This window comes from Aeromonas veronii (assembly GCF_040215105.1).
Taxonomy (GTDB): Bacteria; Pseudomonadota; Gammaproteobacteria; order Enterobacterales; family Aeromonadaceae; genus Aeromonas; species Aeromonas veronii_G.
Genome location: NZ_CP157875.1, coordinates 3,480,608 through 3,711,293, shown reverse-complemented (window position 1 = coordinate 3,711,293; position 230,686 = coordinate 3,480,608). Strand labels below are relative to the sequence as shown.

192 protein-coding genes, 16 tRNA genes, 2 pseudogenes and 1 riboswitch (2 of these 211 cut by a window edge) are annotated in these 230,686 nt (G+C 61.7%); of the genes and pseudogenes, 131 read left to right on the top strand and 79 right to left on the bottom strand.

Translation table 11 applies throughout. The features are described from left to right. Together ABNP46_RS21200 and ABNP46_RS21195 are read left to right on the top strand one after the other, a co-directional pair. Positions 1-7,657 (top strand): annotated as a pseudogene (locus tag ABNP46_RS21200) (VCBS domain-containing protein) (its annotated part extends 1,677 nt beyond the left edge of the window); the annotation flags it as partial. Positions 7,658-7,803: 146 nt separating this feature from the next. Continuing rightward, on the top strand, positions 7,804-8,886 hold the full coding sequence (locus ABNP46_RS21195; RefSeq protein WP_434476201.1) for a calcium-binding protein: 1,083 nt from the start codon (positions 7,804-7,806) through the stop codon (positions 8,884-8,886). A 260-nt stretch (positions 8,887-9,146) separates the two neighbouring features. Here the strand turns inward: ABNP46_RS21195 and mdtH are convergent, their stop codons facing one another. Then, on the bottom strand, positions 9,147-10,340 hold the full coding sequence (gene mdtH, locus ABNP46_RS17045; protein WP_349919413.1) for a multidrug efflux MFS transporter MdtH: 1,194 nt from the start codon (positions 10,338-10,340) through the stop codon (positions 9,147-9,149). Between the two features lie 207 nt (positions 10,341-10,547). Here mdtH and ABNP46_RS17040 point away from each other — a divergent pair, with 207 nt between their 5' ends. Continuing rightward, the gene (locus ABNP46_RS17040) at positions 10,548-11,441 is read left to right on the top strand and encodes a LysR family transcriptional regulator (protein ID WP_349919412.1); all 894 of its coding nucleotides are present in this window, start codon (positions 10,548-10,550) and stop codon (positions 11,439-11,441) included. Between the two features lie 73 nt (positions 11,442-11,514). Here ABNP46_RS17040 and ABNP46_RS17035 read toward each other — a convergent pair whose 3' ends face one another. Continuing rightward, complete coding sequence (locus ABNP46_RS17035) at positions 11,515-13,284, bottom strand: M4 family metallopeptidase (protein WP_349919411.1); 1,770 nt, start codon at positions 13,282-13,284, stop codon at positions 11,515-11,517. 350 nt (positions 13,285-13,634) lie between these two features. Between ABNP46_RS17035 and ABNP46_RS17030 the strand changes: the two genes are divergently transcribed. From ABNP46_RS17030 to putP, 8 genes are all read left to right on the top strand, one after another. After that, entirely contained in the window at positions 13,635-14,192 is a 558-nt protein-coding gene (locus ABNP46_RS17030; RefSeq protein WP_349919410.1) for a GNAT family N-acetyltransferase, read from the top strand. Continuing rightward, positions 14,189-14,740, top strand: a complete 552-nt coding sequence (locus ABNP46_RS17025) for a GNAT family N-acetyltransferase (protein ID WP_349919409.1) — start codon at positions 14,189-14,191, stop codon at positions 14,738-14,740. Before ABNP46_RS17030 ends, ABNP46_RS17025 begins: the two co-directional genes overlap by 4 nt. Positions 14,741-14,897: 157 nt before the next feature. Continuing rightward, positions 14,898-16,004: a 1-acyl-sn-glycerol-3-phosphate acyltransferase gene (locus ABNP46_RS17020; protein ID WP_349919407.1), complete on the top strand. Its 1,107-nt coding sequence runs from the start codon at positions 14,898-14,900 to the stop codon at positions 16,002-16,004. 298 nt (positions 16,005-16,302) lie between these two features. Then, positions 16,303-16,773, top strand: coding sequence for a YhcH/YjgK/YiaL family protein (locus ABNP46_RS17015; RefSeq protein ID WP_349919405.1), 471 nt, complete (start codon positions 16,303-16,305; stop codon positions 16,771-16,773). Between the two features lie 219 nt (positions 16,774-16,992). Then, positions 16,993-18,192 carry an acetate kinase gene (locus ABNP46_RS17010; RefSeq protein WP_349919403.1) on the top strand — a complete coding sequence of 400 codons (1,200 nt, stop codon included), beginning with the start codon at positions 16,993-16,995 and terminating at the stop codon, positions 18,190-18,192. A gap of 133 nt (positions 18,193-18,325) precedes the next feature. Beyond that, positions 18,326-19,582 carry a mechanosensitive ion channel family protein gene (locus ABNP46_RS17005; RefSeq protein WP_349919402.1) on the top strand — a complete coding sequence of 419 codons (1,257 nt, stop codon included), beginning with the start codon at positions 18,326-18,328 and terminating at the stop codon, positions 19,580-19,582. A gap of 159 nt (positions 19,583-19,741) precedes the next feature. Next, positions 19,742-20,668, top strand: a complete 927-nt coding sequence (locus ABNP46_RS17000; protein WP_349919400.1) for a L,D-transpeptidase family protein — start codon at positions 19,742-19,744, stop codon at positions 20,666-20,668. Between the two features lie 271 nt (positions 20,669-20,939). Next, positions 20,940-22,448, top strand: coding sequence for a sodium/proline symporter PutP (putP, locus tag ABNP46_RS16995; RefSeq protein ID WP_349919398.1), 1,509 nt, complete (start codon positions 20,940-20,942; stop codon positions 22,446-22,448). 76 nt (positions 22,449-22,524) lie between these two features. Here putP and ABNP46_RS16990 read toward each other — a convergent pair whose 3' ends face one another. Both ABNP46_RS16990 and ABNP46_RS16985 read right to left on the bottom strand, forming a co-directional pair. Then, the gene (locus ABNP46_RS16990) at positions 22,525-23,118 is read right to left on the bottom strand and encodes an MliC family protein (RefSeq protein ID WP_349919397.1); all 594 of its coding nucleotides are present in this window, start codon (positions 23,116-23,118) and stop codon (positions 22,525-22,527) included. Positions 23,119-23,224: 106 nt separating this feature from the next. Further along, on the bottom strand, positions 23,225-23,587 hold the full coding sequence (locus ABNP46_RS16985) for a DUF2061 domain-containing protein (RefSeq protein ID WP_349919396.1): 363 nt from the start codon (positions 23,585-23,587) through the stop codon (positions 23,225-23,227). Positions 23,588-23,765: 178 nt separating this feature from the next. Here ABNP46_RS16985 and ABNP46_RS16980 point away from each other — a divergent pair, with 178 nt between their 5' ends. Beyond that, complete coding sequence (locus ABNP46_RS16980; RefSeq protein ID WP_349919395.1) at positions 23,766-23,987, top strand: hypothetical protein; 222 nt, start codon at positions 23,766-23,768, stop codon at positions 23,985-23,987. Between the two features lie 68 nt (positions 23,988-24,055). Here the strand turns inward: ABNP46_RS16980 and ABNP46_RS16975 are convergent, their stop codons facing one another. From ABNP46_RS16975 to ABNP46_RS16965, 3 genes are read right to left on the bottom strand one after another with little or no spacing between them, the layout of a single operon-like run. Next, positions 24,056-24,910 carry a 23S rRNA (adenine(2030)-N(6))-methyltransferase RlmJ gene (locus tag ABNP46_RS16975; RefSeq protein ID WP_349919394.1) on the bottom strand — a complete coding sequence of 285 codons (855 nt, stop codon included), beginning with the start codon at positions 24,908-24,910 and terminating at the stop codon, positions 24,056-24,058. Continuing rightward, positions 24,904-25,365 (bottom strand): DUF2390 domain-containing protein, encoded by a 462-nt coding sequence (locus tag ABNP46_RS16970; protein WP_349919392.1) that lies wholly within the window; start codon positions 25,363-25,365, stop codon positions 24,904-24,906. The genes ABNP46_RS16975 and ABNP46_RS16970 overlap by 7 nt, the downstream gene beginning before the upstream one ends. Continuing rightward, complete coding sequence (locus ABNP46_RS16965; protein WP_349919391.1) at positions 25,358-27,268, bottom strand: ABC transporter ATP-binding protein; 1,911 nt, start codon at positions 27,266-27,268, stop codon at positions 25,358-25,360. The genes ABNP46_RS16970 and ABNP46_RS16965 overlap by 8 nt, the downstream gene beginning before the upstream one ends. A 154-nt stretch (positions 27,269-27,422) precedes the next feature. Between ABNP46_RS16965 and ABNP46_RS16960 the strand changes: the two genes are divergently transcribed. The 3 genes from ABNP46_RS16960 to ABNP46_RS16950 all read left to right on the top strand — a co-directional run bounded on the left by ABNP46_RS16960 (position 27,423) and on the right by ABNP46_RS16950 (position 30,545). Next, on the top strand, positions 27,423-27,833 hold the full coding sequence (locus ABNP46_RS16960; RefSeq protein WP_349919390.1) for a CBS domain-containing protein: 411 nt from the start codon (positions 27,423-27,425) through the stop codon (positions 27,831-27,833). Positions 27,834-28,157: 324 nt separating this feature from the next. Beyond that, positions 28,158-29,258 carry a porin gene (locus ABNP46_RS16955; protein WP_349919388.1) on the top strand — a complete coding sequence of 367 codons (1,101 nt, stop codon included), beginning with the start codon at positions 28,158-28,160 and terminating at the stop codon, positions 29,256-29,258. A 342-nt stretch (positions 29,259-29,600) separates the two neighbouring features. Further along, on the top strand, positions 29,601-30,545 hold the full coding sequence (locus ABNP46_RS16950) for a chemotaxis protein CheV (RefSeq protein WP_349919386.1): 945 nt from the start codon (positions 29,601-29,603) through the stop codon (positions 30,543-30,545). A 94-nt stretch (positions 30,546-30,639) separates the two neighbouring features. On the opposite strand, the gene ABNP46_RS16945 is transcribed toward ABNP46_RS16950, so the two are convergent. Further along, positions 30,640-31,263 carry an arylesterase gene (locus tag ABNP46_RS16945; RefSeq protein WP_349919384.1) on the bottom strand — a complete coding sequence of 208 codons (624 nt, stop codon included), beginning with the start codon at positions 31,261-31,263 and terminating at the stop codon, positions 30,640-30,642. Positions 31,264-31,503: 240 nt separating this feature from the next. Here ABNP46_RS16945 and ABNP46_RS16940 point away from each other — a divergent pair, with 240 nt between their 5' ends. Further along, on the top strand, positions 31,504-32,217 hold the full coding sequence (locus ABNP46_RS16940) for an ABC transporter ATP-binding protein (RefSeq protein WP_349919383.1): 714 nt from the start codon (positions 31,504-31,506) through the stop codon (positions 32,215-32,217). Beyond that, positions 32,214-34,655 carry an ABC transporter permease gene (locus ABNP46_RS16935; RefSeq protein WP_349919382.1) on the top strand — a complete coding sequence of 814 codons (2,442 nt, stop codon included), beginning with the start codon at positions 32,214-32,216 and terminating at the stop codon, positions 34,653-34,655. Before ABNP46_RS16940 ends, ABNP46_RS16935 begins: the two co-directional genes overlap by 4 nt. A gap of 114 nt (positions 34,656-34,769) precedes the next feature. Here the strand turns inward: ABNP46_RS16935 and ABNP46_RS16930 are convergent, their stop codons facing one another. Then, positions 34,770-35,675 (bottom strand): TIGR01777 family oxidoreductase, encoded by a 906-nt coding sequence (locus ABNP46_RS16930; protein WP_349919381.1) that lies wholly within the window; start codon positions 35,673-35,675, stop codon positions 34,770-34,772. Between the two features lie 288 nt (positions 35,676-35,963). Between ABNP46_RS16930 and ABNP46_RS16925 the strand changes: the two genes are divergently transcribed. Further along, complete coding sequence (locus ABNP46_RS16925) at positions 35,964-37,496, top strand: EAL domain-containing protein (protein ID WP_349919379.1); 1,533 nt, start codon at positions 35,964-35,966, stop codon at positions 37,494-37,496. Positions 37,497-37,586: 90 nt separating this feature from the next. Here the strand turns inward: ABNP46_RS16925 and ABNP46_RS16920 are convergent, their stop codons facing one another. Next, positions 37,587-38,768: a PLP-dependent aminotransferase family protein gene (locus ABNP46_RS16920; protein WP_349919377.1), complete on the bottom strand. Its 1,182-nt coding sequence runs from the start codon at positions 38,766-38,768 to the stop codon at positions 37,587-37,589. A 249-nt stretch (positions 38,769-39,017) separates the two neighbouring features. Continuing rightward, on the bottom strand, positions 39,018-40,085 hold the full coding sequence (locus ABNP46_RS16915) for a M28 family metallopeptidase (protein WP_349919376.1): 1,068 nt from the start codon (positions 40,083-40,085) through the stop codon (positions 39,018-39,020). Between the two features lie 260 nt (positions 40,086-40,345). On the opposite strand from ABNP46_RS16915, the gene trmB reads away from it, so the two are divergent. From trmB to ABNP46_RS16890, 5 genes are all read left to right on the top strand, one after another. Next, a complete protein-coding gene (gene trmB, locus ABNP46_RS16910; protein WP_349919375.1) occupies positions 40,346-41,059 on the top strand; it encodes a tRNA (guanosine(46)-N7)-methyltransferase TrmB in 714 nt (237 codons plus the stop codon). A gap of 29 nt (positions 41,060-41,088) precedes the next feature. Beyond that, complete coding sequence (locus tag ABNP46_RS16905; protein WP_349919373.1) at positions 41,089-41,421, top strand: YggL family protein; 333 nt, start codon at positions 41,089-41,091, stop codon at positions 41,419-41,421. 94 nt (positions 41,422-41,515) lie between these two features. Next, positions 41,516-42,436, top strand: coding sequence for a glutaminase B (glsB, locus tag ABNP46_RS16900; RefSeq protein WP_349919372.1), 921 nt, complete (start codon positions 41,516-41,518; stop codon positions 42,434-42,436). A 34-nt stretch (positions 42,437-42,470) separates the two neighbouring features. After that, entirely contained in the window at positions 42,471-43,763 is a 1,293-nt protein-coding gene (locus tag ABNP46_RS16895) for a rhodanese-like domain-containing protein (RefSeq protein ID WP_349919370.1), read from the top strand. A gap of 142 nt (positions 43,764-43,905) precedes the next feature. Beyond that, positions 43,906-44,178 carry a YgdI/YgdR family lipoprotein gene (locus tag ABNP46_RS16890; RefSeq protein ID WP_349919369.1) on the top strand — a complete coding sequence of 91 codons (273 nt, stop codon included), beginning with the start codon at positions 43,906-43,908 and terminating at the stop codon, positions 44,176-44,178. Between the two features lie 114 nt (positions 44,179-44,292). On the opposite strand, the gene ABNP46_RS16885 is transcribed toward ABNP46_RS16890, so the two are convergent. The 8 genes from ABNP46_RS16885 to ABNP46_RS16850 form a co-directional block, all read right to left on the bottom strand. Then, positions 44,293-46,380 (bottom strand): YjbH domain-containing protein, encoded by a 2,088-nt coding sequence (locus ABNP46_RS16885; protein WP_349919367.1) that lies wholly within the window; start codon positions 46,378-46,380, stop codon positions 44,293-44,295. Next, positions 46,380-47,129: a capsule biosynthesis GfcC family protein gene (locus ABNP46_RS16880; protein WP_349919366.1), complete on the bottom strand. Its 750-nt coding sequence runs from the start codon at positions 47,127-47,129 to the stop codon at positions 46,380-46,382. Before ABNP46_RS16880 ends, ABNP46_RS16885 begins: the two co-directional genes overlap by 1 nt. After that, a complete protein-coding gene (locus ABNP46_RS16875) occupies positions 47,126-47,770 on the bottom strand; it encodes a YjbF family lipoprotein (protein WP_349919364.1) in 645 nt (214 codons plus the stop codon). Before ABNP46_RS16875 ends, ABNP46_RS16880 begins: the two co-directional genes overlap by 4 nt. 66 nt (positions 47,771-47,836) lie before the next feature. After that, positions 47,837-48,085, bottom strand: a complete 249-nt coding sequence (locus ABNP46_RS16870; protein WP_349919362.1) for a hypothetical protein — start codon at positions 48,083-48,085, stop codon at positions 47,837-47,839. Positions 48,086-48,193: 108 nt separating this feature from the next. Beyond that, positions 48,194-49,153, bottom strand: a complete 960-nt coding sequence (locus ABNP46_RS16865; RefSeq protein WP_349919361.1) for a Wzz/FepE/Etk N-terminal domain-containing protein — start codon at positions 49,151-49,153, stop codon at positions 48,194-48,196. A 47-nt stretch (positions 49,154-49,200) separates the two neighbouring features. Continuing rightward, complete coding sequence (locus tag ABNP46_RS16860) at positions 49,201-51,819, bottom strand: SLBB domain-containing protein (protein ID WP_349919359.1); 2,619 nt, start codon at positions 51,817-51,819, stop codon at positions 49,201-49,203. A gap of 1,796 nt (positions 51,820-53,615) precedes the next feature. Beyond that, positions 53,616-57,179 (bottom strand): ATP-binding cassette domain-containing protein, encoded by a 3,564-nt coding sequence (locus ABNP46_RS16855; protein ID WP_349919358.1) that lies wholly within the window; start codon positions 57,177-57,179, stop codon positions 53,616-53,618. Between the two features lie 96 nt (positions 57,180-57,275). Next, the gene (locus tag ABNP46_RS16850; protein ID WP_349919356.1) at positions 57,276-58,553 is read right to left on the bottom strand and encodes an alpha/beta hydrolase; all 1,278 of its coding nucleotides are present in this window, start codon (positions 58,551-58,553) and stop codon (positions 57,276-57,278) included. A gap of 550 nt (positions 58,554-59,103) precedes the next feature. On the opposite strand from ABNP46_RS16850, the gene ABNP46_RS16845 reads away from it, so the two are divergent. Continuing rightward, the gene (locus ABNP46_RS16845; RefSeq protein WP_349919355.1) at positions 59,104-59,325 is read left to right on the top strand and encodes a hypothetical protein; all 222 of its coding nucleotides are present in this window, start codon (positions 59,104-59,106) and stop codon (positions 59,323-59,325) included. Positions 59,326-59,388: 63 nt separating this feature from the next. Here the strand turns inward: ABNP46_RS16845 and ABNP46_RS16840 are convergent. From ABNP46_RS16840 to ABNP46_RS16830, 3 genes are all read right to left on the bottom strand, one after another. Further along, positions 59,389-59,464 (bottom strand) — tRNA-Asn (locus tag ABNP46_RS16840). A 5-nt stretch (positions 59,465-59,469) separates the two neighbouring features. Then, a tRNA-Phe gene (locus tag ABNP46_RS16835) sits at positions 59,470-59,545 on the bottom strand. 193 nt (positions 59,546-59,738) lie between these two features. Continuing rightward, on the bottom strand, positions 59,739-62,015 hold the full coding sequence (locus tag ABNP46_RS16830; RefSeq protein WP_349919353.1) for an immune inhibitor A domain-containing protein: 2,277 nt from the start codon (positions 62,013-62,015) through the stop codon (positions 59,739-59,741). Positions 62,016-62,447: 432 nt separating this feature from the next. On the opposite strand from ABNP46_RS16830, the gene rraB reads away from it, so the two are divergent. After that, positions 62,448-62,783, top strand: a complete 336-nt coding sequence (gene rraB, locus ABNP46_RS16825; RefSeq protein WP_349922543.1) for a ribonuclease E inhibitor RraB — start codon at positions 62,448-62,450, stop codon at positions 62,781-62,783. Between the two features lie 161 nt (positions 62,784-62,944). Here the strand turns inward: rraB and ABNP46_RS16820 are convergent, their stop codons facing one another. Beyond that, positions 62,945-64,918, bottom strand: coding sequence for a putative bifunctional diguanylate cyclase/phosphodiesterase (locus tag ABNP46_RS16820; protein WP_349919352.1), 1,974 nt, complete (start codon positions 64,916-64,918; stop codon positions 62,945-62,947). Positions 64,919-65,086: 168 nt separating this feature from the next. On the opposite strand from ABNP46_RS16820, the gene ABNP46_RS16815 reads away from it, so the two are divergent. After that, a complete protein-coding gene (locus ABNP46_RS16815) occupies positions 65,087-65,581 on the top strand; it encodes a hypothetical protein (RefSeq protein ID WP_349919350.1) in 495 nt (164 codons plus the stop codon). 66 nt (positions 65,582-65,647) lie between these two features. Here ABNP46_RS16815 and ABNP46_RS16810 read toward each other — a convergent pair whose 3' ends face one another. Further along, positions 65,648-66,562 carry an AraC family transcriptional regulator gene (locus ABNP46_RS16810; protein WP_349919349.1) on the bottom strand — a complete coding sequence of 305 codons (915 nt, stop codon included), beginning with the start codon at positions 66,560-66,562 and terminating at the stop codon, positions 65,648-65,650. 112 nt (positions 66,563-66,674) lie between these two features. Between ABNP46_RS16810 and ABNP46_RS16805 the strand changes: the two genes are divergently transcribed. Next, positions 66,675-67,004, top strand: coding sequence for a carboxymuconolactone decarboxylase family protein (locus ABNP46_RS16805; protein WP_102948417.1), 330 nt, complete (start codon positions 66,675-66,677; stop codon positions 67,002-67,004). A 165-nt stretch (positions 67,005-67,169) separates the two neighbouring features. Here ABNP46_RS16805 and ABNP46_RS16800 read toward each other — a convergent pair whose 3' ends face one another. The 5 genes from ABNP46_RS16800 to rsgA are packed head-to-tail and all read right to left on the bottom strand — an operon-like array spanning position 67,170 to position 70,018. After that, positions 67,170-67,574: a hypothetical protein gene (locus tag ABNP46_RS16800; protein WP_349919347.1), complete on the bottom strand. Its 405-nt coding sequence runs from the start codon at positions 67,572-67,574 to the stop codon at positions 67,170-67,172. A gap of 2 nt (positions 67,575-67,576) precedes the next feature. Then, the gene (locus tag ABNP46_RS16795) at positions 67,577-67,828 is read right to left on the bottom strand and encodes a DUF2960 domain-containing protein (protein ID WP_349919346.1); all 252 of its coding nucleotides are present in this window, start codon (positions 67,826-67,828) and stop codon (positions 67,577-67,579) included. After that, positions 67,818-68,084, bottom strand: a complete 267-nt coding sequence (locus tag ABNP46_RS16790; protein ID WP_349919345.1) for a VF530 family protein — start codon at positions 68,082-68,084, stop codon at positions 67,818-67,820. Before ABNP46_RS16790 ends, ABNP46_RS16795 begins: the two co-directional genes overlap by 11 nt. Then, positions 68,081-68,953 (bottom strand): archaetidylserine decarboxylase, encoded by an 873-nt coding sequence (gene asd / locus ABNP46_RS16785; RefSeq protein ID WP_349919343.1) that lies wholly within the window; start codon positions 68,951-68,953, stop codon positions 68,081-68,083. The genes ABNP46_RS16790 and asd overlap by 4 nt, the downstream gene beginning before the upstream one ends. A 30-nt stretch (positions 68,954-68,983) precedes the next feature. Then, positions 68,984-70,018 (bottom strand): small ribosomal subunit biogenesis GTPase RsgA, encoded by a 1,035-nt coding sequence (gene rsgA, locus ABNP46_RS16780; RefSeq protein ID WP_349919342.1) that lies wholly within the window; start codon positions 70,016-70,018, stop codon positions 68,984-68,986. Between the two features lie 91 nt (positions 70,019-70,109). Here rsgA and orn point away from each other — a divergent pair, with 91 nt between their 5' ends. The 8 genes from orn (at position 70,110) to ABNP46_RS16740 (ending at position 71,543) form a co-directional block, all read left to right on the top strand. Continuing rightward, the gene (gene orn / locus ABNP46_RS16775; protein ID WP_349919341.1) at positions 70,110-70,655 is read left to right on the top strand and encodes an oligoribonuclease; all 546 of its coding nucleotides are present in this window, start codon (positions 70,110-70,112) and stop codon (positions 70,653-70,655) included. Positions 70,656-70,832: 177 nt separating this feature from the next. Further along, positions 70,833-70,908: transfer RNA gene (locus ABNP46_RS16770), tRNA-Gly, on the top strand. Positions 70,909-70,932: 24 nt separating this feature from the next. Then, positions 70,933-71,008: transfer RNA gene (locus ABNP46_RS16765), tRNA-Gly, on the top strand. Positions 71,009-71,041: 33 nt separating this feature from the next. Beyond that, positions 71,042-71,117 (top strand) — tRNA-Gly (locus ABNP46_RS16760). 36 nt (positions 71,118-71,153) lie between these two features. Further along, a tRNA-Gly gene (locus ABNP46_RS16755) sits at positions 71,154-71,229 on the top strand. A gap of 24 nt (positions 71,230-71,253) precedes the next feature. Continuing rightward, a tRNA-Gly gene (locus ABNP46_RS16750) sits at positions 71,254-71,329 on the top strand. 38 nt (positions 71,330-71,367) lie between these two features. Continuing rightward, positions 71,368-71,443, top strand: a tRNA-Gly gene (locus ABNP46_RS16745). Between the two features lie 24 nt (positions 71,444-71,467). After that, positions 71,468-71,543 (top strand) — tRNA-Gly (locus ABNP46_RS16740). Positions 71,544-71,781: 238 nt separating this feature from the next. Here the strand turns inward: ABNP46_RS16740 and ABNP46_RS16735 are convergent. From ABNP46_RS16735 to ABNP46_RS16725, 3 genes are all read right to left on the bottom strand, one after another. Further along, positions 71,782-71,991: a cold-shock protein gene (locus tag ABNP46_RS16735; RefSeq protein ID WP_005327092.1), complete on the bottom strand. Its 210-nt coding sequence runs from the start codon at positions 71,989-71,991 to the stop codon at positions 71,782-71,784. A gap of 293 nt (positions 71,992-72,284) precedes the next feature. After that, the gene (locus tag ABNP46_RS16730; protein ID WP_349919340.1) at positions 72,285-72,950 is read right to left on the bottom strand and encodes a LysM-like peptidoglycan-binding domain-containing protein; all 666 of its coding nucleotides are present in this window, start codon (positions 72,948-72,950) and stop codon (positions 72,285-72,287) included. 99 nt (positions 72,951-73,049) lie between these two features. Beyond that, on the bottom strand, positions 73,050-75,152 hold the full coding sequence (locus tag ABNP46_RS16725; protein ID WP_349919339.1) for a methyl-accepting chemotaxis protein: 2,103 nt from the start codon (positions 75,150-75,152) through the stop codon (positions 73,050-73,052). Between the two features lie 249 nt (positions 75,153-75,401). Between ABNP46_RS16725 and gltX the strand changes: the two genes are divergently transcribed. The 6 genes from gltX (at position 75,402) to ABNP46_RS16695 (ending at position 77,628) form a co-directional block, all read left to right on the top strand. Next, entirely contained in the window at positions 75,402-76,817 is a 1,416-nt protein-coding gene (gltX, locus tag ABNP46_RS16720) for a glutamate--tRNA ligase (protein WP_349919337.1), read from the top strand. A gap of 236 nt (positions 76,818-77,053) precedes the next feature. Continuing rightward, positions 77,054-77,129: transfer RNA gene (locus tag ABNP46_RS16715), tRNA-Ala, on the top strand. Positions 77,130-77,157: 28 nt separating this feature from the next. Further along, positions 77,158-77,233: transfer RNA gene (locus tag ABNP46_RS16710), tRNA-Ala, on the top strand. Positions 77,234-77,297: 64 nt separating this feature from the next. Beyond that, a tRNA-Ala gene (locus tag ABNP46_RS16705) sits at positions 77,298-77,373 on the top strand. A gap of 51 nt (positions 77,374-77,424) precedes the next feature. Further along, positions 77,425-77,500, top strand: a tRNA-Ala gene (locus ABNP46_RS16700). 52 nt (positions 77,501-77,552) lie between these two features. Next, positions 77,553-77,628, top strand: a tRNA-Ala gene (locus tag ABNP46_RS16695). 149 nt (positions 77,629-77,777) lie between these two features. Here the strand turns inward: ABNP46_RS16695 and ABNP46_RS16690 are convergent. After that, the gene (locus tag ABNP46_RS16690; protein ID WP_349919335.1) at positions 77,778-79,928 is read right to left on the bottom strand and encodes an ExeM/NucH family extracellular endonuclease; all 2,151 of its coding nucleotides are present in this window, start codon (positions 79,926-79,928) and stop codon (positions 77,778-77,780) included. A 294-nt stretch (positions 79,929-80,222) separates the two neighbouring features. Beyond that, positions 80,223-80,304: riboswitch (cyclic di-GMP riboswitch) on the top strand. Between the two features lie 146 nt (positions 80,305-80,450). Here ABNP46_RS16690 and ABNP46_RS16685 point away from each other — a divergent pair. Then, complete coding sequence (locus ABNP46_RS16685; RefSeq protein ID WP_349922541.1) at positions 80,451-83,453, top strand: glycosyl hydrolase family 18 protein; 3,003 nt, start codon at positions 80,451-80,453, stop codon at positions 83,451-83,453. A 204-nt stretch (positions 83,454-83,657) separates the two neighbouring features. On the opposite strand, the gene ABNP46_RS16680 is transcribed toward ABNP46_RS16685, so the two are convergent. From ABNP46_RS16680 to ABNP46_RS16650, 7 genes are all read right to left on the bottom strand, one after another. Continuing rightward, complete coding sequence (locus ABNP46_RS16680; protein ID WP_349919334.1) at positions 83,658-84,893, bottom strand: tetratricopeptide repeat protein; 1,236 nt, start codon at positions 84,891-84,893, stop codon at positions 83,658-83,660. Between the two features lie 11 nt (positions 84,894-84,904). Continuing rightward, on the bottom strand, positions 84,905-85,540 hold the full coding sequence (locus ABNP46_RS16675) for an energy transducer TonB (protein WP_349919333.1): 636 nt from the start codon (positions 85,538-85,540) through the stop codon (positions 84,905-84,907). A gap of 16 nt (positions 85,541-85,556) precedes the next feature. Next, complete coding sequence (locus tag ABNP46_RS16670) at positions 85,557-85,964, bottom strand: ExbD/TolR family protein (RefSeq protein WP_005327075.1); 408 nt, start codon at positions 85,962-85,964, stop codon at positions 85,557-85,559. Between the two features lie 62 nt (positions 85,965-86,026). Further along, the gene (locus ABNP46_RS16665) at positions 86,027-86,554 is read right to left on the bottom strand and encodes a MotA/TolQ/ExbB proton channel family protein (protein ID WP_349919330.1); all 528 of its coding nucleotides are present in this window, start codon (positions 86,552-86,554) and stop codon (positions 86,027-86,029) included. Between the two features lie 9 nt (positions 86,555-86,563). Further along, entirely contained in the window at positions 86,564-87,937 is a 1,374-nt protein-coding gene (locus ABNP46_RS16660; RefSeq protein ID WP_349919329.1) for a MotA/TolQ/ExbB proton channel family protein, read from the bottom strand. Next, positions 87,934-88,698 (bottom strand): DUF3450 domain-containing protein, encoded by a 765-nt coding sequence (locus ABNP46_RS16655; RefSeq protein ID WP_349919328.1) that lies wholly within the window; start codon positions 88,696-88,698, stop codon positions 87,934-87,936. Before ABNP46_RS16655 ends, ABNP46_RS16660 begins: the two co-directional genes overlap by 4 nt. Positions 88,699-88,802: 104 nt before the next feature. Next, positions 88,803-91,409 (bottom strand): TonB-dependent receptor plug domain-containing protein, encoded by a 2,607-nt coding sequence (locus ABNP46_RS16650; protein ID WP_349919326.1) that lies wholly within the window; start codon positions 91,407-91,409, stop codon positions 88,803-88,805. Positions 91,410-92,150: 741 nt separating this feature from the next. Between ABNP46_RS16650 and ABNP46_RS16645 the strand changes: the two genes are divergently transcribed. The 5 genes from ABNP46_RS16645 to ABNP46_RS16625 all read left to right on the top strand — a co-directional run bounded on the left by ABNP46_RS16645 (position 92,151) and on the right by ABNP46_RS16625 (position 98,277). Beyond that, positions 92,151-93,176: an ABC transporter permease subunit gene (locus ABNP46_RS16645; RefSeq protein WP_349919324.1), complete on the top strand. Its 1,026-nt coding sequence runs from the start codon at positions 92,151-92,153 to the stop codon at positions 93,174-93,176. Between the two features lie 8 nt (positions 93,177-93,184). Then, positions 93,185-94,228, top strand: a complete 1,044-nt coding sequence (locus ABNP46_RS16640) for an ABC transporter permease (protein WP_349922539.1) — start codon at positions 93,185-93,187, stop codon at positions 94,226-94,228. Between the two features lie 96 nt (positions 94,229-94,324). Continuing rightward, positions 94,325-96,142 (top strand): extracellular solute-binding protein, encoded by a 1,818-nt coding sequence (locus tag ABNP46_RS16635; RefSeq protein WP_349919323.1) that lies wholly within the window; start codon positions 94,325-94,327, stop codon positions 96,140-96,142. A 37-nt stretch (positions 96,143-96,179) separates the two neighbouring features. Further along, positions 96,180-97,175, top strand: a complete 996-nt coding sequence (locus ABNP46_RS16630; RefSeq protein ID WP_349919321.1) for an ABC transporter ATP-binding protein — start codon at positions 96,180-96,182, stop codon at positions 97,173-97,175. 100 nt (positions 97,176-97,275) lie between these two features. After that, positions 97,276-98,277, top strand: coding sequence for an ABC transporter ATP-binding protein (locus ABNP46_RS16625; protein ID WP_349919320.1), 1,002 nt, complete (start codon positions 97,276-97,278; stop codon positions 98,275-98,277). Between the two features lie 614 nt (positions 98,278-98,891). Here ABNP46_RS16625 and ABNP46_RS16620 read toward each other — a convergent pair. Beyond that, a complete protein-coding gene (locus tag ABNP46_RS16620) occupies positions 98,892-100,343 on the bottom strand; it encodes an aminoacyl-histidine dipeptidase (RefSeq protein WP_349919319.1) in 1,452 nt (483 codons plus the stop codon). Positions 100,344-101,275: 932 nt separating this feature from the next. Between ABNP46_RS16620 and gpt the strand changes: the two genes are divergently transcribed. From gpt to ABNP46_RS16590, 6 genes are all read left to right on the top strand, one after another. After that, a complete protein-coding gene (gene gpt, locus ABNP46_RS16615) occupies positions 101,276-101,743 on the top strand; it encodes a xanthine phosphoribosyltransferase (protein WP_349919318.1) in 468 nt (155 codons plus the stop codon). A 170-nt stretch (positions 101,744-101,913) separates the two neighbouring features. After that, complete coding sequence (gene frsA / locus ABNP46_RS16610; RefSeq protein ID WP_349919317.1) at positions 101,914-103,182, top strand: esterase FrsA; 1,269 nt, start codon at positions 101,914-101,916, stop codon at positions 103,180-103,182. 62 nt (positions 103,183-103,244) lie between these two features. Then, positions 103,245-103,637, top strand: coding sequence for a sigma factor-binding protein Crl (crl, locus tag ABNP46_RS16605; protein ID WP_349919316.1), 393 nt, complete (start codon positions 103,245-103,247; stop codon positions 103,635-103,637). A 178-nt stretch (positions 103,638-103,815) separates the two neighbouring features. Beyond that, positions 103,816-104,919, top strand: a complete 1,104-nt coding sequence (gene proB / locus ABNP46_RS16600; protein ID WP_349919315.1) for a glutamate 5-kinase — start codon at positions 103,816-103,818, stop codon at positions 104,917-104,919. A gap of 108 nt (positions 104,920-105,027) precedes the next feature. After that, on the top strand, positions 105,028-106,281 hold the full coding sequence (locus ABNP46_RS16595) for a glutamate-5-semialdehyde dehydrogenase (protein ID WP_349919313.1): 1,254 nt from the start codon (positions 105,028-105,030) through the stop codon (positions 106,279-106,281). 156 nt (positions 106,282-106,437) lie between these two features. Beyond that, positions 106,438-107,073, top strand: coding sequence for a murein L,D-transpeptidase catalytic domain family protein (locus tag ABNP46_RS16590; RefSeq protein WP_349919312.1), 636 nt, complete (start codon positions 106,438-106,440; stop codon positions 107,071-107,073). Positions 107,074-107,128: 55 nt separating this feature from the next. Here the strand turns inward: ABNP46_RS16590 and ABNP46_RS16585 are convergent, their stop codons facing one another. Beyond that, positions 107,129-107,557 (bottom strand): universal stress protein, encoded by a 429-nt coding sequence (locus ABNP46_RS16585; protein WP_349919311.1) that lies wholly within the window; start codon positions 107,555-107,557, stop codon positions 107,129-107,131. Positions 107,558-107,743: 186 nt separating this feature from the next. Here ABNP46_RS16585 and ABNP46_RS16580 point away from each other — a divergent pair, with 186 nt between their 5' ends. Then, positions 107,744-108,478 carry a hypothetical protein gene (locus tag ABNP46_RS16580; RefSeq protein ID WP_349919310.1) on the top strand — a complete coding sequence of 245 codons (735 nt, stop codon included), beginning with the start codon at positions 107,744-107,746 and terminating at the stop codon, positions 108,476-108,478. A 160-nt stretch (positions 108,479-108,638) separates the two neighbouring features. Here the strand turns inward: ABNP46_RS16580 and ABNP46_RS16575 are convergent, their stop codons facing one another. Beyond that, positions 108,639-109,154, bottom strand: coding sequence for an RNA methyltransferase (locus ABNP46_RS16575; protein ID WP_349919308.1), 516 nt, complete (start codon positions 109,152-109,154; stop codon positions 108,639-108,641). Positions 109,155-109,464: 310 nt separating this feature from the next. On the opposite strand from ABNP46_RS16575, the gene ABNP46_RS16570 reads away from it, so the two are divergent. From ABNP46_RS16570 to ABNP46_RS16515, 12 genes are all read left to right on the top strand, one after another. Then, entirely contained in the window at positions 109,465-112,095 is a 2,631-nt protein-coding gene (locus ABNP46_RS16570; RefSeq protein ID WP_349919307.1) for a nitrate reductase, read from the top strand. 28 nt (positions 112,096-112,123) lie between these two features. Further along, positions 112,124-112,882, top strand: coding sequence for a uroporphyrinogen-III C-methyltransferase (cobA, locus tag ABNP46_RS16565; RefSeq protein ID WP_349919306.1), 759 nt, complete (start codon positions 112,124-112,126; stop codon positions 112,880-112,882). A 126-nt stretch (positions 112,883-113,008) separates the two neighbouring features. Further along, positions 113,009-113,593, top strand: coding sequence for an ANTAR domain-containing response regulator (locus tag ABNP46_RS16560; RefSeq protein WP_349919304.1), 585 nt, complete (start codon positions 113,009-113,011; stop codon positions 113,591-113,593). Positions 113,594-113,889: 296 nt separating this feature from the next. Further along, positions 113,890-115,248, top strand: a complete 1,359-nt coding sequence (locus ABNP46_RS16555; protein ID WP_349919303.1) for a CmpA/NrtA family ABC transporter substrate-binding protein — start codon at positions 113,890-113,892, stop codon at positions 115,246-115,248. 14 nt (positions 115,249-115,262) lie between these two features. Next, positions 115,263-116,204, top strand: a complete 942-nt coding sequence (locus ABNP46_RS16550) for an ABC transporter permease (protein ID WP_349919302.1) — start codon at positions 115,263-115,265, stop codon at positions 116,202-116,204. Between the two features lie 94 nt (positions 116,205-116,298). Next, positions 116,299-117,123, top strand: coding sequence for an ABC transporter ATP-binding protein (locus ABNP46_RS16545; protein ID WP_349919301.1), 825 nt, complete (start codon positions 116,299-116,301; stop codon positions 117,121-117,123). Positions 117,124-117,277: 154 nt separating this feature from the next. After that, positions 117,278-119,812: a nitrite reductase large subunit NirB gene (nirB, locus tag ABNP46_RS16540; RefSeq protein ID WP_434476200.1), complete on the top strand. Its 2,535-nt coding sequence runs from the start codon at positions 117,278-117,280 to the stop codon at positions 119,810-119,812. A gap of 46 nt (positions 119,813-119,858) precedes the next feature. Continuing rightward, entirely contained in the window at positions 119,859-120,218 is a 360-nt protein-coding gene (gene nirD / locus ABNP46_RS16535) for a nitrite reductase small subunit NirD (protein WP_349919298.1), read from the top strand. 146 nt (positions 120,219-120,364) lie between these two features. Next, positions 120,365-121,456, top strand: coding sequence for a PfkB family carbohydrate kinase (locus tag ABNP46_RS16530; protein WP_349919297.1), 1,092 nt, complete (start codon positions 120,365-120,367; stop codon positions 121,454-121,456). Next, a complete protein-coding gene (locus tag ABNP46_RS16525; protein ID WP_349919295.1) occupies positions 121,450-122,358 on the top strand; it encodes a pseudouridine-5'-phosphate glycosidase in 909 nt (302 codons plus the stop codon). Before ABNP46_RS16530 ends, ABNP46_RS16525 begins: the two co-directional genes overlap by 7 nt. Positions 122,359-122,775: 417 nt before the next feature. After that, positions 122,776-123,753 carry a cytochrome-c peroxidase gene (locus ABNP46_RS16520; RefSeq protein ID WP_349919294.1) on the top strand — a complete coding sequence of 326 codons (978 nt, stop codon included), beginning with the start codon at positions 122,776-122,778 and terminating at the stop codon, positions 123,751-123,753. Between the two features lie 244 nt (positions 123,754-123,997). Next, positions 123,998-124,747, top strand: a complete 750-nt coding sequence (locus ABNP46_RS16515; protein ID WP_349919292.1) for a DNA/RNA non-specific endonuclease — start codon at positions 123,998-124,000, stop codon at positions 124,745-124,747. 50 nt (positions 124,748-124,797) lie between these two features. On the opposite strand, the gene ABNP46_RS16510 is transcribed toward ABNP46_RS16515, so the two are convergent. From ABNP46_RS16510 to ABNP46_RS16500, 3 genes are read right to left on the bottom strand one after another with little or no spacing between them, the layout of a single operon-like run. Next, positions 124,798-125,007: a hypothetical protein gene (locus ABNP46_RS16510; RefSeq protein ID WP_349919291.1), complete on the bottom strand. Its 210-nt coding sequence runs from the start codon at positions 125,005-125,007 to the stop codon at positions 124,798-124,800. A 39-nt stretch (positions 125,008-125,046) separates the two neighbouring features. Further along, on the bottom strand, positions 125,047-126,129 hold the full coding sequence (locus ABNP46_RS16505; RefSeq protein ID WP_349919289.1) for a methyltransferase: 1,083 nt from the start codon (positions 126,127-126,129) through the stop codon (positions 125,047-125,049). 18 nt (positions 126,130-126,147) lie between these two features. After that, positions 126,148-126,546, bottom strand: a complete 399-nt coding sequence (locus ABNP46_RS16500) for a hypothetical protein (protein ID WP_349919288.1) — start codon at positions 126,544-126,546, stop codon at positions 126,148-126,150. 260 nt (positions 126,547-126,806) lie between these two features. Between ABNP46_RS16500 and ABNP46_RS16495 the strand changes: the two genes are divergently transcribed. From ABNP46_RS16495 to ABNP46_RS16415, 17 genes are all read left to right on the top strand, one after another. Next, the gene (locus ABNP46_RS16495; protein WP_349919286.1) at positions 126,807-127,529 is read left to right on the top strand and encodes a beta-ketoacyl synthase chain length factor; all 723 of its coding nucleotides are present in this window, start codon (positions 126,807-126,809) and stop codon (positions 127,527-127,529) included. Next, on the top strand, positions 127,514-128,272 hold the full coding sequence (locus ABNP46_RS16490; RefSeq protein ID WP_349919284.1) for a lysophospholipid acyltransferase family protein: 759 nt from the start codon (positions 127,514-127,516) through the stop codon (positions 128,270-128,272). The genes ABNP46_RS16495 and ABNP46_RS16490 overlap by 16 nt, the downstream gene beginning before the upstream one ends. A gap of 17 nt (positions 128,273-128,289) precedes the next feature. Next, entirely contained in the window at positions 128,290-128,544 is a 255-nt protein-coding gene (locus ABNP46_RS16485; RefSeq protein ID WP_349919282.1) for a phosphopantetheine-binding protein, read from the top strand. 24 nt (positions 128,545-128,568) lie between these two features. Then, entirely contained in the window at positions 128,569-128,817 is a 249-nt protein-coding gene (locus ABNP46_RS16480; protein WP_349919280.1) for an acyl carrier protein, read from the top strand. 12 nt (positions 128,818-128,829) lie between these two features. Next, positions 128,830-129,396, top strand: a complete 567-nt coding sequence (locus tag ABNP46_RS16475) for a hypothetical protein (RefSeq protein ID WP_349919279.1) — start codon at positions 128,830-128,832, stop codon at positions 129,394-129,396. Further along, a complete protein-coding gene (locus ABNP46_RS16470) occupies positions 129,393-130,823 on the top strand; it encodes an AMP-binding protein (protein ID WP_349919277.1) in 1,431 nt (476 codons plus the stop codon). The genes ABNP46_RS16475 and ABNP46_RS16470 overlap by 4 nt, the downstream gene beginning before the upstream one ends. Further along, positions 130,814-131,164: a 3-hydroxyacyl-ACP dehydratase FabZ family protein gene (locus tag ABNP46_RS16465; protein ID WP_349919275.1), complete on the top strand. Its 351-nt coding sequence runs from the start codon at positions 130,814-130,816 to the stop codon at positions 131,162-131,164. Before ABNP46_RS16470 ends, ABNP46_RS16465 begins: the two co-directional genes overlap by 10 nt. After that, entirely contained in the window at positions 131,161-132,846 is a 1,686-nt protein-coding gene (locus tag ABNP46_RS16460) for a glycosyltransferase family 2 protein (RefSeq protein ID WP_349922538.1), read from the top strand. The genes ABNP46_RS16465 and ABNP46_RS16460 overlap by 4 nt, the downstream gene beginning before the upstream one ends. Then, positions 132,836-134,407, top strand: coding sequence for an HAL/PAL/TAL family ammonia-lyase (locus ABNP46_RS16455; RefSeq protein ID WP_349922536.1), 1,572 nt, complete (start codon positions 132,836-132,838; stop codon positions 134,405-134,407). The genes ABNP46_RS16460 and ABNP46_RS16455 overlap by 11 nt, the downstream gene beginning before the upstream one ends. After that, complete coding sequence (locus tag ABNP46_RS16450; protein WP_349919273.1) at positions 134,397-134,822, top strand: acyl-CoA thioesterase; 426 nt, start codon at positions 134,397-134,399, stop codon at positions 134,820-134,822. The genes ABNP46_RS16455 and ABNP46_RS16450 overlap by 11 nt, the downstream gene beginning before the upstream one ends. 11 nt (positions 134,823-134,833) lie before the next feature. Next, complete coding sequence (locus tag ABNP46_RS16445) at positions 134,834-135,460, top strand: outer membrane lipoprotein carrier protein LolA (protein ID WP_434476199.1); 627 nt, start codon at positions 134,834-134,836, stop codon at positions 135,458-135,460. Continuing rightward, complete coding sequence (locus ABNP46_RS16440; RefSeq protein ID WP_349919272.1) at positions 135,450-137,795, top strand: MMPL family transporter; 2,346 nt, start codon at positions 135,450-135,452, stop codon at positions 137,793-137,795. The genes ABNP46_RS16445 and ABNP46_RS16440 overlap by 11 nt, the downstream gene beginning before the upstream one ends. A 28-nt stretch (positions 137,796-137,823) precedes the next feature. Beyond that, positions 137,824-138,393 (top strand): DUF3261 domain-containing protein, encoded by a 570-nt coding sequence (locus ABNP46_RS16435; protein ID WP_349919270.1) that lies wholly within the window; start codon positions 137,824-137,826, stop codon positions 138,391-138,393. Beyond that, on the top strand, positions 138,390-139,628 hold the full coding sequence (locus ABNP46_RS16430; RefSeq protein WP_349919268.1) for a beta-ketoacyl-[acyl-carrier-protein] synthase family protein: 1,239 nt from the start codon (positions 138,390-138,392) through the stop codon (positions 139,626-139,628). The genes ABNP46_RS16435 and ABNP46_RS16430 overlap by 4 nt, the downstream gene beginning before the upstream one ends. Beyond that, the gene (locus ABNP46_RS16425; protein WP_349919266.1) at positions 139,625-140,074 is read left to right on the top strand and encodes a hotdog family protein; all 450 of its coding nucleotides are present in this window, start codon (positions 139,625-139,627) and stop codon (positions 140,072-140,074) included. The genes ABNP46_RS16430 and ABNP46_RS16425 overlap by 4 nt, the downstream gene beginning before the upstream one ends. Before the next feature lie 75 nt (positions 140,075-140,149). Then, a complete protein-coding gene (locus ABNP46_RS16420) occupies positions 140,150-140,875 on the top strand; it encodes a 3-ketoacyl-ACP reductase FabG2 (RefSeq protein WP_349919265.1) in 726 nt (241 codons plus the stop codon). Positions 140,876-140,927: 52 nt separating this feature from the next. Beyond that, positions 140,928-142,154, top strand: a complete 1,227-nt coding sequence (locus ABNP46_RS16415) for a beta-ketoacyl-ACP synthase (RefSeq protein ID WP_349919263.1) — start codon at positions 140,928-140,930, stop codon at positions 142,152-142,154. 69 nt (positions 142,155-142,223) lie between these two features. Here the strand turns inward: ABNP46_RS16415 and mog are convergent, their stop codons facing one another. Next, positions 142,224-142,754, bottom strand: coding sequence for a molybdopterin adenylyltransferase (gene mog, locus ABNP46_RS16410; RefSeq protein ID WP_349919261.1), 531 nt, complete (start codon positions 142,752-142,754; stop codon positions 142,224-142,226). 399 nt (positions 142,755-143,153) lie between these two features. Here mog and ABNP46_RS16405 point away from each other — a divergent pair, with 399 nt between their 5' ends. From ABNP46_RS16405 to proX, 7 genes are all read left to right on the top strand, one after another. Further along, complete coding sequence (locus tag ABNP46_RS16405; RefSeq protein WP_349919260.1) at positions 143,154-143,492, top strand: DUF3135 domain-containing protein; 339 nt, start codon at positions 143,154-143,156, stop codon at positions 143,490-143,492. A 211-nt stretch (positions 143,493-143,703) separates the two neighbouring features. Beyond that, the gene (locus ABNP46_RS16400; protein WP_349919258.1) at positions 143,704-144,519 is read left to right on the top strand and encodes a threonine/serine exporter family protein; all 816 of its coding nucleotides are present in this window, start codon (positions 143,704-143,706) and stop codon (positions 144,517-144,519) included. Positions 144,520-144,580: 61 nt separating this feature from the next. Continuing rightward, on the top strand, positions 144,581-145,048 hold the full coding sequence (locus ABNP46_RS16395) for a threonine/serine exporter family protein (RefSeq protein ID WP_349919257.1): 468 nt from the start codon (positions 144,581-144,583) through the stop codon (positions 145,046-145,048). 24 nt (positions 145,049-145,072) lie between these two features. Next, the gene (folA, locus tag ABNP46_RS16390; RefSeq protein WP_349919256.1) at positions 145,073-145,564 is read left to right on the top strand and encodes a type 3 dihydrofolate reductase; all 492 of its coding nucleotides are present in this window, start codon (positions 145,073-145,075) and stop codon (positions 145,562-145,564) included. Between the two features lie 500 nt (positions 145,565-146,064). Beyond that, the gene (proV, locus tag ABNP46_RS16385; protein ID WP_349919255.1) at positions 146,065-147,261 is read left to right on the top strand and encodes a glycine betaine/L-proline ABC transporter ATP-binding protein ProV; all 1,197 of its coding nucleotides are present in this window, start codon (positions 146,065-146,067) and stop codon (positions 147,259-147,261) included. Further along, positions 147,258-148,412 carry a glycine betaine/L-proline ABC transporter permease ProW gene (gene proW / locus ABNP46_RS16380; protein ID WP_349919254.1) on the top strand — a complete coding sequence of 385 codons (1,155 nt, stop codon included), beginning with the start codon at positions 147,258-147,260 and terminating at the stop codon, positions 148,410-148,412. Before proV ends, proW begins: the two co-directional genes overlap by 4 nt. Continuing rightward, on the top strand, positions 148,409-149,395 hold the full coding sequence (gene proX / locus ABNP46_RS16375) for a glycine betaine/L-proline ABC transporter substrate-binding protein ProX (protein ID WP_349919253.1): 987 nt from the start codon (positions 148,409-148,411) through the stop codon (positions 149,393-149,395). The genes proW and proX overlap by 4 nt, the downstream gene beginning before the upstream one ends. An 89-nt stretch (positions 149,396-149,484) precedes the next feature. On the opposite strand, the gene ABNP46_RS16370 is transcribed toward proX, so the two are convergent. Genes ABNP46_RS16370 through ABNP46_RS16360 form a run of 3 tightly spaced genes read right to left on the bottom strand, consistent with a single transcriptional unit; the run spans position 149,485 to position 153,789 of the window. Next, positions 149,485-150,291 (bottom strand): phosphoadenylyl-sulfate reductase, encoded by an 807-nt coding sequence (locus tag ABNP46_RS16370; protein ID WP_349919251.1) that lies wholly within the window; start codon positions 150,289-150,291, stop codon positions 149,485-149,487. Then, positions 150,281-151,993: an assimilatory sulfite reductase (NADPH) hemoprotein subunit gene (gene cysI, locus ABNP46_RS16365; protein ID WP_349919250.1), complete on the bottom strand. Its 1,713-nt coding sequence runs from the start codon at positions 151,991-151,993 to the stop codon at positions 150,281-150,283. The genes ABNP46_RS16370 and cysI overlap by 11 nt, the downstream gene beginning before the upstream one ends. Next, a complete protein-coding gene (locus tag ABNP46_RS16360) occupies positions 151,993-153,789 on the bottom strand; it encodes an assimilatory sulfite reductase (NADPH) flavoprotein subunit (RefSeq protein WP_349922532.1) in 1,797 nt (598 codons plus the stop codon). The genes cysI and ABNP46_RS16360 overlap by 1 nt, the downstream gene beginning before the upstream one ends. A gap of 185 nt (positions 153,790-153,974) precedes the next feature. On the opposite strand from ABNP46_RS16360, the gene ABNP46_RS16355 reads away from it, so the two are divergent. Beyond that, positions 153,975-154,775, top strand: coding sequence for a PhzF family phenazine biosynthesis protein (locus ABNP46_RS16355; RefSeq protein WP_434476158.1), 801 nt, complete (start codon positions 153,975-153,977; stop codon positions 154,773-154,775). Between the two features lie 137 nt (positions 154,776-154,912). Here the strand turns inward: ABNP46_RS16355 and lysS are convergent, their stop codons facing one another. Beyond that, positions 154,913-156,448: a lysine--tRNA ligase gene (lysS, locus tag ABNP46_RS16350; protein ID WP_434476157.1), complete on the bottom strand. Its 1,536-nt coding sequence runs from the start codon at positions 156,446-156,448 to the stop codon at positions 154,913-154,915. A gap of 20 nt (positions 156,449-156,468) precedes the next feature. Further along, a protein-coding gene (gene prfB, locus ABNP46_RS16345) for a peptide chain release factor 2 (protein ID WP_349919248.1) occupies positions 156,469-157,567 on the bottom strand; the annotation gives its coding sequence in 2 pieces (ribosomal slippage) (positions 156,469-157,491 and positions 157,493-157,567; 1,098 coding nt in all). A gap of 256 nt (positions 157,568-157,823) precedes the next feature. Between prfB and ABNP46_RS16340 the strand changes: the two genes are divergently transcribed. Continuing rightward, the gene (locus ABNP46_RS16340; RefSeq protein WP_349919246.1) at positions 157,824-159,695 is read left to right on the top strand and encodes a methyl-accepting chemotaxis protein; all 1,872 of its coding nucleotides are present in this window, start codon (positions 157,824-157,826) and stop codon (positions 159,693-159,695) included. 242 nt (positions 159,696-159,937) lie between these two features. On the opposite strand, the gene gltS is transcribed toward ABNP46_RS16340, so the two are convergent. After that, positions 159,938-161,137 carry a sodium/glutamate symporter gene (gltS, locus tag ABNP46_RS16335; RefSeq protein WP_349919245.1) on the bottom strand — a complete coding sequence of 400 codons (1,200 nt, stop codon included), beginning with the start codon at positions 161,135-161,137 and terminating at the stop codon, positions 159,938-159,940. Between the two features lie 427 nt (positions 161,138-161,564). On the opposite strand from gltS, the gene ansA reads away from it, so the two are divergent. Further along, positions 161,565-162,572, top strand: coding sequence for an asparaginase (ansA, locus tag ABNP46_RS16330; RefSeq protein WP_349919244.1), 1,008 nt, complete (start codon positions 161,565-161,567; stop codon positions 162,570-162,572). A 265-nt stretch (positions 162,573-162,837) separates the two neighbouring features. Here the strand turns inward: ansA and ABNP46_RS16325 are convergent, their stop codons facing one another. Then, positions 162,838-163,116 (bottom strand): YeaC family protein, encoded by a 279-nt coding sequence (locus ABNP46_RS16325; RefSeq protein WP_349919243.1) that lies wholly within the window; start codon positions 163,114-163,116, stop codon positions 162,838-162,840. Positions 163,117-163,175: 59 nt separating this feature from the next. Further along, the gene (locus tag ABNP46_RS16320; protein ID WP_349919241.1) at positions 163,176-164,609 is read right to left on the bottom strand and encodes a glyceraldehyde-3-phosphate dehydrogenase; all 1,434 of its coding nucleotides are present in this window, start codon (positions 164,607-164,609) and stop codon (positions 163,176-163,178) included. Positions 164,610-164,819: 210 nt separating this feature from the next. Here ABNP46_RS16320 and ABNP46_RS16315 point away from each other — a divergent pair, with 210 nt between their 5' ends. Beyond that, positions 164,820-165,620, top strand: a complete 801-nt coding sequence (locus ABNP46_RS16315; protein WP_349919240.1) for a DUF2989 domain-containing protein — start codon at positions 164,820-164,822, stop codon at positions 165,618-165,620. Beyond that, positions 165,620-166,177, top strand: a complete 558-nt coding sequence (locus ABNP46_RS16310; RefSeq protein ID WP_349922526.1) for an NUDIX domain-containing protein — start codon at positions 165,620-165,622, stop codon at positions 166,175-166,177. The genes ABNP46_RS16315 and ABNP46_RS16310 overlap by 1 nt, the downstream gene beginning before the upstream one ends. Positions 166,178-166,261: 84 nt before the next feature. On the opposite strand, the gene sppA is transcribed toward ABNP46_RS16310, so the two are convergent. After that, complete coding sequence (sppA, locus tag ABNP46_RS16305) at positions 166,262-168,118, bottom strand: signal peptide peptidase SppA (protein ID WP_349919238.1); 1,857 nt, start codon at positions 168,116-168,118, stop codon at positions 166,262-166,264. 210 nt (positions 168,119-168,328) lie between these two features. Here sppA and ABNP46_RS16300 point away from each other — a divergent pair, with 210 nt between their 5' ends. Then, positions 168,329-170,368, top strand: a complete 2,040-nt coding sequence (locus tag ABNP46_RS16300; protein ID WP_349919236.1) for an NADPH-dependent 2,4-dienoyl-CoA reductase — start codon at positions 168,329-168,331, stop codon at positions 170,366-170,368. Between the two features lie 185 nt (positions 170,369-170,553). Next, positions 170,554-171,102 carry an NAD(P)H nitroreductase gene (locus ABNP46_RS16295; RefSeq protein ID WP_349919235.1) on the top strand — a complete coding sequence of 183 codons (549 nt, stop codon included), beginning with the start codon at positions 170,554-170,556 and terminating at the stop codon, positions 171,100-171,102. Positions 171,103-171,482: 380 nt separating this feature from the next. Here ABNP46_RS16295 and ABNP46_RS16290 read toward each other — a convergent pair whose 3' ends face one another. The 3 genes from ABNP46_RS16290 to ABNP46_RS16280 form a co-directional block, all read right to left on the bottom strand. Then, the gene (locus ABNP46_RS16290; protein ID WP_349919234.1) at positions 171,483-172,046 is read right to left on the bottom strand and encodes a sugar O-acetyltransferase; all 564 of its coding nucleotides are present in this window, start codon (positions 172,044-172,046) and stop codon (positions 171,483-171,485) included. Positions 172,047-172,272: 226 nt separating this feature from the next. Further along, positions 172,273-173,151, bottom strand: coding sequence for a 50S ribosomal protein L11 methyltransferase (prmA, locus tag ABNP46_RS16285; RefSeq protein WP_349919233.1), 879 nt, complete (start codon positions 173,149-173,151; stop codon positions 172,273-172,275). Between the two features lie 503 nt (positions 173,152-173,654). Continuing rightward, positions 173,655-174,671 carry a zinc-binding alcohol dehydrogenase family protein gene (locus ABNP46_RS16280; RefSeq protein WP_349919231.1) on the bottom strand — a complete coding sequence of 339 codons (1,017 nt, stop codon included), beginning with the start codon at positions 174,669-174,671 and terminating at the stop codon, positions 173,655-173,657. Between the two features lie 100 nt (positions 174,672-174,771). Between ABNP46_RS16280 and ABNP46_RS16275 the strand changes: the two genes are divergently transcribed. After that, entirely contained in the window at positions 174,772-175,644 is an 873-nt protein-coding gene (locus ABNP46_RS16275) for a LysR family transcriptional regulator (protein WP_349919230.1), read from the top strand. Between the two features lie 18 nt (positions 175,645-175,662). On the opposite strand, the gene ABNP46_RS16270 is transcribed toward ABNP46_RS16275, so the two are convergent. From ABNP46_RS16270 to torC, 12 genes and pseudogenes are all read right to left on the bottom strand, one after another. Next, positions 175,663-177,075, bottom strand: coding sequence for a PTS transporter subunit EIIC (locus ABNP46_RS16270; RefSeq protein WP_349919229.1), 1,413 nt, complete (start codon positions 177,073-177,075; stop codon positions 175,663-175,665). Positions 177,076-177,164: 89 nt separating this feature from the next. Next, entirely contained in the window at positions 177,165-178,631 is a 1,467-nt protein-coding gene (panF, locus tag ABNP46_RS16265) for a sodium/pantothenate symporter (protein WP_349919228.1), read from the bottom strand. A gap of 79 nt (positions 178,632-178,710) precedes the next feature. Then, positions 178,711-178,959 (bottom strand): annotated as a pseudogene (locus ABNP46_RS16260) (YhdT family protein); the annotation flags it as partial. 115 nt (positions 178,960-179,074) lie between these two features. Further along, a complete protein-coding gene (gene accC, locus ABNP46_RS16255; RefSeq protein ID WP_349919227.1) occupies positions 179,075-180,415 on the bottom strand; it encodes an acetyl-CoA carboxylase biotin carboxylase subunit in 1,341 nt (446 codons plus the stop codon). Between the two features lie 15 nt (positions 180,416-180,430). Beyond that, the gene (gene accB, locus ABNP46_RS16250) at positions 180,431-180,889 is read right to left on the bottom strand and encodes an acetyl-CoA carboxylase biotin carboxyl carrier protein (RefSeq protein ID WP_349919225.1); all 459 of its coding nucleotides are present in this window, start codon (positions 180,887-180,889) and stop codon (positions 180,431-180,433) included. 36 nt (positions 180,890-180,925) lie between these two features. Then, on the bottom strand, positions 180,926-181,375 hold the full coding sequence (gene aroQ / locus ABNP46_RS16245) for a type II 3-dehydroquinate dehydratase (protein ID WP_349919223.1): 450 nt from the start codon (positions 181,373-181,375) through the stop codon (positions 180,926-180,928). 263 nt (positions 181,376-181,638) lie between these two features. Continuing rightward, entirely contained in the window at positions 181,639-183,585 is a 1,947-nt protein-coding gene (gene acs, locus ABNP46_RS16240) for an acetate--CoA ligase (RefSeq protein ID WP_349919222.1), read from the bottom strand. Between the two features lie 176 nt (positions 183,586-183,761). After that, positions 183,762-185,519 (bottom strand): putative bifunctional diguanylate cyclase/phosphodiesterase, encoded by a 1,758-nt coding sequence (locus ABNP46_RS16235; protein WP_434476156.1) that lies wholly within the window; start codon positions 185,517-185,519, stop codon positions 183,762-183,764. Positions 185,520-185,615: 96 nt separating this feature from the next. Beyond that, on the bottom strand, positions 185,616-185,984 hold the full coding sequence (locus tag ABNP46_RS16230; RefSeq protein ID WP_349919221.1) for a hypothetical protein: 369 nt from the start codon (positions 185,982-185,984) through the stop codon (positions 185,616-185,618). A gap of 48 nt (positions 185,985-186,032) precedes the next feature. Then, a complete protein-coding gene (gene torD / locus ABNP46_RS16225; protein ID WP_349919220.1) occupies positions 186,033-186,701 on the bottom strand; it encodes a molecular chaperone TorD in 669 nt (222 codons plus the stop codon). A 97-nt stretch (positions 186,702-186,798) separates the two neighbouring features. Beyond that, entirely contained in the window at positions 186,799-189,291 is a 2,493-nt protein-coding gene (torA, locus tag ABNP46_RS16220) for a trimethylamine-N-oxide reductase TorA (RefSeq protein WP_349919218.1), read from the bottom strand. Positions 189,292-189,314: 23 nt separating this feature from the next. Further along, positions 189,315-190,478 carry a pentaheme c-type cytochrome TorC gene (gene torC, locus ABNP46_RS16215; protein WP_349919217.1) on the bottom strand — a complete coding sequence of 388 codons (1,164 nt, stop codon included), beginning with the start codon at positions 190,476-190,478 and terminating at the stop codon, positions 189,315-189,317. A 146-nt stretch (positions 190,479-190,624) separates the two neighbouring features. On the opposite strand from torC, the gene torR reads away from it, so the two are divergent. Beyond that, the gene (gene torR / locus ABNP46_RS16210) at positions 190,625-191,338 is read left to right on the top strand and encodes a two-component system response regulator TorR (RefSeq protein ID WP_349919215.1); all 714 of its coding nucleotides are present in this window, start codon (positions 190,625-190,627) and stop codon (positions 191,336-191,338) included. A gap of 81 nt (positions 191,339-191,419) precedes the next feature. Here the strand turns inward: torR and ABNP46_RS16205 are convergent, their stop codons facing one another. The 3 genes from ABNP46_RS16205 to torT all read right to left on the bottom strand — a co-directional run bounded on the left by ABNP46_RS16205 (position 191,420) and on the right by torT (position 193,291). Beyond that, positions 191,420-191,824, bottom strand: coding sequence for a GFA family protein (locus ABNP46_RS16205; RefSeq protein WP_349919213.1), 405 nt, complete (start codon positions 191,822-191,824; stop codon positions 191,420-191,422). 16 nt (positions 191,825-191,840) lie between these two features. Continuing rightward, complete coding sequence (locus ABNP46_RS16200; RefSeq protein ID WP_349919211.1) at positions 191,841-192,137, bottom strand: hypothetical protein; 297 nt, start codon at positions 192,135-192,137, stop codon at positions 191,841-191,843. A gap of 110 nt (positions 192,138-192,247) precedes the next feature. Then, positions 192,248-193,291, bottom strand: a complete 1,044-nt coding sequence (torT, locus tag ABNP46_RS16195; RefSeq protein ID WP_349919210.1) for a TMAO reductase system periplasmic protein TorT — start codon at positions 193,289-193,291, stop codon at positions 192,248-192,250. Between the two features lie 70 nt (positions 193,292-193,361). Between torT and torS the strand changes: the two genes are divergently transcribed. The 15 genes from torS (at position 193,362) to ABNP46_RS16120 (ending at position 210,818) form a co-directional block, all read left to right on the top strand. Beyond that, entirely contained in the window at positions 193,362-196,163 is a 2,802-nt protein-coding gene (gene torS / locus ABNP46_RS16190; RefSeq protein ID WP_349919209.1) for a TMAO reductase system sensor histidine kinase/response regulator TorS, read from the top strand. A gap of 127 nt (positions 196,164-196,290) precedes the next feature. Beyond that, the gene (glyA, locus tag ABNP46_RS16185) at positions 196,291-197,544 is read left to right on the top strand and encodes a serine hydroxymethyltransferase (protein ID WP_349919207.1); all 1,254 of its coding nucleotides are present in this window, start codon (positions 196,291-196,293) and stop codon (positions 197,542-197,544) included. A 106-nt stretch (positions 197,545-197,650) separates the two neighbouring features. Further along, positions 197,651-198,079, top strand: coding sequence for a hypothetical protein (locus ABNP46_RS16180; protein ID WP_349919206.1), 429 nt, complete (start codon positions 197,651-197,653; stop codon positions 198,077-198,079). Between the two features lie 150 nt (positions 198,080-198,229). Next, positions 198,230-198,679 carry a transcriptional regulator NrdR gene (gene nrdR / locus ABNP46_RS16175; protein WP_349919204.1) on the top strand — a complete coding sequence of 150 codons (450 nt, stop codon included), beginning with the start codon at positions 198,230-198,232 and terminating at the stop codon, positions 198,677-198,679. A gap of 67 nt (positions 198,680-198,746) precedes the next feature. Next, positions 198,747-199,856 (top strand): bifunctional diaminohydroxyphosphoribosylaminopyrimidine deaminase/5-amino-6-(5-phosphoribosylamino)uracil reductase RibD, encoded by a 1,110-nt coding sequence (gene ribD / locus ABNP46_RS16170; RefSeq protein WP_349919202.1) that lies wholly within the window; start codon positions 198,747-198,749, stop codon positions 199,854-199,856. Positions 199,857-200,063: 207 nt separating this feature from the next. Beyond that, a complete protein-coding gene (locus ABNP46_RS16165) occupies positions 200,064-200,717 on the top strand; it encodes a riboflavin synthase (RefSeq protein WP_349919200.1) in 654 nt (217 codons plus the stop codon). A gap of 289 nt (positions 200,718-201,006) precedes the next feature. After that, positions 201,007-202,116 (top strand): bifunctional 3,4-dihydroxy-2-butanone-4-phosphate synthase/GTP cyclohydrolase II, encoded by a 1,110-nt coding sequence (ribBA, locus tag ABNP46_RS16160; protein ID WP_349919198.1) that lies wholly within the window; start codon positions 201,007-201,009, stop codon positions 202,114-202,116. Positions 202,117-202,343: 227 nt separating this feature from the next. Further along, positions 202,344-202,808: a 6,7-dimethyl-8-ribityllumazine synthase gene (gene ribH, locus ABNP46_RS16155; RefSeq protein WP_349919196.1), complete on the top strand. Its 465-nt coding sequence runs from the start codon at positions 202,344-202,346 to the stop codon at positions 202,806-202,808. A gap of 11 nt (positions 202,809-202,819) precedes the next feature. Next, entirely contained in the window at positions 202,820-203,233 is a 414-nt protein-coding gene (nusB, locus tag ABNP46_RS16150) for a transcription antitermination factor NusB (protein WP_349919195.1), read from the top strand. Between the two features lie 56 nt (positions 203,234-203,289). Then, positions 203,290-204,249, top strand: coding sequence for a thiamine-phosphate kinase (gene thiL / locus ABNP46_RS16145; protein WP_349919193.1), 960 nt, complete (start codon positions 203,290-203,292; stop codon positions 204,247-204,249). Between the two features lie 55 nt (positions 204,250-204,304). Beyond that, positions 204,305-204,787 carry a phosphatidylglycerophosphatase A family protein gene (locus tag ABNP46_RS16140; protein ID WP_349922521.1) on the top strand — a complete coding sequence of 161 codons (483 nt, stop codon included), beginning with the start codon at positions 204,305-204,307 and terminating at the stop codon, positions 204,785-204,787. Positions 204,788-205,432: 645 nt separating this feature from the next. After that, complete coding sequence (locus ABNP46_RS16135; RefSeq protein ID WP_349919192.1) at positions 205,433-207,157, top strand: ABC transporter ATP-binding protein; 1,725 nt, start codon at positions 205,433-205,435, stop codon at positions 207,155-207,157. An 82-nt stretch (positions 207,158-207,239) separates the two neighbouring features. Continuing rightward, entirely contained in the window at positions 207,240-208,796 is a 1,557-nt protein-coding gene (locus tag ABNP46_RS16130) for an ABC transporter substrate-binding protein (protein ID WP_349919190.1), read from the top strand. A gap of 100 nt (positions 208,797-208,896) precedes the next feature. Further along, positions 208,897-209,871, top strand: coding sequence for an ABC transporter permease (locus tag ABNP46_RS16125; protein ID WP_349919188.1), 975 nt, complete (start codon positions 208,897-208,899; stop codon positions 209,869-209,871). Between the two features lie 5 nt (positions 209,872-209,876). After that, complete coding sequence (locus ABNP46_RS16120; protein WP_349919187.1) at positions 209,877-210,818, top strand: ABC transporter permease; 942 nt, start codon at positions 209,877-209,879, stop codon at positions 210,816-210,818. Between the two features lie 71 nt (positions 210,819-210,889). On the opposite strand, the gene dxs is transcribed toward ABNP46_RS16120, so the two are convergent. The 3 genes from dxs to xseB are packed head-to-tail and all read right to left on the bottom strand — an operon-like array spanning position 210,890 to position 213,919. Beyond that, positions 210,890-212,755 (bottom strand): 1-deoxy-D-xylulose-5-phosphate synthase, encoded by a 1,866-nt coding sequence (gene dxs / locus ABNP46_RS16115; protein ID WP_349919185.1) that lies wholly within the window; start codon positions 212,753-212,755, stop codon positions 210,890-210,892. Between the two features lie 21 nt (positions 212,756-212,776). Then, positions 212,777-213,667 carry a (2E,6E)-farnesyl diphosphate synthase gene (gene ispA, locus ABNP46_RS16110; RefSeq protein ID WP_349919184.1) on the bottom strand — a complete coding sequence of 297 codons (891 nt, stop codon included), beginning with the start codon at positions 213,665-213,667 and terminating at the stop codon, positions 212,777-212,779. Then, positions 213,668-213,919: an exodeoxyribonuclease VII small subunit gene (gene xseB / locus ABNP46_RS16105; RefSeq protein ID WP_349919182.1), complete on the bottom strand. Its 252-nt coding sequence runs from the start codon at positions 213,917-213,919 to the stop codon at positions 213,668-213,670. Positions 213,920-214,151: 232 nt separating this feature from the next. Here xseB and pomA point away from each other — a divergent pair, with 232 nt between their 5' ends. From pomA to greA, 3 genes are all read left to right on the top strand, one after another. Further along, on the top strand, positions 214,152-214,910 hold the full coding sequence (gene pomA / locus ABNP46_RS16100; RefSeq protein ID WP_349919181.1) for a flagellar motor protein PomA: 759 nt from the start codon (positions 214,152-214,154) through the stop codon (positions 214,908-214,910). A gap of 8 nt (positions 214,911-214,918) precedes the next feature. Beyond that, positions 214,919-215,824 (top strand): flagellar motor protein MotB, encoded by a 906-nt coding sequence (locus tag ABNP46_RS16095; RefSeq protein WP_349919179.1) that lies wholly within the window; start codon positions 214,919-214,921, stop codon positions 215,822-215,824. A 133-nt stretch (positions 215,825-215,957) separates the two neighbouring features. After that, the gene (gene greA / locus ABNP46_RS16090; protein ID WP_349919177.1) at positions 215,958-216,434 is read left to right on the top strand and encodes a transcription elongation factor GreA; all 477 of its coding nucleotides are present in this window, start codon (positions 215,958-215,960) and stop codon (positions 216,432-216,434) included. A gap of 51 nt (positions 216,435-216,485) precedes the next feature. Here greA and ABNP46_RS16085 read toward each other — a convergent pair whose 3' ends face one another. Both ABNP46_RS16085 and yhbY read right to left on the bottom strand, forming a co-directional pair. Further along, complete coding sequence (locus tag ABNP46_RS16085; protein WP_349919176.1) at positions 216,486-217,079, bottom strand: PilZ domain-containing protein; 594 nt, start codon at positions 217,077-217,079, stop codon at positions 216,486-216,488. A gap of 108 nt (positions 217,080-217,187) precedes the next feature. After that, positions 217,188-217,484 (bottom strand): ribosome assembly RNA-binding protein YhbY, encoded by a 297-nt coding sequence (gene yhbY, locus ABNP46_RS16080; protein ID WP_349919174.1) that lies wholly within the window; start codon positions 217,482-217,484, stop codon positions 217,188-217,190. A gap of 97 nt (positions 217,485-217,581) precedes the next feature. On the opposite strand from yhbY, the gene rlmE reads away from it, so the two are divergent. From rlmE to rpsO, 14 genes are all read left to right on the top strand, one after another. Then, positions 217,582-218,211 (top strand): 23S rRNA (uridine(2552)-2'-O)-methyltransferase RlmE, encoded by a 630-nt coding sequence (rlmE, locus tag ABNP46_RS16075; RefSeq protein WP_349919173.1) that lies wholly within the window; start codon positions 217,582-217,584, stop codon positions 218,209-218,211. A 45-nt stretch (positions 218,212-218,256) separates the two neighbouring features. Beyond that, entirely contained in the window at positions 218,257-220,209 is a 1,953-nt protein-coding gene (gene ftsH / locus ABNP46_RS16070) for an ATP-dependent zinc metalloprotease FtsH (protein WP_349919172.1), read from the top strand. 83 nt (positions 220,210-220,292) lie between these two features. Beyond that, complete coding sequence (gene folP, locus ABNP46_RS16065; protein ID WP_349919170.1) at positions 220,293-221,138, top strand: dihydropteroate synthase; 846 nt, start codon at positions 220,293-220,295, stop codon at positions 221,136-221,138. Between the two features lie 17 nt (positions 221,139-221,155). Continuing rightward, the gene (gene glmM / locus ABNP46_RS16060; RefSeq protein ID WP_349919169.1) at positions 221,156-222,490 is read left to right on the top strand and encodes a phosphoglucosamine mutase; all 1,335 of its coding nucleotides are present in this window, start codon (positions 221,156-221,158) and stop codon (positions 222,488-222,490) included. A 131-nt stretch (positions 222,491-222,621) separates the two neighbouring features. Continuing rightward, positions 222,622-223,386 (top strand): triose-phosphate isomerase, encoded by a 765-nt coding sequence (gene tpiA / locus ABNP46_RS16055; RefSeq protein ID WP_349919168.1) that lies wholly within the window; start codon positions 222,622-222,624, stop codon positions 223,384-223,386. Next, a complete protein-coding gene (gene secG / locus ABNP46_RS16050; RefSeq protein ID WP_025326063.1) occupies positions 223,387-223,713 on the top strand; it encodes a preprotein translocase subunit SecG in 327 nt (108 codons plus the stop codon). It abuts the gene before it with no gap. A gap of 9 nt (positions 223,714-223,722) precedes the next feature. Further along, a tRNA-Leu gene (locus tag ABNP46_RS16045) sits at positions 223,723-223,807 on the top strand. A gap of 91 nt (positions 223,808-223,898) precedes the next feature. Further along, positions 223,899-223,975 (top strand) — tRNA-Met (locus ABNP46_RS16040). Between the two features lie 166 nt (positions 223,976-224,141). Further along, positions 224,142-224,600: a ribosome maturation factor RimP gene (gene rimP / locus ABNP46_RS16035; RefSeq protein ID WP_349919167.1), complete on the top strand. Its 459-nt coding sequence runs from the start codon at positions 224,142-224,144 to the stop codon at positions 224,598-224,600. Positions 224,601-224,614: 14 nt separating this feature from the next. Further along, the gene (nusA, locus tag ABNP46_RS16030) at positions 224,615-226,117 is read left to right on the top strand and encodes a transcription termination factor NusA (protein ID WP_349919165.1); all 1,503 of its coding nucleotides are present in this window, start codon (positions 224,615-224,617) and stop codon (positions 226,115-226,117) included. 20 nt (positions 226,118-226,137) lie between these two features. Further along, positions 226,138-228,840: a translation initiation factor IF-2 gene (gene infB / locus ABNP46_RS16025; RefSeq protein ID WP_349919164.1), complete on the top strand. Its 2,703-nt coding sequence runs from the start codon at positions 226,138-226,140 to the stop codon at positions 228,838-228,840. Positions 228,841-228,895: 55 nt separating this feature from the next. Beyond that, entirely contained in the window at positions 228,896-229,330 is a 435-nt protein-coding gene (gene rbfA / locus ABNP46_RS16020) for a 30S ribosome-binding factor RbfA (RefSeq protein ID WP_100861222.1), read from the top strand. A gap of 1 nt (position 229,331) precedes the next feature. Beyond that, positions 229,332-230,282 carry a tRNA pseudouridine(55) synthase TruB gene (gene truB, locus ABNP46_RS16015; RefSeq protein WP_349919162.1) on the top strand — a complete coding sequence of 317 codons (951 nt, stop codon included), beginning with the start codon at positions 229,332-229,334 and terminating at the stop codon, positions 230,280-230,282. A gap of 206 nt (positions 230,283-230,488) precedes the next feature. Then, positions 230,489-230,686, top strand: partial view of a 30S ribosomal protein S15 gene (gene rpsO / locus ABNP46_RS16010; protein WP_100861224.1) — the 5' portion only. It continues 72 nt past the right edge of the window; only the first 198 of its 270 coding nucleotides appear in the window; it begins with the start codon at positions 230,489-230,491; its stop codon lies beyond the right edge, outside the window.

Here is a 230,686-nt window from a genome sequence, read left to right as displayed (position 1 = left end):
ACCCTGACCGAGACCGGTACCCTCACCGTGACTGACGTGGACGGGGCGGACGAGGCCAAGTTTGTGGCGGGCAACGGTGTGGCCAGCAAGGACGCACTGGGCAGTCTCTCCATCACCGAAGGCGGTGCCTGGACCTACAACGTCGACAACAGCCTGGTGCAGTACCTGGGCCAGGGCGAGACCAAGGTCGAGACCTTTGTGGTCAAGAGCCTGGATGGCACCGAGCACACCGTCACCATCACCATCACTGGCGTGAACGATGCGGCTGTCATTACTGGCAGCGACACCGGTGGCGTGACCGAAGACGAAACCAACCCGACCCTGACCGAGACCGGTACCCTGACCGTGACTGACGTGGACGGGGCGGACGAAGCCAAGTTTGTGGCGGGCAACGGTGTGGCCAGCCCGGACGCACTGGGTAGCCTGACCATTGATGCCGATGGTGCCTGGACCTACAACGTCGACAACAGCCTGGTGCAGTACCTGGGCGAAGGTGAAACCAAGGTCGAGACCTTTGTGGTCAAGAGCCTGGATGGCACCGAACACACCGTCACCATCACCATCACTGGCGTCAACGATGCGGCTGTCATTACTGGCAGTGACACCGGTGGCGTGACCGAAGACGAAACCAAGCCGACCCTGACCGAGACCGGCACCCTGAGCGTGACTGACGTGGACGGGGCGGATGAAGCCAAGTTCATTGCTGGCAATGGCACCCCGAGCGCGGGTGCACTGGGCAGCCTGACCATTGATGCCGATGGTGCCTGGACTTACAACGTGGCGAATGGCGACGTGCAGTACCTGGGCGAAGGTGAAACCAAGGTCGAGACCTTTGTGGTCAAGAGCCTGGATGGCACCGAGCACACCGTCACCATCACCATCACTGGCGTGAACGATGCGGCTGTCATTACTGGCAGTGACACCGGTGGCGTGACCGAAGACGAAACCAAGCCGACCCTGACCGAGACCGGTACCCTCACCGTGACTGACGTGGACGGGGCGGATGAAGCCAAGTTCATTGTTGGCAATGGCACCCCGAGCGCGGGTGCACTGGGCAGCCTGACCATTGATGCCGATGGTGCCTGGACTTACAACGTGGCGAATGGCGACGTGCAGTACCTGGGCGAAGGTGAAACCAAGGTCGAGACCTTTGTGGTCAAGAGCCTGGATGGCACCGAACACACCGTCACCATCACCATCACTGGCGTGAACGATGCGGCTGTCATTACTGGCAGTGACACCGGTGGCGTGACCGAAGACGAAACCAAGCCGACCCTGACCGAGACCGGTACCCTCACCGTGACTGACGTGGACGGGGCGGATGAAGCCAAGTTCATTGTTGGCAATGGCACCCCGAGCGCGGGTGCACTGGGCAGCCTGACCATTGATGCCGATGGTGCCTGGACTTACAACGTGGCGAATGGCGACGTGCAGTACCTGGGCGAAGGTGAAACCAAGGTCGAGACCTTTGTGGTCAAGAGCCTGGATGGCACCGAACACACCGTCACCATCACCATCACTGGCGTCAACGATGGCGCCGTGATCGGCGGCACTGACCGCGGTGCGGTCACCGAAGACGAAACCAAGCCGACCCTGACCGAGACCGGTACCCTCACCGTGACTGACGTGGACGGGGCGGACGAGGCCAAGTTTGTGGCGGGCAACGGTGTGGCCAGCCCGGACGCACTGGGCAGTCTCTCCATCACCGAAGGCGGTGCCTGGACCTACAACGTCGACAACAGCCTGGTGCAGTACCTGGGCCAGGGCGAGACCAAGGTCGAGACCTTTGTGGTCAAGAGCCTGGATGGCACCGAGCACACCGTCACCATCACCATCACTGGCGTCAACGATGGCGCCGTGATCGGCGGCACTGACCGCGGTGCGGTCACCGAAGACGAAACCAAGCCGACCCTGACCGAGACCGGTACCCTCACCGTGACTGACGTGGACGGGGCGGACGAGGCCAAGTTTGTGGCGGGCAACGGTGTGGCCAGCAAGGACGCACTGGGCAGTCTCTCCATCACCGAAGGCGGTGCCTGGACCTACAACGTCGACAACAGCCTGGTGCAGTACCTGGGCCAGGGCGAGACCAAGGTCGAGACCTTTGTGGTCAAGAGCCTGGATGGCACCGAGCACACCGTCACCATCACCATCACTGGCGTCAACGATGGCGCCGTGATCGGCGGCACTGACCGTGGTGCGGTCACCGAAGACGAAACCAAGCCGACCCTGACCGAGACCGGTACCCTCACCGTGACTGACGTGGACGGGGCGGACGAGGCCAAGTTTGTGGCGGGCAACGGTGTGGCCAGCCCGGACGCACTGGGTAGCCTGACCATTGATGCCGATGGTGCCTGGACCTACAACGTCGACAACAGCCTGGTGCAGTACCTGGGCGAAGGTGAAACCAAGGTCGAGACCTTTGTGGTCAAGAGCCTGGATGGCACCGAACACACCGTCACCATCACCATCACTGGCGTGAACGATGCGGCTGTCATTACTGGCAGTGACACCGGTGGCGTGACCGAAGACGAAACCAAGCCGACCCTGACCGAGACCGGCACCCTGAGCGTGACTGACGTGGACGGGGCGGATGAAGCCAAGTTCATTGCTGGCAATGGCACCCCGAGCGCGGGTGCACTGGGCAGCCTGACCATTGATGCCGATGGTGCCTGGACTTACAACGTGGCGAATGGCGACGTGCAGTACCTGGGCGAAGGTGAAACCAAGGTCGAGACCTTTGTGGTCAAGAGCCTGGATGGCACCGAACACACCGTCACCATCACCATCACTGGCGTCAACGATGCGGCTGTCATTACTGGCAGTGACACCGGTGGCGTGACCGAAGACGAAACCAAGCCGACCCTGACCGAGACCGGCACCCTGAGCGTGACTGACGTGGACGGGGCGGATGAAGCCAAGTTCATTGCTGGCAATGGCACCCCGAGCGCGGGTGCACTGGGCAGCCTGACCATTGATGCCGATGGTGCCTGGACTTACAACGTGGCGAATGGCGACGTGCAGTACCTGGGCGAAGGTGAAACCAAGGTCGAGACCTTTGTGGTCAAGAGCCTGGATGGCACCGAGCACACCGTCACCATCACCATCACCGGCGTGAACGATGGTGCTGTGGTCGCGGGGGATGACCTGGGGACGGTGACCGAAGATCTGAACGTGACCGGCGGCAAGCTGAGCGACAGCGGTGTGCTGACCATCAGCGATGCAGATCTGGGGCAGGCCAAATTCGTGGCGGGCAGCGGCACCCCGAGCGCGGGTGCGCTGGGCAGCCTCTCCATCACCGAAGGCGGTGCCTGGACCTACAACGTCGACAACAGCAAGGTGCAGTACCTGGGGCTGGGCGAGACGCGTATTGAAAGCTTCACCGTGAAGTCGGTGGATGGCTCCACCCACACCGTCACCATCACCATCACCGGCGTGAACGATGGTGCTGTGGTCGCGGGGGATGACCTGGGGACGGTGACCGAAGATCTGAACGTGACCGGCGGCAAGCTGAGCGACAGCGGTGTGCTGACCATCAGCGATGCAGATCTGGGGCAGGCCAAATTCGTGGCGGGCAGCGGCACCCCGAGCGCGGGTGCGCTGGGCAGCCTCTCCATCACCGAAGGCGGGACCTGGAGCTACAACGTCGACAACAGCAAGGTGCAGTACCTGGGGCTGGGCGAGACGCGTATTGAAAGCTTCACCGTGAAGTCGGTGGATGGCACCACCCACATCGTCACCATCACCATCACCGGCGTGAACGATGGTGCCGTGGTGGCAGGGGATGACCTGGGGGCGGTGACCGAGGATCTGAACGTGAGCGGCGGCAAGCTGAGCGACAGCGGCGTGCTGACCATCAGCGATGCAGATCTGGGGCAGGCGAAATTCGTGGCGGGCAGTGGTACCCCGAGCGCGGGTGCGCTGGGCAGCCTCTCCATCACCGAAGGCGGGACCTGGAGCTACAACGTCGACAACAGCAAGGTGCAGTACCTGGGCCAGGGCGAGACCAAGGTCGAGACCTTCACCGTCAAGAGTGCTGATGGCACCAGCCATATCGTCTCGGTCACCATCACTGGCACCAACGATGCGCCGACGCTGAGCATCGACAAGGGAGCCGTGGTATCCGAAGAAGGCCTTGTCGGCGGTATTGCTGATACGGCGGGTAGCAGCGATACCACCAACAGTGTGGTTGCGAGCGGCAAGATCACCGTTGGCGATGTCGACAGTCAGGACGTACTGACCGTCAGTCTGAATGGGCCGACCGGTCTGACATCCGGCGGTGCTGCGGTGCAGTGGAGCTGGAATGCCGCAACCAAGGTACTGACCGGGTATACCGGCACACTGGGCGGTGCTGACTACAAGGCGATCATCGACGTCAAGCTGACGGCGCCGACCGGTGGCAGCAAGGGTGACTGGAGCTATGACGTGACCCTCAAGGCACCGCTTGATCACCCGGTCAAGGGCAGTGAGGATGTGCTCAACTTCCAGGTTGGTGTGACGGTGTTGGATGGCAAGGCGACCACTACGGGGAACCTGCCCATCTCGATAGAGGATGACTCGCCGATAGCGGGGGATTCCGCCGCCGTGTCTGTCACCAAGACGGATATCCCGGCCGCCCTGACGGGTGTGTTCGATCTGACCAAATACAGCGGCAATCAGAACTCTGTGGGGATGACGGGCTTTACCATCACGGCTCTGGGCTTCAAGTCGGCGACCGACTCGACCCTGGTTGCCGCGAATGTCAATGGCTCCAGCGCTGGGTTGGGGGTTTCCAGTGTGGCTGCCCCCTATCACAACATCGCCAACGAGATCGATTTCCGTCACTTCGCCAATGGCACTTCGGCTTCCGAGCAACTGATCATCAAGCTGGATGCGGGCAAGGTCGCCTACGGCGCCAATATTCAATTCAGCCAGATGTTCGGTGGCGAGCTGGAGAGCGGTGTGGTGGAGTTCTACCGCGGTGGCGTGCTGATCGGCACTCAGACCTTCAGCTCCAATGTCTCTGGCGGCGACTATGCCGGCAACTTCCAGGTGCAACAGGGCGGCTTCGACACCATGGTGATCAAGGCCACCAACAACGGCAATACCAACACTTCGGACAACAGTGACTTCACCGTCAAGAGCATCGAGTTCCTCGGTGCCAGTTCGGCTCAGGCCATCGCCTACGGCTCGGGTAGCGTCACACCCCAGTGGGGAGCCGATGGCAAGGGCGCGATGCAGCTGGTCGGCACAACCGAAACCGGGTTGACCACGGCCACCGGCAAGGCAATCACCACGACGCTGGAATCGGCCAATACCCTGGTTGGCAAGACCAGTGATGGCACCCTGGTGTTCCGTCTGGAGTTCACTCCGGCGACCGGCAAGTGGGAGTTCTTCCAGTACCAGAATATGTCCAAGCCGCTGGGCGATGGGGATATCGACTTCCAGTTCAAGGCAGTGGATGGGGATGGCGATGGCAGCATAGGGTCGTTTGCCACCAAGCCGCTGTTCACTCCCATAGTGCAGTCGGTCTCCAGCGAGAACGTGACCGAAGGCAGCAACCTGAGTCACCGGGTGATCCTGTCTGATGCAACCCAGGAGGCGACTCAGTATGACTTCGCCATCCAGGGCAGTGGTGCCAACCCGGCCTCCAGCCTCGACTGGGGAACGGCGCAGTTCAGCAATGGGGTGACCTACAACAGCGCGACCGGCAAGATCACTGTTCCTGCCGGCGTATCCGGCTTCACGGTGACCATTCCGACTCTGGACGATCGTCTGGTCGAGGCAAACGAGACCCTGTCGGTCACCATAGGTGGACAGACGGGCACGGGCACCATCACAGACAATGATCGCGCGCCGACCGCAGCAGGTGGTTACAGCTCAGGGCTGGAAGATCAGCCTCAGGTGCTGAAGTGGGCCCAGTTTGGTGCCAGCGACGATCAGGCGAACAGCGATCTGAGCGTGAAGATAGGCACTCTGCCCCTCAACGGTAAGCTGGAATACCTCAACGCCGCGGGTCAGTGGGTCGCCGTGAAAGCGGGGGATCTGATCTCCTACAGCGACATCGATACCGGCCATCTGCGCTTCGTGCCCGGGCTCAATGAATCGAGCACGATTGCGGCCAATGGCAACGGCACCTCGACCGGCAACAAGCAGGGGGATTACGCCAGCTTCAGCTATCAGGTCAGCGATGGCGCCAACCTCAGCAACAGTGGCAAGCTGGTGATCGATGTGGCGGCCGTGGCGGACAAGCCGACGGTCAACCTGACCCTGACCGGTAACGGCATACCGCTTTACAACCTGAGCTTCCCGAGTGCGAGTATCACGACGGAGCAATTCCAGTCCGGCAACTTCAACAAGACGGCCTTTGGCATCACCAACTCGCTGACCGATAGCAGCAGTGGTCAGGAACAGGTACTTGGCAACAGTGGCAACGACTATATCGTCAGCACTCACGGTGGTGGCGACCTGCTCTATGGTCAGGGGGGCAATGACATTCTGGTCGGCGGTAACGCAGCCCAGGGGGATTCCCTCTATGGTGGCGATGGCAACGATGTGCTGGTGTCCGGCCTTGGCAACGATGGTCTCTATGGTGGTGCCGGTACTGATATCGCCGTCCTGACGGGTAACCGTGCGGATTACGCCATCAAGAAGGGCAGTGGCTTCTCGACCAATGATCGCTGGTTCGATTTCTCGGTGACGGAGAAGGGGGGCGGGGTCACCAAGGCGCTGCACGACATCGAGTATGTCCAGTTCGCTGACGGCATCTACCAGATCAACCAGGATACGGGGGCGCTGACGCTGGTGCAGCCGAGCGTGGTCGACTATCCGGTGGAGCTGACGGCCTCTTTGAGTGACAGAGATGGCAGCGAAGTGTTCGACAGCCTGGTGCTGACCGGCATGCCACAGGGGACACAGCTCTATAACGGCGCCCAACTGCTGGGTACCGCAGGCGCTGATGGCAAGATCACCCTGATCGCCGGCAATGGCCTGTGGAGCGCCAGTGCACTGGATGTGAAGCTGACCGGGCTGACTCTGCGCGTCCCCGGTGCCAGTGCCGGCCAGGTTGATCTCAAGGTCGAGGCCATCGCCAAGGAAGTGGGGACCGATCAGACCAGCTCGGCCACCGACGATGACAGCATCCGTTTGAGCTACTTCAACGCCACCGAAGGGGAGCCGGGCGACCAGAACCGGACCTTTGGCAGCGAGCACAATATCGTGGTGGGGGATCTGGATGGCAGCGTGGTGCTGTCGGGCCAGAACTACAATATCGCCTTCATGGTCGACAGCTCCGGCAGTATCGGCACCGATGCCATGAACACCATCAAGAACCAGCTGGCCCAGGTCTTCGCCAGCCTGAAGAACAGTGCCGGCACGGAAGGGGCGGGCAAGGTCAATATCTTCCTGGTGGACTTCGATACCCTGGCCAACAAGTCGGTCAGCGTGAACCTCAAGGATGCCAATGCCCTGAGCCAGCTGCAGACCATCCTTGACAGCATGGATGGCAGCAGCAACAACGGCGGTGGCACCAACTACGAGGATGTGTTCAAAACCACGGCCAACTGGTTCAACAGCTCGACCGTACAGAGCAACACCAATGCCAAGAACCTGACCTACTTCATTACCGATGGCAAGCCGACCTATTACCTGGATAGTGAAGGCAGCAACCCTCGTGTATTGAATTACTCGGGGAGCAGCAATGACGTTTATCTGAATACGGTTCTCGGTGGTAATTATGTTGTTGGGAAGGTTTATACCGCCAATGGCTATACCATCATCGATAGCAATGGGCGGGTATATGCCGCTGGTTCTGCGATTGGCTATATGCGTGCAGACGGCAAGGGTGGCTATACCTACTCGACCCTTGGCGGTAACGGGCAGGATTCGACCACTACCACCATCAACAACTCGGTAGCGGGCTTCGGGCTACTGACCGGGATGGGAGTGACCGTCGAGGCCATCGGGCTGGGGGCAAACATCTCCACCAATGACCTGAAGTCTTACGACTCAGACGGCGTGCTCAAGACCGGGGTCAACGCCTCGGATCTGGCCAACGCCATCCTCGGCACCTCGGTGAACAATCTGCCGGGAGCCGACCGCTTCGATGGCGGGGCCGGCGATGACATCCTGTTTGGCGATGCGGTGCACTTTGCCGGCATCAACGGGGAAGGCTATGCCGCCATCAAGAGCTATGTGGCGGCGCAGCTGGGCCGCAGCGATGTGCTGGATGCCGACGTACATCGCTATATTCAGGAGCATGCCAGCGACTTTGACCAGTCTTCGGCCAATGACAAGGCGGATGTGCTGCTGGGTGGGGATGGCAACGACATCCTGTTCGGTCAGGGTGGCAATGACTTCCTGTACGGCGGGGCCGGTAATGACATCCTGTTTGGCGGTAGCGGTGACGACAACCTGTTCGGCGAGAGTGGCAACGACACCCTCTATGGCGGGAGCGGCAACGACAACCTCGACGGTGGCGCTGGCAATGATCTGCTGAGCGGCGGTCTGGGCAATGACATCCTGCGTGGGGGGCTTGGCAACGACATCCTGACCGGGGATGCCGGCGCCGATACCTTCGTCTGGCAGAAGGGTGACACGACCCCCGGCATTGTGACCAAGGACTATGTCACCGATTTCTCCAAGGCCGAAGGGGACAAGCTGGATCTCAGCGATCTGCTGGATAGCGATGGCAGCAAGAACGAAAGTTCGCTCAAGAGCCTGCTCTCGGTGTTCCAGGACAGCGAAGGGGTGCATCTGCAGGTCAAGGAGAACAGCACTGCACCGGTGACGCAGGAGATAGTGCTGACGAACCACACCTTCGATACCCTGACCGGTGGCTCCGGCACCACGGCCAACCAGGTCATCGACTTCATGTTGCAAAACAATATGTTGGATATCGACAAGTAACCTTCTCGGGTGGAACAAAAAGCGGCAGAGCAATCTGCCGCTTTTTTTATGGGCTGGCTTGATGAGGGGAGCAGTCAACGGCGGTCATGGTTGCAATCCCGACCTTATCCGAAGATGCAGGGGAGGTTGACGGTGAGCGCGGATGAGTGTTGGTACCCCTGGGGTGCTCAGCGATGGACGAGCGGATAACAACAGGGGGCCGGGTGGTATAAACCGACCCCCTGCTCATATCGATATGATGACGTGTTTGTCTTGCGGGCCTAGGCGCTGATGCTGGCGAGGCGGGAGCCGCGCTGGAAGCAGCTGACCAGCAGCAGGAAGGTGATGATGCCGACGGTGCCCAGCACCAGCCAGGGCAGCCAGGGTTGGCCCTGGGCATTGGCGTAGTCGTGCAGGGCGCCGCCGCTGACATAGCCGGTCATGCCGCCGAGCGCCAGTCCCAGCCGGCTGAAGCCCATGTAGCTGCCACGGGCCCCCGGCTGAGCAAGCTTGGTCATGAGGGTCTCCCGTGCCGGCTCGGCGATGACGATGCCGAGATAGAAACAGGCCAGCAGCATGAAGACGGCGGGCAGGGTGGTGGCGAAGGCCACCAGTCCGATGCCGGCGGTCATCAGCAGTACCCCGGCCATCAAGCGATTCTCCAGCTTGAAATGGCGCTCCCCATAGCGGGCAAGGGGATAGAGCAGGGTCAGGGAGATGGCGGTCTCCAGGGTGTACATCCAGCCCACCGCCGTGGTGGTGCCCGCCATCTGCTTGACCAGGATGGGGAAGATCAGCATCACCTGCACCCAGAGCGCGTAGTAGCCGCTCAGAACCAGCACCACTCGGCAGAAGGCCTTGTCCGCCAGTACCTGGCCGAGACCTGCCCGGATCGGGGTGGGCCGCAGTGAGAGCTTGTAGGCGGGCAGGATCAGCAGGTTGCAGAGGGCCGCGCAGACGAAAAGCCCGGCTCCCAGCAGACAGACGTACTCGAAATCGAAGTTGAGCAGCCAACTGCCGAGCAGGGCCCCGGCCACGGCGCCGGCACTCTCCAGCATCATCAGCAATGAGATGTAGCGGCCCCGCTCCCGGGGACGGGTGAACTTGATCACCAGGGCCGCGCGGGGGGGATCGAACAGGCAGCCGCCGAGCCCGGAGATGACGCAGGAGAGGATCAGATCCAGCCCTGTCTGGGCATAGGCCAGGCTGGCAAAGCCGGCTGCGCGCAGCAGCATGCCGCAGACGATGAGGGGGCGGGCGCCGAACTTGTCGGCAAGGGAGCCACCAAAGACCCCCAGCCCCTGCTGAGTCAGCTGACGCAACCCCAGCGCCAGTCCGACCACGCCGGCTGCCCAGCCGAGTTGATCCACGAAGCGCAGGCTGATCATGGGCATGACCACGAAGAACCCCAGGATCACCAAGAGGGAATCCAATGCCAAGAACCACCGCCCCAACCGCCTTGCCCGCTCAACCATGACCCTTAGAACCTCTACTGCATCGAATATTGTATTTATGGTGTGTGTTGCCTGAATGGCGCCGTCACCAAACAGAGCCAAGGACGAAGATAAGTCCCTGGCTCGGCGGCGCTGTGGCCATTTCATGACATTTGATACTGCTATTCTGGAAGGGGGCCAGATATAGTGGTAGCCGACAACTGGCTATATTTCATATTGGATTTTGTTATGGCTATGACCCTCGATGATCTGCAATTGCTGCTGGATGTGGCCAACCGTGGCAGCTTCAGCAAGGTCGCCGCCATTCGCGGCTGGTCCCAACCCATGGTCAGCCAGCGGATCGCCGTGCTGGAACAGGCGCTGGGACAGCCCCTGTTCTTCCGTCATCGCCGGGGCGCGGCCCCGACCCCGGCCTGCGAGCAGTTCCTGCCCGCCGCGAGCGCGGCCCTCAGCGCCCTGGAGGGAGGGCGGCTGGCAATGCAGGGGGCGCCCGCCCTGCCACGCATCAAGTTGTCCTGTCTGCCGTCCCTCACCACCGTGGTTTTCGGGCCACTGCTGCTGGCCCTGGTGGACGAGGCGTTCGAGATCCGCTGCAACACGGATCACTCCGGCGTCATCATGCAGGAGCTGCTGACCGGTGAGACCGATGTGGGCTTCATCTTGAAATGCCCCGCCATCGCCGGCATCCAGCTCGAGCTGCTCTATCGCTCCCCCATCATCGCCGTGGCCAGCGCCGGTCACCCGCTGGCAGGCAAGCAGGGATTGACCCTGCAGGACATTGCCAACGAGCGGCTGGCCCCCCAGCAATGGGGCACAGGTTGCGACGAGCTGATCCTGCAGCTGCGGCTGCTGCGCCAGGTGGCGAGCCCGCTGCATGCCATCCAGCCCGCCAGCGCGGCGCGGGAGCTGGCACTGGAGCACGGTTTCATCACCCTGATGCCGGCGCTCGCCATCAGCCGGGATCTGGAGTTCGGCCGCCTGGTGCAGCTCGATGTGGTGGATTTGCCGCCGGATCACTGGGACGTGATGATGGCCTGGCGCAGCGGCAAGCGACCGAACCGGGAGAAGGAGCGGGTACTGGAGGCTGCCCGCACCCTGGCCAGGCGCTGGGCGGGGCGCTGAGCACCAGCTGAGAGCCAAAAGAAAAGCGCCGGACAAGTCCGGCGCCTGAGTGAGTCAATCCCTTGGGACGGGATCAGTGGCTGGCTTTCAGGGTTACCCCGGAGAAGGCGCTGTAGGCGCTGAGCTGCACGTGCCAGGTGCCCGCCTTGGGGGCGTTCAGGGTGCAGGTCTCGGCGTTGCCGCTCTTGTAGGGACGGCAGTCATAGCTGGTACTGGTCGGGGCCGAACCAAACTTCACATAGAGATCCGCATCCCCGCTGCCGCCGCTGCTGGCGATCACCAGCTGGCTCTTGCCGGCGGGCACGTCGATGGTGTAGCTCACTTTGCCCCCCTTGGCGGCGGCCAGACCGGTCACCGGTACACCGTTTTGCAGCACGCTGCCGGGTTGTGGCGTGGTGCCGCCACAGGTGGCGTTGACCCCGACCGTGGTGAAGGCCGCCGCCACATCGGTCAGGCTGTAGCCCAGATCCGTGGCTGCCTTGGTCACGCCGCAGGCGCCCTGATCGTAGGTGGTGTTGGCGCCCCAGTAGAGGCGGTTGGCCAGCACGAACACCTCGAATGCCTTGCGGGTATTCCAGCCGCTGGTGTTGGCCAGCAGGTAGAAGGCACGGTTGTAGACCCCCGAGCTGTGGTGCACGTCGATGCCATCATAGTAATCGCTGGCATGGCCGATGGACTTGCCATCCCGGGTCGGATCCTCGAAGTAGCGCAGTGAGCCGTTGCCCTTGAAGATCTGGGCTCCCACCAGCCAGTCGTTGCTGCCCTTCATGTAGTTTTCGGCCGCTTCCCCCGCCATGTCGGAGAAGGCCTCGTTGATGCCGCCTGACTGGCCGGAGTAGACCAGCCCCGAGTTCTGCTCGGTGAAGCCGTGGCTCACCTCGTGGGCGGCCACGTCCAGGCTCACCAGCGGGTAGAAGGTGGTGGCACCGTCGCCGAAGGTCATCTGGCTGCCGTCCCAGAAGGCGTTCTCGTAGTTGCGGCTGTAGTGCACCCGCATCTTGAGCTTGAAGCTCAGCGGCGCCGTGTTGTACCAGTTGCGGTACATGTCGAACACCACGTTGCCGAAGTAGTGGGCATCGTTGAGGGGGGAGTAGGCGCCGTTGATCTCCTTGACCGTGTTTTCCGGGCAGGTGAACTGGTGCACGGCACCGCCCGAGGTGGCGTGGTTCAGGTTGATGGTATCCACGTTCGCGCTGCTCATGCGGCAGCTGTCATCCACCTGCAACGGGCCGTAGTCGGCGCCGTAGAAGTACTTGCCGGTCTTGGTGTTGCCACCGGGGCCGGTGGCGTCCTTGTGGTTGATCCCTTCCCAGCGCTTGAGCTCGCTGCCGCTCTGGGCATCGATCACCACGAAGGGGCGACTGGGCTCGTCGCTCGCCGCGAGCCAGGAGACCAGGTAGACCAGGCGGGCCTGACCGGCCTCATCCTGCATTACGAACAGCTTGACCCGCTCGTTGCTGCCCTTGGCGCCGGCGCGGGCCTTGCTCGCGGCATCGGCGGGGGTGAGGGTGGCAGCGGGGCTCGCCAAATCGGCGTCTATCTGGCGCAGGATCTGGCCGGACACCTGACTGACCTGGCCACCGAGAGACTGCTCGGCGACCAGCACCTGGCCCCAGACCGGGATGCCGCGCCAGGTCTGCTCATAGCGCACCCGTTGCTGGCCGTTGGGCAGCTTGACGACCCGCACCTGGCGGTACTCCCCCTCTCCGGCCAGGGCACCGACACCGGCGGCCCCGCTTGGTGCCCCCTGGATGCCGGCAACCTGATTCACTTCCACCTGTTCTGCCGCCATGGCGGCGCTTCCCCAGCAGGCCAGTACCACGGCCAAATAAACTTTGTTCATCTCGTCTTTCCTTAAGTCGATGAAGAGTGCATTCCGGGTCTCTTGCCCGGCATTCCTACACTAGTGGGCCGGTTTGAAATTGCGCCCTGTTAGTTGTGACAGGACAGCATAAACATGTAGTGGAAGTGACTGTTGCCATCCACTACGCCTGCCATATGCCAAATTGTTGGTTTTTTGTTCCAAAAAAGAGGGGCAGTGATCTGGGCGTCGAATCCTGGCCCGGATGGGGGTGTCCATATGGGGGTTGCCGGCCGGGATCTCGTACTGAAAGTCCTTGGCAGACAATGGCTTGATTGACTACATTGGCCCTCATGACGGCTCATGGGGAGCCATAAGGGAGGAGAAAACGGATGTTTTCATGGCAACTGGATGATGAGCTGTCGCTGCTGTTTCTGCAGCCCGATATGGCCAGCGAGCTGTTCGGCCTCTGCCAGCGCAACCGCGACTACCTGACCCAATGGCTGCCCTGGGTGCCCTATATCCAGCAACCGGCCGACACGGCCACCTTCATTCGCCACGCCATCGAGAAGTTCGCCCGCGGCGAGGGGCTCACCACCGCCATCGAGTATCAGGGGGAGGTGGTGGGGGTCATCGGCTACAACCAGATCGATGCCGCCCTCGGCAAGGTCACCATCGGCTACTGGCTGGCGGAGCGCTGGCAGGGCAACGGCATCATCACCCGGGCCTGCCAGGCGATGATCCACCACGCCTTCGAGGAGATGGGGATGGAGAAGGTGGAGATCAGCGCCGCCACCGAGAACGATGCCAGCAGGGCTGTGTGCGAGCGGCTTGGCATGGAGCAGGAGGGGATCATCCGCCGCGCCGAGCGGTTGGCCGACAGGGTGGTGGATCACGTCCACTATGGCCTCTTGCGGGACGACTGGCTGCGCCAGCGGGAGCATCCATGAGTCTGCCCGTCATCCAGACCGCCCGCACCCGGCTGACCGTGCTGACCCCGGAGCGGGCCGATCTGATGCTGGATTTCTATCTGCGCAATCGCACCCATCTGCAGGCCTGGGAGCCCGCGCGGGACGAGAGTTTCTATACCCTGGATCACTGGCGCCTGCGGCTGCGGGACGGCTACAGCCAGTTCTTCGATGGCAGCGCTCTGCAACTGGTGGCGCTCGACCCCAAGGGGGAGCGGGTGCTCGCCACCTGCAACTTCACCCACATCGTGATGGGCATGTTCAAAGCGTGCCATCTCGGCTATGCGGTGGACAAGGCCCACGAAGGGCAGGGGTTGATGCAGGAGGTGGTGGCCGCCGCTATCGAGCATCTGTTTCGCGAGCTCGGCCTGCACCGCGTCATGGCGAGCTACATGCCAGCGAATGAGCGCAGCGGCGCCCTGCTCGCGCGCCTCGGCTTCGAGCGGGAAGGCTATGCCCGGGATTACCTGATGATCAACGGCCGCTGGGAGGATCACGTCCTCACGGCGCTGATCAATCCCGCGGTTTAAGCCCGAAAGCAGGCCCCGATCCTGGCTTTTTCGGGATCGGTCGCACTATCTGTGCACTGCTCATACCCCTGACCCCAAAAGCGTGTAAAATTGCGCCCTGAATTTTTGCCCGGCCAGCTGCTGCTGGCCGCGATCCCATACATGCAAGGCTGACATTGTGACTGACGTAGACAGATTCGCGGACATTCGCCCCTATCGCGATGACGAAGTGCCGGCAGCCATCGAGCGACTGATCCAGGATGATGAGTTTATCGGTGCCATCGCCAAATACCGTTTCGGCTCCCTGATGAGCTGGCTGGGCTGGGCCATTCGCCCGCTGATCCGCCAGTTCCTGCGCCACAAATGGGCCAAGGTGACCACGGTGCGGCAGGTGCAGCTGGGGGTGACCCGCTATATGAGCCGCATGATAGCGACCTCCACCCAGGGGGTGACCTTCTCCGGCCTCGAGCACCTGAAGAAGGAGCAGGGCTACCTGTTCGTCTCCAATCACAGGGATATCGCCATGGATCCCGCCTTCGTCAACTGGGGGCTGCACACCCACGGCTTCGATACCGTGCGCATCGCCATCGGTGACAACCTGCTGCGCAAGCCCTGCGCCACCGAGCTGATGAAGCTCAACAAGAGCTTCATCGTCAAACGCTCCGCCAAGGGGCCGCGGGAGATGATGAAGATGCTCGGGGAGCTGTCGGCCTATATCGGCCAGTCGGTGCACGAGGGGCACTCCATCTGGATCGCCCAGAAAGAGGGTCGCGCCAAGGACGGGGATGACAAGACGGATCCCGCCATCCTCAAGATGTTCTACGTGGACGGCAAGAAGCAGAAGATCGAGTTCGTCGACTACATGCGCAGCCTCAACATAGTGCCGGTCAGCATCAGCTACGAGCTGGATCCCACCGACAAGGCCAAGGCGCGGGAGCTGTACGAGAAGTCCGTCAACGGCAGCTACGAGAAAGGGGAGTTCGAGGACATCGAGAGCATCGTCGCCGGCATCGTCGGCCAGAAGGGGCGGGTTCATGTCTCCTTCGGCGCCCCCATCACCGAGGGCTTCAGCGATCCGGACGAACTCGCCGCCCTGATCGACAAGGCCATCTGGGGCAGCTATCGACTCTTCCCCGGCAACTATCTGGCGGCGGATGTGCCTGGCAAGGCCAGTACCATCGAGCAGACCGCCTTCCTGACCCGCCAGTCAGAGGTGCCAGAAGAGTACAAGCACATCTGGCGTCAGATGTATGCGAAACCGGTCGAGAATGCCAAAAAGGCTTGAATGAGGCTGGTTGGACAGAAAAAACGGGAGCAGATGCTCCCGTTTTTGCGTCTGGTCAAAGTCGGGGGCAATTCGCTAGTGAATAATATTGTTTCAGCTGGTACGATCATCTGGCGAGTGAGCGGTTATTTCTTGGCAAACGTCGAAAAACTGTGCAACAGTGATCCGGCGCCCATTTGATGAACATGCTCCTTCTGGTCTGCACGGATAGCAGACGGCGCTGGACAAGGACCTTTGACGGGTCCTTTTTTATTGGCAGACGAAGATAGACGGCGAATACACCTAAGGAAGCACAGCGATGATCACCGGCAGTCTGGATACCTTGCAACGCACTCCCTTGCCCGCTCCCCTGGCCCGCATCATGGCGGACGTGGTGAAGAGCGTCCCGCACTGGCTGGATGCTCCCCTCGGCAAGACCGAGGTCGATGGCATGCGGCTGTTCTGCCTGGTGAGCGAGGAGCTGACCGAGCCAGTCGCAGCGCGCCGTGGCGAGTTTCACGAGCAGTATCTGGACATCCAGCTGCTGCTGCGCGGTGAAGAGTGGATCGGAGTAGGCCCTCATGCCTATGCATGTGAAGGGGCGGATCATCCCCATCCCGATCTCTGGTTCGTCGACGACGAACAGACCAGTTATCTGGCGTTGCAGCCCGGCCACTTCGCCATCTTCTGGCCGGGAGAACTGCATCGCCCTCTTTGTACCCTGACCACCCCGGGTTTGGTGAAAAAATTGGTGGTCAAGGTTCACAAGGATCTGCTGGCAGGCCTGTAGCCGCCAGTCGCGGGTGCCGAGGTGCCCGCCCGGGACGAGGCCGCCGTCAGTGGCTCGCCCAGCCCCTCATGAGTGCAGCGCGCCTGCGGCCTGCACCGAGCGAATTGAAAAATTGGACGCACTTTCCTGCGACCATAAGCCCCCGGCAGGGGAATCCCATCCTTGTTTGGATGACACGACACTGTCGGCATCAAGCCGAAGCACAGGAAGATGTAGAACATGAGCAAGTTGGTATTGATCCTTAACTGCGGTAGCTCTTCCCTGAAATTTGCCGTAATGGACGCCGAAACAGGCGAGGACATGCTGTCCGGCCTGGCCGAATGTTTCAACCTGGATGATGCACGCATCAAGTGGAAACTCCACGGGGTCAAGGGCGAAGCCATGCTGGGAGCGGGTGCCGCTCACCAGGAAGCCCTCGACCACATCGTGGGTCAGATCCTGCCCCAGGACCCTGCCCTGGCCGAACAACTGGTGGCCATCGGTCACCGCATCGTGCATGGCGGCGAGCAGTTCTCCCGCTCCGTGCGCATCGATGACGGCGTGATCGCCGGTATCGAAGCCGCCATCCCGTTCGCCCCCCTGCACAACCCGGCTCACCTCATTGGCATCCGTGCCGCCCTGAAGGTGTTCCCGGCCCTGGCCGAGAAGAACGTGGCCGTATTCGACACCGCCTTCCACCAGACCCTGCCGCAAGAGGCCTACCTCTACGCGCTGCCCTACAAGCTGTATGAAGAGCACGGCATCCGTCGCTACGGCGCCCACGGTACCTCCCACCGCTTCATTGCCGAAGAGACCGCCAAGGCGCTGGGCAAGCCGCTGTCCGAGCTCAACATGATCAACTGCCACCTGGGCAACGGCGCCTCCGTCTGCGCCATCCGTGGCGGCGAGTCGGTCGATACCTCCATGGGGCTGACCCCGCTGGAAGGGCTGGCCATGGGCACCCGCAGCGGTGACATCGATCCGGCCATCGTGTTCTTCATGCACGACAACCTGGGTTACAGCGTGGATCAGATCAACCACTGCCTGACCCGCGAATCCGGCCTGCTGGGCATGACGGAGGCGAGCAGCGACTGCCGCTATGTCACCACCAACTACGCCACCGATGACGGGGCCAAGCGTGCGCTGGACGTGTTTACCTACCGGGTGGCCAAGTACGTCGGCGCCTATGCTGCCGCCATGGACGGTCGTCTGGATGCCCTGGTGTTCACCGGCGGCATCGGCGAGAACGCCGCCATGGTGCGCGAGATGGTGCTGGCCCGTCTGGCCCTGTTCGGCTTCAAGGTGGACAAGGAGGCGAACAACGCCGCCGTGCTGGGTGGGGAGGGTCGCATCACCACCGCAGACAGCCCGCTGGCACTGGTGATGCCCACCAACGAAGAGCTGGTGATCGCCCGCGATGCCCTGAGCCTGGTTGGCTGATGCCATCTTGCTGAATCACAACGCCCGGCCTGTGCCGGGCGTTGTCGTTTTGGGCTCGGCCTGAGCGTTTTGTCATTTGACATGACGGGCGAGATAAGTACCCTGACAGGCTGTTTCATGAGTGGAGGTTGGGATGAAAGACGCGTTTTTTCACTGGTTGGGTAGCATGGGGATCGAAGTCAGCAATCTGATGGCCCTGGTGATTGCCCTGAGTTTCATTCTCCTGACCTCGCTGGTGCTGCACCTGGTGCTGCACCGGGTGCTGCTGGTGCGCCTGGTGGCGCTGCTCGGCAAGACCAAGCAGATGTGGTTGCCACCCCAGTTGCGGCAGCGCCTGTTCCACCGTCTCGCCTTCGTGCTGCAGGGGGCCGTGATGTTCGGTCAGGCGGAGATCTGGTTGCCACGGGCCTCCGATAGCCTGATGCTGATCGAGACCGTGACCCAGCTCTGGATCCTGCTGTTCCTGCTGCTCTCCCTGTTTGCCCTGCTCGACTGCATGCTCTCCCTCAGTCGCAACACCCGGATAGGGCGGGATCTGCCCCTGCGCGGCATCTTCCAGGGGGTGAAACTGGTGGGCAGCATCCTGGTGGGCATCCTGATGATTGCCCTGTTGCTGGGCAAGTCACCGGTGATCCTGTTCAGCGGTCTGGGTGCCATGACCGCGGTATTGATGTTGGTGTTCAAGGATCCCATCCTGGGTCTGGTCGCCGGCATCCAGCTCTCCGCCAACCGCATGCTCAGCGTCGGCGACTGGCTGCAGATGGACAAATACGGGGCGGATGGCGAGGTGATCGACATCGGTCTCACCACGGTCAAGGTGTCAAACTGGGACAAGACCATCACCACCATTCCCACCTACGCCCTCATCTCGGATTCGTTCAAGAACTGGCAGGGGATGACGGAGTCCGGCGGGCGTCGCATCAAGCGCAGCGTCAACATCGACATGACCAGTGTGCGCTTCCTGACGCCGGACGAGCAGGTGGCCTTGAAGCAGGCCAAGCTGCTGGCCCCCTATCTCAGTCGCAAGGAGCAGGAGCTGAGCAGCTACAACCAGCAGCTCAGCGAGGCGATCAACTACCCCATCAACGGCCGTCACCTCACCAACCTGGGGACCCTGCGGGCCTATCTGGATGCCTATCTGCGGGCTCATCCCAACATCCGCAAGGACATGACCCTGATGGTGCGCCAGCTGGCCCCGACCAGCGAGGGGATCCCGCTGGAGATCTACTGCTTCACGGCGACCACCGCCTGGGCCGAGTACGAAGGGATACAGGCCGATATTTTCGACCACCTATTTGCCATTATCGGGCAGTTTCATCTGCGGTTGCACCAATCGCCAACAGGTTATGATATGCGCCTCTGGCAACGGGAGATGGCTGGCAACGACTAGGGGGCGGGGTTATGGGTCAGCGCTTAATATCCGCGCATTTGCCGGTTGAATTTTTACCCGCATGGGAGAAAAATGGCGGCCTTCTCCGGGCCCCTGGAGCGCCCTGTCGCGCCCAATCGGGCCGGAGCACTGACTCACCTTATCCATGACGGGAATCCTATGAAGCTTCTTCACGCCACTGCCGCCACGCTCTGCTGCAGTTTCATCCTGGCTGCGGCACCCGCCCTGGCCGTCGAGTATGTCCTGCCTGCGGCCAACAGCCGCCTGGTGGGCGAGAACACGGAGTACGTGGTGCCCGCCGAGGAAGGCGGCCAGCCCCTGGAGACGGTGGCGGCCAAATTCCAGCTGGGGCTGACCAACATGCTGGAAGCCAACCCCAAGGCGGATCCCCTGTTGGTGCAGGCCGGTGACAAGCTCGTCGTGCCGCACCAGCTGATCCTGCCGGATGCGCCGCGGGAGGGGATCGTCATCAACGTGGCGGAGATGCGCCTCTATTACTACCCCAAGGGCAAGAAGGTGGTGGAAGTGCTGCCCATCGGCATCGGCCAGCTCGGCACCGATACCCCGGAGAACTGGGTGACCAGCGTGCAGCGCAAGAAAGAGGGCCCGACCTGGACCCCGACTGCCAAGATGCATGCCGAATACGCCGCCCGTGGCGAGACCCTGCCCGCGGTCTGGCCGGCGGGCCCGGACAACCCCATGGGGCTGTTCGCGCTCTACATCGGCAAGATGTACGCCATCCACGGCACCAACGCCCAGTTCGGCATCGGCCTGCGGGTGAGCCATGGCTGCGTGCGGCTGCGTAACGATGACATCGAGTACCTGTTCAAGCAGGTGCCGGTCGGTACGCGCGTGCAGTTCATCAACCAGCCGATGAAGGCATCCCTCGAACCCGATGGTCACCGCTATCTGGAAGTGCACCAGCCCCTCTCCCGGGATGAGGCCGAGTTCAACTCCAGCATGCCGGCCCCCCTGCCCATGACGCCTGAAGTGACTCGTTTCATCGCCCACGCCGACAGCGATTCCCAGCTGGTGAAACAGGCGCTGGAACAGCGCAGTGGCATGCCTATCGCCATCAACCGCTGATCCCCGCGGTGCAACAAAAAAGCCCCGGCCTCTGGCCTGGGCTTTTTTATGTCCATCCAGCCTGGGTGCTGGGATAAGTCATTGTGACAGTGGCATAATATCTGGCTAATTCATCCATGAGTGGTTAATTAGTTAGCAGTAAAACGTTTTTATTGTGTTTTTTATTTGTTAAAAACAGTTGAGCTTATGGGATCTGCTGATTACTCTAGGCCGGTTTTTAAGGAAGAACCCGTCGTCAGAACGGGTACAAAGTCACATAACGGAGTTTTGAATGACAGCTAGCACCCCAATGCTTATCACCTTCCTGGTGTACATCCTCGGGATGGTGCTGATCGGCTTCATCGCCTATCGCGCCACCCGCAACTTCGACGATTACATTCTCGGCGGACGCCGCATGGGGAGCTGGGTCACCGCCCTCTCCGCCGGTGCGTCCGACATGAGTGGCTGGTTGTTGATGGGCCTGCCGGGCGCCGTTTTCATCGGCGGCATCTCCGAGAGCTGGATCGCCATCGGCCTGGTCATCGGCGCCTACTTCAACTGGCGCTGGGTCGCCGGTCGGCTGCGGGTTCACACCGAGAAGAACCGCAACGCCCTGACCCTGCCGGACTACTTCACCTACCGCTTCGAAGACAAGAGCCGGGTGCTGCGCATCCTCTCCGCCCTGGTGATCCTGCTGTTCTTCACCATCTACTGCGCCTCCGGCGTGGTGGCCGGTGCTCGCCTGTTCGAGAGCACCTTCGGCATGGATTACAACACCGCCCTCTGGGTCGGTGCCGCGGCCACCATCACCTACACCTTCTTCGGCGGCTTCCTCGCGGTGAGCTGGACCGATACGGTGCAGGCCACCCTGATGATCTTCGCCCTGATCCTGACCCCGGTGTTCGTCATCATCGCCGTCGGCGGCATCGACACCGCCATGGTGCAGGTGGCGGCGCAGAACGCCAGCAACCTCGACATGTTCAAGAACCTGGACTTCATCGCCATCATCTCCCTGATGGCTTGGGGCCTCGGGTACTTCGGCCAGCCCCACATCCTGGCGCGCTTCATGGCGGCGGATTCCCACCACTCCATGGCCAGCGCCCGTCGCATCAGCATGACCTGGATGGTGCTGTGCCTCGGCGGCGCCGTGGCCATCGGCTTCTTCGGTCTCTCCTACTTCAGCACCTTCACCGAGCAGGCGGCCGGCGTCACCGGCAACCCGGAGCGGGTCTTCATCGAGCTCTCCAAGATCCTGTTCAACCCCTGGATTGCGGGCGTGCTGCTCTCCGCCATCCTGGCGGCGGTGATGAGTACTCTCAGCTGTCAATTACTGGTCTGCTCCAGCGCCATCACGGAAGACCTCTACAAGCCCTTCCTGCGCAAGAACGCCTCCCAGAAGGAGCTGGTCTGGGTCGGTCGCCTGATGGTGCTGCTGATCGCCGTGATCGCCATCGCCGTGGCCGTGAACCCGGAGAACCGGGTACTGGGTCTGGTGAGCTATGCCTGGGCCGGCTTCGGTGCCGCCTTCGGTCCCGTGGTGCTGCTCTCCGTGCTCTGGTCGCGCATGACCCGCAACGGTGCCCTGGCGGGCATGCTGGTCGGTGCCCTGACCGTCATCGTCTGGAAGCAGTTCGGCTGGCTGGGTCTGTATGAGATCATCCCGGGCTTCCTCTTCTCCGCCCTGGCCATCGTGGTGTTCAGCCTGCTGGACAAGGCTCCGTCCAAGGCCATGCTGGATCGCTTCGACGAAGCCGAGCGCGAGTTCAACACGCCAGCCCTCGAGCCGGTCGCGGTGAAATAACCCCGCTTGCCAAGGTCAATGTCGATAACAAAAAGCCCCGCATTGCGGGGCTTTTTCATGATGGTGATGGCGTTGTCTATTCGTCGCTGCCCTTGCCCAATTCCTGGCAGGAGAGCTTGGGCTCGCCATAGCGTTCGAGCATGGCCTCCTTGCCCTTGGTCCAGAAGCTGAGGTTCTGTCCCTCGTAGTGGGCACCGCTGCCGCTGGGCACCTGATAGGCCAGTACCTGCTGCTCCGGCCCCAGGTTGATGACGGAGACGGGCAACTTGGTGTCGTTGTAGAAGTAGGCGGTCACGGTCAGATCCTTGCCGCATTGGTAGAGGATGGGGGCGGGCACCGTCTGCTGGCCTCCCTTTATCTGCAGCTCGGTGATACGGGTCTGGTAGCTCGCTTCGATGCACTTGCCGGGGGCCGTATCCTTCCAGCATTCGTTGCGTCCCTTGATCCAGCCGCGCTGCAGCGCCTTCTCCGTCTTTACCTGTTCGGGGGAGAAGTTGGCGATGGCCTTGGGATAGAGGGCCGCGAGTTCATTGTCCAGGGTGGCCAGACCGGCATCCTGGCAGATGAGCTGCTCGGCGCTGCCGTGAGCCTTGGTGCAGTCGAAGGAGGGGGTGGCGGCCTGGGTGAGCGGCGACATCAGCAAGAGGGTGCCAAGCAATAACTTGTTCATGAGAAAAGGCTCCAACGTGAGGGACGACCCGCATACTAGAGCACAATCTGGCGGGGCCGCCGAGGCTTTTCTTGCCCCAGGCGGCCCTTGCTGCGAAAGGGGAGGATCAGGCCAGGGCGGGTTGCTGGCGGGCGCGCCACAGCCGCTCGTGGAAGAAGAACACCACGGTATTGACGGTGGGTTCCAGCATGGCCATGACACCGCCGGTGAGCAGTTCGCCACTCAGCAGGTAGGCGACCCCGAAGGCCACCGAGAAGTGGACGACGGCGAAGCTGCTGGTCTTGGCCTGCAGGCTGTGATTGGGCTTGAACTTGTGCCAGCCCAGATCGTGGAAGTAGAAGGCGACCGTGTTGACGGCGGGCTCGACGAGGGCGATCAGGCTGGCGGTCAGCAGCTCACCGGTCAGCAGGTAAGCCAAAGTGAAGGCGACGGTGAAGTGCAGGCAGGCGAAGCTGATGGTCTTGAGCATGATGATGACTCCCTCTGGTGATGAGAAGAGTATGCCTCGGAAATCAGTTAAATGAAAATAATTCTCATTTATTGTTGTGATAGGGAAAAACTATCGGTCTGGTGGTGGCTGCCAGATGGGGGCTTGCCGGGGGGCGCTGATTGTTACACTGGTTTTTTCCATGAAAAAAGGAGTTTTCATGAATATCAGTTCTACCTTGGCTGCATATTTCATTCTGCTGCTGATGGTGATCGTCGGCTTTATCGCCTATCGGCTGGCGCGCCGCAAGAGCGAGCATCCCAAGCTCATCACCATTCTGTGCGTCATCCTCTGCCTGTTTCCGCCCATGGCGCTGCTGGCGCTGGTGATCCTGGCCCTGTGGCGGGACAAGCCGGTGCTTCAATCGTCAGGACTGCAATGAGGCTGAGCCAAGAAACCCAGGCCAATAAAAAAGCCCCGCGAGGGGCTTTTTGACGTGCAGGCGAGGCGTTATTCCTCGATTTTGTTGAGCCACTCCACCCGGTACTGGGCGCCGGCGCCCTGGGCCAGCTTGGCGCACAGGGGCTTCAAGAAAGCCTCGATCTGTTCGGCCAGCATCCAGGGGGGGCTGATGATCAACATGCCGGAGCCGTTCATGCCCCAATCTGCGGTCTGACCCGCCACTTCCAGCTCGGCCACCAGCACATTGCCGAAGTTCTCCCGCTTGATGGCTTTGAGCATGTCGCGGGACTTGTCCGCCTCCTGCCCCAGGATGGGATACCAGAGCGCATAGATGCCGGTCGCCCAGCGTTTCTGTGCCTTTTTGAGGGTATCGACCACGGCGAAGTAGTCTTCCTTGAGCTCATAGGGCGGATCGATCAGCACCAGACCGCGGCGCGGAGTCGGCGGCAGCAGGGCCACCAGTCCCTCGAAGCCGTCACGGTGGTGCACGGCGACGCGGGGGTCATAACCCATGTTGGCGCGCAGGTCCTCCACCTCGTTGTTGTGCAGCTCCATCAGCGCCAGCTTGTCCTGCTCGCGCAGCAGACGGCGGGAGAGCTCGGGGGAACCGGGATAGGTGTGCAGCTCACCGCTCTGGTTCATCTCCCCGATGACGCCCAGATAGGGGGCCATGGCGGCCCATTGGCTCCGCTCGTCCCACAGCCGGCCTATGCCGTCGACATATTCGGCCTTCTTCTGGGACCAGTCGCCGCGCAGATCGTAGAGACCGCCGCCGGCATGGGTGTCCAGCACGATGAAGGGCTTCTCCTTCTTCTTGAGGGACTCGATGATCAGGGCCTGGACGGCGTGTTTGAGGACGTCGGCATGGTTGCCGGCGTGAAAGGCGTGGCGATAGCTCAGCATATTAGGTCTCTGAGGGGACCCTGCTGGGCCCCCAATATCGTTAGATAGTTCAACAGGTTGTGGCTCTCTCCCCGATACAGGGGCAGGGCGCGCAGGGCTTGCAGCAAGACGCCCTGTTGCAGTCGCTCCAGCTCCAGCTCGTGGGCCAGCATGGTCTGGTACTCGCTCTCATCGAGCCGGGACTTGGCATTTTGGCGCAGGGTGCGCCAGGGGGTCAGCACCGCCTCCGTCTGGATCAGGGCCGGCTGCAGGGCCCCCAGATCCACCACTATGTCGTCCAGATCCAGCCGGTGCAGCAGCAGGGCCAGATTGACGTTGCCGCCGAGTGTCTGCACCTGCAACCAGTCCTGACTGCGCTGGCCGTAATGCTTGCCGCTCCAGTTCCAGAAGTCGAGCGGGCTCGGCAGCGCGTGGCAGGGGACCCGCTCGTCTGTCATGGTCGCCATGTCACGCAAAGAAGGCTTGCTCCTGGCTCTCCAGATCTTCCGAGAGGCTCATCCACTCGAGTTCCACCCCTTCCAGCTCCTCCTTGAGAGGCCCCTGGGATTTGAGCAGCTCGGAGAGCCTGGGCTTGGCGCTCTCCTCGTAGATGGCGGGATCCGCCAGCTGGCTCTCGATATCGGCGAGCCTGGCTTGCAGCTTCTCCATGCTGGCCTCGAGCTTCTCGAGCTTCTGGCGAAGGGGCCGCGTCGCTTGCCGGAATTCCGCCTCGCGCCGTTTCTGATCCTTGCGCGCCACCGCCGAGTTGGCAGAGGTGGGGGCGTCCCCTTGTCGGTTGCTGGACTCTTTGTCCTGCTCGCCCAGCCACTTGTGGTAGTCGTCCAGATCCCCGTCGAAGGGCTCGACCCGGCCGCCGTGCACCAGATAGAAGTCATCCGTGGTGGTGCGCAGCAGGTGGCGATCGTGGGAGACCACCACCATGGCCCCTTCGAAGCCTTGCAGCGCCATAGTCAGGGCGTGGCGCATCTCCAGATCCAGGTGGTTGGTCGGTTCATCCAGCAGCAAGAGGTTGGGCTTTTGCCAGGTGATGAGGGCCAGTACCAGCCGCGCCTTCTCGCCGCCGGAGAAGGGGGCGACTTTGTCCAGTGCCTTGTCGCCGTGGAAGCCGAAGCTGCCGAGGTAGTTGCGCAGCTCCTGCTCGGTCTTGTCAGGGGCGAGGCGCGCCAGGTGATCGAGGGGGGTGTCATCGAGGCGCAGGGTCTCCAGCTGATGCTGGGCGAAGTAGCCGATGCTGACCCCGGCGCTCACCTCCAGCTTGCCTGACAGGGGCGGGTTGCTGCCGGACAGCATCTTGATGAAGGTGGATTTGCCCGCACCGTTGCGCCCCAAGAGGCCGATGCGCGAACCCGGCACCAGGTTGAGTTTGATCTTCTCCAGGATCACCTTGTCACCGTAACCGGCGCAGAGGTTCTCCATGGCGATGAGGGGGGTTGGCAGGGCCGAGGGCTCGCGAAACTCGAAGCTGAACTCGGAGTCGGCGTGGGCGGGCAGGATCTTCTCCATCCGCTCCATGGCTTTCAACCGGCTCTGGGCCTGACGGGCCTTGGAGGCCTTGTAGCGGAAGCGGTCCACATAGGCCTGCATGTGGGACATCTCCCGCTGCTGCTTCTCGTACATGGACTGCTGCTGGGCGAGGTGTTCGGCCCGCTGCAGTTCGAAGTCGGAGTAACCGCCGCTGTATTCGTTCAGCTTGCCGTTTTCGATGTGGATGATGCGATTCACCACGGAGTCGAGGAAGTCGCGGTCGTGGGAGATCAGCACCAGGGTGCCCTGATAGCCCTTGAGCCACTTCTCTAGCCAGATGACGGCGTCGAGATCCAGATGGTTGGTGGGTTCATCCAAGAGCAGCAGATCGGAGCGGCACAGCAGGGCCTGGGCCAGGTTCAGGCGCATGCGCCAGCCACCGGAGAAGCTCTTCACCGGTGAGGCGAGCTGATCGCCCCCAAAGCCGAGGCCGTGCAGCAGCTCGGCGGCGCGGGCGCGGATGCTGTAGGCACCGATGGTGTCGAGTTTGCCGTGCAGTTCTGCCACCGCCAGGCCATCGTCATCTTTCTCTGCCTGGGCGAGGCGGGCCTCTAGCGTGCGAAACTCCCTGTCGCCGTCGATCACGTATTCGAGGGCCGAGCAGTCCAGCGCCGGGGTCTCCTGGGCCACCCCCGCAATCTGCCAGCCGACGGGCAGGCTGAAGCTGCCGTTGTCGATGGCCAGTTCACCCCGCACCAGTGCAAAGAAGGTGGACTTGCCACAACCGTTCTTGCCCACCAGACCCACCTTGTGGCCGGGATGTATGGTGGCGGAGGCGTTGTCCAGCAGCGTGCGGCCGCCGCGGATCAGTTCGATTTGACTGGCAACTATCATGGGTTGGATCTGCTTGATTCGAATGAAAGGGAGAAACTGGCGCGGATTTTACGTGAAATGGCACCAATATGCACTGGAGGCGGGGGGCGCCGACTGGTTGCGGACAGAAAAACGTGCCATAACAGAGACATCAGTCAGGTAGCAGGAGGCAGGCATGCTGGTGAGAGATATCATGACGACCCGGATCGCAACGGTTTCCATGGATGACAGGCTCAACGTCATCAAGGAGATCTTCGATGCGGCCCACTTTCGCCACCTGCTGGTGCTGGAGGAGGACGTGCTGGTAGGGGTCATCTCGGACAGAGACATGCTGCGGGCCATCAGCCCCTATCTGGATACCGATGCGGAGATGACCCGCGATACCGAAACCCTCTATCGTCGCGCCCACCAGATCATGAGCCGCCACCCCGTCACCATCTCCCCGGACAAGACCCTGCAGGCGGCCGCCAGGCTGATGCTGGAGAAACATGTCTCCTGTCTGCCGGTGCTGGAAAACGGCACCCTGGTGGGGATCGTCAGCTGGAAAGATCTGCTCGGCGTCATGCAGGCATGGGAGCCTATCTGATTGGCGAGGGGGCATCATAAAGGAGATGCTTTTCTCACCATGGGGATGCTATGGTTGTCGATATAAACGACTGCCTTTCCCTTCCATGGTCATTCATTTGCTTCGATTAAATTCATTTTTTTAGATTTAAATATCGACACATGTCAATGGTGGCGACACTTTGTGTCGGGAAAAATAGCCTTCTCGTGGTGTTTTCGAATTAATCATCCGTCGCTTCAGTTCCAGTCAAGGTTTCCGGATCTACCCTAGGTCATCGGAACATAAACCCGATCAAACGACCGAGCACAGGTCTGATAGAGAGTGTTTACACCAGAGGAACTAATAATGAAAAAGACAGCATTGACCATGGCCATCTCCAGCCTGCTGCTGGCTGGCGGCGCACAAGCTGCCACTGTTTACGATCAGGATGGCTCCAAGCTGGACATCGGCGGCCGTGTCAACGGCATGTACTACGGTACCGATGACAACGACGCCGAAGGCGATGCCAGCTACCTGCGTCTGCACATTGCCGGCGAGACCAAGATTGACGACGAGCTGACCGCATTCGGCTTCGCCGAGTACAACCTGCCGGTGTCCGGTTCTGACAACGACGAGCTGCGTTATGGCTATGCCGGTATCAAGCACGATCGCTTCGGTGCCTTCAGCTACGGTCGCCAGGACGGTCTGTTCACCAAAGCGGTGAACAACTACACCGACGTGCTGCCTGAGTGGGGTGGTGACGGCCTGGGCAAGGACACCGACGTGTTCGGTACCGGTCGTAACAACGCCCTGGCTCAGTACATCTACAACTGGCAGGGCCTGACTCTGGGCGCCCAGTTCACCGGCAACAACGATCCGCAGAACGAAAGCCGCAGCGAACGTGTTGGCCCGAACGGCACCTGGAACCCGAAAGGCTCTTCCGAAGGTTACGCCCTGTCTGCCAACTATGACTTCGACATGGGCCTGAGCCTGGGTGCCGCCTACAACCAGGCTGGCAAGACCGACGAGCAGTCCGAGAACGTGAGCTTCGGCGGCAACGACGATGCCAAGTTGTTCGGTGTGGGCGCCAAGTACTCTGCCGGCAACCTCTATATGGCGGCCACCTACTCCCACGGTGAAGACCACATGTTCGTCGATACCGGCGCCATGCGCGGTTACGCCGAGAAGATGGATGGTTACGAAGCCGTCGTGCAGTACAACATCACGCCGAAGTTCAAGCCGTCCCTGGCTTACCTGCGTACTGACGTGAAAGACGATGCCCACGGTATCGATGACACCTCCACCGAGTACGTCTCCGTGGGTGCCTGGTACAACTTCACCGACAACTTCAACGCCTACGTTGATTACAAGATCAACCTGCTGGACGAAGTCGGCTCCACCGGCAAGAACAGCCTGGGCAAGTCTACCGACGACATCGTAGCGGTAGCACTGCAGTACAACTTCTAAGTCATTCCCTGACTGCCTACTGTATTTTTGAACCGGCCGCCTCGCGGCCGGTTTTTTTATGGGCGCGCGGCAGACAGGTACCGGGTTTGAAAATCCCCGGTTCAGTATTGCGCCACTCTGGTCGATAACCCTGGATAGCGGGAACTGGGGCCTGCTTGTTCAACGCCATGCCGGCGATGGGGTGAAGATCACGCCCCTGGCGCAAGTCCCTATCTTTCCCCGACCTTTTTCATTATTTCTATCTGGAACCGTGTTGCCCCGGCAGGGGAGAATGCGGATCCTATTGGTATCTTGGCGTCCCGAGACGGGGCGGCACTCGGGCAACGGACCTAAGGGCTTTATATGGCGAGCATATTGGATTCAGTGGATCAACGTACCCAGCTGGTGGGAGAGAACCGTCTGGAGTTGCTGATGTTCCGCCTGGGATCCCAGCAGTTGTTTGCAATCAACGTGTTCAAGGTGCGGGAGGTGGTCAAACTGCCCCACCTCAACAAGATGCCGGGGGCCCACCACAACATCAGCGGGGTGGCGAACATTCGCGGGGCCTCCATCCCGGTGATCAACCTGCGCGGCGCCATCGGCATGCGCCCCATGCCCATCGACAGTGAATCCAACCTCATCATCACCGAGTACAACCGCACCATTCAGGGCTTTCTGGTGGGGCAGGTGGCCCACATCGTCAACATGACCTGGAAGGACATACTGCCGCCGCCGCGCTCCGCCGGTCGCTCCAACTACCTGACCGCCATCACCCGCATCCCCGAGGGGGACGTCGATCAGATCGTCGAGATCATCGATGTGGAGAAGGTGCTGGCGGAGATCATCACCTACGACATCCGCATCTCGAACGAGGTGCTCGACCGCAATATCCTGCCCCAGATGCAGGGGCGCCGGGTGCTCATCGTCGATGACTCCAGCACGGCTCGCAACCAGGTGCGCGAGACCCTGGCCCAGCTTGGACTCGAGGTGATCGAGTGCCAGGACGGTCTGCAGGCCCTCAAGCTGCTCAAGGGCTGGTGTGACGCGGGCAAGAAGGTGACCGACGAGATCATGCTGATGATCACCGATGCGGAGATGCCGGAGATGGACGGTTATCGCCTCACCCACGAGGTGCGCAGCGATCCGCGCATGGCCGATCTCTTCATCACCCTCAACACCTCGCTGAGCGGCAACTTCAACGAGGCCATGGTGAAGAAGGTGGGGTGCGATCGCTTCATCTCCAAGTTCCAACCGGACCTGCTGGTGGGGGTGGCCCAGGAGCGGCTGCGCCAGATCCTGGGGGCCTGACCCCGCGCTCGCGCCCAGGTTGCAACATAGAGTTGCGACATGAAAAAGCCCCCGCCTTGGCGGGGGCTTTTTGCTGTCCGTGACGACGAGCGGGTTAGCCTTTTGCGGGTGACTGGGCCAGCAGGGGCTCGATGAAACTCGCGACCCGATCGCGGATCTGCGGCTGGGCTTCTGCGGTGGGATGCAGTCCATCATTCATCATGAGTTCAGGGCGCAGCGCAATATCATCCAGAAAGAAGGGCATCAGAGGCAGCGCATTGGCCTTGGCGAGATCCGGGAAGATCTGCTCGAACTGTTGCAGGTAGCGAGCCCCGTAGTTGCGGGGCAGCTGGATCTGGGTCAGCACGGTCTGGGCCTGGCTGGCCTTGGTCAGCGCCAGCATCTTGCTCAGGTTGGCCCGGGTGATGGCCGGGGCGAAGCCGCGCAGGCCGTCGTTGGCCCCCAGTTCGATCAGCACCCAATCCGGTTTGTGCTCCTCGAGCAGGGTAGGCAGGCGGGCCAGACCGCCCTGGGTCGTCTCGCCGCTGATGCTGGCGTTGATGAGCCTGTGCTTGCCCCCTTGCTGCTGCCACTTCTCATTGAGCAGGGCAGGCCAGCTCTGCTCGGCCTGCATCTGATAGCCGGCACTCAGACTGTCCCCCAGTACCAGCAGGGTCTGGGCCTGCACCGAGGACACCCAGCAGTACAGGCAACTCAAAGCCAGCAGAAAACGCGCCATGGATTCAACTCCCATCATGTCATGCAAGGCCCGATTCATCAGGCGCTATGGATTATCGGCAAGGGGCAGGATGACGGCCACCCTGCCATGGCGTCGACACGTCCGTGACCAGGTCATGATGGCCCTGCCGTTTCGCCGGTATGGATTTTCAGCAAGGGTCCGAGTAAACAGGAATAATGCCATGAATTCAACGCTCATCATTCACCGCCATTCAGGGCCCAAGCACACAGGAAACGCAACATGAGTTCAACCCCCATCATCACAGTCAACGGGCTGGGCAAGACGGTTAGCCTCGGCCAGGAGAGCCTCTGCATCCTCGAGGGGATCAATCTGCAGGTCAACACGGGGGAGACCCTGGCGCTGGTCGGTGCCTCCGGCTCCGGCAAATCCACCCTGCTCGGGCTCCTGGCCGGGCTGGATCTGCCGAGCAGCGGCGACATCGAGATCCTCGGCCAGTCACTCACCCAGCTCGATGAGGAGGGGCGCGCCAGGCTGCGGGCCGAGCAGGTGGGCTTCATCTTCCAGTCCTTCCTGCTGTTGCCGACCCTGAGCGCCCTGGAGAATGTCATGCTGCCGGCCGAGCTGCGCGGGGAGGTGGACTGCGAGCCCAGGGCCCGCGAGCTCCTGGCCGAGGTGGGGCTCTCCGAGCGGCTGCATCATCTGCCGCCCCGGCTCTCCGGCGGTGAGCAGCAGCGGGTGGCCATCGCCCGGGCCTTCATGACCCGTCCCCAATTGCTGTTGGCGGATGAGCCCACCGGCAACCTCGACAGCAAGACGGGGGAGAAGGTGATCGAACTGCTGTTTCGCCTGAACAGAGAACATAACACTACCCTGGTGGTGGTGACCCACGATCATGAGCTGGCCCAGCGCTGCCAGCGGCAGCTGGTGATGGCGGCGGGACGGCTGGAGGCCGAGGTCATGTCGCAAGTGGCCCGCGTCAGGGAGTCGTCATGAGCAGGTGGAGACTGGGTTTGAAACTGCTGCGCCGGGAAGGTTTCAGCGGTGAACTGCGCTGGTTTGTACTGGCCCTGGCCCTGAGCGTGGCCTGCGTGCTGAGTGTGGCGCTGGTGGCCGATAGGCTGGATGCGGGGCTCAAGGCCTCGGGGCGGGACTTCATCGGTGCCGACCGGGTGCTGCGTACGGCCACCCCGGCGCAGGGGGAGTGGCTCGAACAGGCCGCCCGGAACGGTCTGGCGGTGCAGACCACGGTCAGTTTCAACAGCATGCTGTTTCACGGTGACAACCTGCAGCTGGCCTCCATCCGGGCCGTGCCGGCGGAGTTTCCCTTCTACGGCAAGCTGGAACTCAGCCCGCAACGGGCCCCGGCCCCCGGCGAAATCTGGCTCTCCGATCGGGTGATGAAACTGCTCGGTGCCAGGCTCGGGGATGAGCTCGAGGTGGGCAACACGACCCTCAGGGTCGCCGGTGAACTCGGCCAGGAGCCGGATCAGGGCTTCAGCCCCTTCCAGATGGCGCCGCGGGCGCTGATCCACAGTGCCGACATCGAGGCGACCGGCGCCCTCTTGCCGGGCAGCCGCCAGCAGTGGCGTTATCTCATCAAGGGGCCGCGAGAAGCTATCGCGAGCTATGAGGCCTGGCTCACTCCCAAGCTGAGCGCTGGGCAGAAGCTGATCAAACCGGACGATCAGGGCTCCCAGGTGGGCAAGTCCCTGGCCAATGCGGAGCGCTTCTTCCGCCTCGCCTCACTGGCGGGCGTGCTGCTCGGGGCCCTGGCCATGGGCATAGCGGTGCGCCACTTCGCCGAGCGCCAGACCAATATGGTGGCCCTGCTGAAGACCCTCGGCGCCTCCCGGCGCACCCTCTGGCAACTGATGGGCAGCCTGCTGTTTTCTCTGACCCTGATCGGGGCCCTCATCGGACTGGTGGCGGGCAGCGCCATGCAGTGGCTGACCCTGCAACTGCTCGGGGATCTGCTGCCTGCGGATCTGCCGCCTCCCTCCTGGCGTCCCTTTGCCCTGGGGTTGGCGGTGGCCTTCTTCATCACCCTGCTACTGGCCTTCATCCCCTTCCTGCGTCTGCTCAAGGTGCCCCCGCTGCGGGTGCTGCGCCGTGAGCTGGAGGCGGGGATCCCCCCCTGGCTGACGGTGCCGGTGGGGTTGCTCGGCCTGTTTGGACTGGTGTGGGGCTTCACCGCCGATGCCAGGCTCTCCCTCGGCCTCATCGGCGGCATGGGAGTCTTGATGCTGCTGCTGGCGCTGCTCGCCTCCGGCCTGCTGCGCCTCGGCCGCCGGGTCAAGGGGCCCCATGCCTTGCGCCTCGCCATCAACCATCTCTCCCGGGAGCGAGGCAGTGGTCTGTTCCAGCTGGCGGGCTTCGCGCTGGCGCTCATGCTGTTCGGCCTGCTGTGGGCGGCCAGGGTAGATTTGCTCGACGACTTCTCCGCCCGCTTGCCGGCGGATGCCCCCAACCGCTTCCTGGTCAACGTGGCCGATGAGGAGCGGGAGGGCATAGTGGCGGATCTGCACCGGGCCGGTGCCGTCACCTCGGACTTCTATCCCATGGTGCGCGGGCGCCTGACCCAGATCGCCGGTCAGGCGGTGGGGGAGGACGCGGCGCGGGAAGGGGTGAACCGGGAGCTCAACTTCACCACCACGGTGGGGTTGCCCCCCGACAACGAGGTGACCGAGGGCCAGTGGTTCAGCGGCAAGGGAGAGGTCTCCGTGGACGAGGTGCTGGCGGGTCAGCTGGGCATCGCGCTGGGAGACATCCTCAGTTTCACCATCGAGGGGCGTGACTTCGAGGCCAGGGTGACCAGCCTGAGATCCATCAAGTGGGACAACATGAGGCCGAATTTCTACATGATCTTCTCCGCCGACGTGCTGGCCCCCTTCTCCCAGACCTGGCTCGGCAGCTATCGCCTGCCCGCGGAGGGGAAGGGCGCCGAGGTGGAGCTGATCCGCCGTCATCCCACGGTGAGCCTCATCGACGTGGAGGATCTGATCGCCCGCCTCACCGTGGTCTCGGATCAGGTGAGCCGTGCCCTCGGGCTGATGCTGGGGCTGGTGACGGTCGCCGCCCTGCTGGTGCTGCTGACCCAGACCCAGGCCAGCATGGCCGCCCGGCGCCGGGAGCTGCTGCTGATGCGCACTCTCGGGGCCGGCAGCAAACTGCTTGAGAAGATGCTGCGCTGGGAGCTGGTGGCCAGCGGCCTGCTGGCGGGGCTCTGCGCCGCCATGGTGGTGGAGCTCTGCTCCTTCGGCCTGCAGTGGTGGTGGTTCGACGGTCAGTGGCAGTTCCACTGGGCCATCTGGGCTGGTCTGCCCCTGCTCGGGGCGCTGCTGGTGACCCTGGCCGGGCAGGGCATGCGGCGGCAACTGCTGGCGGGGACCCTGAGCGACAGGCTCAGGGGACTGGGGCAGGGGCTGCTCTAGCGAAGCCCGTGCGGATGGCCTGGACGGCCATCCGTTACCGGGTCCAGGCGCTGTCTATCCGCCTTTGTTTCGTCACATAAAAATCCCGGCATGCGCCGGGATTTTTTTGTCTGTTCAGCGTGGGGTACGCAGCAGATTCTCCAGCGCCTGGGGCAGGGCCGGGTAGGTGAAATGGAACCCCGCCTGTTGCAGGCGGGCGGGGAGCACATGCTGGCCGGTGAGCAGCAGATCCGCCGCCTCTCCCATCAGCAGGCGCAGGGCGGCGGCCGGCACTCGCAGCAGGTGCGGGCGGCGCAGGGTCTGGGCCAGACGCAGGCTGAAGCTGTTGTTGTCGACGGGGCCGGGGGCTGTACCGTTGAAGATGCCCTCGCACTCGTCGTGCTCCAGCAAAAACAGCATGGCGCGCACCAGATCCTGCACGTGGATCCAGCTCATCATCTGCTTGCCCGAACCCATGGGGCCGCCGAGGCCGAGACGATAGGGGGGCAGCAACTTGGGCAGGGCACCGCCATCCTGACCGAGCACCAGGCCGATGCGCACGATGCAGACCCGGGTCCTAGGGCTTTTGGCCCGGAGGGCGAGCTGCTCCCAGCGCTGGCAGAGCTGGTGGGTAAACTCGTCATGGGGCTGCTGGCAGCTCTCATCCAGCGCAGTGCCATCCTGGCGGCCATACCAGCCGATGGCGGAGGCATTGAGCAGCAGCCGGGGCGGCCGGTTGGAGAGCTTGATGAGATCGACCAGCTGCTCGGTGAGCAGCCAGCGGCTGTTGCACAGCTGCTGTTTGCGCTGCTCGCTCCAGCGCCCTGCGGCGATGGGTTCCCCGGCCAGGTTGATGACGATGTCCACGTCGTTGAGATCGTCCAGCCGGTCCAGGTTGTCCAGCAGTTTGACGTCGTGGCCGAGCAGCTCGTAGGCGCGGCTGCCCTGGCGGGTCAGTACCCATACCTCGTGGGCAACCTTGAGGTGTGCCACGAGACGACGGCCGATAAACCCTGTCCCCCCCGTGATCAGTATCTTCATGCCGAGCCTCCCGATGTCGTTGACTCTACTCTAGAGGGCCAGGCCTCGATGAACAAGCGGCTGTTTTTGCGAGTGTTATGATTTTTCATGGAGTTGGGTACTTCACTGGTCCGGCCTTGCAACAGGGGTTGAACTCATTGCATTTGGCCGGGAAAGATATGTCTACAAGGTGTATTTGAGGAGCGTTTCATGCCAGTCGAGCTGGCGGTTGAACCTGTTCTTCCTTGCCAAGGCGATGTCAGGCTGTAAACTTGGCTGTTTTTTTCGCCGTTTTGATTGTGGGGGATTATGCCGTTTCATCGTCTGAGAGTGCGCCAATACTATCGCCGTCTGGTGTTTTCCGTGCTGGCTGGCTTGCTGCCCATGGTGCTTGGGATTGCAATTGTTATCTGGCAGACCATGAACGGGGTGACACAGGATGCACAACAACGTTTGCTGCATGCTCGAGACATGTTTGATCGCACCCTGGACAATGCCAGTCTGGCCGCCTCGGCTGTGATGGGGAGCGCGGGCAAACCTTGTCTCGAGGTCATGCAGGGACTGCGGGATCAGGTGGCGACGGTGCCGGATGTGCGCAGCGTCAACCTGACCGAGGGCGAGACCATCTATTGCACTTCTCTCTATGGTCCGGTCAAGGGGGAGATAGATCTTGACGACTATGTGGATGGCAAGCTCGATCTCATGCGGGGCAACCCGGTGACCCCGAAGCGGCCGCTCATCGTCTACCGCCAGGAGGTGGGCAAGTTCAGTGTGCTGGTGGGGGTGGATGGCTACTACCTGCTCAATATTCTGGATATGATGAGCCGCAACTCGCCGCTCGGGCTGGTGGTGGGTCCGCAGATGCTGCTGCGCGACAGCCAGCTCACCGAGCAACTGCTCACCCCTGACACTCAGGGCTACATGGAGCTAGCGTCCGGGAAGTATCCCTTCAAGGTGGTCACCGCCATTTCGAACCAAGACCATGTCGCCCATGTCTGGGACTACTCCAAAGTCAGTTTGATCCTCTATCCCCTGCTGAGTCTGCTGTTTGGTTGCTGGGCCTTCTGGCTGACGGGGCGTGCCGCCTCACCGCAGCAAGAGTTTCGGCGCGCCCTGGACAAGCAGGAGTTCATTCCCTATCTGCAACCCGTGGTGACGGGTGAAGACGTTCACTGGAGCGGCTGCGAAGTGCTGATGCGCTGGCAGCACCCCCGTCAGGGCATGATAGCGCCGGATCGCTTCATTCCCATGGCGGAAGAGTGCGGTCTCATCGTGCCCATGACCCGCTCCTTGATGCAGCAGGTGCGCGAGCAGTTCAGCGGCCGGGTCCATACCCTGCCCAAAGGCTTCCATTTTGGGTTCAACATCAGTGCCAGCCACTGCAAGGATCTCAGCCTGGTGGAGGATTGTCGCGACTTCATCGACGCCTTCAAGGCCAATCCCATCAAGCTGGTGCTGGAGCTGACCGAGCGGGAGCTGATTATCGCGGACGAGGTGACCGATCGGCTGTTCGCCGAGCTGCATGCACTCGGGGTCTTCATCGCCATCGATGACTTCGGCACCGGTCACTCCAGCCTGACTTACCTGCAAACCTTCCAGGTCGACTTCCTCAAGATCGACAAGAGTTTCGTCGGCATGATTGGCTCGGATGCGCTCTCCAGCCACATCGTCGAGAACGTCATCGATCTGGCGACCCGGCTCGGTCTGCAGCTGGTGGCGGAAGGGGTGGAAAACGAGCAGCAGGCCGCCTACCTGCGCGAGCACGGGGTGACCTTCCAGCAGGGCTATCTCTACGGCAGGCCCATGCCGATGAAGGCCTTCATCGGCGAGCTGACCTCTTGAGCAGGCAGGACGTGCTCATGGCGCGGTTAACCTGGCCGCCAATAAAAAAGCCAGCGACCCAGGTCGCTGGCTTTTTGCATTCGAGAGGGGTTAGAGCATGCGGGCGAGGGCGCGGGCCAACCGCTTGATGCCCTCTTCCGTAGTGGCTTCATCTACGCAGGAGAAGCTCAGGCGCAGGGTGTTCTGAATTTCGGGGCGAACGTAGAAGGGGGCACCGGGTACGAAGGCGACCTTCTCCTTGATGGCCTCGTCGAACAGGGCCATGGCACTGACGCTTTTGGGCAGGGTCAGCCAGAGGAACATGCCCCCTTCCGGCCGGGTGTAGCTGACCCCAGGCGGGCAGTGACGGCCGAGGGCGGCCTCCATGGCGGCGCGCTGGCGACCGTAGACCTCCTTGATCTTCTCGAGGTGGGCATCGAGGGAATTGTCGGTCAGGAAGCGGTGCAGCACCTGCTGGCTGAAGGCGTTGCTGTGCAAATCGGTGGCCTGCTTGGCGATGGTGACTTTCTTGCGCAGCCAGTCCGGCACCAGCATCCAGCCGAGACGAAACGCCGGCACCACTGTCTTGGAGAAGGAGCCGAGCAGCACGGTATTGTTCGGTGCCAGCTTGGCGATGGGGGGCAGGTGTTCCCCCTCGAAACGCAGCTCGCCGTAAGGATCATCTTCCACCATCAGCAGCTCGTGACGCACCAGTCGCTCGGCCAGGGCCTCGCGGTTGGCGCGGCTGTAGGAAACGCCGCTCGGGTTCTGGAAGTTCGGCACGCCGTACAGCAGCTTGGCGTTCGAGCCCTGCTCCAGCAGTGCATCCAGCGCGGCCAGATCCAGTCCCTCTTCGCCCAGGGTGATGGGTTTGAAGTGCGGCTGGTAGACGGAAAACGCCTGGATGGCGCCGAGGTAGCCCGGCTCCTCGATGATGAGATCCTGCCCCTCGTTCACCAGTACCTTGCCCAGCAGGTCCAGCGCCTGCTGGGAGCCGCTGGTGATGAGGATGTTGTCCGGATTGACTTCCATGCCGTGGCGGCTCAGGTAACGGTCGGCGATGTACTGGCGCAGGGGGGCGAAGCCTTCCGTGGTGGCGTATTGCAGGGCCGCAGCACCCTGCTCGCGCAACACGTCCTGGCAGGCCTGATCGATGGCCTTGACCGGGAACAGATGGGGATTGGGCAGGCCGCCGGCGAAGGAGATGATCTCCGGATTGGCGGCAACTTTCAGGATTTCACGGATGAAGGAGGGTTCGACTTTCTCGAAGCGCTGGGCGAAAAACGGCTGCATAAGGTTCTCTCTGACTAGGGGGCGGTCATTCCATTCAACCGCCACGTTATCCGTTTGTATCAGATTTGAGAAATGAGGCAATGGCTGTCACAAAAATCCATAAAAAAGGGCAGGTTTGGCACCTGCCCATATTTTATGGCTTCCCCCGGCCCAAAGAACGTCAATCCCTCTGCCGGGGGGCTTGCTCAAGCGATGGGCGTTCACCGCTCAGCCCTCGCTGGCAGGCGGGGGCGGATCATCGCCCAGCGTTCAGAGCCCGGGCTCCTTGAGGAAGCGGATCATCAGATCCGTGTTGGCGCCGAGCTGCTGCTCAACCCGGCCCGGGAACAGTTCGGCCATCTTGTCGAGGCGGTCGTGCTCGGTGTGCCAGATCTTGCCCCATTGGGTCTCGCTGTCCCGATCGCAGGCGCTCTTGGTTGCCTCGTCGTAGCAGTCCCACAGCGCCGGATGGGTGCTCTGGGAGTAGCCGTCGTAGCCATCTTCCCCGTCGATGGTGAAGTTGGTGGCCTCCACGTAGGCGATGGGCACCCCGAGGCAGGCGAAGGGGGCATGATCCGACCAGCTGCCGGTCTCCCCTTCCGGATAGCCGGGGTAGCTCGGGTGGATGGCGAAGGGGGTCGCCGTGCTCTTGGAGAGCGCCAGCAGGCGATCCCGCACCTTGGGATCGAAGCTGTAGCGGCTCGGATCGGCGCAACTGTACTCGGCCACGTCCGAGTGGGCTGAGTGGACGTAGACGATGTCGCCGCCGGCGATGGTGTCATAGTTCACCATGGCGAGCAGCCGGGCGGTAGCGGCCGCGTCCAGGCTGGCGGCATAGGCCTTGGAGCCGTTGAGGCCGTTCTCTTCCGCCCCGAAGAAGGCAAAGCGGACCGTGTAGGGCAGGGTCTGGCCCTTGAGGGCCTCGGCCACCGCCAGGAGGGCCGCCACCCCGGCGCCGTTGTCGGTGGCCCCTTCAGAACCCTTCTTCTCACCGGTGCTGTCATAGTGGGCGCCGATGAGGATCACCTTGTCGCTCTGACCCTTGAGTTCGGCAACGATGTTCTGGGACTGCTTGCTGGCGCCGCTTCGGGTGTAGGTGAAGGGCTGGTTTTGCACCTCGTAGCCCCAGCCGGTCAGGAGATCCTGGATCCAGGCGGCGGCGCGGGTCTCCGCCTCGGTGCCCGTGGGACGGGCACCGATGCCCTCGGCGCCGGAGCTCAGCTGCACCAGATACTCATGGGCCTGATGGGCGGGCGCCGGAGGTTGTGAGTCGTTGTCCGAGGGGTTGCACCCGGCCAGCAGGGTCGCGATGGCCAGGGTCAGCAGGGTTTTCTTCATACTGCAATCCTTTGTTGTGTATGGCTTTATTATCAGCAGTCAGGATGCACCCGACCCCCGGCAGATTCTGTGAGTGGGGCGGCATTTGTCAATCAGGAGGGCGGAAATGGTCGATGACGGGGGATTTGTTGCGCGAAACACTTGCGCCTTGGGCCTATCTTGGGATAATTCGCTCCCCGGTTTTTGCGCGCTGATGCAATAACGAGCAATCCATTAATGTCGCCTGGGATCCAGCGCGATGAGATAACGAGCTATTTACTATGTCTGTGACCCAAGATGTGTTTAACGAAGACGGCAAGTTCATGCGCAAGGTTCGCAGCTTCGTCCGTCGCGAAGGCCGCCTGACCAAGGGGCAGGAGAAGGCCCTGGAAGAACTCTGGCCGGTCATGGGCATCGATTTCGCACCGGCGCCGCTGGACATGGTGGCGCTGTTTGGCCGCGAGGCACCCGTGGTGCTGGAGATTGGCTTTGGCATGGGCGCCTCCCTGGTGGAGATGGCCAAGAATGCCCCCGAGAAGAACTTCATCGGCATCGAGGTGCACTCCCCGGGCGTAGGTGCCTGCTTGGGTACCGCCCAGGAGGCCGGCGTCACCAACCTGCGCGTCATCTGCCACGATGCGGTGGAAGTGCTTGAGCACATGATCCCGAACGGTTCGCTCGCCTGCCTGCAGCTCTTCTTCCCGGATCCCTGGCACAAGAGCCGCCACCACAAGCGCCGCATCGTGCAACCCGCCTTCGCTCAGGATATTCGCCAGAAGCTGGCCATCGGTGGCGTCTTCCACATGGCCACCGACTGGGAAAACTATGCCGAGCATATGCTGGAAGTGATGAGTGCCGCCGAAGGCTACGAGAACACGGCCGAGAGCGGCAACTGGGTGCCCCGTCCCGAGTGGCGTCCCCTGACCAAATTCGAACAACGTGGCCATCGTCTGGGGCACGGGGTTTGGGATCTGATTTTCAAGCGCGTTAGCTAATCACCCGTCAACTAACCTAAGGAGCTGTCATGGCCAATCGTAGTCGCCGTCTGCGTAAGAAACTGCGCGTCGATGAATTCCAGGAAATGGGGTTCGACATCAGTTTCAACTTCCCGGTCGGTACCGCCGAAGAGACCATCGATAACGTGGTCGATACCTTCATCGACGAGGTCATCGAGCCCCGCAAGCTGGCCTTTGCCGGCTCCGGCCATCTGGCCTGGGAAGGCATGATCTGCACCCAGCAACTCGGCAAATGCACCGAGGAAGACCGCGCCGCCGTCCAGTCCTGGCTGGCTGGCAAGGGGTTGGAAGCCGTGGTGGTCACCGAATTGTTTGACCTCTGGTACGGCGAGCCGGCCTGAGTCAAACCGCCCGCAGGGCAACAGGAAAATCCCGCCACCGGCGGGATTTTTGTCGGTGGGCGCAGGCTCACCGGTTTTTGTCATGGAATCGTCGATGGTGTTGTCATCCGAATTACTGGCCAGCATTCTTGAGCAGGTTCGCCCCTTGCTGGGGCAAGGCAAGGTGGCCGATTACATTCCCGCACTGGCCCAGGTGCCGGCCGACAGGCTGGGCATTGCGGTCTGCACCGTGGAGGGAGAGCTGTTCACCGCCGGTGACGCCTTCGAGCCTTTCTCCATTCAGAGTATCTCCAAGGCCCTGAGCCTCACCCTGGCCCTGACCCTCTATCAGGAGGAGGAGATCTGGCGCCGGGTCGGCAAGGAGCCCTCCGGCCAGCCGTTCAACTCCCTGGTGCAGCTCGAGTTCGAGCAGGGCATACCGCGCAATCCCTTCATCAACGCCGGCGCCCTGGTGGTGAGCGATCTGCTGGAGACCCGGCTCACCGCCCCGCGTCAGCGCACCCTGGAGCTGGTTCGTCGCCTCAGTGGCAACCCGGCCATCATCGCGGATCAGGTGGTGGCGCGCTCCGAGTATCAGCACGCCGCCCGCAATGCCGCCATCGCCTATTTGATGAAGGCCTATGGCAACTTCGAAAACGAAGTGGACAAGGTGCTGCAAAGCTACTTCAATGCTTGCGCCATCCGAATGAGCTGCGCCGATCTTGCCCGTACTTTCATCTATCTGGCCAACCGCGGGGTGCCGCTCGGTGAGAGTACGCCGTTGTTGCCGGCCCGCACCGCCAAACAGGTCAATGCCCTGCTGGCCACCTGCGGTCTTTACGACGAGGCGGGGGATTTTGCCTATCGCGTGGGCATGCCGGGCAAATCCGGGGTCGGCGGCGGCATCATGGCGCTCATCCCCGGCGAATTGTGTGTCTGTGTCTGGTCACCCGAGCTCAACAAGGCTGGCAACTCCCTGGCGGGCACGGCTGCCCTCGAGCTGCTGGCCGAGCGGCTCGGACGCTCCATTTTTTGATGTTTGATTGTTCACTTTGAAGACGAGAATCACCATGAAACGAGTAATGACGCTGTTGCGGGCTGCTCTGGCCACCCTGTCGCTGTGGAGTGCCTTGCCGGCGCTGGCCGCTGAATTGCCCCTTCTCTCCGTGGCCGATGCCACGGCCAAGGGGACGGTTATCCTGGATACCCGTCCGAGCTATCTCTATCAGGGCTGGCCGATGGCGGATGAGCAGCAGGGTGGTCATGTGGCGGGGGCGGAAAACCTCTCCGCCGAATGGAAATACAGTGACGAGGAGTGGGTGAAGGCGCTCAAGGACAAGGGGTTGTCGGCGGACAAGCCGGTGGCGCTCTACGGGGAATCCCGCGGTGTGGCCGAGGTGGCCCGCCTGCTGCGCCAGCAGGGCATCAAGCAGCTGTTCGAGCTGCAGGACTGGAAGAGCGCCCCGCGTGAGCACCTGGCCCGCTGGCAGCAGCTGGTCCATCCCCTCTGGCTGGCGGACCTGCAAGCCGGCAAACCGGTGGTGGCTGCACCCAAGGGAGACTGGAAGCTGTTCGAAGTGGCGTGGGGCGCCCCCAAGGCCTATCTGCTGAGCCATATCCCGGGGGCGGGTTACATCGACACCAATAGCCTCGAAGAGGAGCCGCTCTGGAACAAGGTCTCTGACGAGGCGCTCAAGAAGCTGCTGCTGGAGAACGGCATCCGCCACGACACCACCGTCATCCTCTATGGTCGCAACACCATGGCGGCGGCCCGTGCCGCCCACCTGATGATGTATGCGGGGGTGGAGGACGTGCGCCTGCTGGATGGCGGCCTCGACGCCTGGTTCATGCAGCACCTGCGCACCGAAACCGGTCTGGCCAACACCTTCAAGCCGGCCAAGGATTTCGGCGTGACCATACCGGCTCACCCGGAATACCTCACCTCCCTGGACCAGGCCAAGGCGCTGCTCAAGCAGCCGGATGGCGCCTTGGTCAGCGTACGCACCTGGGACGAGTTCGTCGGCAAGACATCCGGCTATAGCTACATCAAGCCCAAGGGTGACATTCCCGGCGCCAAGTGGGGTCGGGGTGGCGTGGATGCCAACAGCATGAGCGACTTCCACAACCCGGATGGCACCATGAAGCCCGCCCGCGAGATCCTCGCCATGTGGGATGAGTGGGACATCGAACCGACCCAGCAGGCCGCCTTCTATTGCGGTACCGGCTGGCGCGCCTCCGAGGCCTTCTTCTACGCCTGGCTGATGGACTGGAAGCGGATCAGCGTCTACGACGGCGGCTGGTACGAGTGGAGCATGGATCCCAAGAATCCCACCATCACCGGCGAGCGTCAGCCCAACAGCTGACGACCCCCGTTGCCCGAGTGAAAAGGCTGGACGGATGTCCGGCCTTTTTTGTTTTTACGTGTCTTTTGTGCTGTTTTTAAGATGCTGAACAGTGAAGTAAACAGGTATTTCCGATGAACATGGTGAGCTTATTCGGGAGGGCATGACTGAGCTAGGCTTCAAGCAGCATCCTCGTTCCGAGGATGGCGAGGGAGAAGAGGCGAAGATGAAACGACTGATGACGATCCTGGTGTGCACGCTGGCCCTGGCGGGGTGCAGCTCCCAATACATCATGAGCACCAAGGACGGACGCATGATAGCCACCGACAGCAAACCCAAGCTGGATGACAGCACCGGCATGTACCGCTACTACGACGAAGAGGGCCGGGAGATGCTGATCAAGAAAGACGACGTGACGCAAATCATGGAGCGCTGAGGGAACTGGAGCGAAGAAAGGGGAGATAAATCGAACGACATATGTATAAACCGGAAATAAAAAAAGCACCTTCAATGAAGGTGCTTTTTATCCGAAGGACAGTACCTATTTAGATCAGAATGAGGCCACGCTGGTCTGGTCGTAGAGGCCGAACTTCCTCGACAACATCTGGCCGCCGTCCCGGGTCAGGGGAACCCAGCTGATGTTGGCGCTGTCGATGGTGGACTTGAACATCATCAGGTCGAATGGGATGGTGATGTAGAGGCCCTTGGTAAAGCTACCTTCGCCGTACTCCTCTGCCGACACATTGGTGAAGGTGGCAAAGAAACCGGCGCTGACCCCTGAATCAAATGTTTTGGCGAAGTTGAAAGTAGCGCCATAGTCCCCCGCGAGGTAGCGACCCACCGAGATCTGGGCGGTTACCTTGTCCAGAAACTCTGGTTGCCAATAGGTGGTAACATGGCCCGTAGCCACTTGGTAATCTGCAAGCTGGAGGGTGTTTTCCCAATCCCGTTGCCTCACCAGGTTGACGTCCGCCCCTATGGCCCAAGACTGGTTGAAGGGACGATACAAGGCTTCTCCACCCACCCCGGCGTACATCATCTCCAGATAACCGCCATAAGCCTGGGCGTACCAAGCCTCACCATACTTGTCCATGTGGGTGAGCTGCAGGTTGTTGAGCAGCACATCCGACGATGTGACGTACTCCCGCACCCAGGTTCGGACCCGGGGAAGGGCCTCTCCATCGGGCGGCGGCTCGGTGTAATTGAACTTGTCATAGTTGTTGACGAGGTTTAAGAATACTGTGCTGCTCACCCAGTCGTGCTCGGTCATGTGCCAGTCGGTGTTGGCATTCAACCCGAGCTGGTACATGTAGAAACTTTCGGCTCCCCCGATGGACTGACTCAGCTTGGGCACAATCTTGAAATCCCATGAGCGGGGTTCGGCCCCATGGCGCCGAGTTCCTTCGACGGGGGCCGGTGGCTGGCGGCTGACCTCGATCTCTTGTGTCTGGCCTAGAGGGAGATCGCTGTTGGCACGACGCACGGAGTCGAGATCGACTCGGCTCTCCTGCAGGGGCATTCCCTGCTTCTGCTCGATGATGCGCAGCTCTTTCACCGTGGAAGGCAGGGCATTGACGGCCAGCAGGGTGGCTCGCTGCTCGCTCTGGGCCTGATCCCTGTATCGGGTCTGCTCTGCTTCCAGCGTCAGGGTCTCCTTATCACTGTAGAGTGAGGCCTGTTGCCAGCCCCCATTGCTGGCTAGCTGGGAAGAGAGCGTCGACCAGTCGACCTGCTCCAGGGAGTCGACCTGGCTGGTCTGATAGGCAGGAACGGGGGGATCCATGACCTTGGGCAGCGACAGAGAGGAATCGTTGAAGTTGGTATGCCATGTCACCCCCCACATCAGGGTATTGCCGCGCTGATAGCTGAGGTGCATGTCGAACACATCGTAGGGCTGGTAGACGATGCCCGCATTGATGGGGGTGCTCTGAACGATGGCCCCCGCCGACTCGTGACTGTAGTCGTTGCCCTCGTATTCGAGCTTGAGCCTGAGGGGCTGCCAGGGGGTCTGGTACTCTATCCCTCCATAGAGGGCCGCCGGGCCATGGAACAGGCTGCCGAATTCAAACTTGCCGCCGCTGCCCGAGAAGCCGTCATCACGCTGACACCAGCCTTCACGGACTTCACAGAAGGGATTCTTGATGTTGCCGCTCTGACCCATGTTTCCCCACGCCATTCCCAGGGTGAAATCAAGGTTCTTGTAGCGTTTGCTGGCGACGATGTATTCGCTGTCAAAGAGCCCGGTCCCCATCACATCGCGCAGTCCCACAGAGACCTGTGGGCGCCAGGTGGACTCATCCCATAGCCTGGCTTTGACATCCAGTCCCTTGTCCTTGTAGGTCTGATCCCCGCTGAAATTCTCGTCATTGCTATAGAGCCGGGTGCGAATGTCGGTGTATCTCAGGGTGGCCTCCAGCCAGGCGAATGGCTGCATGGAGATGGACCAGCGCCGGTATTCCTGGTCATCCATGTAGTTGAATGAAAACTCGCCTTCGGGCGCCATGCGTGCCGTCGGCATCTGGAGCAGACCTACGCCACCAAAATCACTCTGGGTGGGGAAAGTTGGCGAGAAGCTGTCCGTGTTGGCAAACGCGAAGGGTGAGACAAGCAGCGAGAGAGTGGCGATTCTGGTCAGCATTACTCGGGTATCCGATTAGCAATCATGTCGGCAATACGGAGATTGATGTTTTTGAATTTGGCAGGAAGCAGCTCAGGGTCGAAGCCGGCAAATAATGTTGCACCCGGCATGGGCTCGATATGGTATTCGTTCCACACCGCGACGGGGGACAACTGGACGCGGCCATCCGGCTGAATGAGATAGACCTCTCCAGGGTTGGCGCCGGGTAGCAGACTGTGGCCCTGCCAATATTCAGCCAGCCCCTTGGCTGGTTCATGGGGCATGGACCTGCGACTGTTGATCAATCCCAGCAGGTAGAGGCTGGATGGCCTGCGAGAGAGATAGAGAGAATAGTCGCCAGACAGACGAGGGTCGTTTGCAGGCTCCACTCTGCTGAGATCCGGATCCAGCTTGATGTCAATCCGGCCGGCCACATCGAGCTGATCCAGCTCGCGCAGCAGTTGCTGGGTGGCCTGAACCAGACCTCCCTGATGCGCTCTCATCCAGAGAACCTGGAGGGCTTTCAGATCGCTGAGCAGCTGTTCTTTGGCTTGCTGTGCAGACTTATCTTGGGCGGGGGAGGAGATGATGGCGGCAGGCCAGTAGGTGTCACCGGGCAAGCCGGGCGCATTCAACAGTTGTTCCAGGCGCTGGCTATCGGAGAGGGAAATGGTGGTTTTGCTGGCATTGCCGATGATCACCCGGGTGACGCTGTCGGCATAAAGCCATGGCGTATAGCCAATCAAGAGTGAAAATATGATTTTTTTCATGGCAAATAGGGCTTGGTAAAGACCATTTCGATGGTGTTATTGTCAGGGCCTAACTTCTGAATAGTTTTTCTGACCACACCGGATGTTTTGTCCAACCAGTAATAATTAGTCCACACTTGGTCATCTTTTATTGATTGCACAGTTTCTTCATAGTGAGAGGTTAGAATTATATTTCCATTTATATCCAGATTTTCATCGGCCAGCTGTTTTAAGGTGGTGTTGAGGTTTCTTCCGCTGTGGCGAAGTTGCACCCATTCGGCCAGATAACTGAATTGGGCATCGCCGGGAATGACGGCCTGACTCAAGGGATCCGGCATGGTGGCGGCGAAGTAGCGAAGATCATTATCCAGCTTGAGCGTTTTGGTAATTCGACCATGCTCGGTCACTATCAAGCCTCTGTCGCTGCTGATCCAGGAGAGGCGATCCCCCTCGGCAAAGGCGAGCACGAGCAATACAGTTGGTCTGTCGTCAACGGTGAGCAATGCACTGGCATAGGGCAGCTTTTCGATGGCTTCCGGGGTAATTGTTATCTCATCATCTGCAGTGAAGATATATTTGAGCTGTTGATAGCTATCAACGTTGCTGTCTGCACAGCCAAACAACAACATTGATAGCAATAAAAGAATGCACTTGATTAGCATGAAAACATCACTGAATAAATAGAAGAATAATAAAGACTGCCCTGAGGCAGTCTTTATTTCATTATATCAACGAGCTGTGCTGGTCACAGTCGAGGGGTTGTCGTTGTCGTTGTTGCTGCTGGCAACGGCAACGGCAACACCGATGGCAGCAGCAGTGGCTACGCCAACGGCCAGGGCACCAGCGGTGATGCCACCGACAGCAGCAGCGCTAGCAGCACCGGCACCGGCAGCAGCGCCACCAGTGCTGGCGCCAGCGCCAGCTGCGACTGCTTCTGCAGCCATGGCCGGGCTGGACAGGGCCAGCAGTGCAGTCATAATCAAAACACTCTTTTGCATATATTTCCCTTATAAAATAAGAATAATAGACAATTGTCTTACTCTATCATGATGGCAAGCCATCATCTTCTGGTAAATTTGCATCCATTATTTTTTGTCATGACGAAATGCAAATCTAACCAAAATTATCATCACCCCCAGCATGCCCCCCAAGAGGGCACCCAATACGACGATGAGTGCACGTTTTGGCTTTATTTTCTCTTCAGCGACAACGGCAGGGTCAAGCACTTTAAAAACATATTCCTGATTGACTTCGGCGAGCATCAAGGTCTTGGTCTGTTCTTCTATCAGTTGATAAAATACTTTCTGCATATCGGCAACGGAAGTCTTGGAGAGTTGTTCGGTCAAATAGGCGATATTGCGTTTTGACTCCTCCTGATCCCGCTGTTTCATGGTGCTGTTGAGATCGTCGATCAACCAGTCCACCCACTGTTTTGCCAGTTGTGGGGAATAGAAGTCGACACTGACGGTCAGTAGCCCGGTTTTGGGATCGCTGTTGAGATTGACCAAACTCCTGAAAGCTTTGATGAGTTCCCAGTCTGTCGGCTCGGGAGACCTGCCGGGCGGCATCTCGCGGACCCACTTTTGGGCCTGGGTGTCGTAGACCTCGGGGTCGATGAGCAGCTCCCCCGTGGTTTTATCCATGCCGGTGACTGCTATCAGGGGGACAGCCAGCTGGTGACGGCGAATGAAATCACCAAGAAATAACCTTGATTTGCCTACTTCGATTGCTATAGATGCTTTATCTCCACCTTTATCGCCAAGATCGACACCTGCCAGGCTAGCCAGACCACCGAAGCGGGAGGCCAGCGCAGAGAGTCCGCCACCTTGTTGCTCAAGAGAGGGCGTCAGGAGCGCTTCGGCACGATAGATGTTGGGGCTCCACAGTGCGAATGCTACAGCTAGGCAGCTGGCAATCAGGGTTGTGGCAAAGAGCCACCACTTGCCGTGCCACAAAGCTATAACCAGTTCACGCAGATCGATTTCATCGCTTACCGGAGCAAGATCCCTCGGCAAGGGAATGACGTTCGCTTTTTGTGCTTCCATGATGATTTGATGAGTCCTATGGAATATGACAGGACGCGTCCAGCGCGTTATTTGATGGCGGACCAGGCGACGCCCAATTGATACATGATCTGGGTCGCCGAAGACATGATGCTCAGGTTGTCCAGATAGTCGGAATCCACCGGCACAATGATGGTGTCCCCCGGCTCCAGACTCTTGCGCCCGCCAAACCAGCTGTCATTGGGCAGCATCACACTGCCGTTGGCCTTGATGACATAGACGCGATCGGTATCGGCTTGCTTCTTGGTACCACCGGCCAGGCTGATGTACTCGTTGATGCTGGTTTCTTCTTTGTAGATATGGGAAGAGGGGAACTGCACCATGCCCGCGATGGAAACCACATTCTGCATGGTCGGGATATAGAGCTTGTCGCCATCTTCCAGCAAGATGTCCGACTGTTTCTCTCCAGCCAGTAGGGCCGGCATGTCGATGGTCATGCGTCCGATGGCCTTGCTGTTCTCCAGTTGGTTGACCACAGTCATGGCTTCGGCTGGAGAGCTGCTGTAGTTGGCAATGGTGCTTTGTCTGCGCAACGTCATGGTCGAGATCTCTTGACGAAGTTCATCACGCAGCATCACCAGCCGCTCTTCTTCCTGCTTGCGCAAAGCCTTGCGGGCGAAGATGGCTCCGTTGGGATTGGCGTAGGTCGTGATGCCTCCCACGCGCTCAATCAGATCGTGCAGGCTCTCCCCTCGGCGTACAGTGTAAGTACCCGGGAATTTCACTTCACCGAAGACCTGGACGGTTGCTTCTTCTCGCCATTGGGGGTGGGGCAGGACGTTGATGTTGTCCTTGGACTGCAGCAGCGGTGAACCATACGGGCTATTGGCTGTGTCTAGAGATAATCGTTCGTTTTGTACCAGGATACTGTCGCCTCGTTCATTGACGCGGGACAGTTCGACAACGTTGGCTTGCTCATTAAAACCACCGGCAGCAAGGATTGCGTCGGACATACGGCTATTATCGGTCAGTGGATAGAGGCCCGGGTATTTCACTTCGCCACGTATTTCCATGATCTTCACCGGCTGGCCCAGGGTGGACTGCGCCTTCAAGCGCTCTATAACGGGAGCCAGAAGTGTTTGGCGCGAATCCGCCACCACAGCATCTGTGGCCGTCTTGTCGGACAGGGAGGAAAGCTTGAGTTGGTTGTCGCCGTTGAGTTCGTCATTTTTGACATCGGCCCCGGTGGATACATCGGTCCTCATCATGGCGGCATTGTTCAGCTCTCGTGATTTAGCCTTGAGATCCGTCACTCTCGTCGAGGTCGCAGCCACCTCTCTGAGGCGGTCAGTGGCATCATTACGGAACACGAGTACCTGATCCCTGGCCTGGAGTACCACATCGTCCTTACTGCCTGGATGCTGCAATGCATTACCCAGGTTGAACTGAAGCACATTGATATTGCGCTGGGAGTCTACTTCCCGAACGACCAGGGCATAACTCAGATCTGTTGCGGAGATAAGGTCCCGCTGAATACTTTTGAGTATGTTGCTGATGCGGGTACCTGGGGTGTAACTGTAGACGCCATCACGGACCACAGCCCCTTTGACGACGATAGCTTGACTGTATTCGGTGCTACTCGGTTTGACCGAAATCTTGTCGCCGTCCCGGATGCTGAACAGACGGTCATGGGCATTGGCCAGCGTCAGGTTGAATACCTTCAGGCCGGTGTCTGTATGACGTTCTACCGAAATCTCCTGCAAGGCGGAGGCCTTTACGCCACCGGCTAAGGTGAGCACGTCTGCAAGCGGCGCCGAATTTCTCAATTCGTAGATGGCGGGGCGCTTGACCAGCCCGCTGATGGACACTTCACTGCCTTTGGCAGGGACGAAGACGGTATCCCCCGCCTGCAGACGAATATCCTGGCTGGTATCTCCCCAGACCAGCATCTTGTACAGATCCACATCGATGACTTTTTGCCCGGCCCGCTTGACCTGGAGCTTGCGCAGGGAGCCGACGGTATCGATACCACCCGCCGCCTGCAAGACCTGGGTGACGGTCGCCATGCCACTGACGTTGTAAGCACCGGGACGATAAGCATCCCCCATCACAAATACCTGCATGGTACGCATGGAACCAAAGCTGATGAAGGAATTGACGCCTATCATCTGCTCCTTGATCCGGACTTCAAGGTCGCTTCTGAATTGTTGGAAAGTCAATCCACTGGCTGAAATAGGACCCAGGCTGGGAAAGTCGATATATCCTTCACGACCGATGCTCAAATCATAAACTGCATTCTCCTTGCCATAAAGCTGCACGTGGATTTCATCACCTGGTCCAAGGACATAGTCATCAGAAACGGGCATGTCGGTCACAGGAGCATCGAGGATGGGTTCTCCAGCGAACACATTGTAACCAAATGGTTGGAGTTCCCCTGGCTGGGCCACCCCTGCAATCAGCGGGCGTTGGGATACCTGGCTATAGTCAACTTCCCGTGGCGCCGCCACCGGTGTTGACGGGGTGACAAGAGTCATGGCGCTGGCATTCTGGAACTGGTCGACAGAAATACCGTATTTCTTTGCCAGAGCTTGCTGCTGATCCGCGGGCAGTCGCTTGAACTGTTCCATCATTTGCGGGCTGATATCTGGTGCAGCGATAGCGCTCAGCGTCACTGCTGAGATCATCCAGGGGATTAGTATAAATTTCATTTAAAGAAAGCCTTGATAAATGTTTTATAGCGATAAAAGTTAAAGTTATTCAGTCTTATTTGGATTTGTTATATAAAATAGTGCGGTTTTAATATGTTGGAAGACATTCCAATGGTGCCATTATGAATGTCAGTTGTGCTGATAGTTTTTATATAGAATTCATGCAGCTAAAAACTGCTATCATAAAAACACTAACGACTCATTAGTTCTATTTAAAACAGACAATGATTGCTGTTTCACCAAGCCTACTTTCAGTCTACCGGTTTAGCTTTGCATGGCACCAGCGTCAATGCCGCTGCTGTGTTAGTGGAAGAATATGGCTGCGCCACGAGTTGCGCTCCAAGCTCGGCCAATTCATTGCGTTTTTAGAAAGTCCATTAGAAGCAGACGAATGAGATAAATGATCCATTTGAATGTTTCAGCACGGAATTAAGAGAGCGTTAGATAGCTAGCGACTACAGTGATGACTGGTAGCGATTGATGTTCTTCGTGAGGCGTTCAGGCTCAAAGGGCTATGTATCGATAACCAAAACAGAACTGTAGACGCACCATGCTAAAGAACGGAACCGCACGAACAAGTTACTGACCTTCTCAATTCATGTACCTAATAAACCGAACAGCGGTATTACAGCCATTCAATGCTTAAGAGTTGCAGGGCTATAGATTCTATTGGAGATTTCACCTGCAAACTCTGCACTCCTCTGAACAGGCCATCACCTATACGAACTGTTCCAACATCTGAAAGGAATAGTGCCTTGTTAGCTGAAAAAACGCTCCTAATGGAAGGTTACCTAGTATGAATTGGTGGATTGGATCGCCACGTGGAACACAACAATCAAATCCAACGGGTACATCTGGGGCATCATTGAATCATCGAGGGAGTCATTCTGACAGCATGTTCAAGAAGGGACGGGAAAAAATATTGAGAAAGCCATCAATTAAAGTGGTGTAAAATAGACAGAGGTCTGAGCAGGAAGCAGCATCAATTGATAATTATCTCTATAAATTCATAGCTACCGCACCCTGGATGATTTTCACAAGGGATGTAACGAGAGTACGCATCTTGCGACGCCAAGTGTCGCAGTTTACTTCATTCTCTCACAAGTTTACTGATGTTTTTAGCAATTGCGTTGTCATTTGAATTCAGGAACGGAATCTATCAAAAGTGTATTTTTTTGCAACAAAAATCACATTCGGGTGATCCTTAGGCATTTTGTTTATAAAAGTAAGATTTCTTCTACAAAAAACAATTGAAAAACAAATTATCTTGATTGTTGTTTCTCAGTTGTATTCCAAGTGTTTCCTTTTTGTGTATTTTTTTTGATTTTTTTGGGGTGTTGACTTTCTTGTGATCTAGGTTCTCATGCTGTGGGTTTGATTGGGTCCACATTGCGTTTGGTTTGGAAGCTGAGAATTTTTTGACAGTATTTAAATATGAATATTGAATGTATATATACTGTATGTGATTGCAACATCTAGAGATGTAAATCTTATAGCAAAAATATCATTCCCATAAAAATATATGTTGTTTTTTGTCATTATAAAATGATCTGGATGATAAATAATGAAGTGAAGATGAATATGACAAGGTATTGGATTTCTTGCTCTCCATATTTATTTTTACAATTTGTGACAATATGGCTAATTTTATTTAATAGTGTAATAGAAACATATTTTTAGCTTCTTCAGCATTGAAGCCTTGTCCTTGAGGGGCGGAGGCCAATCATTTAGGACACGACACTGGGAAATGCAAAAAGGGCAGCCCGCGGGCTGCCTTTTTTGCATGGTGATGGGAGTTAGATGTCTATCTGCGCCACCTGGCGATTAACCTGGCCGGCGAACAGCTGGTGGAAGCGGGAGCCCGGGTTTGCGAGCAGGCTGACCGGCGCCCCCTGTTCCACCACTGTCCCCGCCTCCATCACCACCACCTTGTCGACCGACAGCAGGGGTTCCAGGTGGTGAGCGATGACCAGATAGCTCGCCTCCGGCCGGTAGCGATAGAGCAGCTCCGCCATCTTGCGCATGCCGATGTGATCGAGATCCGAGGTGGCCTCGTCCAGCACGATGAGCGGGCGGCGGGACAGCAGGATGCGGGCGATGACCAGCAGCTGGGTCTCGCCGGCGGAGAGCTGCAACTTGTCGAGATCCTCGTCCAGCCGATCGGCGCAGCGCTCGGCGAGGCCCACCCGGGTCAGCGCCTGCTTCAGGGCCTCGTCGTCCTGCTCGGTCAGCGGCGCCAGGTTGGCACGCAAGGTGCCGAAGAAGGTGAGGGGGATCTGGGAGACGGTGTCGTAAAGATCTCGCACCGCCTCGGGGGCCAGCGCCGAGAGCGGCTGATCGCCGTAATAGATCTCTCCCTGGGCGTTGGGGTACATGGCCTGCATGACCCCGAGCAGCGAGCTCTTGCCGGCGCCGGTGCGCCCGCACACCCCGACCTTCTCGCCGGGGGCCAGTACGAAACTGACCTTGTGCAGGGCCCACTGACTGGCACCGGGATAGCGCAGCCCCAGGTTGTCGAAGCGCACGGCCGGATGGGAGGTGGCGAGAGTCTCCCCTGTCTGGCGCTCGCTCTCTATCTCGCTGTATTCCCGCACCCGCTCCACCGCGTTCATCACCTGCTCCACCTCGGCGAAGTTGCGGATGAGGGAGTTGAGCATGGCGGAGGCGGTGAAGGCGTAGGTAATGGCCACGGCTCCCAGCAGGGAGCTGCTGCTGAAGGCCACCATCAGTGCCACGGCCCCCACCAGGGCGGCGGAAAGCAGGGTCTGGTACATGCCGAGCCAGCGGTTGATGGAGGTGGTGGTGTACCAGCTGCGCAGGTTGTTGTCATAGTGCAGCAGCACCTGATTCAGGGCGAAGCGCTCGGCCCCGGCCAGGCGCAGGGCGGGGGCGCCGCGAATGGTCTCGCTGATGCTGATGTAGAGCGGGGAGCGCAGTACCGATGACTGGCGCCGCAGCTTGAGCTGTACCGCCCGGTAGCGGCGTTGCAGCACATAGAGCGCCCAGCCCACCAGGGGGGCGATGAGCAGCAGCAGGGGCATGTTGATGCCAATGACCACCACCTGCAACAGCACCGAGATCAACATGGCGAACAGCCCCATCAGCATGGAGAGCAGTACCTCCTGGGCTTCCCCCAGATCCCGGTCGAAGCGGTTGAGGATGCGCCCCTGGGGCACCTTGTCGAAGAAGGCCATGGGGGCGCGGCTGATGCGCCCCAGCATGCCGTCGAACAGGGTCCAGGCCAGCTTGAGACCGAGTTTGTAGTTGATGACCCGGACCACCATGATGCAGACGAGGGAGCCGGCCCCCAAGAGCACATAGATGCCGAGCAGTGAGCCGACGTCGCTCACTTCGGATTTGCCACCGAGCCAGAGATCCGAGGCGATGCGCAGCCCCTCCTGGCCCAGGGTGAGCAGCAGGGCGATCAGGATGGCGCCGGGGGCGGCCAGACGCTGCCACATGAAGCCGAACAGCCCCCAGTCCACCTTGCCCTCCACCACTTTTTCTTCGCTGAACAGCTCAGCCTCTTGCGGGGCCAGCGTCGGGGTGGGTTGCGGGTGCACGGCGAGATCCGCCAGCTGGTGGGCATCGAGCTCCACCAACTGCCCCTGCTCGATGCGGATCACCCGATCGCAGCGGGCCAGCACGTCGGGATCGTGGCTCACCAGCAGCCGGGTCGGCCCCGGTTTGAAGGCCAGCCCCTGCTCCAGCACCTGGGCCGAGACGATGGGATCCAATGCCGACAGCGGGTTGTCCAGCAGCAGGATGTCGGCCTTGGCATAGAGGGCGCGGGCCAGGGCGACCCGCTGCTGCTGGCCGCCGGAGAGACGGGTGCCGAGTTCCCCCACCAGGGTCTGATCCCCGTGGCTGAGCAGCCCCAGATCGGCGCCGAGGGCACAGGCCCCGAGCACCCACTGGTAGCGTTCCTCATCCCATTGCTGGCCGAACAGGATGTTGTTGCGAATGCTGTCGTTCATCAGCCAGGGCTTGTGGCCCAGATGGGCGACCCGGCCGTGGCGGCGGATGCTGCCCGCAAAGTCGTTGTCAAAACCGGCGACCAGGTGCAGCAGGCAGCTCTTGCCGGCGCCGGTGGCGCCCGTGATCCCCACCAGTTCCCCAGGTGCTATGGCGAGGCTGATGTCTTGCAGCACGGTTTTTTGTTGATGCTGGGCGGTGACCTTGTAGAACTGCAGGCTGCCGAGCGGCAGGCTGGGGTCAGTGAGATCCCGGTGCTGCTCCGGGCTGTTCAGAAACTCGCACAGGCGGTTGAAACCGGTGTTGAAGTTGATCAGGGTGCGGATGAGATAGGGCAGACGCATCATGGGGATGCGCAGCACTGCGAACAGGGCGATGGTGGTGAAGACCTGGGGCAGGGTCAGACTCTGGCCCGAGGCGAGATAGGTGGTGAAGGTGGCCAGCGTCACCAGGAGCGGGGTGCTCATCATCAGGAAGCTGTTGATGGCATCGAGCTTGAGCACCCGGCCGAGTACGCCGAGCTCCTGCTGGCGCTTGTCGTTGGCGGCCCGGGTGAAGAAGGCCCCGAGGCCGTTCTGGCGCACCAGCCGCAACTTCTTGATGTACTCCGCCAGGATGCCGTTGCGCTCGTCCTGCCTGCGCTTGAGCTGCTGCTCCTGCTGGTTCATGCGGCGCACCACCCGGGTGGAGACCAGCAGCAGCAGGGCCAGCACGGCGAAGCCCACCAGGCCCGCGCTGCCTACCTGCCACACCAGCAGGGCGATGGTGCCCCCCAGTTGCAGGGCCATGGTGAGCGGCATGGCGGGGTCTGCCAGGATCCAGGTGACGTCCCACACGTCCCGGTTGATGAGGTTTTGCACCCGGCCACCGGCCCTGTCGTCAAAGCTCTTGCCGCCGAGCTTCATCACCTTGGCGAGCAGGGACTCCGCCAGCAGCCGCCGGATGGGCACGTGCATCTTGAGGGCCAGTTGCAGCGAATGCTCCGCCAGCATGCCGGATGCCAGCACCGAGGCGAACAAGGCCAGGGCCAATAGCAGCTTGTGACTCGTATCGGCGCCTGCACCGAGCTGGGTCATGCTGTGGTTGAGCAGCCAGGGGCTGGCCAGGGTCGCCAGCATGCCGAGCAGTTGCAACAGGGTGAGCAGACCGATGCGTCCGCGATAGTGGCGCCAGATGAAGGCGGTGATGGGCCAGGGGCGCACCGGGGCCTTGGCGGTGAGGGCGAGGAAGGCATCGGCCCGCTGGTCGCGCCTGTCTTCCGGCAGCAGGGGATAGAGATCGTCGAGGCTGACCTGAGGCTGGCTCAGCCCCTTGCGCAGCAGGGGACCGGTCCAGTGATAAAAGAGACGGCTTAGCCAGCCGGCCGATATTTCCGGATGTTCCAATGGATGTTCCTTATTATTTTGTGCTGCTTCCAGGGGATGGGGCGGCTTATTGTCCGCCCTCTATCGTTATTGTTGGCAGTGGTTGCCTGCCGGGGCTCAGCGATCCCGATTCAGCCGGATGAGCCTGTCCAGGATCTGCTCGCCGTCGACCCTCAGACCGTTGTGCTCGTACTCGTTGGTGATCCAGGCGCGGCTGTTGCCAAGGCCCTTGAGGGTCTCGCGGCAATAGTCGAACTCCACGTACATGTCCTCGGCGTAGACGGCGCAGGCCACCGGCACGGGGTTGCGGGCAAGCTGCGCCGGGTCGTAGAGGGGACCCCAGTCCGCTTTCTGGGCCAGCAGATGGGCGGCCTCTTTCAAAGGGATGAGCTCGCGGAACTGTTCGAACATCCAGGGGAAGATCATCTCGCCGGTGAAGGCGAAATCCTGGCCGGGGGCCCAGTCGAGGGCCGGGAATTCGCGTCTTACCCGCTCGGCCGCCCAGTCGCTGGCGGCGCCTTTGCAGTAGATGGCCTCGTGCAAAATGGCGAATACCGGGTTGGTGTTGAACGGCTGCATGGCTTGCAGCTGATAGAGGAAGGCGGGGTTGAGCCGCTCGCCGATGAAGGCGTCCTCCAGCAGGTAATAGAGCTCCTCGAAGGCGCCGCTGGCCCCGAGATCCAGTCCCTGTTGCTGCAATTGCGCCACCGTCAGCCGTTGGCCGTTAGGCAGGCGCACGTCGTGGTTGTGCAGGTGCTTCGCCAGCCGGTTCGCCATGGCCTGGGCGTGGGGGAAGCGGGCGAAGAAGGCGCGGTTCTTGTCCGCGACCCGTTGATAGGTGGCGCGATAGACTTCGTCCGCACTGCGGCCGATGGGGGCCACGCCGCCGGTGAGGTAGACCTCGTGCAGGCTCTGGGGGAACAGGGAGAGGTAGGTGAGGCTGCAAAAACCGCCGAAGCTCTGGCCGAGCAGGCTCCAGGGACGGTCCGGGCTGAGCTGCTCGCGGATGAGCTCGGCGTCCCGCACTATGCTGTCGGCGCGAAAATGGCTGAGGTAGTCGGCTTGCTGGCGAGGGTTGAGGTGAGTCAGCCACTCGGCGTGGATGGGGCTGGAGTGGCCCGTGCCACGCTGATCGAGCAGCAGTACCCGAAACTCCTGCAGGGCCCGCTTGATCCAGCCGCCGCTGGCACTGGGGCGCGGTGCGCCAAAGCCCGGGCCCCCTTGCAGGTAGAGCAGCCAGGGCAGGTCATCGTCCAGCCTGTCCTTGCGACAGAGGGTGCGACCAAAGAGAGTGAGGCTCGCCTCGTCATCGGGCTGCTGGTGGTCGAGGGGCACGGTGAAGAAGTGTGGCTCGCAATGGATGCCATCCAGCACGTAATGCAAGGGGCTGCTCATCTGGGATCTCTCTGGGATGAAAACGTCGGCCTCATCATAGCCCTGGCTCGCGATCGGGTCACGCCGGTTTTCTGGATTGTTAACGCATTGCTGATAAGGGGTTAGCATCCATTGGTTTCATCCGGCTCATAGCTGAAAATTTATCCGCCAGGGGCCATTGACGAAGGACCCTGGCCGGTCAAAGATGAGCCGCCTGCCGAGGAGGGCAGGGGATGCGCACCCTGGTGCACCAAAGGATGAGGTGGGCTCGATGAAGCCTAGATGGATAAGGTTCAGGAAGAGAAAGAAACCGACGGATCCCGAAGGGGTGTTGCAGGCTGGATTGCTGATGTTCAGCGCCACCTGTGGGGCCACCTTGCTGCTGGCGGCCTGTAACGGCGGCTAGCCATGAATGTAAAAGGCCCGCTCTCCTGAGCGGGCCTTTTACATGGGCCGCACCTCGCTCGTCATCGCCGGACTAGCCTGAAACCCTTTGTCGGCGCGGGTTTGCGGGATGGGAAGGGGGACTGCTATGGTCAAGAGACGGCTCAGTTCATCGAGGGAGGCGATCATGAATAGTCGTGAAAAAGTATTGGCTCATTTGGCCACCGATCACCGGGTGGCAGGATTGACTGCCGGGGAGGCGCTTGCCGGCATCAGCCACTCGATGAGCTCGCTCCTGCTACAGCAGGATCAGCACTTCTTTCGCAGTCATGCGGATGACCCCTGCCACGAGGTGGCGCGGGCCTGCTCCGCCGGACATGTCTGGCACGGGGACGAGAACCGCTATTAGGGAGGCACGACGAGGATGACGAAATGCGAAAAGGCCCGCTCAGATGAGCGGGCCTTTCAAATTTGGCTCCTCCTACTGGACTTGAACCAGTGACATACGGATTAACAGTCCGCCGTTCTACCGACTGAACTAAGGAGGAATTGTTGGTGCCCAGAGACGGAATCGAACCGCCGACACGGGGATTTTCAATCCCCTGCTCTACCGACTGAGCTATCTGGGCAACGGCGCGCATTAAACCTCTTCTGGACTGAGGTGTCAACCACGGGGTGCAGATTGTGGTGCCGTTCGCTCGATAACCGAACAATCCAGCCCCTAGTGGGGGATTTTTACCCTGGCAGAGAGCCAGTGTGCACGATTTTTCAGCCACTTGTCATGAAAAAGGGGGCCATTGGCCCCCATCGTATTGCTCTGCCTCAGTGGCGGCTGACGATGATGCGACCCGTGCTCATGTCCCTGGCCTGACCGGTGACACTGATCTTGAGGCCATATTCGGGCAGCAGCCGGCCTGCGTCCGGGATCGCCTCGCGCTGATAGCTGCGCGAGTCCTTGAAGACCCGGTTGGGCGTCACCCAGAAGTCCCGCAGCAGAGCGCCGCTCGGATGGGTGAGATCGAGGGGGCGCTGGAAGCCTAAGCTGAAGGTGGCATCGTGGATCTGGTAGCGGGTGCCGGCGACGTCGCCGTCGCTCCAGTGCAGGGTGCGCTGATCCCCGTCCACCACCCCGAGGAAACCCTCACCCGGATGCTGGCCGACCCAGTTGTTGCTCTGGCTGTTGTCCACGTACCAGAGCAGCAGGCCCGGCTCGTAGCGTATCAGCTGATCCGCCACGTTGATGTGGGCCAGCCCCTTGTCGACCCCGGCGTGGTTGCGCCACTCGGCGAGATAGTAGTGATCCTTGGCTTCCTTGCCGTTGCTCTGCACGAAACCGGCGAGAGTGAAGGCGCTGCTCCCCTCGGCGCCATCGCTGAGCAGGGTCTCCCCATCGGCGATGACCTGCAGCTCATCCACGAACAGGCCGTTCTCGGCCACACCCGCATCGCTTTGGTATTGCAGGCTGAGGGTGATGCGCTGTCCGGCCCAGGGACTCAAGTCAAAGTCGGCATCGGCCCAGCCGCCGGAATCCCCCGTGATGCCGACCCCGAAGCCGACGCCGTTCGGATCGTCGGTGCGGGTCAGGTTGCCCGGGATGGGCTCGCCGTTGACCAGTACCCTGGCGTAGTCGAAGCCCTCCTCAATCTGGTACCAGGCCTTGAAGCTGAGGCTGGCGCTCTGCCTGCCGCTGAGATCCAGCGCGAGGTTCATGCGGTTGTCCAGGTTGTTGCCCTTGCCGCCGTGGTACTGGTACTGGCCGGCGTAGGGGGGATTGAGGGGGATCTGCTTGGGAGGCAGGTTGATGCGCACCACATCGTCGTTGCGCCCCTTGTCGTTGGCCTGATCCAGCATGTAGACGTTGCCGCGACCGTTCAGCTCGTCGACGTGCACGTTGCTGCCGTGCAGCCAGTTGCCGCCGAGGGAGGCCTGCAGATACTCCTTGGCCCAGGCGGAGAAACCGGTGGGCTCGGTGCCGCCGATCACCCCGGCCCAGGAGCCGGATGACATGATGGACCAGGTCGCCACCGGCTCGCCCTTGCCGCTGTACTTGGTGTCGTACTCGTCCGGTAGCCCCAGATCGTGGCCATATTCGTGGGCGCAGACCCCGGCCGCCGCGTCTATGGGCTGGATGGTGTAGTCGTAGGCCGCATACTGGCCTCCGAAGTTGCCGTTCGGGCTGCTGGTGCCCGGGATGGGGTAGGGGCTTCCCAGGTTCCAGCGGTGGGCCCAGATGGCGTCTTCGCCGAGATCGCCGCCGCCCGCCTCTTCCCCCACGCTGGAGTGGAAGATCATCAGGTGGTCGATGAGGCCGTCCGGCTCGTTGCGATTGCCGTTGCCGTTGAGATCGTAACGATCCTCCTGATCAAACTCGGACAGGTCGATGGTCGGATCCCCGGCCACCTGGATCAGAGCCTCCTTCACCAGCTCCCGCACAGCGGTCTCATCCTTGTTGCTGCCGTAGTAGGTGACGCTCTTCTCGGCGGTATACCAGCCCGCTACCTGGCCGCGCACGCTGTAGCTCTGGCCGGACTGCTGCTCGTAGAACTGGCGCATGGAGATGAACCGCTCGCCGTTCGGGCCCGCATAGCCCTTGGCGGAGAACAACAGATCGTTGTAGTGGGCCGGGTTGTAGTCCGGGTAGTACATCTTGGTGAGCTCCGGGCTCAGGCTGTTCTTCGGGTAGTCGGGGAAGTCCACCAGGATGGCGAGGATCTTGTCCTTGCGCATCTTGCCTCTGTAGGTCTCCTTCTCGATGGACTTGAGCAGCAGGGTGGGCACCCGATCCCCGGGGCGCGCCGTGCCGTTCAGCCGGATCTTCTTGAGGATGGTCTCCCGCACCTTGCCCTCTTTCTGGGCCAGGCTGCCGCTGCTGCCGGGGTAGGTGCGAGCCTTCTCGCGGTAGTAGCGGGCCAGGGCGGCCTGCTCCTGCTCCGGCGAGGCCAGGGTCGGGATGCGGCCGCTCTTCTTGAGCATCTCCAGCACCTTCACCTCGTCGGCAAGGGGGGCATCGAAGGGGCCGTGGGCCGGGGCGGCCAGGGCGTGGTTTCCAATCATAAGGGTCGAGCCGACAAGCAGGCTCATTATTGTTTTTTTGGGCATGACTATGTGCTCCTTCACATGATCAAAAAGGGAGCCCACGGGGCTCCGCTTTCCTGACGGGTAGTGATTCACCCGCGTCCCTTGATACCTGCGTGGGGGCGGTTTGTCACTCCGGCGTCGATGGTGAAAGAGACTGCTTTTTTTACGATCCACTGGGTCCGTGCACCATTGCTGGTGTTCATGGTGGCTGGATCTGTTGACGGGGTTTTCAACGCTGGTTTATTGCGCTGTTTGCGCCTTTTTCCGGCCACCACCATTTGGGAGGGAGGGGGCCCGGCACTTATCTTGGGTTGCCGCATTGAGCCGGCCGGGCTCTGCGAGTATGCTTGGCCGCAACTGTGCCCTGGCGGGCGAGTCGCACCCACTGGCGCGGCGCCGCGGCCAGGTGTCGACATCCATCCAAGAGCGTCAGGGGTTTATATGAGTATCAATATGCAGGAGTGGCGCGAAGAGACTACCGCCATCGTCAACGAGCTGCTGGCCGACGGCAGCAATCCGGATGTGGACTACGAGATCGAGCACCACTTCGCCTGCCAGGATTTCGATCTGCTGGAGAAGGCGGCGGTCGACCTGTTCAAGGCTGGCTTCGAGGTGACCGATGCCGAAGAGATGGAGCTGGATGACGGCGCCACCATCTTCTGCTTCGATGCCACCGTAGAACGCAAGCTGGAGATTGAACCCATCCTGGCCGACATCGAGAAGATGCTGCCCATCCTTGAGAAATACGGGGTGGATTATGACGGCTGGGGCACCTACTTCCAGGAGTAAGGTGCGCATCCCAACCTTGCCGGGAAGACGCTGCCCACTTGCTTGCAAAAGACGGGGCGGAGGACGACGGTTGGGGCACCGGCTTGCAGGAGTCAGCGTGTCACTGTCGCCCTCTGCCAACGCAACAAGGCCACCCTCGGGTGGCCTTGTTGCTGTGAGCGTCAGCGCTGGGGTAACTGGTAGCTGAGGGCAAACTCGTCGGGAGGCAGGGGGCGGCTGAACAGGTAGCCCTGCAGGCGGTCGCAACCGGCCTGGGCCAGCCAGGACTGCTGTTCTGGCGTCTCCACCCCTTCGGCGGTGATCTTGATGCCGAGCTCGTGGGCCAGCCCGATGACGGAGCGCACGATGGCGGTGGTGGCCTGGTTGGTGGCCAAGCCCTGGGTGAAGCTCTTGTCCAGCTTGAGGGTCGCGACCTGCAGCCTCGGCAAGTAGGCCAGCGAACAGTAGCCGGTGCCGAAGTCATCGATGGCGAGGTGAAAGCCCGCCTCGATCAGACTGGCGAGGTTGCTCTCGATCTCGTCGGCATTCTCCATCAACACCCCTTCGGTGATCTCCAGCTCCAGCTGCCAGGGGGCGAGGCCGTGGCGCTCGATGCAGGCGAAGATCTGTTGGCAGAGCTCGGGATCGCGAAATTGCAGCGGCGACAGATTGACGGAGAGCACCAGATCCGGCGCCACCTGTTGCCAATGGGCCAGCTGGGCGCAGCCCTGCTCCAGCATCAGCTGGCCGAGTTGGCCGATGAGGCCGAGCTCTTCGGCCAGGGGGATGAACTCATCGGGAGAGATCATCCCCAACTCGGCGTGGGGCCAGCGGCAGAGCAGCTCGGCACCGTGCAACTTGTTGTTGTGGGTGCAGATGATGGGCTGATAGACGGCGGTCAGCTGGGCCGACTTGATGGCAAGGGGCAGCTGGGCGGCGATGAGCTGGCGGCGCCGGAGTTTGGCATCGAGTTCGGGGTCGAACAGCGTCCAGTGCTGCTGCTGGCGTTTGCCCTGGGCGAGGGCCGCCTCGGCGTGGCTCAGCAGGCGCTCGGCATCCTTGGCCTTGCCGTGGGCGATACCGAGGAAGACCGGGATCTGGATCCTGTGCTCCTCCACCTGATAGGGGATCATCAGCTCCTGCTGCAGGTTGCGGCCCCAGTCGCTCAAGGGGATGGGGAGCTCCGGCAGCAGCAGGGCGAAGTCATCGGCGGCGACCCGGCAGAGCAGGGAGTTGGGAGGCGCCAGTCGCTGCAGGCGGCGGGCCACCTGGCTCAGCAGGCGATCGGCGACACGGATGCCGAAGCGATCGTTGATCTCGCGAAAATGTTGCAAGTCCAGCAGCAGCAGGCTGGCCTTGCGGGCGCCCAGATGACGGCTGGTCTGCAGGAAGTGGGAGAGTTTGAGCAGGCCGGTGAGGCTGTCGTAATGCTGCTCCTGCTGCAACTGGGCCTGGGTGGTGCGCAGCCCCGTAATGTCACGGCCCAGGGTGAGGATGCCGAGGGCGTTGCCCTCTTCGTCCGGCACCTCGATGCGGGTGATCTCCAGATGGCGGCCCTGACCCTCCGCATCCATCAGACAGTACTCGCCCTGTCCCATGGTCTGTTTCACCGGCAGATGCGGCGTGACGCGATGGCCGATGGCCTCGCTCGCCGTCAGCCCCATGAAATCGAGGAAGGCCTGATTGCAGTCGATGAGCACCCCTTGATGGTCTTCCAGCCGGATGAGATCCGGGATGGCATCCAGCAGGCGGCGTTGCAGCAGCTGTTGCTGGCGGAAGGTCTGCTCCAGCTCCTTGCGCTGATCGATGGCGCTGACCATGCCAAACAGGGCGAGGGGATTGCCCTGCTCGTCATAGAGGGGCACCTTGTGGATCTCCATCCAGCTAGTGTGCTCGCCGCTATGACAGTGGAGCTGCTGGTGGAGCAAGGGGTGGCCCTCGGCCAGCAGACGTTGATCCTCCTCCCTGAACAGATCTCCCCACGGCATCTCGGCATCCGTCTTGCCGATGAGTTCGCTGGGGTGCTGCAGCCCGGCCTCTTGCGCGAATATCTGGTTGGCGAACAGGTAGCGTCCGCTGGCATCCCGGCAAAAGATATTCATGGGCAACTGGTCGATGATCTGCTGGAGCAGAGCCAGGTTGAGCGAGGAAGGCACGTGGGCGTCCACCGGGGAGATTTCGAGCAAATCTATGATAACAAGCCAATTTTGTAAAGCTTGGGTTAATGGCGATCATTTGTGCCGATCCCTGCTGACAGCCTGTCGCGCCGGCCTCATAATAGCCGCCGATTGGCCTGTGGTGGCCTTATGGACGAGAGAAGCAGCATGAAGAAGATAATGGGGGGCGCCCTGGCCCTGTTGATGGTCGGTTGTGCCAGTGACAACAACGGTGGCGAGCAATATCGCTATACCCCGCCGGTTGCCAAGGCGACCAACAATACCCAGGAGATGCAGATCCCGGTGGATCTGGTGTGGGCCCGGGCCGAGAAGTGGTTTGGGGATCACGGCCTCAACATCGAGAACAGCCAACGTGGTTCCGGCCTGATGACCGCCAACGTTGAGAACTCGGCCGACGGCCTGGAGTGGCTGGATTGTGGCACCATGGGCTCCAAAGTGGCGCTGGGCAACCCCAATCTGCAGATCAACCTGATCATCACCCAGAGCGGCAACAACAGCGTCGCCACCGTCAACGTCAAGGGCAACACCCAGCTCTATTTCGTCGAAGGCTCGGGTGAACGGGTACTGGCTCCCTCCATCACGCCGGTCTGCGTCTCCCGCGGCAGCCTGGAACAGAGCCTGTTCGCAACCCTCAGCAACTGATCCCGCTCACCGGACAGCCTGACGATCACAGACCCCGCTGCGTGCAGCGGGGTCTTTTTTTGCCCGTCACTCCCCGAAGGCCGGCCCCTGCTGGCGAAACTTGCCTGGGGCGAGCCCGGTGGATTGCTTGAAGGCCTTGGCAAAAGCCGCCTCGGACTGATAACCCACCCGCTGGGCCACCTCGCCGATGGGCAGGTGATCCGGCTGGCGCAGCAACTCCGCCGCCCGCACCATGCGTACCCGTACCATGAACTCCCAGACGCTGCACCCCAGGCGCTGGCGGAAATGGCGAAAATAGGTGGCACGCGACATGGCGGCCAGGGTCGCCAGTTCGTCCACGCTCCAGGGATGGGCGGGATTGGCCAGCATGGCTTGCAGGGAGCGACCCAGCCGCGCATCCTGCAGGGCGCCGATGAGGCCAAGCGCCCCGCCGGGATCGCTGGCGTGGGCGCGCAGCCCCATGGCCAGCAACACCTGGCTCAGGGCCGTCAGCACGGCGCTCGAGCCTTGCTGCTCACGGGTCAGCTCCTGGCGGATCAGGGCGAGCACCAGGGCCAGCGCCTCGCGGGACTCGCTGGCCAGCAGGGGGATGCACAGTGGGCTTGGCAGGGCGTCCAGCAGCAGGGGGCGCAGGGGGCCCTGGTAATGAAACTCGCCGCACAGAAACTCCACCTCATCCCCTCCGTCGCCACGAACGGGCAGCAGGCCTGCGTCATCTTCGATGTCCGCCAGGGGGTCGCCGCCCCGCCAGATGGTGTGGGGCTCCCCCCCCGGCAGCAGCAGCAGTTCACCCGGTTGCAAGGTCACCTCCTGACCCTGTTGGGTGCTGACCCGGATCTCCCCCTTCATCAGCAGATGAAAGGGCATGACCCCGCTCGGACTCTGCGGGTGGGGGAGGGCGAAGCCGCCGCGATAGAGGCAGCGCACATCGAAGGAGCCGCGGATCCCGGCCTGGCCGATCAACTGATCTATGTCACTCATGATTCGATATGGTGTTTATTTGCGTCCTTTAAGTATTAATTGAATCACCCCTAGATGCAATACTGGCTCCATCGAACGGGCAGGTGCCCGTTCACCCCAGAGGAGAGTCAAGATGCAAGATTGGGCACAATACCGTAAAGAACTGACCGGCCGCGTGATGGAGCTGGGCACCCTGAGCCCGGATACCCTCAAGGGTTATCAGCTGCTCTCATCCGCCGGCAGCAAGGAGGGTGTCCTGGATGGCAAGACCCGCGAGCTGATCTCCCTGGCGGTGGCGGTCACCACCCGCTGCGATGGCTGCATCGCGGTGCACGCCGAATCCGCCCTCAAGCAGGGCGCCAGCCGGGCGGAGATCGCCGATGCCCTGGGCGTTGCCATCGCCATGAACACCGGGGCCGCCATGGTCTATTCCGCCCGGGTATTGGACGCCATAGATCGCTGAGGTGTCCCGGCAGCCTCGACGTAGCCAGCGTCTTGAGGCCGCTGTTTAGCGTTGATTGAGTAATCCAGCCTGTTGTTTGCCACACCCTTTCGGGTGTGGCTTTTTTATGAGGCGCCCAATAAAAAGCCCCGGCAGGAGCCGGGGCTTGGATAGGTGCTGTGGCGCTCAGGGCTGCAAGCCGCTGTCACCGTGGAACAGCGCCTGTTCACCGGATTTGAGCACATAACCCTTCCAGGGGAAGAGCTGGTAGCGACCGCCCTGCCAGGAGTGATTGCCCTCTTCCCCCTGACGCACCAGCCGGACCTGCTCGCCATCAGGCAGGGTCAGCTCGGCCTGGCTCTGATCGCCGTTGAACAGCACGAAGGCGCTGCTGGTCTCGCCGGATGCGAGGGGTTGCAGGCGGATGGCCTGCTCGAACAGCCGTACGCACTGGTTGGTCAATGCCGACCACTGGTAACCGGCGCTGGCACGGCAACCGTGGTCATCCTGATCGTTGCCCACCAGGGGCTGGGTCGGGGTGCTGCAGGCCGCCAGCAGCAGGGAGGCGGCCATCAGGGTCAGGGTACGCATGCTTACTCCTTGAGATCCCGTTCGATGACGATGTTGGAGAAACCCAGTTCCCTGAAGTAGTTCTCCTGATAATCCTTCACGCTCTTCTTGTCACGGCGGCACACCTGGGCCAGCTGGGCTTCCATGGCGTGGAAGCTGGCAAGGTTGATCCCCTCGGCATGGGCGATGGCGTCGTAGATGCTGTTGAACTTGTCGTTGGCATAGCCAATTTCTTTGGCCTGCTTCTTGTAGGTGTAAGTGATCTTAAAGGCCATCTGGGGCTTCCTTCTGTTTCGCCTGCTTGCGCTGGACGTAGAGATAGAGGCTCTCTACCTTTTCCCGTGCCCAGGGGGTCTTGCGCAGGAACTTGAGGCTGGATTTGATGCTGGGATCCTGGGTGAAGCAGCGGATCGCGATCTCCTGGCCCAGTTTTTCCCAGCCATAATGGGCCACCAGGGCGGTGACTATCGCCTCAAGGGTCAGCCCGTGCAGTGGATTCTTTGGCTGGGCGGCGCTTTTCTGGTCACTCATTCTGCAGATGCCAGCTTGGCGAAGGGTTGTCCCATGCGGGTCGTCACGCCGTTGGCCAGATGAGGCTCGAAGCCTGCCAGCATGCCGGGGCCAAACAGGCAGACGACGGTGCTGCCGAGCTTGAACAGGCCCATCTCGGCGCCTTTTTGCAAGGTGATGGCCTCATCGCCGCGATAGTCCCAGCGCACCACTTCCTTCTGCTTGGTCGGCGCTATGTTGCCAGCCCAGATGGTTTCGATGCTGGCGACGATGGTGGCGCCGACCAGCACCAGGGCCATGGGGCCGTGAGGGGTGCGGAAGGTGGCGACTACCCGCTCGTTGCGGGCGAACAGGTTCGGCACGTTTTCGGCGGTGAGCGGGTTGACGGAGAAGAGATCCCCCGGCACGAACACCATGCTCTCCAGCACGCCGTCCAGCGGCATGTGGATGCGGTGATAATCCTTGGGGGCCAGGTAGATGGTGGCAAAATCCCCATCCTTGAACGGCGCCACCAGATCCTCATAACCCCCCAGCAGCTCGCGGGTACTGTAGTCGTGGCCCTTGGCCTGGATGATGCGGCCCTGATGGATGGGGCCGAGCTGGCTGACGGTGCCGTCCACCGGCAGGGCCAGGGTCATGGCATCGTCTACCACGGGACGAATACCGGGCTTGAGCTCACGGGTGAAGAAGGCGTTGAAGCTGGCATAGTGAGCCGGATCTTCGTGCAGGGCCTCGCTCATGTTGACCTGGTACTGCTTGATAAAGGCCTCGATCACCTTGGTGGTGAGGTTGCCGGCTTCGGCAGCCGCGAGCTTGCCCACCAGGCGGGAGAGGGCGTGTTTCGGCAGGCAGTATTGACCGGCAATTTTCAGGTTGTCAGTGATGCTCATGATCTTCATCTAAGGAATGAGTTGAATGGGTCACAGCCGGGCTTGTTGCCGACCGTGGCGGGCTTCCTGCATGGTTTCCAGGATGCGGTGATAGTTGTGGAAGCGATCGGCGCTGATGTCGCCGCGCTCGACCGCCGTGCGCAGGGCGCAGCCGGGGTCATCCTTGTGGGTACAATCGCGGAACTTGCAACCACCCAGGTAGTCGCGAAACTCGACGAAGCACCAGGTGATGCGATCCGCCTCCAGATGCCAGAGCGCGAACTCGCGGATCCCCGGGGAGTCGATGAGATCGCCACCGCTCGGGAAGTGGTAGAGCCGCGCCGTGGTGGTGGTGTGCTGGCCGAGGCCGGAGTTTTCCGAGATCTCGCCGGTGAGCACGTCCAGCCCCGGCATCAGGGCGTTGGTGAGGGACGACTTGCCGACCCCGGACTGGCCGACGAAGATGCTGATCTTGTCGGTCAGGGCCGCCTTGAGCTCTTCGAGCCCCTCACCACTCTCGCAGCTCACCAGCAGCACCGGATAGCCGAGCTTGCGATAGGTGGTGAGTTGCTCCTCGATGCGCTCGCGAGCGGCGGTATCGAGCATGTCCACCTTGTTCAGCACGATGAGGGGAGCGATCTCCACGTCTTCCGCCGCCACCAGGTAGCGGTCGACGATGTTGGTGGAGAACTCCGGCATCACCGCCGAGACGATGATGATCTGGTCGATGTTGGCGGCGATGGGTTTGACCCCGTCGTAGAAGTCCGGCCGGGTCAACACCGAGTGGCGCGGATGCACCGCCTCGATGACGCCGGCGGTGGCGGCATTGAGGCCGGGACGCCAGACCACCTTGTCGCCGCACACCAGGCTGCTGATGCTGCTGCGGCGGAGGTTGCTGCGGTGAATGGCGCCATCGCTCGCTTCCACGTCTGCGTGCTGGCCGAAACGACTGATCACCACCCCTTCGATGGCGGGGCCGAACAGGGTGTCATCCACCACAGTGCTGTGCTCTTTTTGCAGTCGCCGCTCGCGGTTGGCCTGGACGCGCCTTTGTTGACCCAGATTGAGTTTTGCTTTCTTTGCCACGGGGTTTGCCGGTTTATGAACAGATCCAAAGCCAGTATGATACATGCAAATTGGCAAAATTCCGCCATTCCTCCCAATAGAGAGAGCAATCATGACAGTCAGCGCGCAGAACCTGGTATGGATCGACATGGAGATGACGGGCCTGGACCCCGAACAGAACGTGGTACTGGAGATCGCCACCATCGTCACCGACAAGGACCTGAACGTGCTGGCGCAAGGGCCGGTCATCGCCATCCACCAGAGTGATGAAGAGCTCGGCAAGATGGATGACTGGAACGTCAACACCCATACCAAGAGCGGTCTGGTGGCCCGGGTCAAGGACAGCGAATATGACGAGGCAAAAGCCGTGGCCGAGACCCTCGACTTCATCCGCCAGTGGGTGCCCGAGCGTACCAGCCCCCTGTGCGGCAACAGCATCGGCCAGGATCGCCGCTTCATGGTCAAGCACATGGCGGATCTGGAAGCCTTCTTCCACTACCGCAACGTGGATGTCAGCACCATCAAGGAGCTGGTGCGTCGCTGGCAGCCTGAACTGCTGGATCAATTCAAGAAAAGTGGCTCCCATCAGGCCCTCGATGACATCCGCGAATCCATCGCCGAGCTGCAGTTCTACCGCGCTCACGTCTTCAAAATCTGAGCCGGCAGCAAGGGCTTGCCATCGCCCGGTTGCTAAAATCGGCAGTTCGGCCAGCTTTTGAGCGAACGGCCGCAGGGTGGCAAAAAAGCCCTTGCAATTGGAATGACTGCTCTTATAATTCGGCTCCCGTACAGTAGCGCAAGCAACCAAATGCTGTACGGCCGTTTTAAGGTAATTGCGGGAATAGCTCAGTTGGTAGAGCACGACCTTGCCAAGGTCGGGGTCGCGAGTTCGAGTCTCGTTTCCCGCTCCAAAAATTTGCCGATGATGTTCCGATGCGGGAATAGCTCAGTTGGTAGAGCACGACCTTGCCAAGGTCGGGGTCGCGAGTTCGAGTCTCGTTTCCCGCTCCAATCATCAGCAAACACCTCAAGACAACCTGTGTAGCGGGAATAGCTCAGTTGGTAGAGCACGACCTTGCCAAGGTCGGGGTCGCGAGTTCGAGTCTCGTTTCCCGCTCCAAGCTTATTGTTGAAGTACTGCAGATGATATTCCGATGCGGGAATAGCTCAGTTGGTAGAGCACGACCTTGCCAAGGTCGGGGTCGCGAGTTCGAGTCTCGTTTCCCGCTCCAATCATGTGCAGAAGACATCCTGTTGCGGGAATAGCTCAGTTGGTAGAGCACGACCTTGCCAAGGTCGGGGTCGCGAGTTCGAGTCTCGTTTCCCGCTCCAAAGTTGTCTTATCGAAGTGCTGCAAATGATATTCCGTTGCGGGAATAGCTCAGTTGGTAGAGCACGACCTTGCCAAGGTCGGGGTCGCGAGTTCGAGTCTCGTTTCCCGCTCCAATCATGTGCAGACGACATCCTGTTGCGGGAATAGCTCAGTTGGTAGAGCACGACCTTGCCAAGGTCGGGGTCGCGAGTTCGAGTCTCGTTTCCCGCTCCAATCTCTCTTTGAATTCTTCGAATTCAATCTCTCCTCGAAGTCCTCATCCTCCATTTGCATTAGCAATGACATCGCGGCGCGATGATTTGTCGTTTCCAGCGTTCGGTGAGCGCTGCCCTTATCTCTGTCTATAAGACGATCTGCGTGGTGGATGGGGCACTGGCTCGTGCTGGCAGGGAAACGGCGGGCAAAAAAATAGGAGGGGCCAAGGCTCCTCCTACGGGTTCACGGACGCGGCTTAGAGCAGGGTGACGTTCTCAGCCTGGGGGCCTTTCTTGCCCTGGGTCACGGTGAACTGGACTTTTTGACCTTCAGCCAGGGTCTTGAAACCTGTGCTCTGGATGGAGGAGAAGTGAACGAATACGTCCGGTCCCTGGGATTGCTCGATGAAGCCAAAACCCTTGGTTTCGTTGAACCATTTTACTTGGCCGGTGCGAATGTCAGACATGTGCTAAGTCCTATCTATAACAAAATGAAACTAACGCCTTGTTGGGCAGCATTTGCTTAGGAAAGCAGGGGCCTACCCATGACTGACTACGTCGATGTGTTCCAGCCGGATGTAGTTCTTCCCTGTTTAAAGCACAAACGATTGTACGTAAGGTCGATCCCTTGTCAATTTGGCACTTTTCATTTTTTGAGCAAGCTAAAAGTATTGACGCATCAACGAGGTATTTCGGGCGGCGGGATGAAAAACGGGAGGCATGGCGCCTCCCGTTTGCATTGATAAAGTCAGGCCGGGCCTCACTCCTTGAGCGCGAACCCTTCCCCTTGCCGATCGTAGCGGTAGTTCACCTGCCCGAAGGAGCGAACCTCGACCCGCTGGATGCGGCGGCCGGCATCAACCAGCACGAACACCGACTTGCCGGACTGCAATCGGGTCAGCGGCCTGTCCGGCCCCTCGATGGCGATCAGGCGGCTAAGCTCGGCCCCCGGCAGTTCGAACTTGCGGAAGATGGAGTAGAGCGTCTCACCGGCCTGCACGTCGTGCTGCAGCCAGGTGCCGTCAACCTTCTCTTCCACCGGTTTGGCGGCTACCGGTGCGCTGCCCGTGCTGCCATTGCCGACGGTCAGGGCCTGGGTCGGCACCGCCAGCGGCACCGCGAGGGAGCCTGACGGGGCGGCGGTCGGGGCCGCAGGGGCAGGCTCCCAGGCGAGCACCAGCAGCCAGAGCGGGATCAGCACCAGCAGGCCTATGGTGTGCTTGCGAGGCAGCGGGCTCGCCAGCTTGAAGGACTTGGTGCTGGGTTCCTTGCTGGATTTTAGGCCGCTCAGGCCCTGACCGAGGCGCTGGCGCAGGGGCAGGGTAGCGGCATTGATACGATGGAGCAGGTTTCCTTGTGATTCGTCTTGGCGACGCTGCTGGGCTCGTCTGTTATGGCCACGTGGGCGACGGTCCGGGGTGGGCACGGCATTTACCTCTCACTACATTGCCTGCCATCAGGCAAATATGCCGCCTATGGTAAACGGACTCGCCCCCGAGGGGGAGAGTCCAGAGTAGGAAAATTATCAACTGAGACGGAATTGTCCGAGCAATTGCTGTAAACGTTCGGCCGCCTGGCGCAAGGCCTGGCTTGCCTGGGCGGTGTTGGTCGCATCCTGGGCGATGTCGTTGGCCAGTGCGTTGGTTTTTGACAGATTGCCGGAGACGGTCTCGGAAACCGAGCTCTGCTCCTCGGCGGCGGAGGCGATCTGGTAGGTCATGTCGTTGATGGTGGCGATGGCCTGGAAGATGCTGTCGAGCGCGGCTTCCGCCAGATCCGCCTCGTTCACCGCCTGATGGGTCAACTGTTGGCTCTGCTGGATGGCGCTCACCGCATTGGTGGAACTGTGGCGGATCTTCTCGATCAGCTCCTGGGTGTTCTGCACCGCCTGCTGGGTGTTGCCCGCCAGCTTGCGCACCTCGTCGGCCACCACGGCGAAGCCGCGGCCCTGCTCGCCCGCCCTGGCCGCCTCGATGGCGGCGTTGAGCGCCAGCAGGTTGGTCTGATCGGCGATGCCCTGAATGACGGTGAGGATGCTGGTGATCTGCTCGCTGTCATGGGCCAGCCCCTCGACCACCTCGGCGCCCTTGCCCGATTCGGCGGCGACCCTGTGCATGGACTGGATCACCTGCTGGAAGCGCACCTTGCCCTGATCCGCCGCCCCCTGGGCCTGCTTGGCCGAGTCGGCGGTGTTGTTGGCGTGGGTGGCCACCTCCTGGCTCACGTAAGACATCTCCTGCACCGCGGTCAGCATCTGTTCCATCTCCGCCTGGTGATGCTGCAGGTTGGTGTCGGTCTGGCCGGCGATGCGATCGGTGTCACCGGCGTAGCGGTGTACCTCGGTCGCGGTCTTCTGCACATCCCCGAGCAGGTGCTGCAACTTGTCGATGAAACGGTTGATGCCGCGGGCCAAGGCCCCCAGCTCGTCCCGGGACTGGGTATTGAGACGTTTGGTGAGATCCCCCTCGCCGTCGGCGATGTCATCCACCAGGCTGACCATCTGGCGGATGGGGCCCGTGATGCTGCGGGCGATCACCACCATGGTGGCGAGGCCAAGCACCAGCACCAGCAGGGCGCCGATGAGTTGCTGGGTCATGGCGGCGCGGTTCATGTCGGCGAGCTTGGCCGCCAGCTCATCGGCCCCCGCCAGCACCACCTTGTAGGGCAGGGTGACGATGATGGCCCAGTTGCGGCTCATGCCCGGCACCATGATGGGCACCGAGATGCGAAACGCATCGGTGAGCTCCTGGCGCTGCACCTCGGGCTTGAGGTACTGCTGCCAGCCATCCCCGAGCAGCTTGTCGGCACGGCTGCCGAGCAGGCTGGCGTCACCGCTGGTGCCGGTGATGACGCCGGCGGCACTGACGATCAGGGTCTCCCCCTTGCCGTCATAAATGTTGCTGTTGAGGGACTGGGCCTGACGGCTGATGGAGTCCACCGCCAGATCCAGCGCCGCTATCCCCTTGAACTGGCCGTCCAGCAGGATGGGGGTGGTGATGGTGCTCACCAGCACCTGCTGGCCGTTGATGTCCACCTTGAAGGGATCGATGAGGCAGGAGCGCCCCTCCCGTTTCGGGCAGGCGTAGTAGTCGTTGGCCGGGTTGCCGAACTCGTCCGCGTCGCTCTTGTCGATGGAGAGCAGCAGATCGGTGCCTATGCCGTCCTTGTCACGGTAGAAATAGGGGACGAAGCGGCCGGTGCTGTCACTGCCAAGGGCCGTCTGACCGGCGAAGAGTGCATCCTGGCCGTCGAAGCCGCCCGGTTCGAAACCGGCGAAGGCGCCGTACAGCTGGGGCTCCAGGGCGAGCTGGGCCTTGAGCAGATCCGTGGCCTGCTGGCGATCGAGCGGCAGCTTGCCCCCTTGCTGCTGGGCGAAGACGCTGGCCATCTGCTGGGTATAGGAGAGCCCCTTCTGCAGCAGCTGGGTGATGGTGGCAGCCTCGGCGCGGGCGTTGGCGCTCACCTTCTGCCAGGCTTCCTGTTGCAGGGCGGCGCGGCTGGAGGCGATGGTCAGTTGCTGGGTCTGCTTGCCCGAGTATTGGTTGAGCAGGATCAGGATGACCAAAGCCGTGGTCATGGCGATCCCCGCCATCACCAGGATGCGATTCTGAATAGAACGAAACTGCATCTTGCGTTCCTTGTAGGGTCTGAGTTGTTGGAATTATCGGCAGGACAGAGGATTTCTCCAGCGTTCCTCGCTAGCTAAGCGGAAAAAGAGGTCGGCTTCTGAGATCCCACTCATAAATAGTGGTCTTTGTGCTGCAGGGCCCTATTTTCCTCCTGGTTGTGCCATGGTTTTCCCATCCGGGTGTCTCGGTGCTAAAATGCGGCGGTTTTTTAATGAATTGGCCCAAGGCCCTCCACACAAGGCTTAAAGATGAAAGTCAAAACCCGTTTTGCTCCCAGCCCGACCGGCTTCTTGCATGTCGGCGGTGCCCGTACCGCACTCTATTCCTGGTTGTTTGCAAAGAGCCAGGGCGGTGAGTTCGTGCTGCGTATCGAGGATACCGATCTGGAACGTTCCACCCAGGAGGCGATCGACGCCATCATGGAAGGCATGGAATGGCTGGAGCTGAACTGGGATGAGGGCCCCTACTACCAGACCAAGCGTTTCGATCGCTACAACGGCCTCATCGACGAGATGCTGGCGGACGGTCGCGCCTACAAGTGCTTCTGCTCCAAGGAGCGGCTGGAGGCCCTGCGTGAAGGCCAGATGGCCAATGGCGAGAAGCCCCGCTACGACGGCAAGTGCCGCGACCACGCCCACGATCACCCGGCCGATGCGCCCCACGTCATTCGCTTCCGCAACCCGACCGAAGGCTCTGTGGTGTTCGATGACCACGTGCGCGGCCGCATCGAGTTTGCCAACACCGAGCTTGACGATCTCATCATCCGCCGTACCGACGGTGCCCCCACCTACAACTTCTGCGTGGTGGTGGACGACTGGGACATGGAGATCACCCACGTGGTGCGTGGCGAAGATCACATCAACAACACCCCGCGCCAGATCAACATCTACAAGGCCCTGAACGCACCCGTGCCGGAATTCGCCCACGTCTCCATGATCCTGGGTGACGACGGTGCCAAGCTCTCCAAGCGCCACGGTGCCGTCTCCGTCATGCAGTACCGTGACGACGGCTACCTGCCGGAAGCCCTGCTGAACTATCTGGTACGTCTGGGCTGGTCCCACGGCGATCAGGAGATCTTCAGCCTGGACGAGATGATCAAGCTGTTCAGCCTGGACGCCATCTCCAAGTCGGCTTCCGCCTTCAACACCGACAAGCTGCTGTGGCTGAACAACCACTACATGCGCACCCAGGATCCGGTCCATGTCGCCAAGTATCTGGAGTGGCACATGGCCGCCCAGAACATCGACACCCGCAATGGCCCCGCCTTGCCACAAGTAGTGACCCTGCTGGCGGAGCGCTGCAACACCCTGGTGGAGGTGGCCGCCCAGAGCCGCTACCTGTTCGAAGAGTACGAAGCACTCGACGAAGCCGCCGCCAAGAAGCACCTGCGCGGTGTGGCGGCCGAGCCGCTGACCCTGGCCAAGAGCAAGCTGGCCGCCCTGGAAACCTGGACCACCGAAGCGCTGCACGAGCTGATTGAAGCCACCGCTGCCGAGCTGGGGCAGGGCATGGGCAAGGTCGGCATGCCGCTGCGGGTTGCCGTCACCGGTCTGGGCCAATCCCCGGCTATCGACGCCGTGATGGCGCTGGTGGGCAAGGAGCGTGTCCTGGCCCGTATCGATCGCGCCTTGGCGTATATCGAAGCGCGCATGGCTGCCGAATAAGCCTCTGTGAATGACGCAAAAGGGCTCCCGAACGGGGGCCCTTTGTTTTTGAGCCTCAGTCGGATTTGTGACATAAAACAGAGAGATAGCGATGAGGTTGGCGGTAAAAACAGCGAACTGCCTGAATTTTGACTAAACGCTCCGGCCGGTGGTATTTTAGGGTTGACAGCAAAGCGGGTGATGCCTATCATGCGCCTCCGTTGCCAGAGATAACTTTGGTAGCGCCGAGGTGAGTTGGGGTTATAGCTCAGCTGGGAGAGCGCTTGCATGGCATGCAAGAGGTCCGCGGTTCGATCCCGCGTAGCTCCACCAAATTCTCCTCGAACAATCTGGAATCCAAGGGGTTATAGCTCAGCTGGGAGAGCGCTTGCATGGCATGCAAGAGGTCCGCGGTTCGATCCCGCGTAGCTCCACCAGGTTCCAAATTGACAATGCAGTACTCAGGGCAGTGCGGTGTGTATCACCCAGGCCGACCTTTGTGGGGTTATAGCTCAGCTGGGAGAGCGCTTGCATGGCATGCAAGAGGTCCGCGGTTCGATCCCGCGTAGCTCCACCATTATTGAAAGGCAGACGGCGTCCAGAACCGTTTGTCGAGTGACGAAGTTTCGGGGTTATAGCTCAGCTGGGAGAGCGCTTGCATGGCATGCAAGAGGTCCGCGGTTCGATCCCGCGTAGCTCCACCATTATTGAAGAGGCAGACGGTATCCAGAACCGTTTGTTGAATGACGAAGTTTCGGGGTTATAGCTCAGCTGGGAGAGCGCTTGCATGGCATGCAAGAGGTCCGCGGTTCGATCCCGCGTAGCTCCACCAAACACTCAAGGCCACCGTTATCGCGGTGGCCTTTTTGTTTTCTCAGTCATTTATTATTTTCATGATTGCCGTCTCTTCATTTACAAATCAAATGACCAACATGAGAAAGCCCGCGACTGTCGCGGGCTTTTTTCGTTATGCAGCGTACATCATGAGCTGTGTCGGCGGCGCCAGGCCAGGGGCAACAGGGCCAGCAGCAGGGCGCCCATGGCACCGCCACCGCCGTCCTTGCTCGGCTCCTGCAGCTTGAGATCGACGATGATGGGATCGTGATCCGAGGCGCTGAACGGGTTGTCGGACTTGACCATGTCGCCGGTGAAGCCCCGACCGTATTCGAACAGGTTGCTCTCGTAGGAGTTGATGTGCCAGTCGGCAACGGCTACCACCTTCTTGGCCAGCGTCGGGTTGGCGAGGGCATAGTCCAGGGTGCCGAGCTCCGCCTCATAGCTGTAGGAGATCGCTTTCTCCTGGTTGAACTTGACGTTCAAATCCACCAGACCATAGCTCTTGGCCACCTCCTGGCCGATCTGCTCATAGGCCTGCTCACCGAGGAAGGTGTGGGAGGCGGAGCGGATCTTGCGATCGCTGCTGGCCGGCGCATAGTCGGTCAGCACCCGGATCGGGTCTTCCTTGGCGTAGGAGTTGAAGTCCCCCACCAGCAGCACCTGGCCCGGCAGCTTGCTCACCGCCTCGCCCAGCACCTTGGCGGCACTGACCCGGAACTCGGTGCACTTGCCTTGCAGGTCGGCGGGCTCGGTCTTGCCATCCCCGTTCTCGTAGCAGCCCGATCCCTTGGATTTCAGATGGTTGACCACTAGGGTCAGGGGATCCTTGCTGCCCGCCACGGTGAAGCTCTGTACCAGGGAGTCGCGCTGACCGGCGGTCTTGGCGACGCCACCGACGGTGTAACGCTGCTCCGGCAGCGGGATCACGCCGGCGTCCCCGCTCGGGGTCAGCTTGGCCGGGCGATAGAGCATGGCCACCATGATGGCGTCGCCGCCGAAGTAGCGTTCTTGACCAAGCTGGGCCTTGGGCAAACTGACGAAGGCGTAGTGCTGGCTCGCGTCTTTCTGCTGGGCGTTGAGGCTCTTGACCAGGTCGCTGATGGCGGAGTGCTCGTCGAAGCCGTTGTTCTCCATTTCCATCAGGCCGAGCAGATCTGCGTCCATCTCGGTGATGGCGTTGACTATCTTGGTGCGCTGTTGCTGGAAGTCTTCCAGGTTCTTGGCGCCGCGGTTGCAACCCTTGGCGCTGTCCGCATCCGCCTGATCCTTGCACAGCACGTTGAGGGCACCGCCCACGCTGGAGTGGCTGGTGAAGTAGTTGAGCACGTTGAAGCTGCCGACCCGCAGATCCGTGCCGGCGGTGCGGGCAGGGGCGCGCTGGCGATCGTTCTCGTCGGTGCGCAGCAGGTCCCCGACCGTGATGGTCTGATCCTTGGGCACGATCAGCCGGTATTCGTTGTAGCTGTAGCCAACCAGGGCCTCCAGGTTGACCGGGGCATCGCCGACCCGCAGGTAGCCCTGCTCCGGCTCCCAGGCGGGCAGCCAGGGCAGCTTGCCATCGGCGGCCTTGAAGTCCGATTCGAGGAACACCCGGTTGCCCCCATTGGCCTCGGCCAATGCCTTGGCCTGGTCGCTACCCGCCACGTGCAACTGGGTCGGTTTCATCAGGGGCGCCAGGTGGGAGAGCACCAGGTTGTTGCGACGGGCGGCATAGTCGTAGCTGAAGTTGCGGCTGATTTTGAGCTCACTGCCCGCATCGAGGCGCACCCGCATCCCCTCGTGGCGCTCCAGCGCCCGGGCCAGGGTTTCCCCCTCCAGCACCCGCAGCGCCGTGGCGGCGGGGACAGTGCCCTGAGCCAGCACCTGCAGGCGGGGAGTGCTAGCGTCGAGGACGGGCTTGAGCTGGGTATGGTTGTAATACTCTTCGACCTTGGCCTCCAGACAGACTTCGGCCCCCGGCTTGATGCCCGGGTACTTGGTCGCGAAGTTCTTGTCGTTGAGGTAGACGAAGATGCCATCCGAAGTCTGGGGGTCTCCATCCCCCTGCACGTCTTGCAGGTAGAAGCCCTTGTTCAGACTTTCGCCGAGGGCGCTGACCACGGCTTTCACCGAGACGCTCTGATTGCTTTCAAACTGGCCGTCCGGGATGAGGGGGCTCTTGTCGCCACTGCCCTGGATGGCGGGGATGGGGGTGAGGGCGCTGTCGGCCGGGCAGCTGAAGCCGGCGGCCTGGAGTGACGGGGACGCGAGCGCGAGCCCCACGGCCAGTGACAGCAGGGTAGGGGTACCTTTCATTGTGTTTCCTTTTTTATTTTTGCCAGTGATTCCATAGCCTTGGTGCCTGAACCAAGGGCGCGCATTGTCACACTTCTGGCTGCTCATACCAGTGAACCAGCGCACAGAATGGGGAAGCAAAAGAGGCTGTTTCAATTTTTTTGACACAGCTAACGTTATGAAAATAATGATAAAAATGTCATTTCATCGCGGATGAAATAGTGTGAGCCCGCCAGCGTTTACATATTTCTCATCGAGAATGAAGATTGAGTGTTTGTCACTTGCTTCCTATACTCGGGCTGTTCCTCACGGAACCCAGGTAAAGAGCAAACCGACAGTGATGTCGAGACGCAAAGCCTCCGGTCTGCCAGCGATGACAGATAGCGGGGTTCCCCCGGGTGACATGAGGGTATGTGGCCCGTCCATGGCCTGTTGTCGACCCCTTTTCGCCTGTTGCTGTTGCCCTTTGCCCGGTCATTAAAAGCCAAGACCAACAAGGAAGATAACAAGATGCAACAGACCCTCAGGCCCAGCAGGCTCGCCATGCTGGTTGCCCTTGCGACCATGCCCGGCTGGGCGCAGGCCGCCTATCCCGCCTATCAGGCCGGTACCGCCTACAAGGCTGGCGATATCGTCAGCAACGTAGGCAACCTCTATGAATGCAAGGAATTCCCCTACTCCGGCTGGTGCGGCGCTTCGTCCTACCACTATGCCCCCGGGGTGGGCACCGTCTGGGCGGATGCCTGGAAGCCGTTCACCGACGGCAGCACGACGCCGGGTCTGACGCTGGCCATTGGCTCGCCCGCCGCTGGTAGCGCTTTCAATGAAGGTGCCCCGGTCGCCCTGGCGGTGACCCTTGGCGGCAACAGCAGCGCCCTGGTCAAGGTCGAATATCTGATCGATGGCACCCAGGTCGCGGTGAGCAGCGCAGCCCCCTGGTCGGCGAGCTGGACTGCCAGCGGTGTCGGTGCCCATCAACTGAAATCCCGGGCGCTGGACAAGGATGGCAAGGTGCTCGGCGAGGCGGATGTCAGCTTCAACGTCGCCGCCGTGGTGGCGCCCGAGGCGCCGAAGGTGAGCCTCGCGAGCCCGGCTGCCGGTGCCAAGGTGACGCTGGGTCGCAGCACGGCGGTGAGTGGCAACGTCACCGATGCCAACAACGACGTGGCCAAGGTCGAGCTGTTCGTGAACGGCCAGAAGGTGGGCGAGGATACCAGCGCGCCCTGGCAGGTGAACTGGACACCCCAGGCCAAGGGGCTGACCGGCCTCAAGCTGGTCGCCACCGACAAGGGCAATCTGGTGGGCGAGTCCGCCCAGGTGGATGTGCAGGTGGAAGAGGCGGCGCTGCCGCCCACCGGCGGCAACCTCTCCTGCGATGTGCGCCAGATCTACCGCGCCGATGGCAGCGAGTGCATGGGGGATGACCATGCTCGCCGGGTCATCGGCTACTTCACCTCCTGGCGTACCGGCAAGAACGGCCTGCCCGCCTACCTGGTGAATGACATTCCCTGGGACAAGATCACCCACATCAACTACGCCTTCGCGGCTGTGGACGAGCAGAGCCACACCATCAAGGTGGATGACGCCGCCACCAAGATGACCTGGAGCGGGGTGCCGGGTGCCGAGATGGATCCCGAGTTCGCCTATCAGGGCCACTTCAACCTGCTCTCCAAGTACAAGAAGCAGTATCCGGACGTGAAGACCCTGATCTCGGTCGGGGGCTGGGCCGATACCCGCGGCTTCTACACTGCCACCACCAAGGGTGACTGCACAGTCAACACCGCCGGCATCAACGCCTTCGCCGATTCCGCGGTGAGCTTCATCCGTCAGTACGGCTTTGACGGGGTGGATGTGGACTATGAATACCCCACCTCCATGAAGGATGCGGGCAACCCCAACGACTTCCCCCTCTCCAACCAGTGCCGGGCCAAGCTGTTTGCCAACTACGAAGTGTTGATGAAGACCCTAAGGGGCAAGTTGGATACGGCCGGTACCGAGGATGGCCGCAAGTACATGCTGACCATCGCCTCGCCGGCCTCGGCCTACCTGTTGCGCGGCATGGAGAACTTCCAGGTCACCCAGTATCTCGATTACGTCAACCTGATGACCTATGACTTCCACGGTGCCTGGAACAACTTCGTGGCTCACAACGCCGCCCTGTTCGACAACAAGGCGGATCCCGAGCTGGCTCAATGGGGTGTCTACAGCCAGGCCCAGTACGGCGCCATCGGCTACCTGAACTCCGCCTGGGCGGCCCACTACTTCCGTGGCGCCCTGGCAGCTGGCAAGATCAACATCGGGGTGCCCTATTACACCCGTGGCTGGCAAGGGGTGACCGGCGGGACTCATGGTCTCAATGGCAAGGCGGCCCTGCCGAGTCAGAGCAACTGTCAGCCGGGCACCGGTGGCAGCACCATTCCTTGCGGCAACGGTGCAGTCGGGATCGACAACATCTGGCATGATCTGGACAAGAACGGCAAAGAGATCGGCGCTGGTGCCGTGCCCATGTGGCACGCCAAGAACCTGGAGCATGCGGCCAGCCTCGGCATCACCACGCTGCCGAGCTATGGCACCGCCTGGGGTCTGGATCCCAATGATCCTGCCGATGTGATCCAGGGCCAGTATGTGCGCTACTTCGACGACAAGGCGCAGGTACCCTGGCTGTGGAACGAGCAGAAGAAGGTGTTCCTCTCCACTGAAGATGAAGAGTCCATGGGCAAGAAGCTGGACTACATCGTCAAGCGGGGCCTGGGGGGCGTCATGTTCTGGGAGATGGCGGGGGACTATGACTTCGATCCGGCCAAGAACGAGTATGTGATGGGCAGCACCCTGACCAGTCTCGCCTATGACAAGTTCAAGGCGGCCACACCGCCCAACCTGAAGCAGAACGATCTGCCTGCCCCGGCGGCCCAGCTCGATATCGCTGTCAGCCTCTCCGGTTTCAAGGAAGGAGATTCCAACTACCCGATCAACCCCACCCTCAAACTGACGAACAAGTCGACCCAGACCATTCCGGGTGGTACGCGTATCGAGTTCCTGGTACCCACCTCCACCTCTGACACCATCACGGATCAGAGTGGCATGGGGCTGAAGGTGGTGGAGAGCGGTGGCAACCAGAACTCCGATGGCATCGCGGGCGAGAAGGACTTCCACAAGGTGGCCATGACGCTGCCGACCTGGAAGGCCTGGGCACCGGGTTCCGACGTCGAAGTAGCCATGACCTACTACCTGCCGGCGGCGGGTGTGCCCAGCGGCGTGCGCCTGATTGTCGGCAGCCAGACCATAGGTCTCAAGGCTGACTTCCCGGCGCTGGCCGAGGCCGTGGTGGGCACGGGCGGCGGTGATGGCGGCAACGGTGGCACGACCTGCAGCAGCCAGAGCGTCAACCCGGCGAGCTATCCGGCCTATCCGAGCTGGCCGCAGGGGGATCACGCCAATGCCAACGATCGCGTGACCAATGGCAAGGCGGTCTGGCAGGCCAACTGGTGGACCAGCAGCGAACCCAAGGCCGGTGACGGCAGCTGGAAGCTGGTGTGCAACTACTGATGTGATGAAGCGGCATCTTTCCGATGCCTCGTAGAGACGACAAATCCGGAGCCTGGCTCCGGATTTTTTTATGAGGAGTCAGCGTGATAAACGGCCATAAAAAAGACCGCTCCGAAGAGCGGCCAATGTGCCACCAAGGCAACTGGTGGGGCAGAGCCCCTTGTGTCGTGGAGGCATGGCGAAGCCAATGCTTCGCCTGGCATGTCACTGGGTGACGGCGCCCCCTTGTTGTTCCTTCAGGAAGTTGATCCAGGGAGAGGCGCGGCCGCTGACGCTGCCGTTTTGAGCCGCCTGACTGAAGGCGGAGAGCGCCTCCTTCGGTTTCTGCTGCTCAAAATAAGCCACCCCGGTCAGGAACTTCAGATCCGCCCGCTGTTCCCCGTTGGCATTGGCCGCCGGCTTGGCGGCGAAGGCCACCAGATCCTGGTAGCGTTTGCTCTGGATCATCATGCGCGCCATCTTCAGCTGCAGTTCGGCGTTGGGGGCCAGCTTGTAGGACTTGGCCAGGGTATCGATGGCCGGATCCAGCTCCTTGGCCTGATGCCAGTAGTTGGCCAGCGTCTTGTAGTTGGTCGCACTGCCCTCGATGATCCCGTCCTTCATGGCCTTTTCCATCACCCTGGCGGCGCGATGGGGAATGCCGGTAAAGGCCAGGTAGTTGGCGAGGCGCTGCAACTCGTTGGCCTCGGTCAGCATGCCGAGGTTATAAGCCCCCTCCAGCGCTGCCAGTGCCTTGGCGTCGTTGCCCGCCTGCATGTGCATGGCGGAGAGCTGGGTCCAGTACTTCTTCTTCTCCGGATACCGGTCGATGAGGGCGGTCAGCACCTCGGTGGCCGGTTTGTACTGTTTCAGCTCATAGTGCGCCGCCATCTTGAGCAGATACCAGGACTCGGGCGCCTTGCCCCCCGACAGCTTGATGGCCTGATCCACCGCCGGTATGGCTTCCCGGTACTGCTTGAGCTGCACATGGGCGTTGGCCAGGGTGATGTAGGCGTGGGGGGTGGGCTTCTCGTCCTTGCCAAGGCTCGCGAACCACTGGTTCATGGTGCTGATGGAGGCCTTGAAGTTTCCCTCCGCCATGTAGAGCTGGGCCAGGTTGTAACGCACCTGCTGGGCCACCGGCTGCGGCAGGCCGCCGGTGGCGATGGCATCGGCGAAGTACTTGGTCGCCTGGCCGTATTTTTCCTGTTGCGCGGCCACGAAGCCCAGGGTCTGCAGGATCACGCCCTTGTCGTAGACCCGCTCGCCTGCGCCGGACAGCGCATCCTGCAGCTTGGCATTGGCCTCGCCGTATTTCTTCTCGGTGATCAATTCCTGCGCCTTGTTGACCGCGCGATAGGCGCGATCGGAGAGGGCGGGTTGCTCGGCGGCCCAACTGGCGGTGCTGAGCAGCACCGCCATGGCGACCGGGGCGAGGATCAGGGTATGTAACTTTTTCATCGCCACCTTCCTTAGTTGACCGCGAACTCGATCTCTTGCTGCATACGGGAAGCCTGCGGCTTGCCATCGACCATGGCCGGTTTGAACGTCCATTTGGCGATGGTCTTGCGGGCCTCCTTGCCGAGGTCATAGCTGCGTGGCTCTTCCTTGACGATCCGCACGTTGCTGACGGTGCCGCGCTCGGTGACGGTGAATTCCACCAGCACCTTGCCGCTCGCCAGTCCCGCCAGGGCCGCCTTGCGGGGCATCATGGGCTCGAAGGTCGCCATGGGAATGGCGCCGTTGTTGCCACCGATGCCACCACCGCCGCCACCCGTGCTGTAGGCACCGAGGGCGTTGCCGCCACCAATGTTGACCGGGATGTCGAGTTTGGGCATGTCCATGGGGGAACTCTCCATCTGCGGCCGGTCCGTGCTGGCCACTTCCATCTCAGGAGGGGGAGGGGGCCGGTTCGGGGGCGGGGGCTTGGGCAGTTCCCGTTGTTTCTCTTGCAGAGTCTCCTGGGGCTTGAGGCGAATGAAGTCCGTCATGGTGACGTCTTCACGCTCCGTCAGCTCCCGGTGATCCGGCGTGATGAGCTTGTTCATTCCCAGAAACAGGAAGAACACCACCACGCAGGAGACCGCTATCGATATCAGGTATCTCATGGTGCTCGCTCCGGCGTCAGCTGCTCTTGCTTGCCGCGATGGAGATGTTCTGGACACCGGCCATGCGGATCTGATCCATGACCTGGACCACCAGACCGGAACGGGATTCGGTATCGGCCTGGATCACCACGGCACTCTCCGGGTTTTCGGCACGCAGGCGCTCGATGTTGGCACGCACGGCACCCACTTCGACGACCCGCTTGTCGACCCAGACCTGACCATTCTCGCGAACCGCAACCATGATGTTCCCCTTCTTCACCGTCTCCGCCGTGCTGGCGCTCGGACGGTTGATCTCCACCCCGGACTCCTTGACGAATGAGGTGGTGACGATGAAGAAGATCAGCATGATGAACACGATGTCCAGCATGGGGGTCAAATCGATGGCCGCCTCATCAGCACCGCTGTCGCTGTGACGTTTTCTCATAGCAAAAACTCCTTGCTTAACTGATGGCCGGGCGGCGTGCCGCCTGGCCAGTGCATCCTGCATTAACCGTGTTTCAGGTTGTCTTCCAGCTTCTCGACCGCCAGCCTGGCTTTATGATCGAGCTGATTGACAAAAAACAGGCCGGAAAGGGCGGCAATCATGCCTGCCATGGTCGGAACCGTCGCCTTGGAGATGCCCGAGGCCATCGCTCTGGGGGAACCGGTGCCGGTGATGGCCAGGGTGTCGAACACCTGCACCATGCCCACCACGGTTCCCAGCAGCCCCATCAGCGGGCAGAGGGCGATCAGCACCTTGATGATCGGCATCCCCTTGTCCACCGCCATGGCGACCCGGGAGACCAACTCGCGCCGGATCTGCTTGGCCGACCAGGAGAGATGGTCGCTGCGGGCCAGCCAGGTTGCCTTGGTCTGCTTCACCTGCTTGGGATAGACGGTCATGAAGTAGAACCAGCGCTCCAGCAGCAGTGCCCACATCATCAGGGTCAGGATGAACAGGGCGACCAGTACGTCGCCCCCCAATCCCAGAAACCGGCGGACCGACTCGACTTCTTCAATCAACCAGAACCACATGGTGACTCCTTAGGCTGCAGCCTTGGCGGCGTACAGGCTCTCCTGGTAGCGGGCCACAAAGCCTGCGCTCTGCTCTTCCAGCACCTGGATGAGACGGCGGCTCTGGGTCTGCACAATGGTGTAGAGGAACAGCATGGGCACCGCGACCACCAGACCTTGCATGGTGGTGACCAGGGCCTCGGAGATGCCGCCTGCCATCAGCTTGGGATCGCCGGTACCGAACAGGGTGATGGCCTGGAAGGTGGCGATCATGCCGACCACGGTACCCAGCAGACCCAGCAGCGGGGCCACGGAGGCGATCAGCTTGATGATGCTGATGCCCTTCTCGAACTTGGGCACGTTGCGCAGGATGATCTCGTCGAGCTTGGATTCCAGATCCTCGATGTTGTCACCGCGATGGCCCTGGTAAGCTTCCAGCATCTCGCCGATGGGGTTGCCCTTGATGATCTGCTCGGATTTGAGCTGCTTGCGCATGGAGCCGCCGATCAGCGACAGACGGGCACCACAGAACAGGGCCAGCAGGGTACCGAGCACGCCGAGTACCATGATGACGTAGCCCACTTCACCCCCTTGATCGATGCGCTCCTTCAGGGTCGGAGACTGCACCAGCAGGGAGAGGATCACGCCGCGGGACGGATCGACGAAGATGGGCTCGACGGCGCCGCCGCCCTGCTCAAACTTGGCGACCGGCTCCAGCACGCTGCTGTCCGGCTGACGGGGCAGCTGTTCGAACTTGCCGGTTTCCGGCACGAAGGTCAGGTACTTGCCATCGGAGACGGTGTTGAACTCGCCGATCTGGGTGACCGTCTTCTCGGCCTGGTTGCCCTCGCCGTAGACCACGGTGGCCGGGATCTGGCTTACCTTGCCACCATCGACCATGCGGCCAAGGGTGACGGTCCAGAAGGCGGTCAGATCGTCGCTGGAGGGCAGCTCTTTACTCTCGGCGAGGCGAGTCAGCAGCGCCGCCTGCTCCGGATGCTCGACCCGGCGGGCGGAGGCGTTGAAGATCCCCTTGAACTCGCCGGCGAACTGACGCAGTACGCCGAACATCTCTCCCATGTTGCCGGAACGCTGGCGCAGGGTTTCGGTCAGCTCGGTCAACTGCTTGTCGTTGGCGTCGAAGGTCGCTTTGAGCTGCTCGCCCTTGGCGGTCTCGGCGGCAAGCTCGGCCTTGGCTTTGGCCAGCAGGGCCCCTTGCTCGTTCTTGTCCGCGAGGAAGCGGGCTTCCCGCTCCTTGTTGAGCTGGGATTCGCTGGTGCTGGCGGCTTTGACCTGGCTCAGCAGGGCATTGAGATCCACCGGTTTCTCGGCGGCGGTCACCGGCAGGGTGATCAGGGTGGCTCCCGCAATCAGGGAGGCAATGGCCAGTTTGATTCCTTTCATGATGCTTTCTCCGCAGTTTGAACCGGCAGCTTGATGAGGGCGGGTGGCGCCTGTTTCTTGGCAATACGCAAGCCCTGTTCTACTGCACTGCGATACTCCTGGGGCAACTCTTCCCATTGGCGGGTCTTCTTGTTCCACATGCCGGTCTCGTTACCATCCGGGGACTGGTAGAGCAGGGCGATGCGCCCGACCCGCAGGAACTCATAGGTCTTCTCGCTGCCATCCTTGTCCAGGCTCGCCTTGTAGGATTCGATGGTGCGGCTGAAGCCCTCTTCGATCTGGTAGGCCTCGAGGATCTTGCGGTACTTCTCGGAGATGGTGACGTCGGCCCGGTTCATGAGATCGGTCAGGGCGGCCACGCGGTCCTCGCGCTCCACCTTCTGGAACGGCAGATCCAGGGAGACGAACTGATCGAGGGAGTCGATCATCTTGAGCATCAGGGGCACCACTTCGGTGCTGGTCTGATCGATCTGGTCTATCTGGCGCTGCATGGAGGCCAGCTCGCTGCTCTGGGACTCGACCATCTTGCCGACCTGCTCGTTGTAGGTTCGCAGGCTGTCGACCTGACGCAGGGCGGCCTTGTACTGCGCCAGGGCCGTTTCGGCAGACTCGGCGTAGTTGTCGATCTTCTGTTGGGAAACTTTGGATGCATTGTCGGTGGCGGCTTGAGTGTCCACGGCCTGGTTGGCAGAGGCGGCACTCAGATTGAAGCTGGTCAGCAAGGCAGCGGAAACCAGGCTGCCGAGGAGCGCTTTCTTCATTGTAATAGTCCTTGTTTTCATAGGATTACCCTATCTCCATTACTTCCTTGGAATGTTGGGCAAAGCCGACCCCAGTGGGGCCGGCTTGTCTCTTGCTTGGTGGATTAGAACTTCTGGGCGTAGTCGATGTAGTAGATGCGACCGTCGATGCTGTAGAGCTCTTCGTCATAGGTGAAGCCATCGCTCTCGAGGGACGGGCCCGCGTTGAACATGTTCTTCACCCCGACCTGGATCTTGCCATCCCACGGCGCTTCCACGCCGACGTTCAGGTTCCAGGTGGTCTGGGACGCGATGTGACCGACTTCCTGACCGGTATCGGCGATGTAGTCCTGGCTCTGGGAGTCGATGTAGTTCGCGCTCAGGTAGGTATCCATGTTCCACCATTGGGGAACGTTGACGCCGACACCGGTGCTGAAGCGGAACTGGGGCAGACCGTTCTGGCCAATCTTGTCGATGACCGGGCCGCCGGCGTACAGACCTTCCTTGTACTCCAGGATGTAGGTACCGCCGAGGTCATAACGGACGGTGGCGTAGTTCAGGTCGTACTTGTAGTCCACCTTGAGATCGAGGCCCGAGGTATCCAGGGTACCCAGGTTGACCATGGAGGCGATGGCGCCATTGATCCGGCCCTGGCTGTTACGGGTGACGTTGCTGGAGCTGCCGGTGTTCAGTTCGTCATAGATGACGGACTGCAGGGAGTTCAGCTGGATCACGTCATCGATGCTGATGGTGTAGTAGTCCAGGGAGAGGTTCAGGTCATCGAGCGGGCTGTAAGCCACCCCGAAGTTCCAGGTATCCGCGGTCTCTTCCTTCAGCTGCTCGTTGGAGGTACGGGTAGTGTCGTACTGACGGTTCGGGCAGTTGGCTGCCGAGATGCCATTGGCCTCGCAGTAGACATAGTCCTTGGCCCAGTCGGCCGAGTAGGAGTCCGCCGCGTAGAGATCGCTCAGGCTGGGGGCACGGAAGGAGCGGGACCAGGAGGTGCGCAGCATCAGATTGTCCAGCGGCTGGTAGCGCAGGCTCGCCTTGGGAGAGAAGGCGCTGCCAAAGTCGCTGTAGTCATCGAAACGACCGGCCACGTTCAGCTCGATCTGCTCGGTGATGGGCACCAGGGTCTCGATGTAGGCGGCGGTCACGTCGCGCACACCGCCGGAGGAGTTGCCGGAGGAGCCGATGATGTTGCCGGCTTCGGACTGGGCATCGTACTTGTCGGTGTAGACCCAGTCGTTGTACTCGGCGCCGGCGTACCAGCTGACCGGACCGGCGGGCAGTTCACCCATGTCCCACTGCACCCCTGCGTACCACTGGTAGAAGTCCATGGTGGAGCGGCGGCTGGTGTCGGCGGCCATGGCCTTGGTGCTGTCGGCGCTGAACTCGCCACCCACGAACTTGCCATCGGCGATCGCCTGCTGGGCGGCGGAGGCCAGCACGTAACCGGTACCGTTCTCCTTGTTGTCGGTCTTGGAATACATGTAACCGGCGTTCCACTGCATGTCACCCACGGATTCGGTGGCGATGGTGCCTTCGAAGCCGAGGTTCAGGCTGCCGGTCAGGTCGGTGACCAGGTTGTCACGGGGACCGACGTTGCTGAAGCGGTAGTAGGCATAGGCGGCTTCACCCAGACCCTGGGTGGCGGCGGCATCCAGGCCGTTGTCGGTGAAGAAGCTGGCGTTGTTCGGGTTGGCCGGATCGATGGTGAAGGCCCCGGCAGCGGGGGCGAAGCGACCGAAACTCTCGACCCGGGAGCCGATGATCTGGGGCACGAAGTCCACGTTGTCATTGATGTGATAACGGCCGTTCACATACAGGGTGTCGCGGCTGCGGGAGGCCGTGGTGGCGGCAATCTTGCCGTAGTTGTAGTTACAGCCGTCTTCGAAGCCGATGAAGGGCTCTTTACAGCTGCCATCGGCGTTGGTGGCGCCCGCCAGGGGGCCATATTTCCAGACCGGATCGCCATTGGCATCCAGGCCGGTCACCCCTTCCACGTTGCGGCCATAGGCGCTGGGGGCTTCGTTGCCCTGCTTGGAGAGATAATCGCGATCACGGGCGTAGATGACGTCTTTCTTGTCATGCTCGTAGACCGCCATCAGGGAGCCTTTCTCGCCATTGACGCCGGCAACGATGGAGCCGCTCGCTTCGTCACCCCCGTCTTCGCTCGGGGAGCCCAGGCGACCCTGGAAGGTCAGGCCTTCATAGCCTTCCTTGAGTACCACGTTGATGACACCGCCGATGGCATCGGAACCGTAGATGGCGGAGCCACCGTCCAGGTTGACTTCAACCCGCTCGACGGCGGCCATGGGGATGGTGTTCAGGTTGATGGAGGTGCCGCCCATGGTGGGGGAACCCGCGACCCGCTTGCCATTCAGCAGAACCAGGGTGCGCTCAGACCCCAGGCCGCGCAGGCCGACGGTGGCCTGGGACTGGAAGGAGCTGCCGGAGGCGGGGGAGACCCCCCCGAAGGAGTTGTAAGAGGCTTGCTTGAGGTAGTCGGCGACGGTCTGTTGGCCGGATTCTTCAATCTTGGCCTTGCTGACGGAGACGACAGGGGTGGAACCTTCCACGTCGACCCGGGAGATCCGGGAGCCTGTGACCTTGATTTTTTGCAGTTTTTCTACGTTCTGGCCCTCTTCGGCCAGGACAGGGGTGGCCACAACTGCCGCGCTCGCCAAGGCAAACGCTACGGCAGCAGAGAGTCTGCTTTTCCTAAGCATCGCTAGTATCCTTCCTGATTGTTTTTTGTTTGCTTCCTGTACCGCCCTCGTTGGAGCAGTGCGTAAGGCTTATCAAGGTTTGAGGTTTAACGTCAAATGAGGCGGGGTGAATGGGGAGGCAGGTGGGAATTAGATGACTATTTTTTATATGGGCGTTTTTTTCGGGATTTTATACTGTTCATCTTGCATTCAGCGATGTGAAAACGATGTTAAATGTACCCGTTTCGATTTTATTGATTATTTTTGAACTTATCGATAATGCACATGTCCCGATGAGTGATATATCGCCAATATCTACTTTGGTAGCATTTAAATCTGTCTTTGTTCATGTTCTCGCTCGGAGCCTTGTCCTGCCCATCGAAAAATCCCTCTTCTTCTATAGGTAAAATCAACATCGCCACTGATTTAGTGTAAGTGATTGTTAAATATGGATTTTGGTTCCGCTTTCGTGTTTTGTTTAATTAAATTTTATTAAATAAAAATAATTTAAATATGATGGCGTAGCAGTTTTTTATCTTGAAGTTGGGTTTTCGAAAAAAAAATTCCGGTTTTTTCTACTGCACCGCCCCCTCCTGTTTCATGTGCCTCGTTTTACTTGATTTTTGTTGCAGAGCTTTTACAGTGACCGAGCGGTATTGTCTGCCAATGACAGGCAATTCAGTGAGTAATGCCAGGAAGGACAGGCTGTTCATCGGATTTGAATGGCCATACAAGAACAACAAGGATGAGGTTTAACCCACCATGCTGTCGTATTTCTTACGTCGGATGCTTTTGATCATCCCGACGTTTCTCGGGATCACCCTGCTCGTCTTCACCATCACCCGCTTCGTGCCGGGCGGTCCGGTCGAACGCATGCTGATGCAGGCGCAGGTATCGCAGAATGAAAGCGGGCGCTCCAGTGGCAGCAAGGGAGCCCAGGCCCTCTCCGACGAGCAGATCGAGGAACTCAAGGCGTTCTACGGCCTGGACAAGCCCATGCTGATCGCTTACTGGGAGTGGCTGCAAAAACTCGCGGTGCTGGATCTGGGGGAGTCGACCCGTTACTACGAGCCGGTGTGGGATCTCATCAAGGATCGCTTGCCGGTCACCGCCTTCTTCGGGCTGGCGACCTTTCTGCTGAGCTATGCGGTCTCCATCCCACTCGGGGTGGCCAAGGCGCTCAGGCATAACAGCCGCTTCGACTCCCTGAGCTCCATGCTCATCTACATGGCCTATGCGCTGCCCGCCTACGTGGTGGGGATCTTCCTCATCACCGTCTTCGCCTTCCACCTGGAGTGGCTGCCCATGGGGGGCTTCCCGGGGGAAGATTTCGAGTACATGGAGAGCAGCTGGGACCAGATCCGCACCGTCTTCGCCCACGCTCTGCTGCCCCTCATCGCCTATGCCATCGGCGATTTTGCCATCCTCACCATGACCATGAAGAACAGCCTGATGGAAAACCTGTCGGCGGATTACGTGCGCACCGCCGTGGCCAAGGGGCTGCCGTTTCGCAAGGCGGTCACCGGCCATGCCATGCGCAACAGCCTGATCCCCATCGCCAGCCACTTGGGATCCGTGCTCACAGTCTTCTTCGGGGGCTCCTTCCTCATCGAGACCATCTTCAACATCGACGGCATCGGCCTGCTCGGCTATGAGGCCATCGTCGAGCGGGATTACCCCACCGTCATGGGGATCCTGGCGATCACCTCCATGCTGATGCTGGTGGGGAATATCGTCTCCGACATCTGCGTGGCGCTGGTCGATCCTCGCGTGCGGTTTGGAGACTGACCATGAACCTGAACCTCAACCCGGTCACACTGAAAAAACTCAAGCTTTTCAAGTCGATAAAGCGGGGTTACTACTCCTTTATCATCTTCTCCGTGCTGGTTGTCATCTCCCTTCTGGCGGAACTCCTGGTCAACAGCCGGGCCCTGGTGGTGAGCTATCAGGGGGAGCTCTACTTCCCGACTTATGGAAACGTTATCTCCGGCCAGCAGTTCGGGCTGGATTACGAATACGAGACCAATTACCGCCAGTTGCAGGCCCGCTTCGCAGAGGCGGGAAAAGGGGATTGGGTGCTGCTGCCCCTGGTGCCCTGGAACCCCTATGAGCAGGACTTCAAGCAGGACGCCTACCCCCCCTATGCGCCTAGCCTGGCCGAGCGCCACTTCCTCGGTACCGACACCAGCGGCCGCGATGTGCTGGCGCGTCTGGTATACGGCTTTCGCATCGCCATCGGTTTTGCCTTCATCACCCTGGTGGCGAGCTACGTCATCGGGGTCAGCATCGGTTGCATGATGGGCTTTCTCGGCGGGCGCTTTGATCTGGTGCTGCAGCGCTTCATCGAGATCTGGTCCCAGGTGCCCTTCCTCTACGTCATCATGATCCTGGTGTCGCTGGCCAAGCCGAACTTCGGCTTGTTCGTCGGCATCAACGTGCTGTTTGGCTGGATGGGGATCACCTGGTACATGCGCACCCTCACCTACAAGGAGCGGGCGCGGGACTATGTGATGGCGGCGCGGGCCCAGGGGGCCAGCACGGGGCGCATCATCTTCAACCACATACTGCCCAATACCCTGATGATGATCGTCACCCTGGCCCCCTTCGCCGTGGTGGGCAATATCTCCACCCTGACGGCGCTGGATTACCTGGGTTTCGGCCTGGCGCCGCCCACCCCGAGTTGGGGGGAGCTGCTCTCTCAGGGCATCAACAACCTGGATGCCATCTGGATCGTGAGTTCGGTGGTGGCGGCGGTGAGCCTGGTGCTCATCATGGTCTCCTTCATCGGTGAGGCCATCCGGGAGGCGTTCGATCCGCGCAAGTTCACCCGCTACCAGTGATGGCGTGGTGCAAGATATCGGTTGTGTGTGAAGTGACATGATTTAACCCTTAATCAAGAAACCCCCGCAGCAGGGGTCATGACCAGGAAGTCAGATATGAAGAATAAAATAAAATGGATAGGTGCACTTTTCCTGCTGGTGAATGGATCCTGGGTCTGGGCCGCCAGCCTGCCCGCGGATCTCAAGTGGGAAACCAATGACACGGACCCGGTGTTTGCCTCCCCCAAGGCGCTGCCAGGCGGCTCTCTTACCATGTTCATCGACAGCTTCCCGCTGACGTTTCGCACCGTGGGGCCCGACTCCAACGGTGCGTTCCGCTCCTTCATCCAGGACAACCAGCTGAGGCTCATCAGCTTCCACCCCAATACCGGCAACCCCATCCCGTCGCTGGCGACCCAGTGGGCCATCGCGCCGGACAACCAGACCGTCTATTTCAAACTGGATCCGCGCGCCAAGTGGTCTGACGGCAAGCCGGTCACCGCGGACGACTACACCTTCGGCTACGAGATGATGCGTTCCAAGGAGATCCGGGCGCCCTGGTACAACAACTACTACACCACCGAGATCGTGGCGGTGGAGAAGATTGACGACCACACCATCCTGGTCAAGTCGGGCAATCGCAAGGCCAAGCTGGACTTGCTCAACACCACGGAGCTCTGGCCCCAGCCCAAGCATTACTACAAGCTGACCCCCAACTGGGTGAAGCAGTACAACTGGTCCGTGGTGCCCACGACGGGCCCCTATGTCATGACCGAGGTGAAGAAGGGCAAGTCCATCACCTTCAGCAAGCAGCCAGACTGGTGGGCCCAGCAGGATCGCTACAACCAGCACAGGTTCAACATCGACACCATCAAGGTGCAGGTGATCCGCGACCACAACATCGCGTTTCGCCACTTCCTGAAGGGGGAGGTCGACACCTTCGAGATGATCCTGCCGAACTGGTGGCACGAGAAGGCGGTGACGCCGGAGTACAAGCAGGGTTATGTGCAGAAGGTGATGGCCGTGACCGACACCAAGCAGGGCGGGCAGGGGGTTCACCTCAACATCGCCAATCCCAGGTTGGCGGATATCAATGTGCGCCTCGGCATCCAGCACGCCATGAACCTCGACAAGATGATCGCCACCGTGCTGCGCGGCGACTATGACCGCGCCACCACCTTCGGCTCGGGCTTTGGCGACTTTACCGACATGCAGCTGGCCGAGCGGGCCTATGACGTGGCCAAGGCGCGGGAGTTCTTCGCCAAGGGAGGCTACGCCAAGCCGGGGCCGGACGGCATCTTGCAAAACGACAAGGGCGAGCGCCTCAGTCTGGCGGTCACCTACACCACCCAGGAGCACACCAAGCGGCTGACCGTGCTCAGGGAAGAGGCCAAGAAGGCGGGCCTGGATCTGGAGCTCAACCTGGTGGATGGTGCCACCGGTTTCAAGGTGATGCTGGAGAAGAAACACGAGGCGGCCTGGCTTGGCTGGGGCGGTGGCGGTCTCTATCCGCAGTATTGGGAGTCGTTCCACTCGGATAACGCCAACAAGCCACAGACCAACAACCTGTTCAACGTGGCAGACAAGCAACTCGACACCCTGATCGACGCCTACGACGTGGAGTTCGATACCGCCAAGCGGGCCGATCTCTCCCGCCAGATCCAGCAGCGTATCTATGATCTCGCCATCTTCGTGCCCGGTGTACAGCTCAACTATGTGCGGGCCAGCAGCTGGCGCTATGTGATGCTGCCCGAGGTGCCTGCCACCAAGAACACCCCGGATCAGCTCTACTGGCCCATGGATGGCTACCCCCACAGCAGCGGCGGTCTGCTCTGGATCGATCCCAAGGTGAAGGCCGAGACCCTAAAAGCCAAGGATGCGGGCGAGGCGCTGGCCCCCATCAATCTGCTCGACAAGACCTATGCGCACCATTGAGTCCAGGATTGAGCCCATAGACAAGGGAGGGGCGGCCATGGCCAAGCGAGAGGCCCCCATCCTCGAGGTCCGGGATCTCGAGGTGGAGTTCGCCGTCGATGACGGCAAGATCAAGGTGCTTGACGGGGTGAGCTTCGCCGTGGCGCCGGGGCAGACCCTCGGCATCGTCGGCGAGTCCGGTTGCGGCAAGAGCGTCACGTCGCTCGCCATCATGGGGCTGTTGCCCAAGCCCCATGGTCAGGTCGTCGCGGGCTCCATCCGTTTCCAGGGGGAGGAACTGCTGTCACTGCCGCCGGATCAGATGTACCGGGTGCGGGGCAACCGCATCTCCATGATCTTCCAGGAGCCGATGACGGCCCTGAACCCGGTGCAGACCGTGGGGGATCAGTTGATGGAGGTGTTCAGCCTGCACCGGCCGGAGTACAGCAAGCACGACCGCAAGGCGGCCGCCATCGCCATGCTGCACAAGGTGGGGATCCCGGAGCCGGAGCGGCGCTTCGGGGTCTATCCCCACAACCTCTCCGGCGGCATGCGCCAGCGGGTGATGATCGCCATGGCGCTGGCGTGCGAGCCGGCCCTGCTCATCTGCGACGAGCCGACCACGGCGCTGGATGTGACCATTCAGGCCCAGATCCTGGATCTGATGAAGGAGCTGCAAGCCCAGACCGGCATGGCCATCATCTTCATCACCCACGACCTCGGGGTGGTGGCGGAGCTGTGCGACGAAGTGGTGGTGATGTATGCGGGTCGGGCGGTGGAGCGGGCCGATATCTACGAGCTGTTTGACCGGCCGCGTCATCCCTATACTCATGGTCTGATGGCCTCGATCCCGCGCCTCGAAGATGTGCCAAAGAGCCTGCTCAAGACCATCAAGGGCCAGGTGCCTGCCCTGCACGAGATGCCGGCGGGGTGCCGTTTCTCCAACCGCTGCCCCCACGCCACCGAGATCTGCGTGGGCACCAATCCGGTGGCGGAATCCCTGGGAGAGCGGCACACAGTGTCCTGCCATCACTGGAAGGAGTTGAGCGTATGAGCATCTTGTGGTCGATGCGGGACTTGAAGCAGCACTTCAGCACGAGGGAGAGGGGGGATCTGATGCCGCCTCTTCCCCTCGATAACAAGGAGCAACAGCCATGAGCATCTTGTTGTCGGTCAGGGACTTGAAGCAGCACTTCAAGATGGGTGGCGGTTTTTTGCGCAAACACTACACCGTCTATGCGGTAGATGGCATCAGCTTCGAGTTGAAACAGGGGGAGACCCTGGGACTGGTGGGGGAGTCCGGCTGTGGCAAGTCCACCCTGGGGCGCTCCCTGCTCAAGCTGTTCGAGCCCACCGCGGGGCAGATCACCTTCGAGGGGCGGGACATCACCCAGCTGTCGCCAAAAGAGATGCGTTCCCTGCGTCAGGAGATGCAGATCGTGTTTCAGGATCCTGCAGAATCCCTCAATGGCCGCCATACGGTGGGGCAGATCCTGGAGGAGCCCTTCATTATCCACGGCAAGGGCACGACGACGCAGCGGCGGGAGTGGGTCTTGGAGCTGCTGGACAAGGTCGGCTTGCCGCGCAGTGCGGCGGATCGCTATCCCCACGAGTTTTCCGGCGGCCAGCGCCAGCGTATCGGCATCGCCCGGGCCATCGCCCTCAAACCCAAGCTGCTGGTGTGTGACGAGGCGGTGTCGGCGCTCGATGTATCGGTGCAGTCCCAGATAGTCAATCTGTTGCTCACCCTGCAGCAGGAGATGAACCTCGCCATCATCTTCATCGCCCACGACTTGTCGGTGGTCAAACACATCTCGGACCGGATCGCCGTCATGTATCTGGGGCGGATTGTCGAACTGGCGGATGCCCAGCAGCTTTACCTGAGCCCGCGTCACCCCTATACCCAGGCACTCATCTCGGCTATTCCGGTGCCGGATCCCCGTCGCCGCAATCAGCGGATCCTGCTGACCGGTGACGTGCCATCCCCCATTTCACCGCCGAGCGGCTGCCACTTCCACCAGCGCTGCCCCTATGCCACGGATCTGTGCCGCAGCGCCTCGCCCGCACTGACTGTGTGCGACGGGCTGGCCCATCAGGTGGCCTGCCACTTCCCCCTGGCTGCGGTGGAGGCGGTGCCGCTGGGAAAGGCGATGTGATGCCGGCGGCCGAGCCACGGCCTCCGGCATCCGCACCGGACGGTCAGCAAGACGAGCAATAAAAAAATGGGGCCTGTGGGCCCCATCTTCATGGTTGGAGTTCAGGTTTGGCCGTGGAACATCTGGCCCGGGCAGGACAGCTTCCCGTGGGGATAGCTGCAGTGTGGATTGTCGTATATTTTGTAATTTTACTACTTATTGCCTTTCGGCCGGCCCACTCAGGCGCCATAGCGGAAGTAGTAGTTGCGGGTCGCCGGTGCATAGGTCACTTTCTCGTCGACGCCTTTTTTGCTGGATGCACCCTTGAGGTGGAACAGCACTGCCAGATTCTCGAACATAGTCTTACCTCATCGCTCTGTTAATCGTTGTTGTGTGTGACCTTGGTCACAATTTGATGCTAGGGAATTTTGTGATCCCGATCAACTTATCGTGTTGTAAATTTACATAAATCATGGAAAAGGTTTTCGTATAAAAGTTTTCTTATGGATACGTTTTCAAGGGAATGAGGATGTTTTGAGGCAGGGGAGCCACGAAGAGGGGGCGGCGGGAGAGAATGGCCATAAAAATGCCCCGCACGGAGCGGGGCATCATGACACCTGGCAATAAAACCGGCCTTACTTGGCGGGGATCTGTTCCAGCACGTGGACCAGCAGCTGCCAGAAACGCTCGACCGCGGGGATGTGCACCTTCTCGTCAGGGGAGTGGGCACCACGGATGGTCGGACCGAAGGAGACCATGTCCCAGTCCGGGTAGGCACTCTTGAACAGGCCGCACTCCAGACCTGCGTGGATCACCATGACGTTCGGCATCTCGCCGAACAGGGTCTGGTAGCTGTTGCGCACCAGCGCCATCACCGGTGAGTCGACGTTCGGGGCCCAGCCCGGGTAGGCGCCGGTGAACTCGCAGCTGGCACCGGCCAGGTTGAACAGGGAGCGGGTCATCTGCTCGACGCTCTCGCGACCGGAGTCGATGAGGGAGCGGATGAGGCACTGTACATAGATCTCGCCTTCGAGGGTCTTGATGACGCCGAGGTTGGTAGAGGTCTCGGTGACGCCCGGGATGGCATCGCTCATGCGGATGACGCCGTTCGGGCAGGCCATCAGGGAGTCCAGCAGGCGGGCCTGCAAGGATTCGCTCAACAGCTTGGCCGGCTTCTCCTTGCTGCTGAGCAGCACGGTCAGGTTCGCCTCGGTGGCGGCCAGTTCGCTCTGGTAGATGCCGGCATAGCGATCCACCAGGGCCTTGAGTTCATTCACGCTGGCGGCAGGCACCAGCAGGGTGGCACGGGCCTCGCGGGGGATGGCATTGCGCAGGGTGCCGCCGCTGATCTCGGCCAGTCGCACACCCAGCGGCTCGGCGGCCTTGAGCAGGCGTACCAGCAGCTTGTTGGCATTGCCACGGCCGCGGTGGATATCGACCCCGGAGTGACCGCCGCGCAACCCCTTCACCTGCAGCTCGAAGCCTTCGCCTTCAGTGGCGGCGACCTGCTCAAGGGGGAAGCGGATATTGGCATCCACCCCGCCGGCGCAGCCCATGTAGACCTCGCCATCTTCCTCGGAGTCGGTGTTGAGCAGGATTTCGCCTTCCAGCCAGCCCGCTTCCAGACCGAAGGCGCCGGTCATGCCGGTCTCTTCGTCCGTGGTCAGCAGCACTTCCAGCGGACCGTGCTTGATGGTCTTGTCCGCCAGCACGGCCAGGCAGCCGGCCATGCCCATGCCGTTGTCGGCGCCCAGGGTGGTGCCGCGGGCGGTGACCCATTCACCGTCGATGTAGGCATCGATGGGATCCTTGGTGAAGTCGTGCTGGGTGTCGGCATTGGCCTGGGGCACCATGTCGATGTGGGCCTGCAGTACGACGGCCTTGCGATTTTCCATCCCCGGTGTGGCCGGTTTCTTGATGATGATGTTGCCGACGGCATCCTGCTTGACCGCCAGCCCTTCCCCTTGTGCCCACTGGACAATCCAGGCGCTCAGCTGGGCTTCGTGCTTGGAAGGATGGGGGATGGAGCAGATCTGCTCGAAGAATTGCCAAATCAGTTTGGGAGAGAGGGAACTCAGCTGTGCCACGTCGGGACTCCTTACCTGCACGGGATGATAGCGGGCCCCAGCGGTGGCTGGGGAAGTGGGTAACGATAATACAGTCAATCACACAAAAATGTGAGCAGTCAGCGCAAATTGCAGTCCGCTTGTGCTGATAAAGAGGGCATGAATGGTGAAGCTGGCTACCAGGCGGGGTTCATGCAGCACAATATCAATAATGTGACTTGACTCACAAAAATATTGTCTTTTTCGCCGGCGATGGTAAATTAGCCGCCGTGGGTCACCCCACTTGTCAGGATGACAATCAATGCCTCCAGGGAACCGAAGCAAAGCAAGTGCGCCTCCACGGAACCGAGTGTTCGTTCAAGGATCTGAGCCCGCATTAAGGTACGTAACTTGTTAAGCAATCAGGAGTATTAATATGTCAGGCAGCAATTCAACCTATTGGTTTGCCCAGTCTCTCTATACCCAGGGTTTCAACTATCCGAACCCCTACGCCAACCGTCGTTAAGGCGGGTTGTCAGCCAGACTGACGACCGAATCGACAGACAGCAGGTGTGCGAGGCCTCGAACCTCCCCCTGCTATTTTTTTACCTGAAATCTGGCAAGACGCGGGGCAAGGCCGGCAAAATGCCGTGTCAGACGGTTCTCATCATGAAGCCATGAACGATTTTTCCCGCTTTTCGCATACGTTTGTCAGGCAATCTGCTGGCAAAGAGTGCTATCATGCTGGCCCAACAGCCGGTCTGGATTCTCGCCCTCTCGTGTGAACAGACCGCCAGCTATGCCCATCCTGCTTCCATTGCATCAGCGTTTGCTGCCGAGGGTCTTCTCCCGAGGCGGCCCAAGTGCAAGCCGAATTTGGCGACAGGGGGCCAGAATTGACAGTGGTCGAGCCGTTTGGGGTTCGGAACTGGTTTTTAAGTGATTGTTTTATATAACTCTTCGAGATCGATATTATGCCAAAGAAATTTTACGTGTCCTGGGACAACCTGCAACGTGAAGCCCGCCGTCTGGCCCGTCGCCAGTTGCCTGTCAGCCAATGGAAAGGGATCATCGCGGTCAGCCGCGGCGGCCTGGTACCGGCCGCGCTGATGGCCCGTGAACTTGGCATTCGCAATGTCGAAACCCTCTGCATCTCCAGCTATGACCACAACAGCCAGCGTGAACTGGTGGTGGTGAAGGCCGCGACCACGGCCGGCGATGGCGAAGGCTGGCTGGTGGTGGACGATCTGGTGGACACCGGCGGTACCGCCAAGGCGATCCGCGAGCTCTACCCCAAGGCCAAGTTCATCACGATCTTTGCCAAGCCCATGGGCGAGCCGCTGGTGGACGACTTCGAAGTCGCCATCCCGCAGGATACCTGGATTGAGCAACCCTGGGACATGGCGCTGGAATTCGCCAACCCCATCTGCGACGAAGAGTAAGTCCATCGCTGGCGCCACAAGGCGACGACAAGTCGATGGCACCGTCAGCATGACGGCGTCAGAAAGGTTTCAAAGGGCCCCACTTAGGGGCCCTGTTTTTTTATGCTATGGCTGCCGGGCGTGAAAAGTGGTTAAGATGACCCATAGCCTGAGACAGAAGAGCGACGATTTTGGAACCAAGCAACGATACCAACCTGACGGAAAAGCTGTTCACCCGGGTCAAAAAGGTATTGGAAACCTCCGAGATATCCAACTCCAGCCCGGTCGAAGAGCACGACAGCGCCCTGGCCGAGAGTTTCATCGACGGTGCCCTCTCGCCCCACTGGTATAGGCTGCTGCGCCGACCGACCTGGGCCTGGCAGGGCGCGGATCCGGTGGAGGTGGAGCAGACGCTCGCCCACATCGCCATGGGGCAGGGGGAGCGCAGCCACGAGCGGTTCCTCGATACCATCAAGGGCTATGTGCCCGGCAACTGGGTGTACGAGTGGAGTCAGCTGGGTGGTCGTTACTTCAATCAGGGGCGTGAGCAGGCGAGTCAGGGGGAGCGGGAAGCCGCCCTGAAGAATTTGCTCAAGGCGGTGCGTTACTACTCCATCGCCAGTTATCCCCATCTCAAGCACGACGAACTGGCGGATCAGGCGCAGTTGCTCGGCAACATGGCGTACCGCGAGGCGGGACGCCTGTTCAAGGTCCCTCTCAAGGAGTTGCAGGTGCCGTTTCGGGGCAAGACCATCCAGGGGTATCTGCACCTGCCGACCACAGAGAAACCCGTGCCCCTGGTCATCGTCAGCGGCGGCATCGACTCGTTGCAGGTGGATTTTCTCAGCTTCTACTTCAAATGCCTCGAGCCCCACGGCATCGGCATGCTCTCTCTGGACATGCCGGGCACCGGCTATGCCGAACACTGGCCCCTGGTGCAGGACACCAGCCGGTTGCATCAGGCGGTGCTGCACCATCTGGCCGAGGTGGCCTGGGTGGATCATCAGCGGATCGCCATGGTGGGATTCCGGCTGGCGGGCAATGTGGCGGCGCGCCTTGCCTATATAGAGCCGTTCAAGCTGCGGACCGTGGTCTGCATCGGCGCAGGCATCAATCAGGTGTTCACCAACCAGGAGATGTTTGCCCGCTGCCCGCGCATGATGCGCGACGGTCTGGCAAACCGGCTGGGGGCCGACGCGGCCCAGTGGGATCTGCTGCGCACCAAGTGTCAGGTCTTCTCCCTCAAGACGCAGGGTCTGCTGGGGAGCCGGACCTCTGTGCCGATATTGAGTATCGGGCACAAGCGAGATTTTATTTGTCCCGAGCAGGATGTCCGGGCATTGGCCTCCGCCAGCCGCAATGGCAAGGCGGTGGTGTTTGACAAACAGCCTCTGCTAGAGGTCTATGACGAGGCGTTGAAAGAGACGGTTGATTGGCTCAAGAAGCACCTATGTACATGATGCAAAACTAAAAGTGTCACATCACCATGTGATGGTATGGCTTGTTCAACAGGGAGGTTAGCATGTCAGAGAGAGTGACCTACAAGCGCTTGCTGCGGCAATTCGCCGCCATTGGCCCCTATCTGCGCGAAGATCTGTGCGAAGAGGGGCACTACCGCTTCGACTGTCTGTCGGTCTGCGTCAGCGCCAAACCGGCGCCGGACAAACGGGAGTTCTGGGGCTGGTGGCTGGTGCTGGAGCAGGACGATCACCACTTCAGCTATCACTACCAGGTCGGTTTCTACAACGCGGACGGGGAGTGGATAGACAAGCCGCTGCCCAAGAAGCATCAGGCGGAGGTGGAGCGTACCCTCAACCACTTCTACAAGCTCATCAGTGGCAAACTTGCCACCCTGGAGTGCAAGCTCTCGCCTGCCGAGCAGGTGACCAATGAGCTGAGTGTCACCGCCGCCTGACTCATGCCGGCCCCGTCACCACGGGGCCGTTTTCCTATGCTCTCTGCCTTCCCGTGACGTCAAATGCGCGCTTGGCGTACAGTTTCGCCATCATGACCGCGACTCGGCGTAATTGCCTTGCAGGGCAGGGGGGCCGTGGGTATAAAGGGATTCCTTACTTTTTAGCCTCTTAGTTCCCATGGAAAACAGAACCATAGTCGTCAAACTGGGCACCAGTGTGCTCACCGGGGGATCAGCCCGCCTCAACCGTGCCCACATGGTCGAGTTGGTCAGACAGTGTGCCGCGTTGCACCGTGATGGCCATCGCGTCGTCATGGTCACCTCCGGGGCCATCGCTGCCGGTCGTGAACACCTTGGCCACCCTCCCTTGGCGCCGACCCTGCCCAACAAGCAGATGCTGGCGGCCGTTGGCCAGACCCAGCTCATCCGGGTGTGGCAAGACTTGTTCAATCTCTATGGGCTGCATATCGGCCAGATGTTGCTGACCCGCGCCGATCTGGAAGACAGGGAGCGCTATCTCAATGCCCGCGACACCCTGCGCACCCTGCTCGATCACCGCATCATCCCCGTCATCAACGAGAACGACGCAGTGGCCACCGCCGAGATCAAGGTGGGGGACAACGACAACCTCTCCGCCCGCGCCGCCATCTTGGCGGATGCGGACTTGCTGATCCTGCTCACGGATCAGAAAGGGCTCTTCACCGCCGATCCCCGCAGCAATCCGGATGCCCAGCTCATCGAAGAGGTGCAGACCATAGACGACACCCTGCGCAAGCTGGCCGGTGACAGCGTCAGCGGCCTGGGAACGGGCGGCATGGCCACCAAGCTGCAGGCGGCCGACGTGGCGCGCCGGGCCGGGGTCAACGTGGTGATCGCCACCGGCCAGATCCCGGAAGTGGTTGGCCGTCTGGCCAAGGGGGAGCGGGTCGGCACCTTGTTCCCGGCCCTGGCATCCCCGCTGGAGGGACGCAAGAGCTGGATCTTGGCAGGCCCGCCCCCCCACGGCGAGGTACAGGTGGATCAGGGGGCCGTCGCCGCCATGCAGGAGAAAGGATCCAGCCTGCTGCCCAAGGGCATCATAGCGGTGAAAGGGGACTTCGCCCGGGGCGAGGTGGTACGCATTCTCGACCCCAAAGGGAGCGAGCTGGCACGGGGTATCTGCCGTTATGATCACATCGAGCTGGACAAGTTGCGCGGCGTGCATTCGGATCAGATAGAACAGGTATTGGGTTACGGCTATGGCGCCGTGGCCATTCACCGCGACGATATGGTACTGCTGTAAGGCGGTACGCTTGGGCCCAGCCAGGAATAGGTTCATGACCATGGGCCGTTCGCACAGATGATATGGCACCGCGCCAACGCGGTGCCTCAGGTTGAAAGAGGACATGTTATGAGTCTGGAGAAAATGGGGCAGGCCGCCCGCGAAGCCGCCTACCAGCTGGCTACCATCAGCACGGCGCAGAAGAACCGGGCACTGGCCGCCATCGCCGACGAACTGGAAGCGCGCAGCCCCCAGATCCTGGCCGCCAACGAGAAAGACATCGCGGCGGGCCGGGATGCGGGTCTCTCCGAGGCTATGCTGGATCGGCTGCTGCTCAACCCGGCACGCCTCGCTGGCATAGTCGCGGATGTGCGCAAGGTGATCACGCTGGATGATCCGGTCGGTGCCGAAATAGACAACCGGGTGCTGGAGAACGGCCTGCGCCTCTCTCGTCGCCGGGTGCCGATCGGTGTCATCGGTGTCATCTACGAGGCACGCCCCAATGTCACCATCGACATCGCCAGCCTCTGCCTCAAGACCGGCAACGCCAGCATACTGCGCGGCGGTCGGGAAACGTTCCACTCCAACCTGGAGCTGGTGCGGGTGATCCAGTCCGCGCTGACGGCCTCCGGCCTGCCCGGTGACGCGGTGCAATACATCGACAATCCGGATCGTGCCCTAGTGGGTGAGCTGCTGCGCCTCGATCGCTACGTGGACATGATCATCCCCCGCGGCGGCGCCGGCCTGCACAAGATGTGCAAGGAGAACAGCTCCATCCCCGTCATCATCGGTGGCTTCGGCATCAGCCATATCTTCGTGGACGAGAGCGCGGATCTGACCCGGGCCCTCGCGGTCATCGACAACGCCAAGGTGCAGCGCCCCTCCGCCTGCAACGCCCTCGATACCCTGCTGGTCCATGAGAAGGTGGCGGTTGAGTTGTTGCCACGACTAGCCGGGCTGATGAACGAGCGCAAGGTGACCTTGGTGGCGACCCCGGAATCCTTGCCGCTGCTGGTGGAGGCCGACAACCTGAGCGCCGCGGCCGCAGAGGATTTCGATACCGAGTGGCTGGGGCTGACCCTGGGCGTCAAGCTGGTGGCGGATGTGAACGAGGCGCTTGCCCACATGCGCGAGCACAATGCCGGCCACTCCGACGCCATCCTGACCAACAATCTGGCGAACGCCGAGCGTTTCGTCAACGGTGCAGGGTCGGCGGCGGTCTATGTCAATGCCTCCACCCGTTTCACCGATGGTGGCCAGTTCGGCCTCGGTGCCGAGGTGGCGGTCTCGACCCAGATGTTGCACGCCCGTGGCCCCATGGGGCTGACCGAACTCACTAGCTACAAATGGGTCGGGGTGGCGGATTACCTGAGCCGCGCCTGAGTCGGTTCTTGTTGCCCTCATCGGAAATGCCGACGTCTGTCGGCATTTTTATGCTTTTTTATTGCGCCCCATCAGGGGCTTGCATATAACTATCCAGCAAGCCGTGGCGAGATTTTGCTCACTAGGCTACCAGCAAAAACGGGAGCAATTTCAAGGATGAAACAGACAAGCTGGATGACACGGCTGGGCTGGCTCTGGATGAGCCTGCCGTTGCTGCTGGGGGCACTCTGCTTCAGTGGTGCCAGTCAGGCGAGCTGGGATCAGGATCTCTATCGTCAACTGGGTCTGGCGGGCAAGCTCGACAAACAGGTGTTTCGCAAGGCACTCAGCGGCTATCAAAGCGTGCGTCACAAGCGAAAGCCCATTCTCACCATCATCGATTACAGCAAACCCTCGAATCAGCGCCGGCTGTTCGTCATCGACGTCAAGCGCCACAAGCTGCTCTACCACACCTGGGTCAGTCATGGCCGCAACTCCGGCGAGCTGGCGGCACGCCAGTTCTCCAATCAGCTCAACTCAAGGCAGAGTTCCCTCGGGGTCTATCGCACGGCGGAGACCTACCAGGGCAAGCACGGTTACTCCCTGCGTCTCGATGGCTTGAGCCCCGGCAAGAACAGCAATGCCCGCAAGCGCGCCATCGTGGTGCACGGGGCGGATTACGCGAGTCCGCGGCACCTGCAAAAATATGACAAGCTGGGTCGCAGCTGGGGTTGCCCCGCCCTGCCGAGGGAGCAGTCCAGAGCCATCATCGACATCATCAAGGGGGGGAGCGTCATCTACGCTCACGGCTGAGCAGAAAACACAAGGCCAGCACTGGGCTGGCCTTGTCATCAGCAGGGCGTGCGGGTTAACGCACCACCAGCACCGGGCAGGGGGCGTGGCGTACCACGGATTCGGCGACACTGCCGACCAGCAGGTGGCTGATGCCGGAGCGCCCGTGGCTGCCCATGATCACCATATTCACCTTGTCCTCCTTCGCCTGCTGCACTATCTCGTCGGCGGCACGGCCGAAGCGCACTTCGAAGGTGGCGGGGATGGGCAGGGTGGCAACCAGCTCCTTGAGTTGGCTCTTGGCCTGGCGCTCCATCTCGTGGGTGATCTCGATGGCGGTCATGTGCAGGATCTTGTAGCTGTCGAAACCGTGCAGTTGGTCCACCACGTGGATCAGCTTGAGCTCGGCCTGATGGGTCTGGGCCATGAAGACCGCATAGTCGAGCACGGCCTTGGACATCTCGGAGAAGTCGACGGGGCAGAGTAGCGATTTGATGGATGGCATGATGTGGCTCCTCTTCTGGTTGGGTCACTAATGAATCTTGTGATCCATACTACCTCTTTAGGTGGTAATAACTCACGACTCGCTCGCAAAACCGGGAAAAGATGGGAGCCGATGCGAGAACTTCCTATGCTGTGTTAAGGCGTGAACAGACGGCCAACAGCGTCATCTCCAAGGAAATACAGGTACATGCTCCGTGCTATCTTGTTGTGCAGCCTACTGCTTATCTGGCCCGTCCGGGCCGACACCATACATGTCTATTGCGATGACTGGCCCGGTTTCTGTCAGGCAGATGGTCACGGCGTCTATCTGGACATAGTGCGCGCCATCTATAAACCCGCCGGCTACGGTATTCATCCGCACATCGTGCCCTACAAGCGGGCGCTGGCGGTGGTGGCGCAGAAGGGGGGGGACATGGCGATGGGGGTCTACCAGGAGGAGGTGGACGGAGTGCATCAACCCCGCTTCCCGGCTTCGGCAGATGACGTGACCGTGCTGATGAAAACGAAATGGTTGCCTGGCTGGGAAGGGGAGCAGAGTCTTCGGGATCAGGATGTGCTCTGGCTGCGAGGCTGGGCGTTTGACAAGTTCATCTCCGAGCCCATGCGCTGGTATGAGATAGACAGCCATGCCATGGCGCTGCAACTGCTGGCCAAGGGGCGCTATCGCTACTACCTGACCGCCGGGGTGCTCTATCCAAAGGCTGACATTCCCCCCGACATGACCCGGGTGTTTCTGCGCTGGGTGCCGACTTACCCCATCTTTGCCGACAACGAGAAAGGGCGGCAACTGGCACAACTATGGGATCCCGGCATGCAATCCTTGATCAAAACCGGCGCACTTATGGATATCTACAGGCGCAACCAGCTCTATGAATACTACCGGGATTTTTTGAAGGCGCAGACGCAGAGCCTGAACAAATGACGGCCTGTGCCTAGTTGCCCGGCCGCCGTTTTCATCACCGATGACCTGTCTGTCATTAGGTAATCCTTCAGATTTTTTCTCTATCTGTTAGGCGTGTGCAGATAATCTATTTGGTAATGGATTGAATTCTGGTTTCTTATGCTGTTACATCAAGGCTGTTTCAGGCTTCCCGTTTCGCTCTCAGCTCCTTGGCCAGCCGATCATAGAGGATGACGTTGACCGAGGCGGCCAGGTTCATGCAGCCATGGGTCGGCACATAGATGACCTCCTTCACCGCCGCGAAGCGCTCGGGCTCCAGCGTGCCATCCTCCGGGCCGAAGATGTAGAAGGCCCGCTCGGGATGCACATAATCCGGTAGCGAGGTCGCCCCCTCGATGAGATCCACCAGCACCGGGGTACAGCCAGCGGGAACGAACTCCAGCAGATTGTCGACCCCGAGCAGAGGGATCTTCTCCACCATCTGTTTGGTGTCGGTGGCAAAACGGCGTGCCAGCTCGAAACGACTGCCGGTGTAGTAGACCTCCTGTGCCCCGTAGCAACCCGCCGCCCGCATCACGGCCCCCACGTTCTCCGGTGACTTGGGATTGACCAGACCAATGGCGCAGCGGATGGCTGCCGCGGGCTCCTGCGAAAGAGGCGCCGCCTGCGCCTTGTTGTCCTGATCGACGTTGTTCATCTGATACCCCTCTGTGATTGCAGGGGCGCATTATACCCCTGCTCCGGCATTTGCCCATCGGTGGCCATGCTCGTGCTCCGGGGCCCCATTCGGGGGCAGTTGCACCTTGCCGGATCAGGAGTGGGCGCCACCATCCCCCGGCAGCGGGCGGGCCGCGTCATGGATCCTGGCGCGAGCCTTGCAATGGACTGGCAAGATGAATGAGACCATGCCGGACAAAGGCGTCCGTCCCCCTGGGGGGGGGCGGGCGCCTTTTTCATTTGGCACGGTGAGGCGGCAGCCGGGCAGCCCGGTGACAAGGAGCAAGGGAATGAAAACCACCTGTGCCTACTGTGGAGTGGGATGCGGCATCCGGTTGAACCGGGAGGGAGAAGGATGGCAATTGACGGGGGACGAGCAGCACCCCGCCAATGGCGGTGCCCTGTGCGTCAAGGGGGCCAGCCTCTTGGAGAGTCTGGACTTTCCTGATCGCCTGCTCTACCCGCGCTGGCAGGGCAAGCGGGTCAGTTGGGACGAGGCGCTCGATACCCTCGCCGAGCGTCTGACCCGGATCCTCGCGGAGTCCGGGCCAGACGCCATCGGCATCTATCTGTCGGGTCAGCTCACCACGGAGGATTACTACGTCGCCAACAAGCTGATGAAGGGGTTTATCGGCAGCGCCCATGTGGACACCAACTCCCGGCTCTGCATGTCATCCGCGGTGGTGGCCCACCAGCGGGCCTTCGGCGAGGATCTGGTGCCCGCCTGTTATGAGGATCTGGAGTTGGCGGATCTGGTGATCCTCACCGGGGCCAATACCGCCTGGACCCACCCCGTGCTGTTTCGCCGTCTGCAACAGGCCAGGGTGCGGCGACCAGAACTCAAGCTGGTGGTGCTGGATCCGCGCCGCACCATGACGGCGGAGCAGGGAGATCTGCACCTGGCGCTCAAACCCGGCAGCGATGTGGCGCTCTGGAACGGGCTCTGTCGTTACCTGCTCGACCACGATGGCTGGGACAAGGAGTACGTGGCGAGTCACGTCAGCGGCTTTGCAGAATTGGCGGCCGAACTGGACTCCCCCGAGTGGCAGCTGGAGGCGGTCGCCAGGAGTTGCGACCTATCCCAGAGCGATCTGCTCGGCTTCTATCGCCTGTTCGCACGCACCCCGCGCACCGTCACCCTGTTTTGCCAGGGGATCAATCAGTCCAATCAGGGGGTGGACAAGGCCAATGCCATCATCAATGCACACCTGCTGTGCGGGCGCATCGGCAAGCCGGGGGCGGCGCCCTTCTCCATGACGGGTCAACCCAATGCCATGGGCGGGCGCGAGGTGGGGGGATTGGCGACCCAGCTGGCGGCCCACATGGGATTCACAGAGGTCGAGTGCGATCGGGTGCAACGCTTCTGGCAGAGTCCGACCATAGTGCGGGGGCCCGGTTACAAGGCGGTCGAGTTGTTCGAAGCTGTACATCGGGGGGAGATCCGCGCGCTCTGGGTGCTCGGCACCAACCCGGCCGTCTCCCTGCCCGACGGCAACCGGGTACGGGAGGCCCTGGCCAGCTGCGAGCTGCTGGTGGTCTCCGAGGTGACGGCCAACACCGACACGGCGCGACTGGCCCATCTGCTGCTCCCTGCCGCCGCCTGGGGGGAGAAGGGCGGCACCGTCACCAATTCCGAACGTACCATCAGCCGCCAGCGTGCCTTCCTGCCCATGCCGGGCGAGGTGAGGCAGGACTGGTGGGCGCTGACCCAGCTCGCCCGCCGCCTCGGCTTCGGTGCGGCGTTTGCCTACGACCATGAGCACGCGATCTTCTGCGAGCATGCGGCGCTCTCCGGCTTCGAGAACGAGGGGGAGCGTCAGTTCGACATCTCCGGGCTGGCGCAGTTGTCACGGGCCGAATTTGAGGCGCTGACCCCCCTTCGCTGGCCCATCAACGACCGCTGGCCGCAGGGGCGCGCCCGCCTGTTCGAGGATGGCCGCTTCGCCACGGCAGATGGGCGGGCCAGGTTGTTACCACTGCACCAGCAGTTCCCCTCATCCGTGGCCCTGACGGCCTTGCCGCAAGGGGGGGCACTCTCTTTGCTGCTCAACTCGGGGCGGCTGCGGGATCAGTGGCACACCATGACCCGTACCGGCCACGTGCCCCGCCTGCAGGAGGCCGAGCCCTGGCCCAGGGTGAGGATGGGGGCGGCCAGCCTGCTGGCGTTGGGACTCAAGGAGGGGGATCTGGTGCGGCTGCACAATACATCGGGAGAGGCGCGACTGCGCGTCGGACTGGATGAGGGGCTGCGGGAGGGGGAAGCCTTCCTGCCCATGCACTGGACCGACAGCCAGTGCAGCCAGGGGGCGGTCAACCGCCTCCTCCCCGCCGTGGTCGATCCGCTCTCTGGCCAGCCCATGTTCAAACAGGGGCGGGTATGGGCGGAACCCCAGCCGACCCGTTGGCAGGGGCTCTGGATAGGTTCTCAGCCATGGCGTGAACCGATGGACTGGTGGGCGAGTCGCCCCCTGCCAGAGGGGCATTGCACCCTGCTGGCCTCCTGGTCTGAGCCCCAGGAGGCACTCTGGCAACGGCTGGCCCAGGCTGGCCACTGGCTGAGGTTGCCCCTGGCCCAGGGCTGGTGCGCGGTGTCGCTCCAGCAGGGGCGCATCGTTGGCTTGCTGATGGTGGGGGAGAAGTACCCGGATCTGAAAACCGAACTGCTGGCCAGTCTGCTGGGGGTCCCCCTGCAAGGGGGGGCGCTGAGTCAGACCCTGAGCGCGGCTCTGCTGGGGGAGAGCCGGCTGGTCTGCTCCTGCCTGCGGGTGTCGGAGCAACGCATCGTCGATGCGATCACCCGGCAGGGGGTGAGCGAGCTGGCGGGGCTGCAAGCCCTGCTTGGCTGTGGCAGCAACTGCGGCACCTGCCTGCCCGAAATCGACAAGCTGCTGATCAAACACGTTTACATCGCCTCCGCCTGAGGGCGGCTATCAACACGAGGAGAGTGAGATGAGCCATATCAGCCTGGTGGGGGCCGGCCCCGGCCCTGTGGAGCTGCTGACCTTGCGCGCCTTGCGGCGCATCGAGGCCGCCGAGGTGGTGGTCTACGACCGCCTGGTGGGCGAAGAGATCCTGGCCTGCATTCCCAAGGGGGCCGCCCGTTTCGACGTGGGCAAGCGCTGTGGTGAGCCGAGCCCGAGCCAGAGTCAGATCAATGCCCTGCTGTTGGCGCTGGCCCGTACCGGCAAGCGGGTGGTGCGACTCAAGGGGGGGGATCCCCTGGTGTTTGGTCGTGGCGGAGAAGAAGCGCTGCACCTGGCCCGTCACGGCATCCAAGCCGAACTGGTGCCCGGCATCACGGCCGCCCTGGGCTGCGCCGCCAGTGCCGCCATTCCCTTGACCCACAGGGGGGTGGCCCGTTCGCTGACCCTGATCACCGGCCACCTGATGGAGGAGGAAGACTATCAGGGCTGGCAGGCGCTGGCACGCAGCGGCCATACCCTGGTGTTCTACATGGGACTGGAGCGGGCGGACAGGATCCGCCGGGGATTATTGGCGGCCGGTGCTCCCCTTGATCTGCCGGTGGCCCTGGTGGTGGCCGGGTGCAGCCCCTGGCAGCAAGTGGTGGAGACCCGGCTGGATGCCCTGGCGCTGGCGGCTGAGTCTCTGCTCGGCCAGAGCCCGGTGCTCATCATGATGGGGGAGGTGGTACGCCTGCGGTCCGAGCTGGACAACCTGCTGGGGCAGGCCATGGAACGGGTCGCCTGAGTGGCCGGCAGGCTCTCTACCTCCACTACCTCTGGAGGAATAAAAAAGGGGTAGATTCAAACAGTTGGCTCTCATGTTGCGTCTTTTCGGCGAAACGGGATGCAATCGCCATTGGCAAGGAGCGCCATGACCACAATGTCCACGGGGAGCCGCACCGGCCCCCCTTCCTGCCTGCTGATCCACGCCGATGATCCGGGCCAGGCCAATCGCCTGGCCCTGCTGGTCAGCCACTATGGCCATCAGCCCAGGATCCTCGACACTCGCCAGTTGCTGAGCCCGGATGTGGAGGGGGATGCTCTGCTCATCAGCTGTCGTCGTTTCGAGGCGGAAGTGAGGCTCGGCCTCTCCCTTCGGGTCGGGCTGCCCCGGCTGCTGTTTTGCGAGCGGATCGGGAGCGAGCAGCAGATGTCGCTGCTGCAGCAAGGGGTGCTGCTGGTACCCCACGGCTGCGGCGAACGCGAGCCGGTGGAACAGTGGCTGCGCCTCGCCCGCAGCCAGCTGGCCGTGGTGCAGGCGCTGGCCCGGACCGAGAGTGAACTGCGCCAGAAGCTGGTGGAGCGGCGCCTCATCGAGCAGGCCAAGGGGCGGCTGATGCGTCATCAGGGGCTGGACGAGGAGCAGGCTTATCGACTGATGCGCAGCACCGCCATGAGCCGCCATCTGAGCCTGGGGGAGCTGGCCCGGCAACTGCTGCTGGCGTTGCCCGGTTGAATGGGGGCAGCAAACGCCACTTTGGTGCAAGCGTGCCTCAACAAGGCGCAAATAGGGGAGGAGAGGCACCATCATAACGAGAAACCCCGTGCCCGCTGGGCATCGAGCAGATTGGCATGAAAAATGAATCACTGAGACTGTGAACAAACAAGCGGGGGATGGGTCAGTTCCCCTCCTCCGCAGCAGGGCAAAGAAGCCTCACCGATCCCGGATCGGTGGGGCTTTTTTTTGGTCGCCGTGCGGCAACGAGGCCCCATTGCGATCGCCCGGAACAGTGAACCGAGCGAGGGAATCGAATGAACAAGAGACAAGGATGCGCGGGCCTGTTGTTGGCGATGCTGTCGCTGCCGGTGCTGGCGAAGGTAGGGGCACCCGAGCAGGAGGAGATCCGGCTCGGCTTCATCAAGCTGACCGACATGGCGCCGCTCGCGGTGGCCTATGAGCGTGGCTACTTCGAAGACGAGGGGCTCTACGTCACCCTGGAGGCTCAGGCGAACTGGAAGATCCTGCTGGACAGGGTGATCGATGGCGAGCTGGATGGCGCCCAGATGCTGGCGGGCCAGCCCCTGGCGGCGCATATCGGCATTGGCACCAAGGCCGAGCTGGTGACGGCCTTTGCCATGGATCTCAACGGCAATGCCATCACGGTCGCCAATCCGGTGTGGGCCGCCATGGCCACCCAGCTGCCCAAAGCGGTGGCGGGCCAGGTGCCGGCGCCGGTCAGTGCCGCCACCCTCAAGCCCGTGGTGGAGCAATACCGACAGGCGGGCAAGCCGTTCAACATGGGGATGGTGTTTCCCGTCTCCCCCCACAACTACGAACTCAGGTACTGGCTGGCAGCCGGTGGGCTGAACCCCGGCTTCTATGCCCCCCTGCAGGGGGACAACTCGGGCCAGCGTCAGGCCGATGTGCTGCTGTCGGTCACCCCGCCGCCCCAGATGCCCGCGACCCTGGAGGCGGGCACCATCGCCGGTTACAGCGTGGGAGAGCCCTGGAACCAGCAGGCGGTGGCCAAGGGGATAGGAGTGCCCGTCATCACCGATCTCGAGATCTGGCGCAACAATCCGGAGAAGGTGTTTGGGGTCACCCGTCAGTGGGCGGAACGTCATCCCAACAGCCATATCCGCTTGGTGAAGGCGTTGCTGCGGGCGGCCTGGTGGCTGGATGCCGAACAGAATGCCAACCGGCGCGAGGCGGCCAAACTGCTGGCGAAACCGGAATACGTGGGGGCGGATGAGGGGGTGATCGCCAACTCCATGACCGGCACCTTCGAATATGGCAAGGGGGATGTGCGCCAGTTGCCGGATTTCAACGTCTTCTTTCGTCATCACGCCACCTATCCCTACTACTCGGACGCCATCTGGTATCTGACCCAGATGCGGCGCTGGGGCCAGATCCCCGAGGCGCAGCCTGATACCTGGTTCGAGCAGGTGGCGAAGGCCGTCTATCGCCCGGAGATCTACCGTCAGGCGGCCGAAGAACTGATCGCCGAGGGCAAGTTCAAGGCGCAGGATTTCCCCGATTTTGCCAGCGAGCAGGGTTATCGGGGCCCTCAGGATGGCTTCATCGATGGCCTCATCTACGACGGCCGTCACCCGAATGCCTATCTGCAACAGTTCGCCATCGGCCTCAAGGGCGATGAGCGGGTGCAATGAGCAAGGAGCCCATGATGCAAGGATACAGATGGCAACAGATATTGACTCCCCTGGTGCAGCCCCTGCTCGGTGTGCTGCTGTTTCTCGGCCTCTGGCAGTGGGGGGCAAGCCAGGTACAGACCAGTCTGGGAGCCCTGCCGGGGCCGCTTGCGACCGCCAGCCAATTCTGGGCTCTGGGGCAGGATCACCTGGCGGAACGGGAGAAGGCGGATGCCTTCCTCGAGCGCCAGAAGGTGCGCAATGCCGAGCGGCTGGCCGAGGATCCGGCGGTGAAGGTGACGCTGCGTCCCTATACCGGGCGTCCCACCTTCTTCGACCAGATCGCCACCAGCCTGCTCACCGTGCTGTGCGGTTTCGGGCTCGCGACCCTGATCGCCATCCCGTGCGGGGTGCTGCTCGGCATGAATCAGGGGCTCTATCGCGCCGCCAACCCGGTCATTCAGCTGCTCAAGCCGGTATCGCCTCTGGCCTGGCTGCCCCTCATCACCCTGGTGGTGAGCGCGCTCTACGCCAGCCCGACGCCCTGGCTTGCGAAGTCATTTCTCACCTCGGCGCTGACGGTCACCCTCTGCTCCCTCTGGCCGACCCTGATCAACACCGCCGTCGGGGTGGCGGGGCTGGACAGGGATCTGCACAACGTCAGCCGGGTGTTGCAACTGTCGTTTGTGACCCATGTGCGCCGCATCGTGCTGCCCGGCGCCCTGCCCATGATCTTCACCGGCCTGCGGCTCTCTCTCGGAGTGGCCTGGATGGTGCTGATCGCGGCGGAGATGCTGGCCCAGAACCCGGGGCTCGGCAAGTTCGTCTGGGACGAGTTCCAGAGCGGCGGCGCCTCCTCCTTGGCCCGCATCATGGTGGCGGTGATCACCATAGGGCTCATTGGCTGCGCCCTGGACAGGGGCATGCTGGCCCTGCAGCAGTGGCTCTCCTGGGACAAGCGCCAGGTATTGCGCTAAGCGAGCCCGTCACCCCTGCGGCATCGCAACGCGATGCCGGTAGAGGGTGAGGTGGCGTTGGAACGGGACACACATTCAGGCAGGAGAAGTGCCAATGAAGAGTTATCTGCAAATTAGCGATGTGGGTATGTGGTTTGACACCGACAAGGGGCGCTTCGATGCCCTCAGCCGGGTCAACCTGCGTATCGAGCGGGGAGAGTTCGTCTCCCTCATCGGTCACTCGGGCTGCGGCAAGAGCACTGTGCTCAACCTGGTGGCCGGGCTCCTGGAGCCGACCACGGGAGGCATCATTCTGGACGGGCGCGAAGTAGTGGGACCGGGGCCGGAGCGGGCCATGGTATTCCAGAACCACGCCCTGCTGCCCTGGCTCAGCGTGCAGCAGAACGTGGCGCTGGCCGCCAGTCAGGTGGAGCCGGACAAACGGGCCGTGGCGGACAGGGTCGACTACTACCTCTCCCTGGTGCAGATGGATCACGCCAGCCACAAGATGCCCCATGAGTTGTCCGGGGGGATGAAGCAGCGGGTCGGCATCGCCCGCGCCCTGTCGCTCTCCCCCAAGGTATTGCTGATGGACGAGCCGTTCGGTGCCCTCGATGCCCTGACCCGGGCCCATCTGCAGGATGCGCTCATGGTCATCCAGGCGGAGCTTGGCAACACCGTCATCATGATCACCCATGACGTGGACGAGGCCGTGTTGCTGTCGGATCGCATCGTCATGATGACCAATGGCCCGGCCGCCACCGTCGGGGAGATCCTGACGGTGGATCTGCCAAGGCCCAGGGACAGGGTCGCCCTGGCGGATGACGCGCATTACCACAGACTGCGCCAGCAGGTACTGCGTTTCCTCTACGAGAAACAGCGCAAGGTGACGCCCCTCAAGGCTGTTGATCAGCCAGCGCGCGGCAAGCAGCGTGCCTGAGCCCCTATCGGATTCAAGGAAGAGAGAGATGGATAACAAACAGAGCATGTCGGTGGGCAATGATCCGGATCTGAGAGGCGGCGACGTTTCCGGGTTCCCCGAGAGGGTTGAAAAACAGCAGTTGTTGGTGATTGGCAATGGCATGGATGATGAGATGGATCATCACTTCGTAACATCGCCCGAGAAGGTTGAAAAACAGCGGCTGCTGGTGGTTGGCAATGGCATGGTTGGCCATCATTTCGTCGAACAATTGGTGGCGGCCGGTGGACTGAAGCAGTTTGACGTGATTGTGCTCGGCGCCGAGCCGGATCCCGCCTATGACAGGGTGCACCTGTCGGAGGTATTCGGTGGCAAGGCGCCCGAGGCGCTGCGCATGGCCGATCCCGTCTGGTATGAAGAGCAGGGCATCGCGCTGCGGCTGGGGGCCGAGGTGGAGGTGCTGGACAGGGATGCCCGTATCCTCACCCTCGCCAGCGGCGAGCGATTGGGCTACGACCGTCTGGTGCTGGCGACTGGCTCCGTCCCCTTCGTGCCGCCCATCCCCGGCCATGGGCGGGAGGGGTGTTTTGTCTACCGCACCCTGGGCGATCTTGCCGCCATCCGGGATGCCTGCGCCGGGGCCAGGAGCGGCGTGGTCATCGGGGGCGGCCTGCTCGGGCTGGAGGCGGCCAATGCCTTGCGCCTGCTCGGCCTCGATACCCGGGTGGTTGAGTTCGCCCCGCGCCTGATGCCGGTACAGCTCGACGAGAGCGGCGGCGCCGTGCTGCGGGACAAGATCCGGGCCCTCGGGGTCGAGGTGCTGGTGGAGAAGGCCACCGAATGCATCGAAGATGGGGAGCAGGCTCGCCACCGCCTCTGCTTCAAGGATGGATCTCATCTGGAGACGGACGTGCTGCTCTTCTCCGCCGGCATTCGTCCTGCCGACGGCCTGGCTCGCCAGGCCGGGCTGAACATTGGCGAGCGTGGCGGCATCTGCATCGATGACGGCTGCCACAGCTCGGATCCCGCCATCCTGGCCATCGGCGAATGCGCGCTCTGGCAGGGACGCATCTTTGGGCTGGTGGCCCCGGGCTACCAGATGGCGCGCGCCGCCGTGGCCAGCCTGTGTGGTGGCGAGACCCGCTTCGCGGGGGCCGACATGTCCACCAAGCTCAAGTTGATGGGGGTGGACGTAGGCTCCATCGGCGATGCCCACGCCAGCACCCCCGGAGCTCAGGAGCTGCTGCTGCTGGACAGGGTCAACGGCATCTACAAGAAGCTGGTGACCGATGGGGAAGGGGAGAAACTGCTCGGTGCCATCCTGGTGGGGGAGGGGGCGGACTATGAGCGGCTGCTGCAGTACTACCAGAATGGCATGGCGCTGCCACAGCCACCGCTCTCCCTGCTGGTGGGGGAGAGTGGCGGCGCGCCGGCCCCCATGGTGCTGCCGGACAGCGCCATCCTCTGCTCCTGCCACAACGTCAGCAAGGGGGCCGTGGTGGCGGCGGTCAAGGCAGGCAATCACGAGTTGAGCGCGGTGAAGAGCTGCACCAAGGCGGGCACGGGCTGCGGCGGTTGCAGCAACCTGCTCAAGCAGGTGGTGGAGCAGACTCTGGCCGAGATAGGGGTCGAGGCGGACAAGGGATTGTGCGAACACTTCGCCCACAGCCGCCAGGAGCTCTACCACCTGGCCCGGGTCGGCGAGCTGAAGAGCTTCGAGGCGCTGCGGGACAAGCACGGCCAGGGGCTGGGGTGCGACATCTGCCGGCCGACAGTGGCCTCCATCCTGGCGTCGCTCTGGAACGAGCATGTGCTGGAGAAGCCCCACCGCGCCTTGCAAGATACCAACGATGCTTTCCTCGCCAACCTGCAAAAGGATGGCACCTACTCGGTGGTGCCGCGTATCCCGGGGGGAGAGATCACCCCCCAGGGGCTCATCACCATCGGCGAGGTGGCACGCAAGTACGGCCTCTATACCAAGATCACCGGTGGCCAGCGCATCGATCTGTTCGGTGCCCGGGTCGATCAGCTGCCCGCCATCTGGGGCGAGCTGGTGGCGGCGGGGTTCGAGACCGGCCAGGCCTACGGCAAGTCGGTGCGTACCGTGAAGTCCTGCGTGGGCTCGACCTGGTGCCGCTACGGGGTACAGGACTCCATGACCCTGACCCAGACCCTGGAGAATCGTTACAAGGGGCTGCGGGCTCCCCACAAGCTGAAGTTCGCCGTCTCCGGTTGCACCCGGGAGTGTGCCGAGGCCCAGAGCAAGGACATCGGCGTCATCGCCACCGAACGGGGCTGGAACCTCTATGTGTGCGGCAATGGCGGCATGCGGCCCCGCCACGCCGATCTCTTCGCCATAGATCTCGACGAGCCGACCCTGATCCGCTACATCGACCGGCTGCTGATGTTCTACGTGCGCACCGGCGATCGTCTGCAACGCACCTCGGTCTGGATGGAGGGAATGGAAGGGGGGCTCGACTACCTGAAGTCGGTCATCATCGAGGACAAACTCGGCATCGGGGCCGAATTGGAGGCGATGATGACGGAGATCGTCGGCAGCTGGCAGTGCGAGTGGAAGAGCACCCTGGCGGATCCGGACAAGCTGAAGCTGTTCGAGGCCTTCGTCAACCGGCCCGAGGACGAGACCCCTCCTCGCAGGCAGGAGCGGGGGCAGTGGGTGCCGGACATCGCCATCAAGGAGGTGATATGAGCCAAGAGCCCGGATTCGAATCCGTCATCCACAGGGAGGAGAGGCGATGAATGCATTCAAGGAAAACATGCTGTCTTGCGAGCACGGTGAATGGTTGCGGGTATGCGCCCTCTCGGCCCTGCCGATGCAGGCGGGGCGCAGCGCCTGGTTGAAGGGGCGGGCGTTGGCCCTGTTCCGGCTCGGGGAGCGAGTCTATGCGCTGGATGCCGTGGATCCCCGGGCCGGGGTGGCGGTGCTGGGCCGCGGGTTGGTGGGAGATTGCGGCGGTGAGCCCGTGGTTGCCTCCCCTCTCTACAAACAGCGCTACGCCCTGGTCGATGGTCGCTGTCTGGATGATCCCGCCCTGAGCGTGACGACCTGGCCCGTGATGCTGGCCGATGAGGCGGTATGGGTACTGCTCGATTAACCAGAACCAAATGAAAATCTTTTTTCGATCGCCGGGCCCATGCCCGGCGATTTTCTGTGGCGCAGGCGACATTTTTTGCACAAAACCCTGGCAGGAAAACCTTTGCGGAGAATAATAGACAAACGTTTGCAATTGGATGTTTGTCTATGACGGAGCGTGAACAAGAGATCCTCGCCCTGCTGCGCCAGGATCCCATGATTGCCCAGCAGGATCTGGCGGACAGGCTCGGCATCAGCCGCTCGGCGCTGGCGAGTCATATCTCCAGCCTGATGCGCCAGGGCTATGTGCAGGGGCGCGGCTATGTGCTGCGCGAGGGACCCTACGCCGTGGTGATCGGCGGAGCCAACATGGATATCTGCGGCAGCAGCCACGACAACTTGCGCATCGGGGATTCCAACCCGGGTCGGGTGAGTACCTCCGCCGGCGGGGTGGGACGCAACATCGCCGAGAACCTGGCGCGGCTTGGCACCGATACCCGCCTGCTGACCGCGGTGGGCAACGATCAGTACGGCCACCACCTGCTGGAGGTGAGCCAGCGCGCCGGTGTCGACGTGCGCCAGGTGCTGGTGCTGGAGGGTCAGTCGACCTCCTGCTACCTCAGCCTGCACGATGGCAGCGGCGAGATGAGCTGCGCCGTCAACGACATGGGGATCATCGACGAGCTGACACCCGCAAGACTGGCCCCCCTCGGCGGCTTCCTGGGAGCAGCCCGGCTCTGGGTGCTCGACACCAACCTTGCGACTCACACCCTGGACTGGCTGTTCGAGCGTCAGGGGGAGCACATCATCTTCGTCGACACCGTCTCCGTGGCCAAGGTGGAGAAGATCCGCCCCTGGCTGCATCGCATCCACACCCTCAAACCCAACCGCAGCGAGGCCGAACAGCTGTGCGGTTTCACCATCGCCGGGCCCGACACCTGGCCCATGGCGGCGGCCTGGTTCCACCGCGCCGGGGTGCAGCGACTGTTCCTGAGTCTGGGTGATCAGGGGATCTTCTATAGCGACGGGGAGAGTCAGGGCCATCTGCCCGTGCTCGGCAGCCCCGTCGTCAACGTGACCGGCGGTGGCGATGCCTTCATGGCAGGGCTGGCCCACGCCTGGTTGCAGGAGCAGACCATGGCTGAAACGACTCGCTTCGCCCTCGGTTGCGCCGCCCTCACCGTCAATTGTCCCGATACCGTCTTTTCCGGCCTCTCCAAGGCCGCCGTTGAACGCTTGCTGGAGGAGTACCCATGTTGAACGCTTACCTCGATATCCAACCTGAAGTCGCCGCCGCCCTGGCCGCTGGCAAACCCGTAGTGGCCCTGGAGTCCACCATCATCTCCCATGGCATGCCCTATCCGCAGAACGTGGAGACGGCGCGCCAGGTGGAGCAGGTGGTGCGCGACAACGGCGCCGTGCCGGCCACCATCGCCATCCTGGATGGCCGCCTCAAGGTGGGTCTGGATGAGGGGGCGCTGGAGGCGCTGGGCAAGGCAGGCCATGCCGTGACCAAGTGCAGCCGCCGCGACATTCCTTTCGTGCTGGCGAGCAAGGGGATGGGGGCGACCACGGTGGCGTCCACCATGATCATCGCCGCCATGGCCGGCATTCGTGTCTTCGCCACCGGTGGCATCGGCGGCGTCCACCGCGGCGCCCAGGAGACCTTCGACATCTCCGCTGACTTGCAGGAATTTGCCCAGACCCCGGTGGCCGTGGTGTGCGCCGGTGCCAAGTCCATCCTCGACATCGGTCTGACCCTGGAGTATCTGGAGACCCAGGGGGTGCCGGTCATCGGCTATCAAACCGAGGAGTTGCCCGCCTTCTACACCCGCGAGAGCGGCTTCAAGGTAGATTACCGTCTCGATACCCCGGCGGCCATTGCCGAGGCCCTGCGCCTCAAGTGGGAGCTGGGGCTGGCTGGTGGCGCAGTGGTGACCAATCCCATCCCGGCCCAGTTTGCCATGCCCAAGGCCGACATCGATGCCGCCATCGCACAAGCCCTGCGTGAGGCGGATGAACAGGGGGTCAAGGGCAAGGAGTCCACTCCCTTCCTGCTGGCCAGGGTGTGTGAGCTGACCGGCGGCAACTCCCTGGCTTCCAACATCCAGCTGGTGCTGAACAACGCCGCTCTGGGGGCGCGCATCGCCGCCAGCCTGTGATAGGTGCCAACGTCAGATAACGAGAGGGGGCCACAGGCCCCTTTTTCATGAATAAAGGGGGGAGGCGCCCGGCAGGGGGGAAATAGATCGCCAATATCACCGACCGTTATTTAACGGTGTATGTTAAATGCATGAAATAATGACGAGAGATGATCTGCATATTTAATAATCGCTTTATTCAATGACCTCAATCTAATCAATTGGCTGTTATTTCGGCAGCGGCTGTTGATAATCGATGCATCAGAATTCAGTCAAATTTTCTTCGAAAGACCCCGCCCTTATTCCGTCCAAAAAACACAAAGTCATTGTTTTTAATGTGGTTTTAGTGTTTTTCCCTTGATCTTGAACAAATAACACTCAGTCCTACTCCTGCAGGCTGGGAATGCGATGACTCGCAAACTCAAGGGAGAGAGAATAATGAATAAATATAATTTGCTGCTGGTGTTGGCACTGCCCGTGACGGGGTGGGCGAGCGAACCGGTGCAACCGGTGGAAGCGGTCAAGGTGGGTGATCCGGCCAAGGTCGAATTGGGCAAGATGTTGTTCTTCGAGCCGAGGCTCTCCAGATCCAACGCCATCTCGTGCAACTCCTGCCACAACCTGGCGACGGGAGGAGTGGACAATCAGGTCAGCTCCCTCGGTCACAAGTGGAAGGAGGGGCCGATCAACTCGCCGACCGTGCTCAACTCCAGCCTCAATTTCGTGCAGTTCTGGGACGGCCGCGCCAAGGATTTGAAGGAGCAGGCGGCGGGCCCCATCGCCAACCCGCTGGAGATGGCCTTCACCCACAAGCTGGCGGTGGAGACCCTCCATACCCTGCCCGAGTATCGCGACCGTTTCGACGCCGTCTACGGCAAGGCGCAGTTCGGTATCGATGAGGTGACCGACGCCATCGCCGCCTTCGAGGAGACCCTGGTCACCCCCAATGCCCCCTTCGATCGCTGGCTCAAGGGAGATGGCAAGGCGTTGACGGCGCAGCAGCTGACGGGCTACCAGTTGTTCAAGCACAAGGGCTGTACCGCCTGTCACAACGGCGTTGCCATCGGCGGCAACTCCTATCAGAAGATGGGGCTGGTCAAACACTACCAGACCAGCAACCCGGCCCAGGGGCGCGGCGCGGTGACCGGTGAGAAGCAGTTCATCGGCTGGTTCAAGGTGCCCACCCTGCGCAACATAGAACTGACCTACCCCTACTTCCACGACGGCGCAGTCTGGGATCTGAAGGAAGCGGTGCAGATCATGGCGGATATCCAGCTCGGCCAGCGGCTGAGCGAGCAGGAGGCCGAGGACATGACGGCCTTCCTCAAGAGCCTGACCGGTGAGCAGCCCCAGATAGTGCTGCCCATGTTGCCGCCGTCCCAACCCGATACCCCGAGGCCGCAAGTCAAGAGCTGACCATTCGGCGCACAGGGAAGCGGAGCAAGTCTCCGCTTCTTATCCTGCCTATCTGCTTGATTGCAGAGATAAAGTACCCTATCCACCACAATGACGGGCCGATGACAATCCCCCAGCTGTCCGCCGCTTTTTGGTCAAATTGCCGCCCCCTTCACATTTACGAGATGCTCGTAAAATAGCCGATTGCCTGACTCATCAGACCTGGTGTCAAATCACTCCGCCTAACACAAGGAGTGGCATAATAATGGATAATATCAACAAGTTAGTTCTGGCTATCGGATTTTCTCTCAGCGCTTTCCCGACCCTGGCGGCGGGGTTCCAATGCAAGGATCACGTGACCCTGGGGGTCCCGGGTCAATCCAGTCAGCTGCTCTGCCGGGAAGGTTATGCGGCGGGCTACAACTACGACACCAAGGTGTCTGACTGGGTCTCTTACCGGATGACGGCGGCGAGCGCCCAGGGACAGGTGCCGCGCAAGGATGCCTTCGCCGAGGACAAGGAGGTGCCGGTGCAGTTCCGTGCCACCCTGGCGGACTACAAGGGCTCCGGTTACGACAGGGGACATCAGGCACCGGCAGCCGACATGCGCACCAGTGCGACCACCATGAAGCAGAGTTTCCTGCTGACCAACATGACGCCCCAGTTGCCGGCGCTCAACCAGGGTGCCTGGCGCATCCTGGAGGAGAAGACCCGCCAGTGGGCCATCGCCTATGAGAATGTCCAGGTGATCACCGGCCCCATCTTCACCAACTCGGACGCCTCCATCGGCAACGGTGTGACCGTGCCCCATGCCTACTATCGGGTGGTGATGGACGTGGCCAATCAGGAGGCTATCGCCTTCATTCTGCCGCAGCAGAATATCCCGTCCAGCAAGCTGGCAGACTACATAGTGACTGTGGATGCGGTGGAAGAGCAGACGGGACTCGATTTTTTCGCCAGTCTGCCGGATGAACAGGAAGAGGCCATGGAATCCCAGCTGATGGCGATGTGGTGAACAGGGGAAGGAAACCACAGATAGCACAACAGGGGCCGAGGCCCCTGTTGTCATTTACTGATCTCGTCACCCACTTTATTGACGGTATCCCGGGTGCCATGGCCAATCTCCCGGGTCACATCCCGGGTGGTATGGCCAATCTCGCGGGTCACGTCCCGGGTGGTGTGTCCCACCGTCCGGCCCGCTTCCTTGATGTGGGTGCAAGCCGAGCTACCCAGCACCAGAGCCAGTGTCAGCAGAACCTTGCCGTTACGCATCATGGGCCGCTCCTTTTGCATGCCATCCATGTGGATGGGCCATTATGGCCGTTCGGGCAAAGGTTGGGCAACCAGCAGGGTATGGCCAGGACCCGGGATCTCGTGCTCGGCCTCCACGTGGAAACCGGCCTCACGCAGGCACTGATACATCTGCTTGGAGTGATAGAAGCGGCTGTTGCCATTGGCGATGGCGGTGAAGTAGAGGGAGGTGGCGTTGAGACTGAAGCTCGCCGCCTCGAAGCTCTGCCGGTCCCAGAACAGCTCCAGGATGCAGACTCTGGCCCCCGCTTTCATGTGCCGACGAATGCGCTTGAGGATGGCGACGATCTGCTCGTGACTGAAACAGTCGAGGAACTGGCTCATCCACCAGATGTCCGCCTCCCCCGGCAGATGGCCGTCGGCTTCCAGCATGTTGACCCCGTGACCACGCACCCGCTCGGTCAGTTTGGCTGCGTCAATTCTGGGCTGTGCCAGGGCGATTTGCTCGGGCAGATCCAGGATGGTGACTTGCAGCGCGGGATCCCGGGTCGCACAGGAGATGGCCCACTTGCCGGTGTTGCCACCCACATCATATAGGCTGCGAGGCTCATAACTCAGCACATGATCCTGCGCCTGCTGGAAAGCCCAGTCGGAATAGAAGTGATCGAAGGCAAACCAGCTGGCGCGGGCGGGTTCCGGCAGCTTATCCAGGTGAGGGTAGATGGTCTCCCAGTCTGGGTTGAAGACCTTGAGCCCCTCCGGCTTGCCCTCGCTAATGGCATCGAGCAGGTGAGCCAGCGGCTGGTAACAGACGTGCTGGGTAAAATCCATGTTGACCCGGGTCATGGGGTCGTTTTGCAGATAGGCGCCAACCTTGCCGAGTACATAGCGTTCCCCGGCCAGATGGCAGACGCCGCCACCGAGTCCCATGTCCAGCAGCACCGACACCGCGTACTCGCTGAGCTCGCAATGTTGGGCTATCTCGGCCGTGGTGGCGCCGCTCTTGCCCCGGCTCTCCAGGTAGGCGAGCACGCCGGTCTCACGCAGACACCAGCTTGCCTGGAACAACATGGGGGCGAAGGCGATGCGCTGGGCCTGACTGATGGCCTCCAGGGCGTTATATGGCTCGCTCTGATAGTGTTTCAATGACGGCTCCGTCTCTGATCAATGGGTGCTGGTATTGGTACGAGCCAGTTCGATCTGGATGGCCTGATTCAACCCGAGGATCCAGCGATTATAGCTGCGATGAATGGCGCCTTTGCCGTCGTCATCCAGATTCACACTGCTGACATAATTGATGGAATAATCATGGGTGCTATATGGAATATTGATCACGGCCTGGTGCTGGCGCACATTCAGTTGACCACGAATAAGCCCTGGCTGCTCTTTCTTCATGACCCAGCCCTTGCTGATACCGCCGTTGACGATGGCATTGGCAACTTGCTCCTCGCTGAGATTGAAGGTTACCTGATTGGCAGGAAGATTCTGTATTGGCTTGCTGGTGGAGCAGGCGGCAAGCAGGAGTGCACCGAGAACCAGGCCCGATTTCGTGATCAAATTCATTATTATTTCCCCGATATATTTTTATGAAACAGCGCAATGAGACACCATTGCTTGGTTATTTTCAATAGAATATGAGTTGTCCTCACCAGAGCGATGTTTGGCTGTCTATTATTTCTGATAAATAATGATATGATGTCGCAATAAATAATAACCCCGATGGGTTGGTTATTAATTGATCGCGTTTTGCTCATTCCTGTATTGAGAAAAACAATTATTATTCTTGTCACCCCTCGCATCGCAAAGGATTGAACGCCGCCATCATGCTCTCATTCTCACTCCTTGATGCGCAGGCGCTCTCCCCGGGGCTGGAGCACGCCACTGACTGGCAACAGTGGGCCATGGGGGCAGAGTGGCCCGCGGCGGTGCAATCCGTGCCAGCGACCCCCCTGATCCCCATGATGATGGCGCGCCGCCTCAGCATCGGCGCCCGGCTCGCGGTGCAACTGGGTCTGGACATGCTGGCCCGCCACCCCGTCGACAGCGCCATCTTCGTCAGCCGCCACGGCGAGCTGGCACGCTCCATTACGCTGCTGCAGGGGTTGGCCGCCGCCAAGCCGCTCTCTCCCACGGATTTTTCCATGTCGGTGCACAACACGGCGGCCGGGCTCTGCTCCATTCAGGGCAAGGCGGCGCTGCCCATCAGTTCCATCTCTGCCGGAGACGGGAGTCTGATGGCGGGGCTGGCCGAGGCCGTAGCCAACCTGCATGCGGGGTATCAGCGGGTGCTGCTGGTGCTGTTTGAAGGGGAGATCCCGCAGTTTCATCAATCCTGGCTCCCCCAGACCCCGCCCTACGGGGTGGCGCTGCTGCTGGGCCCGGCGCAGGAGGCTGCCGGCGAGCGCTGGGACTGCGAGGGGCAGTGCAACGCCAGTCAGCCCCCCGCGCTGGCCCAACCTCTGGCATTCTGGCGCGCGCATCTGCTGGGGCAGCAGACATGCGTGCTCGGGGACGGACGCAGGGAGTGGTCATGGCGGCGGGGCTGAACCGGCTTTGGCGGCTGCTTGGCACCGCGCTCGGCTTCACCCTGTTTGGGCTGGGGGGGCTGCTGCTCAGCCTCTGCTGGTTTCCGCTGCTGGCGCTCTGCCTGCGGGGAGAGCGGCGTCGGATCCTGGCACAGGCCAGCATCAAGCAGAGTTTTCGGTTGTTCATGGCCCTGCTCAAGGGGCTGGGGGTGCTGGATTATCGCGTCATCGGCATGCCGAGGGAGCTGCGCAGTGCCCTCATCGTCGCCAATCACCCCAGCCTGCTCGACTATGTGATCCTGGCGGCCGAACTGCCGGTGTGCGACTGCATCGTCAAGCGAGCTTTGTGGCATAATATTTTTCTCGGTGGCGTGGTGCGTGCCGCCGACTACATTCCCAACGGGGAGGCGGAACAGCTGCTGCCGCGTTGCATCGAACGGGTGCGCCGGGGTGGCTTATTGCTGATCTTTCCGGAAGGCACCCGCACCACGCCGGGGGAGCCTATCCGCCTGCAGCGAGGTGCCGCCCAGCTTGCCTTGCGTGGTCAGGTGACTCTGCAGCCCGTACGCATTCATTGCAGCGAGCGCTTTCTCACCAAGCAGGACAAATGGTTCCAGACCCCGAAACGCAAGCCTGTTTTCACGCTGGAGTTCTTGCCGCAGATAGAGACCCGTGAAGGGGTCGATGACGCGCAGCACAGCGGCCTGGCCGCCCGCCAGTTAACCCGGTTACTTACCCGGGTCCTGCAAGCCGGGACCCCATGACAGCCTATGGAAGAGCAATGCAAGATCTGCAACAAGAGATAAAACAACTCATCATCGACAGCCTCAACCTGGAAGGGCTGACCCCGGACGATATCGATGCCCAGGCGCCGCTGTTTGGTGACGGTCTGGGGCTGGACTCCATCGATGCGCTGGAGCTGGGGCTGGCCATCAAGGGACGCTATGGCATCGTCCTCTCCGCCGATGACGAGAATACCCGTCGTCACTTCGCCAGCGTCGAGGCCCTGGTGGCCCTGATCCAGTCCCAGGCTTGAGCCACCTTCTTTGGAGATATCCCGATGAACAGAGACGAGATTTTTGCCAAGGTGAAGGCAACCCTGGTGGAGTTGTTTGAAGTGGATGAAGCGGCCGTCACGCCAGAGGCCCAGCTCTATCAGGATCTGGAACTCGACAGCATCGACGCCATCGATTTGGTGGTCCACCTGCAAAAACTGACCGGCAAGAAGATCAAGCCCGAAGAGTTCAAGTCGGTGCGCAGCGTCGCCGATGTGGTCGAGGCGGTTGAACGCCTGATGAACCCCGCCTGATAGCTTGTTGCCATGATGCGCCTGCTCTCCTTGCTGGCAGGGACCCTGCTGCTGGCTTATCCCCTTGCCGTCTATCGGGGGCTGACCCATTGGGGCAGTTCCGCCCTGCTCGGCATCCTGCTGGTGACCTTCGCCCTGCGCCTGCTGCCCGGGCTCTCCCCCGTGCGGGAGTGGCTGCTGCTTGGTCGCCTGCTGGCCTGTGTCGGTCTGGTATTGACGGCCTTGAGTGCCCTCTTCTCGGCCCAGCACTGGCTGCTCTACTACCCCATTGCGGTCTCGCTGGCCCTGCTCGGCCTGTTTGGCTGGAGCCTGACCCAGCCCATGAGTCTGGTGGAGCGGCTCGCCCGATTGCAGGATCCCGATCTGCCGCCAGCCGGGGTGCGCTACACCCGCACCGTGACCAAGGTGTGGTGCGGCTTCTTCGTGCTCAACGGCTCTCTGGCTGCCGCCACCGTCTGGTACGGGGATCTCGCCATCTGGAGCCTCTATAACGGCCTCGTCAGCTATCTGCTGATGGGACTGCTGATGGGGGGGGAGTATCTGGTGCGCCTGCGGGTCAAGCGGAGCTTCGCCTCATGACCGGTCAGGAGAGCCTGCTCGCCACCATCTGGGGACGAGGGGATGACGAACCCGTGGCCTTCGGGCCACAGGGAGAGGTGCGCTTTGGCGAGCTGCGCCAGGGAACCGAAGCGCTGGCCCGGCGGCTCGCCGCTCTGCCAGCCCGGCGCTGGGCGCTCTGCTTCGAAGACAGCCTGCTGTTTGCCCAGGCGCTGCTCGCCTGTGCCCTGACCGGGCGAGAGGCCATACTGCCCGGCCATCAGCGCCCGGCGGCCCTGGCGGAGCTGGGTCACGGCTTCGATGCCGTGTTGACCGACAGCCAGACGCTGGGGGAGGGCAGCAGCATACCCTGGTTGCAACTGCCCCTCTCACGGGAGGATGAGCAACCCGCTGTCCCCTGGCCCGCCCCCCTGGCCTTGCAACTGACCCTGTTCACTTCGGGCTCCACCGGCGAACCCAAGGCGATCCCCAAGGCGTGGCACCAGCTGGACGCCGAACTGCGGGTGCTGATCGCGCTCTGGAGCGAACCACTGCGCGGGGCGCGCCTGCTGGCGAGCGTCTCCCATCAGCACATCTATGGCCTGCTGTTTCGCATTCTGCTGCCCCTGGTTTTGCGCATTCCCTTCGCCCGCACCCTGACCCTCTACCCGGAGCAGCTGAACAGCCAGCGAGGCCGCTGGGCGCTGATCGCATCCCCGGCCTTTCTGAGTCGCCTCGATCCCGCCCTGCCGGCCGCCGGCTGCGCTCTGGTGGTTTCCTCCGGCGGGCCGCTGGCGCTGACGGATGCGACCCGCACGCAAGCGCAGCTGGGACAACTGCCCGTGGAGGTCTTTGGCAGCAGCGAGACCGGCGGCATCGCCTGGCGTCAGAGCGCGCAGCCAGAGACGCCCTGGCAACCCATGCCGGGCATTCGCGTGGCACCCGGAGCCGGGGATTGCCTGCTGCTTCACTCCCCCTATCTGCCGGACGATGAGCCGCTGCTTTGCGCCGATCGCATCCGATTGTGCGAGTCCGGCTTTCACCTGCTGGGGCGCGGGGATCGGGTGGTCAAAATTGAAGAAAAACGGGTCTCCCTCGACGAGGTGGAGGCGCGCCTGCAGGCCCAGCCCTGGGTGCAGCAGGCGGCGGTGTTGCCGTTGACGCAGGCGGGCCGGCAGCAGCTGGGCGCCGTGCTGGTATTGACGGAGCAAGGGCTGGAGCAATGGCAGACGCTGGGGCCCGGCCGCTTCCTCATTGCCCTGCGGGAGCGGCTCAGACCCTGGCTCGAACCGGTCGCCCTGCCGCGCCGGCTGCGTCTGCTGCCGGACTTGCCCCTCAACAGTCAGGGGAAACGCCCCTGGGGGCAGTTGAAAACGCTATTTGATAAAGATTTTGTTGATGTTCATGCCAAAAAATCTGGTCCTGAGCAGATGAATTACTCACTCAGGGGATCCAAACCATGCCAATGACGGGGTTGCCCAGCCTCATCGAGCAGCGATGGCAGGACGATGTCCTGGTGCTGCGTCTGTCCCTCGACCCCGAGCTGCCCTGGTTTCGCGGCCACTTCCCGGGAGCGCCCCTGCTGCCCGGCGTGGTGCAGGTGCACTGGGCCATGCACTATGGTCGCCAGCTGCCCGGCCTGGTCGGCGAGTTCGGTGGCATGAGTCAGTTGAAGTTCCAGCGCCCGCTGCGCCCCGGCCAGGAGTGCGAGCTGCATCTCTGCTGGCTGGCGGACAAGGGCCAGCTGGTGTTCAGCTACCGGCTCGGGGATGAGGTCGCCAGCAGCGGCCGGGTGAAGCTATGTCCTTGAATCCCTGCCTCATCATCCCCTGCTACAACCATTCGACCCCCCTGGCCGGCGTGCTGACGGGGCTCAAATCCCTGGGGCTGCCCTGCCTGCTTGTCGACGATGGCAGCGAGCCCGCCGCTGCCGCCGCGCTGGATGCCCTGGCCGCCACTCACGGTGACTGGGTCAGTCTGCTGCGCCATGACCGGAATCAGGGCAAGGGCGTCGCCGTGACCACAGGGCTCATGGCTGCGAGGGCGCGGGGCTTCAGTCATGGCGTGCAGATAGATGCCGACGGCCAGCACGATCTGTCTGATGTGCCGCGCCTGCTGGCCGAAGCCGCCCGCCAGCCCGATGCCCTCGTCTCGGGACGCCCCATCTATGACGACTCCGTCCCCAAGGGGCGCCTCTATGGCCGTTACATCACCCATGTCTGGGTCTGGATAGAGACCCTCTCGTTCACCATCGCGGACAGCATGTGCGGCTTTCGGGTCTATCCCTTGGCGACCAGTTGCGCCCTGCTCGATGAGGTGCGCCTCGGCCGGCGCATGGATTTCGACACCGAGGTGATGGTGCGTCTCTACTGGCGCGGGGTGCCCATGCGCTTCGTGCCGACCCGGGTCATTTATCCGGCGGACGGCAGTTCCCACTTTCGGCTCTGGCGGGACAATCTCGACATCTCCTGGATGCACACCCGACTGGTGTGCCGCCTGCTCTGGGATGGGTTGTGCAAGCTGCCAGGCCTCCCGGCCCGGCTCTGGCAACAGGGCAGGCGGCACTGGTCGCGCACCCCGGAGCGGGGCTCGCTGCTGGGCCTTCAGATCATGCTGGCCAGCTATCGGCTGCTGGGTCGACGGGGCTTCCAGGCGCTGCTCTACCCCGTCATCGGCTATTTCTGGCTGACCGGCCGCCGCCAGCGGGCGGCCTCCGAGCAATATCTGGCTCGGCTCGAGGCTTTCGCCGCCGGGCAGGGAGTGAGCCTGCCCTCCGAGCCTAGGTCCAGCTTTCGCCACTTCCTGCGTTTTGGGGGGGCGGCGCTGGACAAGCTGGCGGGCTGGCGCGGCGATATTCCCCGTGAGGAGATCGAACTGGTGGGGCGCGAGCACCACGAGGCGGCGCTCGCCAGCGGACGCGGCCTGCTGTTGCTCGGCTCCCACCTCGGGGATCTGGAGCTATGCCGGGCGCTCGGCACCCAGGGGGGGCAAGTGCCCATCAATGCCCTGGTGTTCACCCGCCATGCGGCCCGCTTCAACGCTCTGCTCAAGCAGGTCAATCCGGACTCCGGCATCAACCTCATCCAGGTGCAGGAGATGGGGGCCGACACCGCCATCCTGCTCAAGGAGAAGATAGAGGCGGGGGAGTGGGTGGTGATCGTCGGGGACCGCACCTCGGTGACCCGGGAGAAGCGGGTGGTCTGGGCCGATTTTCTCGGGGCTCCCGCCCCATTCCCGCTGGGGCCCTTCGCCCTGGCAAGCGTCCTGGCCTGCCCCGTCTACCTGATGTTCGGGCTCAAGGAGCAGGGGCGCTTTCGCGTCCATTTCGAGCCCTTCGCCGAGCGGCTGTCGCTACCCCGCGCCACGCGGGAGGCGGCACTGCGCCGCTGGGTGCAGGCCTATGCCGACCGCCTGCAGCACCATTGCCTGCATGCGCCGCTGGACTGGTTCAACTTCTTCGATTTTTGGCAGCTAACCCATGATGAACAGTGATACTCCATCTCCCCAGGTCACCTTCGGCGCAGACAGGCTCACCATAGAACAGGTGGTGGCCCTGGCCGAGGGGCGTGCCCGTCCCGTTCTCAACCCGGATCCCGCCTTCATGGCCCGGGTGCAGCGCGGCGCCGACTTCCTCGATCGCCTGCTGGCGGAAGAGGGGGTCATCTACGGGGTGACCACGGGCTATGGCGACTCCGTGACCCGGGCCGTGCCGCCCGCCCTGGTGGCCGAGCTGCCCCTGCATCTGACCCGTTTCCACGGCTGTGGCCTCGGCAACGATCTGAGTCTTGAGGCGGGCCGTGCCGTGCTGGCCACGCGCCTCTGCTCCCTGGCGCAGGGGGTCTCCGGGGTCAGTCCGGCCCTCCTGGAGCGGCTCTGCTGGCTGCTGGAGCAGGATCTCATCCCGCGCATTCCGGAGGAGGGGTCGGTCGGTGCCAGCGGCGATCTCACCCCGCTCTCCTATGTGGCCGCCGTGCTGGTGGGGGAGCGGGAGCTCTATCGGGACGGCCAGCTCGCCAGTACCGCCGACGTCTATGACGCGCTCGGCGTGCCCCCCCTGCGATTGCGCCCGAAAGAGGGGCTGGCCCTGATGAACGGTACCTCGGTCATGACGGCGCTGGCCTGCCTCGCCTACGCCCGTACCGAATACCTGATGAAGCTGGCGACCCGGATCACCGCCCTGGTGAGCGTCGCCATGGAGGGCAATGCCTTCCATTTCGACGAGCGGCTGTTCGCGGCCAAGCCCCATCCCGGCATGCAGGAGGTCGCCGCCTGGCTGCGCGCCGATCTGCAAAGCGGTGAGCTGCCGCGCCACAGCGACCGCTTGCAAGACCGCTACTCCCTGCGCTGCGCCCCCCACGTCATCGGCGTGGTGGCCGACAGCCTGCCCTGGTGGCGTCAGCTCATCGAAAACGAACTCAACAGCGCCAACGACAATCCCCTCATCGATGGCGACTTCGAGCACGTGATGCACGGCGGTCACTTCTACGGCGGCCACATCGCCATGGCCATGGACAGCATGAAGACGGCGGTGGCGAACCTCGCCGATCTGCTCGACCGCCAGCTGGCCCAGCTGGTGGATACCAAGTTCAACGGCGGCCTGCCGAGCAACCTCTCCGGTGCCAGCGGCGAGCGGCGCATGATCAACCACGGCTTCAAGGCGGTGCAGATCGGCGTCTCCGCCTGGACCGCAGAGGCTCTCAAATTAACCATGCCCGCCAGCGTCTTCTCCCGCTCCACCGAGTGTCACAACCAGGACAAGGTGAGCATGGGCACCATAGCGGCGCGGGATGCGTTGCGGGTGCTGACCCTGACCGAGCAGGTGGGGGCCGCCTGCCTGCTGGCGGTGGTGCAAGGGGTGGAGCTGCGCCTCGGCTTGCAGCGGTGCGCCCTGGATACCCTGAGCCCGTCCCTGAGAGAGATGGTGCTGGCGGTGCGGGAAGATCACCCGGCCCTGGTGGAAGACAGGCCGCTGGAGCAGGAGCTCAGGGCCCTGATAGCCCGGCTGCAGGCCCGTCATTACGATCTCTACAAGGAGACCTCGGATGCAGAGTGAACCCTGGATGATCAGCCACAGCATAGAGGTGGAGATCCCGTTCCACGACGTGGACATGATGAGGGTGGCCTGGCATGGCCACTATGTACGCTATATCGAGCTGGCCCGCTGCGCCCTGCTCGAGCAGATCGACTACAACTACCCGCAGATGGAGGCGTCCGGTTATCACTGGCCCATCATCGATCTGCGCCTCAAGTACATGGCCCCCCTGCGCTTTGGCCAGAAGGTGCGGGTCGAGGCGCGGCTGTGCGAATACCAGAACCGCCTCAAGATCGAGTACCAGCTGTTCGATGTGGCAAGCGGCGCGCGCACCAGCAAGGGCTACAGCATCCAGGTGGCGGTGAACAAGGAGAGCGGCGAGATGTGCCTCGCCTCCCCGCGGGTCCTGCTGGACAAGCTGGGGGTGGCGGAGTGAGGGCTCGCTGGATGCAGGGGGTGCGAGGCGGGCTCTGGGCCTGTCTGCTGCTGTTGACGGGGATGGCGCAGGCCGCTTCCATGACCCAGACCCATGTCATGACCCAGACAGAGGTGCGTGAGCTGCTGAGTGCGGAGCCTGCCCAGCGCGCGCATTTCGCGCAGGAGAAACAGGTGGCCGGGCTGGCCCAGCCCCTGAAATCCAGCGGTAAGCTGCTGCTGGTACGGGGGCAGGGGCTCTGGTGGCATCAGCAGCAGCCCTTCGAACTGGCACTGAGCCTGACTGACCAACGCATGAGCCAGCAGGTCGGTCAGGGACCGGTCCAGGTGATCGACAATCCCCAGTTGCTCGAATTCAGCGGCATGATGCTGGCCTTGTTCGGCTCGGATGAGCAGGGGCTCGCCCGCTATTTCTCCCTCGATTTCCAGTCTGATGAACAGGGCTGGACCCTGGTGCTGACCCCCTTGTCCTCCCCTCTCGACAAGGTCTTTGCCAGTCTCACCCTGAGCGGTGGCCAGCAGCTGGACCGCCTGGTGATCGCCGATCGGCAGGGGGACGAGACCCGTATTCATTTCTCAGACTGGCAGCGGGTGACGCTGCCCCTGTCTGCCGAGGAGCACGCCCATTTTGCCCCCTGAGCCGCAAGCCGATGCCCGCACGGGGCCTGTGACGGGCTGGCGCGAATCGACCTGGCGCAGGCTCTCCCATGGCTGGCTGCTGCTCAGCCTGCTGGCGCTGGGGCTGCTCGGCTGGCAGCTCTCCCACAGTCGCATCAACACCAGCCTGATGGATCTGCTGCCCCACGAGGAGCGCTCCACGCTGGATCCGGCCCTGCGCGGGGGCTTGCTGCGCCAGCTCGACAAGCAACTGGTCTGGATGCTGAGCCTGCCGGCGGGGCAGGAGGGGCGCGCCGCGGCGCAGGAGTGGGTCCAGGCTCTGGCCGCCCTGCCCGAACTCGGCGCGGTGCGTGGCGCTCAACCCGAGCTGGCCCCGGCCTGGCAACATTTCACCTACGACTATGCCTGGCAGCGCCTCGATGAGCAGAGCCGGGCCCGCCTGGCGGCGGGGCCCGACGGCTGGAGCCAGTGGGTGCTCGGCCAGATCTACAGCCCCTTCGGGGGAGTCTCCCGTACCGAGTGGCAGGCCGACCCCCTGTTGTTGACCCGCGCCGGTGTGCAGGGGCAGGGGGGGAGCGCCATGCGCCTCGATCACGACTGGCTGATGAGCCAGGGTGAGGACGGGCGGCAGTGGTTCATGGTGCGAGCCGAGCTGGATCTGTCGGCCTTCGATCTCTCCCGCAACGCCGACCTGCTCGCCCGCCTCGGGGCGGCGGAGCAGAGCCTCAAGGCCCGTTATCCCGGGCTGGAGTTGCTGCGTCGCGGCACCCTCTTCTATAGCCAGCACGCCAGCCAGCTAGCCCAGGCGGACATCTCCACCATAGGGATAGGTTCCATGGTCGGGGTCGTGCTGCTGATGTGGCTGGCGTTTCGCTCCCTGCGGGCGATCGCCCTCTCCTTGCTGCCCATCGTCATCGGCCTCGGCTGGGGGGTGCTGGCCGTGCTGCTCTGGTTTGGGGAGGTGCACCTCTTCACCCTGGTCATCAGCACCAGCCTCATCGGCATCGCCATCGACTACGGCATCCACTTCCTGACCGAGCGACGCCTGCACGGAGGCAGCGAGCGTCCCCACCAGACCCGTGCCAAGCTGCTGCCGAGCCTCTGGATGGCCCTGCTGACCACGCTGGTCGGATACGGGCTGCTCTGGCTGGCCCCCTTCCCGGGGTTGCAGCAGATGGCGCTATGCGCCCTCGCGGGCCTCCTGGCGGCCCTCATCACAGTGCTCTGCCTGTTCCCGCTCTGGCTGGGGGAGCTGCCTGCGCGTGAGCCCCGCAGCCTGGCGCTGATGGGTCGCTGGCTCGACGGGTGGCGTGAGCGCCCCTGCCTGCGCTGGGGTCTGCCGCTGCTCGTGCTGGTGCTGGTCGTGGCGGGGCTCGGCCGGTTGCAGATCGATGACGATATTGCCCGTTTGCAACCCCTGCCCGTCGAGTTGCAGGGGCAGGAGCGGGCGATCCAGCGTCTCACCGGTCAGCAGGGCGGCATGTCGGGTTTTCTGGTGACGGCGGCAGACGGGGAGACGGCATTGCAGCGGCTGGAGGCCCTGACCGGGCAACTGACACAGGCCAAGGCAGAGGGGAAGCTGACGGGGTTCGTCTCCCTGGCGCAGTGGTTGCCCTCTCTGGCGCAGCAGCGGGCGGATCATGCCGCCCTCACCGCCTTGCAGCCCCAGGTGGTGGCGCGGCTCAATCAGGCCGGGGTACCGGTCAAGGCCGAGCCTCGCCCCTGGCATCCCCTGACCCCGGAGCTCTGGCTGGCCAGCCCGGTCAGCGAGGGTAGCCGGTTGCTGTGGCACACCCTGCCGGATGGTCGGGTAGCGCTCTGGCTGCCGGTGCACGGGGTGACGGATAGCGCCGCCGTGGCGGGGCTGGCCAGCACTGAGAACGGTGTCTTCTGGCAGGATCAACGCAGCCAGTGGAGCCAGCTGTTCGCCCACTATCGCATCAAGCTGGCCGAGCTCCTGTTTGCGGCCATCGCCCTGGTGGGATTGCTGCTCTGGTGGCGGCTCGGCTGGCGCAAGAGTGCCCGGATCCTGCTGGTCAACGTACTGGCCCTGGGGGCCGGACTGGCGCTGCTCGCCGCCTGCGGCCAGCCCCTGACCCTGTTCGGGGTGCTGGCGCTCAGCCTCATCTTCGGGATCGGCATCGACTACGGGCTGTTTTTCGCCCACAGCGGCGAAGAGCCAGGGCGTCAGCGCTCGACCCTGTTTGCCATCCTGCTTGCCAATCTGACCACCCAGCTCTCGTTCGGTCTGCTGGCCCTGAGCCACACCCCGGCCATCGCCGGTTTCGGTCTGGTGCTGAGCGGCGGCATCTTCACCGCCTTCCTGCTCTCACCCCTGGTGCTGGAGCGCCGATGAGTCCCCTTTACAACCCATGGGAGCCACGATGAAGACGTTTCTGCCCCTGCTGTTTGCTCTCCTGCTCGGCGCCTGCGCCAGCACCCCTGTGCCCGAGAATCGCGCCTACCTGACTCCGGACACCAGCCTGGTGCTGCCGACGCCGCAGCGTGACCAGCCCCTCTATCGCCAGCAACTGCTGAGCACCCACGGCAAGGGCGGGGAGCACCAGCTGCTGACCGTGCTGGAGGCGGATGGCCACAGGCTCACCCTGGTGGGGCTGACCCCGAGCGGGATCCGGCTGTTTCGACTGAGTTATGATGGCAAGACCATCCACACCGAGCAGCTCTCCAGCCTGCTCGGTGGCGCCGCCCTGCCGCCGGTGGCCCAGGTGCTCGCCGATGTGATGATGAGTTATTGGCCCGTCGCCGCCTGGCATGCGCAACTGCCCAAGGGGTGGCAACTGGCGGATGAGGGCATGGTGCGGCGTTTGACCGACCCCGATGGCCGGCTGGTGAACGAGATCCACTATCGCCTGGTGGCGGGGGAGCGCGAGCCGGTGCAGCTCATCCAGCACGCTTTCGATTATCAATTGCAGATGCAGAGGCTGACACCATGAGTCCGAACGCGAACCCCGCACCGTCGGCCGCCCCCTGTCATATCCAGGCCTATGGCCTTGTCTGCGCCCTGGGGGAGGGGAAGGCCGAGGTCGGTGCGGCGCTGGCCGCCTGGCAGCACGCCGGCCTCACCCCGCTGGATGACGAGCGGTGTGCCCTCAGCGATGGCCGGCTCACGCCCGTCGGTCGGGTCGGGGCCGCGCTGCCCGCCATCTCCCCGACGCTATCGGCCTATGATTCCCGCAACAACCGTCTGCTGCTGGCGGCCCTTGCGCAGATCCGGCCTGCCCTCGATGCACTGAGGGCCGGACTGGCGCCGGATCGCATCGCCATCGTGCTCGGCACCAGCACCTCGGGGATCGCCGAGGCGCAGGAGGCGGTGGCCGCCCATCAGGCTGCCGAGCCCCTGCCGGGGGCGTTCGATTACCGCCAGCAGGAGCTGGGCTCGCCGAGCGAATTCCTGGCTCGCCATCTGGCCATCACGGGGCCTGCCTACACCCTCTCCACCGCCTGCTCATCGAGCGCCCGCGCCTTCATCAGCGGCCAGCGCCTGCTGGCCGCGGGGCTCGCGGACATGGTCATCGTCGGCGGGGCGGACAGCCTGTGCGGCCTGACCCTGAACGGCTTCGACAGTCTGGAATCCCTGAGCCTCGAGCGTTGCCGCCCCTTTGGGGCAGAGCGGCGGGGCATCAACATCGGGGAGGGGGCCGCCCTCTTCCTGCTGACCCGGGAGCGGGCCGGGCTCGCCCTGCTCGGGGCCGGCGAATCTTCCGATGCCTGGCACATCTCGGCGCCCGACCCGGAGGGAACGGGGGCCGAGGCCGCGATGCGGATGGCCTTGCAGCAGGGGGGGATGGCGCCCCGGGCGCTCGATTACGTCAACCTGCACGGCACCGCGACCCGTCTCAATGACGAGATGGAGAGCAAGGCGCTGGCCCGCTTGTTCGGGGAGGAGGAAACTGTCCTCTGCAGCTCCACCAAGATGCTGACCGGCCACACCCTGGGGGCGGCGGGGGCCATCGAGGCGGCGCTCTGCTGCCTGTTGATGGAGCAGGGGCTGCCGGCGCCCCGGCAGGGGGAGGCGCAGGATCCGGCCCTGACGCCGATCCGGCTGGCGCAGGGAGATCCTGCGTCCAGGCCGCTCACCCGGGTGCTGTCCAACTCCTTTGCCTTCGGCGGCAACAACGTCAGCCTGCTGCTGGGCCTTATCGAACCACACGAAGGGAGTCCATCATGAGTGACATCACCCTGGCAGCACTGCTGCCCCATCAGGCCCCCATGTTGCTGCTGGATCGACTGCTCGAGTATCAGGGCAACCGGGTACGCTGCGAGACCCGGGTCGGTGAGCGTCAGGCGCTGCTGCTCGACGAGCAGGGCAATCTGCCCGCCTGGGTCGGCCTGGAGCTGATGGCCCAGACCATCGCCGCCTGGGCGGGGATGCGGGGGCGGGAGCGCGGGGAGCCGGTGCGCATCGGCATGTTGCTCGGCAGTCGTCAGTATCAGTGCCAGCTGGCCCGTTTTGCCGCCGGTGAATGCCTCGTCATCGAGGCGGAGTGCCTGCTGGAAGATAACGGCATGGCCAGTTTCGAGTGCCGGATCGGAAATGGGGAGCAACGCTACGCCGAGGCGAGGCTCAGCACCTATCTGCCGAGTGAGGCGGAGCTGAAGGCGCTGCTTGGTTGATGTTTCTCTGATCGCTTTCGCTGTAGAGATAGGCAAAGGCAGTCGGAATCTCTGTTTTTTAAAGAAGGATTGAACATGAATTCCACCGTATTGGTGACCGGGGCCAGCAAGGGCATAGGTCGCGCCATCGCCCTGAAGCTGGCCGCCGATGGTTTTCACATCGTGGTGCACTATCACGGGGATCGGGGCGGCGCCGAGCAGACCCTGGCCGAGATCCTGGCGGCGGGGGGGCAGGGGCGGCTCATCCAGTTCGATATCTCGGACAGGGAGCAGTGCCGCAGCCGCCTCGAGTCCGACATCGAGGCGCACGGCGCCTACTACGGGGTGGTCTCCAACGCCGGGGTGATCCGGGATGGGGCCTTCCCGGCCCTGACCGACGACGATTGGGACGGCGTGCTGCACACCAATCTCGATGGCTTCTACAACCTGCTCAAACCCTGCATCATGCCGATGATAGGGCTGCGCCGGGGTGGTCGCATCGTCACCCTGTCGTCGGTCTCCGGCATCATGGGCAACCGGGGACAGGTCAATTACAGCGCCGCCAAGGCGGGTATCATCGGGGCCAGCAAGGCCCTGGCCCTGGAGCTGGCCAAACGCAAGATCACCGTCAACTGCGTGGCCCCCGGCCTCATCGATACCGGCATGGTCAACGCCGAGGTGGAGGCCGAGGCTTTGAAGATGATCCCGCTCAAACGGATGGGGCAGGCCGACGAAGTCGCGGGCCTGGTCTCCTACCTGATGTCGGACATCGCAGGCTATGTCACCCGCCAGGTCATCTCGATCAACGGTGGCCTGATATGAGTGGAAACATCAACACCGTGGATCATCGGAAACAGCAGGAAGGGAGAGCAGTATGAAGCGTGTCGTCGTCACCGGCATGGCCGGGGTGACCGCCTTTGGCAACGATTGGCAAAGCGTAGGGCCTCGCCTCAAGGATGAGCGCAACGCCGTGCGGGAGATGCCCGAGTGGGGCGTCTATGAGGGGCTCAATACCCGGCTGGCAGCCCCGATCCCGGACTTCTCCCTGCCGACCCACTACCCGCGCAAGAAGACCCGGGCCATGGGGCGGGTCTCCGAGCTCGCGACCGTGGCCACCGAGCTGGCCCTGACGCGGGCCGGTCTCATCGATCATCCGGTGCTGGCCGGCGGGCGTACCGGCATCGCCTATGGCTCCTCCATCGGCAGTACGGCCCCTATCAGCGCCTTTGGCGCCATGCTCAATGACAAGACCACCGCCAACATCACGGCCACCACCTATGTGCAGATGATGCCTCACACGGCGGCGGTGAACACCGGCCTCTTCTTCGGCCTGCGGGGCCGGGTCATCCCCACCTCCAGTGCCTGCACCTCGGGCAGCCAGGGCATCGGCTATGCCTATGAGGCGATCAAGCACGGCTATCAGGACGTGATGGTGGCGGGGGGGGCCGAGGAGCTCTGCCCGTCCGAGGCCGTGGTGTTTGATACCCTGTTCGCCACCAGCCTGATGAACGACAGCCCTTCCCTGAGTCCCAAGCCCTTTGACAAGGACAGGGATGGATTGGTGATCGGGGAAGGGGCGGGGACCCTTGTCCTGGAGGAGCTGGAGCACGCCAGGGCGCGCGGGGCCCACATCATCGCCGAGCTGGTGGGCTTTGCCACCAACTGTGACGCGGCCCATGTGACCCAGCCCCAGCAGGAGACCATGCAGCTCTGCATGGCGCTGGCGCTGGCGGATGCGGGTCTCGAGCCCAAAGACATCGGCTACATCAGCGCTCACGGCACCGCCACCGAGCGGGGCGACATCGCCGAGAGCCATGCCACATCGGCCCTGTTTGGCGATAGCACCCCCATCTCTTCTCTCAAGAGCTACTTCGGTCATACGCTCGGGGCCTGCGGCGCCATCGAGGCCTGGTTGTCGCTGGAGATGATGGCGGAGGGCTGGTTCGCCCCGACCCTCAACCTGAACGAGCCGGACCCCGCCTGCGCCCCGCTGGATCACGTTCGCAGCGGCGGCCGGGTGCTGGATGTGGAGTATCTGATGTCCAACAACTTCGCCTTTGGCGGCATCAATACCTCCCTCATCTTCAAGCGCTGGGCCTGACCGAGACAGCGGTGATGAGTCCATGAAAAAGGCGCCTCGAGGCGCCTTTTTCATAGGGAGTGAGGGTCTTTATTTCTTGGGCCTAAATGGCTTGATGACGCTCTCGTCGCATTCGAGATAGGGGCCGTCCATCAGATCGATGCAGTAGGGGATGGCGGGGAAGACCGCATCCAGACACTCGCGGATGGACTTGGGTTTGCCCGGCAGATTGACGATGAGGGTGCTGCCGCGCAGGCCGGCGGTCTGGCGGGAGAGAATGGCGGTCGGCACGAATTTGAGGGATTCCGCCCGCATCAGCTCGCCAAAGCCCGGCATCATGCGATCGCACACCGCCTCCGTGGCTTCCGGAGTCACATCCCGCTTGGCCGGGCCCGTGCCCCCCGTGGTGACGATGAGGCAGCAGGACTCCTCGTCGGCCAGCTGGCTCAGGGTCGCCTCTATCTCTGGCTGTTCGTCCGGGATGAGGCGATAGACTGGCTCCCACTCCGAGGTCAGATAGGCACCCAGGGTCTCCATGATGGCCTTGCCGGAGAGATCTTCATATATGCCTGCGCTGGCGCGATCGCTGACGGTGACTATACCTATGCGTGCCTTGCTCATGGTCTGCCCTTCGTGCTGTGTAAAGTGGTAAATAAAATAACATAATCAGTGGGATATGTTAAATCTTCCCGGATGTGGCCACGCGAGGGCATAGGCTGGTTCGAATGAAAACAGTGTCTCTCGTACCGGCCATTCAGTAATAAGCTGGCAGACAAACGGGCGCAAAATTTCTAAAAAAAAGCAATTTAGTCAGGTATGGGTAATTGCCTGAATCCTAAAGAATAAATGAATTCCTTCCCCCTCATCTGCGCATTTTTATCCGCAATCGGACTCCTGTGACTCGGTGCAAACTGAACCAGGATCCTGCCGCTCTTATATAACCTTTCTTACGGACAGTGAATTTATGTGCTGAGCGTAGTTTGGATGTGTCACACATGAGGCCTCTGGCCAGGAGAGCATATGGAGCTGCCAGATTTCGATACCCTGAAACACTGGGCCCTCGTGGAGCCGGAGCGGCTCGATGCCCTGCTGCACCAGCAGATAGACACCCTGATCGAACAGGTAGGGCCCGATCGGCAGCGGCGGTTGCGGGGTCTGCAATTTCGCATCGATTGCCAGCGCAAGCTGGCGAAGAACAATCTGGACAGCTGCATCCGGATTGCCAACATGATGCATGAATCCTTCTATGCCATGCGCAGCCAGATCAATCATCTGCAGGAAGAGTCGTTATTGACCGGCGAATATGAGAAACCGGTGAATAATGTCATTCGGCTCGCCGAATATCGCCGGGATAAATAACACATCGATATTTTCATTCTTCATCTCATTTTATTTAATTCCGCAAGCCATCACATGTTAATCAAGGTGATGGCTTGTTTGTTATTTGCTGCAAACAGGCTGCGCCGTTGAAATAAATAAGCCGATAACGGTTTCGCGGGTGGATATATATGGATGAAACAAGTCGCTGGAGTAAGATGAGGGTTCGGTTTATTTTCTACGACTCAAGGGAATGATGAGAAGTATTACACCAAGACGGGTGTTGTCGCCGGAACAGCAGACAGAGATCACCCGCATTATCGTCAAGGTGGGCCAGTTGATGGGCCAGCATGGTGCCGAGGCGCGGCTCATCGAGCAGACCACGGTGCGACTCGGTCTGGCACTGGGGCTCGAGAGCGTGGAGATGGCGCTCTCCGCCGGTGCCATCGTCCTGACCAGCCTCTATCAGGGGCACTGCGTCACCACCACCCGCCGAGTGCTGGATCGGGGCATCAACATGCAGGTGGTGTGCGAGGTGCAGCGCCTGTGCATCCTGGCGGAGAAGGAGCTGATCGGTGCGCGGGAAGTGCGCCAGCGGCTCGATGCCATCAAGCCGTTCCACTATCACCCCTGGCTGGTGGTCCCCATGGTGGGGCTCTCCTGCGGGGCCTTCAGTCTGCTGTTCGGGGGAGACTGGCCCATCTTCCTGGTGACCTTCCTTGCCTCCGCGGTGGCGATGCGGGTACGTCAGCTGATGGCCCATCACCATCACAGCCCCCTCATCAACTTTGCCGTGACCGGCTTCGTCGCCACCCTGCTCGCCTCCAGCGCCACCTACTTCGGCTGGGGGGATCAACCCTACCTCGCCATGGCGGCCAGCGTGCTGCTGCTGGTGCCGGGTTTCCCCTTGATCAACGCCGTCTCCGACATGGTGAAGGGCTACTTCAACATGGGGCTGGCCCGCTGGGGCATGGCGACCCTGCTCACCGTCAGCGCCGTGATCGGCATAGTGCTGGCCATGTCGGTGACCGGTATCTGGGGCTGGAAGCTGTGGTGGAATTCCATATGAGATCTCACCAGAACAGACGTGCCCGTGTCGCCGTTCAGCCGGATCAGAGGGGGGAGACATCATGATGGATCTGTTGTTGCTGCTGTTGCGGGATGCATTCTGGTCGGCCATCCCGGCGGTGGGCTTTGCCATGATGTTCAACGTGCCACCGCGGATGCTGAAATACTGCGCCATGGGGGGAGCGCTTGCCCACAGCCTGCGCACCCTGCTCATCCACCACGGCATGCCCATTGAGTGGGCCACCCTGGCGGCCTCCACCACGGTGGGCTTTGTCTGCGTCTATTGGTCGAAGCGCCTGCTGGCACCCCGGCCGGTGTTCAGCGTCGCCTCCATCATCCCCATGATCCCGGGGACCTATGCGTTCAAGACCATGATCGCCGTGGTGGAGCTCAATATCTCCGGGGTGACCACCGAGCTTATCCACCATGCGGTGACGAACGGCCTCAAGGTGCTGTTTATCGTGGGAGCCCTCAGTTTCGGTTTGGCGATCCCTTCTCTGGTCGTGTACCGTAACCGGCCCATCGTCTGAGACAGGTTGCGAGGAACCAACTCCATGAAGATTTCCATGATTGCCGCCATGGCCCGGGACCAGGTGATCGGCAAGGACAACCAGATGCCCTGGCACATGCCCGCCGATCTGGCTCACTTCAAGCGGGTGACCCTCGGCAAGCCGGTGCTGATGGGGCGCAAGACCTTCGAGTCCATCGGTCGCCCCCTGCCAGGGCGCCGCAACCTGGTGATCAGCCGCAATCCCGACTATCGCGCCGACGGGGTGGAGATGGTGGATTCGGTGGAGGCGGCCCTGAGTCGTCTTCAGGAAGAGGGAATCGAGGAGCTGATGGTGATCGGGGGAGGCTATCTCTATGGCCAGCTGCTGCCTAGGGCGGATCGCCTCTACCTGACCCGCATCGATCTGGTCGTGGAGGGGGACACCTGTTTCCCGACCTTCTCGGATGCCGACTGGGTAAGACTGGAGAGCGAGCCTCATGATCCCGATGAGAAGAATCCCCACCCCTACTGCTTCGAGACCTGGCAGCGCCGCTAGCCCGCGTCGAACCTGATCAGCCCCTCCCCGTGCGAGGGGCTTTTTTTCGCCTGTCACCCCGCTCCAGAGCGCCTCTCATCGGGCCCGGTCCTGAACCTGGTGCAAGCCTTGCAGCCAAGGCACATGTGTCACCACAAATACATGCTCATTGTCGTCAAAAAATGATTCGTCATGTAACTAAATTTGTCGGCGGCGACCAGCCTGACGGCATTCTCCTGTGCTTGCTCGATTTTCAAGAAAACAGTGGAGTTTTCCCCAGTTTTATCAGTGTGATAATTGATTTTATTGTTAATTAATCGTTTTTACACCCAGATCAGTTCCTGTCTGTTGAATTTTTGTTTCATAAAATAACTGTTTTAAATCAATGGCTTGAACATATGATTTTTAGTTGAGACTCTTATGGTTCTTTTTTGTTTCTCTGTTTTTGTTTAGTGTTGAAAGTAATTAATTCCCGCCCGGCTACAGGAACAGCAAACGGCCGGCCATAAAAAAAGGACAGTATGACAGTCAAGCTTGAGGTCAAATCACTCTATAAAATCTTTGGTGAACACCCGGAAAAGGTATTCAAGTTGCTGGCGAAAGGGCATGACCGCGCCAGCATTTTACGAAAGACCGGCCAGACCCTGGGGGTGCAGGATGTCAATCTTGCCATCCAGGAGGGGGAGATCTTCGTGGTGATGGGTCTGTCCGGCTCGGGCAAGTCCACCCTGGTGCGGCTCTTCAACCGGTTGATCGAACCGACCCGCGGCCAGGTACTCATCGACGGTGAAGACATCGCCGCCATCTCGGATGCGGATCTGCGCCAGGTGCGGCGCAAGAAGATCAGCATGGTATTCCAGTCCTTCGCCCTGATGCCCCACCTGAGCGTGCTGGAAAATACCGCCTTCGGGCTGGAGTTGGCCGGGGTGCCGCTGGCCGAGCGCCAGCAGAGCGCCCGCCAAGCGCTTCACCAGGTCGGGCTGGGGCAGTGGATTGATGCCTATCCCGATGCCCTCTCCGGCGGCATGAAACAGCGGGTCGGGCTGGCCAGAGCCCTGGCGAACGATCCGGATATATTGCTGATGGATGAGGCTTTCTCTGCGCTGGATCCATTGATCCGCACAGAAATGCAGGATGAACTGCTGAAACTGCAGGGAAGTCAGCAGAGAACCATCGTCTTCATCTCCCACGATCTGGACGAAGCGATGCGCATCGGCGATCGCATCGCCATAATGCAGGACGGTCAGGTGGTGCAGGTCGGCACCCCGGACGAGATCCTGAACCAGCCCGCCAACGACTATGTCCGCGCCTTCTTTCGCGGGGTGGATCTGGCCAATGTGTTCAGCGCCCGGGATGTGGCGAGCCGCAAGCAGGTGCCCCTCATCAAGAAGCACACCACGGACGGGCCGGGCAATGCCCTGCGACAGCTCAAGGAGCTGGAGCGGGAGTTCGGCTATGTGGTGGATCGCAGCCGCCACTTCCTCGGCGTCGTTTCGGTGGAGTCCTTAAGTCAGGCGGTCAGCAGCAAGGGCAGCCTGGAGCAGGCCCTGCTGGCGGACATCCAGCCCATCCTGGCTGATACCCCCCTCAATGAACTCATCAGCCAGGTGGCCGCCGCTCCCTGCCAGGTGCCCGTGGTCGAATCGGATGGCCGCTATCTGGGGCTCATCTCCAAGGCCAATTTGCTCAACACCCTGGACAGGAGTACCCCGGCATGAATCTCATCCCTTTCCGTCATCTGCTGGCCGCCTTGCTGGCCCTGCTGTGCCTGGCAAGTACCCCGGCCCTGGCTGATGAAGCCGCAACCGATCCCTGGGGGACCACCGAGGTGACCACGGAGGCCGCGAGCGATCCCTGGGGCGATACCGCCACCGAGGCGGCCGATTGGCAAACCCAGATCGCCAGCCCGCAGGTCGAGGCGTCCATCGACTGGCTGGATCCTTTCCAGCAGGCCCTGGTACCACTGGATACCTGGGTCGAGGGTGCCATCGGCTGGCTGGTGGCTAACCTGCGTCCCCTGTTCCAGCTCATTCGTGCCCCGGTGGAGCTGACGCTCAATGGCATGACGCACCTGCTGCAATCCGTGCCCTCGGCCCTGATGATCGGTTTGCTGACCCTGGTGGCCTGGCAACTGGTCAACGGGCGCATGGCGCTGGGCACGCTGGTCTCGCTGATCGGGATAGGCCTCATCGGTGCCTGGTCTGACGCCATGGTGACCCTCTCCCTGGTGCTGACCTCGCTCTTCTTCTGCATTCTGATAGGCTTGCCGGTCGGCATTCTGCTGGCGCGCAGCGAACGGCTGTCGAGCTGGACCCGGCCCCTGCTGGATGCCATGCAGACCACCCCGGCGTTTGTCTATCTCATCCCCATCGTCATGCTGTTTGGCATCGGCAACGTGCCCGGGGTGGTGGTGACCGTCATCTTCGCCCTGCCGCCGATGATCCGGTTGACCATGCTGGGCATTCGCCAGGTGCCTGCGGATCTGGTGGAGGCAGCCCACTCCTTCGGGGCCAGCCCCTCCCAGCTGCTGTTCAAGGTACAACTGCCGCTGGCCATGCCTACCATCATGGCCGGGGTCAACCAGACCCTGATGCTGGCCCTCTCCATGGTGGTCATCGCCTCCATGATCGCGGTCGGCGGTCTCGGTCAGATGGTGTTGCGGGGCATAGGCCGCCTCGACATGGGGCTCGCCTCCATCGGCGGCCTCGGCATCGTGTTGCTGGCCATCGTGCTGGATCGTCTGACCCAGGCCATGGGGCAGCCGGATCGCGGCCGGAGTGGCCGCTGGTATCAACGGGGCCCGGTGGCCCTGCTGCTGCGACTGTGCGGTCGCAGCCCATCCATTCATCGTAAAGGAGTTACCTCATGAGACCCATCACCACCAGCCTGACCCTGGGTGCCCTGCTACTGAGTTCGGTGGCCGTGGCCAGTCCCGAGATGCCGGGGGAGGGGGTCAAGGTGCAACCCTTGCAAAGCTCCCTGCCGGAAGAGGCGTTCCAAAGCGTGCTGGTCAGCAAGCTGATGGAACGGCTCGGCTATGATGTCCAGCCGGCGCAAGAGGTGGATTACAACGTGGCCTATGCCTCGGTCGCCCAGGGGGATGGCACCTTCCTCGCCTTCAACTGGGTGCCGCTGCAGGATGGCAAGTATGAGCAGGTCGGGGGAGACAAGGTGTTCTTCCGTCAGGGCACCTATGTGAGCGGTGCGGCCCAAGGTTATCTCATCGACAAGAAGACGGCGACCCAGTACGGCATCACCAACCTGGGTCAACTCAAGGATCCCAAGCTGGCGGCGCTGTTTGACAGCGACGGGGACGGCAAGGCCGACCTCATCGGTTGCAACCCGGGCTGGGGTTGTGAAGAGGCGATCAATCATCATCTCGACGAGTTCGGGTTGACCCCGACCATCACCCACAAGCAGGGCAATTATGCGGCCCTGATCGCCGATACCCTGGCCCGCTACCAGAGCGGCAAGCCGGTGCTCTACTACACCTGGACGCCGTACTGGCTCAGCAGCGAGCTGGTGCCGGGTCGGGATGTGGTCTGGCTGGAGACGCCCGCCGATGCCAAGGATGCGGCCAAGACCCGGCTGCCAAACGGCAAGAACTACGGCTTTGCCGTCAACAGCATGCACATAGTGGCGAACAAGGCCTTTGCCGAGGCGAACCCGGCGGCGGCCAAGCTGTTCTCCATCGTCAAGCTGCCGCTCAATGACATCAACATCCAGAATGGCCTGATGAACAAGGGACAGAACAAGCCGGTGGATGTGGAGCGTCATGCGGACGCCTGGCTCAAGGGGCATGAGGCCGAGGTCAACGGCTGGCTGGCTGAGGCGCGCGCCGCCGCAAAATAAGCGGGTGGGCAGGCTGACACCTGCCCATTCATGACAAGCAAAACGCCCGGCGATGCCGGGCGTTTTTTTATGGACGCAGATTGGTGGGATCAGATCCCGGAGCCGTCGTTCTCGCCGTTCTCCTCGTGCAGGCCGCACTCGCGCTTGAGGCCGAAGAAGCGGGTCTGCTCCTCGCTCATGCCCGGCTCCCACTTGGTGGTGGTGTGCACATCGCCGACGGAGAGGTAGCCCTGATCCCAGAGGGGGTGATAGGGCAGGTCGAACTCCTTGAAGTAGTAGAAGACGTCCTTGTTGCTCCAGTCGATGACCGGCAGGAACTTGAAGCGGCCGCGCTGGATACCGAGCACCGGCAGCTTGCCACGGCTGCCGGACTGCTCCCGGCGAAGGCCGGAGAACCAGGTCTGGGCGCCGAGCTCCTGCAGGGCGCGGTCCATGGGTTCGACCTTGTTGAGCTGGTTGTAGCGGGTGATCCCCTCCACCCCCTGCTCCCACAAGAGGCCGAAGCGTGCCTCCTGCCAGGCCGGTGAGAGGGCGGCCCGGTAGATCTTGAGGTTGAGGGCGAGGCGCTCGGTCAGCTCGTCGATGAAGCGGTAGGTCTCCGGGAAGAGATAACCTGTGTCGGTGAGCACCACGGGCACATCGCCTCGCGCCTGGCTCACCAGGTGCAGCATCAGTGCCGCCTGGATGCCGAAGCTCGATGACAGCACGTGTTCCCCAGGCAGGTTGGCTAGGGCCCAGCGCACCCGCTCGGGGGCGCTCATGGCGTCCAGCGCCCGGTTCAGGGGGGCCAGCGCCTCGGCCTGCTCTTCTCGGCCGAGGGCCAGCAGGGCTTGCAGATCGAGCCGCCCGTCGGCGGTGCGCGCCGGCAGCACGTTATCGGTGATATCAGGCTGCATAGAAGTCCCTCGCGGAATCGATGACGGGGGCGATGACTCCCACCCGGATCACGAAGTCGCCGAAGCACTCGTTCTGGTTGCGCTCGGCGGCCCAGCGGCCGATCAGGCTGTCGAGCTCCGCCAGGATCTGCGGCTCGGTGATGTTCTCAAGGTGCAGGCGCGGGATCCGCGTCCCTTCCAGGTTGCCGCCCAGGTGCAGGTTGTAGCGACCCGGCGCCTTGCCCACCAGACCCACCTCCGCCAGCATGGCGCGGCCACAGCCGTTGGGGCAGCCGGTGACCCGGAAGATGATGGCGTCATCCGCCAGTCCATGCTTGGTCAGCAGCCCTTCGATGTCGGTGACGAAGGCCGGCAGCATGCGCTCGGCCTCGGCCATGGCCAGCGGGCAGGTGGGCAGGGCCACGCAGGCCATGGACTGCTTGCGCTGCTCGCTCACGCCGTCATCCAGCAGGCCGTACTGGCGGGCCAGCTTCTCGATGCGGGCCTTCTCCTTGGCGGGCACGCCGGCGATGATGAGGTTCTGGTTGGCGGTCAGGCGGAAGTCCCCCTGATGGACCTTGGCGATCTCCAGCATGCCGGTCTTGAGCGGCTTGCCCGGGAAGTCCAGCAGGCGGCCATTCTCGATGAACAGGGTCAGGTGGTGCTTGCCGTCGATCCCTTCCACCCAGCCGAAGCGGTCGCCACGGCTGGTGAACTCATAGGGACGGCTCGGGGCGAAGGCGATGCCGGCGCGGCTCTCCACCTCGGCCTTGAAGGCCTCGACCCCGACCCGTTCGAGGGTGTACTTGGTCTTGGCGTTCTTGCGGTTGACCCGGTTGCCCCAGTCACGCTGGGTGCTGACCACGGCGGCCGCCACCTCCAGCACGTGAGAGAGGGGGATGAAGCCAAAGTCGCTCGCCTTGCGCGGGTAGGTGCTGGTGTCGCCGTGGGTCATGGCGAGTCCGCCGCCGACCAGCACGTTGAAGCCCACCAGCTTGCCGTCGTCGGCGATGGCAACGAAGTTCAGATCGTTGGCGTGCACGTCGATGTCGTTGTGGGGCGGGATCACCACGGTCGTCTTGAATTTGCGCGGCAGGTAGTTGGAGCCGAGGATCGGCTCCTCATCGCCGCCCAGCTTCTCGCCGTCCAGCCAGATCTCCACGTAGGCGCGGGTCTTGGGCAGCAGGTGCTCGGAGATCTGCTTGGCCCACTCGTAGGCCTCCTGATGCAGCTCGGACTCCACCGGGTTGCTGGTGCAGAGCACGTTGCGGTTCACGTCCCCGGCGGTGGCGATGGAGTCGATGCCGGTGCCGTTGAGGGTCTGGTGCATCAGTTTGATGTCGCGCTTCAATACCCCGTGGAACTGGAAGGTCTGACGAGTGGTGAGGCGGATACTGCCGTAGAGGCTGTGCTCTTCGGCAAACTTGTCGATTACCTGCCACTGGGCCGGAGTGATGATGCCGCCGGGCAGGCGGGCTCGCAGCATGACGTTGTGCAGGGGTTCGAGCTTCTGGGCGGCGCGCTCCGGGCGGATGTCGCGGTCATCCTGTTGATACATGCCGTGGAAACGGATCAGCTGGAAGTTGTCGCCGTTGAAGCCGCCGGTGAGGGGATCCTGCAGATCCTGCTCTATGGTGCCGCGCAGGAAGTTGCTCTCGCGCTTGAGGCGTTCGTTGTCGGAAAGCGGTCCTTCTACCGGTCCCGGAATAGCTTGTTTGCTCATCAATAGACATCCCTTTGATAACGTTTGGCACGACGCAATTCGCTCAAATACTCTTCTGCTTCCTCACGACTCTTGTGGCCGTGTTCGGCAATCACATCCAGCAGCGCTTGCTGCACATCCTTGGCCATGTGGTTGGCGTCGCCACACACATAGAAGTGGGCGCCGGCCTCGAGCCACTGGTAAAGCTCAAGGCCCGCTTCGCGCAGTCTGTCCTGCACATAGATCTTGTGAGCCTGATCCCGGCTGAATGCCAGGGAAATCTTCGACAGCAGGCCGGATTTCACATAGCGCTGCCACTCCACCTGATAGAGGAAGTCCTGGGTGAAGTGCGGGTTGCCGAAGAAGAGCCAGTTCTTGCCCTCTGCACCCTGGGCTTCCCGCTCCTGCATGAAGGCGCGGAAGGGGGCGATGCCGGTGCCCGGGCCCACCATGATGACGGGGGTGTCCGGGTTGTGCGGCAGGCGGAAGTTGTCGTTGTGCTCCACGAACACCCGTACCTCGGCCTCTTCCGCCAATCTGTCTGCCAGATAGGAGGAGGCGCCGCCGGAGCGCACAGTGCCATCTTCTTGCGGGTAGCGCACCACGCCGACGGTCAGATGCACCTCCTCTTCCACCTCGCTCTGGGCGGAGGCGATGGAGTAGAGGCGGGGGGTGAGGGGGCGCAGCAGGCCGGTGAGCTGATCGGCGCCGAGCTTGGCCGGGAAGCGTTTCAGCACATCCACCACCTGGGCGGAGGCGACCAGGGCGTTGACCTGGGCCTTGTCGCCGGCCAGATCTTTGAGCGCCGCGTTGTCGGTCAGCTCGGCAAGACCCGTGATAAAGCCGCCGTGCAGCCGGGTCAGCTCGAAGTGGCGAGTCAACGCCTCTCGCAGGCTGCCATGGGGGCTGGGTTCGTCGCCGGAGAGGCCGGTCAGGGCCAGCACTTCGGCGACCAGGGCGGCATCGTTGTCGAACCAGATGCCGAGGGCATCCCCGGGCTGATAGGTGAGGCCGGACTCTTCGAGGTTGATCTCGATATGGCGGATATCCTTGGTGGAATCGCGGCCGGTGACCTTCTGGTTGACCGAGAGCCGGGCCGGGAAGGGGTTCTCCTTGTGGTACTGGCTGTGGCCGACGGCCGACTGCACGGCCCCCGCCACTGTGGTGGCTCCGGCAGATCCGCCAGCAGAGAGCGTGGCGGCGACGGCATTGACCGCCTGCTCGCCCCAGGCCTTGGCGGCCTCCTGGTAATCCACGTCAAGGCTGGCGAGTTCATGAATGCGCTCGGCCCCCGCTTTTGACAGGAAGCCGTCGAAGTCCTTGCCGGTCTGGCAGAAGAACTCGTAGGAGCTGTCACCCAGACCCAGCACCGCGAACTTGAGCCCCTCCAGTTTGCCAATCTTGCCCTTCTTGAGCTGCTCGAACAGATCGACCGCCGCTTCCGGCGGTTCACCCTCCCCGTAAGTGCTCACTACCACCAGCAGGTGGCTCTCTTTCTTGAGCTGCTTGGGTTTGTAGTCCGCCATGGAGATGAGAGTCACCGGCAGGCCCAGCGCCTGCGCCTGTTTCTGGATGGCCGCCGCCGCGCCCTTGGCGTTGCCGGTCTGGGAACCATAGAGAATGGTCAGGCTGCCACCCGGGGCTGCGCCGGCGGCAACGGTGGCCACCGGTTGCTGGCCGGATTGGGAGAGGCCGTAGAGATAGCCGCTCACCCAGGCCAGTTGCTGGGTGTTGAGGGTGGTGAGAACCTGGTTCAGCTGTCGCTGTTGCTCGTCAGAGAGGGGGCTGATGTTGGGTATGGGGGCTGTCAATTGCATCACACACGTCTTCCATGGTCTGATTTTTGGTCAGGGTAAGGGCTGTGGTGAATAACAACAAAGAATAAAAATATCTTCTTTATGCGATTTGTGAATTTATAAAGTCGGGATCCGGCGCTGGGGCCCCTTGACCCGTGGTATAAAGGCCCTCAACCATGCCTTCTTGCTGCCTCACGGGGATATTCATGACCAGATTGTTTCACGTCAATGCCTTCAGTGCTCGCCCCTTCGGCGGCAACCCGGCCGTGGTGGTGCTGGGGGACGCGCGGCCCGATGCTGGGCTGCAAACCATGGCCGCCGAGTTCAATCTCTCGGAGACCGCCTTCCTCACCCCGTTAGGAAACGCTCACTACCGGTTACGCTGGTTTACCCCCAAAGTGGAGGTGGATCTCTGCGGTCACGGCACCCTGGCGGCGGCTCACGTGCTCTGGGAGGCCGGATTGGCGCAGCCTGACGAGGCGCTGCGTTTCGAGACCCGCAGCGGCGTCCTGACCGCGGCGCGGGAAGGGAGCTGGATCTGGCTTGACTTCCCGCGCATCCCGCTCTCGCCTCTTGCGCTTGATCCCGCCTATGCCGCCGCCCTCGGCTGTCAGCCGCTGCAGACCCTGGCCGCCGGGGCCAAGTTCCTGCTGGAGCTGGGCAGCGAGGAAGAAGTGCGGGCGCTCAAACCGGACTTCCACGTCCTGCGCGCCCTGCCGGGACGCGGCCTGATGGTGACGGCGCCTTCCGGCAGCGTTGAGGATGACTTCGTCTCCCGCTACTTCGCCCCCTGGGTCGGGGTGGATGAGGATCCGGTCACCGGCTCCAACCACTGTGCCCTGGTGCCGTACTGGGCCGAGCGGCTCGGCAAGACGGAGCTCAAGGCCCGCCAGATCTCGGCGCGGGGCGGCGAGCTTCGCCTCTCCCTGCAGGGGGACAGGGTGCGGATGGCGGGTCAGGGACTGACTCTGTGGCAGGGGGAGTGGTTGCTGCCTTCGCACGCATAGGCGCGCGCTTGCGCCAGCCTTTCCCGATATGTTTTGCCAATACAAAACCCCATAAAAAAACGCCCCGCAGTTGCGGGGCGTTTTGATATCGACGCAAGGCAGTCAAGGCTGCTGTTGCATGTGCCTTTTGGCAGCGTTTACTTCTGCGGGCGCAGGGCCGGGAACAGGATGACGTCGCGAATGGTGTGGCTGTTGGTGAACAGCATGACCAGACGGTCGATACCGATGCCCTGACCGGCAGTGGGCGGCAGGCCGTGTTCCAGCGCGGTGACGAAGTCAGCGTCGTAGAACATGGCTTCGTCGTCACCAGCGGCTTTCTGATCCACCTGATCCTGGAAGCGCTTGGCCTGATCTTCCGCATCGTTCAGCTCGGAGAAGCCGTTGGCCAGCTCGCGGCCGCCGATGAAGAATTCGAAGCGGTCGGTCACGTCCGGGTTCACGTCGTTGCGGCGGGCCAGCGGGGAGACGGCAGCCGGGTACTCGGTGATGAAGGTCGGTTGCAGCAGCATGTGCTCCACGGTCTCTTCGAAGATGGCGGTGATCACGTGACCCAGCTCCCAGCCCTTCATCAGCTCGATGTGCAGACGCTTGGCGACGGCCTTGGCGCTCTCCAGGGTGGCCAGATCATCTAGGGTCACATCCGGGTTGAACTTCAGGATGGACTCGACCATGGTGAGGCGCTGGAACGGCTGACCGAAATCGATGGTCAGGCCCTCTTCGCCCTCTTTGGCGTAACGGATCTTGGTGTCACCCAGAATGTCCTGGGCCAGGGTGCGCAGCAGCTCCTCGGTGAGATCCATCAGATCGATGTAATCGGCATAGGCCATATAGAACTCGATCATGGTGAACTCGGGGTTGTGACGCACCGAGATGCCTTCGTTGCGGAAGTTGCGGTTGATCTCGTACACGCGCTCGAAACCACCGACTACCAGGCGCTTCAGATAGAGCTCGGGGGCGATACGCAGGTACATGTCGATGTCCAGCGCATTGTGGTGAGTGACGAACGGACGCGCGGAGGCACCACCCGGGATGACCTGCATCATGGGGGTTTCCACTTCCATGAAGCGCTTCTCGTTGAAGAACTTGCGGATGCCGGCGACCACCTGGGTGCGGATCATGAAGGTCTTGCGGGACTCTTCGTTGGCGATCAGATCCAGGTAGCGCTGACGGCAGCGGGCTTCCTGATCGGTCAGACCCTTGTGCTTCTCGGGCAGCGGACGCAGTGCCTTGGTCAGCAGACGGATGTCGGAAACATGAACGGAGAGCTCACCGGTGTTGGTGCGGAACAGGGTCCCTTCCACGCCGACGATGTCACCCAGATCCCACTTCTTGAACTGCTCGTTGTAGAAGCCTTCCGGCAGGTCGTCACGGGTGACGTAGACCTGGATCTTGCCAGCCATGTCCTGCAGGGTCGCGAAGGATGCCTTGCCCATGATCCGGCGGGTCATGATGCGACCGGCAATCTTCACCCGTTTACCCAGGGCCGCCAGCTCGTCGGCGCTCTTGTCGCCAAACTCGGCATGCAGATCGCCGGACAGGCTGTCACGACGGAAGTCGTTGGGGAAGGGATTGCCCTGGGCGCGCAGGGCGGCCAGCTTGGAACGACGCTCAAGCATCTCGTTGTTGAGGTCGAGAGTCTGGTCGATTTCCGGAGTGGTGGTTTGTTCAGACATGGTGATTCCTGCTGCTTTATTTACAGGCCTGATTTCAGGCTGGCTTCAATAAACTTGTCCAAGTCGCCGTCAAGCACCGATTGGGTGTTGCGGGTCTCGACGCCGGTACGCAGATCCTTGATACGGGAATCATCCAGTACATAGGAGCGGATCTGGCTACCCCAGCCGATATCGGACTTGGTCTCTTCGAGCGCTTGCTTCTCGGCATTCTGCTTCTGAATTTCCAGCTCATAGAGCTTGGCCTTCAGCTGCTTCATACACTGATCTTTGTTCTTGTGCTGGGAACGGTCGTTCTGGCACTGCACCACGACGCCGGTCGGGACGTGGGTGATACGCACCGCGGACTCGGTCCGGTTGACGTGCTGACCACCGGCACCGGAGGCGCGGTAGACGTCGATGCGAAGATCCGCCGGGTTGATGTCGATCTCGATGTCATCATCGATCTCGGGATAGACGAACACGGAGCAGAACGAGGTGTGGCGGCGGCCACCGGAGTCGAAGGGCGACTTGCGAACCAGGCGATGGACACCGGTCTCGGTGCGCAGCCAGCCGAATGCGTATTCGCCGGTGAATTTGACGGTGGCGGACTTGATGCCGGCCACGTCCCCTTCGGAACATTCGATGAGCTCGGGCTTGTAGCCGTGGGCATCGCCCCAGCGCAGGTACATGCGCAGCACCATGTTGGCCCAGTCCTGGGCCTCGGTGCCGCCGGAACCGGACTGGATGTCGATGTAGCAGTCGGAACCGTCGTGCTGACCGGAGAACATGCGACGGAATTCCAGCTCGACCAGCTTGGCTTCCAGCTCGTCGGCCTCGACGATGGCTTCGTTGAAGGTCTCTTCGTCCTCCCCCTCGACCGCCAGGCTCACCAGCATCTCAACGTCATCGACGCCCTGGGTCAGGGTATCGATGGTGCCGACCACGTTTTCCAGCGCCACGCGCTCTTTGCCGAGCGCCTGTGCGCGCTCCGGCTCGTTCCAGACGTCCGGCTGTTCCAGCTCGGCGTTGACCTCTTCTAGACGCTCTTTCTTGGCGTCATAGTCAAAGGTACCCCCTAAGCAGCTCGGTCCTCTCAGACAGCTCCTTAAGCTTGTTTAATACAGGATTGACTTCAAACATCGTGAAAACTCTCGAGGTCGATGTGATTTAAAAACGGGACATTCTAGCCAATTGTGGAAGGAATAGACAGGGTTGGCTGCCCCGGCGCGCCATCCCGTCGCGATTTCTGATGCTATCGGCAAGGTTTCAGGGGAAAATATCGCCGGCGACGGCATTTGTCGCTTCAGTTTTGAGCCCACTGGCCGCTATTGATCGGCATGCAAGGGGCCATGCCCACGCCGAGCAATCCTGTTCCCGACCAACAAGAAGAAGCACGATGAAGAACCTCTCACTCAAACAGAAGATACTGTTGTCTGTGGTCATCGCCCTGTCACTGGTGATCCTGTTGCTCTCCTGGCAGAGCTATACCAGCCAGAAATCACTGCTGCTGGAAGGCAGCCAGGAGCAGGTGCAACGCCTCGGCAGCCAGCAGGCCGAGCGGATCAGCGACTGGCTCTCCGCCCGTCGTGACGTCATTCAGGCGCTCGGCAACAAGGCCGGTTCTGAGCCCCTCAACGCCCTGCAGCAGGCGCAAGTGTCCGGTCGCTTCCAGCTCACCTATTTCGGTGAAGGCAGTGGCAAGATGCACGACTCCGACCCTTCCATCAATCGCGATGGCTATGATCCCCGCTCCCGTGGCTGGTATCAGGAAGCCATGGCCAAGGGTGGCATGGTGGTGACCAAGCCTTACCTGGACGTGGCCTACAACGTCATGGTGGTGACCCTGGCCCAGCCGGCTCAAGGTGGCGTGGTCGGCGGTGACCTCTCCATCGCATCCCTGGTGGAGGATGTCACCAAGATGGCCCTGCCGGCAGACGGCTTCGCCATCCTGATGCACAAGGACGGCACCGTCATCGCCTATAAAGACGCCGCCAAGGCGATGAAGCCGGCGAGCGAGATAGACAACGACCTGACCAATGCCCTGATCGAGCAGAGCAAGAGCAGCAACCAGCTGGAGCCTGCCTACTTCGATACCGAGGGCCGTGACAAGCTGCTGTGGGCGGTGGACATTCCGAACACCGACTGGGAGCTGGTGCTGGTGCTGGACAAGGCCACTCTGGAGGCGCCGCTCTCCTCCCTGCTGCTGACCCAGCTCGGCCTGGCCCTGCTGGTGCTGGTGGGCAGCATCCTCGCTATCTCCTGGCTGGTCAGCCTGCTGCTCGGGCCGCTCGGCAAGGTCTCCCAGGCCCTGGCCCGCATTGCCGACGGTAACGGCGATCTGACCCAGCGCATCAAGATCGACGCCAACGACGAGGTGGGGCAGCTGGCGGGCAGCTTCAACCGCTTCGTCGGCAGCCAGCATCAGCTGATCGGCAACATCCGCCAGCTGGCCAACGAGCTGAACGCCGATGCCGAGCGCAGCCTGGTGACCAACCAGGCCGCGGTGGAAGAGCTGCAGCGTCAGCAGCAGGAGGTGACCATGGTCGCTACCGCCGTCACCGAGATGGCGAGCGCCACCATGGAGATCGCAGGCAACGCCGAGAACACCGCCGCCGCCGCCCAGCAATCCGCCCAGAGCAGTGAGCAGGGCAAGATGCTGGTGAACCAGACCCGTGCCTCCATCAACAACCTGGCGGAAGAGGTGGGTCAGGCCACCGGCGTCATCGGCGAGCTGAGCCGCCATGCCCAGGCCATTTCCGGTATCCTCTCCACCATCCAGGGCATCGCCGAGCAAACCAACCTGCTGGCGCTGAACGCAGCCATCGAAGCGGCCCGGGCCGGTGAACAGGGTCGCGGCTTCGCCGTGGTGGCGGACGAGGTGCGGGTGCTGTCGCGCCGCACCCAGGACTCCACCCAGGAGATCCAGGCCACCATCGAAACCCTGCAACAGACCACGGCCCGGGCGGTGAGTCTGATGCAGACCAGCCAGGGGCTGGCGGACAACAGCGTGAAGGACGCCGATGCCGCCGCTGCCGCACTCGAAGAGATCACCCAGGCGGTATCGCTGATTTCCGACATGGCGGGCCAGATCGCCACCGCCGCCGAGGAGCAGACCCAGGTGACCGGGGAGATTACCCAGAACACCACCGCCATCAAGGACGTGAGCGACGAGATCACCGCCGCCGCCATGCGCGACCTGGATCAGGCCCAGGGCCTCAAGGGTCGTGCCACCAACCTGAACCAGCAGGTGGCGACCTTTATCCTCTAAGGACCAAGCGACGGTCATATCGACAACCACACAACACCAAAGCCCTGCACTCTTGTGTGGGGCTTTTTATTGGCCGGTCGCGGGAGCCCACCGTGTGTTTCATCAGGGGAGAGGGCATAAGGCGTTTTACCGCGCGGGGTAAGCAGATTGTACATCCACCGGGTCCCGCCTTTGGCGACAGCCAGAAAGCAAAGAGCCCACCATCAGGTGGGCTCTTTGTCTTGTCGTCTGGCGTCTTCGTCTTACAGGAAGGGAAGGGCCAGGAACAGCTTGATCACCATGGCGTTGATGATGTCGATGAAGAAGGCACCGACCATGGGCACGACCAGGAAGGCCAGGTGGGAGGGGCCAAAACGTTGGGTGATGGCCTGCATGTTGGCGATGGCGGTCGGGGTGGCACCGAGGCCGAAGCCGCAGTGTCCCGCCGCCAGCACGGCCGCGTCATAGTTGCTGCCCATGACCCGGAAGGTGACGAAGATGGCGTAGAGCGCCATCGCCACCGTCTGGGCGGCCAGCAGCAGGAAGATGGGCAGGGCCAGGCTCGCCAGATCCCACAGCTTGAGGCTCATCAGCGCCATGGCGAGGAACAGGGAGAGGCTGACGTTGCCGAGCAGGGAGACCTCCCGATCGCTCACCTCGTGCCAGTTGAACAGGGTCAGCAGGTTGCGCAGCAGCACGCCGACGAACAGCACGCAGACGAACACCGGCAGCTCGAGGGCGCTGCCCTTGAGATAGAGGGAAAACATCTCCCCCCCCTTGAGGCTGATGGCGATGAGGGCCAGGGTCTCGATCACGCTGAAGGGGGTGAGGGGGCGCTCCATGTCCGGCATCTCGAAGCCCTGGGGGGCGTCGTCGCGGTTGTGCTCTTCACCGGGCACCTGCACCTTCTTCACCAGGTAGCGGGCGACCGGGCCGCCGATGAGGCCACCCAGCACCAGGCCGAAGGTGGCACAGGCGATGGCGAGCTCGGCGGCGGACTGTACGCCGTATTTCTCGGTGAAGATGGAACCCCAGGCCGCGCCGGTACCGTGGCCGCCGGAGAGGGTGATGGAGCCGGCCAGCAGCCCCATGTGGGGATCCAGACCGAGGAGGGTGGCGAGGCCGACCCCCAGGGTGTTCTGCACCAGCAGCAGGCCGGTGACCACCAACAGGAAGGTGATCACCGCCTTGCCGCCGCGTTTGAGGCTGCCCAGATCGGCGGAGAGGCCGATGGAGGCGAAGAAGGTCAGCATCAGCGGCGTCTGCAGGGTGGTGTCAAATTGCAGCTCCATCCCCATGCTGGCGCGCAGCAGCAGCAGGACCAGCGCGACCACCAGACCGCCTGCGACCGGTTTGGGAATGTTGAAGGTTCGCAGGAAGCTTACCCGGTTCACCAGCAGGCGACCGAGCAGCAACACCAGGGTGGCGGCGACCAGAGTGGTGTAGGAATCAAATTGTATCATTCGGTTCTCCCATGTTGATTGGCCGTGTCTTTGGCGAGAAAGACGCACAGATTCAGCCGGGATAAAGACAGTGTGGCTCAGGGGCCAGTTCAAGAGGGGGCCAGGGCTCCCATCCCACGTAAAAATGGGGTCTGTGGTCACCTGTTTAGTTCAGGTATCCAGGTGAGATTTAGGAAAAATCCGGCGGATAGTAGCAAAAAGCACCACTTATATCCATGTTCATCAGATTAATGGTGGTTTATGTATGTTTTTTCGACATTTAAAACTATCGCCGAATGTCTCATTTCGACCAGGAATCGTGATGTCGCGGCTGTCATTTGGGCGCCCAGTCTTTATAATTCGCCGGCTTCCCATCCGCAGGACATGGCGGAGTGCGGGAGACTGTGATTCAGGATTTGCCGGTTTTCGGTCAACGAGAGGAGAGGGTGTGAAGAAGTCTATCTACATCGCCTACACAGGCGGCACCATAGGGATGCAGCGTTCCGATCACGGCTATGTGCCGATGGCGGGCTTTATGGAAGACTGTCTGGCACGGATGCCCGAGTTTCATCGACCCGAGATGCCGTCCTACCACATTCACGAATACGATCCCCTCATCGACTCCTCCGACATGACGCCGGCGGACTGGCAGCGCATCGCCGAGGATATCCGCGACAACTACGACAAGTATGATGGCTTCGTGATCCTGCACGGTACCGACACCATGTCGTTCACCGCCTCGGCGCTCTCCTTCATGCTGGAAGACTTGCACAAGCCGGTGATCATCACGGGCTCCCAGATCCCGCTGGCCGAGCTGCGCTCGGATGGCCAGCAGAACCTGCTCAATGCCCTCTATATCGCGGCCAACTACCCGATCCACGAGGTGACGCTGTTCTTCAACAACCAGCTCTATCGCGGCAACCGCAGCAAGAAGGTACACGCGGACGGCTTCCACGCCTTCGACTCGCCGAACTACCCGCCGTTGCTCAACGCCGGTATCGCCATCTCCCTGGAGGCGGGGGAGCTGGGTGTGCCGTCCGAGCGGGCCTTGGTGCTGCATGACATCACTCCCCAGCCCATCGGCGTGGTGACCCTCTACCCCGGTATCTCGGCCGAGGTGATCGCGAACATATTGCAGCAGCCGGTGCGGGCACTGATCCTGCTCTCCTTCGGGGTGGGCAATGCGCCGCAGAACCCGGCCATGCTGGCGCTGCTCTCCGAGGCGTCGGCCCGCGGCGTCATCATCGTCAACCTGAGCCAGTGCCTGCACGGCAAGGTCAACATGGGGGGCTATGCCACCGGCAATGCACTCTCTCGCGCCGGGGTCATCTCGGGCTTTGACATGACCGCCGAGGCGGCCCTCACCAAGCTGCACTTCCTGCTGAGCCAGGACTTGCCGGCCCCGCGCATCCGCGAGCTGATGCAGCAGTCCCTGCGTGGTGAGCTGACCCCCTGAGGAGTTCACCCTGGCCCTCTCTCTGGGGGAGAGGGGATAGAGCGAGTGGCTGTTGGCAGTCAGGCTCGTCATGACGATCGCTGGCAGGGTGTCAATGCACTCAGCGCAGGCAGCCGCTCTGCTCCCTTCTCCCCTTGCGGGAGAAGGGGTGGGGATGAGGGGAATAACCTCACCTTGCGGATAGAGAGGAAAAAAGAGGGGAGCCGCGATGGCTCCCCTCTTTGCGATGGCGTGCGAGCCTGAGCGCGCACCTGCGCTCAACGCATCAGTGATGAGGATTGATACGGACTATCTCTTCCTCATCGCGATACTGGCGTTTGAGCTCGCTCTTGCTCTTCATCACGATCTCACCGTCCGCCCCTATGTTCATGTGCTCGGGGTTTGCAAGGTGCATCGCCTGCCAGGCCATCACCGCCTGCAGCGAGGTGGCCTTCTGCTCCTCGGTGAGGGGCTGGCCATCGGGCCATTTGCCGAGTTCGACCGCGGTCTTGAGCCGCTCGTACACTTCCCTGGGCATCTGCCCTATCACCTGTTGAAACGACATCCGGCTTCTCCTTGAAAACGTTGAGCCATGAGGGGGGCTGGCAGGCAGATCCTGACGGACTATACCGGTAAGTCCTGACGGACTACGCCGGCCATCTGCTCCATCACCCGCACTACCTGACAACTGTACCCGAACTCGTTGTCATACCATACGTACAGCACGCAGTGATCTTCCTCGGCGATGGTGGCCTGGGAGTCCACTATACCCGCGAAGCGGGAGCCGACCATATCGGAGGAGACCAGCTCGGTGCTGGCGCTGAAGTCTATCTGGCGATGCAGGGCCGAGCTCAGGGCCATCTGCTGCAGATAGGCGTTGAGGCTCTCCCGGTCGGTGGTCTGCTCCAGCGACAGGTTGATGATGGCCAGGGACACATTGGGGGTCGGTACCCGAATGGCGTTGCCGGTCAGTTTGCCCTTGAGCTCGGGCAGCGCCTTGGCCACCGCCTTGGCGGCACCGGTGCTGGTCATCACCATGTTGAGGGCCGCGCTGCGACCGCGCCGCTCCCCCTTGTGATAGTTGTCGATCAGGTTCTGATCGTTGGTGTAGGAGTGCACCGTCTCCACGTGGCCGTGGCGAATGCCGTACTTGTCCTGCATTACCTTGAGCACCGGGGTGATGGCGTTGGTGGTGCAGGAGGCGGCGGAGACTATCTTGTCATCCGGGCCGATGACCTCGTGGTTGACCCCGAACACCACGTTCTTCATCTCCCCCTTACCGGGAGCGGTCAGCAGTACCCGGGCGGCACCACGGGCCTTGAGGTGTTCACTCAGACCCGCTTCGTCACGCCAGACGCCGGTGTTGTCGACGATGAGGGCGTTCTGGATGCCATGAGCGGTGTAGTCGATGTCCGCCGGGCTGTTTGCGTAGATCACCTGGATGAAGGTGCCGTTGGCGATGATGGCGCTGCGCTCCAGATCCACCTCGATGGATCCGTTGAAGGGGCCGTGGACGGAATCGCGGCGTAGCAGGCTGGCGCGCTTTTCCAGATCCCCCTCCCGCCCGCCGCGCACGACGATGGCGCGCAGACGCAGGGAGTTGGCGGCGCCGGTGCGCTCGATGAGCAATCGGGCCAGCAGGCGGCCGATGCGGCCAAAGCCGTAGAGCACCACATCGGTGGGAGCGGGCACGGCGCCCTGGCTCAGAGCCGGTGCCAGCTTGGCACGCAGGTAATCCTCGATGCCGGACTCATCCTCATGATCCTGCCAGTAACCCACCGCCAGCTTGCCGAGATCCACTTCGGCCGCGACGGGATTGAGTGCGACGATGGCGCACAACAGGGGGAAGCTTTGCTGGATGGGGAGCGGGGCGCCCTGATGGCGGCGAACGACCCGATGGGCCTTGAGGATGTCGATGGTGGAGGCGTTTTGCAGGGGGCGTCCAAAGATGGTGATCTCTATCCCCTGTTGGCGGTAGAGGCGACCGATCAAGGGTTGCATGGCTTCGGCGAGCTCCTGGCTCTCCTGCCACGCCTGCAAGTAGTGCTCGTGGGTCATTAACCAGATCCTTTATTTCACGTTGTTGAAGCAAATTGCCGGGGCAAAATGAAATCCGTCGAATGCAGATCAGTGTAGGGCTGATGGTTTCGTTATATTATTCTGCAGTCGCGGCCTTATAAGGCGCGCGCATTGTAATGGATATGTAGCTCGTTTGCTAGTTGGCGGTGTCCGACGCGAGTGCTGATTGTTACCGACTTGATGGGAACCATGACCATTTCTCCACTGCGCCCCTCCCTGCTTGCCCTCTCCTGTGTCCTGACGCTGGCGGCCTGTGACGACGACAAGATCCACAACATCTGCGCCAATCATCCCCAGCTGTGTGCGGATCTGGTGGACGATGGTTGGTGCCGCTATGAGCGCAGCGACGTGATCCGGGCACGTTACTACCTGCAGGGGGAGCAGACCGACAGGCGCAAGTACGCCCTGATGCGAAGCCTCGAAGGGTATCTGCAGTGCGCCGAGCACTCCACCAACCTTGAATACAAGCGGGCCAAAGAGCAGAAGAGCCCACGGGTGGAGGGCATGCTGGCCGCCGGCAGCCAGTTGGAACAGCTGGACAGGCAGACCCTGGCTTCCCGGGATCCCTACCTGCTGCTCTGGCACTGGACTAACAATACCAATCCGGCCGCCCGTGCCAGCTTCCTCGCGCTGGAAGGGACGCCTGAGCTGGAGGAGCCCGAGCTGCAACTGGCCCTCGGAGGGGTCTATGCCAGGCGTGAACCGCACAAAGCCATCGCCCTGATGCACCACGCCCTCTCTCTCTACGGTGAGGGGGACGAGATCAACAGCCGCATCCTCACCTCTCTCAGTACCCTCTACATGGGCCAGAAGGAGTTCGGTCTGGCTTATCAGTGGGGCAAGGTGAGCGAGGCGTTCCAGCAGGAAAACGAGGTCTCCGCCAGCCGCCTCGCCCTCTACCACAACATCAGCAAGGGGGAGCAGGAGTCCTGGGACAAGGCGGCAGCCGCCATCGTCCAGCAACTCAGGCTCGGGGAGTATCGGCCATGATGGATCCCCTGATCCCCCCGCCGCCTCACTGGGGCGAGCCCTTCGACATCCGTCTGCTGCATGGCCAGGCCCGAAGTGACGGCCGGGTACTGGAGCGCACCACGGTGCGGGCCGTGGTGCTGCGGGGCGACGAGTTATTGATGGTGCACTCCCGGGTCAATGGCGATCTCATGTTCCCGGGTGGGGGCATAGAGGCGGGGGAGTGCCATCAGAAGGCGCTGGCCCGGGAGCTGAGGGAGGAGTGCGGCGCCGAGCTCGGGACTGTGGGGGCCCTGCTTGGACAGACCCGGGAGTACCGTCCGGCCCGCGAGGCGGAGTATGACGCCTACTGCATTCACTCCTTTTACTACCTCTGCCAGCTGGGGGATGCCTGGAGCGAGCCCCGCCCCCAGCCCTACGAGGTGCGCCTCGGTTTCACCCCCGGCTGGTTCGCCCTGGATGAGGCGCTGCAGACCAACAAGACCCAGCTGGCGGGTCCCTGTCCCCAGTGGACGGTGCGCGAAACCCGGGTGCTGGCTCAGCTGCAACAGTGGTTCGACGCCGGCCTGCTGGATTGAAGGTGATGTCCTTGCCATGAAAAAACCGCCCTCGGGCGGTTTTTTGTTTTGCGGCTGCATTTACGCCGGGCGGGTTTAATGACCCTAGAGCGTGCAGACCGGACAGAAGGCATAGGTGCCCTGGGGGTCGTTGAAGCGAACCAGGGGGTCGAGGCTCTTGTTCACCTCGACCAGCACCTTGCCAACACCGGCGGGCAGCCAGCTCTGCATCTTGCTCTGTGCATAGGGGGTCAACACCTGGGCGCTGCTGTCGAACAGCTCTCGTAGGAACTTGTCCCGAGCGGACTCTTCCTGCTCGATGGGGGTCACCTGCCAGCTCTTGAGATTGGCGAGACTGGCGGCCGCCTTGAGGGCGTCATCCAGGTTGCCAAACTCGTCCACCAGCCCCAGATCCTTGGCATCCTGACCGGTCCAGACCCGACCTTCGGCCGCCTTCTCGGCCTCTTCCGGGCTCAGGCCACGGCCCTTGCTGACCAAGCCGACGAAGCGCTGGTAGGTATCTTCCACCCCGAGCTGGATGGCCTGACCGACGTGCTCCGGCAGGGCCCGGGTCAGGCCGACACCGACGAAATCGGTGGTGCCGACGCCATCGGTATGGACTCCGTACTGGGAGAGCGCCTTGTCGATGGTGGCAAACATGCCGAACACCCCGATGGAGCCGGTGAGGGTGGTGGGGGAGGCGAAGATCTTGTCCGCATCGGCGGAGATCCAGTAACCACCGGAGGCGGCGTAGCTGCCCATGGAGATGACCACCGGCTTGCCGGCCTGTTTCAGGGCCAGCAGCTCGGCGCGGATCTGCTCGGCGGCGAAGGCGCTGCCCCCCGGGCTGTCGACCCGCAAGACCACGGCCTTCACCTTGTCGTCGCGGCGGGCATCGGCCAGCAGATCGGAGAGGCTGTCGCCCCCTATGGTGCCGGCGGGCTGAACGCCGTCCATGATGGCGCCGCTGGCGGTGATGAGGCCCACCTCATCCTTGCCGCTCTGGGGATATTGCTCGGGAATGGCGGCCAGATACTCTTTCAGGCCCACGCCCTTCCAGCCGTGATCCTCGGCTTCCCCCACCTCCTTGATGACCGCCTGGGTCATCTCGTCACGGGTGGCGAGCTGATCCACCAGGCCGTTCTCGAGGGCATAGTTGGCGGCATTGCCGCCGGATGCGCGCAGCAGGCTGAGGAACTGATCCTTGCCCGGGGCGACGGCATCGGGTTCGATCTCCCGCTCGGCAGCCACGTCATTCACGTAGGAGAGCCATAGCTGATCCAGCCAGCGCTGGTTCGCCATCTTGCTCTCGGGGGACATCTCGTCCCGGGTGTAGGGCTCGACGAAGGACTTGTAGGTGCCGACCTTGAACACGTGCGGCGTGACGTTAAGTTTTTCCAGGGCTGACTTGAAGTAGGTCTGATAGACCCCGAGCCCCTCGATCAGCACGGCGCCGCTCTGGTTGAGCAGCACGTGATCGGCGTGGGCGGCCAGCAGGTAGGGGCCCTGATTGTAGTAATCCGCCATGGCGATGACCGGCTTGCCGCTCTCCTTGAATTCGTCGATGGCGTCGGTCACCTCCTGCAGCTTGGAGAAGTTGGCCCCCTGCAGCCCCTGGGGCTTGATCACCAGCGCCTTGATGCGATCGTCATCCTTGGCGCTCCTGATGGCCCACAGCAGATCCGACAGCACTATCTCGCTCGGCTGATCGTCGCTGCTGTCCACTTGGCGCAGCAACTGTACCGTGGGGTCGGTCTGGGTGCGCTGTTCCACCAGCACGCCGGAGAGATTGATGGTGAGCGCCCCTTCGATGGGGGGAGTGGGCGCCTCTTTCTGGCTAAAGGCGAAGACGATGGCCAGCACGACGATGATGAAGACGAGGTTGACCAGCATCAGCCGGGTGAAATTGAGCAGACGCCAGAGGCTGCGAAACAGCCATCCCAGACCCTTGAAAATAGACATAGTCCCGTTATCGCCCTGTTGATCGGAAGAGAGAGGCCATTATTAACCACTTGTCCCGCCAATTGCCATTTCCGCTTGGGGGGCACTCCTGCCCTGGCCCTTCGCAACACGCCTGTTCGCCGAAAAAATGTCCAAACATTTGTTTGAAAAAGGATATTCGATTCTTTACTCTAGCCTCAATTTGATAACAAAAAATTAACTGGAGGCTTTGTGAGCCGCTATCCGACCCTGCTGACCCCCCTTGACCTCGGGTTTACCCAGCTTCGCAACAGAGTGCTGATGGGCTCCATGCACACCGGCCTCGAGGAGGAGAAGGGGGGCTTTGACAAGTTGGCCGCCTTCTATGCCGAACGGGCACGGGGGGGCGTCGGCCTCATCGTCACCGGTGGCATCGCCCCCAACCTGCGGGGCAGGCTGGTGCCTCACGGCTCCCAGCTCAGCTTCCCCTGGCAGGTGGCCAAGCACAAGAAGGTGACCGCTGCCGTCCATCAGGAGGGGGGCAAGATAGCGCTGCAGATCCTCCATGCGGGCCGCTACGCCTACCACCCTTTCAGCCTGGCGCCGAGCGCCCTCAAGGCCCCCATCTCTCCGTTCAAGCCTCGCCCCATGAGCGAGCGCCAGATCCGGGGCACCATCCGCGACTTCGCCGCCACCGCCGCCCTGGCCAGGGCCGCCGGTTACGACGGGGTGGAAGTGATGGGTTCGGAGGGGTATCTCATCAACCAGTTCATCTGTGAGCGCACCAACCAGCGCACCGATGAGTGGGGCGGCAGTGCCGAGAAGCGCATGCGCTTCCCGCTGGCCATCGTGCGGGCCATTCGCGAGCGAGTGGGCACCGATTTCATCATCATCTTCCGTCTCTCCATGCTGGATCTGGTGGAGAAGGGGTCCTCCCTGGAGGAGGTGATCGCCTTGGGCCAGGCGCTGGAGCAGGCGGGGGTGACCCTCATCAACACCGGCATCGGCTGGCACGAGGCGCGCATCCCCACCATCGCCACCAGTGTGCCGCGGGGTGCCTTCAGCTGGGTCACCGCCGAGCTGAAAAAGCATCTCAAGGTACCCCTCATCACCACCAACCGCATCAACACCCCGGAGGTGGCGGAGCGCATCCTGGCAGCAGGGGAGGCCGACATGGTCTCCATGGCGCGCCCCTTCCTGGCGGATCCCGAGTTCGTCATCAAGGCGGCGGAGGACAGAGCAGACGAGATCAACACTTGCATCGCCTGCAACCAGGCTTGCCTCGACCATGTGTTCAAGCAAAAGCGCGCCTCCTGCCTGGTGAACCCCAGGGCCTGTTTCGAGACCGAACTCACCTTCGGCCGGGTGCCTCAGCCCAAGAAGCTCGCCGTGGTGGGGGCAGGCCCTGCCGGGCTCGCGTTTGCCTGCTACGCTGCCGAGCGCGGTCATCAGGTGAGCCTGTTCGATCAGGCGCAGACCATCGGCGGCCAGTTCAACTTCGCCAAGCAGATCCCGGGCAAGGAGGAGTTCCACGAGACCCTGCGCTACTTCGCCAGGCGGCTGGAGAAGTGCGGCGTCGAGCTCTATCTCGGTCAGCGCCAGAGCGCCGAGAGCCTGCTTGGCGGCGGGTTTGACGAGGTGATCCTCGCCACCGGCATTCGTCCGCGTACGCCCAATATCCCGGGGATCGAACATCCCAAGGTGCTGAGCTATCTCGACGTGCTGCGCGACGGCAAGCCGGTGGGCCAGAAGGTGGCGGTGATCGGTGCCGGTGGCATCGGTTTTGACGTGGCGGAATTCCTGGTGGAAAAACGGGCGGATCAACAGTCGACCGCGGATGCGGATCGTCACCGCGACCACTGGCTCAAGGAGTGGGGCATCGACAAGGGGCTCGGCGAGCGCGGCGGCCTGATGAAACCCGAGATAGACGCCCCCGAGCGCCAGATCTGGCTGCTCCAGCGCAAGGAGAGCAAGGTGGGGGATGGCCTCGGCAAGACCACCGGCTGGATCCACAGAACCGTGCTCAAGAACCGCAAGGTGCAGATGCTGAGTGGGGTGCAGTACCAGCGTATCGACGACGAGGGGCTTCACATCGAGGTGGGCGGGCAGCCGCAGTGCCTGCCGGTGGATCAGGTGATCATCTGCGCCGGGCAGGAGCCTTTGCGGGAGCTGCAGGCGGGCCTGCAGGCGGCGGGCAAGCCGGTGCACATCATCGGCGGGGCCGATGTGGCCGCCGAGCTGGACGCCAAGCGTGCCATCCGTCAGGGGGCAGAGCTTGCTGCTGTCATTTAATCCAAAATGCAATGGATATAGTGATAAACCCCTGCTTGTCAGGGGTTTATGCTATTGGATCCGGGCCAAAGACGGCATGTCGGCTCTCTTTGCGCTGCCAGCCCGCTGTGCTAGGGTAGCGCCATCATGACCTTGTGTTTTTGTGACCCTTTCGCAGAACTTTTCGCAGAACAATGGAGTTGCCCATGGATGCCCTCAACCTGTTACTGAACCGTCACTCCTGCGGTCGTTTGACCGAACCCGCCCCGAGCGGCGAGGTGCTCGACAACATTCTCAAGGCGGGATTGCGGGCTCCGGATCACGGTACCCTGACCCCCTGGCAGTTCATTCTGTTCGAAGGGGAAGGGCGGGAGCGGTTGGGCAGTTTGCTGGCACAGGCGGCCCGTGCCCGTGGTGAGGATGAGGAGAGCATCGAGAAGAGCCGCGCCGCGCCGCTGCGTGCGCCCCTGCTGGTGGCGGTGGCGACCCGTTATCAGGCTCATCCCAAGGTGCCCAGGCTGGAGCAGGAGCTCTCTGCCGGTTGCGCCCTGATGGCGATGCAGATGGCGGCGCAGGCCCAGGGCTTCAACGGCATCTGGCGCTCGGGCTGGTTCATCTTCGACGAACAGATCAACGCAGGGCTCGGGCTGGCGGAGGGGGATCAGCTGGTGGGCTTCCTCTACCTGGGCACTCCCATGCTGGAGGCTCGCAAGCTGCGCGAGCTGCCCATTGACGACTTCGTACGCCACTTCTAACGACCTGTTTTTGATAAAAAGCCCTGATACATCAGGGCTTTTTTATTTGGTGACAGTTTTGTCAGGCTGTACTGATAAATGCGGGTTTGCCAAGAGGGCGAAAGGGGTTGGCCGGAAATTTTTCAAATAGTGAGAGGTTGTTCTCAATCCTGGTCGATTACGCTACGTAAAACGTTTGCGCCTCGTTATTATCCCTCCTGCCAGTTTAGAAGGTAACCCCTTCTAATATTCTGCGATGAGAGTCGCAATTCCGTAGCACCTTTTTACAGCCCAACGTCTTGATGACATTGGGCTTCATTTTTTATTTGGGGCTGCGGCGTCGCGGTGGCCCTGCTTTACATCCCTGACTCTCCGTCATCGCCTCGCTGCTGAACCCGTACTCAAGGGGTGGGTTGTGTTTTCTTCCCGGGTAATATTCTGGCCGGATTGCCCACCACCCGGGCACCGGCCGGCACGTCTTTGGTCACGACCGAACCCGCCCCGACGATGGCTTCCCGCCCAATGGTGACGCCGGGCAGGAGGATGGCGCCGCCCCCTATCCAGACCCTGTCCTCGACCGTGACCGGCAGCGCCGTCTCCACTCCCTTGAGGCGCTCATCGGCCTCCAGGGCATGGGCGGCGGTATAGATCTGCACGTTCGGCCCAATCATGACCCCGGCCCCGATACGCACCGGGGCATTGTCCAGTATCGTGGCTCCCATGTTGATGAAGGAGCCTTTGCCCAGGGTGATATGGCGGCCATAGGTGCAGTAGAACGGCGGGCAGATGAAGGCCCCCTCCGCCAGCTCGCCCACCAGTGCTTTCAGCAGGATCTGCTGTTCGTCCTCCTCATCGGCCCGGTTGAAGCGGCGATAGAGCCGGGCCGTCTCCCGGCGCAGGGCATCGAGCTCCGCCGCCATGCAGTCATAGGGCTGGCTGGCGATCATCTTCTGGTAGTCACTCATGGGTCATCTCTTGTTGTCGTGTCGCGGCGGTTGATGCTGGGCACAAGCCATGCGCCCGTTTGGGGGCATGGCTTGTGCAAAGCGTGCCATCTTACTGCCTTCGTCATCCAGGAAGCGTGAGCCCGGGCTCAGGGCCGGCATTTCAGCTGGAAATGGCTGGGCCGCAAGGCACGTAGAAACCACAAGGGCACCCGAAGGTGCCCTTGTGTGCGCGGCCATGTATGACTTAGCCGTGCTTGCGACCGGAGAGGCGGCACCACTCCTCTTTCACGGCGGTCGGGTCCATGTCGAACCACTGGCCGTAGATGGTCTCCAGCTCAGGCGCCTGGCTCTCGAGCACGCCGGACAGGGCCATCAGGCTGCCGGGCTTGCCGTGGCCTGCGATGAGCGGCGCGAGCTCGCGCAGGGGGCCGGCCAGGATGTTGGCCACCACCACGTCCGCTTCCACCCCTTGCGGCTGATCCGCCGGCAGGTAGAGCTCAATCTGGCCGGCAACGCCATTGCGCTCGGCGTTGTCATGGCTGGCCTGGATGGCCTGGGGATCGATGTCGATGCCGATGACCCGGGCGGCGCCCAGTTTCAGGGCGGCGATGCCGAGGATGCCGGAGCCGCAACCGAAGTCGACCACGGTTTTACCGGCCAGATCCAGTCCGTCCAGCCACTGCAGGCAGAGGGCCGTGGTGGGGTGGGTGCCGGTACCGAACGCCAGGCCGGGATCCAGCATGACGTTGACCGCCTCGGGATGGGGCACGTCGCGCCAGCTCGGGCAGATCCAGAGCCGTTTGCCGAACTGCATGGGGTGGAAGTGATCCATCCATTCCCGCACCCAGTCCTTGTCTTCCAGCTGCTCGACCTTGTAGCCGACATCTTCACCGAAGATCTGCTGGAAGAAGGCGATGGTGGGGGCAGGATCGGTTTCGGCGTCGAACAGCCCCATCACCTCGGTCTCGCCCCAGAGCGGAGTCTCGCCTGGCATGGGTTCGTAGACGGGCACATCCTTGGCATCCATAAAGGTCACCGCCTGGGCTCCACGCCCCAGCAGCATGTTGCTCACCTTGTCCGCCGTCTTGGCGGTGGCGTTGATTCGAATTTGTATCCAGGGCATGGGGTCGACTCTTCATAAATGTGAAACCGCGGGATTCTATCATCATGGGTCTGTGCTGTCGTGGTTTGCCCATGGTGCAGGCCGGAGGAACACCACTCTGCCAAGTTGGCACGGTTAATGTATTCCTCCTTGGGTGACGGGAAGCAACTTGTTCCCGCTGAATGCTTTGCTCTATGAAAGTTCCGTCATCTTTTTCAGCCACCTTCGGGTGGCTTTTTTTTGAATGGACGAAAATGGCGGGGAAAACAGTGAATTTTGCAGGGAAATGGCGACTTGGCATGCTAGCTGCAAAGGTTACTCTGTCCTGCAGAAGGACGTGTGTGTGATTGTTACCCCCAACGTTCAGGTATTTAGGGCCATCCCGACGGGATGGCCCCTTTTTTATGTTTTTTTGGGGTGAAGCTGCGTGATGATCGTTGGCTGTGCGGGGAGCGCTGTGCACTGATGGGGCTTGTCACTGGTGAAGTCACCCCATCATGGTGCAGTTTTTTACCTATAAGGGATTAGTTGCCGAACTGGCTCATATCGATCACCAGCTTGCCCACCATGCGGCCCGCCTCCACCTCGGCGTGGGCGTTTGCCAGGTTGGTCGGCGTCAGCGCGGGCAGGGTCTTGCTGAGGGTGGTCTTGATCACTCCTTCATCTACCAGCGCCGCAACCCGGCCCAGCAGCTTGTGTTGCTCGATCATGTCCGGGGTATGGAACAGGGAGCGGGTGAACATGAACTCCTGGCTGAAGGTGACGCTCTTGGACTTGAGCAGACCGAGGTCCCAGGGTTCGCTTGATTCGGCGATGGTGCAGATGTGGCCAAAGGGGCGAATGAGGCTTGCCATGGCATTCCAGTGTTGTTCGGTGGCGTTGGTGCAGAAGATGGCGTCGAGCTGGCTGATGCCGAGCGCCGCAAGATCCCCTTGCAGGTTGTGGTGGCTGACCACCTGATGGGCACCCAGCGCGAGGCACCACGCCCGGGTCTCTGGCCGGGAGGCGGTGGCGATCACCTCCATATTGGTGAGCTGGCGGGCGAGCTGGATGGCGATGGAGCCTACCCCGCCGGCGCCGCCGATGATGAGCAGGCGCCCTTCGCTTTCACGATGCAGGCCAATACGCTCGAACAGGGCTTCCCAGGCGGTGATGGCGGTGAGGGGGAGGGCGGCGGCCTCCAGATCGGTCAACGAGGCCGGGGCCAGGGCGACGATGCGCTCATCCACCAGTTGCAGGGCGCTGTTGCTGCCCGGGAGGCTGATGTCACCGGCGTACCAGACTCTGTCGCCGGCCTTGAACAGGGTCACTTCGCTGCCGACGGCCACCACTTCCCCGACCGCATCCCAGCCGAGCACGCGGGGGCTGGACTCCACCTTGGCCTTGGGGGCGCGGACCTTGGTGTCGACCGGGTTGATGGAGGTGGCGTTCACCTTGACCAGCAGATCCCGCGGGCCCGGCGTCGGGGTGGGGAGTTCGGCCTCGATGAAGCAGTGGGGGTGATCGCTTGGCAGGTAGTGGGTCAGGGCGATGGCTTTCATGGCTATTCCTTTCAATTCGGCATGAGTGGGATTGCCAAGCAGTCTAGCTCGGTGGATTATCCAGATTAAGACGAGTAATTTGGAAAGACTGTTTGTATATATGAACAATGTCGAACTGGAATTGATGGGCTTGTTTGCGACCGTGGTCGAGCAGGGGAGTTTCACCCGGGCGGCGGAGTTGCTCGACATGCCCAAGTCATCGGTGAGCCAGAAGATCTCGCGCCTTGAGTCCCAACTCGGGGTCCGGCTGCTGCAGCGCACCACCCGCAGACTCAGCCTGACGCCGCAAGGGGAGCTCTATGTGGAGCATTGCAAGGGGTTGCTGGTGCTGGCCCGCAGCGCCAATCTGGCGATGGCGAGGCTGCGCAGTGCCCCCGCTGGCCGGGTGCGCATCACAGCCCCGGAAGCGACCGGCACCCTGCTGCTCGGCAAGATCCTGGCGGAGTTTCGTGCCCTCTATCCGGATGTGGTGCTGGAGCTGACCCTGAGTGACGAGCAACTGGATCTGGTGGGGGAGGGGTACGATCTGGCACTGCGGGCGGCGCCTCTCAAGGATTCCAGCCTCATCTGCCGGCGCATCGGTCAGGTGGCACGCCATCTGGTGGCGGCGCCGGCCTATCTGGGTGAACGGGGGGCGCCGCAGCAGCTCTCTGAACTGGGGTTACATGCCTGTCTGGTGCACACGGCGCTACCGATATGGCCACTGCAGGAAGGGGGATGGCGCGTGCGGGGGGCCTGCATCAGCAACAGCCTGCTGGCACTGCGGGAGCTGGCCCTCCATGGCGGGGGCATCGCTCTCTTGCCTGACCATGTCTGCCGGGGGGATCTGGCGGCCGGGCGACTGCAGAAGGTTCTGCCGGACTTGGCCATTCCCCCCAACCCCTTCTATCTCATCTACCCGAGCCGGGAACACCTGGCACCGGCCCTGCGCACCCTGATGGACTTTGTGGCCGATCGCCTGCCCTTCGCCTGAAAGCTGGCGCCAGCAGGACTAGGGCTGGGCCTTGCCCGGCTCGAGGCCGAGGGGGACGGACTGGCGCTCTGCCAGCATGCGGATCTGCCCCTCGATGAGCCCCGCGTTGGGACCCAGCACCAGCACCAGCTGATGGTCGTTGAGCACTATCCACGACAGGCTGCCAAGGGCGGTGAGGCGACTCTGATCCACCAGGGTCATGTCGCCGACTCTCAGGCTCAGGCGGGTCAGACAGACACTCATGGCCTGCAGGTTGTCCATGCCTCCCAGCACCTTGAGAAACTGGATGGCCAGCATCTGGGGATCGGTGGGGGTCACATTGGCGAGCTGGGGCAGATCCTCGGCCAGGGTACGGCTTGGCAGGCTGAGTGGGGAGCGCTCCAGCAGCAGGGAGAAGAGCAGGGCATAGGCGACGAAGAAGAGGATGCCGAGGGGAATGAGCCAGAAGCTGTGCTCCCCGGCGGCGTAGCTCAACACCAGATCCAGCAGCCCGGCGGAGAAGTAACTGCCCACCTTGATGCCAAGGCCGCTGCAGACCGCGAAGGAGATCCCGGTCAGCAGGGTGTGGGCCAGGAACAGCCAGGGGGCGGTGAAGGCAAACAGAAACTCGATGGGCTCGGTGATCCCCACCAGCGCCGAGGTGAGGGCCAGGGTGAGCAGCATGCCCCCCTGTGGCAGGCGTTGCAGGCGTTTGCGATGGACCCAGATGGCGAAACAGGCCCCCGGCAGGCCGAACATGATGACAGGGTAGAGACCGGCGAAGTAGCCCTCGTGCAGGGGCTGGGCGCTGGCCAGTGCCTGCAGGTTGCTCTCACCCAGTCCCACCAGACTGCCCAGCACCTGGTGCAGACCGAGGGGGATCAGCAGCCGGTTCAGCACGCCGTAGCAGAAGGCGCCAAAAGGGGTAGTGAGCAGGTGGGTGTCAACCTGGCTTATGCCCGCTTCCAGCATGGGCCAGAACAGAAACAGCGGGATCACCAGCAGCAGGCAGGCGAGGGCCGAGATCAGCAGGCCGGGGAGATCTTCCTGCAGCGGGCGCAGCCAGCCAGGCAGGCGCAGGGTGCGGGACCAGGAGAAGATGAGTGCCGTGGTGAGCCCGGCGAGGATGCCGCAGATCATGTCCGCATGCAGGCCGGGAGAGAGGGTGTTGAATGCCGAACTCAGCAGCAGGAAGTTGATCGCCCCCGCCAGCGCCTGGATCCCCTGCCCCTGCCTGCTCAGGCCAAAGGCGATGGCCACTGCATAGATGAGGGGCATCTGGCCGAACAGGGCCTGACCGGCGAGGGAGAGCACGGCGAGATCCAGCACATCCGGCTGGCCGAGCCGATGCAGCAAGGCGGCCAGGGGCAGGATGGAGACCGGCAACAGCAGGGCATAGCCGAGCCGTTGCAGGGCCTGGGTCAGGGTTTGTCTGGCTGTCGGTGCAGGCATGTGAACTGGCTGTTTTGTGACGTGGCGCACAGTTTACCCGCCTTGCACCCATTTGGGGATAGAAAATGTGCTCTTTATTGCGCGCTTTGTTATTTCTGATCAAATAAGCGCCGCACGCTTTGATCCGGGGGGGCCGTCAACAGGCTGACCAGAATGAAGGCGATGAGCCCGAGGGTCAGGCTGGGGACGATGGCGTGCAGACCGGCCAGCTTGATCCCCCACTGACTCAGGACCCCGTAGCAGAGAATGCCGCTCACCATGCTAGCCAGGGCGCCGGGGCCGTTAGCCCTGGACCAGTAGAGGCCGAGCACCAGGGGCCAGAGGAAGACCGCTTGCAGGCCGCCAAAGGCGAGCAGATTGAGCCAGATGATCATCTCGGGGGGCTGCAGGGCCGCCACCAGCACCAGGGTGCCGAGGATCAGGGTGCAGAGCAGGGAGAGGCGCGGCACCCGTACTTCCAGTTTCTCCTGCCGTTCATTTTTAGGACTGAGATAGTTGAGGTAGAGATCCTTGACCAGGGTTGCCGAGGCCTGGATGAGCTGGGAGTCGATGGTGGACATGATGGCCGCCATGGGGGCCGCCAGGAAGACCCCGGCGAGCCAGGGGGGCAGCACCTCCATCATCAGGGAGGGCATGATCTTGTCCGGGCTGTCCATGCCGGGCAGGATGGCACGACCGAGCGCCCCAGCCAGGTGCATGCCGAACATCAGCAGGGCGCTGACGACGGTGCCGATGAGGATGCCACGGTGCAGCGCCTTGCTGTCCCGGTAGCCGAAGCAGCGCAGGGCGGAGTGGGGCAACCCCACCACCCCGATGCAGACCAGCACCCAGAAGCTCAGCATGAAGGGCTGGGTCAGCATGTCGCCAGCCCCTTGCGGGCTCACCAGCTTGGGGTCGATCTCCTTGAGCTGATGGATGAGGTTTGGCAGGCCGTCACCGGCCACCAGGATCCCCGCCAGCAGGGCGCCGGTGCCGATCAGCATGATGATCCCCTGCAGGGCATCCGTCATGACCACGGCCCTGAACCCGCCTATGACGGTATAAAGTAGCACGCAGCTGGCAAAAAGTAGCAGACCCTGCTGATAACTGAGGCCTGTCGCGGTCTCCAGCAGGCGTGCCCCGCCGATGAACTGCACCACCATGGTGGCGATAAAGGCCAGGATGATGGTGACCGAGCCCAGCACCACCACCCATTTGCTGCGATAACGGGCCCACAGCATGTCGTTGATGGTCACCGCATTGACCCGGCGGGCGATGATGGCGAACTTCTTGCCAAGCACCCCCAGGGTGAGCCAGACGGTGGGCAGCTGGATCATCGCCAGCAACACCCAGCCGAGGCCAATCTTGTAGGCGGCGCCCGGCCCGCCGATAAAGGACGATGCGGACGTATAGGTCGCCACCAGCGTCATGGCCAGCACCAGGCCGCCCATGCTGCGATTGCCGATGAAGTACTCCTGCACGAAGTCGCCGCCGACGCGATGGCGGCTGGCCCAGTAGCCGACCCCCAGTACCAGGACCAGGTAGACGATGAGCGGCAGCATCAACTCAAGATTCATGGCGGCGGGGCTCCTTGCTGTCGGATGAGGACTCGTGGGGTGTCTGGCCCATGGCTGGACCCTGAGTGCCGGTACCTTGCTGGGGGGAATCGACCGGCTCTTCGGTATCCAGGGGGATGTCGACGAAGAGGTGATCCACCATGAGGGCGCACAGGCCGATGAACAGCAACGGCATCAGGATGCAGCTGAGTACAAACCAGAGTGGCATGTCCCAGAGTTCCATATCCTCGGGGATGAAATAGGCAGAGCCGTACCAGGCGGCAAAATAGAGCAGGGTGAGCAGCAGACAGAGGGCTGCTTCCCGACGGGCGAGTGCGAAACGGTTCACCTTGGCCTCCGACGAGTGAGCGGGGCGCAAGAATAACAAAAAAGGGCCATGTCGCCATGGCCCTTTTTGCGTTGCCGATCCCGGGGGACCAAGCAATCCCTGTATAACGTGTCGGTTACAGACCCAACTTCTTGTGCAGGTAGTGGATGTTGGTGCCACCGTGCTGGAAGTTCTCGTCCTTCATGATCTCTTTTTGCAGGGCGATGTTGGTCTTGATCCCTTCCACCACCAGCTCGTCGAGGGCGTGACGCATGCGGGCGATGGCGACGTCACGGTTTTCACCGTAACAGATCAGCTTGCCGATCATGGAGTCGTAGTAGGGGGGCACCTTGTAGCCCGCATAGATGTGGGACTCCCAGCGCACACCCAGACCACCCGGCGCATGGAAGCGCTGGATGAGGCCCGGAGACGGCATGAAGGTCGCGGGATCTTCGGCATTGATCCGGCACTCGATGGCGTGGCCACGCAGGCGGATGTCCTGCTGGGTGATGGACAGGGGCTGGCCGGCGGCGATGCGCAGCTGCTCCTTGATGAGATCCACACCGGTGACCATCTCGGTGACCGGGTGCTCGACCTGGATCCGGGTGTTCATCTCGATGAAGTAGAACTCGCCATTCTCGTACAGGAACTCGAAGGTGCCCGCACCGCGGTAGCCGATCTCCAGACAGGCGCGAACGCAGCGCTCGCCGATGAACTTGCGCATCTCTTCGGTGATGCCGGGGGCCGGCGCTTCTTCCACGACCTTCTGGTGGCGACGCTGCATGGAGCAGTCCCGCTCGCCCAGATAGAGGGCGGTACCCTGGCCATCTGCCAACACCTGGATCTCGATGTGGCGCGGGTTCTCCAGGTACTTCTCCATGTAGACCATGTCGTTCTTGAAGAACTGGCCCGCCTCGGACTTGGTCAGGGCGATGGCACCGGCCAGTTCGGCCTCGTTGCGCACCACCCGCATGCCACGACCACCACCGCCACCGGCGGCCTTGATGATCACGGGGTAACCGATCCGCTTGGCGATGGTGGCGTTGCGCTTGGCATCGTTGTCCACCGGGCCGTCGGAGCCGGGTACGCAGGGGACGCCTGCCTTCTTCATCGCCTCGATGGCGGAAACCTTGTCACCCATCAGGCGAATGGTCTCGGCGCGCGGGCCGATGAAGATGAAGCCGGATTTCTCGACCACTTCGGCAAAATCGGCGTTCTCGGAGAGGAAGCCGTAGCCCGGGTGGATGGCGACGGCACCGGTCACCTCGGCGGCGGCGATGATGGCCGGCACGTTGAGGTAGGATTCGCCGCTGGCAGGCTTGCCGATGCAGATGGTTTCATCGGCCAGGAGCACATGCTTGAGCTCCCGGTCGGCGGTGGAGTGAACGGCCACTGTCTTGATCCCGAGCTCTTTGCAGGCGCGCAGGATCCGCAGGGCAATTTCACCTCGGTTGGCGATGACTACTTTGTCCAACATGGGTGGCGTTTTCCCTTATTCGATGATGAACAGCGGCTCGTCGAATTCGACGGCCTGACCATTTTCAACCAGGATCGCTTTGATCACACCGGCCTTGTCAGACTCGATTTGGTTCATCATTTTCATGGCTTCGACGATGCACAGGGTATCGCCGACATTGACGTGCTGACCCACTTCCACAAACGGCTTGGCTTCCGGGCTGGAGGAGCGGTAGAAGGAGCCCACCATGGGGGAGCGCATCAGATGACCGCTCGGGGCGGCATCGGCGGCAGGGGCTGCGGTCGGGGCAACGGCGGCAACCGGGGCGGCCACTTGCTGAGCCGGAGCCGGCATCATCATCTGCGGGGCAACGCTAACCTGGCCGGAGAAATTGCGGCTGATGCGAACGGACTCTTCCCCTTCGGAGATTTCCAGCTCGGCGATGCCGGACTCTTCAACCAGTTCAATCAGCTTCTTGATTTTGCGGATATCCATTAGCATTCTCTTTCTTCTTTATCTGATCAGTGATTATCAAGCCGCGCGCAACTGGTGCACGGCCGCGGTTAAAGCGAATTGGTAGCCATCGGCACCCAGCCCACAGATCACGCCCTTGGCCACATCGGACAGATAGGAGTGATGACGGAAAGGCTCCCTGGCATGAACATTTGACAGGTGAACCTCGATGAAGGGGATGGCGACACCCAGCAGGGCATCGCGCAGGGCGACGCTGGTGTGGGTGAAGGCGGCCGGGTTGATGATGATGTAGTCCACCTGGCCCATGGCCTGATGGATACGGCCTATCAACTCATGTTCGGCGTTGGATTGCAGATGTTCCAGCGTGACACCGAGTTCGCCGGCGCTCTGCTGCAGATCGGCGACGATCTCATCGAGCGTCTTGCTGCCGTAGATACCCGGCTCCCGCTTGCCCAACAGATTCAGGTTGGGACCATTGAGCAGGAGAATTCGGTGATGTTGCGACATATTGTGTACATCCTCGATGATAATGCTGCCATCTGTCGGCTATCTGTGGACTATCAGAAATCTAGCCATTTTCTGCGCAATTCGATGTGCCCTGGCACACAGATTTCGCAATTATATTGATTTCGTGAAAAATCGCAGCATTTTACTGGTCTAATCTCTACATCTGTTCGTTTTTTGTTCTATCTGGGCCCTATTGCTAAAGCCGGACGACAGAGACGACAAAGCCGGCGCGAGGCCGGCTTTGTGGGACGTCAGGAGTGGACTCAAGCCGCCTCTGACTTCTCGCGGATAAGCTTGTCCACGACTCCCGGATCCGCCAGGGTGGAGATATCCCCCAGGCTGTCGGTCTCACCGGTGGCTATCTTGCGCAAGATGCGGCGCATGATCTTGCCGGAGCGGGTCTTGGGCAGCCCCTCGGCCCAGTGGATCACGTCCGGCGTGGCGATGGCGCCGATCTCCTTGCGCACCCACTCCTTCACCTCTTTATGCAGCTCGCGGCTCGGCTCTTCCCCGGCGATCAGGGTGACATAGGCATAGATGCCCTGGCCCTTGATCTCGTGGGGCACTCCCACCACGGCGGCTTCGGCAATTTTCGGATGGGCCACCAGGGCAGATTCGATCTCGGCGGTGCCCATGCGGTGGCCGGAGACGTTCAGTACATCATCCACCCGACCGGTGATCCAGTAGTAGCCATCGTTGTCGCGACGGGCACCGTCGCCGGTGAAGTAGCGACCGGGGAAGGTGGAGAAGTAGGTCTGCTCGAAGCGCTCGTGATCGCCAAACACGGTGCGCATCTGGCCGGGCCAGGAGTCGGTGATCACCAGGTTGCCCTCGGTGGCACCGTCCAGCGGCTCGCCCAGGTTGTCCACCAGGGCCGGCTGCACTCCGAAGAAGGGGCGAGTGGCGGAGCCGGGTTTCAGATCGGTGACGCCGGGCAGGGGGCTGATGAGGATGCCGCCGGTCTCGGTCTGCCACCAAGTATCGACGATGGGGCAACGCTCGTCCCCTATGGTGCGGTAGTACCACTCCCAGGCTTCCGGGTTGATGGGCTCACCCACGGATCCCATGATGCGCAGGCTGGAACGGGAGGTGCCTTCCACCGCTTCTTTACCCTTGGCCATCAGGGCGCGAATGGCGGTCGGCGCCGTGTAGAGGATGCTGACGTTATGTTTGTCCACCACCTGACTCATGCGGTTGGTGGCCGGGTAGTTCGGCACCCCTTCGAACATGAGGGTGGTGGCGCCGTTGGCAAGCGGCCCGTAAACCAGATAGGAGTGGCCGGTGACCCAACCCACGTCGGCGGTACACCAGTAGATGTCCTCCTCGTGGTAGTCGAACACGTACTTGAAGGTGAGGCTGGCGTAGACCAGGTAGCCGCCCGTGGTGTGCAGCACCCCCTTGGGCTTGCCGGTGGAACCCGAGGTGTAGAGCACGAACAGCGGATCCTCTGCGCCCATGGCTTCGGGAGGGCAATCCGTACTGACGCTCGCGACGGCGTCGTGCCACCAGAGATCGCGATGGCTGTGCCAGGCGACCTGGCCGCCGGTGCGCTTGAGGACGATGACCTTGTTGACCCGGGTCTCGGGGTTGGTGAGGGCTTCATCCACGTTCTTCTTGAGGGGGATGGGGCGACCGCCACGCAAGCCCTCATCGGCGGTGATGACGATGGAGGAGCCGGAGTCGATGATGCGACCGGCCAAAGCCTCTGGCGAGAAGCCACCGAAGACGATGCTGTGAACGGCGCCGATGCGGGTACAGGCCAGCATGGCGATGGCGGCTTCCGGCACCATGGGCATGTAGAGGCAGACCATGTCACCGCGTCTGACCCCCTGGGCCTTGAGCACGTTGGCAAACTTGCACACCTCGGTGTGCAGCTCGCGATAGGTCAGCTTGCGATCCTCGGCCGGGTTGTCCCCTTCCCAGATGATGGCGACCTTGTCGCCGCGCTCGGCCAGATGGCGATCAAGGCAGTTGGCAGAGACGTTGAGCAGGCCATCTTCATACCACTTGATGGAGACATGGCCCGGATCGTAGGAGGTATTCTTGACCCGGGTGTAGGGCTTCATCCAGTCGATGATTTTGCCCTGCTCACCCCAGAAGGCCTCGGGATCCTGCACCGATGCCTGATACATGGCCTCATAGCCTGCCTTGTCCAGCAGGGCGTTCTTACCGATGTGGGCCTTGACCGGGTAGACCTTGCTCTCGCTCATCTGTCACTCCTTTTAATACATTCTTGTAATGTTTGAGTAACAACTTATACCTTTGGTGCCCGAGGGCAATTAGACTTTTGGATAGCGATGAACTGCGGCTTCTGCCGGCAGGGAAGGAAGGCATCTGGAACGAGAAAGGGAGCCGATGGCTCCCTTTCTCTATGGAACAGGCGGGCTCAGTACCAGGCCCCGTGCCGGGGGACGAGTTTGCTGGCCAGATGGGATTTGGAGAGGGGGTGGCTGAACAGATAGCCCTGCCCCTCCTCGCAGCGCAGGGACTGCAAAAACCGGCGCTGGGGCTGGGTCTCTATCCCCTCGGCGGTGACGGCCATGCCGAGACTCTCCGCCAGATGGACTATGGTGCGGCACAGTTCCCGGCTGTGCTTGTCGTCGGGCAGGGCCTGCACGAAGGATCTGTCTATCTTGATGCGATCGATGGGCAGGGTCTTGAGCAGGCCGAGGGAGGAGAAGCCGGTACCAAAGTCATCGATGGCGATCTGGACTCCCAGCGCCTTGAGGCGGGTGAACAGGCGCAGGCTCTGATCCACGCTCTGGATGATGCTCTCGGTGACCTCGATTTCCAGCCGCTCTGCCGGGAACCCCGTCTCCGACAAGATGGCCGCTACTTTCTCCACGTAATCGGGGGCGCACATCTCCCTGACCGACACGTTGACGGAGAGCCTGGGCACGTCCAGCCCCTGCGTCAGCCAGCGCTGTCCCTGCTGGCAGGCGGTGCGCATGACCCACTCCCCTATCTGTTCGATGAGGCCGCATCGCTCGGCCACCGGAATGAAGCGGGCGGGGGAGATCACCCCCTCGCGCGGGTGCTGCCAGCGCAGCAGGGCCTCCAGCCCGCTCAGCCGGTTGCTGGTGAGATCGGCCATGGGTTGGTAGAGGACGCGAAACTGCTGCTGCGCCACCGCCTCGATCAGTCCCTGCTCCAGCAGCATGCGTTCCCGCGTCTGCTCGGCCATGTCGGGGGCATAGAGCAGATGGCCATTGCGGCCGAGTCGCTTGGCCGCCAGCATGGCGCTGTTGGCCGCACTGATGAGACTGTCCGGGGTCTGACCGTGCTCCGGATAGAGGGCGACACCTATGCTGGCGGAGAGGGTGACCCGCTCCTGTCCAAGCTCGGCTGGCTCGTGCAATGCCTGCAGCAGTTGCGCGATACGCTCGGCCAGCGATTGTGATTGAAGAAGGCCCGGGATCAGCACCAAAAACTCGTCGGCACCGAGCCGGGCGGCGAGATCCCGGGGGCGAAGATGGTGGCGAATGCGCCCGGCCAGCAGCTTGAGCAGGAGATCGCCGCTCTCGTGGCCCAGGGTGTCGTTGATCAATTTGAAGCCGTCGAGATCGATGAACAGCAGGGCAAAGCCATCATCATGGTGGCAGGAGTGCGCGATTTCCTGCAGGAGTCGCTCCTGCAGCAGGGCGCGATTGCCGAGATCCGTGAGGGGGTCGTGGTAGGCGAGGTGGTGAAGTCGCGCCTCCGCCAGTTGCAGTCGATCGGCCTGATGATGGGATAGGTGTTCTTCAGCGATGTCTCGCACGATAAGCAAGAGACCATCCGGCGCGCCGCTGGCGTCCAGAATGGGGCTGCAGATTGCCTGCCAGTGTCTGGGTTGCGCAGGATGGCCGGTGATGAAATGGCCAAGGTCCCATTTTGTCTGGGGGATCCCGCGATGGATCAGTGTACCGAGCAGCGGGGTCAGCAGGGGAAGCTCGGTTTCATCCAGTTCAAGCAGGCTTTGACCAAGGGCGAGGGGAACGCCACAGATCTCGGCGAAGGGGCCATTGACGCTGCGACACCGGAACTCCCGATCGAATACTCCTATGCCGAAGGGCGTCATGTCGAACAGGCGTAGCAGTTGCTGGGGAGGCAGGGGGCTGGACAACAGGGGGGCCTTGACCGATCCGGGTAGCGCTTTTGTCATGGGCAGATCCTGAATTGATTTGTTTATCAATTTGGCGTGTTTGTCAGTATGGCAGGAAGTCGTCGGAGGGAAAGGTGTCGGGAATGGAGGGGCGGCTCAGCCCTTCTGGCGGCCGAAGGCTTGCAGGCCGCGCACCAGTACCAGCATGGCCAAGGCGAGGAAGGGGAGGGCGAAGGCCATCAGCGGCAGCCAGTGTGCCTGGCTGTTGCTGCTGTGGATGAAGTCTATCCAGGCTACCAGCAGGGCCAGCATGCCGGCTATCTGGAAGCGGCGGCGCAGCACCACCTCTACTCCCAGGTTCGCGAGGTAGAGGGTGAGCAGTATGCCGGCGAAGCCGGTGAGCTGGGCGCCCCCGTACAGGGCCCTGTCCGGATTGAACAACAGGGCCGCCAGCGGGAGCAGGCCCTGCTCGGTCGGAATGAAGGTGAGCAGCCAGCAGGCGATCAGCAGCAGGGCCGTCTTCATGCCGCCAGCCGCCGGCAGAATATGAGCAGCAGGGCCGTCTTCATGGGATCAGTCGGCGGCTTGTGCCGGTTTGACCAGATTCAGGTAGTTGGCGTCCATGTGGAGGAAGACCCCCAGCAGGCGGGCGCTGGCACCGTAGAAGCCGAACTTGTCGGCCTTGCGGCAGGCCTGTTCGAAATCGGCGAACCAGCCAAGCAGGTGGTGGTGCAACAGCTCTTCCTGCTCCTTGAGCCACTGTTCCCGCTCGCTGGCGGTGGTCGCTTCGGCGGCGCGAATGATGAGATTGCCCATCAGATCCAGCTCGATGGCCAGGTGATCGGCAGGCTCCTTGTATTTGTCGCTGACATCGATGCCGAGGCGTGCGAGGCGCGCCTGCATCTCGGCCATGGGGGCCTGCATCAGCAGTTTGGCCTCCCCGCGATAGAGGGATTCGTAGGGCAGGGCGCCCTGCTTGGGATCCACCAGGAACAGACCGGCGAAGTCGGCGGCCAGTTCCAGCTGGCGATCCGGGCGCACCAGCAGGCGGGTGATGGCGTCATTGAGTTCGCCCACCGCGTCACGCATGGGATCCAGCGTGGAGAGACTCTTCAGGAAGCTGCGCACGTCATAGCTGTCGTACTCGGCGATCTGGGCGTCGCTGAGTTCGGCGGCAAACAGGGTGGAAAACCACCAGTAAAGTTCGGCCCGGCGTTCGCTGGTAGCCATAAATTCCTGCATTTTTCCTCCGTGGATGACAATCGGGAGCCTTGATGGCCCCCGATTCTAACGACTTTAAAAATAAAGGAAACTCAAGGGGCGGTTTTGGCCGCCCCGCTCACAGTGCCGGGAACATGGGGTCGATGCCGGCCGCGGATTCCGGTGCGCCAAAGGCGGTGACCGCAGGCGCCTGGCCCTGGAATTTCTCGATCTCCACTAGCGTGGTGTGGGCCGTGGTGGCCTGGGCCAGGCTGGAGGAGCCGATGTCGGCGGTCAACACGTTGGGGTCCCCATAGGTACAGAGTGTGCCCACCTTGCCCCCTTCCAGCGGACCGTACCAGGCCCCCTCCTGAATGCGTACCACACCGGAGGCGTAGTCATCGGAGACCACCAATCCTGCCAGTACCTGACCGCGGCCGTTGAACACCCGTACCAGATCTCCGTCCTTGAGGCCCCGCGCCTTGGCGTCCTGCGGGCTCATGTAGACGGGCTCACGGCCCTGCACCGTGTAGGTGGCGCGGTAGGCGTCCGAGGAGCAGAGCTGGCTGTGCAGCCGCTTGTCCGGGTGGCAGGATTGCAGGTGCAGCGGATACTGCTGGCTGCCCGGGCCGCCGTGGGAGCGCTCGAACGGCTCAATCCAGACCGGATGGCCGGGGCAATCCGCATAGCCGTAGTTGGCGATGGTCTGGGAGAAGATCTCGATGAGACCGGATGGGGTACCGAGCGGCTCCAGATCCGGCTCCTGACGGAACGACTCGTGGCGCACCCAGGGCTGGCCGGCGGGGAAGGTGACGAAGCCTTCACCTTGCCAGAACTGGCTGAAGCGGGGCAGACGGATGCCGATCCCCCGGCCCTGCAGGCGGGCGTCGTCATAGATGCTCTGAATCCACTCCAGCTTGCTCTTGCCACCGGTGAACTCGGCCTCGCGACCGAAGCGGCGGCAGAGATCGGCGAAGATGTCGTAGTCGTCGCGGGCCTCGAACAGCGGTTCCACTATCTTGCGCATGGCCAGGATGCCGGCGTTGGAGTGGGAGCCCCACTGCTCGATGTCATCCCGCTCGTAGGTGGTGGTGGCGGGCAGCACGATGTCGGCGAAGCGGCAGCTCGCGGTCCACTGGTGATCCACGCTCACCACGGTTTCCAGCTTGCGCCAGGCCGCCACCATCTTGTTGCGATCCTGCTGGTGGTGGAAGGGGTTGTTGCCGCAGAACACCGCCATCTTCATCTCTGGATAGGTGATGGTCTGGCCGTTGAAGGCGATCTTCTTGCCCGGGTTCAGGATGCAATCCACGAAGCGCGCCACCGGGATGAACTTGGAGTAGCCCTTCCAGTCACCGTTGTGAATGGGCTTGACCCCGGGGATGACGGAGCTGAAACCGGACATGATGGGGCCCGTGCTGGTGAGGGTACCGGCGCCATTGTAGTGCCAGCCAAAGCCATAACCGCCCCCCGGCAGGCCGATCTGCCCCAGCATGGAGGCCACGACCACCAGCATCCAGGCGTACTGCTCGCCGTGGTGCATGCGCTGCACACACCAGCCGCCGATGAGCTGGGTGCGGCCGCCGGCCATGGTGCGGGCCAGCTCGCGGATGCGGTCGGCGGGCACGCCACACAGCTTGGCCGCCCACTCGGCATCCTTCACCTGACCATCGCTCGTGCCGAGCAGATAGGGCAGGAACTTGTCAAATCCGGTGGTGTAGTTCTTCAGGAATTTCTCGTCGTGCAGCTTCTCGCTGTAGAGGGTATGGGCAATACCCAGCATCAGGGGCAGATCGGTCTGAGGATTCAGCGCTACCTGCTCGCAGCCCAGGTATTTTTGGGTCTTGGACTTGACCGGATCGACGCTGATGACCCGGATCTCCCCCCTGGCCACCTTCTCCTTGAGCTGTGCCCAGTAGTCGTAGACGCTGTGATCCGGCACCAGCCAGCCCACCTGCAGGTTCTTGATGGGATCGGATCCCCAGATGACGATGGTCTTGCTGTGCTCCAGCAGCAGGGGCCAGGAGGTCTGCTGCTCATACACCTCCATGGCGCCCGCCACGTGGGGCAGGATCACCTGGGCGGCGCCGGTGGAGTAGTCACCGGCCTTGGCCAGATAAGTGCCGTGCAGGTTCATGGCACGGCCCAGCATGGCACCGGCGGAGTGCAGCTTGCCCACCGACTGCCAGCCGGAGTGACCGGCGTAGAGGGCGCTCGGGCCGTGGGTTTTCTGCACCCGTTCCAGCTCGTGATAGAAGAAGTCCAGCGCCTGGGACCAGGTCACCCGCACGAAGCGGTTCTGGCCGCGCTCGCGGGTGTCGGACTGATAGCCCTTGCGTAGCCAGTCCAGGCGCACCATGGGATAGCGGATGCGGGAGGGGTTGTAGACCACCTCGCTGAGCCCCTTGAGCATGTCGGTCGGGTGCTTGTCGTGCTCGAACTGCAGGGTCTCGACCCAGCGGCCGTCCACCACCCGGGCGCGGAAGGCACCCCAGTGGGAGCCCGATTGCACCAGCTTGTCGCCGGACTCGGCGGCCATGACGGCGCGGCCGAGCAGGGAGGGGCCGATCAGGGCGCTGGCACCGCTGGCCAGCAGGCCACCCAGGAAACCACGGCGGGAAATGTTGATCATGATGTTATTCCTCTTTCGAATCCTTAGTGGCTACCCTGACCGCCGGTATCGGCGGCGTGGTTCTGCAGGTATTTGAGCAGGGTGCGCTCCTCTTCCTTGCTCAGGCGGTAGTAGGCGGACATCGCCTTGAGCCCCGAGATCCAGCCGTTGGCGGTGAAGTGAGCAGGATCCGGCGCCGCGTGGCAGGAGTTGCAGGTGGACTTGTACATCTCGCCGGCGTAGTCCCAGATGGGCTGCAGCGAGGGCTCGAGCCCCTTGCCATCGACCCAGGCCTGAACCCGGACCTGCTCCCAGGGGATCTGGGTGGCTTCGTCCATCTCCTGTTTGAGCACTTGCTCACCGGCCTTGAGTTCGTCGCGCAAGGTGGCGACGAAGACCCGCTTGCCCATGTATTCGCTCAGTACCCGGCCCTTGCCGTCACGCTCGCGCCAGCCTTCGACCGACACCTGGAGACGATCGCCGCTGCGGGCCAGCACCTCGATGCGCGAGGCAGGCAGCAGCTTGCCGACGGCTTCTGTGCCCTGCTCGCTGGCATAGAGATCTTTCTCGGCCAGGGTGTAGAGGGTCTCGGCGGCCGGGGCTTCCTGGGCTGCCGCCTTGAGGTTGGCGAAGGTGGCGCGGAAGCCGCCAGCCATGTTCGGCAGCTCGTGGGCGATGCCCTTGTGACACTCGATGCAGTTCATGTTCTTGGCGGCGGCGTCCTTCATGGCCAGGGCGGCGGCGGGGGACTGCTTGGCGTGATCCATGTTGTCGTAGCTGTGGCAGGACTTGCAGGTCTTGGAGTTCTGGCTGCTCATGCGGGCCCAGACCTTCTCGGCCAGGTGCAAGCGCCTGTCCTCAAACTTCTCCTGGGTGTCGATGCTGTGGCCTATGTACTCCTGATAGAGGTCGTTGGCGGCCTCCATCTTGCGGGCCACCTTGCCGACAAAGTCCTTGGGCTGGTGGCAGTCGGTACAGACCGCCTGCACCCCGGAGGCGTTCTTGAAGTGAACGGACTCTTTGTACTCCGGGTAGACGGTGCTCTCCATGGAGTGACAGGAGATGCAGAACTCCAGGGAGCTGGTCTTCTCGAAGCCATAGTGCAGGCCGACGGTACCGGCCAGGGTCACGCCGACCCCGACCAGGATCAGCGCCAGCACCGACCAGCGGCGGCTGGGTGTGCGCAGGAAGTGCCACAGTTTTTTCATGGAAGGTCTCTCACATCGCTTTTTTGATGGGAGCCATGATAGGGAGCTGCTGTGAACAGGGTTGCCGGTAAAAATTAATGAAATAGGGGTATTTATGAAAAAATATGAATAGAATGTTCCCCCCTGTCCCTGCTGCGAGCCCTGCCATGCGCCACCACATTCTGGTCGTCGAAGATGATGTCGTGACCCGCGAGAAGCTGACCGGCTATTTCGAACGGGAGGGCTATGCCGTGACCGCGGTGGAAGACGGGCAGGGGATGCGTACCACCCTAGCGGAGCAGGATATCGACCTGGTGATGCTGGACATCAACCTGCCGGGGGAAGATGGCCTGCTGCTGACCCGGGAGCTCAGAGCCCGCAGCACGGTGGGCATTATCCTGGTGACCGGGCGCAGCGATGCGGTGGACCGGATCGTGGGGCTCGAGATGGGGGCCGATGATTATGTCACCAAGCCGTTCGAGCTCAGGGAACTGCTGGTGCGGGTCAAGAACCTGCTGTGGCGCATCTCGCTGGCGGCCCCGGCTGCGCAGGCGCGCGAGCCCGATGATGATGCGGTCTGCTTCGGCCCCTGGCGCTTCGATATTCCCCGCCGTCAGCTCACCAAGGACGGGGTGCCGGTGCGCCTCACCAAGGCCGAGTACGAGGTGCTGGTGGTGTTCGTCGCCCACGCGGGTCGGGTGCTGAGCCGGGAGCGGATCCTGGCGCTCACCAGCCATCGCGGGGACGGGCCGAGCGATCGCACCATAGACGTGCTGATCCGCCGGCTGCGGGGAAAGATGGAAGAGGATCCGCGGGATCCCCGGCTGTTTGTCACCGTCCATGGCGAGGGGTATCTGTTTGCCGGTCAGATAGCCCCCTAGGCAGTGAATTAAGCTGTTTTAAATGAAATTTGTGAGTTATTTAATAATTATTTTCTTTATAGGTAGATATTTATTCTGTCATTAGGCTGGTGGTTGGGTCTCAAATTGCGGGCAGTCGTCCCCTATCTGGTGCCAGGGGGCCTTGGAGCCGACGAAGATGTGAAAGCCCGGCTGCTGGCTCGGCGCCTCGTCCAATACCCCGAGCCGCAGGTTGATCTTGCCGCTGCTGCGCTTCTGGCTGAACAGGCTGGCGCCGCAGTGGCGGCAGAAGGCGAGGCTGGTCTCTTCTGATTTCTGGAAGCGGGCGATGGCATCGCCGCCCTTCACTATTTCCACCTTGTCCCCATCCAGCCCGCCCACGGAGGCGTAATCCGAGCCGGAGAATTTGCGGCACTCGCCGCAGTGGCAGTTGCCCATGTAATCGAAGCTGTCCGGCAGGCGCAGCTTGACGGCGCCGCACAGGCAGCTCGCATCTAGCATTCTCATCCCTTTCCCTCGTCTCTCAGGCCAGCTGGTCATCCTCGGCGCGAAACAGCACCTGCTTGCATCTGGCACAGGCCCACTCGCGCCTGAAGTCGGCAAGGTGCACCAGCCCGACTTCCAGCTGCTTGTGATGGCCGCAATGGTGGCAAAACAGGATCTCCCCGTCCACCGCCTCCGGGTGGGCGCTCAGGTACTGGGCCCGGGTCGGGACCTCTTCCCACTGGGTGGTGGGGACACGCTTGCGCTGGTGGCTGTAGTAGACCCAGTAGAACAGAAAGAACACGGTCAGGATGATAAAAGTCAGCAGATGATCCATCACAATTCCCCCTTTGCCGTCGTGGTCTTAGGATAAAAAATGATTCGAATGAATATCTTATAAGAACCGGCAGGGGGGAATTGTGATCCGCTTCGGGTTTTGGACCGGGGTCAGGGGGTCAGCCCGACCCGGTAGACGGGGCGAAAATCCCCATCCGACAGGGAGTGCTCCGGCGCGCTCAGGGGGGCGGTCAGAGTCAGGATGGGCGGACCCATGACGCGCGGACATCGGGTTTCACTGGCATCTGGCTGGCGGAGCAGGCAGAGAGCCTGGGCCACCGCGAGGCGACCCTGTTCGCGCATCTGATCGCTGTTGGCGGCGAGGATCTTGCCCCGCAGCAGGGCGCGCTGAACCCCATGGCTGAAGTAGATGGAGAGCACTTTGGGATGGTCGGCATGGTGCTGGGCCAGCTCGTTGACCGCCACCTCGGCGGCGATGGCGCCGCCGACCAGGTAGTCGAGGTCGGGATGGTGGACCAGCGTCTGCTGCACCAGGGTACGCTGGATCTCGCGGCTGTTGTCGCCGTGCGCCGTGGTCACCAGCCGGATGGCGCTGCCGCGGATGGCGTCGATGAAGCCGGATTCGATGAAGGAGGTGCCGCCCCTCGAATCCGGGCCCGGGAAGAGGGCGACGGTGACGGGAGTGCTATCTGCCGGGTGGCGCTCTGCCAGCCAGTGGCCGATGCGCCAGCCCATCTGGTACCAGGGCACGCCGACCTGGGCGATGGCGAGGCCGGGGGCGAGATCGTTGACCAGCCCGAACACCGGCAGCGGGGTCTGCTTGATGGCATTGGCAAGGCCGTCGTAACTGACCGCGCCGAGCAAGATGGCATCGCTCCCCTCATCCACGCACTGTTGCAACTGTTTGCGCTGCTCGGCCAGGGCGCCGTAGCCGCCCGCCTCGTGGATCCGCAGCCGGGCGCCGAGCCGCTTGGCTTCCTCCACCATGCCCTGGTTGACCGACAGCCAGTAGGCATCTCGCAGATGGGGGTAGAGGGCGCACAGGGTCAAGGGCTTGGCCAGCGGAGCTGGCGCCGGCCAGCTCAGTCTGGTCGGCTGGCCGGTGAAGGCGCCATCCGGCCAGTGATCCACCTCGAAGGCGACGGCGGGGCGAACCAGCAGGACTAGCAGAATGCACAGAGAGAGGCTTCGCATGGCAGAGGGTTTTGTTAAAGTGTGAGGCCGTATTATCCGGACAAAATCGACCATAACCAAGGGATCCCCCGTGAGAATGTTTTCCGGCCTGGGTGGCAAACTGCTGCTGGCCTTCTCCCTGATGGCCATGTTGACCCTGAGTGCCTCCCTGCTCGGCTGGGTTGGCCTCAATCGTCTGCGCCAGCTGGAGCAGGGGGTGCAGCAGACCCTGGCGGGCCAGGAGAGCGCCCGCACTCTGGCGCGCCTTGGCGGCGAGATCCAGAACGCCTCCCACCTGCTGGCCATGGCGGGCAGCGAAGCCGAGCGGGAACATCAGGGACGCCTGCTGACCCTGCTGGGTCAACAAATGCAGCAGGGACTGGAGCAACTCGGCACCGAGGGGGAGCTGGCGCAGTTGCACCGCCTCAGCCAGACCATCATCGGCAATCTCGGCCAGCAGGGCTGGCTGGTGGGGGAGCGGCTCACGCTCATGGCCGAAGGCGGGGCGCTGCGTACCCGGTTGGTGGAGGCCGCAGGGGAGGCGGCGGAGCTCGCCCGCAGCCAGATGGAGAACGCCGAAACCGTGATGGTGGCGGGCATGGGCTCCCTCTATCGGTTGCAGGGCAAACAGGCGGATGCCGCGCTGGATCGGCTGCTGGAACAGGATCTCGACTGGCTGGAGCAGATGACGGAGCTGCGTCACCGCACCCTGATGCAGCAGCAGCGCATCGAGGAGATCTGGCGCAGCGAACAGCAACCCGCCTTGCAGGAGCTGCAACAGGAGAGCCGCAAGGCCCTGGCCATCTTGCAACTGCGGGCGGGCGCGGTGACGGATCCCGGCCGCCGGGCCTCGGTGGAGCAGGCGCTGGCTTTGCTGGCACAGAGCGACAAGCTGGTGCAACTGCGCAGCGACTGGATAGGCAAAGGGGAGGCGCTGCGAGTGCTGGCCTCGGCCAACGAGGTGATGATGGGCAGCCTCAACCGCCAGGTCGACAGCCTGGTGGCGGGAACCCGGGAGGCCCTCAGCCAGAGTCAGCAAGTGCTGCGCGAGCAGTTGCAACTGCTGGCCAGCGCCCTGGTACTGATCGGCCTGCTCACCCTGGGCCTGCTGATCCTGCTGATGTGGCGCATGGTCTACGGCCGCATCGTCTGGCCATTGCAACACGCGGTGGAGGGGATGAGCCGGCTGGCGCACGGTGATCTGACCCCCCAGGCAACCGGCATGCACCAGGGCCAGGACGAGCTGGCCGAACTCGGCCGGGCCTTGCAGGTGTTTCGCGACAACGCCATCGAGCTAGGCCGCTATCAACGGGAGCTGGAGTCCCGGGTCGAGGAGCGCACCGGCCAGCTCAGCCATGCCAACCAGCGCCTCAACGAGGAGGTGGAGAAGCAGCGCCAGGCCAGGGATGAGGCGGAGCAGGCCAACCGGGCCAAGTCCGTCTTCCTCGCCACCATGAGCCACGAGATCCGCACTCCCATGAACGGCATCCTGGGGGGGCTCAGCCTGCTGGAAGATACCCGCTTAAACCCGGAACAGCAGCGCTATCTGGCCGCCATCGGCCACAGCGGCGAATCTTTGCTGGAGATCCTCAACGACATCCTCGATTACTCCAAGATTGAGGCGGGGCACGTGGAGGCGCGCCGGGAGCCCTTCCCGCTGCGGCAACTGGCGGAGGATCTCTGCACCCTGTTTCGGCCTAAGGCCGAGGCCAAGGGGCTGTGCCTCGAACTGAATTACGGTGACACCCTGCCTGCCGTGGTGGAGGGGGACATGGGCAAACTGCGCCAGGTGATCGGGAACCTGCTGGGCAACGGGGTCAAATTCACCCGCACGGGGCGCATCACCCTGTCCGTGATGCCGCTGGGGTGCGCCGGTCCCTGTGCCGAGCCCTGCATCGAGTTCGTGGTCGAGGATACCGGCCCCGGTATCCCGGCAGAGGAGCAGCAGGCGGTGTTCGAGGCGTTCCGCCAGCGCAAGCGGGATCTCGGCCATCAGGGGGGCACGGGGCTGGGTCTTGCCATCAGCCGACGGCTGGTGAGCGCCATGGGAGGGGAATTGCAGCTGAGCAGCCAGCCGGGGGAAGGTTGCCGGTTCAGCTTCAGCCTGCCGCTGCAACGCTCGGCGGCCCTGCTGCCCGCCGAGCCCCAGCCCGTCATGCTGAGTCAGCCCCGGCAGATCCTGCTGGTGGAGGACAACGAGATCAATCGCCTGGTGGCCCAGGGCATGCTGGCGCGCCTCGGCCACAGGGTCACCCTGGCGGAGGATGGACGCACGGCGCTGGCCTGGATCAGTGAGCGCCCCTTCGATCTGGCCCTGCTCGACATCAACCTGCCGGACATGGACGGCATCAGTCTGCGGGAGGATCTCGATGCCATCAGCGAGGAGGTCCATGGACGCCCCCTGCCTGCCATCGCGGTCTCGGCCCAGATGTATCCCGAAGATATTCGTCACTGCCTGGCTGCCGGCTTCGCCGACTTCGTGGGCAAGCCCATGCGGTTGGCAACCCTGGCCAGCGCCATCGCCCGTCAATGCAAGACAGGATCCGGCGAGTCAGCAAGGGAGACAGACCCCGCTTCGGACAATGGGGTGCTGGAGGCGGATCTGCCGGTGCTGGGTCTGCCGCGCATTCGCCAACTGGTCGCCCTGTTCGAGTCGCAAGGCGCCGAACTGGTGGCCGAACTGGCCATGAGCGAACCCGGTGAGGTGCATCGCCAGTTGGCCCACAAGCTCAAGGGCAGCGCCCTGGCGCTGGGATTGACCGAGTTTGCGGAGCGCTGCGCCGAGCTGGAAGCGGAGGAGGGGGATCCGCGCTCCCTGACCCCGGCATTCGAGGCGGCGATCCATGGATTGCGGCGCTGGCTGATGGCGAAAGCGGGGGCCACCGAGGGATGAAATTCGCCTTTAGTAACATGGATTCAACATTTTTTTAGGTGGTTGGACTGTCTCTTTGATCCCGCTCACGTTACAATGCCGCGGCCCACTTCACCTATCGCGCAAACGATTTTCAGGAGATATACGGATGTTGAAACGTGACATGACCATCGCCGGCTATGATCCAGAGCTGTGGCAGGCCATCACAGACGAGACCCGTCGTCAGGAAGAGCATATCGAGCTTATCGCGTCTGAGAACTACACCAGCCCCCGCGTCATGGAAGCCCAGGGCTCCCAGCTGACCAACAAGTACGCCGAAGGCTATCCGGCCAAGCGTTACTACGGTGGTTGCGAGTATGTGGACGTGGTCGAGACCCTGGCCATCGAGCGCGCCAAGGAACTGTTCGGCGCCACCTATGCCAACGTGCAGCCGCACTCCGGCTCCCAGGCCAACAGCGCCGTCTACATGGCCCTGCTGCAACCGGGCGACACCGTGCTCGGCATGAACCTGGCCCACGGCGGTCACCTGACCCACGGCGCCCCGGTGAACTTCTCCGGCAAGCTGTACAACATCATTCCCTACGGCATCGATGAGTCCGGCAAGATCGACTACGTCGAGATGGAGCGTCTGGCGGTTGAACACAAGCCGAAGATGATGATCGGCGGCTTCTCCGCTTATTCCGGCGTGGTTGACTGGGCCAAGATGCGCGAGATCGCCGACAAGGTCGGTGCTTATCTGTTCGTCGACATGGCTCACGTGGCCGGTCTCATCGCCGCTGGCGTCTACCCGAACCCCGTGCCCCATGCCCACGTGGTCACCTCCACCACCCACAAGACCCTGGCCGGTCCCCGTGGTGGCCTGATCCTCTCCGCCGCCGACGACGAAGATCTGTACAAGAAGCTGAACTCCGCCGTCTTCCCGGGTGGTCAGGGCGGCCCGCTGATGCACGTCATCGCCGGCAAGGCCGTGGCCTTCAAGGAAGCCCTCGAGCCCGAGTTCAAGACCTACCAGGCCCAGGTGGTGAAGAACGCCAAGGCGATGGCCGCCACCTTCATCGAGCGTGGCTACAAGATCGTCTCCGGCGGCACCGACAACCATCTGATGCTGGTGGATCTGATCGGTCGTGAGCTGACCGGCAAAGAGGCCGATGCGGCCCTCGGCAAAGCCAACATCACCGTCAACAAGAACGCGGTACCGAACGATCCACGCTCCCCCTTCGTGACCTCGGGTGTGCGTATCGGTACCCCGGCCATCACCCGTCGCGGTTTCAAGGAAGCCGAGTCCATCCAGCTGACCCATTGGATCTGCGATGTACTGGACAACCACGACAACGACGAAGTACTGGCCAACGTGCGCGAGCAGGTGCTGGATATCTGCCGTCGTCTGCCGGTCTATGCCTGATAAGCCAGTGTTTCTGGTATAAAACAATGCCACCCTCGGGTGGCATTGTTGTTGATAGGGGGGCGTCACCTGGGCGCCGTGCCCAGCCAGCCAAGAGAATCAGCCTATGCCCAATCAGACCTCGCTTAGCGATGACGACCTTGTCTCGTCCGTCCGCGCCCAGTATCACTTTCGCCCAAGCCCGGAGGGGCTGCTGGCCTGGGATGTGCGCCGGCTGATCAGGCTCGGCCGCGGGTTGCCGGTGCGAGCCCTGCCGCTGGCTCAGATAACGGAGCTGGACAAGGAGCACTGGTACGGTCACGGCAGCGAGGCGCCCACGGTGCGCAGCATCGCCCTGCATTGTCAGTTGATGCTGGCCGCCGATCTCGCCTATCCCATCATTCTCGACAGCGCGGGCCGGGTCATGGATGGCATGCATCGGGTCGGCAAGGCGCTGATGTTGGGGAACACGCACATCCACGCGGTGCAGTTTGCGCAGGATCCGGCGCCCGATTATGTGGATTGTGATCCCGACAGCCTGCCCTATGACGACTGAGTGCCTCGAACATGCCAATGCCACCCTCGGGTGGCATTGTTTTTTCTGGGCTTTTACCGGTTTTGGGTGGCCGTGTTACACTGGCAGGCCAAGATCCTGACCCGAGTGGCAGGTGTCCCTTAGTTTCCTGGAGTGTGCGCCGGAGGTCTGATGCATTGCCCGTTCTGTAGTGCCGTTGATACCAAGGTGATCGATTCCCGTCTGGTGGCGGAAGGCCATCAGGTGCGCCGCCGCCGCGAGTGTCTGCTCTGTCACGAGCGCTTCACTACCTTCGAGATGGCCGAACTGGTGATGCCCCGCATCATCAAGTCAAACGGCTCCCGCGAGCCCTTCAACGAGGAGAAGCTCAGGGGCGGCATTCTGCGGGCGCTGGAGAAGCGACCCGTGAGCATGGAGGCGATCGAGAAGGGGGTGAATCACATCAAGTCCCGCCTGCGCGCCACCGGCGAGCGGGAAGTGGCCTCCCAGCTGCTCGGCAACCTGGTGATGGACGAGCTCAAGAGCCTCGACAAGGTGGCCTATATCCGTTTCGCCTCCGTCTATCGCAGCTTCGAAGATATCCGCGAATTTGGTGAAGAGATTGCCAAGCTGGAGAAGTAAGCCAGCCACCCACCCACCCACAGAATGCGTTAGAACCCCTATTTTCTCGCGTTGAACGGGAGCCCAGATGTTTAGTCAAGACGATTATCAATGGATGAACCGGGCCCTCGAGCTGGCCCGCCGCGGTCGCTATACCACGGCCCCCAACCCCTGCGTCGGCGCCGTGCTGGTCAAGGCGGGCGTGGTGGTGGGAGAGGGCTGGCACCAGCGTGCCGGTGAACCCCACGCCGAGGTCTATGCCCTGCACGCCGCCGGGGAAGAGGCCCGTGGCGCTACCGCCTACGTGACCCTGGAGCCCTGCTCCCATCACGGCCGCACCCCGCCCTGCGCCGAGGCGCTGATCAAGGCCGGGGTGACCCGGGTGGTCGCCGCCATGGTGGATCCCAATCCCCAGGTGGGCGGGCGCGGCCTGCGCATGCTCTCCGAGGCGGGCATCAAGGCGGACTTCGGCCTGCTGAGCGCCGAGGCCGAGGCCCTGAATCCCGGCTTCTTCAAGCGGATGCGCACCGCCTTCCCTCAGGTGACGGTGAAGCTGGGTGCGAGCCTCGATGGTCGCACCGCCATGGCGAGCGGCGAGAGCCAGTGGATAACCGGCCCCCTGGCCCGCGCCGATGTGCAGCGCCTGCGTGCCCGCCACGACGCCGTCTTGTCGAGTGCCGAGACGGTGCTGACCGATGGTGCCTCGCTCAACGTGCGCTGGGACGAGCTGCCCCCCTCGGTGAAGGCGGTCTACCCGAAGGAAACCCTGCGCCAGCCGCTGCGGGTGGTTATCGACTCCCAGAACCGGCTGACCCCGGACTTGCCTCTGTTCAAGACCACGGGGCCCGTACTGCTGGCTCGTCACAAGGTGGACGGGGACTGGCCCGAGTGGGTGCAGCAGCTGGAGCTGCCGCTGCTCGACGGCAAGCTGGATCTGGTGAGCCTGTTCATGCTGCTGGCCAAGCGCAACATCAACTCCGTGCTGGTGGAGGCGGGGCCGCGCCTGTGCGGTGCCCTGCTCGGCAAGGGGCTGGTGGACGAACTGGTGCTCTATCAGGCGCCCAAGCTCCTGGGCGATGAGGGACGTGGTCTGTTCCACTTGCCCGAGTTGACCCGGCTGTTCCAGGCACCCAAGCTCAACCTCAAGGATGTGCGGCTGGTGGGGCAGGATATCCGCATCACGGCCAAAATTGCTTAACCAGCCGCCTGGCGCCGGCTCAAAAAGGTGCGGCGGGTGGCCGATTGAACCAGGCAATCCGCATCACGGGCAAGATTGCCTAGCCACGCGCTTCAAGGCTGGGTGGCCGTGTGAGGGCTATATCCTCACCACGACCACCTAGACCTGCGAGGCGCACTTTCCACATTTTCAGAGACGGGGTCAGGCCCCGTCATCAAGGTGATCTGCATGTTTACCGGAATTATCGAAGCCATGGGAACCCTGGCTGCCCTGCGTCGTCAGGGGGAGGACATGGCCCTCACCGTGCATGCCCCGACCCTGGACTTCAGTGACGTCAAGCTGGGCGACTCCATCGCCACCAACGGTGTCTGCCTGACCGTGGTGGCCCTCGGCGACAAGAGCTATACCGCCGACGTGTCGCTGGAAACCCTGTCCCGCACCGGTTTTGCCGAGGCCAAGGTGGGGGATGCGGTCAATCTGGAAAAAGCCCTGATGCCGACCTCCCGCCTCGGCGGCCATCTGGTCTCGGGCCACGTGGATGGCATCGGCGAGGTGAAGAGCAAGTCCGGCAGCGGCCGCGCCATCGAGTACTGGATTGCGGCACCGACCGATCTTGCCCGCTACATCGCCGAGAAGGGCTCCATCGCGGTGGATGGCATCAGCCTCACGGTCAACGCCGTAGAGGGCAATCTGTTCCGCCTCACCATAGTGCCCCACACCGCCCAGGAGACCACGATCGCGAACTGGAAGCCGGGCCATAAGGTGAACCTCGAGGTGGATCAGATAGCCCGCTATCTGGAGCGGCTGATGCAGGGCAGGGCCCAGGAACAGAGCGGCTCGACCCTGACCCTGGAAAAACTGGCCCAATCCGGCTTCTTGTAGGCAGTGCAAGTCTCTGTCTGGTTGAAAATGACAGTTGTACTTTGCTATGGATTCTCTGTTTTGCAGTTGAAGTTGCTGCTTGATGGCGGCGATTCAGTGGGGCTGGAGGGCCTTGGCAGGGAGCCCGGCCGCTCATGCACCGGCACACCTTGCTGATTGATGGGTCAAAACGGTTTTCTGTGATCCCGCTCAGGTTGAAACGGGGGCCGGTGCCCCCATCTAGAGCAGCATTACCCGAATCAAATCGAGCCCGCAGGCTCAATCCCGAAGCATGTTGATGGAGTAGCCCATGGCGCTGAGCACAACCCAGGAAATCATTGCCGATATCAAGGCTGGCAAGATGGTGATCCTGATGGATGACGAAGACAGGGAGAATGAAGGGGACCTCATCATGGCCGCCTCCTGTGTCCGCCCCGAGGATATCAACTTCATGGCCCGCTACGGCCGTGGCCTCATCTGCCTGACCCTGACCCGGGATCGCTGCAAGCAGCTGGCGCTGCCGCTGATGGTGGACCGCAACAATGCCCAGTTCTCCACCGCCTTCACCGTGACCATCGAAGCGGCCGAAGGGGTGACCACCGGCATCTCCGCCGCCGATCGCGCGGTGACCGTGCAGGCGGCAGTGGCGCCCGATGCCAAGGCCGCCGATCTGGTGCAGCCTGGCCACATCTTCCCGCTGATGGCGCAAGATGGCGGCGTGCTGACCCGGGCCGGCCACACCGAGGCGGGCTGCGATCTGGCGCGTCTTGCCGGTTACGAGGCGGCCTCCGTCATCGTCGAGATCCTCAACGAAGACGGCACCATGGCCCGTCGCCCGGATCTGGAAGTGTTTGCCGAACAGCACGGCATCAAGCTCGGCACCATCGCGGATCTCATCGAGTATCGCAACCAGCACGAGACCACGGTGGAGAAGGTGGCCGAGTGCAAGCTGCCCACCGAACATGGCGAGTTTGACCTCATCACCTTCCGCGACACCATCGACAACCAGGTCCATTTCGCCCTGAAGAAGGGGGAGATCCAGGCCGATGAGCCGACCCTGGTACGGGTGCACCTGCACGACGTGCTGAGCGATCTGCTGCTGACCGATCGCCACAGCGCCCGCAGCTGGCCGCTGGCGAAATCCATGGCCCGCATCGCCGACGAGGGCGGTGTGCTGGTTATCCTGGGGGCGGAGGCCGATGGCAACGAGCTGCTGACCCGGGTCAAGGCGTTCGAAGCCGCCGACAAGGGACTGGCACCGGAAGGGGCCAGGTGGCAGGGCACCTCGCGCCGGGTCGGCGTGGGTTCCCAGATCTTGAAGACCCTCGGCGTCGGCAAGATGCGCCTGCTGAGCTCACCGAAGAAGTATCACGCCCTCGGTGGCTTCGGCCTGGAAGTGGTGGAATACGTCGGCGAATAAGCGCGTTGGCGATTCGCCGATGCCAGCCCCGTGCCGAACGTCAGCCGGAAGGGGCGGGATGGGGCGGTGAATCCCCGGATGAGCGCCGCGAACGGATAAAACCTTCAATGCCTGCCCGCCTTGTGCGGGCATGGTTTTTTGTCGCGGGTCTGTTGTGCTAGAATGTGCGCACTTTTGGCCGCGGCCCCATTGACGGCCCCATTGATTGCACAGAGACAGGATTTCCAATGAAGATTATCGAAGGAAATATCGCCGCTCCCGAGGCGCGTGTTGCTATTGTCGTTGCCCGTTTCAACAGCTTCATCAATGACAGCCTGGTGAATGGCGCGCTGGACGTGCTCAAACGTCAAGGCCAGGTCCAGGAGAGCAATCTGACCCTGGTGCGCGTACCGGGTGCCGTTGAGATCCCCCTGGCGGCCAAGAAGCTGGCCAAGAGTGGTCAATATGACGCCATCGTCGCCCTCGGCACCGTCATCCGTGGCGGCACCTACCACTTCGAACTGGTGGCGAGCGAGAACGGCAAGGGCCTGGCCCAGGTGATGATGGAGTATGACATTCCCGTCGCCTTCGGCGTGCTGACCACAGAAAACATCGAACAAGCCATCGAGCGTGCCGGTACCAAGGCGGGTAACAAGGGTGCAGAGGCTGCGCTGAGCGCGCTCGAAATGATCAACGTCCTGAAACAGCTTTAAGGAATAAAACATTGAAACCGTCCGAGCGCCGTAAGGCCCGTCATTGCGCCACCCAGGCCATCTACCAGTGGCAGATGACCCAGGCCAACGTGGGCGACATCGAAGAGCAGTTCAAGATCGATCAGGACACCAAGGGTGTGGACCTGAACTATTTCCGCGATCTGCTGTTCGGGGTAGCCCTCCACTGCAACGAGCTGGACAAGGTGTTTGCACCTTTCCTCTCCCGTCCGCTGGAAGAAGTGGACATGGTGGACAAGGCGATCCTGCGTCTGGCGACCTACGAGCTGACCCGTCGCGATGATGTGCCGCCGCGCGTGGTGATCAACGAAGCGATCGAGCTGGCCAAAGCCTTCGCCGCCGATGACAGCCACAAGTTTGTCAACGGTGTTCTGGACAAGGTGATCAAGACGCTGCCAAAGCGTTGATCCGCTGTCCATCAGCCTTAAGAGAGGAGCCAGCCTAACCGCTGGCTTTTTACTGTATGGGTGAATTTGAGCTGATTGAGAAGTACTTCAAGGTCCCCCACGCCCGCAAGGATGTGGTGCTGGGCCCGGGAGATGATTGCGCCCTGCTGACCCTGCCTGCGGATACCATGCTTGCGGTAAGCACGGATACCTTGGTGAGCGGCGTCCACTTTTTCCCCGACATGGATCCGGTGGATCTCGGCTACAAGGCGCTGGCGGTCAACCTGTCCGATCTCGCTGCCATGGGCGCCGAGCCGCGCTGGGTCTCCATGGCCCTGACCCTGCCCGCCATCAACGAGGCCTGGGTCGCCGGTTTTGCCGAGGGATTCCTGGAACTCGCCGAGTACTACAACGTGGCCCTGGTGGGGGGAGACATGACCCGCGGGCCCCTCTCTATCACCGTCTCGGTGAAGGGATCCGTGCCCACCGGCCGCGCCCTGCTGCGCAGCGGCGCCAAGGCGGGGGACGGCATCTATGTGACCGGCACCCTGGGGGATGCGGCCCTCGCCCTTTCCCATCTGCTCGGCAAGCGGGTATTGAACGAGAACCAGCTGGCGGCCGTGCTGCCCAGGCTCGATCATCCCCATCCCCGCATCCTGGCGGGTCAGGCCCTGCGCGGGCTGGCAAACAGCGCGCTGGATCTCTCCGACGGCCTGGCCTCGGATCTCGGCCACATCCTCAAGGCCTCCGGCGTGCGGGCCCAGATCGATCTCAACCTGTTGCCCCTCTCACCGGTGTTGCAGGATGCGGTCTTTGCCGAGGCGGCCTGGCAACTGGCGCTGGCGGGTGGCGATGACTACGAGCTCTGCTTCACCGTGCCCCAGGAGCATCACGGTGCCCTGGACACGGCGCTGGCCAACTGCGGGGTCAAGTTTACCCGCATCGGCCGCATCCTGGCCGGGGAGCCTGGCATCGACTATCTGCTGGACGATCAACCGGTGGCGCTGGAGCTCAAGGGATGGGATCACTTCGCATGATGGCGTGGAACTGGGGCCGCCAGCTGGCGCCGACTGACTGGAATCGACAAGGATGATGATAAAACCCGAACTGAAACGGCTGAACCTGAGAAACCCGCGCCATCTGCTGGCGGTGGGCTTTGGCGCCGGGCTCTCTCCCTGGGCACCGGGCACCATGGGGACGCTGGTGGCAGTCCCGCTCTATTGGCTGGTGAGCGGGCTCTCCACCCCCTGGTTCATCGCCCTGCTGGCGGTGGGCTTCCTGGTGGGGATCTGGCTCTGTCAGGGAGCCACCGACGCCATCGGCATGCCGGATCACGGCGCCATCGTCTGGGACGAGGTGATTGGCTTTGGCGTCACAATGATAGCGGCCCCGGCCGGCTGGGCCTGGATACTGGCCGGTTTCGTGCTGTTTCGGCTGTTCGACGTGATCAAGCCCTGGCCCATCTCCTGGTTCGATCGCCGCATCCACGGCGGTCTTGGCATCATGCTGGACGATCTCATCGCCGGCCTGTTCGCCCTGTGCTGCATGCAGCTGTTGGCGTACTGGGTGCACTGACGGCCAAGGGGTGAATGCCTCAGCTCAAGGTCGCCTCGAGGGGGTAGACCGGCGAGCCCCTCGCTAGCGACGCAGGTCCGGCCATTGCCGGGCCTGCGTCGTTTTGTATGCAATCCCCTCGTTGACCCTTCGCCGAGCCTTTCCGGGGGCGGTGGAAGATGCTGCCTTCTCCCTATTTATCTCTGCTTATTTTTCCTTCATCCATATATGCTGCCGCCAAAAAATCATTTCACATAAATATTCACTACTCATTCGAGACTTGAATACTTGGGTGGCGTAGTGGATATGATTGGTTGTTATGATTTTGTTGACATTAAAATGATGCATTTTATGGCATTACCATCACAACATCTGGTAGTGTGATGTTTGTCGCTATTTTATACCTATGATGAAAGCGTTATCTGCGCAAAGTATTGCGAAATTGTATAACGGGATCATTTACACCCGCGGGCAAACCGACTAACTTACTCGCGGGTTATTCCAAAAAAATGCAAAAAACCCGCCCGGATCGCTGGTTTGACTGCCTCATGGATTGAGCGTTTTTCATGCAACACGAACACTCAAGATAACTGTCAAGGCACCACCAGCATCTGCGCTGATTTACGGACGAATTATTTGGGACGGATGTCCCCCGCAGAGGTAAACATGTCCTTGCTCGAAGTGAAAAACTTGCGGATCGAGTACCCCTCCCGCTACGGGGTGCTGGCCGCGGTGAAGGATCTCTCTTTTTCTGTCGAAAAGGGGGAGGTCGTCGGAGTGGTCGGTGAGTCAGGTGCCGGCAAATCCACCATCGGCAATGCCGTCATCGATCTGTTGAGCCCGCCCGGTCGCATCGCCCGTGGCGATATCTATCTCAACGGCGAACTCATCTCTGGCAAGAGCCAGAACGAGATGCGAGCCATCCGCGGCTCTCGCATCGGCTTCATCTTCCAGGATCCCATGACGTCCCTCAACCCGCTGTTCACCGTCGAACATCAGCTGGTTGAAACCATCCTGGCCAATACCGAACTCTCTCGCGAGGCCGCCCTTGCCAAGGCCCTCGAGTTGATGGCTGCGGTCGGGATCCCGCAACCGGAAGTACGCATCAAGCAGTACCCTCACCAGTTCTCCGGCGGCATGCGTCAGCGGGTGGTCATCGCCATCGCCCTCTCCGGCGATCCCGAGCTCATCATCGCCGATGAGCCGACCACGGCGCTGGACGTCTCCATTCAGGATCAGATCCTCCAGCTCATCCGCACCCTGTGCAAGGAGCGTCAGGTGGGTTGCATGCTGGTGACCCACGACATGGGCGTGGTCTCCAACGTCACTGACAAGGTGGCGGTCATGTATCGCGGGGATCTGGTGGAGTTCGGCACCACAGAACAGGTACTGGGGGCCCCGAACCATCCCTATACCCGCAGCCTCATCTCGGCGGTGCCCCGCTCCGATGTGAAGCTGGTGCGCTTCCCCCTGGTCTCCTACATCGAAGAGGCGGGTGCGGCGGATACCAGCATCGATCTCAAGACCCACTGGCTCGGCCAGAGTCAGGATGAGCGCGCCTATGAAGGGGCGCTGCTGCGGGTGGAGAACGTGGATCTGAGGTTCGTCACCAAGAACTCCATCTTCCCGAGCCGTCGCCAGTTCGTGCACGCCTGCAACAACATCAATTTCGAGATCTTCGAGGGCGAGACCTTCGGTCTGGTGGGGGAGTCCGGTTCCGGCAAGTCCACCATCGCCCGCGCCATCACCGGTCTCTATCCGCCTGATAGCGGCAACATCGTGTTCGAGGGCATCGATCTCACCGCCCTGAAAAGCGAGCATGCCCGTCGTCCGCTGCGCCGCCAGATGCAGATGGTGTTCCAGAACCCTTACTCGTCCATGAACCCGCGCATGAAGGTGCGTGACATCATCGCCGAGCCCATCCGCTTCCATAAGCTGGCGAGCAGCGAGAGCCAGATCGAGGGCATCGTCAGCGATCTGCTGGATCACGTGGGGCTGGGCCGCGGTGCCGGGGTCAAGTATCCCCACGAGTTCTCCGGTGGCCAGCGTCAGCGCATCTCCATTGCCCGTGCCTTGGCGACCCGCCCGCGCTTCCTCATCTGCGACGAGCCCACCTCGGCGCTGGACGTCTCGGTGCAGGCCCAGATCCTCAACCTGCTCAAAGACTTGCAGCAGGAACTCGGGCTCACCATGCTGTTCATCAGTCACGATTTGCCGGTCATCCGCCAGATGTGCGATCGCATCGGGGTGATGCGTCACGGTCATCTGGTGGAAGTGGCCGAGACCGAGAAACTCTTTACCAATGCCGAGCATGAGTACAGCCGCAAGCTGATTTCCCTCATGCCGGAATTTAAGGGAATGTCCCGCGAGGGGCTGGAGATCGCAAGCTAGGAAAGCCGAGTCAGGAAAAAGGCTTCGCCGATCTGTTTGTCAAAAAAAGTGTCAATAAAAAGCCAAAAGCATGGAGAAAGACATGAAGAAAGGATTATCCAAGATCGCCATGGCGCTGTTCGCCGCTGGCCTCGCGTTCAACGTCTCTGCCGCTGACATCAAGGTAGCCGTCGCCTCCGACGCCACCTCGCTGGATCCGCAGGAGCAGCTCTCCGGTCAGACCCTGGAGATGTCTCACCTGGTGTTCGATCCCCTGATGCGTTACACCCAGGATCTGCAATTCGAGCCGCGTCTGGCCGAAAAGTATGAGCGTATCGACGACAAGACCGTACGTTTCCACCTGCGCAAGGGCGTCAAGTTCCACTCCGGCAACGACTTCACCGCCGATGACGTGGTGTGGACCGTCAACCGTCTGAAGGCCTCCCCGGACTTCAAGGCCATCTTCGACCCCATCGCCGAAGTGAAGAAGGTGGATGATTTCACCGTGGATCTCATCACCGCCAAGCCGTTCCCGCTGGTGCTGCAGACCGTCACCTACATCTTCCCGATGGACTCCAAGTTCTACACCGGCAAGGATGAAGCCGGCAAAGACAAGGCCGAGATCGTCAAGAACGGCGACTCCTACGCCTCCACCCACGTCTCCGGTACCGGCCCGTTCAGCGTCAAGTTCCGTGAGCAGGGCGTGAAGCTGGAATACGTGCGCAACGCCAACTACTGGGACAAGGCCTCCAAGGGCAACGTCCAGAACCTGACCGTGGTGCCGATCAAGGAAGACGCGACCCGCGTAGCCGCCCTGCTGGGTGGTGACGTTGACATGATCTACCCGGTTGCCCCGAACGATCTGGAGCGTGTGAAGAACGGCAAGGATTCCCAGCTGGTGACCCTGTCCGGTACCCGCGCCATCATCATCGAGCTGAACCAGAACACCAACCCGGCGCTGAAAGACAAGCGCGTGCGTCAGGCGATCAACTACGCCATCAACCAGGTGGGTATCGTCGACAAGATCAACAAAGGCTTCGGCACCCCGGCCGGCCAGCTGAGCCCGAAAGGCTATGCCGGCTACAACGAGGCGCTCAAGCCCCAGTATGATCTGGCCAAGGCCAAGGAGCTGATGAAGGAAGCCGGTTACGAGAAAGGCTTCAAGGTGAGCTTCATCTCCCCGGCCGCCCGCTACGTCAACGACGTCAAGATCGCCCAGGCTGTCTCCGCCATGCTGTCCAAGATCAACATCAAGGTGGATCTGAAGACCATGCCGGTGGCCCAGTACTGGCCGGAGTTTGACAAGTGCGCCTCCGACATGCAGCTGATCGGCTGGCACGCGGATACCGAAGATACTGCGAACTTCTTCGAGTTCCTGACCTTCACCAAGGATGCCAAGACCGGCATGGGTCAGTACAACTGCGGCGGTTATGCCAACGCAGAAGCTGACAAGATGGTGATGGATGCGAACACCGAGACCGATCCGGCCAAGCGCGCCGCCATCCTGCAGAAGGTGGAAGCCATGCTGATCGACGACGCCGCCTATGTGCCGCTGCACTGGGAAGATCTGGCCTACGGTGCCAAGAAGAACGTCGATATCAAGCCGGTGGTCAACGTGATGAACTTCCCTTACCTGGGTGACCTGGTGGTCAACAAGTAAGCGAAGCGCTAAGGAAGGACCTGGCGGGGGTGGTCATTGCTGGCGCCCCCGCCATTAACAGAAGCCTGTGCCACGACACAGGCCACGTAGAAGGACAAGCATGTTTACATTCCTGCTGAAACGGTTCTATCAGGCCGTGATAGTGATGTTCGTCATCAGCCTGGTCGCCTTCTCCATCCAGGACAACCTGGGGGATCCGCTGCGCGAGCTGGTGGGACAATCCGTCTCCGAGTCCGTGCGCCAGGAGCTGCGCGACAAGATGGGCCTCAACGATCCCTTTTTGGTGAAATACAGCCGCTTCTTGCAGAACGCGGTGCAGGGGGATCTGGGCACTTCCTACTTCTTCAAGCGACCGGCTCTCGAGGTGATCCTCGACAAGCTGGTGGCTACCCTTGAGCTGGTGTTTGCCGCCGCCATCATCATCGTCGTTGTCTCCATTCCGCTGGGGGTATATTCGGCGATCAGGCCACGCAGCGTGCTCACCAAGCTCATCATGGCGGTCAGCAGCATCGGTATCTCGATCCCGGTCTTCCTGACGGCCATCATGTTGATGTATCTCTTCTCCATCCAGCTGGGCTGGCTGCCGGCCTATGGCCGTGGCGAGACCTACAACCTGCTGGGCTGGGAGTCGGGCTTCTTCACCTGGGACGGGATCTTGCACCTGATCCTGCCCGCGGTGTCGCTCTCCTCCATCATGCTGCCGCTGTTCATCCGGCTGGTGCGCTCAGAGATGCTGGAGCAACTCTCCTCCGAGTACGTCAAGTTTGCCCGCGCCAAGGGGCTGGACAACAACAAGGTCTACTATCAGCACGCCCTGAAGAACACCATGCTGCCGGTCATCACCGTCGGCGGCGTGCAGATCGGTACCATGGTGGCCTACACCATTCTGACCGAGAGCGTATTCCAGTGGCCGGGGACCGGCTTCCTGTTCCTCGAGGCAATCCACCGGGTCGATACGCCGCTCATCACCGCCTACGTCATCTTCGTGGGTCTCATCTTCGTGGTGACCAATACCCTGGTCGACCTGCTTTACGGGTTCATCAACCCGACCGTTAACTTGACCGCCAAGGGGTAAGCATCATGAGTAAGGCTATGACTGCAAGCCCAAGCCGTTGGGCACGTTTCAAGAACTCTGACATCGTCTACTACTTCCTGCGGGACAAGGTAGCCATGTTCAGCTTCGCGGTGTTTGTGGTGTTCGTGCTGGGGGCCCTGCTGGCGCCCTGGCTGGCCCCCCATAACGTCTACGATCTGACCAGCTTCGATCTGATGGATGCGGAACTGCCACCCTCCTGGCTGGAAGGGGGCGAGGAGCGCTTCTGGCTCGGCACCGACAACCAGGGCCGCGATATCTGGAGCACAATTCTGTACGGTGCCCGCATCTCCCTGACCATCGGCCTGTTCGCGGTGGCACTGCAGTTGCTGCTCGGCATCGTCATCGGCCTGCTGGCGGGCTATTTCGGTGGCCGTATCGACAACCTGCTGATGCGTTTTGCCGATGTGCAGCTCTCTTTCTCCACCATGATGGTGGCCATCATCATCTCCGCCATCTTCCAGGCGACCTTTGGCTCGGAGTTTTACTCCAAGTTCGCCATCCTGATGCTGGTGGTGATCATCGGTATCGCCGAATGGCCGCAATATGCCCGGACGGTGCGCGCCTCGGTGCTGGCCGAGAAGAAGAAGGAGTATGTGGAAGCGGCCCAGGTGATGGGGTTCCGTGCCCCGCGCATCATGTTCCGCCACATTCTGCCGAACTGCCTGTCGCCCATCCTGGTCATCTCCACCGTGCAGGTGGCGAACGCCATCATGAGTGAGGCCGCGCTCTCCTTCCTGGGGCTCGGCATGCCGGTGGATCAGCCGTCTCTGGGGTCCCTCATCAGTGTGGGCTTCAACTACATCTTCTCCGGCTCCTGGTGGATCACCGCCTTCCCGGGGATCTGCCTGGTGGTGCTGGTGCTGGTGATCAACCTGCTTGGTGACTGGCTGCGGGATGTGTTCAACCCCAAGATCTACAAAGGCTAAGACCCGAGTCGATAATTGAAGCAATCAAAAAGGGCGCCATGATGGCGCCCTTTTTCGTGACTGGATGGTCATCAGGCCTGTTGCCAGGCCTCGATGCTGGCGAGGATACCAGTGCCATCGAGCCCCAGCAGGGTGTAGATCTCCTCCTGGGTGCCTTGCTCGATAAAGCGGTCTGGCAGCCCGAGATTCAGTACCGGTTTGCACTGTTTGCTGCGCATCAGCAGCTCGTTCACCGCGGAGCCGGCGCCGCCCATGATGGCGTTGTCTTCCAGGGTGACGAATTGGTCGTGGGTCGCGGCAAGGGAGAGCACCAGCGCCTCGTCCATGGGTTTGACGAAGCGCATGTCCACCAGGGTGGCATCCAGCGCCTCGGCGGCGGCCTTGGCCTGGTGCAGCAGGGTACCGAATGCCAGGATGGCGATGCCCTTGCCGTCACGGACAATGCGACCCTTGCCTATCTCCAGCGCCGTCATCTCATTCTGGACCTCGATGCCGCAGCCGCTGCCACGGGGGTAGCGCACCGCCGCAGGCAGGTTGCACCGGTAGCCGGTGTAGAGCATCTGGCGGCACTCGTTCTCATCGGACGGGGTCATCACCACCATGTTCGGCACGGTGCGCAGGAAGCTGATGTCGAAGGCCCCCTGATGGGTGGGGCCGTCGGCGCCCACCAGACCGGCCCGGTCGATGGCAAACAGCACCGGCAGCTTCTGCAGTGCCACGTCGTGGATCAACTGGTCATAGGCCCGCTGCAGGAAGCTCGAGTAAATAGCCACCACGGGTTTCTGATCCGCGATGGCGAGCCCGGCGGCGAAGGTGACCGCATGCTGCTCGGCGATGGCCACGTCGAAATAGCGATCCGGATACTGCTGGCTGAATTTGACCAGCCCCGAGCCCTCGCGCATGGCGGGGGTGATGCCGACCAGCTTCTCGTCCTTCGCGGCCATGTCGCACAGCCACTGGCCGAAGATGGCGGAGAAGGTCGGCTTGCCGCCGCTGCTCTTGGGCAGGGTGCAGTCGTCCGGATTGAACTTGGGCACGGCGTGATAACCGATGGGATCCTTCTCGGCGGGCTCGTAACCCTTGCCCTTCTTGGTCTTGACGTGCAGCAGCTGGGGACCCTTGAGGTTGCGCATGTTGCGCAGGGTCTCGACCAGGGCGCCGATGTCATGGCCGTCGATGGGGCCGATATAGTTGAAGCCGAACTCCTCGAACAGGGTGCCGGGCACCACCATGCCTTTCAGATGTTCTTCTGCCCGCTTGGCCAGCTCCTTGACCGGGGGAACCCCCGCCAGCACCTTCTTGCCACCCTCGCGGATGGTGGTGTAGAGCTTGCCGGACATCAGCCGGGCCAGGTGGTTGTTCAGCGCCCCGACATTCTCGGAAATGGACATCTCGTTGTCATTGAGCACCACCAGCATGTCCTTGTGGACGTCGCCCGCGTGGTTGAGGGCCTCGAACGCCATGCCGGCGGTGATGGCCCCGTCGCCGATGACGGCGACCACCTTGCGTCCCAGCCCTTCGTGCTCGGCGGCAACGGCCATGCCGAGCGCGGCACCGATGGAGGTGCTGGAGTGGCCGACACTGAGGACGTCATACTCGCTCTCGTCGCGCCAGGGGAAGGGGTGGAGACCATCCTTCTGGCGGATGGTGTGAATGCGATCGCGCCGACCGGTCAGGATCTTGTGGGGATAGGCCTGATGGCCCACGTCCCAGACCAGCCGATCGAAGGGGGTGTTGTAGACATAGTGCAGGGCGACCGTCAGCTCGACGGTGCCAAGACCGGAGGCAAAGTGACCGCTGGAGCGGCTCACCGAGCGCAGCAGGTATTCGCGCAGCTCGTTGCACAGCACGGGCAGGCGCTCGAAGGGCAGGGATCGCAATTCGACCGGCGTGTCCGCGAGGGCCAGGTTGGGGTATTCGCTTATATCAACGCTCATCTTGTTACTGTTATCCAGCGTTTAGTGGGTTCGCTCGATGATGTAATCGGCAAACGCTTCCAGAATGTCGGTATTGTAGGGCAAGGATTGCAGGGCTGTTAAGGCCTTGTCATGCAGTTCGCGAGCCAGCTCACGGGCATTGTCGAGTCCGAGCAGGGCCGGATAGGTACTCTTTTCCAGCGCCAGATCCGAGCCTTGCGGCTTGCCCAGGGTCGCGGTATCGCCGGTGATGTCGAGGATGTCATCCTGCACCTGGAAGGCGAGACCGATGGCGGCCGCATAGGATTGCAGGGCGGCCAGGGTCTGTGGCGCGACATCTTCCTTGCACAGGGCACCCAGGGTGACGGCGCATTCGATGAGGGCGCCGGTCTTGTGACGATGCACCTGTTCGAGTTCGGCGAGGCTGACCCGGCGGCTCTCGGCTTCCAGATCCAGTGCCTGACCACCGCACATGCCGAGGTAGCCGGAAGCACGGGCCAGGGTGCTCAGCATCCGTACCCGGTTGGCCAGCAGCGTCTCGGGAAGGGGGTGGTCGGCCAGGATGGAAAACGCCAGGGTCTGCAGGGCATCTCCCGCCAGGATGGCGGTGCCTTCATCAAAAGCCTTGTGTACCGTCGGTTGGCCGCGACGCAGATCGTCGTCATCCATGGCGGGCAGGTCGTCGTGCAGCAGGGAGTAGGCGTGGATGCACTCCACCGCGGCGGCGGGGCCGTCGAGTCGCTCACTCGGAACGCCCAGCATCTCGCCCACGGCATAGACCAGGAAGGGACGCACCCGTTTGCCACCGAGCAGCAGCCCGTATTTCATGGCATCCCGCAGACGGGGGGCCATGGGGGGAAGGGCGTCAAGCTGCGCCGAGAGACAGTCGTCGATGCGCTGGCGGTGCAGGCGGGTGAAGTCGTCCAGGGTCACTCACTCCTCTCCTTGCTCAGGGGCGAAGGGAACCGCCTGTTCGCTGCCGTCGGCCTGGGTCAGCAGGATCTGGATTTTCTGTTCGGCCTGCTCCAGCTTCTGCTGGCCAGCCCGTACCAGGTGAATGCCTTGTTCAAACTGCTTGAGTGCCTCCTCGAGGGGGAGTGAGCCTTGTTCGAGCTGATGCACTATGGTTTCCAGCTCTTCCAGGGTGGCGTCAAAACTCAGGCGGTCGATTTTTTTACTGGCCATGTCCATCCTCGGGGATTGAAAAAACGGCTCATCTTAACATCGACCGGGCAGCGGGGGGAGGCAGAAAAGCGCAGAGTGCTCAAACTATCGCGCGGTTGGCCGATAAGCTGGGACTGGCATCCAGTGATTGCCTGATGGTTATTGCCTTGTATCGGGCTTGCTGCTCGCGGCGCAATAGCAGAAAATTCAACGCAGTATAAAAAATGGCAACTTAGATGACAGGAGTAGGGACGTGGATTTAGGCAGTCTGATAGGCATAGTGCTGGGCTTTGGCGTCGTCATCTATGGCATGTTGTTGGGCGGTCCGGTGACCATGTATGTGGATATGCCGTCGGTCTATATCACCATATTGGGCTCCCTGTTCATCTGCATGATGAAGTTCAACCTCAACCAGTTTTTCATGGCCTTCAAGGTGGCGGGCAAAGCCTTCATGTATAAGGGGGACAAGCTTGATGACCTCATCGCCAAGGCTGTCGAACTGGCCGATGCCGCGCGCAAGGGCGGTTTCCTGGCCCTGGAGGCGGCGGAGATCCCCAATGCCTTCATGAAGAAGGGCATCGACATGCTGGTGGATGGTCACGACGCCGATGTGGTGCGGGCCGTGATGGAAAAGGACATCGACCTGACCTCTGAACGTCATGTCACCGCCATCAAGGTGTTTCGCTCCCTCGGGGATCTGGGGCCGGCCATGGGCATGATAGGTACCCTGGTGGGGCTGGTGGCCATGCTGGCCAACATGAGCGATCCCAAGTCCATCGGTCCGGCCATGGCGGTGGCCTTGCTGACCACCCTCTATGGCGCCATCGAGGCCAACATGATCGCCATTCCCATCGCCGACAAGCTGGAACTGCGCAGCGGCGAGGAGCGGCTGAGCCGTACCCTGATCCTGGACGCCATCATGGGGATCCAGGACGGTCAGAATCCGCGGGTGATCCAGGCCATGCTGCAAAACTACCTGCACCAGTCCAAGCGCAATAACGGGATCGAGTAGGAGCCGTCATGTCAAAGTGCAAGTGTCCGCCTCCCGGTCTGCCCGGCTACATGGGCACCTTCGCCGATCTGATGTCGCTGCTGATGTGCTTCTTCGTGCTCTTGCTCTCCTTTGCCGAGATGGATGTGCAGAAGTTCAAGCAGATAGCGGGATCCATGGAGAAGGCGTTTGGGGTGCAGAACATCCTGGAGGTGAAGGACATCCCCAAGGGCACCTCCGTCATCGCGCAGGAGTTCAGGCCTGGGCGGCCCGAGCCGACCCCTATCGATACCATCATGCAGCAGACCATCGATCTGACCCAGACCGAGCTGGAATTCCAGCCCGGTGACTCGGATCAGGCCGGCGGCAAGGACAAGACGGACGGCAACCTGACGGGGGGCGACAGCGCCCATCAGGCCCAGAAGGCGCAGGAGCAGTCCAACGCCCTGGCGAAATCCCTGGCCGAGCAGATGCAGGCCCAGATCCAGGACGGCGCCATCGAGATAGAGGCGTTGGGGCAGCAGATCATCATTCGCATACGTGAAAAGGCGGCATTTCCTGCTGGCTCTGCCTTCCTTCAGCCCCAGTTCTGGCCGGTGATCCGCAAGGTGGCTGCGCTGCTCAAGGATGTGCCGGGGGAGATCACCGTCTCCGGTCATACCGATGATGTGGCCACCCAGGACGAACTGTTCCAGTCCAACTGGGAGTTGTCTTCCCAGCGCGCAGTGGCGGTGGCCCACCAGATGATCAAGGTGCCGGGGTTTGATTCCAACCGACTGGTGGTGCAGGGCATGGCGGATTCCCAGCCGCTGGTGCCCAACAACAGCCCGGAGAACAGGCGCATGAACCGACGGGTGGAGATCTCCATCATGCAGGGCAAGCCGACCGTCTCGGCTCCCATCGGCGTGTCGGAAGGCGGGCCGGTTTCCCCCTAAAGCGCGATCCCGCTCTCAGGGGCTTCCATGGATTTTGTGGCAGCTTCATATTAAGATGCCCCATCCGAACCGATAGCTGCGGCTCTCTTTGATTGCCGCAGCTTCTCTTTATAAAGCAACCCAGGTTTCGACTATGAATCATACTCCGATGACTGTTCGCGGCGCCGAGAAGCTGCGCCAAGAGCTCGACTATCTGAAGAGCGAGCTGCGTCCCCAGATTATCGAAGCGATCGCTGAGGCCCGTGAGCATGGTGATCTGAAAGAAAACGCCGAATACCATGCCGCTCGTGAACAACAGGGTTTCTGTGAAGGCCGCATTCAGGAGATTGAAGGCAAGCTCTCCAATGCCCAGGTGATCGACATCACCAAGATCGCCAACAATGGCCGCGTCATTTTTGGTGCGACCGTGACCTTGCTGAAAAGCGAGACGGAAGAGGAAGTGGTGTACCGCATCGTGGGTGATGACGAGGCGGACATCAAACAGAACATGATCTCCGTGAACTCTCCCATCGCCCGTGCCCTGATCGGCAAGGAAGTGGACGACGTGGCCATCGTCAAGACCCCTGCGGGTGACGTGGAGTACGAGATCCTGGCAGTCGAATATCTCTAAACTAAGGGATGTGACTGACGAAACAGGGGAGCCCGGCTCCCCTGTTTGCATTCACTCCGCCTGATATTCCCGGGTGAAGGCATCCTGGTGGCGCAGGAAGATCCAGTCCCGCAGTCGCTCCCTGTCTACCTGACCTAGTTGGTACTGCAGCGCCCAATCCTGTCCCGGTCGATGGGACCTGATGGGTCTTATCAGGGTGGCGGTGATTGGCAGAGGGAGAAGGCTTTCGATCAGCAGGATCCCGTCGAACGTATTGCCCCTGCCAAGGGTTGGGGGCAATCCCGTTGCGATGAGGCCACCCACCGAGAGGCTGGGAACTTCATAGGTTCCATCCGCCGTCTGCAAGCTGGCGCTGACATCGAGGCGCCAGGGGCGCAGATGAGCATGGCCCAGCTCGGAAATGGCCGGGGCTGCGATGCGCAGTTCGCCGTGGCCCTCCTCCTGCTCGGTGTTGTAGAGAGGGAAGCGCAACTGATGGCCGGCGATGCGGGCTTCGAGCACCAGGGCGTCGGCACGTTGCAGCAGGCTTTGCAGGGGAGGGTTCAGGTAACCCCGCAGGAACTGGCCGGTGGCCATCTCCTCGGCGTTTCCCAGCTCCCGCAGCATGGTCAGCTCCTCATCGGTGAGGATTGGTTGCTTGTCCATAGAGGTATCCGCAAGTATTCATCGCAGGTTAAGGGCCTGATGACTATTTTGGCAAGCGACTTGGGAAGAAGGGAAAGAAATGAAGGAAAGAGCGAATGCTCTTTCCTGTTACTTGCGCGGTAATTGGATCTTGGGTTCGGTGGCCTGACGGTAGATGGTCAGCACGTGGCCCATGCTCTGTACCTTGGTGGCGCCGGTCTCACGGACGATGGCGTCCATCACCAGCTGTTTCATCTCACGATCTTCAGACGCAACCTTAACCTTGATCAGTTCGTGGTGGGCCAGGGCCAGATCGATCTCGGCCAGCACCCCTTCGGTCAGACCGTGTTGTCCCAGCAGGACGACCGGCTTCAGGCTGTGGGCGAGGCCCTTGAGGTACTGTCTCTGTTTATTGTTGAGAATCATGGCAATTTCTTCATAAGTCAGGGTTGAAAGGGGCGTATTCTACCCCCACTTAGCCCTTAATACTAATAGCCCTTGTGGTTTTTTAAAGTCGACAATCATGACCCAGAAAAAGCATTCCCCGAGTTCAACCCGCTGGTTAAAAGAGCATTTTGACGATCAATACGTCAAAAAAGCCCAGAAATTGGGACTGCGTTCCCGCGCCGTGTTCAAGATTGACGAGATCCAGGGCAAGGACAGGCTGCTCAAGTCGGGTATGACGGTGGTGGATCTCGGGGCGGCCCCCGGTGGCTGGTCCCAGTTCGCCATCGATCAGGTGGGTGACAACGGACGAGTGATCGCTTGTGACATTCTGCCGATGGATTCCATCGCCGGTGTCGATTTCCTGCAAGGGGACTTTCGGGAGGAAACTGTACTCGGCGCCTTGCTGGAACGTGTAGGCCCGAACAAGGTGGATGTGGTGATGTCCGATATGGCTCCCAACATGAGTGGCACCCAGCAGGTCGACCAGGCCCGTTCCATGTATCTGGTCGAACTGGCGCTGGACATGTGCAACCAGGTGCTGCGCACCAACGGCAGTTTCGTGGTCAAGGTGTTCCAGGGAGAGGGATTTGATGCCTATCTCAATGAAATCCGTAAACTTTTTACTGCCGTCAAGATTCGAAAACCCGACTCGTCCCGTGCCCGTTCACGAGAAGTCTACATTGTGGCTACCGGTTTTAAACTGTAGTACCCTAACCCTCATCGTTAACTGTCAGTCTGCGAGGTCATTGATTTGAGTGACATGGCGAAAAACCTAATCCTGTGGCTGGTCATCGCCGTCGTGTTGATGTCGGTGTTCAATAGCTTCAGCCCCAGCGATACCAACAGTCGCCAGCTGGACTATTCCAGCTTCGTTAAAGAAGTGACCCAAGAGCAGATCCGTGAAGTGCGGATGGATGGCAAGGTCATTAATGGCGTCAAGCGCACCGGTGAACGTTTCACGACCATCATCCCGGCGCCGGATCCCCAATTGCTCAACGATATGCTCAACCACAACGTCAAAGTCGTGGGTGAGAAGCCGGAAGAGCCGTCTCTGATCACGTCCATTCTCATCTCCTGGTTCCCGATGCTGTTGCTGATCGGTGTCTGGGTCTTCTTCATGCGTCAGATGCAGGGTGGCGGTGGCAAGGGTGCCATGTCGTTCGGCAAGAGCAAGGCTCGCCTGATGAGCGAAGATCAGATCAAGACCACCTTCGTCGACGTCGCCGGTTGTGACGAAGCCAAGGAAGAGGTGAAGGAGCTGGTCGACTATCTTCGTGATCCGACCAAATTCCAGAAGCTGGGTGGCAAGATCCCCACCGGCGTGCTGCTGGTCGGCCCGCCCGGTACCGGTAAGACCCTGCTGGCCAAGGCCATAGCGGGTGAAGCCAAGGTGCCTTTCTTCACCATCTCCGGCTCCGATTTCGTCGAGATGTTCGTGGGTGTGGGTGCTTCCCGGGTGCGCGACATGTTCGAGCAGGCCAAGAAATCCTCTCCCTGCATCATCTTCATCGATGAGATCGATGCGGTCGGTCGCCAGCGTGGCGCCGGTCTCGGCGGTGGTCACGATGAGCGTGAGCAGACCCTGAACCAGATGCTGGTCGAGATGGATGGCTTCGAAGGCAACGAAGGCGTCATCGTTATCGCCGCGACCAACCGTCCCGATGTACTGGACCCTGCACTGCTGCGTCCGGGCCGTTTCGACCGTCAGGTCGTGGTCGGTCTGCCGGATGTCCGTGGTCGTGAGCAGATCCTGAAGGTGCATATGCGCAAGGTTCCCTTGGCGGATGACGTCAATGCGGCCCTGATCGCTCGCGGTACCCCGGGCTTCTCTGGCGCTGATCTGGCCAACCTGGTCAACGAAGCCGCCCTGTTCTCTGCCCGTGAGAGCCGTCGTGTCGTCTCCATGAGCGAGTTCGAGAAGGCCAAGGACAAGATCATGATGGGGGCGGAACGTCGCTCCATGGTGATGAAGGAGTCCGAGAAGGAGATGACGGCTTACCACGAGGCGGGTCACGCCATCATTGGTCGCGTCGTCCCGGATCACGATCCCGTCTACAAGGTCTCCATCATCCCGCGTGGTCGTGCGCTGGGTGTGACCATGTACCTGCCCGAGCAGGATCGCTGGAGCCACTCCAAGCAGCATCTGGAGTCCATGATCTCCAGCCTGTACGGCGGCCGTCTGGCGGAAGAGTTGATCTACGGTGCCGAGAAGGTATCGACCGGCGCGTCCAACGACATCGAACGTGCCACCGACATCGCTCGCAAGATGGTCACCCAGTGGGGCATGTCCGAGCGTCTGGGGCCCATGCTCTATGCGGAAGAGGACGGTGAAGTCTTCCTCGGTCGCAGCATGGCCAAGGCCAAGCACATGTCCGACGACACCGCTCGCATCATCGATGCGGAGGTCAAGCAGGTCATCGATCGCAACTACGACCGTGCCAAGCAGATCCTGCTGGACAACATGGACGTACTGCACACCATGAAAGATGCGCTGATGAAGTACGAGACCATCGATGCCAAGCAGATCGACGATCTGATGGCCCGTCGCGAGGTCCGTGCTCCCAGCAACTGGCACGATGAACACGGTGATACCCCGCAAGGTGGCGCCAGCGTGAGCAGCGAGCCGGAAGCGAAAGCTCAGGCCGATGACAGCAGCGCTCCGCTGACTGACATCGACAAGGCGAACGACGTGCCAGCCAAATAAGTCGTGATCATCCAAACCCCGGGCTTGCCCGGGGTTTTTCTTTATACGGACATGCGTGATTTTCTCAGCAGATGGAAGTGAAGATGCAATTGAGCAGCAAAGGGTGCAGTCTTTCCCTCGAGCGTCCCCATGTGATGGGGATCCTCAACGTGACACCGGATTCCTTCTCCGATGGTGGTCGTTTCAATCAGGTGGAGCTGGCCCTGAGCCGTGTGCGCCAGATGATGGCGGAGGGGGCGACCATCATCGATATCGGCGGTGAATCGACTCGCCCAGGCGCACCCGATGTGACTGACCAGGAGGAGCTGGACCGGGTGATCCCCGTGGTCGAGCGGATAGTGCAAGAGCTGGAGGTGATGATCTCCCTTGATACCTCCAAGGCCGTGGTGATGAGAGAGGGCTGCGCCGCAGGGGCACACCTCATCAATGACGTACGAGCCTTGCTGGAGCCGGGAGCCCTGGTTGCGGCAGCGGAGGCTGATGTGCCCGTCTGTCTCATGCATATGCAGGGGCAGCCGCGCACCATGCAGGCCGAACCTCACTATGATGATCTGCTGGGGGAGGTGAGGGCTTTTTTTGACGAGCGCATCGCCGCCTGTCTGTCGGCGGGGATCAGGCGCGAGCATCTGCTGCTGGACCCTGGTTACGGTTTTGGCAAGACGCTGGCCCACAACTATCAACTGCTGGCGGATCAGCACAAGTTGCTCGATTACAATCTGCCGCTCTTGGTGGGTATGTCGCGAAAGTCTATGATAGGCAATCTGCTCGGCTGCCCGGTCGATGAACGGCTGGCGGGCAGTTTGGCCTGTGCCCTTATCGGGTTGCAACAGGGTGCCAGGATCATCCGGGTACACGACGTACGCGCCACCATGGACGCGCTGCGCGTGGGCTGGATGACCATGACGGGACAAGATTTCGTATCCAAATAAGAAAAAGAGAACAGACAATGACCAGAAAGTACTTCGGCACCGATGGCGTGCGCGGCAAGGTGGGTGAATACCCCATTACCCCGGATTTCGTGATGAAGCTGGGTTGGGCTGCCGGCAAGGTGCTCTCCAAGAAGGGCACCAAGAAGGTGCTGATCGGTAAGGACACCCGCATCTCCGGTTACATGCTGGAATCGGCGCTGGAGGCTGGACTCTCCGCCGCCGGTCTCAAGGCGATCTTGATGGGGCCCATGCCCACTCCGGCGGTAGCCTATCTGACTCGTACCTTCCGTGCCGAGGCCGGTATCGTCATCAGCGCCTCCCATAATCCCTATTACGACAACGGCATCAAGTTCTTCTCCGCCGACGGCACCAAGCTGCCCGATGACGTCGAGCTTGCCATCGAGGCCGAGCTGGATCACGAACTCAAGTGCGTGGAGTCGGCCGAGCTCGGCAAGGCCCAGCGCATCGACGATGCCGCCGGTCGCTACATCGAGTTCTGCAAGAGCACCTTCCCCAGCCACCTGAGCCTGGAAGGGTTGAAGATGGTGGTGGATTGCGGCCATGGTGCCACCTATCACATCGCTCCCTCCGTGTTTCGTGAGCTGGGGGCCGAGGTGATCGCCATCGGTTGCAGCCCGGATGGTCTGAATATCAATAACGGTGTCGGCTCCACCGCTCCCGAGGCGTTGGCTGCCAAGGTGCTGGAATGCAAGGCCGATCTCGGCGTCGCCTTCGACGGTGACGGTGACCGCCTGGTGATGGTGGACAACACCGGCTACATCATCGACGGGGACGAGATCCTCTACATCATCGCTCGCGATGCCCTGCGCAACGGCCGCCTCAAGGGCGGCGTAGTTGGTACCCTGATGGCCAACATGGGGTTGGAGCTGGCACTGCAAACCCTCGGCATCCCCTTCGCCCGTGCCAAGGTGGGCGACCGCTACGTGCTGGAGATGATGAACGAGAAGGGCTGGCGGATTGGCGGCGAAAACTCCGGTCACATCATCTGCCTGGATCAGACCACCACCGGCGACGGTATCGTCGCGGCACTGCAGGTACTCACTGCGATCTGCACCGCCGAAATGCCGCTGGCCAAGTTGCGCTCCGGCATGAGCAAGTTCCCGCAGGTGCTGGTCAATGTACGTTTTGCCGAAGGCAAGGATCCGCTGACGGCCGACGCCGTGCAGCAGGAAGTGGCCAAGGTGGAACAGGAACTGGCTGGTCGTGGTCGTGTCTTGCTGCGTAAATCCGGCACCGAGCCCCTGATCCGGGTGATGGTGGAAGGTGAGCACGAGCAGCAGGTTCTGGATATGGCGAATCGCATCGCCAAACAGGTCGAATCGGCGTTTTAATGAGCATTAAGGGCGGCTTTTTAGTCGCCCTGTTCGTATCTTGTTCAAACGATTCGAAAATTTGAAAATAGCACTTGTCAGCTGAGCATCCTCTGGATATTATCAGCCCCGCTTTCGCAAGGGAGTTGCCGATGGGACATCGCAAGCCGTTTGTAGCAGCCAATTGGAAGTTGCACGGTAGTAGGTCGCAGTTAGAGCAGTTTACGAGTCAGTGCCTTCAAGGCATGGATGAAGAAGTAGACGTGGTCTTGTGTCCATCCCATGTGCATCTCGACTTCACAGCTGCACTGCTCAATGAGCAGAAGGTAATGAGGTTGGGGGCTCAGAATGTGAGTCAGCACCAGTGGGGCGCTTATACGGGTGAAGTCTCGTGTGAGATGTTGATTGAGGCAGGATGTCGCTACGCATTGGTAGGGCATTCCGAGCGCAGGCGTCTCTTTGGTGAGACCAGTTTTATCGTCGCGGAGAAGTTTGCGGCAGCCAGAGCAGCAGGCTTGATCCCCATCCTCTGTTTGGGGGAGTCGGGTGCGGCGAGGCAGGCGAGAAGAACCTTCGAGGTGATCGCCGAAGAGCTGGATATCGTCATAGAGAAAAATGGCGCGATGGCTTTCGATAATGCTATCATCGCCTACGAGCCGATTTGGGCTGTAGGTACAGGTAAATGCGCCACACCCGAGCAGGCACAAGAGGTTCATTCCTTTATACGCGGTCGCTTGGCGGAGGATACTCCGGTAATAGGTGAGAAAGTCAGAATCATCTATGGTGGGAGCGTGACACCGGCCAATGCACGAGATTTGTTTGCCCAGACTGATATAGACGGTGGTCTGATAGGCGGAGCGAGTCTCGATGACAAGGCGTTTTTAGGAATCGTTGAAGCGGCAAAGGGTGCAAGTTAAATGTACGAAATTCTTTTAGTCGTTTATCTGCTGGTATCGCTGGCCCTGATTGGCCTGGTGATGATTCAGCAAGGTAAAGGGGCTGATATGGGCGCCTCCTTCGGCGCAGGGGCATCGAATACAGTATTCGGCTCCGGTGGTTCAGGCAGTTTCCTGACCCGCACAACTGCAATTTTGGCGACTCTGTTCTTTTTGATTAGCCTGGTGCTCGGATCCATGTCCAGCAACAAGGTAAAACAGGGTAGCGAGTGGGAAAATCTGCAACAGACTCAACAAGTTGAGCAGACCAAAGCGCCAGTGAAGAAAGATACTGACGTTCCTGAATAAAGAGTTTTTGCCGTGGTGGTGGAATTGGTAGACACGCTATCTTGAGGGGGTAGTGCTCTAGGGTGTGCGGGTTCGAGTCCCGCCCACGGCACCAATTAAGCAGTGAACCCGGGTAACCGGGGTGTTATAGCCAGTCAGTCTTGTGTGACGAGAATGAAGTGGCTATAATCTCGCACGATTTCGGACGCGGGGTGGAGCAGCATGGTAGCTCGTCGGGCTCATAACCCGAAGGTCGTCGGTTCAAATCCGGCCCCCGCAACCAAATTTCACGCATTTCCTACGCTCAGGAAGGCGGTCGCTGCGAGGCGACAATCAGGGTAACGCGCCAAGCCCCGATTTGACATCGGGGCTTTTTGTTATGTGCAATTTACTCTGAATCGATCTCTATCTGGGCTATATGCCCTTTTTTTGTTTTTCGGAGGGTGACTTTGGCTACGTTGGAACAACGTTTGACCGATCTGCTCGAGGCTCCTGTCGTTGCCTTGGGTTTCGAATTGTGGGGTGTCGAGTTTATCCGTGCGGGTAAACACTCGACCCTGCGCGTTTTCATCGACAGCGAACAAGGCGTGACGGTTGAAAACTGTGCCGAGGTGAGCCACCAGGTAGGTGCCATCATGGACGTTGAAGATCCCATCACCGAGGAGTACTACCTTGAGGTTTCTTCTCCCGGTCTGGATCGCCCGCTGTTCAAGGTCACCCAGTTCGAAAAATACGTTGGCCAAGAGGCGGCGGTTTCGCTTCGGATGGCAACAAACAACCGCCGCAAGTTCAAAGGCGTAATCAAAGCTGTGCAGGGGGACATGATCACCCTGACGGTAGATGGTAAGGACGAGGTGTTGGCTTTCACCAATATCCAAAAAGCGAACATAGTGCCGAACTTTGGTTAACGAGGCTATCGGATATGAATAAAGAGATTTTGCTGGTCGTTGACGCTGTGTCCAACGAGAAAGCGGTTCCCCGTGAGAAGATTTTCCAGGCTCTGGAGACGGCGCTGGCGACTGCGACCAAGAAAAAGTACGAAGGCGAGATTGAAGTTCGTGTCGAGATCGATCGCAAGACCGGTGACTACGACACCTATCGCCGTTGGGTCGTCATCGCCGATCAGGCCGCGATGGAGAACCCCTACGCCGAGATCACCCTGGAAGCCGCTCAGATTGAGCAGCCGGAAATCCAGATCGGCGAGTACGTAGAAGACCAGATTGACTCTGTCACCTTCGACCGTATCACCACCCAGACCGCCAAGCAGGTCATCGTGCAGAAAGTGCGCGAAGCCGAGCGCTCCCAAGTCGTTGACCAGTTCAAGGACAAGGAAGGCACCATCATCAGCGGTGTGGTCAAGAAGAGCAACCGTGACAACGTGATCCTGGACTTGGGCAGCAATGCCGAGGCGGTGATCTTCCGTGACGACATGCTGCCGCGCGAGACTTTCCGTCCGGGCGACCGCATCCGTGGTCTGCTCTATGCCGTCCGCCCGGAGGCCCGTGGCTCCCAGCTGTTCGTCAGCCGTTCCAGCCCGGACTTCCTCAAAGAGCTGTTCCGCATCGAAGTGCCGGAGATCGGTGAAGAGATGATCGAAATCATGGGCGCCGCCCGTGACCCGGGTTCCCGCGCCAAGATCGCGGTCAAGACCAACGATCGTCGCATCGACCCGATCGGCGCCTGCATCGGCATGCGCGGTGCCCGCGTGCAAGCCGTCTCTGCCGAGCTGAGCGGTGAGCGTGCCGACATCGTGCTGTACGATGACAACCCCGCTCAATACGTGATCAATGCCATGGCGCCTGCCGATGTGGCCTCCATCATCGTCGATGAAGACAACCACACCATGGACATCGCCGTGGAAGCCGCGAACCTGGCCCAGGCCATCGGTCGCAACGGTCAGAACGTGCGTCTGGCCTCCCAGCTGACCGGTTGGGAGCTGAACGTCATGACCGTCGAGGACATGCGTGCCAAGCACCAGGCCGAGAACGATCGCATCCTGACCCTGTTCACCAGCGCTCTCGACATCGACGACGATTTCGCCAGCCTGCTGATGGAAGAAGGTTTCTCCACTCTGGAAGAGATCGCCTTCGTCCCGGTCAACGAGCTGCTGGCCATCGACGGTCTGGATGAAGACATGGTCGAAGAGCTGCGCAAGCGTGCCAAGGATGTGTTGACCACCAAGGCCCTGGCCAAAGAAGAGTCCTTCGAAGGCGTCGAGCCGTCCGAAGACCTGCTCAATCTGGCCGGCCTGAGCCGTGATCTGGCCTATGCCCTGGCGGCTCGCGGTGTGGGTACCCTGGAAGATTTGGCAGAGCAAGGTATTGATGACCTTGCCGACATTGAAGAGCTGACCGCCGAGAAGGCAGGTGAGTTGATTATGGCTGCTCGCAATATCTGTTGGTTCGGAGAAGAGCAGTCTAGTTAAGATCAAACGGAGGAAAATGAATGGCAGAAGTATCAGTCAAACAACTTGCCAGTGACATCGACACGCCGGTTGATCGTCTTCTCCAGCAGTTCGCCGATGCCGGTATCGTTAAGAGCAAGGCCGACGACATGATCAGCGAGTCTGAGAAACAGACTCTGCTGGCTCATCTGAAGAAACAGCATGGAGGTGACGAGATCACCGCGCCTGCCCGCATGACCTTGCAGCGCAAGACCAAGAGCACCCTGAGTGTTCAGGGGACTGGCGGCAAGAACAAAGAAGTGCAGGTAGAAGTACGCAAGACTCGCACCTATGTAAAACGCTCGGCGCTGGAAGATGAACAGCGTCAGGCGGAAGCCGAGGAAAAAGCGCGTTTGGAAGCAGAAGAAAAAGCTCGCCACGAGGCCGAAGAGAAGGCTCGTCGCGAGGCTGAGGAGAAGGCTCGCCGTGAGGCTGAGCAGGCTCGTCGTGAAGCTGAGGAAAAGGCGCGGATCGAGGCACAACAGAAGGCCGGACGGGCTCAACAGCCCGTCAAAGCAGCCGTTAGCACAGCTCAGCAAGAGGCAGAAAAGATGGCCAAGCGCGAAGCAGAAGAACTGAAGCGCCAGCAAGAACAGGCAGCCTTGACCAAGGCTGAAGAACTCGCCGCCAAGAAAGCCGAAGAGGCTCGCATCATGGCGGAACAGAATGCCGGCCGTTGGGCCGAGGAAGAAGCCGCTCGTGCCAAAGAGAGCAGCGACTACCATCTGACCACCAACAAGCACGCGCAAGCGGCTGAGGATGAGTTGGATCGCAAAGAAGAGACCAGCCGTCGTACCGCCGCCGCCGCCAAGGGACCGAAGAAAGTCGGTCGCCGTGACGACGATCGTAACGATCGCAACTCCCGTGACCCGCGCGCTCGCAAGGGCAAGCGTGGCAAGGTTGCCATGCCCAACGCCATGAAGCACGGCTTCAACAAGCCGGCTGCCGTGGTGAACCGCGACGTGGTGATCGGTGAAACCATCACTGTGGCCGAGCTGGCCAACAAGATGGCCGTCAAGGGCGTCGAAGTCATCAAGGTGATGATGAAGATGGGTGCCATGGCCACCATCAACCAGGTCATCGACCAGGAAACCGCTCAGCTGGTTGCCGAGGAGATGGGCCACAAGGTGGTGCTGCGCCGTGAGAACGAGCTGGAAGAGGCGGTACTGTCCGATCGTGACGAGACCTCCGAAGCCAAGCCGCGCGCGCCGGTCGTGACCATCATGGGTCACGTTGACCACGGCAAGACCTCGCTGCTGGATTACATCCGCAAAGCCAAGGTCGCCGCAGGGGAAGCCGGTGGCATTACCCAGCATATCGGTGCTTATCACGTCGAAACCGAAAGCGGCATGATCACCTTCCTGGATACTCCGGGTCACGCAGCCTTTACCTCCATGCGTGCTCGTGGTGCCCAGGCGACCGATATCGTGGTACTGGTCGTGGCAGCCGATGACGGCGTCATGCCGCAGACCATCGAAGCCATCCAGCACGCCAAGGCGGCCGGTGTGCCCCTGGTGGTCGCGGTCAACAAGATCGACAAGCCGGAAGCAGATCCGGATCGCGTCAAGACCGAGCTGGCCCGTTACAACGTCATGTCTGAAGACTGGGGTGGCGATTGCCAGTTCGTCCATGTCTCCGCCAAGTCTGGCGAGGGCATCGATGAGCTGCTGGAAGCCATCCTGATCCAGGCCGAAGTTCTGGAGCTGAAAGCGGTGTTCGATGGCATGGCCAACGGCGTCGTTATCGAGTCCTTCCTGGACAAGGGTCGTGGTCCGGTTGCCACCGTACTGGTACAAGAAGGTACCCTGCGCCAGGGCGACATCGTCTTGTGCGGTCTGGAATACGGTCGTGTCCGCGCCATGCGTGACGAACTGGGTCGCGAGATCAAGGAAGCGGGTCCGTCCCTGCCGGTGGAAATCCTCGGCCTGTCCGGCGTTCCCTCTGCCGGTGACGAAGCCACCGTCGTGCGTGACGAGAAGAAAGCCCGTGAAGTGGCGCTCTATCGTCAGGGCAAGTTCCGCGAAGTCAAGCTGGCTCGCCAGCAGAAGGCCAAGCTGGAGAACATGTTCGCCAACATGACCGAGGGCGAAGTGTCCGAAGTGAACGTGGTGATCAAGGCCGACGTGCAGGGTTCCGTGGAAGCGATCTGCGATGCGCTGGTCAAGCTCTCCACCGACGAGGTCAAGGTCAAGATCGTGGGCTCCGGCGTGGGTGGTATCACCGAAACCGATGCGACCCTGGCTGCCGCTTCCAGCGCCATCCTGGTGGGCTTCAACGTTCGTGCCGACGCCTCCGCGCGCAAGGTCATCGATGCCGAGAGCCTGGATCTGCGTTACTACTCCGTCATCTATGACCTGATCGACGAAGTGAAGCAGGCCATGAGCGGCATGCTGGCCCCTGAGTATCGTCAGGAGATCATCGGTCTGGCTGAAGTGCGTAGCGTCTTTAAGTCACCGAAGTTCGGCGCCGTTGCCGGCTGTATGGTCACCGAGGGTGTGGTCAAGCGTTCCAACCGTATTCGCGTTCTGCGTGACAACGTGGTTATCTATGAAGGCGAGCTGGAATCCCTGCGTCGCTTCAAGGATGACGTCAACGAGGTCCGCAACGGTTACGAGTGTGGTATCGCGGTCAAGAACTACAACGACGTACGCGAAGGCGACCAGATCGAAGTTTACGAGACCGTTGAAATCCAGCGGACTCTGTAAGCCGAGCGTGAATCAAAATAGGGGGCCACGGCCCCCTTTTATCGCAGGATAGAATATGGCCAGAGAATTCAGCCGGACCCGTCGGGTCGGGCAGCAGATCCAGCGTGAAATCGCGCTGATCCTGCAGCGCGAGGTGAAAGACCCGCGTATCGGCATGGTGACCGTTTCCGATGTGGAAGTGTCCAAGGACCTGAACTATGCCAAGATTTACGTCACCTTCCTGCAGCTGGAGAATGACGCCGAGCGCATCGCGGAAGGGCTCAAGGGCCTGACCGAAGCCGCCGGCTACATCCGCAGCCTGCTGGGTAGCGCCATGCGTCTGCGGGTGGTGCCGGAGCTGCGTTTCTACTACGACCAGACCCTGGTCGAGGGGATGCGCCTCTCCAACCTGGTGACCAACACTGTGCGTGAAGACAAGCGTCGCATGACCGAAGCCGGCCGTGACGAAGACGAAGCCGCACCGGATGATACTACTGAGGACAAAGCCTGAGATGTCTCGAAGACGTCGTTTCAAGGGCCGTGACGTACACGGTATCCTGCTGCTGGACAAACCCACCGGCCTGACCTCCAACGATGTGTTGCAGAAGGTCAAGCGCATCTACAATGCCGCCAAGGCCGGCCACACCGGTGCCCTGGACCCCCTGGCGACCGGCATGCTGCCGATCTGCCTGGGTGAGGCGACCAAGTTCTCCCAGTATCTGCTGGAGGCGGACAAGCGCTATGAGGTGACTGCCAAGCTCGGCGAGCGCACCAACACCAGCGACTCCGACGGCGAAGTGGTCTCCACTCGTCCGGTGAACGTGGCCGTGGGTACCCTGATCGAGGCGCTGGACCAGTTCCGCGGCCCCATCATGCAGGTGCCGTCCATGTATTCCGCGCTCAAGCACAACGGTCGTCCGCTCTACGAGTACGCCCGTGAAGGCATCGAGATCGAGCGCGAAGCCCGCCCCATCACCGTCTTCGAGCTCAAGTTGCTGAGCTTCGAAGGGGATGAGGTGCGCCTCGAGGTGCATTGCAGCAAGGGGACCTACATCCGCTCCCTGGTGGATGACCTTGGCGAGGTGCTGGGTTGTGGCGCGCACGTCACCCAGTTGCGCCGTACCCAGGTTGCAACCTATCCCTATGATCGGATGCTGACCCTGGATCAGCTCGAGTGCATCTTCGAGCAGGCCAAGACCGAGAGCATTCCTCCGCGTGAACAGCTCGATCCCCTGCTGCTGCCGATGGATACCGCCGTGGCGTCCCTGCCCGAGGTGAACATGCTGGCCGCGGTTGCCGCCTATGTGAACCAGGGCCAGGCCGTGCAGGTCGCAGGCGCGCCGCAGAGCGGTCAGGTCCGCATGACGGTGGGTCCGGAGCGCGAGTTCATCGGAGTGGGTGAAATCGACGACGACGGTCGCGTGGCGCCCAAGCGTCTGGTGCGCTACCACGACGAAGAGTGATTCTTGACCCTCAACACCGGTTCAGGGTCTGACGACAGGCCGTGAACCGGGTTCAGGCGGTATCGGCGGCTGGCAGGCATCCATCTTGCTGCTTGCCGCGCTTTCTCGTTGCGAAAGCGAGCGGGTGCGATTATGATACCGCCCTCATTTCATGGCTGAATTAGAGATCGGCTGTGAACCTTTAAACTCTCTACTGGAGTAATACCATGTCTCTAAATGCTGAGATCAAAGCTTCCATCGTTGCTGACAACGCCCGCGCTGCCAACGACACTGGCTCCCCCGAAGTGCAGGTTGCCCTGCTGACTGCCCAGATCAACCATCTGCAAGGTCACTTCAAGGAGCACGCGAAGGATCACCACGGTCGTCGCGGTCTGCTGCGCATGGTTTCCCAGCGTCGTAAGCTG

Bases quoted from the DNA above. Each gene is read 5' to 3' on its own strand.
- ABNP46_RS21195 (WP_434476201.1), top strand. From the start codon at position 7,804: ATGCGTGCAGACGGCAAGGGTGGCTATACCTACTCGACCCTTGGCGGT.
- mdtH (WP_349919413.1), bottom strand. From the start codon at position 10,340: ATGGTTGAGCGGGCAAGGCGGTTGGGGCGGTGGTTCTTGGCATTGGAT.
- ABNP46_RS17040 (WP_349919412.1), top strand. From the start codon at position 10,548: ATGGCTATGACCCTCGATGATCTGCAATTGCTGCTGGATGTGGCCAAC.
- ABNP46_RS17035 (WP_349919411.1), bottom strand. From the start codon at position 13,284: ATGAACAAAGTTTATTTGGCCGTGGTACTGGCCTGCTGGGGAAGCGCC.
- ABNP46_RS17030 (WP_349919410.1), top strand. From the start codon at position 13,635: ATGTTTTCATGGCAACTGGATGATGAGCTGTCGCTGCTGTTTCTGCAG.
- ABNP46_RS17025 (WP_349919409.1), top strand. From the start codon at position 14,189: ATGAGTCTGCCCGTCATCCAGACCGCCCGCACCCGGCTGACCGTGCTG.
- ABNP46_RS17015 (WP_349919405.1), top strand. From the start codon at position 16,303: ATGATCACCGGCAGTCTGGATACCTTGCAACGCACTCCCTTGCCCGCT.
- ABNP46_RS17010 (WP_349919403.1), top strand. From the start codon at position 16,993: ATGAGCAAGTTGGTATTGATCCTTAACTGCGGTAGCTCTTCCCTGAAA.
- ABNP46_RS17005 (WP_349919402.1), top strand. From the start codon at position 18,326: ATGAAAGACGCGTTTTTTCACTGGTTGGGTAGCATGGGGATCGAAGTC.
- ABNP46_RS17000 (WP_349919400.1), top strand. From the start codon at position 19,742: ATGAAGCTTCTTCACGCCACTGCCGCCACGCTCTGCTGCAGTTTCATC.
- putP (WP_349919398.1), top strand. From the start codon at position 20,940: ATGACAGCTAGCACCCCAATGCTTATCACCTTCCTGGTGTACATCCTC.
- ABNP46_RS16990 (WP_349919397.1), bottom strand. From the start codon at position 23,118: ATGAACAAGTTATTGCTTGGCACCCTCTTGCTGATGTCGCCGCTCACC.
- ABNP46_RS16985 (WP_349919396.1), bottom strand. From the start codon at position 23,587: ATGCTCAAGACCATCAGCTTCGCCTGCCTGCACTTCACCGTCGCCTTC.
- ABNP46_RS16980 (WP_349919395.1), top strand. From the start codon at position 23,766: ATGAATATCAGTTCTACCTTGGCTGCATATTTCATTCTGCTGCTGATG.
- ABNP46_RS16975 (WP_349919394.1), bottom strand. From the start codon at position 24,910: ATGCTGAGCTATCGCCACGCCTTTCACGCCGGCAACCATGCCGACGTC.
- ABNP46_RS16965 (WP_349919391.1), bottom strand. From the start codon at position 27,268: ATGATAGTTGCCAGTCAAATCGAACTGATCCGCGGCGGCCGCACGCTG.
- ABNP46_RS16960 (WP_349919390.1), top strand. From the start codon at position 27,423: ATGCTGGTGAGAGATATCATGACGACCCGGATCGCAACGGTTTCCATG.
- ABNP46_RS16955 (WP_349919388.1), top strand. From the start codon at position 28,158: ATGAAAAAGACAGCATTGACCATGGCCATCTCCAGCCTGCTGCTGGCT.
- ABNP46_RS16950 (WP_349919386.1), top strand. From the start codon at position 29,601: ATGGCGAGCATATTGGATTCAGTGGATCAACGTACCCAGCTGGTGGGA.
- ABNP46_RS16945 (WP_349919384.1), bottom strand. From the start codon at position 31,263: ATGGCGCGTTTTCTGCTGGCTTTGAGTTGCCTGTACTGCTGGGTGTCC.
- ABNP46_RS16940 (WP_349919383.1), top strand. From the start codon at position 31,504: ATGAGTTCAACCCCCATCATCACAGTCAACGGGCTGGGCAAGACGGTT.
- ABNP46_RS16935 (WP_349919382.1), top strand. From the start codon at position 32,214: ATGAGCAGGTGGAGACTGGGTTTGAAACTGCTGCGCCGGGAAGGTTTC.
- ABNP46_RS16930 (WP_349919381.1), bottom strand. From the start codon at position 35,675: ATGAAGATACTGATCACGGGGGGGACAGGGTTTATCGGCCGTCGTCTC.
- ABNP46_RS16925 (WP_349919379.1), top strand. From the start codon at position 35,964: ATGCCGTTTCATCGTCTGAGAGTGCGCCAATACTATCGCCGTCTGGTG.
- ABNP46_RS16920 (WP_349919377.1), bottom strand. From the start codon at position 38,768: ATGCAGCCGTTTTTCGCCCAGCGCTTCGAGAAAGTCGAACCCTCCTTC.
- ABNP46_RS16915 (WP_349919376.1), bottom strand. From the start codon at position 40,085: ATGAAGAAAACCCTGCTGACCCTGGCCATCGCGACCCTGCTGGCCGGG.
- trmB (WP_349919375.1), top strand. From the start codon at position 40,346: ATGTCTGTGACCCAAGATGTGTTTAACGAAGACGGCAAGTTCATGCGC.
- ABNP46_RS16905 (WP_349919373.1), top strand. From the start codon at position 41,089: ATGGCCAATCGTAGTCGCCGTCTGCGTAAGAAACTGCGCGTCGATGAA.
- glsB (WP_349919372.1), top strand. From the start codon at position 41,516: ATGGTGTTGTCATCCGAATTACTGGCCAGCATTCTTGAGCAGGTTCGC.
- ABNP46_RS16895 (WP_349919370.1), top strand. From the start codon at position 42,471: ATGAAACGAGTAATGACGCTGTTGCGGGCTGCTCTGGCCACCCTGTCG.
- ABNP46_RS16890 (WP_349919369.1), top strand. From the start codon at position 43,906: ATGACTGAGCTAGGCTTCAAGCAGCATCCTCGTTCCGAGGATGGCGAG.
- ABNP46_RS16885 (WP_349919367.1), bottom strand. From the start codon at position 46,380: ATGCTGACCAGAATCGCCACTCTCTCGCTGCTTGTCTCACCCTTCGCG.
- ABNP46_RS16880 (WP_349919366.1), bottom strand. From the start codon at position 47,129: ATGAAAAAAATCATATTTTCACTCTTGATTGGCTATACGCCATGGCTT.
- ABNP46_RS16875 (WP_349919364.1), bottom strand. From the start codon at position 47,770: ATGCTAATCAAGTGCATTCTTTTATTGCTATCAATGTTGTTGTTTGGC.
- ABNP46_RS16870 (WP_349919362.1), bottom strand. From the start codon at position 48,085: ATGACTGCACTGCTGGCCCTGTCCAGCCCGGCCATGGCTGCAGAAGCA.
- ABNP46_RS16865 (WP_349919361.1), bottom strand. From the start codon at position 49,153: ATGGAAGCACAAAAAGCGAACGTCATTCCCTTGCCGAGGGATCTTGCT.
- ABNP46_RS16860 (WP_349919359.1), bottom strand. From the start codon at position 51,819: ATGAAATTTATACTAATCCCCTGGATGATCTCAGCAGTGACGCTGAGC.
- ABNP46_RS16850 (WP_349919356.1), bottom strand. From the start codon at position 58,553: ATGAGCAGCCCCTTGCATTACGTGCTGGATGGCATCCATTGCGAGCCA.
- ABNP46_RS16845 (WP_349919355.1), top strand. From the start codon at position 59,104: ATGAATAGTCGTGAAAAAGTATTGGCTCATTTGGCCACCGATCACCGG.
- ABNP46_RS16830 (WP_349919353.1), bottom strand. From the start codon at position 62,015: ATGCCCAAAAAAACAATAATGAGCCTGCTTGTCGGCTCGACCCTTATG.
- rraB (WP_349922543.1), top strand. From the start codon at position 62,448: ATGCAGGAGTGGCGCGAAGAGACTACCGCCATCGTCAACGAGCTGCTG.
- ABNP46_RS16815 (WP_349919350.1), top strand. From the start codon at position 65,087: ATGAAGAAGATAATGGGGGGCGCCCTGGCCCTGTTGATGGTCGGTTGT.
- ABNP46_RS16810 (WP_349919349.1), bottom strand. From the start codon at position 66,562: ATGAGTGACATAGATCAGTTGATCGGCCAGGCCGGGATCCGCGGCTCC.
- ABNP46_RS16805 (WP_102948417.1), top strand. From the start codon at position 66,675: ATGCAAGATTGGGCACAATACCGTAAAGAACTGACCGGCCGCGTGATG.
- ABNP46_RS16800 (WP_349919347.1), bottom strand. From the start codon at position 67,574: ATGCGTACCCTGACCCTGATGGCCGCCTCCCTGCTGCTGGCGGCCTGC.
- ABNP46_RS16795 (WP_349919346.1), bottom strand. From the start codon at position 67,828: ATGGCCTTTAAGATCACTTACACCTACAAGAAGCAGGCCAAAGAAATT.
- ABNP46_RS16790 (WP_349919345.1), bottom strand. From the start codon at position 68,084: ATGAGTGACCAGAAAAGCGCCGCCCAGCCAAAGAATCCACTGCACGGG.
- asd (WP_349919343.1), bottom strand. From the start codon at position 68,953: ATGAGCATCACTGACAACCTGAAAATTGCCGGTCAATACTGCCTGCCG.
- orn (WP_349919341.1), top strand. From the start codon at position 70,110: ATGACAGTCAGCGCGCAGAACCTGGTATGGATCGACATGGAGATGACG.
- ABNP46_RS16735 (WP_005327092.1), bottom strand. From the start codon at position 71,991: ATGTCTGACATTCGCACCGGCCAAGTAAAATGGTTCAACGAAACCAAG.
- ABNP46_RS16725 (WP_349919339.1), bottom strand. From the start codon at position 75,152: ATGCAGTTTCGTTCTATTCAGAATCGCATCCTGGTGATGGCGGGGATC.
- gltX (WP_349919337.1), top strand. From the start codon at position 75,402: ATGAAAGTCAAAACCCGTTTTGCTCCCAGCCCGACCGGCTTCTTGCAT.
- ABNP46_RS16690 (WP_349919335.1), bottom strand. From the start codon at position 79,928: ATGAAAGGTACCCCTACCCTGCTGTCACTGGCCGTGGGGCTCGCGCTC.
- ABNP46_RS16685 (WP_349922541.1), top strand. From the start codon at position 80,451: ATGCTGGTTGCCCTTGCGACCATGCCCGGCTGGGCGCAGGCCGCCTAT.
- ABNP46_RS16680 (WP_349919334.1), bottom strand. From the start codon at position 84,893: ATGAAAAAGTTACATACCCTGATCCTCGCCCCGGTCGCCATGGCGGTG.
- ABNP46_RS16675 (WP_349919333.1), bottom strand. From the start codon at position 85,540: ATGAGATACCTGATATCGATAGCGGTCTCCTGCGTGGTGGTGTTCTTC.
- ABNP46_RS16670 (WP_005327075.1), bottom strand. From the start codon at position 85,964: ATGAGAAAACGTCACAGCGACAGCGGTGCTGATGAGGCGGCCATCGAT.
- ABNP46_RS16665 (WP_349919330.1), bottom strand. From the start codon at position 86,554: ATGTGGTTCTGGTTGATTGAAGAAGTCGAGTCGGTCCGCCGGTTTCTG.
- ABNP46_RS16660 (WP_349919329.1), bottom strand. From the start codon at position 87,937: ATGAAAGGAATCAAACTGGCCATTGCCTCCCTGATTGCGGGAGCCACC.
- ABNP46_RS16655 (WP_349919328.1), bottom strand. From the start codon at position 88,698: ATGAAGAAAGCGCTCCTCGGCAGCCTGGTTTCCGCTGCCTTGCTGACC.
- ABNP46_RS16650 (WP_349919326.1), bottom strand. From the start codon at position 91,409: ATGCTTAGGAAAAGCAGACTCTCTGCTGCCGTAGCGTTTGCCTTGGCG.
- ABNP46_RS16645 (WP_349919324.1), top strand. From the start codon at position 92,151: ATGCTGTCGTATTTCTTACGTCGGATGCTTTTGATCATCCCGACGTTT.
- ABNP46_RS16635 (WP_349919323.1), top strand. From the start codon at position 94,325: ATGAAGAATAAAATAAAATGGATAGGTGCACTTTTCCTGCTGGTGAAT.
- ABNP46_RS16630 (WP_349919321.1), top strand. From the start codon at position 96,180: ATGGCCAAGCGAGAGGCCCCCATCCTCGAGGTCCGGGATCTCGAGGTG.
- ABNP46_RS16625 (WP_349919320.1), top strand. From the start codon at position 97,276: ATGAGCATCTTGTTGTCGGTCAGGGACTTGAAGCAGCACTTCAAGATG.
- gpt (WP_349919318.1), top strand. From the start codon at position 101,276: ATGCCAAAGAAATTTTACGTGTCCTGGGACAACCTGCAACGTGAAGCC.
- crl (WP_349919316.1), top strand. From the start codon at position 103,245: ATGTCAGAGAGAGTGACCTACAAGCGCTTGCTGCGGCAATTCGCCGCC.
- proB (WP_349919315.1), top strand. From the start codon at position 103,816: ATGGAAAACAGAACCATAGTCGTCAAACTGGGCACCAGTGTGCTCACC.
- ABNP46_RS16595 (WP_349919313.1), top strand. From the start codon at position 105,028: ATGAGTCTGGAGAAAATGGGGCAGGCCGCCCGCGAAGCCGCCTACCAG.
- ABNP46_RS16590 (WP_349919312.1), top strand. From the start codon at position 106,438: ATGAAACAGACAAGCTGGATGACACGGCTGGGCTGGCTCTGGATGAGC.
- ABNP46_RS16585 (WP_349919311.1), bottom strand. From the start codon at position 107,557: ATGCCATCCATCAAATCGCTACTCTGCCCCGTCGACTTCTCCGAGATG.
- ABNP46_RS16580 (WP_349919310.1), top strand. From the start codon at position 107,744: ATGCTCCGTGCTATCTTGTTGTGCAGCCTACTGCTTATCTGGCCCGTC.
- ABNP46_RS16575 (WP_349919308.1), bottom strand. From the start codon at position 109,154: ATGAACAACGTCGATCAGGACAACAAGGCGCAGGCGGCGCCTCTTTCG.
- ABNP46_RS16570 (WP_349919307.1), top strand. From the start codon at position 109,465: ATGAAAACCACCTGTGCCTACTGTGGAGTGGGATGCGGCATCCGGTTG.
- cobA (WP_349919306.1), top strand. From the start codon at position 112,124: ATGAGCCATATCAGCCTGGTGGGGGCCGGCCCCGGCCCTGTGGAGCTG.
- ABNP46_RS16560 (WP_349919304.1), top strand. From the start codon at position 113,009: ATGACCACAATGTCCACGGGGAGCCGCACCGGCCCCCCTTCCTGCCTG.
- ABNP46_RS16555 (WP_349919303.1), top strand. From the start codon at position 113,890: ATGAACAAGAGACAAGGATGCGCGGGCCTGTTGTTGGCGATGCTGTCG.
- ABNP46_RS16550 (WP_349919302.1), top strand. From the start codon at position 115,263: ATGCAAGGATACAGATGGCAACAGATATTGACTCCCCTGGTGCAGCCC.
- ABNP46_RS16545 (WP_349919301.1), top strand. From the start codon at position 116,299: ATGAAGAGTTATCTGCAAATTAGCGATGTGGGTATGTGGTTTGACACC.
- nirB (WP_434476200.1), top strand. From the start codon at position 117,278: ATGGATCATCACTTCGTAACATCGCCCGAGAAGGTTGAAAAACAGCGG.
- nirD (WP_349919298.1), top strand. From the start codon at position 119,859: ATGAATGCATTCAAGGAAAACATGCTGTCTTGCGAGCACGGTGAATGG.
- ABNP46_RS16530 (WP_349919297.1), top strand. From the start codon at position 120,365: ATGACGGAGCGTGAACAAGAGATCCTCGCCCTGCTGCGCCAGGATCCC.
- ABNP46_RS16525 (WP_349919295.1), top strand. From the start codon at position 121,450: ATGTTGAACGCTTACCTCGATATCCAACCTGAAGTCGCCGCCGCCCTG.
- ABNP46_RS16520 (WP_349919294.1), top strand. From the start codon at position 122,776: ATGAATAAATATAATTTGCTGCTGGTGTTGGCACTGCCCGTGACGGGG.
- ABNP46_RS16515 (WP_349919292.1), top strand. From the start codon at position 123,998: ATGGATAATATCAACAAGTTAGTTCTGGCTATCGGATTTTCTCTCAGC.
- ABNP46_RS16510 (WP_349919291.1), bottom strand. From the start codon at position 125,007: ATGATGCGTAACGGCAAGGTTCTGCTGACACTGGCTCTGGTGCTGGGT.
- ABNP46_RS16500 (WP_349919288.1), bottom strand. From the start codon at position 126,546: ATGAATTTGATCACGAAATCGGGCCTGGTTCTCGGTGCACTCCTGCTT.
- ABNP46_RS16495 (WP_349919286.1), top strand. From the start codon at position 126,807: ATGCTCTCATTCTCACTCCTTGATGCGCAGGCGCTCTCCCCGGGGCTG.
- ABNP46_RS16490 (WP_349919284.1), top strand. From the start codon at position 127,514: ATGGCGGCGGGGCTGAACCGGCTTTGGCGGCTGCTTGGCACCGCGCTC.
- ABNP46_RS16485 (WP_349919282.1), top strand. From the start codon at position 128,290: ATGCAAGATCTGCAACAAGAGATAAAACAACTCATCATCGACAGCCTC.
- ABNP46_RS16480 (WP_349919280.1), top strand. From the start codon at position 128,569: ATGAACAGAGACGAGATTTTTGCCAAGGTGAAGGCAACCCTGGTGGAG.
- ABNP46_RS16475 (WP_349919279.1), top strand. From the start codon at position 128,830: ATGATGCGCCTGCTCTCCTTGCTGGCAGGGACCCTGCTGCTGGCTTAT.
- ABNP46_RS16470 (WP_349919277.1), top strand. From the start codon at position 129,393: ATGACCGGTCAGGAGAGCCTGCTCGCCACCATCTGGGGACGAGGGGAT.
- ABNP46_RS16465 (WP_349919275.1), top strand. From the start codon at position 130,814: ATGCCAATGACGGGGTTGCCCAGCCTCATCGAGCAGCGATGGCAGGAC.
- ABNP46_RS16455 (WP_349922536.1), top strand. From the start codon at position 132,836: ATGAACAGTGATACTCCATCTCCCCAGGTCACCTTCGGCGCAGACAGG.
- ABNP46_RS16450 (WP_349919273.1), top strand. From the start codon at position 134,397: ATGCAGAGTGAACCCTGGATGATCAGCCACAGCATAGAGGTGGAGATC.
- ABNP46_RS16445 (WP_434476199.1), top strand. From the start codon at position 134,834: ATGCAGGGGGTGCGAGGCGGGCTCTGGGCCTGTCTGCTGCTGTTGACG.
- ABNP46_RS16435 (WP_349919270.1), top strand. From the start codon at position 137,824: ATGAAGACGTTTCTGCCCCTGCTGTTTGCTCTCCTGCTCGGCGCCTGC.
- ABNP46_RS16430 (WP_349919268.1), top strand. From the start codon at position 138,390: ATGAGTCCGAACGCGAACCCCGCACCGTCGGCCGCCCCCTGTCATATC.
- ABNP46_RS16425 (WP_349919266.1), top strand. From the start codon at position 139,625: ATGAGTGACATCACCCTGGCAGCACTGCTGCCCCATCAGGCCCCCATG.
- ABNP46_RS16420 (WP_349919265.1), top strand. From the start codon at position 140,150: ATGAATTCCACCGTATTGGTGACCGGGGCCAGCAAGGGCATAGGTCGC.
- ABNP46_RS16415 (WP_349919263.1), top strand. From the start codon at position 140,928: ATGAAGCGTGTCGTCGTCACCGGCATGGCCGGGGTGACCGCCTTTGGC.
- mog (WP_349919261.1), bottom strand. From the start codon at position 142,754: ATGAGCAAGGCACGCATAGGTATAGTCACCGTCAGCGATCGCGCCAGC.
- ABNP46_RS16405 (WP_349919260.1), top strand. From the start codon at position 143,154: ATGGAGCTGCCAGATTTCGATACCCTGAAACACTGGGCCCTCGTGGAG.
- ABNP46_RS16400 (WP_349919258.1), top strand. From the start codon at position 143,704: ATGATGAGAAGTATTACACCAAGACGGGTGTTGTCGCCGGAACAGCAG.
- ABNP46_RS16395 (WP_349919257.1), top strand. From the start codon at position 144,581: ATGATGGATCTGTTGTTGCTGCTGTTGCGGGATGCATTCTGGTCGGCC.
- folA (WP_349919256.1), top strand. From the start codon at position 145,073: ATGAAGATTTCCATGATTGCCGCCATGGCCCGGGACCAGGTGATCGGC.
- proV (WP_349919255.1), top strand. From the start codon at position 146,065: ATGACAGTCAAGCTTGAGGTCAAATCACTCTATAAAATCTTTGGTGAA.
- proW (WP_349919254.1), top strand. From the start codon at position 147,258: ATGAATCTCATCCCTTTCCGTCATCTGCTGGCCGCCTTGCTGGCCCTG.
- proX (WP_349919253.1), top strand. From the start codon at position 148,409: ATGAGACCCATCACCACCAGCCTGACCCTGGGTGCCCTGCTACTGAGT.
- ABNP46_RS16370 (WP_349919251.1), bottom strand. From the start codon at position 150,291: ATGCAGCCTGATATCACCGATAACGTGCTGCCGGCGCGCACCGCCGAC.
- cysI (WP_349919250.1), bottom strand. From the start codon at position 151,993: ATGAGCAAACAAGCTATTCCGGGACCGGTAGAAGGACCGCTTTCCGAC.
- ABNP46_RS16360 (WP_349922532.1), bottom strand. From the start codon at position 153,789: ATGCAATTGACAGCCCCCATACCCAACATCAGCCCCCTCTCTGACGAG.
- ABNP46_RS16355 (WP_434476158.1), top strand. From the start codon at position 153,975: ATGACCAGATTGTTTCACGTCAATGCCTTCAGTGCTCGCCCCTTCGGC.
- lysS (WP_434476157.1), bottom strand. From the start codon at position 156,448: ATGTCTGAACAAACCACCACTCCGGAAATCGACCAGACTCTCGACCTC.
- ABNP46_RS16340 (WP_349919246.1), top strand. From the start codon at position 157,824: ATGAAGAACCTCTCACTCAAACAGAAGATACTGTTGTCTGTGGTCATC.
- gltS (WP_349919245.1), bottom strand. From the start codon at position 161,137: ATGATACAATTTGATTCCTACACCACTCTGGTCGCCGCCACCCTGGTG.
- ABNP46_RS16325 (WP_349919243.1), bottom strand. From the start codon at position 163,116: ATGTCGTTTCAACAGGTGATAGGGCAGATGCCCAGGGAAGTGTACGAG.
- ABNP46_RS16320 (WP_349919241.1), bottom strand. From the start codon at position 164,609: ATGACCCACGAGCACTACTTGCAGGCGTGGCAGGAGAGCCAGGAGCTC.
- ABNP46_RS16315 (WP_349919240.1), top strand. From the start codon at position 164,820: ATGACCATTTCTCCACTGCGCCCCTCCCTGCTTGCCCTCTCCTGTGTC.
- ABNP46_RS16310 (WP_349922526.1), top strand. From the start codon at position 165,620: ATGGATCCCCTGATCCCCCCGCCGCCTCACTGGGGCGAGCCCTTCGAC.
- sppA (WP_349919238.1), bottom strand. From the start codon at position 168,118: ATGTCTATTTTCAAGGGTCTGGGATGGCTGTTTCGCAGCCTCTGGCGT.
- ABNP46_RS16295 (WP_349919235.1), top strand. From the start codon at position 170,554: ATGGATGCCCTCAACCTGTTACTGAACCGTCACTCCTGCGGTCGTTTG.
- ABNP46_RS16290 (WP_349919234.1), bottom strand. From the start codon at position 172,046: ATGAGTGACTACCAGAAGATGATCGCCAGCCAGCCCTATGACTGCATG.
- prmA (WP_349919233.1), bottom strand. From the start codon at position 173,151: ATGCCCTGGATACAAATTCGAATCAACGCCACCGCCAAGACGGCGGAC.
- ABNP46_RS16280 (WP_349919231.1), bottom strand. From the start codon at position 174,671: ATGAAAGCCATCGCCCTGACCCACTACCTGCCAAGCGATCACCCCCAC.
- ABNP46_RS16275 (WP_349919230.1), top strand. From the start codon at position 174,772: ATGAACAATGTCGAACTGGAATTGATGGGCTTGTTTGCGACCGTGGTC.
- ABNP46_RS16270 (WP_349919229.1), bottom strand. From the start codon at position 177,075: ATGCCTGCACCGACAGCCAGACAAACCCTGACCCAGGCCCTGCAACGG.
- panF (WP_349919228.1), bottom strand. From the start codon at position 178,631: ATGAATCTTGAGTTGATGCTGCCGCTCATCGTCTACCTGGTCCTGGTA.
- accC (WP_349919227.1), bottom strand. From the start codon at position 180,415: ATGTTGGACAAAGTAGTCATCGCCAACCGAGGTGAAATTGCCCTGCGG.
- accB (WP_349919225.1), bottom strand. From the start codon at position 180,889: ATGGATATCCGCAAAATCAAGAAGCTGATTGAACTGGTTGAAGAGTCC.
- aroQ (WP_349919223.1), bottom strand. From the start codon at position 181,375: ATGTCGCAACATCACCGAATTCTCCTGCTCAATGGTCCCAACCTGAAT.
- acs (WP_349919222.1), bottom strand. From the start codon at position 183,585: ATGAGCGAGAGCAAGGTCTACCCGGTCAAGGCCCACATCGGTAAGAAC.
- ABNP46_RS16235 (WP_434476156.1), bottom strand. From the start codon at position 185,519: ATGACAAAAGCGCTACCCGGATCGGTCAAGGCCCCCCTGTTGTCCAGC.
- ABNP46_RS16230 (WP_349919221.1), bottom strand. From the start codon at position 185,984: ATGAAGACGGCCCTGCTGCTGATCGCCTGCTGGCTGCTCACCTTCATT.
- torD (WP_349919220.1), bottom strand. From the start codon at position 186,701: ATGCAGGAATTTATGGCTACCAGCGAACGCCGGGCCGAACTTTACTGG.
- torA (WP_349919218.1), bottom strand. From the start codon at position 189,291: ATGATCAACATTTCCCGCCGTGGTTTCCTGGGTGGCCTGCTGGCCAGC.
- torC (WP_349919217.1), bottom strand. From the start codon at position 190,478: ATGAAAAAACTGTGGCACTTCCTGCGCACACCCAGCCGCCGCTGGTCG.
- torR (WP_349919215.1), top strand. From the start codon at position 190,625: ATGCGCCACCACATTCTGGTCGTCGAAGATGATGTCGTGACCCGCGAG.
- ABNP46_RS16205 (WP_349919213.1), bottom strand. From the start codon at position 191,824: ATGAGAATGCTAGATGCGAGCTGCCTGTGCGGCGCCGTCAAGCTGCGC.
- ABNP46_RS16200 (WP_349919211.1), bottom strand. From the start codon at position 192,137: ATGGATCATCTGCTGACTTTTATCATCCTGACCGTGTTCTTTCTGTTC.
- torT (WP_349919210.1), bottom strand. From the start codon at position 193,291: ATGCGAAGCCTCTCTCTGTGCATTCTGCTAGTCCTGCTGGTTCGCCCC.
- glyA (WP_349919207.1), top strand. From the start codon at position 196,291: ATGTTGAAACGTGACATGACCATCGCCGGCTATGATCCAGAGCTGTGG.
- ABNP46_RS16180 (WP_349919206.1), top strand. From the start codon at position 197,651: ATGCCCAATCAGACCTCGCTTAGCGATGACGACCTTGTCTCGTCCGTC.
- nrdR (WP_349919204.1), top strand. From the start codon at position 198,230: ATGCATTGCCCGTTCTGTAGTGCCGTTGATACCAAGGTGATCGATTCC.
- ribD (WP_349919202.1), top strand. From the start codon at position 198,747: ATGTTTAGTCAAGACGATTATCAATGGATGAACCGGGCCCTCGAGCTG.
- ABNP46_RS16165 (WP_349919200.1), top strand. From the start codon at position 200,064: ATGTTTACCGGAATTATCGAAGCCATGGGAACCCTGGCTGCCCTGCGT.
- ribBA (WP_349919198.1), top strand. From the start codon at position 201,007: ATGGCGCTGAGCACAACCCAGGAAATCATTGCCGATATCAAGGCTGGC.
- ribH (WP_349919196.1), top strand. From the start codon at position 202,344: ATGAAGATTATCGAAGGAAATATCGCCGCTCCCGAGGCGCGTGTTGCT.
- thiL (WP_349919193.1), top strand. From the start codon at position 203,290: ATGGGTGAATTTGAGCTGATTGAGAAGTACTTCAAGGTCCCCCACGCC.
- ABNP46_RS16140 (WP_349922521.1), top strand. From the start codon at position 204,305: ATGATAAAACCCGAACTGAAACGGCTGAACCTGAGAAACCCGCGCCAT.
- ABNP46_RS16135 (WP_349919192.1), top strand. From the start codon at position 205,433: ATGTCCTTGCTCGAAGTGAAAAACTTGCGGATCGAGTACCCCTCCCGC.
- ABNP46_RS16130 (WP_349919190.1), top strand. From the start codon at position 207,240: ATGAAGAAAGGATTATCCAAGATCGCCATGGCGCTGTTCGCCGCTGGC.
- ABNP46_RS16125 (WP_349919188.1), top strand. From the start codon at position 208,897: ATGTTTACATTCCTGCTGAAACGGTTCTATCAGGCCGTGATAGTGATG.
- ABNP46_RS16120 (WP_349919187.1), top strand. From the start codon at position 209,877: ATGAGTAAGGCTATGACTGCAAGCCCAAGCCGTTGGGCACGTTTCAAG.
- dxs (WP_349919185.1), bottom strand. From the start codon at position 212,755: ATGAGCGTTGATATAAGCGAATACCCCAACCTGGCCCTCGCGGACACG.
- xseB (WP_349919182.1), bottom strand. From the start codon at position 213,919: ATGGCCAGTAAAAAAATCGACCGCCTGAGTTTTGACGCCACCCTGGAA.
- ABNP46_RS16095 (WP_349919179.1), top strand. From the start codon at position 214,919: ATGTCAAAGTGCAAGTGTCCGCCTCCCGGTCTGCCCGGCTACATGGGC.
- greA (WP_349919177.1), top strand. From the start codon at position 215,958: ATGAATCATACTCCGATGACTGTTCGCGGCGCCGAGAAGCTGCGCCAA.
- ABNP46_RS16085 (WP_349919176.1), bottom strand. From the start codon at position 217,079: ATGGACAAGCAACCAATCCTCACCGATGAGGAGCTGACCATGCTGCGG.
- yhbY (WP_349919174.1), bottom strand. From the start codon at position 217,484: ATGATTCTCAACAATAAACAGAGACAGTACCTCAAGGGCCTCGCCCAC.
- rlmE (WP_349919173.1), top strand. From the start codon at position 217,582: ATGACCCAGAAAAAGCATTCCCCGAGTTCAACCCGCTGGTTAAAAGAG.
- folP (WP_349919170.1), top strand. From the start codon at position 220,293: ATGCAATTGAGCAGCAAAGGGTGCAGTCTTTCCCTCGAGCGTCCCCAT.
- glmM (WP_349919169.1), top strand. From the start codon at position 221,156: ATGACCAGAAAGTACTTCGGCACCGATGGCGTGCGCGGCAAGGTGGGT.
- tpiA (WP_349919168.1), top strand. From the start codon at position 222,622: ATGGGACATCGCAAGCCGTTTGTAGCAGCCAATTGGAAGTTGCACGGT.
- secG (WP_025326063.1), top strand. From the start codon at position 223,387: ATGTACGAAATTCTTTTAGTCGTTTATCTGCTGGTATCGCTGGCCCTG.
- nusA (WP_349919165.1), top strand. From the start codon at position 224,615: ATGAATAAAGAGATTTTGCTGGTCGTTGACGCTGTGTCCAACGAGAAA.
- infB (WP_349919164.1), top strand. From the start codon at position 226,138: ATGGCAGAAGTATCAGTCAAACAACTTGCCAGTGACATCGACACGCCG.
- rbfA (WP_100861222.1), top strand. From the start codon at position 228,896: ATGGCCAGAGAATTCAGCCGGACCCGTCGGGTCGGGCAGCAGATCCAG.
- truB (WP_349919162.1), top strand. From the start codon at position 229,332: ATGTCTCGAAGACGTCGTTTCAAGGGCCGTGACGTACACGGTATCCTG.